Below are 224,596 nucleotides of genomic sequence, written 5' to 3'. Positions count from 1 at the left end.
GCGATCTGGACGACTTCGCGAGCTTGCGCGACCGCAGCCCCGACGCCCGACAGATCCGCGACCGGCGTCGCCACTCCGAGCGTGCGTACCGCGGAACCGCCCGGCCCGCGGCGTAGCAGTTCGTCGGCTTCGGTGAACGCAGTCCGCACTCGAGCGGGGGATGCGGACGCCCACCCGTGCGCGAGCACGATGCCGTGATTGGCCGCAGTCCCGACGACACAGGAGCCGAATACGGCCCGCACGGCGTCGTGTACTCGGTCAGCGAGCTCTCGAACCGGGGTTTGCCGATCGATGTCGACAGCGGCGACGAGGACGTGGTGCCCCTCCGACAACGGCGTCCACCCGGCCGCTGTCAGTCGCTCGGACAAGTCGCCGTGCGATGTGAGCACACCGCCCACCACGTCGGTGATCACCGATTGGGCGAGTGACTGTCTTGGGCCGAGATCGCCGTGACGGCCGAGTTCCAGAGCTACCGCGACGGCGGCGCAGTTTGCGACGGCGGTTCGGCGTGTGGTTGCCGGCCCGCACAGGACAAGTCGACCGAGTGAGTTCGTCGGGCCGCGTACGTCGTGGATAGTGCGTTCGGTCTCGGATCGCTCTGCGCCGGTTGTGCTGCGCTCGACGGTTCTGCCATCCGCGTCGAGCAGATCGACGCCGCACCCCGCGAGTCGTGACACCTTGTCGAGCAGCGCGGTCATGCCCTGGCCCGCCACCACGAGACTCAGAAGTTCTTGCCAGACAGGCTCGCCCGCTTGCGCCGAACCGAGAGTGCGGCGGAGCATGAGGTCGTGAAAGTCTTCGACCATCCGCTCGAAGGGCACTACTGCGTGCAGGGCCAAGAACGCGAGTCCCCGTCGGCGCGAAGCTTCGACGAGTTCGGGAGGGGCCGTGAGGAACGAGCGCCCGACTTCCATCGCGAGTGCGACGCATCCCGCGTCCGCCAATTGGTCGATGTAGGCGGTGAGCTGCTCGGGAGATCGCCCGTGCAGACCGAGGCCCGTGGTCAGAAGGACCTCACCTCCGGACAGCAGCCCACCCATCTCGTACACCTCGGACGAATGGACCCAGCGGACCACCGCGGTATCGATGTCGCCCGCGAGCACCTCGATTGCGGCGGCCTTGAACGAGGGCATCGCAAGAACTTGTCGCAGAGTCGGGAGCATTTCTATATCGTCCGCCGAGGGGGCACTTCGTCATAGAGCTAGTTCTGCCGAACTGACAGGTTGTCCCTTGTCGGGCTGTTACCACCGTGGTCGGATTGTGACACGAGCCACAATCGACGATTTTGGTCAGACTCCAGGAGCGCACATGAATCATCCGGCACACACCGATGAGTATTTTCTCGGACTTGCGATCGAACAGGCGAAGATCGGTTGGGAGGAGGGCGGCGTGCCGATCGGCGCGGCGCTGATTCACCGCGGCGAGGTTCTCGCAGTCGGACGTAACCGTCGGGTCCAGATGAACAGCGCCATCCGTCATGGAGAGACCGACTGCATCGAGCGCGCCGGACGACTGCCGGCCTCGGTGTATCGCGAGTGTGTCCTCTACACGACTTTGTCGCCGTGCTTCATGTGCGCCGGAACGGCGCGCCTGTACGAGATCCCGCGAATCGTGGTCGGCGAAAATCGTTCCTTCGAGGCATCGGAGGAATGGTTGCGCAGCAGCGGAATTCAGGTCGACGTCGTCGACGACGCGGAGTGTGTGGCACTGATGGACCGCATGCTGGCCGAGCGCCCGAGCCTGTGGCTCGAAGACATCGGCGAAGTTGTATGAGCAGCGCCGTCGAACCTGCCACGGTCGCAGGCGATTCGGAGAGCCCAGGCCACCCGGTCGATCCTGACTATCCCGTCACTCCGGTTCCGCTTCATGCACGAAAGCCGTTCTTCTCGCTCGCGGTGGTGTTGTTGGGGTTCACCATCTTCACGCCGACGATGTTGGCCGGAGCAGCGCTCGGTACCGCGTTCTCGTTCTGGAAACTGATGGTGGTGATCGCCGCCGGATCCGCCATCTTGGGAGTCTACGTCGCCATGATGGGGTTCGTCGGAGCCCGAACCGGACTGACTACAGTTGTGATGGCGCGCTACAGTTTCGGCACTCGCGGGTCCAAGCTCGCTTCGATCCTGCTGGGCGGTACTCAGATCGGCTGGTACGGAGTCATCATCGGCACGATCGGTGATCTCACCGCGCAGGCATTGGGCTGGGAGTCCTATCTCGCGCGGGCGTCGGTGATGATCGCGGCGAGCATCTTGATGTGCGTCACCGCCTGCTACGGCTACCGCGGAATGTATTGGGTCTCGCTCGTCTCGACGCCCTTGATCCTGGCGTTGGCCTGCTGGGTCGTATTCCGGTCCCTCGAGGAAGTCGGTGGGTTCTCCGGCCTGGTCTCGGTTCAACCGCAGACGACCATGACGATCGCGCTCGCAATCACCACTGTGGTCGGCACGTTTGTATCGGCGGGAACGCAAGCGCCCAACTGGACCAGGTTTGCCCGTTCCGGATCACAAGCGGTGTGGGCCTGCGTTATCGGGTTCCTCCTCGGAAACGGATTGATGATCCTGTTCGGTGCCATCGGAGCTATCACGTTCCACGAGGGTGACTTCGTGTTGATCCTCTACAACCTCGGGCTTGTCGGCTGGGGCCTGGTCTTGCTGTTCGGAAACCTCTGGAAGAGCAACGCAGACACCGCATACGCATTCGGAGTGGCCGGTGCCGAACTGTTCAGAAAGCCCCGCAAGACCCCGTTCGTCATCGGTGGATGTGTGATCGGCACGGCGCTCGCTCTGACCGGTGTGCACAACCATCTGGTCGACTACCTGAGCCTGCTCGGAACTTTCATCCCGCCATTGGGCGGCGTGATCATCGCTGACTTCCTGTGCCGGTGGCGGCGAGGCATCCCCGAGGGGTACACCCCGCAGCCGGTCCACTGGCGAAACCTGGCCGTCTATGCCGTCGCAGCGTTCCTCGCTTGGCTTTCCGGTGAGTTCGAGGTGGGAATCCCGCCGCTGATCGGAATCGTGGTAGCCATTGCACTGACGATGTTCCTGCACAAGGCGTTTGGCAACAGATCGGCAGATCGGGAGGTCTCGACCTCCACCGTCTGAATCACGCTTCAGGCACCAGCGAGCCCCCGGCGGTATCGACCGCGCCGGGGGCTCGCGCACTTGATGGAAAGGGCAGACGCTTCCGTCTCAACCGTCATCGCAGAACAGGCAGGTACGGTGCCTCGATACCCTGCTCTTCGAACGCAGTCAGAGCCGAGCGCGCAAATGCGCGCTGGACTGCCCATTGGCGCCCAGGCTTGACCTGCGCCGTCACTCGAATGGTAATTGCCTCGGCAGTAACCGAATTGACTCCCAGCATCTCCGGCTTGTCGATCATGTCCGCCCTGATCGGTTCGGACTCTGCCGCCTCGAGGACAGCTCGCGTCGCCACCTCACACGCTTTGTGCACGTTCGCATTGTGGGCGATCGGGAGATCGAGAACTGCAGTGGCGTAACCCTGACTCATGTTGCCCACTCGCAGGATTTCGCCGTTGCGGCAGTACCACAAGGTGCCGTTCACATCTCGAATCGTGGTGACGCGCAGGCCCACTGTTTCGACGGTGCCGACCGCGTCGCCGAGATCGACGACGTCGCCGACACCGTACTGATCCTCGAGCAACATGAAGATGCCGGAGAGGAAGTCACGCACCAGGTTTTGTGCACCGAAACCGATGGCAAGGCCGATGACGCCGGCGGATGCGATGAACGGCGCGACGTTGATCCCGAGGATGCCGAGAATCTGCAGCACACACCAGACCAGGATGACGATGGACACCGTCGATTTGAGTACCGAACCGATGGTCCGGGCTCGCTGCGATCTGCGCTCGTTCACCTTGGCGTTCGGAGACTTGCGAGGCTTCGACATTCGATCGATCCCGCGGTGCAGTGCGAAGCGCAGAACGACTGCGAGCGCCACGTAGATCGCGATCTCGACGGGTCGGTGAATCAACCAGTCTCGGTTGGTATCGGTCAGTTCCCATGCTTGTATTTCGGAAATCATCTCCATGCAGTCTACGGATTCGGGCCGATCCGGGCATCGGTGCAGGGCAGACGGTCCAAAGCCGAACAGGCAGCTAGGCTTACGTCATGGCTGCGTTCACTGGCATACCCGTTGCTGCACTCGATTTCTACGAAGACCTGGAAGCCGACAACAGCAAGACCTGGTGGGCAGCGCACAAGGAGACGTACGACGAAGTGGTTCGTCGTCCGATGGCGTCGTTGACCGCGGCGTTGGAGGACGAATTCGGCACGGCCAAGCTCTTTCGGCCGTATCGTGACGTTCGATTCTCGAAGGACAAGATCCCGTACAAGACGCACCAGGGAGCGTTCGTCGGTCTCGCCGAGAGCTGTGGCTACTACGTGCAGATCGACGCGGCAGGGTTGATGGTGGCCGGTGGTTTCTACGCCAGCAGTTCGGAGACCATCGCGCGTTATCGTGCGGCTGTCGACGACGACGTTCGAGGGCCGGAGCTCGAGAAGATCCTGGCCTCCGTCGAGAAGGCCGGATTCACGATCGGCGGCGACAAGCTCAAGACGGCGCCTCGCGGATACACGGTCGATCACCCGCGGATCGAATTGCTGCGTCACAAGTCGCTGACTGCTGGTCGTAGTTACCCAAGCCCGTCGTGGCTAGACAGCGCCAGGACATTGAAGGAAGTTCGCACAGCGTGGCGCGCACTGACGCCTTTGGTCGAATGGTCCGGACAGGTGCTCGGACCGAACTGACCGTCCGACAGAAAAGTGTGACGTAGCCGTAGGAGAGTTCACCTCGAGTTCATCAAAACTCGAGACGCCTGGGGCTAGCGTGGTGTGTGTAACCGAAAGTTTCGGCCCCGCTTCGAGTCGCAGCGCCGCAGTTCGAAGCCATTTTCTCTCGATCGACATCGTGAACAACCCGTGTCAGTGGAGACCATCATGGCTATGTTTCTCGCTCTCGTCCTGATCATCTCGGTCCTCGGAATCGTCGGCACCTACCTCGCGTTCAGTGCGGTCTACTTCGTCGAGATGCGCAAACTCGACAAGTAAGGGGTGCGAATTGGCCTGATTCGACTATTTCTGGGCCGATCGCGACGACCCTCCCTGCGTACGCTGTTAGGGCATCCTTATCCGCTCGCAACAGTGGATGATTCATTTCTTTTGGAGGTTCGACACGCATGCCCGCTCAATCCACGCTCTTGCTTCCCGAGGGCTACTCCGACAACCGCCTCGTTTCGGACCTCACACGTCGGCAGTTCGGCTTCGGTGCCGGAATCGCCGGGCTGGGCGCGTTCCTGGCGGCCTGCGGTGACAGCGGGAGCAGTTCGGGTGAAACCGAAATGCGTTCTGTGACGACACCTCTCGGAACGTACGACATTCCTGTCAATCCGAAGAGGGTTGTCGCGATCGACTCGCGGCTCGATCTGGAACCTGCTGTAGCGCTGGAACTTCCGCTCGTCGGCTACACGTACGCCCAGGCGACACCGTGGGTGCCTATCGATTCGTCGGTACCGTTCCTGTCGGAGATCCCCAACCGCGAGCAGATCTTGGCGCTCGAGCCCGACCTGATCGTGTGCCTGAACTACGAGAGCGAGTGGTGGCCGGTGGCCGAGATGTCCACCATCGCACCGGTTCTGACGACAGAGTTCACCGACGACTGGCGCACAAACCTCTCGCGGTTGTCGGGCTGGCTCGGTCGAACGGCCACACTCGATCGATTGACGCTCGACTACGACAATCTGATTTCCGACATCCGCAGTCGTCATGCCGAGAAGATTGCGTCCAAGACCGTCGCCAGTGTCTCGTTCATGCCGGACACGAACACGCTGTACGTCACGAGCATCCGTACCTCCGAGAAGGGCGACAAGCCCAGCGACATGACGCTCGGCGACATCGGTGGCAAAACCGCCACCTCGGAGGGGCTCGATCCCGAGGGCGGCGTCAGCCTCGAAGGCCTCGACGTGCTGGCCGGCGTCGACGGCTTCATGATCACCGAGAACGAGGACAGTGCGGCGTACCAGGCATTGGTGGCGAGCAAGCTGTGGCAGCGACTCCCGGCAGTGCAGGCGGGCAACGTCACCAGTCTGGGTGGCTCTACGTTCTACGGTTCGATCTACACGATTTCGTACGTGGCACAGGGTTGGGATGCCCTGTACAACAAGATCAGCTGAAGCCTCTGCCGACCGGACCGATGAGTTTCGGTAGCGCGGGCGGTCTAATCAGGTAGGCATTGACCAGACCTGAGGAGATCGACGTGCAAACAGAGCAATCCCCTGCGGTAGTGCAATCCCGCGACGGTACGACCATCGCATACGAACGCTCCGGTGCCGGACCAGCAGTGGTCCTGGTCGCCGGAGCGTTCTGCGACCGCGGATGGTTCGATTCCCTGGCTGCAGAGTTGGCGGCGGACTTCACGGTGTATTCGTACGACAGGCGCGGACGCGGGGACAGCGGTGACAGTCGCGCGTTCTCGATCGACGCCGAGGTGGAGGACTTGCGGGCGGTCGTCGCTGCCACCGGTGAAACACCGCTCGTTTACGGATTGTCGTCGGGTGCCGCGCTGGCTTTGGAGGCCGCTGCGCAGGCCGTTCCGATGCGTAAGCTCGCCGTCTACGAGGCGCCGTACATGGACGACGACCAGCGTGACGAGACTGCCCAAAGTGACCTGGAGCGATTGATTGCGGGCGGCGACAGGGAAGGTGCTGTGACGCGTTTTCTGGATCTGACCGGTGCATCCGCGGAGATGGTCGACGAGATCAAGCGGAGTGCCGATTGGCCCGACATGTGCGCCATCGCGCACACCTTGCCTTACGACGTCGCGGTGTGTGATCACGGCTGTCAGTCGCTCGACTGGCTTGCCTCCATTACCGTCCCTACATTGGTCATGTACGGCGGTGACAGTGGTCAATGGGCACCTGCCTCGGCGACGAGAATCGCTGCAAAAGTCTCGGGGACAAAGACTTTGGAGATCCCCGGTCAGGGTCACGGCGTTGCCGACGACGCTATTGTCCCGGCTCTGCGTGAGTTCTTTTCCGGCTAATCGCTGTGCGGCGAAAACGATCGTCAACCTAGGGTTGACGTTTTCGATTGCGTCAACCTATGGTTGACGCATGAGCAAGCCAGTGGAAATGACCAACAAGGTTCGACTCGACGACCTCATCGACGCGATCAAGAAGGTGCACACCGATGCTCTCGACCAACTCTCCGACGCCGTGATTGCCGCTGATCATCTCGGTGAAGTTGCAGATCACCTGATCGGTCACTTCGTCGACCAGGCGCGCAGGTCGGGAGCGTCGTGGACGGAGATCGGCGCGAGCATGGGTGTCTCGAAGCAGGCTGCGCAGAAGCGTTTTGTTCCCAAGGCGCCGAGTGATCAGAAGCCGATGGATCCGAACGAAGGGTTCAACCGGTTCACTCCCCGGGCGAAGAACGTCGTCATGGCCTCGCAGAACGAAGCCCGCGCCGCCGGTAACGCAGAGATCCAGCCGGAGCACCTGCTCCTGGGGCTCGTCGAGGAGCCTGCCGGGTTGGCTGCGAAGGCGATAGTGGCGCAAGGGGTGGAGCTCGGATCCGTCCGAGCTGCAGTGGCCGGTGTACTACCGACTCCGACTTCCGAACTACCAGAACTCATTCCGTACGACGCTCGTGCGCGCAAGGTCCTGGAACTGACGTTCCGTGAGGCTCTTCGCCTGGGCCACAACTACATCGGAACCGAGCACATCCTGCTCGCGCTGCTCGAACTCGAAGACGGATCAGGTGTTCTGGCTGATCTCGGAATCTCGAAGTCGGTGGCGGAGTCGAACATCGTTGGAGCGTTGGCCGTCATTCAGGATCAGTGATTCAGAGGTGAATCCGATGCAGAAGAGGGCCGCACCCTTGCGGGTGCGGCCCTCTTCTTGTGTCACTGATCAGACAGCGCGCACATTGGTGGCCTGAGGACCCTTCTGGCCCTGGCCAACCTCGAACTCCACACGCTGGTTCTCGTCGAGCGACTTGTAGCCGTTGCCCGAGATTTCAGAGTAATGAACGAACACGTCCGGTGTTCCGTCGTCGGGAGCGATGAAACCAAAGCCCTTTTCGCCGTTGAACCACTTCACGATGCCCTGTGCCATACCGATACTCCCTACAAACTCGATCCGGGCCCTCACATCGAAGTCCCGATCTCGATATGTCTATCCTCCCACGCCGCGCAAGTCGAACGGTGGGCGACGTGCAAAAGACGGTAATTCGGAAGCTTTCGAGGAGGGAATGGCAACTGATCTTCGACTGATTTTCGACGCTGGAGCGACCCGATCGCCGAAGGCAGGGACTGGTGGCTCGCCCAACTGCCTGCGGTGATAGATCAGCGGGAATGTACTTGTCCGCTCGAGAACGGTCCATTTTTATCGCTCCGATCTCTCGGAATCGCAAACGTAGGAACCCTATGGAAGATGAGGGTGGGCTAACCTCTCTTTCGCTGTGCCCTCGGCGCGCGCAGCAGTCGCCGAGAAGGAGAGTGCATACATGTACGGAACGATTTGTGAATGCACGACGTCTGAACTTGTGGACCAGCTCAGTCGCCGTGGGTTCTTCGGGGTCGGCGCAGTGGCAGCGGCCGCCATCCTTGCGGGGTGTTCGACTACATCAGATGCTTCTGATGCCGGCGAACAACGTGAGGTGATCAATGCGCTCGGAACCACCACGATCTCGGGAAAGCCGGAAAGGATCGTTGTTGCCAGCGACTTCACGGATCTGGAATTCCTGCTCTCGCTCGGTGTTCACCCAGTCGCTTACGGCAATACGGGTGCGTGGGACCGCGGTGCACTGCCTTGGCAGAGCACCGCTGGAATAGCCGACCTCGAAAGCTTCGGCACCACAGGCGAAATCAACCCGGAAATCATCGCGCGCTACTCGCCGGACCTCATCATCGGAATGAAGACTTATCTCGAACCGGCAGCCGAGAGGCTCAGTCAGATCGCGCCGGTCGTCGCGCTGGACTGGACCACGTCGTGGCGTGACGGCGTTGCCACGGTCGGGCAGGCCGCTTTTGTCGACGAGGCTGCTGCTGCAGCGATCGCCCGGACCGACGCTCTGATCTCCGACACCGCAGCTTCCCTGAACGGCTTGGGTGGCAAGACGATCATGATCGGCTCGATGTACGGCGATCAGTTGTATGTGCAGGGGGATGCCAGTGCGCCCGGGGTTCTGCTGCGCGAACTCGGACTCGACTATCGCGGATACAACGCCGAGCAGATGACTGCGCTGTCGATGGAGCAGGCGGAGGTACTCGCACCCGCAGACATTTTGCTCAGCCTCGCTTCTGATCAGGAAGCGACGACGAGGTTGGAGAACTTCGCAGTTTTCCAGAACCTCCCCGCGGTGAAGGCGCGAGCCTATGCGCCGGTCGAACTTCTGCTCTCGAATGCCTTTGTCGACAATTTCGGTCCACTGAGCGCGCCGTACGCCTTGCCGCAGCTCGCCGAGGTCTTGACTGGGCTTGCGGCGGGCCAGGGAAAACAACTCCCCTGACCTCGCTTCCGAGCGTACGGACCCTGCGTCGGCCTAGCATCGAAACATGGTGGACATAGATCTGACGGGCCGCGCCGCAGTAGTCGGCGGATCACAACCGCTGCGAGCGATACTCGAAACCCCCACTACCCCCGGCCCGTGGCCGGGGGTAGTGATGATTCACGAGGCCTTCGGGCTCGAGGAGGTGATGCAGCGGCAAGCCAAGCGGCTGGCCGCTGCGGGGTTTTTGACGCTTGCTGTCGACCTCTACAGCGCGGGTGGGGCGAAGCGGTGCCTCGTGCCCACTATGACGTCGATGCTTCGAGGACACGGCAAGGCGTTCACCGACATCGAAGTCGCTCGCAGTTGGCTGGTGGAATCCACGGACTGCACCGGAAAGATCGGGGTCATCGGATTCTGTATGGGCGGCGGCTTCGCGATGGTCAGCGCCGGAGATTTCGACGCTGCCTCGGTCAATTACGGTCAGCTTCCACGCAAACTCGATGAGGCCGTGGTGGATGCGTGCCCGATCGTCGGGAGTTTCGGAGGCAAGGACTTTTCGCTCCGGGGCGCGGCAGCGAAGCTGGAGACGGCGCTCAGCAATGCCGGTATCGAGAACGACGTCAAGGAGTACCCCACCGCCGGCCACGCGTTCCTCAACGACGCGGAGGCCGGACCCAAGGTGCTTCGTCCTTTGGAGCGCATCCTCGGAATCGGTCCCGATCCTGTTGCAGCGCAGGATGCCTGGAAGCGAATCGACTCGTTCTTCGAGCGCCACCTGGCGTGATCAGCGACTGGTTCTCTCACCGCCGTTGACTGCCAATACCTGACCGGTGATCTGCCGGGCACCCGGTGAGGCCAAGAAATGGACGGCTGATGCGATGTCGTCCGGGGTTCCGGCGCGCTTGGTGCTGGTGGATTCGATCAGCATCGCGCGACGCTCGTCCGTCAGAAAGTCCCGGAAGAACTCGGTGTCGGCGATGTAACCGGGGGAGACGATGTTCGCCGTGATGCCTTCTGGGCCCAGTTCGGCGGCCAGATCGACATTCCACGTCGCAACTGCTGCTTTGGCAGCGCCGTACGCTCCAGCTCCCTTGTCGGCGGCAATCGATCCGATGGTGATGACGGCACCGCCACTGGGGATTCGATCTCGAACTGCTGCTGTGGTCAACACTGCCGAGATCAGATTGGAGTCCAGATTGGCCCGCCACCCGGCGGCCAGGGATTCCAGATCTGACGGCGCTTCACGATCGAAGTCCGTGTTACCGCCGGCGCAGTGCACCACGACGTCGATGGTTCCCGGAAGCGAATCCTGCAGCCGCTTCAGGTCTTTCGGGTCGGAGTTGTCACAAGTCAAGGCGTGAACATTATCGCCCAACTCCTCCGCGGTCTTTTCGAGTGGTTCCGTGCGTCGGCCGGTGACAAAAACGGTGTCTCCGTCTCGGGCGAACGCCGCTGCAACTGCGCGCCCGATCCCTGTTCCGCCGCCGGTTACCAGAACTGTGCGTGTCATGCCTACCTCCGTGAGCTACGTTTAGACCTATACGAAGAACGTATCATTTAGAGCTAAACGAGGTGTGCAGTGGTGGGCGACTACAACCCGGACGACGCGGTGGACGCGGTTGCCTTGGCATGGCTTCGCGAAAGGCCGGGCACGCCCGTGGAGGGTATCGGCATCGTCACCAGGCTGTGGATGTGCGCCAAGCTGCTCGGTGAGGATCGCCGACGGGTGCTCGCCTCGGCCGGTGCGGACACCGCGACTCTGGACCTGCTCAGTGTCCTGCGGCGATCCGGCGAGCCGTATCAGTTGACGACTCGCCAGATCACCGAGCAGACCGGAGTCACAGCCGGTGCAATCTCGCAGCGACTCGCGCGCGCGGAGAACGCGGGTCTGGTGGAGAGGTCTTCCGCCGCGGAAGGGTCACGAATAGTGCTCGTGACCCTCACTGCCGCCGGTCACGAACTGGTGGAGCAATTGGTGGACCGAGTCCTCGGCCGTGAAGCCGAACTGACGTCGATTCTCACCGAGCAGCAGCAGGCCGAACTCACCGACCTGCTGCGTGTCTTTCTCGACGGCCTACGCGGCGAACTCGGTGACTCCGGCGTCCCGCACGTCGGGGCTTGATCAGGACAGGCGCTCGAAGACCGCAGTCAGGCCCTGCCCGCCGCCGATGCACATCGTCTCGAGGCCGTAACGCGCTTCGCGACGGTCCATCTCGCGCAACAGGGTGGCCAGGATTCGTCCACCCGTGGCTCCGACCGGATGTCCGAGGGAGATGCCGGAGCCGTTGGGGTTGATGCGTGGGTCGTCGGCCTCGAGATTCCAACTCTGCAGGACTGCAAGGGCTTGTGCCGCAAAGGCTTCGTTGAGTTCGATGACGTCCATGTCCGCCAGGGACAGCCCGAGGCGGCCGAGTGCCTTCTTCGACGCCGGGACGGGGCCGATGCCCATGGTGAGCGGCGGAACGCCCGCAACGCTCCAACTCGCGAGGCGTGCGAGCGGTCGCAGTCCGAGGGTACGAGCTTTGTCGGCGGTGGTGACGATCGCCAGTGCTGCGCCGTCGTTCTGACCGCTGGCATTACCTGCAGTCACGGTGGAGTCGGGGTCGATCTTTGCGCGCATGGGACGAAGGCGCGCAAGCGATTCCATCGAGGTGTCGGCGCGTGGATGCTCGTCGGTGTCGACGAGCAGGGCCTCGCCCTTGCGCTGCGGAACGGATACCGGAACGATTTCTTCGGCGAAGACGCCGTTCTTCTGTGCTGCGACTGCACGCTGATGGGACTGAACCGCGAGTGCATCTTGATCCTCGCGGCTGATGGAGAACTCGGCGCGCAGGTTCTCTGCCGTTTCGATCATTCCGCCGGGAACCGGGAAGTCACGTCCGCCGGCTGTGACGCGGGCGCGCGCGAGACGATCGCTGAGCGCAACTCCTTCACCCTTGACGCCCCAACGCATTCCGGTTGCGTAGAACTCGGCCTGGCTCATCGACTCGGCACCGCCCGCGAGGACCAGGTCACTGCCACCGGACTGAACCTGCATGACGGCCTGGATGACTGCCTGTAATCCCGACCCGCACCGGCGATCCACCTGCATGCCGGGAACATCGATGCCCAGACCCGCGTTGAGCGCCGCGATGCGTCCGATCGCCGGAGCCTCACCGTTCGGCGAAGCCTGGCCGAGAATGACGTCGTCGATCTCCGCGCCGGAAATGCCGGTACGCGTGACGAGTTCGGTGATCAGCGTCGAGGCGAGATCTTCCGGGGCTACGTCACGGAAGACACCGCCGAAGCGGCCGACAGGGGTACGGAGCGGTTCACAGATGACAACGTCAGGCATTGGTTCTTCCTTGGGTCTGCTCGGTCAGCGGGTGGCAGCCGAGTGATTGTTGGACGACTGAGTACGTCCGAGATCGACGGAGATGGCGTCCGCAGTGGCGACTGCGGCCGGAACCAGTTCACCGCGAACAGCTTCGGCGCTGTAGCGGGCGGCTTGGGTGGAGATGTTGACGGCAGCGACCACGTCACCGGTCGCGTCCCGGATGGGTGCGGCGAGCGAGCGCAGACCCTCTTCGAGTTCCTGATCGACAATCGCGAACCCGTCGGCGCGAATCTTCTCGAGTTCGGCACGCAGTCCGTCGGCGGTGGAGATGGTCTTGCCGGTCAGGCGGGCGAAGGACACTCGGGCGAGGTAGGCGTCCAGGGCGTCGTCCGGCAAGCCGGCCAGCAGAACCCTACCCATGGATGTGGCGTACGCGGGAAAGCGCGTGCCGATGGTGATGGACACCGTCATGATGCGGCTGACCGGAACACGAGCCACGTACACGACGTCGTCACCGTCGAGGATCGACACGGACGTGGATTCACGGACCTTGGCGGACAAAGCTTCCAGATGCGGCCCGGCAATCTCGGGGAGAGACAGACTGGACAGGTAGCTGTAGCCGAGTTCGAGGACGCGAGGCGTCAACCAGAACACCGAACCGTCAGTACGTACGTATTCGAGTTCGACGAGCGTGAGTAGGAAGCGGCGAGCAGTCGCACGCGTGAGATCGGTGTGCCGGGCAACCTCGCTGAGGGTGCGACGCGGGTGCTCACCGTCGAAAGCCTTGATGACGGAAAGCCCACGGGCCAGCGACTGCACGTAGTCCGGGGACGGTCCCGGCGCCTGCTCGCTGCTGTTCTCACTCATGTTGTCTCGTTCTCCTCAGGTTCGGCCGAGAGGTCCGCGAGTGCTTGCTTTCCCAGCGCAAAAGCCAAGTTGCTGTTCGGCACACCCGCATAGACCGCGGTATGGAGAAATACTTCCACGAGTTCGTCGGGATCGATCCCGGCACGCAGCGCAGCGCGAATGTGCATGTCGAGTTCGTGTTCGTTGCCGACGGCAGTGAGGATCGCGAGAGTGAGGAGCCTGCGGGTGTGGTGATCGAGGCCGGGGCGCGACCAGATGTCACCCCACGCCGTGCGAGTGATGAAGTCCTGGAAAGGGGCGGTGAACTCGGTGGCACCGGCAATGGAACGGTCGACGTGGGCGTCGCCGAGCACCTGGCGTCGTACGGTCATGCCGGCCGACACCGCGGCGCTACGTTGGGCGAGCGCAGATGTGTGCGAGGCAATATGCGTTGCAAGTAGTTTGGTGACGCGCCCGGCTTGTTCGACGTTGGCCAGGTGTGCGCCCGGATCGACCACGTGCAGTACCGCATCGGCGATGCCGTCGGCGATCGCACCCAACGTCGACGGAGGCGTCGCCGGATCCTGCTCGCCCGCGACGAGGAGCGTCGGAGCAACGATGCGGGCCAGGTCGTTGCGGCCGTCCCACGTCGAAAGCGCCTCGCAGCAGGCGGCATAACCCTCGTCGGGTGTGGCTTCGACCATCGCGACGTGGCGGGCGACAAGCTCCGGATCGTTTTCGGCCAGTCCCGGCGTGAACCAGCGTCCGACGACGGCGGCCGCGATGGACGCGATGCCGTCCGCACGGACAGCCTGCGCACGATCGATCCACGGCTGAGCCGGGGCGAACTGCGAGGACGTGCACATCAACGTCAACGTCTCGACGCGAGTGGGGTGGTGCGCGGCGATCCATTGGCTGACAGCGCCGCCGAGGGAGAGCCCGACGAGATGTACGGACTCGAGTTCGAGCGAATCGAGGAGAGCGATGACATCGCCGGCGAGATCGGCAATTGAGTAGGGGCCCGCAGGCACCGGTGACTTGCCGTGGCCGCGATGGTCGACGGCGATGACGCGGTAGCGATTCGACAGCGCGTGAATCTGCGGCTGCCACATGGACAGATCGGATCCGAGTGAACCCAGGAGAACCACTGCCGGGGCATCGAGATTGCCGGTCTGTTGAAAGTTGAGAACGACGCTCATCGAGATCCTCCTGTGGGGCGTTCGGCGAGGGCGCGGTCGACCAGATCGGTGGCGTGGCCCAGATAGTGTGCGGGGTCGAGTAGTTCGGCGATCTCGGTTTCGCTCAGGTGCTCTGCGATGGCGGGATCACGATCCAATCTGGTTCCGGAAGTGGCTGCCGCGGTGACGATGTCGCGCGCTCGATCAGTGTGTGCGGACAGGGCCTTGGTGACACGCTCGGCGAGAATCAGGCCACCGGTGATGTCGAGATTGCGAGCCATCGACTCGGTGTGTACTTGCAGGCCGGTGAGGCTCACGGAAAGCTGGTGCGCAGCTCCGCCTGCCAGACGCAGGAGATCGGTGACGGTTTCCCATTCGGCGTGCCAGGGGCCTGCGGCGCGAGCGAATTCGTGATCCATGTTCGACAGGGCTGTGGCCACCAGTGCGGGAGCACGTCGCGCTGCCGCGCGGGCGGTGATCGCGGCAACCGGATTCTGCTTGTGCGGCATGGCCGATGAGCCGCCCGGAGCGCTCTCGGCAACCTCGGACAGTTCGGTGGACGCCATGACGGTGATGTCGGTGGCGGGCTTGGAAACGGCGCCGGCGACGATACCGAGTGTGGTCGCGAGTTCTGCGATGGTCACGCGGTCGGTGTGCCAGGGAGTGACCTGCCTGGCCAGGCCGAGTTCGTCGGCCAGCGCGTCGGCGATCCTGAGCCCGTCGGGATACAACGCAGCGAGTGTTCCTGCGGCTCCGCCGAATTGAACCGGCAACGTGGACAGCACGATCTCGAGGCGGATCGCGGCGGCGTCGAGTGCGGTGAACCAACTCGATGCCAGTAGCCCGAAGGTGGTCGGAAGTGCTTGCTGGCCCAGAGTTCTCGCGACCATCGGAGTGGAGCGATGGAGGCGGGCGAGGTGGGCGGCGGAATCGGCGGCGCGGGTCAGGTCGGCCAGAACCACCGCGCCCGCGCGTCGCGTCAACAGCATCAGCGCACAGTCCATGATGTCCTGACTGGTGGCGCCCGGGTGCACCACGGAGGCAGGCACACCTTCCTGTCCGACCCTTTCGCGCAGCATCTTCACCAGCGGAATGACGGGATTTCCGCCGGCGGCCGACGCGCGGCCGAGCGCCACGATGTCCAGACCGCCCGGTTGTGAGAGTTCGGCCGCGGCAGCAGCCACCGCGGCGCAATGTTCCCCGTCCGCCAACCCGACTGTGGCCATCGCACAACTCAGTGCGGCCTCCACGTCGAGCAACGCGGTGACCCACGCCTGGTCGGACAGGTGCTCCGATACACGGGTGGCCCCGAACACCGGGTCGAACAGTGCGCCGCGAGTGGGCATGTGTACTCCTCTTACAGCTCGAAGAAGGGCGTCTCGACGCCGTTCGCGTCCTCGTCCTGAACATAGACCGTCCAGGAGTACCCACCGTCGACCTTGGTTGCAACCAGCTTCGCGCGTTCGGTTTCGCTCAGTGAGGACAGCACCGGATCTGTTGCGTGTGCGTCGGCGTCTTCGGGGAAGTACAAGCGGGTGACCAGGCGGTCGAGCATGCCGCGAGCGAAGACCGACACGTTCACGTGTGGGGCCTCGTCCGCATCCGTTTCAGTGGGCTGCGCACCGGGCTTGACAGTGTGGACCAATGCAGTGCCCGTGGGATCCGCTGCGCTGCGGGCGAATCCGCGAAAACCAGCCGGAGTGAGCTCCACTGCGCCACGGGGATCGTCCGGATGGTTGAAGCGTCCGAGCGTATCGGCCTGCCATGTTTCGATCATCGCGTCGGCGACGGGTGTACGGGCGCCGTCGATCACCGTGATGGCCAGCGTGATTCGTCCGGGGGCATCGGCGGGAGCGGCGTCGGGGCCGTCCGTCCAGGGGAGGCCGATGTGCCAGTACGGCCCGACGGTCTGAGAGGGCGTGACACCGAAGGGGGCGGTGGTGAAGTCGCCGGGGACGACCGGATAAGTGGGTGCGGGCTTCGCGGTGTGATCAGTCATCGTGGTCTTCCTCGTTCTCGAATACGGAGGCGTTACGGCCGCGCAGGACGATGTCGAAGCGGAACCCGAGAGCCCAGTTGGGGACTGTGGCGTCGTAGTCGAAGACGCTGACCATGCGGTGACGTGCTGCTTCGGGTACCGCGTTGTAGATCGGGTCCTGGAAGAACATCGGATCGTCGGGGAAGTACATCTGCGTCACGAGGCGCTGCGTGAATGCCGTGCCGAACAGCGAGAAATGGATGTGTGCCGGTCGCCAGGCGTTGTCGTGGTTCATCCACGGGTAGGCGCCCGGCTTGATCGTGGTGAAGCTGTAGTGGCCGTTCGCGTCGGTGACGCAGCGACCCAGGCCGTTGAAGAACGGATCCAGCGGCGCGGGCCAGTTGTCGCCGGTGTGGCGGTAGCGTCCACCGGCGTTGGCCTGCCACACCTCGAGCAGTGTGTGGGGGACGGGTTTTCCGTCGCCGTCGAGTACGCGGCCGTGAACGACGATGCGCTGTCCCTGTGCTTCGCCGCCGTTGGCAATGGTCAGGTCGTTTTCGCCGGCGCCGACGCGATCCTCGCCGAATACCGGCCCGGTGAGCTCCGTGAGCCGCTGGGGGAGCAGCTTCAGCGGCTGCTTCGGGTGGCGAAGGGAAGTCGTCTTGTAGTCCGCGAAATCGGCCGGGGCGTTGACGCCAGTCGGCCGCTGGTACCTCGGCGGGAGATGCAGCATAGGGAACCTCGTCGTTCGGTTACGTGAAGTTGTTCGCAATGTGTACACGTGTTGCGCTCTGCGAACAGAATAGTTCGTAGATGTGACCCAGGCAATGCCGGGGGCGAGAAATGTTCGTTATGCGGACGGGGATTCACAATACGTACGGGTCGCGCTACTGTGATCGACATGATGGACAAAGTCATTCCCACTGCTGCCGAGGCCGTCGCCGACGTGCCGGACGGCGTCACGATCGCTGTCGGAGGTTTCGGGCTCGTCGGAGTGCCGGAAATCCTCATCGATGCGCTCCTCGAGCAGGGCGCGACATCACTCGAAACGGTGAGCAACAACTGCGGCACCGACGGGTTCGGGCTCGGAGTGCTTCTGGAGAAGGGGCGTATCCGTCGTACTGTCAGCTCGTACGTCGGCTCCAACAAGGAGTTCGCGCGTCAGTACCTTTCCGGTGAGCTGGAAGTCGAACTCACGCCGCAGGGCACGCTCGCCGAGCGCATGCGCGCCGGGGGAGCGGGCATCCCCGCGTTCTTCACCCCGGCCGGCGTCGGCACCCAGGTCGCCGACGGCGGCCTGCCACTGCGTTACGACGGCAGCGGCGGCATCGCAGTTGCCAGTCCGCCCAAGGAAACTCGTGACTTCGACGGCGTCACCTATGTGATGGAGCGCGGCATCGTCGCCGACTATGCACTGGTCCATGCCTGGAAAGGTGACCGGCACGGCAACCTCGTCTACCGCGCGAGTACCCAGAACTTCAATCCGGCTGCAGCAACGTCGGGGCGCATCACCATTGCGCAGGTCGAGCACCTCGTAGAGCCGGGTGAGCTCGACCCCGCCGAGATCCACACGCCGGGCATTCACGTTCAGCGTGTTGTCCACGTCGGCCCCGTGACGGTCGGCATCGAGAATCGGACGGTACGAGCATGACTTCTGTACTACCCACCAAACTCACCCGCGAAGAGATGGCGGCCCGCGTCGCGCGCGAACTCGAGGACGGGCAGTACGTGAACCTCGGCATCGGTATGCCGACGCTGGTTCCGAACTACCTCCCGACCGATATCACCGTTGTATTGCACTCGGAGAACGGCGTTCTGGGCGTGGGGCCGTACCCGACCGAGGACGAACTCGATCCCGAGCTGATCAATGCGGGCAAGGAGACCATCACCGTTCTGCCCGGTGCGTCGTTCTTCGACTCCTCAGCGTCGTTCGGCATGATCCGCGGCGGCCAGGTCGACGTTGCCGTGCTCGGTGCCATGCAGGTCAGTGCCACCGGAGACCTCGCGAACTGGATGATCCCGGGCCACATGGTCAAAGGCATGGGTGGCGCGATGGATCTGGTCCACGGCGCAAAGCGCGTCATCGTGATGATGGAGCACGTCTCGAAGAAGGGTGAGCACAAGATTGTCGAGGAGTGCTCGCTTCCGCTGACCGGTAAGGGCTGCGTCCAGCGAATCATCACCGACATGGCCGTGATCGACGTGACTGACGACGGTCTCCGCCTGGTGGAGACGGCGCCGGGCATCAGTGTCGAGGACGTGGTTGCTGCTACCGGGGCGAAACTGATTCTTTGACAGTCTGTTTCATCTGATGGCTCAGCCGCCGGGTCGTGACTTCCATCCGACCTGGCGGCTGTTTTACGCCCCGACGTCGCTCAGCTCGCTCTCGACCGGAATCCAGAGCTCGAACCGTGCGACGGCGAAATCGTCGTTGTATTCGGTACGCATGATCTCGGGACCAGGTACGGAGCGAAAAGGGTTGGCAGGGAACCATTCCGTGTAGATATCTCGCCACAAATACTGCACAGATTCGATTTCCGACCCGTCGGCGGTGAAGACGGCCCACGTGTGTGCGTCGACCGTCAGCGCATCGAAACCCGTGGGTGAAGGTTTGCCGGTGACCACTCCCAGGTAGTAATCCAGTTCTGTGCCTTCGGTTCTGGGATGCGCCAAATTGTCGACGACACTGACGATTCCCGCCGGGTCCTGATCGGAGAGCTCGCGCAACCCTCGCAACGCAACCTTGTCCACGGAGCGGGTGAAATCTTCGATCGCAGAATTGGGGCCTTCGTGAACCAATGGAACCCGGGTCTTGAACCCGACTACCGTCAGGGCAGGTTTGTCCACAAGCATGTAGTCCATCGGTGTGGCTCCTTCCAGTGTCACGTGAATGACAAGTTTCTGTTGGGATTTGAGAACGGCGGGAGCGCGTGTGACCGCGCCGGGGCTCACGCCGTGAAATGCGGTGAACGCTCGTGTGAAGGCCTCCGCGGACGAGTAGCCGTACTTCACGGCGGTCTCCAACACTCCTGATCTGCTGACGGACAACTCGGCACCGGCCAGGGTGAGTCGACGTCGACGGATGTATTCGGATACGGGAATGCCGGCCAGGGCCGAGAACATCCTCCGAAAGTGATACTCCGAGGTGGTTGCCAGCCTTGCCATCTCGGCTGTCTCGATCTCGCCGCTCAGATTGCTTTCGATGTAGTCGAGCGCGCGGTTCAGTCCGTCGATCATCGTGTCTTCCTGTTCACGGGTTTCACGCTACGCAGATCACTTGGGCCGTACCCGACTATCCGTGCCCGAAAAAGTAGGGCAGGAAATGCATCTGGACAACTCAGTTAATCATCATTATCTTGAATCGAACATCGATGGCTGACCAGGAGGCACAGTGAGCACCCGTTTTCCGCAGGCTGAATTGACCGAGGTGCCCGAGGACATCGCCGCCAAGATTCTCGAGATCCAGGAGAAGTCGGGGTTCGTGCCCAACGTCTTCCTGATGTTCGCTCGGCGCCCAGCCGAGTTCCGGGCATTCTTCGCATACCACGACGCGATCATGCTCAAGGAAGATTCCGCACTCACCAAGGGTGATCGAGAAATGATCGTCACCACGATCTCTGCGGCCAACAAATGTACGTACTGCGTTGTCGCGCACGGCGCAATTCTGCGTATCTACGAGAAGAAGCCGCTGGTTGCCGACCAGGTTGCGGTCAACTATCGCACCGCAGAAATCTCCGATCGTCAGCGCGCGATGCTCGACTTCGCCACCAAGGTGAACTCCGCCTCGCACGAAATCGCCGACGCCGACTTCGACGCCCTTCGTGTGCACGGCTTCGGCGACGAGGACGCGTGGGACATCGCCGCGATCACTGCATTCTTCGGGCTCAGCAATCGCATGGCGAGTTTCTCCGGCATGCTGCCCAATCCGGAGTTCTACCTGATGGGGCGCGTTCCGCGGTCCTGATTCTTGCGGGTAGAGCAGCAGCTCTCAATTTTTCGGACCGACCGGTCGTAACGTCTGGAAGTCAGCCGACGAAGTAAAGGCTGTCCACGCCGGAATTGCCGTCTTCGTAAAGAAGGCCGAAAGGTTGAGCGCTATGTCGGAGAAGTCCATCGCCCATTCTCGGAGGGTCCGCTCTGCGGCCGCCGGTGCCGTACTAGCTCTCGGATTGGCGGTGGGCGGCACGGGAATTGCATCGGCAGAGCCGGAAACCGTGTGTACCCCGAGCGCTGATCCGCTGGTGACCTGCGCCGAGGAAGAGGCAGCTGCCACCACCGACGCCGACGCGGCGACGAGCACCGAGAACACGCCGGAGAAGGTTGAAGCCGGGGTCGCCGGCACGGGCAGTGCCGAAACCGCTGGTACGGACGCTGCAGCACTGGCGGAAGCCGAAGCAAAAGCCAAGGCAGCTGCCGACGCGGCAGCGAAGGCCGCCGAAGCAGCCGCGACGGCAGGGGTCGACTCGTCCGCAGCGACAGACACTTCGGTGAAGGCGACCGAGGCAATGACCCAGGCGAGCGTCGAGGCAACCAAGGCGGCGGTCGAATCGACCAAGGCCAAGGCGGAGGCAGGGGCCGCGGAACAGTCTGCCAAGGAAGCCGAAGAGGCGGCCAAGGTTGCGGAGTCCGCGGCGGCCGATGCCAAGGAGGTAGCAAAAACAGCTCAGGCAGAAGCCGACGCGGCCGCAGCCAAGGCTGCGGAACTCGAGGAGGCTGCGAAGGCCGCCGGTTCGGGGCCCAAGACCGAAGAGGCAGCAAAGGCGCGCGCCGAGGCTAATGCTCTGCAGGCCAAGGCCGATGAGGCGAAGGCTGCCGCGGATGCAAACGCCAAGCTGGTTGCGGACAAGAACAAGGAAGCCGAGGAAGCCTTCAAGAACTGGGATTTCGCGAAGGCAGCCGTCGCTAAGGCTCAGGCGCTGGCCGCGGCTTGGAACGCCAAGCAGCTCGCGATCACCGTCAAGGAAACTCAGAAGGTGGCCACCGCCGCTGAAACCACGGCCAAGGCAGCCGAGTCCGCAGCTGCCACCGAGGTAGAAGCTGCTACCGCCGCCCGTAAGGCCGCAGATGAAGCGGCGGCTACTGCGGCTTCCGCGCAGAAGGATGCCGACGCTGCGCAGAAGGCCGCGGAGACGGCCCAGGCCGAAGCCGATGCTGCGGGCGAGGCTGCCACCGACAAGCGAGCCATCGCCGACGAAAAGGCTGCCGAAGCCGCCAAGAAGGCCGAAGCTGCCGAAGCGGCGAGCAAGAAGGCGCAGGATCTCTACCTGGCCGCCGAAGACGCGAAGGCCGCAGCCGACGCCGCGGCAGCAAAGGCCAAGGAAGCTCAGGCCGCTGCAGCCGCCGCAAAGGCCGAAGCGGATGCAACGCAGAAGATCGTCGACGAGCTCAAGGCAAAGGGCGAGAAGGAGATCGACAACGGAACAGGCGTCGGCGGTGAAGTGATCATCGGTGAGCACACTGACGACGGCTCCGGGGTCACGAAGGTCGACGAGACCACCGCTGTAGTGAACAAGACCGGCGTCAAGCTGGTCGGCTACTACAACAACAAGGGAGCCTTCGACGTCGTCGACTACTACGTAACCGATGCCGACGGCGATCCGGCGCTCGCCGGAAGCCTGCCCCCGGTCGACCTTGCTCTCGGTGACACCGCAAGCAGCAGCACCAGCGGTAGCAGCAACTCCAACCTGCCGGCTGTATTGATCGGCGTCGGAGTCGTGGGCGCTGCCGCCGCAGCAGCTACGACGGTGGTTGTTCGTCGCAAGCGTCATGACGGCCCGGGCAACACGTCTGCGTAGCCTCGGTCTCTCGGCGGTAGCGATCCTCGCCCTCCTCGTATCCGGATGTTCGGGCGAGAACGCGGGATCGCTACCTGACCGCTCGCCGGTGCAGTCGCATATCGCGGCTGCACCGGCTTCGGTGACCGTCGATCCGGCAGAACCCGAGAGGATCGAGTTGAGGTCTGCGTCCGGGGTCACGTACCTGAGCAGTCCGTTGCACTCGGAGAAACTGATGCGCGGCGGCGAGAGTGGGCAGCAACTGAATCCCGTCGACGAACTGCCGGTGTGGTGGGGTGAAAGCGGAATGCCGGGAACGTCGACCACACAAACAGTTGTCGTGGTCGGCCACAACTACACCACTCGCGAAGCACCGTTCCGGGCGCTCCGGGTAGTGGAGCCGGGCGATCGAATTCTCCTGGGTACACCGAACGGCACACTCGAGTACGACGTCGAAACAGTCGGGCCGCTGCACAAAGGTTCGCTGCTGGGCGCTCACGAGTTGCGCGAATCGGTTCCGGGACGGCTGATCCTCGCCAATTGTGATGTCGTCGAAGGAGAGTCGACCGACGACAATTACGTTGTCATCGCCCAGCTGGCAGCGCACTGAATCCGTGGCAGTGCAAGAATAGGTACATGGATTCCCTCGGACTTCTCTCGGAACTGGTAGCTCTCGACACGGTCTCGGGGGAGTCCGCTCCTCAACAGCGGGCGATGGATTCGATTGTCTCGTTGGTTCTCTCACGTGCGCCACAGGCGAAGGTGGAGTCAGACCTGACCGGCAATCATCCCTGGGCCTTGATCACCAACGAAGCTGCACCCTCGGCAGCCAGACTCCTGTTCGCCTGCCACGTGGACACGGTGCCGGTGGGCACTGTCTCCGACTGGGAGTTCGATCCGTATGCCGCACAGGTCGACGGCGAATTGTTCCTCGGCAGAGGGACATCGGATATGAAGGCCGGCCTTGTTGCCGCTACTGCCGCGGTTGTCGACGCTTTCGAACGTGGAGTCCCGGTCGCGCTGTTGCTGACGAGCGACGAGGAAATCGGATCGCTCGGGGCTGTTCGTTCGGCCGACGCCGTTGCGAATCTCGAGGTCGGGGCCGTCATCGTTCCCGAGGCGACCGGCAATCGCATCAACCTGGGGCACCGCGGCGCACTGTGGCTCGAAGTGTCCGTCAAAGGAAAAGCCGCGCACGGGAGTACGCCGCAGCGAGGAACCAACGCCGTCCTCAAACTGCTTGACGTCGTCGACCGAGCCCGGCGTGAGCTTCCGCTGTCGTCCGACGCGTTTCTGGGTGCCGAAACCTGGAACCTCGGCTTGGTCGGCGGGGGTTCGGCTCCGAACATCGTGCCGGACAGTGCACGTGCGGTGATCGATCACCGCACGGTGGGAGACGGCGCCGACCTGCTCGCGTGGTGGCGAGCCCAACCAGAAGTCGACTCGGTGGAGACGTCGATTCATCTGGGAGGTGTGCGTACCGACGCGTCGGACCCGTGGTTGGCCACCCTGCCTATCCCTGTTGCAACCGAACCGGTTTCGTACTTCACCGACGCTTCGGTACTGGCCGCCGCCGCCCCTGGTGCTCCCGTCGTGATCTGGGGCCCTGGCACTCCCTCGCTGATGCATGCGGCCAACGAAAGCGTCAAGGTCTCCGAACTGGACGATGCGATCGCTGCTTACGGTGCGGTTGCCGCCGCTTGGCCGACGGTGGACTGACGGACAATCAGTTCAGGAGCAAGCGCGATGTGGGCTGTCGACTCGGAAGAGTTGTTCATCGCCTGATCCAGAAGTCGCACAGCTTCTTCCGCGATTCTTTCCTGCGGCTGCCCGACGGTGGTCAACGGCGGGTTGCACAATTCGGAGAACGGGATGTTGTCGAAACCGGTGACCAGAACGTCGCCGGGAACGTCGATGCCCAATGTGTGACACGTCTGCAACACGCCAAGTGCGATCAAGTCGTCGGCGCAGACCAGGGCGTCGGGGCGAGTTTTGCCGGTCAGGATGATGTTGGATGCCGTGCGCCCCCACTCGATCGAGTACTCGCCGAGTTGTGTCCACTCGTCACGAGTTTCGATGCCCATTCGATCCGCGTGGCGGAAGAAGCCGGCCCGGCGAAGTTCTGTTGACGAATTGGTCAGCTCGGAACTGATGAAGGCGGCTGATTGCGCGCCACGCTCCGACAGATGCTCCATCACCAGGGATTGAGCGGCGTCGTCGTCGACGCCGACCCAGTCCGTCTGGGTATCCATTGCAAACCGGTCCAGTTGAACGACCGGAAGCGTTGCCGCGCTGGCTCGGACGGCCTCGGCACTCAGTTCGCCGTGGCACGGGCTGATGATGATTCCGTCCACTTGCCGGGAGACGAGCGACTTGAGTCGCTGCGCTTCCACGTCGGGATCGGAACGAGAATCGCACAGGAACAGTTGTAGTCCGCGCCGAGCGAGGACGTGTTCGACGTTGACCACCAGCGAAGTGAAGAAGGGGTTCGCGATACTCGGAACCACCATTCCGACAGTGTCCGTCCGATTACGACGCAGTGAGCTGGCGATGATGTTTCCCGAGTATCCGAGAGAGTCCGCGGCTCGTTTGATCGTCGCTGCAAGCTCGTCCGAGACAGGGCGGGATCCGGACAGTGCCCGCGACACGGTGGCCGTCGACACCCCGGCCAGTTCCGCGACATCGCGAATGGTCGCCTTGCGCATGCGTCCCCCGTTTTCTGCTCGATTCGGGTCCGAGGTTATCGAACCGCACGGTCCAGTGTCCCGCATGTAACGCGATTGAGGCAATCGTTTACAAATTCGAATTGTGAAATCCTTGACACAACCCGGTGTTGATCGCATAACCTGCTAATTCATCAAGGCAATCGATTACATCGTGTGCAGATCTTGTGCATGGACATACAGCGCAAATCTTGCGCATGGAATGGGGTAGCTGAAGTGACCGCATCACCGCTCGGAGTCTTTCCGCCCAAGCCCTCGGCGCTGGCAGAGATGTTCACCGGCACGCCATCTCTCATCGGGGCCATTCACCTCCCGGCCCTGCCGGGCAGCCCGCACTACACCGGGCAGCCGGTTTCGGAAATTGCTCGCTTCGCCGTCGAGGAAGCACACGCGTATGTCGACAACGGTTTCGACGGTGTGATCGTCGAAAATCACTGGGACATACCGTTCCTCAAGCCCGGCGAACACGGATACGAAACCGCCGCCAGCATGGGAGTCATCACGGCAGCGGTGGTCGGCGAGTTCGGCAAGGCGGTCGGCGTCAGCATCCTGTCCAACGCCGGCGAGTGCGGAGTGGCCGCAGCGTGGGCGGCAGGCGCGAGTTTTGTGCGCGTCAATCAGTGGGCAAATGCCTACATTGCCAATGAGGGATTCATCGAGGGTCAGGCGGCCAAGACGACGCGCTTCCGCCATCGCATCGGTGCCGACCCGGTCCGGATCTTCGCTGACGTGCACGTCAAGCACGGTGCGCATGCCATTGTCGCGGACCGCACTGTCGCGGAACAGACCGAAGACGCCGAGTTCTTCGACGCAGATGTTCTGATCGCGACGGGTTCGCGCACCGGTGACGCCGCTTCGGTCGACGAGGTTTCCGTGATCCGAGACAACACCGTTCTTCCCGTGATCATCGGATCCGGCATCACGGCTGCCAATGTCGCAGCGCTGATGAAGGAATGCGACGGCGCCATAGTTGCATCCTCGGTGAAGGACAATGGACGCTGGTGGGGACGGGTCGCAGGCGAGAAGGTCCGCGAACTGTCCCGGGCCGCAGGAAAGTAACCATGATTGTCTTTTGTGGATACGCCAACAACGATGTGACGGTACATGTCCCACACGTACCGGAACTCGGTGAGCGCGTTCAGGCAACGGCCATCAGTCAGATCGACGGTGGAATGAATGCAAATGCTGCGGTATCCGCGGCCAGAATGGGCGCGCAAGTGATCTTTGCCGGTGCCGTGGGCCCGGACGCGCGGTCCACCGAGTTTCTCGAATCCCTCGAGGCAGATGGCGTCGACACCAGTTGGTCGCCGCGAGATGCGTTCCTGTCGACGGCAGTTGTTCTCATCGCGCAGGACGGCGATCGCTCCATCATCAGCCAGGACGACCCGAACGATGCCGAACGCATCGGAGTTGTCGTCACCCGATTGGCCGCTGCCGGCGGTGGACGACTGTTCCTCGACGGATACCGTGCGGTCTTCCTCCCGGATGAATTACCGGGAAGCGTAAGTCTGGTAATCGATCTGGACGGTTGTGAAAACAAAGCCGCGGCACTGCGCGCGTTCGCTCTGGCCGACCACGTCGTCGTAGGGCGTGCCCTGTGGGAAGGCGAGTTCGGGATCGGTTTCGACCAGTGGCAGACTCTGGCCGCCGAGCACCACACCCACCTGCTGGTGACCGACGGCTCGCGAGGTTGGACACTGGCCACACCGGACGGCGAGGTGACGAGCGAACCGGCAGTAGTGGTCGACGTCGTCGATGCAGTCGGGGCCGGTGATTGCTTCGGCGGTACGTACATCGCTTTTGTCGACGCCGGGCGCTCACCGGTGGACGCCGCACGACTCGCCGGGGCATCGGCTGCATTGGCTTGCGCCACCGCAGGCCCCCGCGGATGCCCCACCCGAGATGAATTGGACAGCTTCACAGCAACATTGACCCCTCACACCCTTTTGGAGACTCGATGATGAAACGTGCATTGCCTCTGGCGCTGGGAGCTGCAGTCGCGCTCACGCTCACCGCTTGTGACTCGGCTTCGTCGAGTGACTCGAAGGACGCATCGGGGGGCTCGTCCATCCCGCAGCCGACCCGGGTCGCCGAAAGCTGTGACGGGACGAACGGCAAGCTCAAGGTCGGTCTGGTGACCATCAACCTCCAGGCGCTGTACTTCAACCAGATCAACAATGCCGCGAAGAACGTCGCGGACAAGGCAGGCGTCGACCTGCAGATCATCAGCGGCAACGACGATTCCGTCGCGCAGGCCAACGCCTTCGACAATCTGATCGCCGCCGGAGTCGACGCGATCATCGTCGATGCAATCGACACGGACGGAATCAAGCCGTCGGTGGTCAAGGCCAAGAACGCGGGCATCCCCGTCGTCGCGGTCGACGCGACCATCGACGATCCGGCACTGTCGACTCAGGTCGGTACGGCCAACGCCGAGGGTGGCGCCAAGATCGGAAACACCTTGGCCGACGTCGCGAACAACACCGGAACGGTCGGTATCGTCGGCGCGCTCAACAGTACTGTCCAGTTGGAGCGGCAGAAGGGCTTCACGGAGACCGTGACCGGCCGCGGAATGACCGTCGGCACCGTCGTGGACGGACGTAACATTCAGGAGAACGCACAGACCGCGGCGGAGAACCTGCTGACCGGCGGTGGCGACATGAAGTACGTCTACGCAACCGGTGAGCCGGCACTGATCGGTCTCGTCGCGGCGGTCAACAGTCAGAAGGCGCAGGATCGCATCGAAGCAGTCGGTTGGGATCTTTCGGATCAGGCGGTAGGCGGACTCAAAGCCGGTTGGCTTAAAGGCGTGGTCCAGCAGAACACCTTCGAATTCGGCCATGAGGCAATGAATTCGGCAATCGACCTGGCTTGCGGACGCGGCGCTCCGGCAAACATCCCGGTTCCCACCCAGATCGTGACCCCGGAGAACGTGGCCGACTACATGTACTACTTGGAGAAGTAATCATGGCACCTCCACTGATCGAACTCTCGGGCATCACCAAGTCGTACGGACCGGTGAAGTCCCTTCAAGGAGTGGACCTTCGGCTGGCGAAGGGTGAAGTACTCGGAGTGGTCGGCGACAACGGCGCCGGTAAGTCCACTCTGATGAAGATTCTCGCCGGTGCGGTTCAGCACGACGGCGGCGAAATGCGCGTCAACGGTGAACCAGTGCGCTTTTCGACGCCTCTCGACGCCCAGCAGAAGAAGATCGGAATCGTCTACCAGGATCTGGCTCTGTGCGACACGCTGGATGTCGCCAGCAACCTGTTCCTCGGCAGAGAACCGCGAAAAGGCCCCTTCCTCGACCGGCATGCCATGCACGAGAAGGCGGCTCACATTCTTGCCGACCTGCATGTCAAGGTGAAGTCGACCTACCAGGAGATCGGGCAACTGTCCGGCGGACAGCGGCAAACCGTCGCGATCGCCCGCGCTGTCTCCTTCCGCCCAGACGTACTGATCCTCGACGAGCCCACCGCAGCGCTTGCCGTCGCCGAGGTCGAGTCGGTGCTCAAGCTGATCACGGACGTCGCAGCGGCCGGCGTGGGCGTCATTCTCGTGACACACCGCCTGCAGGACCTGTTCCGCGTGTGTGACCGAATCACGGTCATGTACGAGGGGCAGAGTGTCGACGACGTTCCGATCGGCGACCTCAACATCGAGTCCCTCGTCGGACTCATCACTCGAACTCCGGTGCCGCAACGGACATCGGCAGCAACACAGGGAGCCACGGCATGACCACTCTCGAGAAGCCCCAGGCGCCGATCGAGCGCAAGCTCGCCGCGAAACCCTCCTTGTGGGACAGCGTCAACAAGCCCACCCTCGCGATGCTGGCGGTGACAGTTGCTGTCGCAGCCGTCTTCTCGGCGACCACGTCGTCGTTCCTGACATTCACGAACCTGTCGAACCTGGCAACCCAGATCGCTCCGGTTCTGATCATCGCGGTGGCGATGACTTTCGTGATCACGGCAGGTCAGATCGACCTGTCCGTCGGTGCGATCGTCGCGTTCGTCGCGGCGATGAGTGCCGAGCTTATCCAGGCCGGCGTCGATTCGTCCCTGGTCTTCGTCGCCGCCCCGGTGATGGGTGCAGCCTGGGGCCTGGTCAACGGATGGCTCGCTGCCTATCAGGGCATTCCGCCGTTCATCGTGACTCTGGCGACGATGTCCGTCATTCGCGGTATCGCGCTGTATCGGACCGAAGGATTCTCCGTTCCGGTTCCGGCCGACACTTACTTCGCCAAGCTCGGAACTGCTGAGTTCCTCGGGTTCTCCGCCAGCGCCTGGATTGCTCTCGTCGTCGTGGTCATCGGAGCAATTGCGCTCAACCGCATGCGCTTCGGGCGCTACGTCACCGGTATCGGATCCAACGTCGAATCCGTGCGACGGTCCGGCGTCAACACGCGTCGTGTGCTCATGATGACGCTCGTCTTCACCGGCCTGGCTGCCGGCATCGCGGGACTGCTGATCGCGGCTCGACTGGGCTCGGGTTCGGCCAACTCCGCAACGGGATTCGAGCTCACCGTGATCACCGCGGTGGTTCTCGGTGGCACCAATCTCTTCGGCGGTCGCGGCACCGTGATCGGTACCGTCATCGGCGCCGTCCTGACCGGAATCATCGCCAACGGACTGACCCTGCTCGGCGTGAGCCCGTTCCTGACGCCGATCATCACCGGTGTCGTTCTGCTACTGGCCATCTGGATCAACATGCGCGGACATACACTGAGCGCGCTGTGGCGACACCTGCAGTCCGCACCGTCGGGGCCTGCACGCTCATGAGCAAGGTTCGTACCGTCACGGGAACCGTGGACAGCTCGGAACTCGGACTGGTTCTCCCACACGAACATCTGCACAACGACGTCACCGGTGCGTACACCGAGGCCCCGGATCCGGTTGTGGCGCAGCGGTTGGCTGGTCCGGTACGCGCCGAGGATGCCTGGCTTCTTCACGACAATCCGTACTACAGTCTTGACAATTGTCGAGTCGACGACGGATCGGCCGTGGTGGAAGACCTTGCGGACTTCGCCCGCCTCGGTGGTCGGACGATCGTCGATCTGACACCGCCGGGACTGGGCCGGGCACCGGAGAAGCTGGCGGAGTTCTCGCGAAAGTCAGACGTGCGAGTGATCATGGGTTCAGGGTGGTACCTCGAGACGACCCATCCGGTCGAGGTCCACGAACTCGGTGTCGACGATCTGGCAGGTTCGCTCGTCGAGGAGTTCGATCCGGCAAAGGAATTGGCTCCTGGCGTGATCGGGGAGATCGGAGTCTCCCCGCTCTTCACTCAGAACGAGGCGAAAGCGTTGCGGGCGGCATGCATCGCCCAGCGCGAGGTGGACGTGCCCCTGTTCGTCCACCTTCCGGGCTGGCAGCGCGTGGGACATCACGTCGTCGACATCGTGGTCGACGAGATGGGCGTCGATCCGCAAGCAGTGGTCCTGTGCCACATGGACCCGTCCGGACACGACGCCGACTACCAACGATCGCTCGCCGACCGCGGTGTCTTTCTCGAGTTCGACATGATCGGGATGCCTTTCGATTTCCCCGGCGAGGGTCTTTCTCCACATCCGGCGGAAACAGCCACTGCGGTAGCCGGATTGGTCACCTCCGGTCACGCATCACAGCTCCTGCTCAGTCACGACCTCTTCCTCAAATCAATGCTCAGAAAGCACGGCGGAAACGGATTCTCCTACGTACCACTCGCCTTCGCCGCCCGATTGGTGCGCGCAGGCGTAGATCCCCAGCAAGTGTCCGCATTGATGCGAGACAACCCGAGGTCGCTCTTCGAGCAGGCCGCGAAAGGAAACAGAAGCAGTCATGGGTAAACGAGTACTGATCGCCGGCGAGAGCTGGATGACGACGTCGACGCACGTCAAGGGCGTCGACGAGTTCAGTGTCCATTCCTACGTCGAGGGAGTCGGCCCGCTTCGGGATGCGCTCACCTCACGTGGCCACGACGTGACACACATGCCCGCACACCTGGTGCCGACGCAGTTCCCCGGTACCGCAGAAGCACTGTCGCAGTTCGACGTCGTCGTTCTCTCCGACATCGGAGCGAACTCGCTGCAGCTGGCTCCCGGCGTGTTCGACCAGTTCCGCGCCGGCGAGGATCGCCTTGTCGCGCTTCGTGACTGGGTGAACGCCGGCGGCTCACTGATGATGATCGGTGGTTACCTCTCGTTCTCCGGGTTCCAGGCGCGAGCAGCTTTCCGCCAGACCGCGATCGCCGAGGTACTGCCCGTGACGATGCTGGCCGAGGACGATCGCGTCGAGACACCGGCTGGGATCGTTCCCACCGTCGTCGATGCTGCTCACCCGGCTCTCGGTAATGCCGGCGATTCCTGGCCCGCGCTCCTGGGATACAACCGCGTCGTCGCGAAGGACGGTGCCGTGGTTCCCGCCACCATCAACGGCGATCCGCTTGTCGCTGCCGGTGAATACGGCGCCGGACGGTCGATCGTCTTCACCTCGGACTGCTCGCCGCACTGGGCTCCGCCGGAGTTCTGTGAGCAGTGGCCCGGATACACCGACCTGTTCGACGGCTTGATCAGTTGGGTCGCCGGCGAATGAGTCGCTCCTCAGACCTGCTCGCGCGGCAGCAGAGTAATCTCGCTGCCGCGCGGGCGGTTCCATTCATCGAGGACACCATCGGCGGGACGTTGAGTGATGAGGGATTCCGCCGGTACCTCGTGATCGAAGAGGCATTTGTACTGACGGCCGTCAAGGTGTTGGGGTTGGTGGTCGCCGAATCCCCGACGCTCGACGACGCGCTCGACCACGTGACGTCGATGTCGAACCTGGTGGGCGAGCAGCGCGAGTATTTCGCGCAGTTGCGTTCCCGCTTCCCGTACGAGGGTGACGCAGCGGCGCTGGTCGAGGAGTCGGCCGTGCTGTCCACGCACGCCTTGGCCCTCGCTCGCGAAGAGGGCAGGGCGGCGGCGCTGGTGGGCATGTACGCCGCGGAAACCCTGTATCTGTCGTGGTGCCGGGAGGCGGCGGCAGTGAAGGTAGATCGCGAACCAGCGTTGCAGGACTGGGTGGACATGCATGTCGCTCCGCCGTTCGTGTCTCAGGTGGCGGTGCTGGCGTGCGAGGTGGACGCCATGCCGAAGTCCGTGAGCGACGAGGACCTGGATCGGTGGTTCTCGGGCATGCTGGCCGCAGAGATCGATTTTCACAACGTGGTGGTGTGAGGTACTGCTGTGCGCCTTTATTAACCCCCGGCGGTTAATAAAGGCGCACAGCAAAAGGCCCGTAGGTCGCTTTCGCAACCTACGGGCCTCTTCTTTGTAGCGGGGACAGGATTTGAACCTGCGACCTCTGGGTTATGAGCCCAGCGAGCTACCGAGCTGCTCCACCCCGCGTCGGTGTGAAACCAACAGTACACGACTTCTGGAGGCGCAATTACCACCCCCTGTCACCGGCTGGAGTGCGCGCTTTCCGAGTAGTAACCGCGGATGTGTCCGACTATGCGCTGACGTGCGAGTTCGCCGTCACCCGCGTTGACCGCATCCACCAATCCTCGGTGTTCGTCACGCAGTCGCATGCAGGTGCTCGGCCAGCTGTCGATCTGGACGCCCGCGAGAACGTAGGCCTCGATGGACTCGCGCAGGCCGGTCATCATGGCTGCGATCACCTGATTGCCCGCCGCGTCGGCGAGCGCCACGTGGAACTGTGCGTCGAGTAGCAAGAATTCCTCGGCCGAGAGAGCTGCGTCCTCCATCGAGTCGAGCAGTTCGACGGCCGCGCGGAGGTCGGGCGTCGGAGTCCGCGATGCCAGGGATTGCATCACCTCGGATTCGAGAACGAGTCGTGTCTTCACCACATCCGAGACCGGAAAGCCTTGTGCTGCAACCTGCATCCGCATCAGCATGGTCATACCGCCGGTCGGTTTGGCTACGATCATCGCGCCGGACGTCGGGCCGGAGCCAGTCTGCGCCTTGAGGAGGCCGAGTGCTTCCATGACCCGCAACGCTTCTCGGACCGATGACCGTCCGACGCCCAACTCTGCTGCCAGAATTCTCTCTCCCGGCAGGCGCTGGCCAGGAGACACCTCGCCTGAAACGAGCCGACGTTCGAGGTGGCTCAGTACTTGTTCCCACGCTCGCGGGCTCGGCTCGGTCGGCATGAGGCAAGAGCATAACCGGGTGGACGCCGTTTATGGGGTGGCCTGTACAGGGATGTATTACTGTGGTCAGACCACACCGACAGATTGCGGGGAACCACATGCGAGTAGCGCTGTTCGCCACCTGCATCGGGGACACGATGTTTCCCGACGCCGTCAAGGCCACCGCCCTCCTGCTCACCCGTCTCGGGCACGACGTCGTGTTTCCGTCCGGGCAGACCTGCTGCGGGCAGATGCACGTCAATACCGGCTATCAGCCGGGCGCACTACCGCTGGTCGCGAACTACGCCGACACCTTCGGTGATGCGTCGATCGACGCGGTTGTCGCACCATCGGGGTCGTGCGTCGGCTCGGTCCGTCATCAACACGAGATCGTCGCCGAGCGCTACGGCACCGCGTCGCTGTGTGGACAGGTGCAGACCGTGAAGGCAAAGACGTACGAGCTCTCCGAATTCCTCGTGGACGTTCTCGGGGTCACCGATGTGGGCGCGTACTTCCCGCACCGGGTCACCTATCACCCGACCTGTCACTCACTGCGGATGCTGAGGGTAGGGGACAAGCCACTTCAGTTGCTGCGCAACGTCCGCGACATCGATCTGGTCGAACTCCCCGAAGCAGATTCCTGCTGTGGATTCGGCGGCACCTTCGCCATCAAGAATGCGGAGACTTCGACGGCCATGCTGGCGGACAAGATTCGCCACGTTGCGGACACCGGCGCCGAATTCTGCAGCGCCGGAGACTCGTCCTGCCTCATGCACATCGGCGGCGGTATGTCACGACTGCAGATGGGCGCCAAGACTATTCACCTCGCGGAGATTCTGGCGTCGGTGGAAAGCCGGGTGCGCGCATGAGCGCTGTGACGCTGGGTCTGCCCAGCTTCCCGCCGAGGTCGCCCGAGGGTGCAGGGTTCCTGCGAGGTACTGAGAAATTCCCCGTCGCAGCACATCACGAGCTGGCCAACGCGCAACTGCGACGCAATATCGGCAAGGCGACGCACACCATCCGTGCCAAGCGCATCAACGTGACTGGAGAGCTTCCCGATTGGGAAGACCTGCGTGATGCGGGTTCGGCGATCAAGGCCGACGTCATGGCGCGGTTGCCGGAACTGCTCGAACAGTTCGAAGCTGCAGTCATCGCGCGCGGTGGGCAGGTGCATTGGGCGGCAGATGCCAACGAGGCCAACGCCATTGTGACCGAACTTGTCAAAGCCACCGGCTCCGACGAGGTCATCAAGGTCAAGTCGATGGCCACGCAGGAGATCGGTCTCAACGAGCATCTCGAAGCCCACGGAATCACCGCCTACGAGACCGATCTCGCGGAATTGATCGTCCAACTCGGCCATGACAAACCGTCGCACATCCTGGTTCCCGCGATCCATCGCAACAGGTCCGAGATTCGGGAGATATTCCTTCGTGAGATGCCAGATGTCGATCCGAACCTCGGGGAGAACCCGGCCGAACTTGCCGCAGCTGCACGAAAGTTCTTACGCCACAAGTTCATGACGACGCCGGTCGCCGTCTCCGGCGCCAATTTCGGCATCGCGGACACGGGCACTCTGACCGTCGTGGAGTCGGAGGGCAACGGGCGAATGTGCCTGACGCTGCCGAAAACACTGATCACCGTTATGGGCATCGAGAAGATTCTGCCGACGTATCAGGATCTGGAGGTCTTCCTGCAACTGCTGCCGCGGTCCTCGACGGGGGAGCGGATGAACCCGTACACCTCCATGTGGACCGGCGTCACGCCCGACGACGGTCCACAGGAGTTCCACCTGGTCCTCCTCGACAACGGTCGGACTGCCGCGCTTGCCGACAAGATCGGGAGGGAAGCCCTGAGCTGCATACGGTGCTCGGCGTGTCTGAACGTGTGCCCGGTCTACGAGCGCACCGGCGGTCACGCCTACGGATCGACCTATCCGGGACCGATCGGCGCGGTGCTGACTCCGCAGCTCGCGGGCATGCATGGCAAAGACGATCCCAACTCGACGCTTCCCTTTGCCTCGAGTCTGTGCGGTGCGTGCTTCGACGCCTGCCCGGTCAAGATCGACATACCCTCGCTGCTCGTCGAATTGCGGCACCAGAAGGTCGCGCAATCCGGTGTCACAGCAGAGTCTTTGGCGATGAAAGCCGCCTCTCTGGCGATGTCGACCGAGGGCCGGTGGACGTTGGCTCAGAAAGCTGCCGGGCTCGGACGCGTCGTGGCCGGCAGGAAAGGGAAGATCTCTACGTTGCCACCTCCATTGAACGGTTGGACAGCTGCCAGAGACATTCCCGCACCGCCCAAGCAGACCTTCCGATCCTGGTGGGACTCCGACGAAGGCCGCGCGGCATTGGACGAGGCTCGTCGTGACGGGAAGGCGGACAGATGAATTCACGTGACGTGGTGCTCGGACGCATTCGTGATGCCATCACCTTGGCGGCCGCCCGCGAAGGCGAGATACCGCGAAACTACCGGACTGGCAGAACCATGTCCGACGAGGAACTCATCGATTTGTTCGTCGACCGTCTGGTGGACTACAAGGCGCACGTTCACCATTGCGCTGCAACAGAAATCGCCGAGGCCGTCGCCGGAATACTGAGAGAGCACGGACTACACACTCTGGGGATCCCCGCCGGCCTCGACCGATCATGGGTAGCCGGATTCGACGGAACGCTGGTGGTGGACAGCCCGGACGTACCGGCTCCTGAACTCGAGAACCTCGACGCCGTTGTCACCGGCTCGAAGGTATCGTGCGCCGAAACCGGCACCATCTTCCTCGACGCCGGTCCATCACAGGGACGCCGTGCGTTGACACTGGTACCGGACACACACATCTGCGTCGTGTATCGCAGCAGTGTGGAAGTGGGAGTGCCGGAGGCGATTGCGAAGCTGACACCGGAGCGCCCCACCACCATGATCAGCGGCCCGTCGGCGACCTCCGACATCGAACTCGAGCGCGTCGAAGGTGTCCATGGTCCGAGGAATCTTCACGTCGTCATCGTCGACGGTTGATTCCCGTCGAGCGGGAACTCGGAGGCAGCGGGCCACATCAGCGTCTAACGTCCCGGCCATGACACAACTGTTGGCAGGCAAGGTCGTTTTCATCACCGGTGCAGCGCGGGGTCAGGGACGCAATCACGCGATTCGACTCGCGCAGGAAGGTGCAGACGTCATCGCTGTCGACGTGTGCGCGTCGGTGTCCGAAGACGTGGGTTACGCGGCCGCGACTGAAGCCGACCTCGAAGAAACGGCTCGTCTCGTGCGAGCGGAGGGGCGCGAGATCGTCACCGCTGTAGCGGACGTCCGTGACCTCGAGGCACTGCGTGCGGCGGTGGCGTCGGGCGTCGACAAGTTCGGTCGCCTCGACGTCGTGATTGCCAATGCGGGCATCGCTACGTGGAACCGCTTCTGGGAGATGCCTGAAGAGCAGTGGTCGACGCTGGTGGACATCAATCTCAATGGTGTCTGGCGCACGATGACAGCTGCGGTTCCTGCAATGATCGAAGCCGGCAACGGTGGTTCCATCGTGATTGTGAGCAGTGCTGCCGGCGTCGCCGAAGCGCCCGGCTGCGCGCACTACTCGGCGGCCAAGCACGGCCTCGTGGGTTTGGCTCGCACTGCTGCAACGGAATTGGGAAGCTTCGACATTCGAGTCAACACCATCCACCCTGGCGCGGTGGAGACCGAGATGGGCAACGATCCCAACGTCGGTAAGGTACTCACTACTCATCCGGAGTACATGAACTCGTACAAGTGGCCGCTCACGTCCGTCCCGCGCACCACCGTCGAGGACATCTCCAACGCCGTCGTCTACCTCGCGACGGACCTCTCCCGCGCGGTCACCGGGACGAAGATCGTCATCGACATGGGTCAGACGATGGCGTAGTTGCGCTCAGAGGAGATTGAACTGCGCGACCTCGATGGTGTTCTCGACTGCCTCCGAGAGTGCGCGAATACGTTCGTCGGCGCCTGGCGCGGTCAAAATCGCCAGGCGATCGGCGTCACCCATCGGAATGCTCCTGGCGAGGGCATACAGCCGAGAACCCAGCGGATCCAAGGGATCCGGTGGGACGGGCATTCGCGGAGTCTGTTCGCCGGCCCGAAGTGCGAGCTTTCCCAACATTCCGTACATGAACTCGATGCGCTCGAGGAGCGAGTCGTATTCGTAAGCAGTGACTGGTGTTCCGTTGTTCTCGTCAGGCCACAATTCGACCTCGGCAAGTGGGTAGGGATCGTCCGGCAGCCATCGATTGACCCGGATGCGGTCTTCGGTCCGGCAATACAACTGATACCGCCCGGCACCCATGGCGACATGAGACTCGATCCGAGCCAGAGTGCCGACGTCGTGACGTGATTCGCCGCCACCGACCTCGTGGCCACGAGCGATGAGCACGACTCCGAACAGTGGGCCGTCGGCAGCTTCGAGAACGTTCTCGACCAGTGCGCGATACCGAGGTTCGAAGATGTTCAGGGGCAACACCTCACCCGGTAGCAAAGCGGAGCCGAGCGGAAACATGGGGAAGATGGGCATCAGGGGATTCTCAACCTCGGAATCGGAGGGGCGGGGAAATCGCCGGGGCGATCGATTTCGGCGAGCAGGTGTTCGGACCACGTCAGTAGACCGGGGATATCGAGGCCGTGCGGACTCTCGACCTCGTAGTGCCTGATGCGGTCGTGACCCTGGCCGAGGAGTGAGACGGCGCCGGTGTTGTTGCCCCGAAGCAGATGGGTGAGCCCGACGGCCAACTGAGCCAGTCCCTGCCACAGGTCACGTTCCTCGGGCGGCGCGCTTTTCCACGTTCCTTCGAGAATCTCGTGTGCGTGGAAAGGCATGCCGTGGTCGAGGAGGCGCTGCGCCTCGGTGATCGACTCGTCTGGTGGCAGGCGTACATCGTCCGGAATGCGCGGGACACCGCCCGCTGCGTCGCGTGGCAGTGGACGTCCGAGTCCGTCACGGGGCCGCGAATTGAGGGGTTTCCCAGCGGCGTCCCGGTCGCGTTCGGTCATACACTCAGCCTAACGGCAGCGCCTCGGCCGAACTCGCCGAAAGTTTTTTCGAGTCGCCTGTCGATTCCGGGGAGAACCGTTCGTCGTCATGTTGTAAGGCAGGAAAGCCGCAAGAAAAACAACAGACCAAGGAGTCAGTCATGAAGTACATGTTGCTCATCTACACCGCACCCGGCGGAGACACCGAACCCCAGTGCACGTTCGAGGACTGGCAGCAATACGACAAGGAAATGAAGGATGCCGGCATCTGGGTGTCCGGCGATGCCCTCGCCGATCTGACGACTACGACGACGGTTCGGGTCTCGCAGTCCGGAGAAAAGACCGTCACTGACGGACCCTTCGCTGAAACCCGTGAGATCCTCGGCGGCTACGACGTCATCGACGTCCCTGATCTGGATGCGGCGCTGGCCTGGGCCGCGCGGTGCCCCGGCGCGCGCGACGGCGGCAGCGTCGAGGTGCGTCCACTGGCCGGGTTCGGGGACTGATTCGCCGTGGACGAGCAGGCCGAGAACTCCATCGAGTCAGTGTTCCGGGAGGAACGCGGACGACTCTTGGCCTCGCTCGTCCGCCGCTTCGGTGATCTGGATCTGGCCGAGGAAGTCACCTCCGAAGCCGTCGAGGCCGCGTTGGTGCACTGGCCCGTGGACGGAGTGCCGGCTAAACCCGGCGCCTGGCTGCTGACCACGGCGCGTCGTAAAGCCGTCGACAGGCTTCGTCGTGATCAGGCCTATGCGGCGCGATTGGCGGTGATGCAGGTGGACGCCGATCGTGCCGACCCGGCGCCGCCCACGGTCGACGGAGAACTTCCCGACGAGCGGTTGCAGCTGTTCTTCACCTGCTCGCACCCAGCGCTGGCCGAGGACGACCGAATCGCACTCACCTTGCGTTGCCTCGGCGGGTTGACGACGCCCGAAGTCGCTCGGGCCTTCCTCGTTCCTTCGGCGACGATGGCGCAGCGGATCGTGCGCGCGAAGAAGAAAATCCGTCAGGCTCGGATTCCCTTCCGCACTCCCAGCGCCGAAGAACTCCCGGAACGTTTGCCCGGTGTTCTGCAGGTGATCTACTCGGTGTTCACCGAGGGGTACGCAGCGAGTTCGGGTCCGGATCTGCAACGCGTCGACCTGGCGGTGGAGGCGATCAGGCTGGCGAGGATCTTGCGCGCATTGCTTCCCGATGAGCGCGAGATCGCCGGGTTGCTTGCATTGATGCTTCTCGTCCACGCGCGTCGGGATGCCCGTACCGACGCCGCCGGCGGGATCGTCCTCCTCGAAGATCAGGATCGCGGGTGCTGGGACCAGCCGATGATCGAGGAAGGCAGCGACCTCGTCGTAGTCGCGTTGACCGGGGGAGCGCCGGGGCCGTACGGGGTGCAGGCCGCTATCGCCGCATTGCACGACGAGGCCGCCGATGTGGAGAGCACCGACTGGCCACAGATCTGCGCTCTCTACGGAGTGCTCCTCACGCTGACTCCGTCGCCGGTCGTGGCCGTCAATCGGGCAGTAGCGTTGGCGATGCGCGACGGCGAGGAAGTCGGGCTGACTGCGCTGGAGGAACTGGCAGCGGAGCCCAAACTTGCCGACTACCATCCGTATCACCTTGCACGAGCCGAACTACTTGCTCGGTTGGGGCGCACCGACGCAGCGGCATCCGCGTACCGACAAGCTCTGAAACTCGTTGGTACGGAACCGGAGCGGGCCTACCTGGAGCGTCGGTTGGGTGAGATCTCCGATTGATCGGCTCCTATCGAGGGACGTCGAGATCGAAGTACAGGGTCTCGGACCAGTAACCGAGGCCGAGCTCGCGTAGCGGTTCCTCGACGCTCTCCTGAGTCGGCGTGAACAGCCGCTCCCAGAAGCGCGGCTTGGCGGGTGCGAGTGTGGCCAGAGCCGCCTCCATCTCGGCGTCGATGTCCGCCAGACCGGTCATCAGGGCCGCGCCCTGTTCGGCGAACGGTTCGTCGTCCATGTCGAAGATCTCGCCGCACTCGAGGACGAAGTAGTGGTCGGGTTCGGTGTGGCTGCGCAGGAAACGCAGCGCATCGCCGGCCATCGTGCCGAGTTCGGGGTGATCGATTCGGCCGAGGAAGTCTTCGAGCCGGGCGATACCAGGACCGCAGTGCGCGGTGACCGCGATCAGGTCTGGGGTGTCGTCCCAGATGACCGACTGGTGGGCGAAGGGATTCACGGACACAAGGATCCTCGGGACCAGCGGTATCGCGTACGACCACTCGGAGATACCGGTGAGACCTCGGGCGCGAGCGGCAGCCGGATTCTCATGCGGAGCAACAGGGGTCGAGTAGAGATAGGTGCGGTTGGCCACTGGCCGAGTCCTTTCTGCGGTCGGTGTCACCTGATTCAGGCGGCGCCCACCATCCTCAATGCCAGGTCTCCGTACAGTTTTCCGATGTCTTCCGGATTCGTGTAATTGCCGGCCGGGAACCAGCGGCACACGTCGACGCACAGGGACATCAAGGCGAGGGTGACGCCTTCGGCATCGGGGATCGTGAAGTCGCCTGACTGCACGCCGGCATCGACAACCTCCCGGACCACCCGCGTCGTGCTGCGGCGAAGCGCGACGACGGTTCGGTAGTGCTCTGGTGTGAGGGCAGTGAGTTCGTACTGGACAACGCGAGCGAGTGAATGGTGCCCCGCCTGCCAACTGGCGAAGGTGCTGATCAGTTCCCGCAAACGAACGGACGGTTCACCCGGTCGGTCGGCGCCCTCGACCACCTTCAACGCTTCGGTGTGGCCTTCGTAGCTGATCGCGAAAAGCAACTCTTCTTTCGAGCGGTAGTGCGGGTACATGGCGGCGGGACTCATATCGAGGCGCGCAGCGATGTCACGGGTGGTGGTGCCGCCGTAGCCGGCAGAGGCAAAAGCGTCCACGGCTGCCGCGCGGATACGGGCCGCAGCTTTGGAGGGGCTGATCACCACGTCAGGTGAATCGCTCACGGTTTCCTCCAGGTGTGACGGATTTCGATGTTGACAATATCCCGCTCTCGATTCACTATAAGCAGGTGCTTAGATTCTAAGCGAATGCTTAGGAACATCGTTACGTGTGGCTTTGCCACGCCGAAAGGAAGCAACTCGTCATGCGTCGCACTCTGTACGGACCCGATCACGAGGCATTTCGCGAATCTGCTCGCGAATTCGTCAACCGGAACATCCTTCCGGTCGCAGAGAAGCTGATCGACCAGCGCTTCATCGATCGTGAAATCTGGCTCGAAGCGGGACGCAACGGCTTCCTCGGACTCGAGGTTCCGGAGGCGTACGGCGGAAGCGAAGCCGGCGACTACCGCTTCAACGCGGTTCTGGCCGAAGAGCTCTCGCGCGCCAGTGCAGCTGTTGCCTCGAGCTTCGGCATTCACGCCGACGTCGTTGCTCCCTACCTCGTTCAGCTCACCACCGAAGAGCAGAAGCAGCGTTGGCTGCCCAAGTTCTGCACCGGTGAGATGCTGACGGCCATCGGCATGACCGAGCCTTCCGGTGGATCCGACCTCGCCTCGCTCAAGACCACTGCGGTCAAGGACGGCGACGACTGGATCATCAACGGCTCCAAGACCTTCATCACCAACGGCTACAACGCCGACCTCGTGATCGTGGCGGCTCGGACCAGTCCCGAGAAGAAGTCCAAGGGCATCACCCTCTTTGCCGTCGAGACCGGCATGGAAGGCTTCGAGCGCGGACGCAAGCTCGACAAGGTCGGCCAGCACGAGTCCGATACCGCCGAACTGTTCTTCGAGAACGTTCGCGTGCCGTCCACCAACATCATCGGTGAGATCGACCGCGGCTTCATCCACATGATGGAAATGCTGCCGCAGGAGCGCGTCGGCGCTGCGGTGTCCAACATCGCGCACGCCGCTCCGATCCTCGAAGAGACGCTGCAATATGCCAAGGACCGCAAGGCTTTCGGTCAGCCGATCGGCTCGTTGCAGTGGAACAAATTCCTTCTCGCGGATCTCGTCACCCGCATCGAGGTCACCCAGGCCTACGTCGACAACTGCGTCGCGGCACACGCTGCTGGCGAGCTGACCGCCATCGACGCCGCCAAGGCTAAGTGGTGGACCGCGCAGGTGCAGAACGAGGTCCTCGATCACTGCGTTCAGTTGCACGGTGGCTACGGCTTCATGACCGAGTACCGCGCCGCTCGCGCGTGGATGGACGCCCGCGTCACCAAGATCTGGGCCGGATCCAACGAGATCATGAAGGAACTCATCGGCCGCGATCTCGGCCTGTAATTTCGCAACTGCAGTCGATACGTCACTGCAACCGCCACTTCCCGAACCCGACGACACAGGAGCATCACCGCGCATGTCTGTTCTCGACAAGTTCTCTCTGACCGATCGAGTGGTCATCGTGACCGGTGCGTCGTCGGGCCTCGGGGTGGCGTTTGCGAAAGCCGCAGCAGAGGCCGGCGCGGACGTCGTCCTCGCTGCTCGCCGCGTCGACAAGCTCGAAGACACGGCCAAGCTCGTGCGTGACGCAGGCCGCGAAGCATTGTGCGTGGTCACCGACATCGTCGATCCGGCTCAGGCTCAGAACATGGTCGACGCCGCGATGGAGAAGTTCGGCCGCGTGGACGTGCTGGTCAACAACGCCGGCGTCGGAACTGCCGTTCCGGCGACCCGCGAGACCCCGGACCAGTTCCGCGCCGTCATCGACATCAACCTCAATGGGTCCTACTGGGCAGCGCAGGCCTGCGGCCGCGTCATGCTCCCGGGCAGCTCCATCGTCAACATCTCGAGCATTCTCGGATTGACGACCGCCGGACTCCCGCAGGCCGCCTATGCGGCGAGCAAGGCAGGCGTCGTCGGATTGACCCGCGACCTCGCACAGCAGTGGGGAACGCGCAAGGGCATTCGCGTCAACGCGATCGCGCCCGGCTTCTTCAAGTCGGAAATGACGGACCAATACAACGACGGTTACTTGGACGCGATGGCTCCGCGCCTGATCCTCGGCCGCATGGGCGATCCGGAAGAGCTCGCGGCCACCATGGTGTGGCTCGCGTCCGAGGCCGGCGGATACGTCACCGGTCAGACCATCGCCGTCGACGGAGGAATCACCATCACCTGACGCCGATGCCGAGATGTCGCCGGCTTTGCCGTATAAGTAGCTGGTGACCTCTCGCGCCGAACCTCAGGAGAACTGGGAAGACCGTCCGCCACCATCCATGGCTGCGACGGAGCTTCTGCGTGACCTGCCGGTGACTGCCCGCGGCGTCCGGACCAGGGCTTCTCTGGTCGCAGCGGCTCGAACGGTGTTCGAGCGCGCAGGGTATCTCGACGCCCGTCTCACGGACATCACCAAGGAAGCGAACTGCTCCACCGGCACGTTCTACACCTACTTCGACAACAAAGAGCAGATCTTCGCCGCAGTTCTCGACGTCGCGCAGGAAGACATGCTGCACCCCGGCATGGGACGGGTCCGCGACGTCGACAATCCGTATGCGGTCCTCGAATCGAGCAACCGTGCCTACCTGACGGCTTTTCGCCGCAACGCCAAACTGATGGGTCTGCTCGAGCAGGTATCGCACATCGATCCGGCCTTCGCGAAACTGCGTCGGGACCGAGCCGAGACCTTCATTTCTCGTAATGCCCGAGCCATCGAACGCTTGCAAGCGGCTGGCAAGGCAGATGCCTCGTTGGACCCGCTGTTGGCTTCCCGAGCACTGTCGGCGATGGTGAGCCGTCTTGCCTACAGTTCATTCGTCTCCGAGGAACCTGGCGCCGACGGCAACCCCGTCCCGTTCGAGGACGTCGTCAAGACGGCTACTCAGGTGTGGGCCAACGCGCTGGGACTCGAAGGCGACCGCGGGTAGTTTCAGCCTTCGCCGCGGGCCGCGAACTGCTCCTCGAGGCTGTGGCGCAGTGTTTCCTCGCTGTTCTTGACAGCGTTTTCGACGAACGGCCCGATCAATCGGCCGAGTGCCTTGCCGGCAATGCCGCCGGGCAGTTTGTAGGCGAAGTCGACGGAAAGCTCGGTCTTGGAATCGTCGATCGCGGCGAACTCCCACGTGGACGAGTTGGATACACCGCCGAGCGAGGACAGCTTGATGATCCGATTCTTCTCCCACTCGGTGACCTCGAGTTTGGAGCGCAACGTGCTCGGCCCGATCTGCATGGCCGCGTCGAACGTGGCGCCGAGTCCCTGATCGAACTCTCCGAACGGGGTGAACTCGGAAACACCGAACATCCACGTCGGGACATTGCGGTAGTTGTCGATGTAGTCGAAGGCGACATCAACCGGCACGGCAGCAACCGCGGTGTGGCGAACATGGATCATGACTGGTCCCTGTCTTTCGGTGAACACCGACTCTAACCAATGGCTCCGACGTGTTCGGCGGCGGCGCAAGAGCGATCTACGGTATCGGTATGACGAACGAGCTTCCGGTACGCGGGTCCTGGCGCGATTACGAAGACCTGGGACTACCGAAACCGCTCGCTGCGGCGTTGGAGGCGTTCGTCGAGCAGGGCTATCACGGGACTTCGATCCGTGACGTCGCGTCGCGGTCCGGGCTGTCGGTGCCGGGGCTCTACCACCACTACCCGTCCAAGCAAGCTCTGCTGATCGGTCTGGCGACCGTTGTGATGACGGAGTTGTTGGAGCGAAGCCGCGCCGCCGAACTCGATGCCGGGAACGATCCCTCCGATCGCTTCGACGCGGTGATCGAATCTCTGTTGCGGTTCCACATGTTTCGACGCGAGCAGTCGTTCGTCGCCTCCTCGGAGATCCGCAGCATGGAGCCCGACAGCCGGGCTGGTTACATCGCCCAGCGCGACGAACAGCAGAAGCAGGTGGACCGGATCGTCCTCGACGGCGTCGCTTCGGGAGTGTTCGAGGCCGACCATCCCGAGGACGCCAGCCGAGCCGTGGTGACGATGTGCGTCGCCGTCGCGGTCTGGTACCGACCGGACGGTGAGTTGTCTCCGGACGAGTTGGTGGAGAGGTATTTGGAGATAGCGCGTCGGATGGTGGGGGCGAAGCGGGTGGGGGAGTGACTGTGGGGGGGCAACTGCGCGAATCAGTCTGAATTTTTCAACAATTCGAGCGCTGCGTTCCGGCCGGCATCGAAGGGGTCGGTGCCGATACCGATCCCGTCTGCGACGAGGGCACCTTCGTGAAGCAGCATGATTGCCTCGACGAGACGTTCGTCGGCTAGTCCGTCCGTCGCCAGAATGCGCCGAAAGACGTCCAACATTTCCTGCTTCTGTTCGGCGATGACGGCAAACACCGGATGTGAGTGATCGCTGAACTCGGCGTGCGCGTTGATCATGCTGCACCCCTTGCCTCCGCTCGCCTTGGACCAGGAGGCGGAAGCGTCGAATACCGCACTCAACTGTTCGGCGCGGCTAGCTCCGGCTGATGCGAGCTTCTCGTCGCGAAAGATTCGCCACCGCCGATCTCGAGCCCTCAGGTATTCAACGACGAGACCGTCTTTCGAGCCGAACCGTTCGTACAAAGTCTTCTTCGTGACCCCGGCGTCCAGTGCGACGGTATCCACGCCTACGGCATGAATCCCCTTTTCGTAGAACAGCTTCGACGCAGACTCCAGAATGCGACGCGCTTTCGGAGTCAATTCGGGTGTGGATTCCTCTGCCATGGACAAAAGTATACCGATCTGTATAGTCGGGCTCATGAGTAAACAGATCGGTATACCTCGGATCGTGACCTCGAGATCTGCCGTGACGGCTACCTTGTCGGTCCTGTTCGTCGCGTGCTGGAGTTCGGGTTTCATCGGAGCCAAACTCGGGGCCGACAGTGCCGAGATCCCTACGTTGCTGATGTGGCGGTTCCTTCCGCTCGTGGCGGTACTCGTCCCGATTGTCTGGCTGTCCGCCCGGCGCCGGAACATGGTGCCGACTCCGCGGACTCTCGGCAGGCAGGTGGTGATCGGGATGCTCTCTCAGAGCGGCTACCTGTTGTCTGTGTACTGGGCAGTCGATCTCGGTGTGAACACCGGAACCACCGCACTGATCGACGGTATTCAGCCGCTGGTCGCGGCGGCTCTGCTCGGTCCGGTCCTCGGGGTCGCAGTCCCGCGTATGCTGTGGATCGGGCTGGCGATCGGACTGGGCGGCGTCGCGATGGTCACGGCAGCCGATGCCGGGGCCGGTGCATCTGCTCCGTGGTGGGCATACGCGATCCCGTTCCTGGGGATGCTCAGCCTGGTTGCATCCACCTTCGTCCAACAACGCGCTCACACGTCCACGCCACCTCTGCAGGCTCTGGCCATCCACTGCTCTACCAGCGCAATAGTTTTCACGACACTGGCGGTGGCCTCAGGTGTCGCCGTACCACCAAGCGTCAACACATTCTGGATCGCATTGCTCTGGTTAGTCGTGCTGTCCACGTTCGGTGGTTACGGGCTGTACTGGTTACTGCTCCGTCGCATCGGCATCACGTCCGTCAACACCTTGATGTTCTTGATCGCCCCCGTCACCGCGGTCTGGGGCGCGTTGATGTTCGGAGAATCGTTCACTGCGTTCACCGCGCTCGGCTTGGCGGTGGGGATCCTCGCCGTCGTCGTGGTCACCCGGGCGGACAATCACCAGAAAAAGCGGGGAGAGGGCGAAAATGCCTGTTCGGTAAGGGCTCCGATCACTTCGCGCTGATGACTCCCGACCTGGATGTGAACCGCTCGCGGAGCGCGGTGAGTTGCTCTGCGGTGAGCTTCAGTCCGTTGATTGCGTAGTCCTCGACGGTGCCGAAGTGCGTGCGCATTTCGTCGAGAGCTGCGTCGAAATAGCTGTCACGGACTCCGAGGAGGGGTCGTAGCACTTCTGCGTCAACGCCTTTGCTCGCGGCGAAGTCGAGGATCGGTTCTGTCATGGGAGCCAGATCGGTGTTCGTCTCCAGGTAGTCGGCGCGTACATCGGCTTCGTCGGCCCCGAGGAGGAGTAGGAAAGAGGTCGCGGCCCACCCAGTTCGATCCTTGCCGGTGGTGCAGTGGAAAAGTGCTGCCCCGGAGCGTTTTTCGTCGATGAGGTCGAGGTAGAGCGTGCGATAGGCGTCGAGAGCGGACGGCAGGCTGACGAAGTTGCGGTTGGCTTCCTCCATCTGTGCGATCCCACGTCCGTCGCTGATGGTCTCGGCGTATGCGACCGGGTCCGTCATGAGTAGTCCAGTGGCCGCGGCGTTTTGGGCATTGTCGGCAAGTACGTCGAGCCAGACTGTGCGCGTCGAGTCAGGGAGATTGTCGAGTGCGCCGTCGCGCTCGGCGGCGGTCCTCAGGTCGTATACCGTCCGCACGTCCAAGTCGGCGACCGCGGCAAGGTCGTCGCCGTCGAGTTTCGCCAGTGTCGCCGAACGATAGAGCGCGCCCGCGCGGACGGTGCCGTCCGCAACAGGAATGCCACCGAGGTCCCGGAAGTTCGGAGCGGTCTTCAGGAGAACGCGGCGATCGAGCGGGTGAGTTGGCATGGCTGACTCCTTGTGGGTTCCGTTTCCGAACTGATCATTCATGCCTTCTGCACACTGCGCACGAGCTTTTCGGCATTGCGTCTCTTTATCCACTTGTCGATGACGAGAGCCATGAAGATCCACCCTCCCAATGCCGTGATCACCCACACGATGATCGGGGCGAGGATCCAGGACCCGACGCCGCTGATCTCGATACCGTCGGGGACCAGGGTCGCAACCCAGAGCGCGAGCAGTGTGGCGACCAAGCCGACACCACCCGCGAGCGGAGCTGCGTAGTGCAGTGCCACGCTGAGCACGAATGGGCCGAGAATCATGTGTGCGAGGGTGAATACACCGATAGCGGCCAAGAAGCCGTTCACGCTCAGGCTGACCCCGGGAAGAGCAAAATGCACGACGATCAGCGCTATCGCGCCGAGAACACATTGCGAAATGAGCTGAAATAACAGACGCATGGCTTGTACCTCCGTGATCAGGTCGAGTCACCCGAGAGTGGTGTGTGCGTGGGGAACGCTTTGCTGCAGGGCTTCGGGACGAGGCGCCGTCCAGGTGCCGTCGAGCACGGAGGGACGGGGGCGGTACAGGCGCAGTACGTAGTTCCACCTGGGCATGATGGGCAGTGCGTTCGCGACGCCGTCGAGATGGACCCCGAAGCGGATGGTGGTGCTGCCGTCGGAGTCTGGGGTGGCCGTGAGGCTGTTGATGCTGTTGACGCCCAGGGCGTTCTCTTCGAAGTATCCGGCCGCGTTGTACAGCGAGACCGACCAGAACGCATCCACGGGAACATCGTTCAGGCGGAGACGGTATTCCCCGACCGGGAGACGTTCGTCGAAGTTGACGTAGGTGGCCTCGTACTCGGGAAGGCCACCCCAGCCGGATGCGGTACCGAGCAGGTGCCTGATCGGGTCGACTTCCGCAGCGGTACCGAATGAATGGTCGTACGTGGTGATGCCGCGCGCGAGTGCGAGGAGTGCGTCGCGGGTCTCGGTCTGCGATTGCTCGTCGTAGTCGGGCAACGGGAACTCTCCCGTTCCGCCGCCGTCGATGTTGAGGGCGTCTTGCAACCGGTTCACCTCGGCGACGTCTTCGGGGCTGTTCGGATCGACGAGGATGCGCACGATCAGTGCGGCGTAGTCGGTCCCGACCAATTCACGCGTGAGCAGGTGCTCTCCCGGGTCGCGCAGGATGACGGGACCGAAGTGATCTTGACTGACCACCCACACGGAGATGTAGCGCTCGCCGGTATCGGGCACCGTGATGGTGACGTTCTCGCGCACGTCGATGATCGCGCTGCTGTACAGAGTGTCGCGGTTCTGGCGGATGATCGGCTGGTTGTCGAGTGACCCGAGATCACGAGTGTGGTTCCACGTGCCCAGGCCGACGCCCGCGGCCAGGCGAGCGAACATGAGATCGGACTCTGCCCGATTGAAGTTCAGGACGTTGACGGCGATCGTGGACATAGTGGGTTCCAATCGGTGTCGGGGTACGGAAGCGGGCGCGGTAATCCATGGCCCGTCGGGGTGAATCAGCCGAGCAGTCGCGCTTTCGCGGCTTGGAACTCGGCGTCGCTCAGCAGGCCTTGTGATTTGAGGTCGCCGAGTTTCTGCAACTCGGCGACGAGATCGACCGAGGCCGCGGGTGCGGGTGTGGGCATCGGGAGTGCGGCATGCTGCTGGGCGAATTCGTACTGCGCCTGCTCGTAGTCGGCCTGAGCTCTCCTTTGCCGGCGGGTGGCCATACCGTCGCTGACGGCGGTCGCGGTACCGGTGACGACCGCGGTGCGGGCGGCGAGGCCCAGCAGTCCGGGGCGGCCTCGTCTCGGGATGTACGGCATGTCAGACCTCCAATTTCGGGACGATCGTGTCCATGAGGGCATTGACGACGGGTGCGGGTATCCGCTCGTAACCCAGTAGCACCGCGCCTGACGCAGCGGTGCGGGCGGCGAGTTCGCGCTGATAGACCAGCTCGAGCGCGACCAGCAGCGCTGTGGCACCGGTGGGAATGGCTGCCGCGAGTTCGGTGATGTCCTCATGCCCGAGCAGACCGGACGCGCCGAGCATCTCGACGTTGATCTCGAAGCCGTTCGGCAACTCCTCGACTTCGATGAGAGTGAGTTCATCGTCCTCGGACTTGGAGATGACGATCAGATCGAGTAGCCGCACCAGGCCGGTATCCGTAAGGTCGGTCAGTGCGGAGAGCGCGGCCGGGTCGAGGCTCTGCCCAGGCAGGCCGAGAAGGTAGAAGTCGACGGGGCCGAAACGCGCGGCACTCACGAGAGGACCTTCAGCTTGAGTGCGGCGAACTCGTCCTCGCTGATCGCTCCGGCTTCGAGCAGTGCTGCGGCTGCGGCGATCTCCTCGCTGGGGCTCTTCCCCGCGACCTCGCGGATATACGATTCGGCGGCCTTCTCGGCGTCGCGTGCGGCCTTGTTGCTGCGTTCCGTCATCCCTTCGCCGCGGGCGACGAGATAGACGAGCGCGGTGAGGATGGGCAGGAAGAGTAGGAAGAACACCCAGACGGCCTTCAACCAACCGCTGAGCTTGTGGTCGCGGAACAGGTCGGCGATGATCGCGAACAGCGCGAAGAGATATCCGATGAAGACGGTTGCCCACAGCATCCAGCCGAGGCTTTCCCAGAAGCTCATGTGTCTTATCCGTTTCGTGTCAGGCCTGCGCACCGGGATTCCGCCGACTAGCGCATTTCGGTTGATTCCGGCAATTCTCACTGGTTTCCGCAGGCTTCGATCGCGGTCTCATCCGAAGCGGATGAGACCGGATTTCCACGGACATCGAACGTCTCGAGTATCTTCGACACATGATCGAAGCCGTGCGTGACGCACTCGCCTCTGGTGAGGCGGAGCAGGCTCGACGAGTCCTGCGGAAAAACTGGCTTCGTTTGATTCTCGAATCTCACACCAGGGAACTCGAGCAGCTCTGCCTTGCTCATCCCGATCCCCACGATCCGCACATCCTGCTGATACGGGCGTGCTGCCGCGATCTCAGCGGTGATCCGTACGGCGCTGAGTTTCTCCGCGGGCAGGGTCTGCGGGTGGCGTCCGACGATTTTGTCGTCTGCTTCACCGACCTGCTGCTCGCTCCGGACACCTCGACCAAGGCCGTCATCGCCGATCGCGCTCGCCACGCGCTCGCCCAGTGTGAGCCCGAGGATGATTACCCGTCCGCGCTCTTCCTCCTCGGGTGGACCGAGATCAGGCTTCGTCGTGACCTTCCTCGTGCCATCGCGCTACTTCGCTCGGCCGGCGACGAGGCGCAGTTGCAGTCGCGTACGGAGACGTTGCGTCTCGCACAATCCAATTTGGCTTTCGCGCTCACCCACGCAGGGATATTCACCGAAGCCGAACAGATCCTCGACGGCCTTCCTGCTCGAGAGGTGGCGTCCGACTGGGAACGCTTCGAAGGCGGTCTCCCACAGTCGAATCGAGGGTGCATCGCCTACTGGCGTGGTGACTTCGAGGAGGCGATCGCTCAGTTCGACTCGATCATCGAGGAGGGCAGTCCCGGAACCAACTTCGAGGCGCTCGCCCGTCTGTACCTGGTAATGAGCCTGATCGCTCTGAACCGGGAAGACCGGTACCACAACGCCGCTCGTCTGCTGCGAGGCGTGAGCACTGCGGACAAGCACGGCATTCCTTGGGATACGCTGCGGCGCGTCACCACGGCCTGGCTCGCCCACGCTCAAGGACAGGACGAGCAAGCTCGCCGCATCGCAATGCCCACGCTGACCAGAACAGGTGCTGCGGTCGCTCACGCGCTTCTCGCGGAGCTCTACCGAGTCATGGGGGATCCGGAACCGTCGGCTCAAGCGCTTCGCTTGGCAACCTCGGCCGCGCTGCCGCGATATGCGCTGGTGAGCACCCTTGTCACGTCTGCCGCCCTGAGCTCCGTCGCCGGGCGTGGACCGCAGGCGCACGAGCAGTTGGATCGTGCGCTGGCGGAAGCAATCCCCGAGCGGATTCTCGCCCCATTTCTGAGCGGCGATCCGGTAATCGTCGATCTGTTGAACGCGCACGCAACACAGGGGTCGAGACACCAGGAGCTCCTACGCACGATTCTGGAAAAACGGGGCCAGCTCTCTGCCAAGCTCGCCGGAGTCCTGACGGAACGTGAGAAAGAGATCCTCACTTTTCTGCGAACTACGATGACTGCAGACGAGATCGCTGCGCACCTCGGCATCGCCTATCCCACTGTGAAGACTCACATTCGCTCGATCTACCGCAAACTAGGCGTGACCAAACGGCGTGCCGCTGTTCAAGCAGCCGACAACCTAGACCGCGGGATCGGGGGCGATTCCGCGGCGGAGGCTGCGAACCGTCAGATCCAAGGCTTGTAGTCGCGTCCCGGAACCGCGGTTCACGTAGTCCATCGACGTGTAGAGCAGCGACCACAGCAGGTTCTGCACCCAGTCCGAACCCATGTCGGGGTCGATGGAACCGTCGGAGTGTCCGCGCTCGATGGCATCGGTGACTGAGTCGTCGTTCGACGCGGACTCGGCAAACGAATCTTCTTGATACACACCGGGAGTGAAGAACAGGACCGTCAAGAGGTCGGCCAGTTCGAAGTATTCATGGCACAGGCGAACCAGTGCATCGGCTCCGGTACCCTCGCCGAGTCGAGCTGCTGCTGCTGCCTCTCCGACGGCGCGGGTGGCCTCGGCCGCGACTGCGTCGACCAGGTCTGACCGTTCGGGAAAGTAGCGGTGCAAAGTGGTCCGGCCGACCTTTGCGGCCGAAGCGATCTCGCTGAGGGTCGCAGCAGGCTTGGATGCGAACACCGAAACGGCAGCATCGAGGATGGCCTTCCGTGTGCGCTCGCGGGTCGCGCTTTGTTCTGGTGCGCTGTGGATCGTTGTCACGAATCCGAAGCGTAGCCGTGTCCGGTTTCGGTATCCAGTGTTTCCGAATCGGAATTTCTCTTGCCCTTTATGGAACATTCGTGTTCCATAAATTCATGCTTGAATCCGACGCTTCTCAGCCCGCACCGAAATGGAGCAATCTCCGCGTCCTCTCGGAGTTCGCTCGACCGCATCTGCCGTCGCTCCTTCTCGGATTGGTACTGGCGCTGTGCGGCTCCGCGGCGACGCTGGCAACGCCCATGGTCACCAAGTGGGTTCTCGACACCCTCGATACCGGTGCGTCGCTGAAAGGACCTATCCTCACGCTCGTCGTCCTTCTGATCGTCGGTGCCGTGCTCGGTTGTGCTCAGTGGATCGTTCTCGGAACCGCCGCCGAGAAGGTTGTCTTCGACGCCAGGTCGTCGCTGGTGAAGCGATTCCTGGCGGCGACCGTACCTTCGCTGCAATCGCGATCCGTGGGTGAATTGGTCACCCGGGTCACGTCTGACACCTTGCTGCTGCGTGAGGCTGCGTCGTCGGCCGCGGTGAATATTCTGAACGCAGCCGCGTTGACCATCGGAACGATTGTTCTGATGGGCGTACTGGATCTGCCGTTGTTGGGCGTCACCATGGTGGCAATCGTGTTCGCCTCCATACTCTTTGCCGTTCTGATGCCTCGGATTTCCGCAGCCGAAGCGCGAACCCAGGAATCGCTCGGTCAGCTCGGCGGCGTACTCGAGGGTGGCCTGCGTGCGATCCGGACGGTCAAGGTTTCCCTCGCCGAGGATCGCGTCGGGGCTCTGGTGACGAACAATGCGTCCGATGCGAAAAAGCATGCGATCACGGCGGTGCGAGTGTCGGCAACCGCGTGGACTGTCGCGTGGACCGCCATTCAAGGATCGATCATTGCCATCCTGGGCTTCGGTGCCTGGCGAGTCGCCGACGGCGAAATGGCAGTCTCGACGCTCATCGCGTTTCTGCTCTACGCCTTCACCCTGATGGGGCCGGTGTCGGAGCTTGCGCAGAACGTGACCTCCGTTCAGTCGGGAATCGCGGCAGCTATCCGGATTCGCGAGATGCAGTCGTTGCCCACCGAGCAGTACGACGAGGTCGTGGACGTGGTCGCGAAAACCAACGCTGCCGCGCCGCTGATCGAGTTGCGCGACGTCACCGTGAGCTACCACGGATCGAACCAGCCGGCGTTGCGCGATGTCTCGCTGGTCATTCCGACGCGTGGGCACATGGCCATCGTCGGCCCGTCGGGTGCAGGAAAGACGACCTTGCTCTCGACCGTGCTGCGATTTGTCGAACCTCGATCGGGTGAGGTTCTCCTGCATGGAGTCGGTTACGACGCGCTCGATCACCGCGCTGTGCGCGAGAGTCTCGCATACGTGGAGCAGGAGACACCGGTGGTGCCCGGAACGATTCGGGAGAACGTCGTCTTCAGCCATCCCGATGCGACGGACGAAGAAGTCCAGGCCGTTCTGCGCTTGCTCCGGCTCGACGACGCGATCGAGGCCCTGCCCAACGGACTCGACACCGCTCTGACGGCCACCTCGCTGTCGGGCGGCCAACGTCAGCGGATCGCGATGGCGCGCGCAGTTCTGCGGCCGAGTGCTTTGCTTCTGCTCGACGAAGCCACTGCCCAGGTCGACACGCTCACCGAAGCCGCGATTGTCGACGCGATCAACGAACGTGCGCGCACCGGGGCCGTGGTGACTATCGCTCACCGGCTCTCGACGGTGCGTGACGCCGACTGGATCGTGGTCATGGAAGACGGTCGGATCCGCAACATCGGCAACCATGACGAGCTCATGGACAAGGACGATCTGTACCGCGACATGGTGGTTGCCGGCCGGCTCGATCAGGGCGAGGCGATGCTCGAAGATTGTTGACCCGGCGCATCGGCATGTGCGAGAGTGCTGTTACCGAGCGATCGCTCGGTCGGGATGTTCTTTCGGAGGTGGCTGGTGGCAATCGATCTGACGTACGCGCCCGAGGTGGTGGCGCTGATCGAGAAGACGCGCGACTTCACGCGCAACGTAGTGCTCCCCATCGAAGACGAACACGCCGGTGACATCGCTGTAGCGGGTGGCGATGCCATCCGCATCGAGATGCAGTCGGCAGCAAAAGAAGCCGGTGTCTTCGCCCCGCATGCACCGATCGAGTACGGCGGCCACGGACTCAACATGAGTGATCGCGCGCCGGTCTTCGAGGAAGCCGGCTACTCGCTATTCGGGCCGACGGCGCTCAACATCGCGGCGCCGGACGAGGGCAACGTTCACATGCTGGCCCACGTGGCGAACGAAGCACAGAAGCAGCAGTTCCTCGCGCCGCTCGCAAGCGGGGACATGCGGTCGGCATTCGCCATGACCGAACCCGCGCCCGGAGCGGGATCCGATCCCTCGGCTTTGAACACCCGCGCCGAAAAAGTCCCCGGTGGCTGGAAGATCAACGGTAAGAAATGGTTCATCACCGGCGCCGACGGCGCCGGGTTCTTCATCATCATGGCGCGCACGTCCGGCGAGCCCGGGCAGCGCGGCGGAGCGACCATGTTCTTGGCGCCGACGGACACTCCCGGCCTGGTAGTGGGTCGACACATCGACACCCTCGACAAGGCCATGATCGGTGGGCACTGCGAGGTCACGTTCGAGGATCTCTTCGTACCCGACGAGGCCGTTCTCGGTGAGGTCGATCAAGGTTTCGCCTACGCGCAGGTTCGCCTCGGTCCCGCCCGCATGACGCACGTGATGCGCTGGCTCGGTGCAGCGCGCCGCGGCCACGACGTCGCCGTGGCCAGGGTTGCCGAACGAGAAGGCTTCGGCTCGAAACTCGGTGATCTCGGAATGATCCAGAAGATGGTCGCCGACAACGAGATCGACATCGCAGCCAGCCGCGCACTTCTGGTGCAGGCCTGCTTCGAACTCGATCAGGGCGGGCACGCGAGCAACGCGACGTCCATCGCCAAGACCTACGCTGCCGAGGCGATCTTCCGGATCGTGGACCGCTCCATTCAGATGTGTGGCGGAATGGGCGTGTCCGGCGATCTGCCGCTGGCACGCTTGTCCCGCGAAGTGCGTCCCTTCCGCGTCTACGACGGCCCGTCCGAGGTTCATCGCTGGGCAATTGCGAAACGTGTTGTGGGAGCTGCGAAGCGCGCTGCTCGGGAGGAGTCGAAGTGACGGACTTTCCAGGACTCGATCTCGCGGCGCTCCACAAGTATCTGCAAGCCGCAGGCGTCGAGGTGAGCGGTGAGTTGCGAGCCGAACTGATTTCAGGCGGCAAATCCAATCTCACCTACGGAATCTTCGACGACAACTCGAAGTGGATTCTGCGTCGTCCACCCACGGCCGGCCTCACGCCGTCGGCGCATGACGTTGCGCGTGAGTTCCGAATCACCTCGGCGTTGCAGAACACTGCCGTGCCGGTCGCGCCGACCGTCGTGCTGTGCGAGGACGCCTCGGTGATGGGTGCGTCGTTCACGGTGGTCGAGTTCGTCACCGGTCAAGTGATCCGAACCAAAACCGAGTTGGAAGCTGTTCCGGCAGCGCAGGTCACGCAGTGCACCGACGAGTTGGTGCGTGTTCTCGCTGCACTGCACGACGTCGACTACACCGCAGTGGGTCTCGGCGAACTCGGCAGACCCGACGGTTACGTAGCCCGCCAGGTGAAGTTGTGGGCCGGTCAATGGTCACGCGTCAAGACCGAGGACTCGGCCGACGTGGACAGGTTGGCGTCGAGCCTCGCGGAATTGATTCCGGCGGAATCAGCCTCGTCGATCGTGCACGGCGACTACCGGATCGACAACACGATTCTCGCGGCGAACGACGTCACCAAGGTTGCCGCAGTGGTGGACTGGGAACTGTCGACGCTGGGCGATCCGCTGGCGGACATCGCGATGATGTGCGTCTATCGGCATCCCGCGCTGGATCTGGTTCTGGGTGAGCCTGCTGCGTGGACGAGCCCGTCGCTACCGTCCGTTGTCGATCTGGCGCAACGGTATTCGTCCGTGTCGGGTCGTGAACTGGCGCATTGGAACTTCTACATGGCGCTCGGGTTCTTCAAACTCGCCGTCGTGGCGCAGGGCATCGATCACCGATTCCGAGCAGGAGCCACCGTCGGCGGGGGATTCGACAAGGCTGGATCTTCTGTGCCGGAACTGATCTCGGCCGGACTCAACGCACTGCAAGGGAAATTCGAATGACTCGATCAGCACTGGTCACCGGCGCCTCCAAGGGAATCGGGCTCGGCATCGCAACACGCTTGGCTTCGCAAGGGTACGGGCTGACCATCACGGCGCGTGATACCGAGCGGCTCGCCGTGGTCGCCGAAGAACTTACGCGCGCCGGATCGCCGGACGTCGTCGTCTCGGCCGGCGACATGGCGGACGAGAACTTCGCCGCAGCACTCGTCGCCACACACAATGAGCGATTCGGCTCCATGAGGGCTCTCGTCCTCAACGCCGGAGTGGGAACCAGTGGGCGAGTGGCGGATTACCCGATGCGACGTTTCGACAAGACCGTTGCCGTCAATCTCCGGACACCGTTCGCGCTATTGCAAGCGTCGCTGCCGCTCCTGCGTACAGCGGCGGACGCGGACCTTGCCGGCGGAGCGAAGGTGATCGCTCTCGCCTCGATGGCCGGTGTGTATGCCGAGAGCGGCCTGGCCGTCTACGGAGCCACCAAAGCTGCGCTGATTTCGATGGTCGAGGCACTCAACGCCGAGGAATCCGGAAACGGCGTCAGTGCGACGGCCATCGCTCCCGGTTACGTCGACACCGACATGTCGGCATGGACACACGATCGGATCACACCGGACACCATGATCAAGGTCGACGACATCGTGGAGTTGGTGGACGGTCTGCTCAAGCTCTCGTCTCGAGCGGTCGTTCCGAAGGTCGTCATGGCGCGGGCCGGGACCAACGGCTACTCCGCCTGAAATTTCAATCCAGCTTGGCTTCGCCCCGCTTGCGAAAGAAGTGAAAGCCAGGCACCCCGACGATCGCCTGCCGCAGGTCCTTGACCACTCCGAGGAGTTCGTGGATCTCGGGCGAGACGGAGTCCAAGGTTCCGAGGATGGGCAACACCGCGGCCACCCGGTCGGTGAGCTCCGGTAGTTGGTCGATCAGCTTGATCGCGGCGCTGACCTCTGCCTCGGAAAGGTCGTCGGCGAACCTGGCGGCCAGCGGCGCGAGCTGTAGGGCGATGGGCTCGTAGATCTCGAGGAGTTGTCCCGCGATGTCCGACGTCTGCTCGACGGCCTCGACCAGTGTCTCAGCGCGAACGGTCACGGCGGCGGCTCCGATGACGACGCGGTCGGCGTTGTCGGCGATCTGGTTGATGCGCGCCACCAACCTCTCGACCGAGAAGAGGAGCGCCTCGAGTCGAGTGGGCAGGGTGACCGCAAAAGCGACCGTGGACAGGGACCAGTGCACCACGTCGCCGACGGAGCGGACGACGGTGGAGCTGCCGGGCAAAACTAGAGCCATCCCTCGATACTGCCTGATGTGACGTCAAAGTACAGGTAAATCTCACATTCACGAGGCCCGCGGCGTCTTCGAGGTGTCGGTGCCGGCGCGGACAATCAATTCACCCGCTGCCTGCCGCACCGCGCAACCTGGAAGGATCGAGACATGACGGCTATCCGTACGCACACTGTGATCGACTCGCCGATCGGAGCGTTGACGCTGGTAGCAGCAGGTGACGACCTCTGCGGTCTGTACATGGCGGAGCATCGCCACAAGCCGGACGAGTCCACGTTCGGTGATCGTTCCTCGGCGGTCTTCGGTGAAGTCGAATCGCAGCTCACCGAGTACTTCGAGGGTGATCGCACGGAGTTCTCCGTGCCGCTGGCGCCCGTGGGTACCGAGTTCCAGAAGCGGGTGTGGGACACCTTGCGAACGATCCCGTACGGCGAAACCTGGACCTACATGGAGCTCGCGCAAACTTTGGGTAACCCGCTTGCGATCCGTGCTGCCGCCGCGGCAAACGGCAAGAATCCGATCAGCATCATCGTTCCCTGTCATCGCGTGGTCGGTAGCGACGGAAGTCTGACCGGTTTCGCCGGCGGCCTCGAACGTAAGCGGTTCCTGCTCGACCGCGAGCACGGCGGCGAATCGGATGTCCTCTTCTGATGCGCTCGGCTCACAATTCGGTGATCGGGAACGTCTACCGGTCGTGACACTCAAACCGTTCGAAGACGTCGTGACCGAATACGGTGCAGTGGTCCTCCGTGTCTGCCGCGCGGTGGTCGGGCCCGTCGACGCCGAGGACGCGTGGTCCGAGACGTTCATCGCGGCGATGCGGGCATACCCGGATCTGAACCCGGACGCGAACATCGAAGCCTGGCTGGTCACCATCGCGCACCGCAAGGCGATCGACATCACCCGAGTGCGTGCCCGCGTGGCGGTGCCGACAGACGACGTTCCGGAGTTGCCGACGCGAATCGGCGTGCCGGGCACGTGGGATCACGAACTCTGGGACGCACTCGAACAACTACCACTCAAACAACGTGCGGCGGTCGCCTATCACTTTCTGGGTGGGCTGCCGTACGCAGAGATCGCGGACATCCTCGGCAACACGCCGGCAGCCGCCAGACGCGCGGGTGCGGACGGTATCGCCACCCTACGAAGAACCTACTTGTCCGCTACCGCTGCGGAAGGGAGTCACTCATGAGTAACGATGTGTTCGAGGCACTTCCAGCCGTTGACGCCGACGCCATGATCCGCCTACGGGCGCGCCTGGCTGCGCAGGCGTCCGAAGCCGAATTGATCGACGTGGCATATCGAACCGTCGATTCGCCGGTCGGAAAGCTGCTGCTGGCGGCAACTGATGTCGGCCTGGTGCGGGTTGCCTTTGCCGTCGAAGGGCACGACCTCGTTCTGGAACGATTGGCGGACACCGTCAGCCCTCGTGTGCTTCATTACCCGCGCAGGCTGGACACTGTCGCTCGCGAGTTGGACGAGTACTTTGCCGGTGCGCGTCGAGAATTCGATCTGCGCTTGGATTTCCAACTCGCGAAAGGGTTTCGACGCGAAGTGTTGCGTCATCTTCCCGAGATCGAATACGGCCACACTGCAAGCTATTCGGTGGTCGCGGCAGCGTCGGGAAGCCCACGTGCGGTGCGTGCCGTAGGGACCGCATGTGCAAAGAACCCGCTGCCGTTGGTGGTCCCGTGTCACCGGGTGGTGCGCAGCGACGGCAGCCTCGGGCAGTACGCGGGTGGCCCCGAACTGAAAGCGATTCTGCTGGATCTGGAAGCCGGCCGGTGAGCGCAGTGACGCTGCGCTTTCAGGCGCCCTATGCAGTCGAACCGCTCACCGGTGCCCTGCGGGCTCACTGCGTCGCAGGCCTCGAGCGTCACGACGACGGTGTTCACACCAGAGTCGTACCGTTGCCTTCCGGACCCGTTGTCGTGTCGGTGTCGTGGACCGACGACGGTGTCGTCGTGGATTCCGATGTGCCGGTAACGGATTCCGCAGTTCTGGAGGTGATCGTGCGCCGTTGGCTCGACCTCGACGCCGATCACACTGCTGCCGAAGCGGCGTTCGGTAGTGATGAGTTGTTGGCCCCACTTGTTGCCGCCCGTCCAGGATTGCGTGTGCTCGGTTCGGTGGACGGGTTCGAGACCGCAGTGCTCACCGTTCTGGGACAACAGGTTTCGCTCGGCGCGGCGAGGACGTTCGGTGGTCGTTTTGTCAGCGCATTCGGAGCGCCAGTGCAAGGGGATTTTCTTGCCTTCCCTGATCCGGACATGGTTGCAGCGCAATCAACCGAGGGCATACAGAAAGCCGTCGGATTGACCACAGCGCGCGCAAGAACAGTGCACACGCTGGCAACTGCGGCAGCGAACGGCCTCGATCTCTCCTGGAATGCGGATCCTGTCCAATTTCGTCGAGAGCTGTTGGCGCTAAAGGGAATCGGACCGTGGACCGCTGACTATCTCACCGTCCGGATTCTCGGTGATCGCGACGCATTCGTACCCGATGATCTGGTGTTGAAACGTGCGCTGGGGGTCTCGACGGCCAAAGAAGCCACAGCGTTGTCCGAGCGCTGGCGACCCTGGCGAGCCTACGCGCTCTTTCATCTGTGGACCAAGGAAGCGTTTCTGTAGTCGGTCAGTCTTTCGCGCGGGCCAGTTCGGACGGCCACCAAATACGTTTCCCGATGTCGTGAGAGAGTGCCGGCACCAGGACGCTGCGCACGATGATCGTATCGAGCAGCACGCCGAAGGCCACGGCAAATCCGATCTCGGCGAGGAAGACCAGTGGCAGGATTCCCAGTACGGCAAACGTTGCGGCCAAGACGATTCCGGCTGACGTGATCACGCCGCCCGTCACCGCAAGACCGCGCAGTACACCTGCACGGGTGCCGAATTCTCCGGTCTCCTCCCGGACTCTGGTCATCAGGAAGATGTTGTAGTCGATACCCAGCGCGACGAGGAAGACGAAGGCGAACAGCGGGAACGATTGATCCGCCCCGGCGAACCCGAATACGTGTGTGAAGAAGAATCCGCTCACACCGAGGGTCGCGGCGAAGGAAAGCACCACGGTGACAATGAGAATCACCGGGATCAGCAGAGCACGGAGCAAAGCGGCCAGAACCAGGAAGATCACCACCAGCACGATCGGGATGATCAGGTTTCTGTCGCGGACCGAGGCCGCCTGGACATCAAGGGTGGTGGCCGTGCTGCCGCCGACGAGCGCGTCGGCGCCGGGCACGTCGTGGACGGCAGTCCGCAGTCGCTTGACAGTTTCGAGTGCCTGCGGCGAATCGTAGGAGTCGGCGAGGGTTGCATTGATCATGGTTCGGCCGTCGATCGGTGCAACGGTGAAAGCCGCAGGGGCGCAACCCGCAGCGGCGGCTTGTGCGACGGCAGCGGGGTTGGTCTTGATCAAATCGCTGACCTTCGCGACGTCCACCTGGGTGCAGACGGCGCCGGGATCCTGCGAGATACCTTCGACGCCGCTGGCTGCTTTGATGACGGCGTCGGCCTGGTCGGCGTTTGCGGTGATCACGGCCGGTGCGCCGGCTCCGGGATCGAACTTCGAGTCGTAGAGTTCTTGTCCGACAACGGCGTCGGGACGATTGGTGAAGCTTTCGGTGGATGTCAGGCCATCGGTTTTGAGACTGCCGATCCCGGCCGCGAACAGGATGATCAACAACACTGTGGCGCCGATCCACAGTGGGCGGTCCTTGCTACCGACGGCCTCGGCGATCTTGCCCCACATCCCGTGCGTCGTAAGGTCTGCGGCGTGATCGACCTTGGGCTTGCGCGGCCAGAAGACCCACCGTCCGGTGGCGGCCAGAGCGACCGGCATGAACGTCATCATCACCAGATAGGTGCAGGCGATCCCGATGGCGGCGACGGGTCCGAGGCTCTTGTTGGAGTTGAGTTGAGAGAACGTCAGGCAAAGCAGACCGAGAATCACGGTGACAGCCGAAGCGGTGATGGCCGGCGCAGACTCGCGCCAGGCCTTGATCATCGCGTCGAAGCGGTTGGGATACGTGTGCAGTTCTTCGCGATAGCGAGAGATCAAGAGTAGGGCGTAGTCGGTACCGGCACCGATCACCAACACGAAAAGGATGCCTTGAGATTGTCCGGTCAGAGTGAGTAATTCGGCTTTCGCGAGGAAATAGATCACCATCGACGACAAGCCGATGGCGAGGAGCGCGGAGAACAGCGGGAAGAACCACAACACCGGCGATCGGTACACGACAAGCAGGATGAGGATCACGACCAGGAGTGCCGCGCCAAGGAGCGCTCCGTCCAGACCGGCAAAGGCGTCGATGAACGCAACGAGTAGCCCACCTGGCCCGGCTGGGAGTACCTCGACATCACCAGCTGCTTGTTTTGCTGCGTCGATGACGTTCTGCTCGGTGGTCGCTAGGACATCGCCTGCCACGGATGTGTCTCCGTCCTTGGCGACGAGTGGCACGAAGATCGACGCAGTTGTGCCGTCGGCGGAGTACTGAGTGGGTTGCATTCCGTCGGCGTCTACCCCGGAGATGCCGGCAATGGCGCCGTACGCCGAGTTGATTGCAGATTTGTCCGCCTCGGTGAGGGCCGAATCTCGATGGAACAGAACAAAACCAGGGATCGTCTCGACTGCGAGGAAGTTCGCGGATTGATTGCTGACGATCGTCGATTCTGCGGAACTCGGCAGGTACGAGGCGTTGTCGTTCTTCTGAACCTCGGCGAGTTTGCCCTGGAAAGAACCGCCGAATCCGCCTGCGACGAAGGCAAAGATTGCAAGCGCGATCACGGTGAAGATCGGCACGCGAAGGCGTTTGACCGTTCCGCGCTCGTTCCGTTCTGCATCAGTTGTATCCAGCTTGGTCATGGTTCTCCTCGAACACAGTCGACCAGCACCAACAAAGCAACGTTTTCCAGTAGAACACGCAATACGGGCGTGGTGGAACCACTTGGAGTGGAATTGACGACGCTACGAAGTGCCTTTGCCGTAAGTCTCGCGGGCTGCGACGTCCATAGGAAAACGAACGACTGTGTCGCCGAACAACAATCGAGTTGCCGAAGCCGCGGCGGCCAGCACGTGGGCGGCACCTGACTCGGGGTTTCGGGTATGCACGACCACTTCGTCGTGCTGGAAGAAGACCAACTCGCCGTCCGGATCTTCGGCGAGGCGGCGCCTGAGGTCGGCGAGCAGGCACAACGCCCACTCGGACGCAGTGGCCTGAACGACGAAGTTTCGCGTGAAACGACCGCGGGCATGAGCGTCGCCGTGGGAGTAGAAGTCGGGAGACGGTGGGGGACAGGCCCGGCCGAGCAGTGACTTCACCACCTCGCCGCGCTCACCTGCCTTGGCAGCTTGCTCGACGTACTCGACGGCGACCGGGAATCGCTTCCGCAACAAGACGAGCAGTGCTTTGGCTTCACCCGCCGTCGCCCCGTACAGGACTCCGAGGATTGCGACCTTGGCTTTTGCGCGATCCCCGCCGAAGGCTTCTGCACCGACAAGTGCGTACAGATCGTCGTCGCCGGCGGCGGCCATCATGCGGCGGTCGCCGGACATGGCGGCCAGAATTCGGGGCTCGAGCTGACCGGCGTCGGCGACGACGAACACGTGGCCCGGATCGGCGACGACGCTCGAGCGCATGGTCTTCGGAATCTGGAGGGCCCCGCCGCCTCGACTCGCCCACCTGCCGGACACGACACCACCAGGAACGTAGATCGGACGGAATCGATCTCCCCGCACCCAACTGTCCATCCACTGCCACCCGTTGGTGCTGTACAGCTTGGCGAGTTCGCGATGACGAAGGAGTAGCGGCACAGCCGGATGATCGATCTCCTGCAGAAACCACTTGCGCGTCGACGGAAGTTCGATGCCCTGACGACCGAACGCCTCGGTGATCTCCACCGAAGACGAAGGATTGACGGTGCGCCCGAAGACCTCACTGATCTGTGCGGCAAGTTCCTGCATACGAGCGGGGAGGTCGTATCCCGTCGGCCGCGGCCCCAGCCGTTCTTCGAGGAGTTCGCGATGCTTCTGCGTCGAGAACGGAAGGCCCGTGTGCGTCATCTCGGCGGCGCTGAGAGCGCCGGCCGATTCTGCTGCGATCAACAAGTCCAGTCGAGCGTCCGCGCCGATGGTTGCGCGCTGCTCGGCGAATTCGGTGACGACGGCGAGGGGATCGAGAACGGGTGCAGTGTCGAAGAGTCCGAGTCGATCGTCGTCGAACTCCTCGGCGGGCGGTGACGGTTTGCCGGCGCGCATTCCGAGTATCGCGCGGGTCAGGGAGATGTCGTGGCACCGCTGAACCCGTACGCCTGCCCGCAGTAGAGGTGGGTACACGGTCGCCGTACTCGGCCACACCCACCGCGGGTGCTCGGCTTCCTCGATGGTGCGTACCGCTGCGATCAGGTCGGGGTATTCGACGGGATCGGCGAGCGGCGTTCCAGCGGGATCGGTCCGTAGGACAGTTGCCGTCACAGCTCCCGTGGACGTCGTACTACCGGGGACCAGGACAACTCGCACGACATCAGTGTGACGGCTGGGTCCGACACGCTATCGCTCGGCGTGCTCAGGCCCTGACGAACCGGATGTGTTGACCCGGGCGGGCTTGGCCGAGTCGGTCGATATCTGCGTCCGCGACCACTCCCACCACCGGATAGCCGCCGGTGATGGGGTGATCGGCGAGGAACACGACAGGTTGGCCGCTGGGTGGGACCTGGATCGATCCGAGTGCCACGCCTTCGGTGGGCAGTTCGGTGTCGTCTGTTCTTCGAAGTAGTTCGTCGGCGCCGACGCGATCGACGCGTGCGCCGATTCGGTCCGAGTCGGTCGAGATCGCCCATCGGCCCTGGAGGAGTGTTTCGGGGTTGGTGAATCGATCTGCGCGAGGACCGAACACCACTCGAATGGCGAGAGTCTCGTTTGCCATCGGCGGCACCGGTGCGAGGTCGACGGCTGAGAACGTGGTCGGCGATGGCCCGATCGGGAGAAAAACACCAGGCTCGAGAGGCGCCGGACCGATCCCGGACATCGTGTCGGTGCTGCGCGATCCCAGGATCTCGGGAACCACAATGCCGCCTCGGACGGTCAGATACGTCCGCAGTCCACTCGGTGCGTAGTCCAGGCGGACGGTCTGCCCAGCCCGCAGATCGATCACGCTCGAATGCCCGACCGGAATGCCGTCGCGGTAGGCCTGTGCAGGCGCACCGGTGAACGCGATCGTTGTCGGTTGCTGCGCCCGAAGACTCAGCCCACCCAGGAGGACCTCGACACCGGCTGCGCCCTCGTTGTTGCCGACGAGCCGATTGCCAAGCCTGAGAGATCGCCTGTCCGCCGCACCGGAAACCCCGACACCCGAGCGAAGATGACCTATCCGTCCGAGGTCCTGGATCAGGCTCAGCGGCCCGGTGTCGAGTATCTCGAGGCCGTTCATCGTTGTTCCTCGTTCACGAAGCGCACGCGTCTGCCGGGCTGAACGGTGGCCGGTGGTGTGGCGTTCAGATCCCACATCACGGCATCGGTGCTCCCGATGATCTGCCAGCCACCCGGCGATGCCCGCGGGTAGACCGCGCTGTATCCAGCGGCCAGGGCGACGGAACCGGCAGGCACAGCGGTTCGTGATTGCGTTCGACGCGGAACGTCGAGCCGAGTGTCGCCTGAAGTCAGGTAGGCGAAGCCGGGTGCGAATCCGATGAAGGCGCAACGCCACATTGCCCCGGTGTGGGCCGCAACCACCTCGGATCGGCTCATACCAAGTGACTGTGCGACGTCGTCGAGGTCGGGCCCGTCGTACCTGACGGCGATGGTGAGTGCATCCGTCTCGGAATGCTCGTCTGTGGTCGCGGCAGAATCGGTCTGCTCGAGATCGTTCAAGCGCTTCCGGACGTACGTGAGATCTGCCGCCGGGGTGCACGTGACCAGGACCGTGCGAGCTGCGGGGAGGAAGTCTTCGACCCCGACCGGGGTGTTACGCGTCAGTGCTTCGGTGAACGCGAGAACGCCAGCTTCGGAATCGAAGTCCACGAGCAATGCGCCTTCTCCCGCGGGAAGTATGCGAGTCACAGGGAGGGCTCCCTATCGACTCGAGTCCGCTCCACGTCCGTTCGCATCGCGGCGATGAAACTCGCGATGGTGGCTCGCTCTGTGGCGGTGTAATTGCCGAGGGTGCTCACCGCCCGTGAAATGAGTGGGCCGAAGTAACTCTCGCCGAGTGCGGCTGCGGTTGGTGTGACCTGCAAGAGCACCCGCCTGCGGTCTGCTGAGTCTCGCTCCCGAGCTACGTGGCCCGCTTTGACCATCCGGTCGACGAGCGCGGTCACCGACGCCGAGTTGATACCCAGCTGTGCGCCGAGCCAGCCTGGTGTCGCCGGTGTGTCCGAGCGCTCGGCATCGAGAAGGCAGATCAACGCGCGCACGTCGGTGGAGTGCATTTTGTACTTGTTCGCAAAGCCGGAAACCGCCACGTTCAAGTCGACGGTAAGTGCGCGAAGCGAGTGGACGATCGCCATCGCTTCGTCTTCTGCATCGCCGACGCTCAAGGATGCCTCCAGCCCTGGTGTGTTGTCTCTCGATTGTCTACTATCTCGATAATCGAGAGAAATGGGGGTGGGGGATGGACTTCAATCGCGCATACGACGCTGTACTGACCAAATGGCCGCAGAAACCGCTGGGTGTGGATCTCGCGGGGCGGTTCGGTAGCACTCACGTGAACGTCTGTGGACCTGCAGACTCGCGGCCGTTGATCCTTCTGCCTGGGGGAGGTGCCACTTCGACGGTGTGGTTCGACAATGTTGGGGCGCTGTCGAAATCCCGGCGTGTTTTTGCCGTCGACACGCTGGGTGATGCCGGACTCAGCATTCCGAATGGTGATCGGATGAAGTCCGTCGACGATCTGATCGAGTGGATGGACTCGATAGTCGATTGCACCGGGGCCGACACCGTCGATGTGATCGGACATTCCTACGGCGCGATGATTGCGTTGGCCTTTGCGCTGCATCGACCTGATCGTCTCGGCAAACTTGTTCTGCTCGACCCTAATTCGAGTTTCTCCGGCATGAAGGCGGGCTACCTTCTGCGTGCGCTTCCGCTGTTGCTCTCCCCGTCGCGAGCACGCCGACGGCGACTGTTGGAATGGGAGACAGGCGAGTTGAGTATCGACTCCGACTGGCTGTCTCTTGTGGAAGTGGGCACTTCGGATCTACCGCGACCCGATCTCGTAGTGCCTCGACGTCCTTCGAAGGAGGCCTTGAGCGCACTGGATGTCGAGTTGCTGGTGGTCCTCGCACAAGACGGACGGGTGCATGATGCGGAAATCGTGTCGAAGTCAGTGCGGGAGAGGGTTCCCGCAGCGCGTGTCGAGGTGCTGAAAGATTCTTCGCATCACAGCATTCCGATGGTTCCCGCCGATGAAATCAACCGGGTGCTCGTCGACTTCTTGGAGGGCTAGCGGATCAGGGTGCGACGACGCACCCCGGACCGATCGGTGTCGCCGGATTGACATCGACCGTTGTGACCGGCCCGCCCGCGGACGTCTGGTAGGCCATCAGAGAGTGTTCGCCCGGTGCAGTCGGAGTCCACAGCGTGACGGCGTGGCCGAGTACGACCGGCAAGGTGAAGTAGGGATTGACGGTGTCCCAGATCAGTTCCTGCGGGAACATGGTCGACGCCCGGTTCATGTCGACAATCGAGACGTTCGGCTCGTTCAACGCTGCTGTCCTGGCAACCACCAGATACGTGCAGCCCGCTCCGTACGGCGTCGTCGGCCCGCTGCTGAGACCCGGAAGGATCGTGACGTCGACTACGTCCGCGGAAGCTGACGTCGCGGAACAGATGGCTGCGCCCGCGCAGAGGGCGGCGGCGATCACGGAAGTGCGAGCGATACGTGAAAGTGTCATACCAGCAGGTCGGTTTTATCTGGGTGGGTGTTACAGGCAGACTGACCGGATGCGCGCACTTCACGTTCTGCTGGCCGGCTTCGGCTTCCTGCTGGGGTTCCTGATTATTGTTGTCTCCGGCCTGATCGAGTGGGCGTCCTTCGCCTCCCGAACCGATTTCGCCTTCGTCGGTGACTCCGCCGTGTCGGTTGGTGTTTCCAACGAGGCGATCTACACCGCCGTCGCTGCTCCACTGGTGGGTGCGCTGATGGGCTGGCTGTCAGCTGTCATCGCGACGAGGTTCGGGTGGAGCCTCACTCGTGGGAGCGTCACTCTGGCAAGCGAGTGACCAGGCAGCGGACCCGCTTGCTGGTCCGTGGGTTATGAGGAAAGGCCCCGACCTCCATCGAGGTCAGGGCCTTCCTTTGCGCCGAGCTACTTCTGTGTCGAGCTACTTCTGTGTCGAACTACTTCTTCGAGACGCGGAGCAGCTTCTTGTTGACGAACTCGTCCATTCCCCACGGACCCAGCTCGCGGCCGACTCCGGAGCGCTTGACTCCGCCGAAGGGCAGACCGGGCAACGTCGTTCCGTGCTCGTTGACGAACGCCATTCCCACGTCGAGATCTGCAGCGACCGACCGGGCGGAATCGAGATCGCTGCTCCAGACGGATCCGCTCAGGCCGTAGACCGACGAATTGGCAAGTTCCACAGCCTCGCTGGCCGACTTGACCTTGTAGACGACTCCGGCAGGTCCGAACAGTTCTTCGCTGTAGGCCCGCATGTCCGGTGTCACGTCTGCGAGCAATGTCGGTTGAACGTAGGCGCCCGGGCCGTCGATCTTCTTTCCACCGGTCAGCAGCGTGGCACCCTTGGACACAGCGTCGTCGATCTGCTCGATCAGAGTATCTGCCGCGCTCTGCGAAGAGAGCGGACCCAAGACTGTGGATTCGTCCAACGGGTCACCGGCAGTGACGGATTCGAAGGACGTCGCCAACTTGTTGGTGAAGTCGTCGTAGAAATCTTCGGTGACGATGAAACGCTTGGCCGCGTTGCAGGCCTGGCCGGCATTGGACAGACGTGCCTTGGTTGCGGACTTGACGGTGGCATCCATGTCGTCGGAATCGAGGACGATGAACACGTCTGATCCGCCGAGTTCGAGGACGACCTTCTTGAGATTGCGTCCGGCAGTTTCGGCGACGCTGGTTCCGGCGCGTTCGCTGCCGGTCAGTGACACACCTTGAACTCGGGGATCGGCGATCATGTCCGCGATCTGCTCGTTGGTCGCGAAGACGTTGACGTAGGCGTCGTCCGGCAATCCGGCTTGTCGCAGAATCTCTTCCATCAGCAGCGCCGACTGCGGACAGTTCGATGCGTGCTTGAGAATGATCGTGTTACCGAGCATCAGATTCGGTGCCGCGAAGCGGGCGACTTGGTAGTACGGGAAGTTCCACGGCATGACGCCGATGAGAGCGCCGATCGGTCGCCGGTACACAACCGACTCCTCGGCCCCGGGAACGTCGAGTCGTTCTTCCTCGAGCAGTGCCGGACCGTGGTCTGCATACCACTGATAGATCGCGGCCGAGAGTTGTACTTCGCCCTTGGCCTCGCGGACCGGCTTACCCATCTCCAAGGAGATCGTTCGGGCCAGTTCGTCTGCGCGCTCTGTGTACAGTTCGGCGGTCTTGCTCAGGACTGCCGCACGCTGCTGTGGCGCACTGTTGCGCCAGGTCAAGTAGCCGCGATGCGTGTTCGCAAGTGCGGCTTCAACTCCGGCGTCATCCAAAGTATCGAATTCCCTGACGGTTTCACCTGTCGCGGGATTGACTGTTTTGTAATTAGCCATAGTTGTACAACGTGCGGAAGGGGCTCGAAGATTCCCGAAACGCGCAATCACATTGAATCGGCTCAACAGGTTTCGATCAAATCCCGGCTGGGTACCATGTCACGCCACCTTGGGACGATGGGTGCGCCCGTAGCCCTTGCGGTCATAGAAACGGGTGGTCACGATGCCGAGTACGACGCCGATCAGTAGACCCACCAACGTCATCCAGACGGCATGCAGCAGGCCTGCCTCACCGCGTGCGCCGAAGAACAGGATCGATCGCGTGCCCATGTAGATCTGGTGCATCGGCTCGAATTGCGCCAGCCAGGCATACAACCTGGGGCTGGCTTCGAGGGGGATGGTGCCACCGGACGAGGGCAGCGCGAGAATGACGAACACGAACAGGTTGATCAACATGCCCAACGAGCCGAACGCGGCCATCACCGACATCGCCGTGATGCCCACCGCTGTGATGACCAGCGCGCCGTACTCCCACAATGCAAGCCCGTGAGTGACCGGCATTCCGAGGGCGCGACTGATCCACTGGAACAACGCGGAGACTATGCCGGACAACACGATCATGAATGCCCATTTGACGAGCAGCGTTCGAAACCTGTTGATACCCACAACGTCGTTCTGAACGAAGAGTGGACCGAATTCGGTAGGCGCGTATCCGAGCATGCCGTCCACCAAGGAATTGACCACGGTTGCTCCGGTGAATCCCGCAAGGACCAACAGCAGCGCGAAATAGAATGCCACCAAACCGAATCCGGTTCCGTCGGGAAGCGGATCGTGGGCAACCGTGAGTACGTTCACCGGGTTTTCGAGCAGCAGGCGGCTCGCTCCGGAGATCTGGGTTCCGGTGCCTCCCGCTTCCAACTGCGCGGTGACAAGGGCGGTGAGTTGCTCGCCCATGTTCTTGTTGACCGAGGCGAGGGCTGTGGTTCCGATCGACTGGACCAGCGATGCCGAGACGGAACCGGCGCGAGGATTGGTGTAGATCGTGATGATCGGTTGCTCTACCTCACCGGCGACGACGCTGGCCTCCGCCAGGATGATCGTCCTCTTCGTGAAATCACTGGGAATCACGATCGCGCCGTACAGCGTGCCGGAGTTCAACCGCGATTGGGCTTCGGCGATACCGATCTGCTGCAGGTCGATCTTCTGGTGGTCGATTCCGCTTTCGAGGCCGGCGACGATGTCGTTTCCGAAGTTCTTGCGGTCGGCGGGGTCGCCACCGGGGAGGGTGTCGCCCTCGTCCTGGTTGACCAGGGCGATCGGGAACTGGTCCAGGTGTTTCTTGGGGTCGAGTATTCCGCCCATGTACAACGCTGCCAGCGCAGACATCAAGAGGGTGACCACTATCAATGGTGTCAACCAGAATCGTGGTGTGTGCATGACGGTGCGGGCAGACGGCTCCGTGTTCTTGCTCATCGTCAGTCGACCGGCTTTCGTTCGCGCGGAGTTCCTCGGGCTGAGCGTAAACGCAAAGGTGCGCCGGGGCAGTCTTTCGATCTGCCCGCGGCGCTGGAGACCTGTCCGGTCGGCGACAGGCCGGATTGCCGGCAGTCTCATCCGAAAAGGCTGAGAACGGATCGGTAGGGTATGGCCCGCGGCAACCCTGCCGAGACGATTTCGGAGAAACCGTTGACCAACGTGCTGATAGTTGTCCTGATACTCGTAGTGATCGCTGCCGTCGTGTTTGTGGTCCTGCGTGGACGCCAGGGCAAGCCGAATGCTCGCGTCGACCCGCTCGCCGACTATCCCGAGGTGTACGACCCCCACAAGATCGGGGTCGGCGACATCATCACGTACGCGGGTATCGACCATGTTGTTCGAGGGACCATCACGCTCGACGAAGAGGGGTACATCTGGCGTGAGCACCTTCTCGACGGTTCGACCGGTCGTCGTTGGTTGACGGTCGAGGACGACGAGGGCGAATTGGAGATGACTCTCTGGATGCGTCGAGAAGGAACCAACCTGGTCCCGAACGGCGACGTCATTCTCGACGACAAGGTTCACCGCAAGATCGAAAGTGGAACGGCGAAGTTCACGGCCGAGGGTACGACGGGTACGGCCCCTTCCGGCTCGATGGAATACGCGGACTATGCGACCGCAGACAAGACCGGCCTGATTGCATTCGAGAAGTGGGCGCGCGGACAGTCGTGGGAGGTTTCCACGGGACGGGCGGTCACTCGCAGCGAACTCACTGTCATCCACTCGGGCCCCCCGGAATGAGCCTGTATCTACTCGACGTGGAGCCGACCGACGTGGATGCCTCGGCACTGGGGTTGGTACTGGGAGTTCCTGCGCCACCGACCCTCGCCGAGTTGGTGATCGGAACTTCCGACGCGACGCTGACACTCGGAGTGCTCGGGGCTTCGCACGTGGTGACGGCCTGGGCGTCGGGAAAGGAACTGACCGAGCAGGTTTCGTGCGATGCTCTTGCCGCCGGCGGTGAACCCTTGCCGGCAGTGGAGTCCACGGAAAACTACCGGTTCGAGTCTTCCTCGCTGATCCTGGACCGAGTCGAATTCGATTCGGAAGCTGCATCGTTGAGAGAGTCCGCCGGCCAGGACGGTTGGATCTGCGGATCCTTTCCCGGCGACGACACAGCGTTGACCGCGTTGCGTGGCGTGCGAGACCGCCAGGGGTGGAGTTGGCAGAGTTGGCATTTGTACCCGGGGGAGGGGACAGGAGTGATCGTGAAGACGCGCAGTAGGTGGCGCCCGTGAGGGGGCGGACGTGGTTTGCTCCGGTGATGGTGGCGGCCGCAATTATGTTGTCGGCGTGCGGTGGTGGAGCCAAAGACTTCATCGCGGACAACTATTCCAAGACGTCCCAGGATGGCGACGTCGTGTTGTACTCGTCGAAAGATCCAGTGGGCACGACCGTCTCACGGATTGTCGACGCGGACGAACCAGCGGCGCGAAGTGCTGACGGCGGCAACGAACACCTGCGCTACGACGACGACATCGTCACTGTCAGTTCGGCTTCGGGCGGTGGCAGCACCATCAAGGTAGAGGACATCGACGGCACGTATCGCAGCGGCGGATACGCGTACCTGGGACCGGGCTTCAACCCGGGATCCCCGGCGGGTGGAAGCAGTGGCAGCGGCGGCTCGGGTAGTGCCAAATGACGGTAATGCTCAATGAGAAGGAGAACGGCGTGACGAACATCTTTGCATCCACTTCCGTCGAGATCGGAACGGTGGATCCGGCATTGCTCGTCGGGGGCGTTCTCGGCACCCTCGCCTACTTCGTCGTCGGTGCAGCGGTTCTGGCGACGGGATTCCTGGTCCTCGACCTCATGACACCCGGAAATCTCCGCCACCAGGTTTACGTCGACAAGAACCCGAACGCTGCGATTCTGTTGGCCTCCAATCATCTTGCGCTGGCGATCATCGTGGTGACGGCAATCCTGACCAGTTCGGACGGCTTTGCTCAGGGACTCGCCGACTCCGCGGTCTACGGACTGTTCGCGATCGTGTTGCAAGCGATCGCGCTGCGATTGATGAACGCATTCCTTCCCGGCAAGTTGGTTGCGCTGGTGCAGGATCCGAAGATGTGTGGCGCCGCGTGGGCTGTGGGTGTGAGCTTGCTGTCCATCGGTTTGGTGAACGCCGCAGCGCTCACCTGATGGTTGCCGCTGATCCCGATGTGACAGTTGACGAGCGTTCGACGATGCTCGGCCCGCGCGCACGCGTCCTTCTCCTTGCGGCTGTTGCGGCGTGCGCTGCGTGTGGCCTGATCTACGAGCTGGCCCTGTTGACACTCAGCGTGAGTCTGACCGGCGGCGGCATCACCCAGACGTCGTTGATCGTCGCGGGATTTGTTGCGGCTCTGGGTATCGGAGCGCTGGCCGCCAAACCTCTGCTGGGACACGCTGCCGTTTCGTTCGTGACGGTCGAGATACTGCTCGGGCTGATCGGCGGATTCAGTGCCGTCACGCTGTACGTGACCTTCACGTTCTTCGGTTCCAGCGCAGCAGTTCTGGTGGCGGCGACCGCGCTGATCGGCATCCTCGTCGGTGCCGAAGTGCCTCTGCTGATGACGCTCCTGCAGTCCGGTCGCAGCGACAACGACGCACAGAGCACCGGAAAGGTACTGGCCAACCTCAATGCCGCCGACTACCTCGGCGCATTGATCGGTGGTCTGCTGTGGCCGTTCGTACTGTTGCCGTGGGCGGGAATGATTCGCGGTGCCGCACTCACCGGCATGATCAATCTCGTGGCTGCGGCAGTGGTCGCGCTGATACTCCTTCGGTGGCAGCTCAGCCTGCGCGCACGATCGATCGCCGTCGTCGCAATGCTGTTGGCAGCAAGTTTGATCGGATGGTTGCTGATCGCAGCGTCGGACATCGAGACCACGTCGAGGCAGCGGCTCTACACCGATCCCGTGGTGGCCGCCGAGCGATCGGTGTACCAGGAAATCGTCGTCACCGAGCGGGGGAACGACGTGCGCCTGTTCCTCGACGGAGACCTGCAGTTCTCCAGTGTCGACGAGCATCGGTACACGGAGTCGCTGGTGTATCCGGCCCTGGTGAACGACCCCCGGCGCGTGCTGATTCTGGGCGGCGGTGACGGCCTCGCTGCACGGGAAGTGCTGCGAATGAACAGCGTCGAGCAGATCGTTCAAGTGGAACTCGATCCGGCAGTCATCGAGTTGGCCAACACGCGTCTTCGTGATCTGAACGAGGGAGCGCTCGAGGATCCACGGGTGGACGTCGTACTCGACGACGCGTTTCGGTGGCTGCGAGAGCGTCCGGAACCGGGTTTCGATGCGGTGATCGTCGACCTCCCAGATCCCGACACCCCCGCACTCGGCCGCTTGTATTCGATGGAGTTCTACGGACTTGCCGCTGCCGCGATGAATCCGGGCGGGCTGATGGTCGTCCAATCCGGCAGCCCGTACTCGACACCGGATGCGTACTGGAGAACGGTGTCGACGGTATCGGCTGTCGGACTGAGCGTCTCGCCCTATCACGTTTTCGTGCCGAGCTTCGGTGACTGGGGATATGTGCTCGCGCAAAGAGGTTCCACGCCGCCCGAGCTTCGTCTGCCCGCTGATGTGCCGGAACTACGGTTCCTCGACGAGCCGACGCTGGCGTCGGCCTCGGTGTTTCCTCGCGATCGCCCGAGGCGGGAGTTGGAACCCTCGACGCTCGACCGGCCACGCATCGTCGACGATATGCGCAAGGGCTATGAACGCTGAACTCCCGACCGAGTAGCTTGAATCGAGACTCTCGGCCACGACGGAGGTACGGATGACTGTTCGGATCGAGGAGCACGCACCGGGAGTTCGGTTGCTCACGATGAAGCGCAGGAAGCATTCGCAGCTTTTCATGAAGAAGAGGTGATCGAAATGAACGGTGCACAGTCGCTCATCCAAAGCCTGGTCGACTCGGGCGTCGAGGTGTGCTTCGGCAATCCAGGAACGTCCGAGATGCATTTTGTCGCCGCACTCGATTCCGTTCCGCAGATGCGTGCGGTACTCGGCTTGTTCGAGGGCGCCGTGACCGGTGCCGCGGACGGCTACGCACGGATCGCCGGAAAGCCTGCCGCGACGCTGCTCCATCTGGGCCCCGGTATGGCGAACGGACTGGCGAACCTTCACAACGCGCGCCGCGCCCACACACCGATCGTGAACATCGTCGGGGACCACGCGACCTACCACCACGGTTTCGACGCTCCTCTCGAATCGAACATCGATGCGCTGACCGAATGGTTGGAGGGGTGGAGTCGACGTTCCGAATCCACCGCGACCGTCGGTAGCGACGCGGCCGACGCCGTTGCCGCCTCGATGAATCCGCCCGGGCACATTGCCACACTTGTCCTCCCCGCCGACGTCTCGTGGGGCGAAGGTGGAGTTCTTGCGGGTCCTCGGGACATACCGCCGCGGGCGGAAGTTTCTGCAACACAGATCGACTCGGTGGTGGGCGCGCTCAATGCCGAGGGTCGCGCCACGCTACTGCTGGGCGGCGCAGCCTGTTCCGAAGCTGGGCTGCGCGCCGCTTCCCGAATTGCGGTCGCGACCGGTGCCCAGATTCTGATCGAGACTTTTCCAGCCAGGCTTCAACGAGGTGCGGGGCTACCGTCATTCGAGCGCTTGGGATACTTCGCCGAGCACGCCACCGAACAACTTCGCGGAACAACTCAGCTGGTTCTGGCCGGAGCGGTTTCGCCGGTCTCGTTCTTTGCGTATCCCGGAAAACCGAGCGATCTGGCACCGGAGGGTGCTGCGGTGACAACGCTGGCAAGCGTCGGCGACGATGTTGCCGGTGCACTGGAGGCAGTGGCCGAACTCGTGGCACCGGGAGTCGAACCTGTTTTGCAGGAAGCGAATCGGCCGGCGCTGCCGAGCGGGCCTCTGGACGTTCGAAATTGGGCCGACGTGATCGGCGCCCTGCTGCCAGACGACGCCATCATCTCCGACGAGGCGGCGACTTCCGGTTGGGCGATCCCGATTGCCCTTGCCGGAGCGCCGCGCCACGACGTGCTCACGCTCACCGGAGGTGCCATCGGCCAGGGCATCCCGGTGGCGACGGGCGCCGCTGTGGCAGCGCCGGAGCGACCGGTGATCAATCTCGAAGCCGACGGAAGCGCGATGTACACCATCACGGCGTTGTGGACGCAGGCGCGAGAGCAGTTGAACGTCACGACGATTCTGCTCAACAATCGCGCATACGCCATCCTGCGTGGCGAACTGCAACGAGTCGGCGCAGAAGGTGGCGGCGTCGTCGCACAGTCGATGTTGGATCTGTCATCTCCGAACATGGACTACGTCAAGATCTCCGAGGGGTTGGGAGTGCCCGCGTCGCGGGCGAACACAGCGGAGGAGTTGGCCGAACAGTTTGCCGCAGCGCTGGCGGAACCCGGCCCGCATCTCATCGAGGTCATGCTGCCTCCGACGTCGTGATTTCGACCTCGAATCGATCGTCGATCGTGCATTCAACTGGAGGTTTTCGGTGCTAGCTGCGATCGGTTTGTCTCTTCCGATTGCCCTCGGCCTGCTTTTCGTCTCGATGCCCATGGCGGTGATCGTGCTCGTCATGATCACCGCTGGAGCACATCGAGGGGCGGCATCTTTTCTACTCGGGTGGGTCCTCGGAATCTCGGCAGTCGTCGCGGTGACCATCGTGATCGCGGACTATTCGTTTGCGGAGTCGGAGTCGTCGCAGACTTCGGTGTGGTCGAGCATCGTACGAATCGTGTTGGGTCTTATCCTGTTCGGCTTGGCATACAAGCAGTGGCGCGCGCGTCCGCGAAACGGGAGTGAGCCGACAGTTCCGAAGTGGATGAAGAGCGTCGACGGGTTGACTCCGCGGAAGGCGTTCGGGTTGGCGTTCTTGTCCGCGGCGGTCAATCCCAAGAATGCAGCGCTGGCGGTATCCGGTGCGGCCACTATCGCGGTCGCCACGAATGTCGTTGTCCAACAGATTGTTGCCGCGGTGATCTTCACGGTCATCGCGAGCGTCGGCATCGCGTCGCCGATCCTGGTGAAGGTGTTCTCCGGCAAGCGTGCCGACGAGATCCTCGCGTCCGCGAAGGCATGGATGACCGCCAACAACGCGGTGATGATGACGGTCATCCTGACGATCCTCGGTGCGACCGTGCTGGGCGAGGGGCTCAGTGGGCTGCAATAGGTCGCCTACCATTGGCGGGTGACTGATTTCGACGACGACGCTGCCGGTTCCATTGCCTCCGCTGCTTTGGCTGTTCTGCGCGAGCAAGGCCCGCTGAGTCTCGAAGAGTGGGCGACCCATCTCGAGGAGTACGGAACTGCGACCGAGTTGGCCGATGTACTCGAGTACCTGTCCGAACCGATGCTCGGGTACCTGCCCAACGGAAAGTACGTCGCTCTCGACACGGTCCTCGAAGGGCTCGTGTTCACTCACCGGCTCAGCGAAGTCGAAATTGCGTCGGACATCCTTGACGCGAGCCCCGACCTGGAACCGATCTTGGCATTCGGCGACGACGACGGGGCGATCCGGGTGGCCCTGGCGGAAGAAGCAGCCTCCGAACGCGGAGCTGCTCCCTTCCGGAGTCGACGAGTTGTGGTACTTCCGGCCGGAACCCTCGGCGAGTGCGCCGACGGTGATCTCGTCGGCTTGGCTGTCGAAGACGGAACACTTGCGTTTCGTCTGGTCGAGATCGAGGACGAACCCGATCTTGCTCCGGCGCTCGGCGAACTCTTCGAGGAGGACGGAGTCGAGGCCCTGGATTCTGTGTGCTGGCAACTCCTGATCGAGGATCCGTCACTCTTCACGGTTCCTGTTGCGCCGCTGGGTGAGATCTTCGAGGTGGCAGGTTACGAGCACGAGCGTGAGCTACTGGCTCGGCGGGGATTCGACTTCGACGCCTACGACCTGCAGATTCGGACAGCCTTGGTGGCCAGTACCTACGACCTGACCCACGACGAGGCAGTCTCTGCCGTTGCGTTTGTCGATCTGGCGGACCGCGGATACACCGACGCGGTCATCGCCGACTTCGATATCGCGGACTGGGCCCACCGTCATGTGAGCGCTGCTCCGGACTCTTTTGTCTCACTGGCAGATCCGGGTGCTGCAGTGGCCGTGTTCGATCTCGGATTTCGGAATCAGGACCCGGTGACCGACGCAATCCTCGAATCGCTTGCCTCCGAACTGGCCGAGCGAGGGCCACGGTCGGTGCGGGCGGCGGCTCATTGGCTCGCCGGTAAGGCCGTCGATCGGCTGGGGCGCGTCCTCGAAGCGGAGGCGCACTACGAGAAAGCGCTCCTTGCCGAATCCGGTTGGGGTCCGGCCTTGTTCGAGCTGGCTCAGTTTGCGTCGGACCGCGGCGATGCGACCCGGGCGCTGTCACTGCTCGGGCGGATCGACGGCGGAACCGAAGAGAATCTCTACGCCGTACTGCAGGACTTCGTCCCAGCCGATCACCCGGAACTCGGGCGAAACGACAAGTGTTGGTGCGGTTCCGGCCGCAAGTACAAGGTCTGCCACCTCGGAAAGGCCGATGAATCCGTCAAGGCGGACGGTCGGTGGCTGTACAAGAAGGCATGCCTGTTTGCGTTTGCCTCCGAATTCGTCGACATCGTGACCGGGCTCGACGATCTCGAAAACGAAAATCTCTCCGAGGACGAACTGATCGCGGCCACGATCTTCGACGGATCGGCACTGGACGTCGCTCTGTTCGAGGGTGGAATCTTTGCCGAATTCTTGGCCAGACGCAGCGAACTACTTCCGGAGGCGGAAGTTGTGACAGCCGCACAGTGGCTCGGAATCCGGAGGTCGGTGTACGAGGTGATCGAAACGTCCGACACCGGCGTCGTGCTGCTCGATCGTGGGTCCAAGGAGACCGTCACGGTTGCTCACTCGGTCGAAGGCAAGCCAGGTGATGTGATCAGTGCTCGGGTCCTGACGGCCCCCACTGGAGCGTTTGCGGTGGGTGTTGTGGTCATGGCAATGGAATCGCAGGCTGCGAGGGTGCTCGAGGTTCTCGCTTCCGAAGATCTCGAGGCCGAAGAACTGGTGCGCGAGTTGCGTGGAGGCGCCGATCACTCGACCGATGACCGGTGACGATGTATCGAGTCGACCCCGTTAAAGTTGGATAGGTGAACGAACCGATGGATGCCAATGACTTGATCGCCGAAGCCGCGATGGAGTTGTTGCGTGAGCACGGCCCGCAGACAGCGGCGGACTGGGGCACCCTGTTGGCTGACGCCGGGCACGGTACAGCCGAGGACATGACCGAATTCGTCGAGTACGTCGAGGACCCGTTGCTCGGATACTTGAGTGAGGAGCGGTACGCCGCACTCGACACGTTGTTCGAGCATCGAGTGTTGACCCATCGCCTCACCGAAGCGGAGATCAAGTCCGGCGTTCTCGACGCGAACCCCGATCTGATGATGCTGCGGGTTTTCCTCGATCGTGACGACGACGAAATCCACGGCATCAGCGTCGTGCACCGCGGGACCGACGACGATCTTTTGGCTGATCGTGGGATCGAAGATCCGGAGTTCCCACACGACGAAGGCTTTCTGCTCGACACCGACACCCTTGCCGAGTGCTCGGTAGGTGACTTGATCGGATTGTTCGTCGCTGACCGTGAGCTGACACTCTGCACCATCCCCGAGGTACTGGATCCCGCACCCGGATTCGGCGAGAGTCTGGGGACGGTCCTCGCAGACACCGGTGCTGACACCCTCGATGCCATTGTCTGGCAATTGATGCTCGACGAGCCGTCGCTGTTCCGTCAGCCGACCGCACCGCTGGGCGAAATGCTCGAGGCGGCAGGTTACGTCCGCGACGGTGATTACGTTGCGGTCGACGGATTCGATTTCGAGGCGTACCACCTGGCGAACCGGGCTCGCATGCTCGAGGTCCGCGAGAATCTGCACCCCGAAGAAGCCGCGTCGGTGATCGCCTTCGTCGATGTGGTCATGGCCGCGAAAGCCGAAGGCGTCGACGATGTCTCGGACTGGGCGCGCAAGAAGATCAAGGAGGATCCGCAGGCCTTCGCAGGCCTCGCCGAGCCGCCCGCGGCTGCGGCAGCGTTGGAGCTGTTGTCCGAACTCGACGATCATGATTCCGTATTGCATTCTGTTGCAACTGCTCTCGCCGAAAAAGGGTCGCGTCGTGTCAAGCCGGCAGCGCACTGGCTGGCGGGCAAGGCTTCGGATCGTCTCGGCAAGATCCTGGCCGCTGAGGCGTCGTACGAATCAGCGCACGATCTCGATCCCGACTGGACTCCCGCGATCTTCGATCTGGCGCTACTGGCCGCCGATCGAAGCGATGTGACGCGCGCGCTGGCTTTGCTGGGCCGAATCGAGGGTGGCGAGTCCGAGGTTCTGCACGAGGTTCTTCAGCGCTACGCCCCGGCCGAGCACCCCGAACTCGGACGAAATGACAAGTGCTGGTGCGGTTCCGGTCGAAAGTTCAAGGTTTGCCATCTCGGTAAGTCCGAGGTGACGTTCGACGACCGGGCCAGCTGGCTCTACGTCAAGGCTCAGTTGTTCTCGCGCACGCCGGAGTACTTCGACGCCGTGTTCGATCTTGCGCTCATCCGTGCCGAGCAGTTCAACAGCGAAGAAGCACTGACGCTGGCCGTCGAAGGTGGTTTGGCCGTCGACGCTGCCTTGTTCGATGCGGGTATTTTCGCAGCTTTTGTCGAGCGCCGCGGAGAACTGCTGCCTGCCGACGAACGCGAACTGGCCGATCAGTGGTTGTCGATTCCGCGCTCGGTGTACAAGGTCGCCTCGACGGAGCCGGGACAGTTGGTGACCCTCAGCGACGTCCGCAACGGGCATCTGGTGAAGGTCACGGACGAGTGGGGCTCGCTGAACCTCGAGCCAGGCACACTCGTGTGTGCTCGTGTTCTTCCGGCCGGGTCCACGATGCGCACGTTCGGTGGCATCGAACCGCTTGCGGTAGAAGACAAGAAGGAGTTGATCCAACTGATCGAGTCGGTGGATACCGAACCGGGTCAGCTGGTGGAGTTCCTCAGCCGCGGCCTTGCCGGTGCGCCTTTCCGGTAGCGCGAACTACCAAAAAGGCGCACGGGGCCGGAGGCCCTAGGGCGTTACCTGAGCCAACATCATCTGCTCGAAACCCTCACCGTACGGCGGGAGCATTCCCCATTCACCGCGTGGGTCATGCTGCGCTGCTTCGAATACCGTTCGCGCGTGACTGAACTCGAGGAAACCCTCACGGCCGTGGTAGTGCCCGATGCCCGAAGCCCCGACGCCGCCGAAGGGTGCGTCGCTCAGCCCGGGGTGAGACATCGCGTCGTTGATGGTGACGCCGCCCGAGACGGTGCGTTCGAGTACGGATTCCTTCTCGTCCAGATCGGTTCCGAAGTAGTACAGCGCCAACGGTTTCGGTCGTGAATTGATGTCGGCGACGACGTTGTCGAGTTGGTCGTACGGCAAGACGACGACGGCCGGCCCGAAGATCTCCTCCTTCATGATCTGCGCGTCGGTCGGAGGGTCGACCACGATTCGCAGTGGGCGACGACGAGTGTCTGCGGAGAGTTCTTCGTCGGGAACGGTGATGATCCGTGCCCCACGTTCTTCGGCGTCCGCGATGTACCCCTCGATGCGTGCGAGGTGACGATCGCTGACTATCGAGACCATGTCTTTGTTGTCGGCGATCGTGGGAAACAGTCCCGTGAACTGGTCGGTGAACGCGTCGATGAATGCTTCCGTGTTCTCGCGCGGAACGTAGATCAGATCGGGAGAGACACAGAGTTGACCGGCGTTGGTGGACTTCGCGATAGCCAAACGCGAAGCAGCAGAGCTGATATCGGCACTGCGGCTCAAGACGCTCGGTGACTTGCCGCCGAGTTCGAGGGTGACCGGCACCAGGTTCTTCGCAGCATTGGCCATGACCAGCTTTCCGACGGTCGTGCTGCCGGTGAAGACGAGGTGGTCGAAAGGCAGCGACGTCAGCAGATCAGCGACTTCCGGGCCGCCGGTCACCACCGCGACCTCCACGGGGTCGAGAGTTCGACGAGCCGCCTCGGCCAGGACGGCCGCAGTATTGGGCACGATCTCCGACGGTTTGAGAACGGCGCGATTTCCTGCTCCGAGGGCGCAGGCGAGCGGGCTCAGGAGAGTGAACAGGGGAGCATTCCAGGTTCCGATGATGCCGATCGAACCCTTCGGCTGGTACGACACGTACGCCGTGGCACCCAACTGGTCCTGCATCGCTCCGGTAGCTCTCGGTGAGCGAATCATCCACTCTTCGAGCGAATCACGAACGTGCTTGAGTGAAACCATCGACCCGAGAACGTCATTCATCACCGAGTAGGCCGGGATTCGGCCGCCGAAGTCTTCGTTGATCGCCTCGGTCAGATCCTTGTGGTTTGCCACCAGGAGATCGACGACGCGTTGAATGCGCTCGCGTCGTGTCTGCGCGGACGGAAGACCAGCGGCTCGAGTTGCTTCCTGCTGAGCGCGCAGAATCTCTTCGAGATCAGTGGTGACGGCGGCATCGGTGCTCATGGGCACTCCTCGTAGTGGCGAAGTATTGACCGGACCGTATCGACGCGGTGCGAGTGGATGTCCTTTTCGTCTCGTTGACCGGGATGGATTCGATTGGTAGAGAGAACACATGTCGCAGACACAGGTAGAAGACACTGCAGTGAAGATTTCCGTCGAGGAATCGGTGGGACTCGGTTTCCTGACGCTCGATCGGCCGGCGCGGCGCAATCCGCTCTCGGCGGAGACCATGCGTGAGGTGACGGCTGCCCTTGTCGAATTGTCTGTAGACGAGCGCGTGCGGGTCGTGATCGTGCGCGCCGAAGGCCCGGTGTTCTCCGCCGGACACGATCTGACGGAGATGATCGGGAGAACCCTCGAGGACGAGCGGGCGATCTTCGACGGCTGTACCGAGATGATGGAGACCGTACAACGGATTCCGCAGCCGGTGATTGCCGCAGTACAGGGCCCGGCTATCGCGGCGGGCTGCCAACTGGCCGCGTCGTGTGATCTGGTTGTTGCTGCGTCGAATGCTGTCTTCGGCACGCCGGGCGTCAAGATCGGACTGTTCTGCTCGACGCCCATGGTGGCGCTGAGCAGGGCAGTAGGGCGCAAGCGCTCGATGCAGATGTTGCTCACCGGGCAGACGATCGACGCCGACACCGCTGCGGACTGGGGTCTGGTGAACTTCGTCGTCGCGCCCGAAGACCTGGACCGAGAGGTGCGCGAACTGGCCGCCAAGATCACGACGGCCAGCCCCTTGACGGTGAAGATCGGTAAGCAGGCGTTCTATCGCCAGATCGATCTGCCGCAAGCGCAGGCGTACGAGGCGATGGCGGAAACTATGGCAACCAACGCCGTGACCTGCGACGCTCAGGAAGGTATGCAGGCCTTTGTGGACAAGCGAAAGCCCGAATGGCGCAATAAGTAACGATCGCTCTTCCGGTTTAGTTGGACGTCCTATAACCTGAGGCGCATGAGCCTGGATCCACGCACCAACACTGTCGACGGAGTGCTTCGGCGCTCGGCAGCCAAGTACCCCGACCGTGTAGCCGTCGTATTCGAAGATCGCACTCGCACCTACCGCGAACTCGACGACGCGGTGACGCGGGTCGCCGCCTACTTGCTCGGTCTGGGGCTCGAACACGGCGACCGCGTCGCGGCATACGGAACCAACTCCGACGCCTATGCAATCGGATTTCTTGCCTGTGCACGAGCAGGTTTGGTGCATGTTCCCGTCAATTACGCACTGAAGGGGGAGGAACTCCGGTACCTCGTGGCGCAGTCAGGCGCCCGCGCGGTGTTGGTGGATCCGGCATTGGCGCCGACACTCGACTCGGTACGCTCCGACCTCGATCTCGATCACGTGATCGCACTGCGGGACGCGGAACTGTCCGTCGTCACGATCGGTGAGGCAGGCGAGGTGCCGGTCTTCGAACCGCGTGCGACGTCGACCGATCTGGCGCAACTCCTGTACACCTCGGGCACCACCTCGAAGCCCAAGGGCGCCATGATGTCTCACGGTGCACTGGTTCACGAGTACGTGTCCTCGGTGATCGCGCTCGGCCTCGACAAGAACGACAACCCGCTGATCTGCATGCCGATGTACCACTCCGCGGGCATGCACGTCTTCATGCTGCCGTACCTGTCCGTCGGCGCGACGGTCAGTCTGATGCAGGCGCCGGACATCCCGGAAATCCTGCGCCGTGTCGAAGCCGAAAAGATCGGATCGCTGTTCCTGGCGCCGACCGTGTGGGTACCGCTGGCCAACCATCCGGACCTCGAGACCCGCGATCTGTCGTCGCTGAAGAAGGCGCAGTACGGCGCCTCGATCATGCCGGTCACCGTGCTCAATCGTCTGCGCGAGCGCTACCCGGACATCGGTTTCTACAACTGCTTCGGCCAGTCCGAAATCGGCCCACTGGCAACAGTTCTCCAGCCCAGCGAGCATGCTGATCGCCCGTCTTCCTGTGGTCGCGCGGTGTTCTTCGTCGAAACCCGCGTCGTCGACGCCGACGGAAACGATGTCGCCGACGGTGAGTCCGGCGAGGTTCTCTACCGCTCACCGCAGCTGTGCAACGGCTACTGGGAGAATCCGGAAGCCACCGCCGAGGCCTTCCGTGACGGCTGGTTCCATTCGGGCGATCTGGTCGTGCGGGACGAAGAAGGTTTCATCACGGTCGTCGACCGGATCAAGGACGTCATCAACACCGGCGGCATCCTGGTGGCGTCACGCGAGGTCGAAGATGCGGTCTACACGCACCCCGCCGTGGCAGAAGTTGCCGTGATCGGTACGCCCGACGAGAAGTGGATCGAGGCCGTCACCGCGATCGTCGTGCTAAAGGACGGCAACGACGAGTTGACGCCCGAGGCGTTGATTGCCCACGTCAAGGAGCGAATCGCTCCGTTCAAGGTGCCCAAGCATGTCCGTTTCGTGGCCGAGCTTCCGCGCAACCAGAGCGGCAAGCTACTGAAGCGGGAACTGCGCACCGTCTGAAGCTTGCTATAGGTTCTGCCTTACCTTCGGTTCGTTTTCAGGTCTTTGACTCCGATTGCCTCACGGTATTGACTTCGGGGGACGGCATGGACTTCGGAAACAGCAAGGTGAGTGGTGGGAATGCAGGTCGACGCAGATGACTTCGCAGATATCTTGGCGACTGCGCGGGAGTTCATCCGTAAGGAAGTAGTTCCGCGTGAGCAGGAGATTGCCGACACCGACGCCATTCCTGAGGACATACGCAAGAAGGCCGCAGCTATCGGGCTCTTCGGTTACGCGATCCCTCAGGAATGGGGTGGGCTCGGACTCGACCTCACCCAAGACGTCGAACTGGCAATGGAATTCGGCTACACGTCTCTGGCGCTGCGTTCGATGTTCGGTACCAACAACGGAATTGCCGGGCAGGTGCTGGTCGGCTTCGGTACCGACGAGCAGAAGGCTCAGTGGCTCGAGCGCATCGCCTCCGGTGATGTCGTGGCTTCCTTTGCTCTCACCGAACCGGGCGCGGGCTCCAACCCGGCCGGCCTTCGGACCAAGGCAGTGCTGGACGGATCCGACTGGGTGATCGACGGCAACAAGCGGTTCATCACCAATGCTCCACTGGCGCAGCTGTTCGTGGTGTTCGCGCGCACTCGCCCGGCGGATTCCGATGGTCCGGGAATTGCAGTGTTCCTGGTTCCGGCTGACACGCCAGGTGTCACGGTCGGTCCCAAGGACAAGAAGATGGGTCAGGAAGGTGCTTGGACCTCCGAGGTCACCTTCGACAACGTCCGGGTTCCCGAGTCGGCCCTCGTCGGTGGCGACCAGGACACCGGATACCGCGCAGCGATGACGTCTCTCGCGCGCGGACGAGTCCATATCGCGGCGCTCTCGGTGGGAGCAGCACAGCGAGCGCTCGACGAATCTGTCGCGTTCTCCGTGGTCACGGAACAGGGCGGCACCGCGATCGGCGACTTCCAGCTGGTTCAAGCGATGTTGGCAGACCAGCAAGCCGGTGTGATGGCGGGGCGCGCGATGGTGCGCGAGGTGGCCGCGCGGTACGTCAGCGGTGAGGATCGCCGTCTCGGGCCTTCGGCGGCAAAGCTTTTCTGCACCGAGATGGTGGGCAAGGTCGCAGATCTCGCCGTGCAGATCCACGGGGGCAACGGGTACATGCGCGGTGTTCCGGTCGAACGCATCTACCGTGAAGTTCGCCTGTTGCGCCTGTACGAGGGAACCAGCGAGATCCAGCGTCTGATTCTCGGTGGTGGGCTCGTGGCGCAAGCGAAAAAGCAAAACCAGCGCTGACACATTTTCCAGACGAGCTTTAACCTCACGAACGGAGTGGACATGGGATTGTTGGACGGCAAGGTTGCGGTAGTGACCGGCGGAGCCCAGGGCATCGGGCTCGAAATTGCGCGCACCTTCATCAAGGAAGGCGCGACCGTCGTTCTCGGCGACATCAACGAAACCGTGGGAACGGCTGCGGTCGCCGAACTCGGTGGAGAGTCGGTCGCCCGTTTCGCTTCCTGCGACGTGCGTGACTCCGGACAGGTCGAGGCCATGCTCGATCTGGCCGAAAGCGCTTTCGGTCCAGTCGATGTCATGGTCAACAACGCCGGCATGACGCGCGACGCCACGATGCGGAAGATGACCGAGCAGGACTTCGACGACGTGATCGCCGTTCACCTCAAGGGCGCCTGGAACGGAACACGCGCTGCCGCCGCCCGCATGCGCGAGCGTGAGACGGGCGCGATCGTGAACATCTCGTCGATCTCCGGCAAGGTGGGCATGCTCGGGCAGACCAACTACTCGGCCGCGAAGGCCGGGATCGTCGGTCTGACGAAGGCCGCGGCAAAAGAGTTCGCGTTCAAGAACGTTCGCGTCAACGCCGTTCAGCCCGGACTGGTCCGCACGGCGATGACCGAGGCGATGCCCGAACGGATCTGGAACGAGAAGCTTGCCGAGATTCCGATGGGGCGCGCAGCCGAGCCTTCGGAAGTTGCTTCGGTTGTGCTGTTCCTCGCGAGCGACCTCTCGAGCTACATGACCGGCACGGTTCTCGAGATCACCGGCGGCCGCCACATCTGATCCGTCCTGTTCGAGTGCAAGAATTCAGAGTGTGAGAATTCTGGGTGTAAAACTTCTGGGGTGACTACTGACATGGGACAGCCGAACTCGGATCTTCCGCTCGACGGAATCACCGTAGTTGCACTCGAACAGGCGGTGGCGGCACCGCTCGCCACCAGACATCTCGCGGACATGGGTGCGCGGGTGATCAAGATAGAACGCGTCGGCGAGGGTGACTTCGCGCGTCACTACGACCAGGCGGTTCACGGTCAGGCATCACACTTCGTGTGGCTCAACCGTTCCAAGGAATCGATCGCCGTCGACGTGAAGTCGGACCCCGGCCGGCAGATCCTTCTCGATCTGGTCGCGCGAGCCGATGTGTTCCTGCAGAACCTGGCTCCCGACGCAGCCGCGAGACTGGGGTTCGGCGCGGAGGAACTGCGCGATAAATACCCACGGCTCATCGTGATCGACATGTCCGGCTACGGCAGTGCCGGCCCGCGGCGCGAGCGTAAGGCCTACGACATGTTGGTCCAAGCCGAGACCGGAATGATCTCCGTGACAGGCACACCGGAGACGGCCACCAAGACCGGCATCCCGGTCTCCGACATCGCGGCAGGAATGTACGCGCTGACTTCGATTCTGAGCGCCCTGTTCCGTAGAGAGCGAACGGGCAAGGGAGCGCTCGTCGAGGTCTCGATGTTCGATTCCACCGTCGAGTGGCTGGGCCATCCGATGTACATGAAAATGTATGCGGACAAGCAGATTCCACGTGTCGGTCTCGGCCATGCCGCGATTGTTCCCTACGATTCGTATCCCACGGCCGACGGCGAAATCCTGATCGGCGTCCAGAACGATCGTGGATGGCGAGCGCTGATGGTGGACGTGTTCGAGCGAGAGGATCTGGTCGATCATCCGCGTTACCGCACCAACATCGTGCGCGTCGAAAACCGTGGCGAGGTGGACGAATTGGTGGGCTCTCTGACGCGTCTGTACTCGACGACAGATCTGGATCAGCGTCTGGCCGCCGCTGGTGTTCCGGCCGCGGCACTCAACGACATGGCCGGTCTGCTGGAACATCCGCAGCTGGAGAAGCGTGCCAGGTGGCGGTCCGTGGGCACCGAGAACGGTCCGATCGATGCCGTGCTGCCTCCGATGACGTATTCGGATGTCGAAATGAGCATGGGTGACGTTCCGGCACTCGGCCAGCAGACGGATTCTCTGCTGGCCGAGTTGGGACTTACGGGCGACCGGATCGCGGAACTTCGCCGCGACGGATCGATCGGTTAACGCTTCTAGCGTCGCAGGTTCTCGAACACCGCGGCAATCCCTTGTCCGCCACCGATACACATGGTCTCGATCCCGTACCGTGCCTGGCGCCGGTCGAGTTCGCGCAGCAGATTGGCGAGGATCCGCCCACCGGTAGCGCCGACAGGATGTCCGAGCGAGATTCCGGAACCGTTGACGTTGAAGCGTTCCTCGATGTCCTGCGCGCTCAATCCCCAGGCTTTGGCGCACGCGAGAACCTGGGCGGCGAAGGCCTCGTTGACTTCGATGAGGTCGATGTCGTCCAGCGACAGATCGACACGGGAGAGAGCCTTCGCCACGGCAGGCACCGGTCCGATGCCCATCCGGTTCGGCTCCACACCGGCCACACCCCAGCTGACCAGTTTCGCGAACGGCCGCAGGCCCAGCCGTTCGGCGTTGGCCGCAGTGGTGACGATGGCCGCGGCTCCGGCGTCGTTCTGGCCGCAGGCGTTTCCGGCGGTGACTGTTGCTTCAGGGTCGACGCGACCTCGAATGGGGCGCAGTGCAGCAAGATCGGACAGTTGTATCCCTCGGCGCGGATGCTCGTCTTGGGTGACGACTGTCTGCTCACCACGGCGTCCGGGCACCGAAACGGGAATGGTCTCGTCGTCGAAGTACCCACTGTCTTGGGCGTGAACGGCCCGTTCGTGCGATCGCACCGCGTATCGGTCCTGCTCGTCGCGGGTGATCGAGTACTCCCGGCGCAAGTTCTCAGCGGTCTCGATCATGCCGCCTTCCACCGGAAAGTTGACTCCGCCGGAGTTCGTGCGCGGTTTGGCCAATCGGTCGTGGAACTCGACGGAAGGGCGCTTTGTGCCCCAACGCATGTCGGTGGAGTAGAACTCGGTTCCGCTCATGCTCTCGGCGCCGCCGGCGATGACCAGATCACTCATCCCGGTCTGTACCTGCATCGCGGCGTAGATGATCGCCTGCAATCCCGAACCGCAACGGCGATCGAGTTGTATTCCGGGAACGGACACGTCGAGACCGGCGTCGAGTGCCGCGATTCGTCCGATGGCCGCGGCCTCTCCGTTGGCGTACCCCTGACCGAAGATGACGTCGTCGACATCGGTGGACGCAATGCCGGTTCGTTCGACGAGGCCACGCACAACAGTGCCGGCGAGAGTGGTGACGGGAACGTCCTTGAAGACTCCGCCGAATCCGCCCACCGGGGTGCGAACGGGTTCACAGATGACTGCGTCGTGCATGGAATGCGCCTGTCTCGAGGAGAGGTGGGGAATGCGTCGCGTGAACGGGCCGATCGAAGGGCCCGTCGCGACCTGGCCACTCGAATATCCAGCACGCGTGGCGCGGTTGTCAACAGCAGGAACGACCTGTTCGGACATAGTTTCCGCCATACGGTTCGTATGCGAAATCGACTTTGACACATATACCCTTCGGGGATTGAATGGATACAGCGTCTCTGCCGCACACACGTCGCGGCGGGATGAAAGTTCCTGGAGTCGAATCAATTTCGTCGACCGGGAGGGCACGAAGTACCGACTGACAGGTGGAACAGTGACTCGTTTGGCGCAGACGGCGGGATTGACCGAAACTCAGACCGATATCGTCGGGGCGGTACGCGAATTCGTCGATCGTGTGGTCATCCCCGCGGCGCAGGAACTCGAACACTCGGATACGTACCCGACCGACATCGTCAAGCAGATGAAGGACATGGGTCTGTTCGGACTGACCATCGACCCCGAGTACGGGGGTATCGGCGAATCATTGCTCACCTACGCGCTGTGCGTCGAAGAATTGGCCCGTGGATGGATGAGCGTGTCCGGTGTCATCAACACGCATTTCATCGTGGCTCACATGATTTCGGCGCACGGGACGCCGGAACAGAAGGCGAAGTACCTGCCGCGTTTGGCGTCCGGGGAACTCACCGGTGCATTTTCCATGTCGGAGCCTGCCCTCGGTTCCGATGTTGCTGCCATATCGACCAAGGCGAAGCGGACGGACTCCGGCGATTACGTGATCACCGGCCAGAAGATGTGGCTGACCAACGGGGGTTCCTCGACCTTGGTGGCAGTCCTGGTCAAGACGGACGAGGGCGCGGAGAAGCCGCACAACAATCTGACGACGATATTGATCGAGAAACCCGCAGGTTTCGGCGAGGTACTCCCGGGCCTGACCATTCCGGGCAAGCTCGAGAAGATGGGGTACAAGGGAATCGACACCACGGAGATGATCTTCGACGGTTTCGAGATCGGAGCCGAGGAGGTTCTCGGTGGCACCCCTGGCTCGGGATTTCGGCACATGATGGACGGCGTCGAGGTCGGCCGGGTCAACGTCGCCGCGCGTGCCTGCGGAATTGCCCAGCGCGCTTTCGAACTGGCTGTCACCTACGCCAAGCAACGCGAGACTTTCGGCAAGCCGATCGCCGAGCATCAGGCCATCGCGTTCCGGATCGCCGAGATGGGCACCAAAGTCGAAGCGGCACATCTGATGATGGTCAACGCTGCCAGGCTCAAGGACTCGGGTGAGCGCAACGATGTCGCCGCGGGTATGGCGAAGTATCTGGCGAGTGAATTCTGCTCGGAGGTCACCCAGGACAGCTTCCGTATCCACGGCGGATACGGCTATTCCAAGGAATACGAGATCGAGCGGTTGATGCGTGAGGCGCCGTTCCTTCTGATCGGTGAAGGCACCAGCGACATCCAGAAGCAGATCATCAGCAAGGGCCTGCTTCGCACGTACAACTGAGCCGAGAAGCGGCACCGCGAATATGCGCGGTGCCGCTTTGTCGTGTCGGGTCAGCGGGAGGACGTCAGCGGGTGAAGGCCAGGGTTGTCACCGGTGACCGGTTGCCGTATGCGTCAACGGCTTCGACGCGGGCTTCGTATGCGGTGCCCGCTGCGGCATCGGGAATCGGAATGTCGAGGCTGTTCGGCCGCGGCATGAAGTAGAAGTCCGAGAGCACCTTCGACGAGACCACCTTCGCTCCGGTGGCTGTGTCCGTGACCTCGACGGCGTAGTGGTGCACCATCTGATCGTCCTTGGCCTGCGCGATCCTCAGTGCGGTCGCACCGTTTTCGCCGGTCGTCACCGAGAGCGGAGTGCTCGAGGTGAACTCCGGCGCGTGCGTGTTCCGTGCGCCCGAGGTGTAGCGGAAGTTGTCCTTGATCTGCTGGTTGGTCGACCCGTCGAGTTCGACCGTCCACCCCGAACCGCTCAGCGTGCCCGCGCTCGAGTACGGCGGCTGCCAGTTGGCTGACCACGCGCCACCGGCGTAGATGTCGTGCTTGTCTGCCGCCATGTTGATTCGGTTGATTTCCGTGCGGTCCTGGTAGACCTCGACGAAGAGCGCTTGGGCAGTGGGTGATTCGAAACGGTTCGCGAGACCGGACTCGGTCACCATCTGGTAGCCGTGATCGATTTCGATGTACGACATCGAGCCGTCGTTGACCGACGTGAAGTCACGCTGATGGATCGACCGGTCGTCGTTGTTGTTCAGATGTGAGTGCCCGGAGAAGAAGATTGCCTGAGGGAAGGCACTCAGGTCTTCGGTCAATCGAGGGTTCGACGCCTGCTGCCCGTCCATGGCTGTGTTGCTTGCCGGCCGGTGTCCCTGGACCAGGATCGGCTTGGTCAGGTTCCCGGACTCCGCGGTGATTTCGGTCAGGCGGGACTTCAGCCAATTGCGTTGCGCTGAATCATTGTTGTAGGTTTCGGTGTTGACCGTGAAGAGATGGACACCATTGACGTCGGATTCGTAGTATCCGCCACCGGAATCCGGGAACCACTCCGCCGGATATCCGGCTCTGATCGCCGCGAGACTTGCATCGTGATTGCCGTTGGAGATCAGGAGTTGTGTGTCGTTCATGCCCTTCCGGGCGAGGTTTGCCTGGAAGATTTCTGCGACGATCTTGTGGTCGGGCCCCTTGCCGTCTCCGTTGTCGTTGATCATGTCCCCGTTGGAGAGGATAGCATCGGGTTTCGGGAAGATGGAACCGATTGTGTCGAAGAAGCTTTCGTACTTCTTGTCGTTGTTCGCGTGATCGCCGACGTGGACGTCGGACATCACGACGACCTGAGCCAGCGGCTTTTCCGAGGTCTTGATCAGGTAGCCGAACGAGACGGCCGCGCTCGCGTGATCGCCTCGGAAAGCTGCGACAGTGACGTTGGTGTCCTGTGCGATGTGCAGCGGACGTCCCGGCGTGGCAGCTTGGCTGTCGGTGGTGGGTGTCGTTCCGTCCAGGGTGTAGCGGACGGTGGCGCCGCGCTCGGCGGTGAAGGTCAGGTCGACGGGGTGCTCGTACCGTCCGCCGGGGACGCTGACGCCGGGCGCTGCGGGCGGCGTGTTGTTCTCGCCCGAAGAGCTGCCCCATTCGAAGGACGAACTGCCCCAGCCGGGTTCGGCGTGGGATTCGGCGGGGGCGATGCCGGGAACGGCGAGAGCCGCGGTCACGGCTGCTATCGCGATGGTCGTACGTCTCACGAGGATTCCTTGTCTTCGACGCGGTGGTTCAGACCTATCCGTAATTGGTCTGGACCAATTACGGTAGGTGGCGCCGGGTAGAAGAAGGTGTGTCCTGAATGTCCGATTAATGAAGCGTGTGTGAACACCCTGCAGTGCTTGGTACCGGTATACCTGTCTGCGTTTATGGCAAAGTCGATGGAGTGGACCTACGTCAGATCGAGTACTTCCTTGCCGTTGCCGGTGGTGAGTCCTTGTCGACGGCTGCGCAGAATCTGTCGGTCACCAAGCCGTCGCTGTCGCAGGGTATTCGTGGCCTCGAGCGCGAACTCGGAGTCGAACTGTTTCACCGTGTCGGTCGCGGTTTGGTGCTGACGGCAGCAGGTCGGGCGTTGGTAGGGCCGGCGAGGCAGATGACTCGCAGCAGCGCGGCCGCGTTCGACGTCGCGATCGGTACGGCCGACGAGCCTCGTGGCCGGCTCGACATCTGCTCCGCGGCACATGGTCTCGAAGGTCCGATCGCACGCATCGTGGCGGACTTTCGTGAGCGGTGGCCTGCTGTGACCGTTCGGGTCGGTGAGTTGCCGCAGGGTGCAACGTCTGAGCAGGTGTTGGCAGACGGCGCGTGCGAGGTGGTCTTCAGTTACTGGCCACCCGACATGTCGGCGCTGTCCACGAAAGTGTTGGGGGTGAACGAGTACTGGCTGGCAGTGCCGTCGGGGGTTCATCCCGACGTCTGGCCGAATGGTGTGAAACCCGCTGCGGGAGAGCCGGTGTCATTGACGGCATTGCCCGATCTCCCCGTGGTGGGTGTGCTCAAACACTCGCGGGCTCGCCTTGCCATCGAGTCGTCTCTGCAGGCCGCCGGGGCCCGGACTCGGATGTCGACGGAGTTGGCGCAGCGGGAGACCGTCGGCGCGTTCGTCTTTGCTGGTTTGGGCATGGCATTCATGGAGCGTTCGTTGGCCGAGAGATCGGTCGCGTCCGGCGCGGAGATATTTCCGGTGGAGCCGCCGATCTCACTGAATTACGGCGTCGAGTTCGATCCGGAGACGCTCTCGCCGTTGGGCAGGCTGTTCGTGGAGGGCTTGTGACGTGGGGAGATGTTCTCGATGTACGCAGACCCGGCCGGTGAGAGCGGGCCGTCGCGGTAGACCAAGATCGTCTGCCGGGTGATCGGTGGGAAAAGCGAGCGAACCTCAGATGCCGGTGAGTCTTGTTCGGCGATCGATCTGGGCAGCAGCGCGGCGCCTACACCTTGCCCGACCATTTCCCGGACAGCAAGGCGATCTGGCACTTCCACGACGACGTCGGTGAGTTCCAGATCGTCGTCGATCGAGTGCCCGCGCCGAACTGCGGATGCCTCGACCACCATTGGCAGGCGCGCGACCACGGTGCGCGGAACCGGATCGGGGAGGTCTGTGGCCAGGCGAATGGGGATCGACAAGACCGTTTCCTGGGTGCTCACGGCAATTTCTCGAAGCCCGTCGGAGACTTCGGTACCCGGGTGGGTCTCGAGAAACCCGAGTTCACACGTACCTGCTCTGACGAGCGCGCGCACGTCCTGTGCGTTGGCGGAGGCGTTCGTGGAGAACCGAATTCCGGGTGCCGTCAGATGGAGGCGTCCGGCGACCTCTGCAACAGGGTCGATGGCGAGATCGGACTGAACTGCTATGGCGAGTTCCCCGGCGCGCAAAGCGGTTACCGCAGCCACCGCGGCCTCGGCCCGAGCAACGTCGGCGAGCAACGTACGGGCAGAATCGGCAACTGCCAGTCCGACCGTGGTGGGAGCCAGACCGCGAGTGGTGCGCTCGAAGAGTGTGGCTCCGAGAGTTCGTTCGAGGTTGCGCACGGCCTGCGAGAGGGACGGTTGCGAGATACGCAGGACGTCCGCGGCGGCAGTGACGCTGCCGTGATCGACGACCGCGACGAGATATTGCGCGCTGCGTATGTCCATCCCGGGTGCCTGCATCTGACGAATTCTCCCAGATGACGGAGCCTTGGCGGCGGTGACTTGCTGCGACCTGCTGACATAGGTCTGAGCTATGGCTCTGTGCGCCTTCTCGTCTTTGTGGCGCAGGCCATAGCGATGGTCGACTGTTCCAGTACCACCGACCGCGGTTCGTGCTCGGTGAGTACCTGGAACACAGGAGCGTGATGTGAGCGAGCTTCACCTACCCAACCGGATACGTCACTCGGCGTCGACACGGCCGTCCGATCCGGCAATCACGTGCGGCGACCGAATGTTGACTTGGGCTGAGCTGGATGGCGAGACCAGCACCTTGGCGAGTGCGCTGGCAGAAGTGACCACAACGGGTGCTCGTGTCGGTGCGCTACTGCGTATGGGGCTCGAAGGTGCGGAAACCTTCATCGCATGTGCGAAGGCAGGCGCTGTGTTCATACCGTTGAACTGGCGGCTCAACCCACTCGAACTCGTCGACATCGCCGAGGACGCGGAGCTCGACGTCTTGATCGTCGATGACGAGTTCGCCGCGGGGGCGGCGGCGATGTCCGCAGCGTTGCCGGACATCGAGGTCATAACCGTGGGAGCTGCAGGGGTCCTGCCGGATTCGCGAACCTGGGCGGAGTTCGTGGCATCAGGGACCGGTGTCGACCCCGGACACGGGCACGATCCGGACGCAGCAGTTCTGCAGCTGTACACGTCCGGGACAACCGGCCGGCCCAAGGGCGTCGTGGCCACGCACCGGAATCTGTACAACGAGCCCGAGGGGTTCGATGTCTACGAATTCGGTTCGAATGCAGTCGCACTCGATGCACTTCCCCTCTTTCACATCGCCGGTGCCGGCTGGATGAGTACATGCTTGTCGGCCGGAGTGCCTTTGGTGCTGCTCGGAGACATGGCGCCTGCTCGGGTCGCTGATGCCATCGCGACCCACCGCGTCACCCACGCATTTCTGGTGCCTGCAGTCATTCAGACGCTGGTAGATCTGCCGACTCTCGACAGTTTCGATCTGACCAGCCTGGAGGTGGTCGCCTATGGGGCGTCACCGATCACTCCGGCGCTCCTCGCCCACGCGATGACTGTCTTGAACTGCAAATTCGTTCAGCGATACGGGATGACCGAGACGACGGGTTCGGTATCCGTCCTTCGTGCTTACGACCATCATGTGAGCGGGCCGCGTTCGGAGTTGCTTCGCTCTGCGGGCAAGCCGATGATCGGCGTCGAGATCTCGATTCGAGACGTCACCACTGGTGAGGAATTGCCGCCCAATAGTTCCGGTGAGATCGTCGCGCGCAGTAGAAACAACACTCGCGGATACTGGCGACGTGACCGTGAGACCGCCGAATTGTTCACCCACGACGGTTTCCTCCGAACGGGGGACGCCGGCCATCTGGACGACGAGGGGTATCTGTTCGTCACCGATCGACTCAAGGACATGATCATCACCGGCGGAGAGAACGTCTATCCGATCGAGGTGGAATCCATTCTGGCCGAGCACCCCTCGGTCGCCGAGGTCGCGGTGGTCGGGGTTCCCGACAAGCGCTGGGGTGAATCCGTGACCGCAGTGGTCAAACTGGTCGACGGTGCCGACGTGCCGAGCGTCGACGAGTTGATCGCTTTCAGCACAGCGAAGTTGGCGTCGTACAAGAAACCTCGCCAGATCCATTTCGTGGACTCCCTACCTCGCAACGCGAGCGGAAAACTGCTCAAGTCGAGCCTGCGGACCATGCTGAACGCGAGCGGAGAAGCATCATGATCGTGACCGAAGACGTCGGTGTCGCACAACGTGAGGCGTGGGCGAACAAAGTCCTTCCACCGGTCGAACAGGTGCGGGACGGATTGTGGTCGATCCCTGTTCCCATGCCGGACAACCCTTTGCGTTACGTGCTCGTTTACGCACTCGCGCTCGACGACGGACTTGCCCTCATCGACGTCGGTTGGGATCACGAACAGTCGTGGCAGGCTCTCGTCGACGGCATAGCATCGATCGGATACCACATTTCCGAAGTGCGCTATGCGGCAATCACGCACCTGCATCCCGATCACTTCGGTCTGGCGCCGCGTCTTCGGCAGGTCAGCGGCGCAACGCTTGCGATGCACGTGGCCGACGCGACGCTCCTCGGATACCACGGTCCCGAGCAGACCCGCGACGACATCAGTGGCTGGAACCTGCAATTGTCCGAACTCGGCGCACCGGCCGAAGTGCTCGACGCGTCTCGGGTCGACCTGGTGCGGTTCGCCGAGCATGAAACCATCGACATTGTTCTGGGAGATGGTGATTCACTCGATCTTCCCGGGTGGAATCTCCGGGCCCAGTGGACACCGGGGCACACTCCCGGACATCTCTGCTTCGTGGAAGAGGACAGAGGCTTGTTGTTCAGCGGCGATCACATGCTGCCGAGGATCAGCCCGAACATCTCCACGATTCCCGGTGAACTCGAGAACCCGCTTCATCGTTATCTTCTCTCGCTCGAGGCGACGACAACACTGGGCGAGTGCGAAGTGCTTCCGGCACATGAATATCGATTCCGTGGGATCGCCGATCGTGCACGTCAATTGATGGGGCACCACGAGGAGCGATTGGCGGAGATCGTGGCTGCGGTGCAGGATGAGCCTGAATCCACGGCCTGGGAACTCTCACGCACGATCTCCTGGTCTCGCCCGTTCGAACAGATGTCGCCGCGACTACTTCGCTTGGCAGTCCGCGAAACCCATGCTCATCTTGTTGTTTTGGCCAAGCGGGAGATCGTGACACCGTCCGGCGGCACACCCGTGCGCTGGAGCATTCGCGCGCAGTGACCTTTCAAGAATCTCATCACGGAAGTAGGAACCGAACATGAGCGTCGTGCTCACCGACTTCGCCGACGGCGTTGCCGTCATCACCCTCAATCGTCCCGAGGCCAAGAACGCGGTCAACCTGGAACTCGCACAGGCACTCGCAGCCGCGATCGACGAGTTCGAGGAACGTTCCGATCTCACCATCGGCATTCTGACCGGATCTGGTGGAACCTTCTGCGCCGGTATGGATCTGAAGGGATTTGCGCGCGGAGAGCGGCCATCGCTACCGGGTCGTGGTTTTGCCGGTCTGACCGAGGCACCGCCGTCGAAGCCGCTGATCGCAGCCGTCGAAGGTTGGGCACTCGCCGGCGGTTGCGAACTGGCCTTGGCGGCCGACTTGATCGTGGCGTCCACGGACGCGAAATTCGGCCTGCCCGAAGTGAAGCGGGGACTTGCCGCGGCCGCCGGCGGGCTCCTACGTCTGCCGAAAATTCTTCCGTATCAGTTGGCCATGGAAATCGCGATCACGGGGGATCCGCTCAGTGCCACCGTGGCGCACCATCACGGCTTGGTCAATCGGCTCGCCGAACCGGGACAGGCGCTGACCGTCGCACGCGAGCTTGCGGCCCGAGTAGCGGCTAACGGTCCACTGGCTGTTCGCGCGACCAAGCAGGTACTGGCAATGTCCGCCAAGTACACCGATCCGGATGCCTTTGTCGCGCAACGCGAATTCATCGATCCGGTCTTCACCTCTCGTGATGCCAAGGAGGGCGCCACGGCATTTGCCGAGAAGCGCTCTCCCGTGTGGAGTGGTTCATGAGTGCCGAGACGATCGAGCGCGCGGCCGTAAGCATCGAACGAGACGGTGCTGTCGCGACGATTGTTCTCTGTCGGCCGCACCGCCGCAACGCTCTCGATCTCGACGCCTGGATCGCTCTACGTGAAGCAGTCCTCGAACTTCAAGAGGACGCGCAGATTCGCTCGGTGATCCTGACCGGCTCGGATGGGACCTTCTGCGCGGGCTCCGATCTGGACAAGCGTGGCTCGTCGCACCCGCTCGATCGCATGCGTGTCATCAACGCAACGGCAATCGCACTGAGTGAGTTTCCCAAACCTCTGGTGGCGAAGGTCGACGGGTTTGCCGTCGGAGCCGGATGGAACATGGCGTTGCTCTGCGACTTCGTCGTGGCGGCCAAGGGTGCGAAGTTCAGCCAGATCTTTGCCAAACGGGGGTTGTCTGTCGACTTCGGTGGTTCGTGGATCCTGCCGAGACTGGTCGGCCTCCAACAAGCCAAGCGACTGGTGATGCTTGCCGAGACGATCGACGCACAGGAAGCCTACGAGCTCGGGTTGGTGACTTATCTGGTCGAACCGGCCGAGCTGGACGAACACACGTCAACACTGGCGCAGCGGCTCGCCGCCGGCCCGCCGGCCCGCACTGAGTCAGTCTGCCGCCATGCTCGAACATCACACCTCCCTCTCGTTGCGGGAGGCGTTGGACAACGAGGCGAGGGCGCAAGCGGTCAATTTTGCGACGGATGCCACCGACGCGGTTCGTGCCTTCGTGGAAAAGCGGGAGCCGATCTTCACCGGAGAGTGGGCCGTACCAGGGGCAACTCGGGTGGAGTGAGCGACGGATCGCTGGTCGTATGATGGATGAGTGGATCTGCACTTCGTCACCTACTTCGTCGCTGTTGTCGACCACGGTGGGATAACGAAGGCCGCTCAGGCTCTCTACATTTCGCAGCCCTCGCTGTCACAGGCAATTCGTACGCTCGAGCGTCGACTCGGCGCCACGCTGTTCGACCGGACGGGCAGGCGGTTGGTTCTTACCGACGCGGGCCGCACGTTCGATCTCGCGGCCAGGAGAATCCTTGCCGACGTCGAGCGCGCGAAGGCGAAAGTGACCGCCGTTCGCGAACTCGAGTTCGGTCGTGTCGACGTCGTCTCGTACTCGGCGTTCTCGATCGATCCGATGGTCGAGTTGGTCCGGCGATTCCGGGCCAACTTCCCGAAGATCGTCGTGCGTGTTCTCGACACGTACGGCCCGGCCGGGGTCGACAATGCGTTGCGGCGAGGGTCGGCCGAAGTCGGCGTCACCGATCTGAGTATCGGGTACGAAGGTTTGGTCACGGCTCCGATTGCCACTCAGGAGTTGGTGCTCGCCACCCATGCGTCGTTGTCCGGCCGACTTGCAACGCCGTTGGCGGATCCGGTTCCGCGAGCGCTCTTGCACAGTTTGCCGCTGGTGGTCGATCTCGGTGATCAATCGAATCAGTTCCGGGGCTTGCTCAGCGAAGGCGCCGAGAACGTAGTCGTGGACTGTGTCCACCCTGTGACCACGTGGGAACTCGTGCGTCGAGGGATCGGCGCCACTGTAGTGCCGAGAAGGGTTGCGCAACAGCAGATGACAGACGTCTGCGCCTTCTCCTTCGATCCGCCGCTGACACGCGACGTCGGTATCGTCTATCGCTCGGGCGAGCAATCCCCGGCGGCCGCTGCATTCATCGCGACGGCTGCGGAAATGGCCACCTCCGCCGTTCCGTCCACGGAAGAGGAGTGAACTGTGGAGTTCCGGCAGATGGAGTACTTCCTCGCAGTGGTCGAGAACAAGGGGATCAACGGCGCCGCAGCGGCTCTCGGCGTTGCTCAGCCGACCGTGTCACAAGCGTTGCGCGGGCTCGAACGTGAACTGGGGGTGAGGCTGTTCCATCGCATCGGGCGAGGCATGGTGCTCAGTGCTGCCGGTCGCAGTCTGGTCGGCCCGAGTCGACAGGTTTTGCGAGACGTAGCTGCGGCGGCTGAACAGTTGACGGCATCCGATGGCGCCATCGTCGGTCGCCTCGACATCATGGCTTTCCCTGCACTGACCTCGGGGACGATCGTCGATCTGATTGCGGAGTTCTGTCGACGGTATCCGCAAGCACGAGTCAGATTCTCGGAACTCGAGCGTGAGGACAATCTGGAAAGTCTCATCCGGGACGGCCACTGCGAATTCGCGGTGGCTCATCTGCCGCTCGAGGCGGGCGAAGGGCTCGAAATCGTCGAATTGGGGGAGCAGGAATACCGCCTGGTCTACCCGGCTGGAACGGAACTACCCGAGGGGCCGGTACGCCTTTCGGAAATGCCGGACATTCCCATGGTATTCGTTCCTCGCGGGGCAGCGATGGGTGACGCGATCGAAGATTCGATCCGAAAGGCCGGTACCAGAACGGAACTCGCGGTGGTGACCGAGCAACGGGAGTCGCGGCTCCCGATGGTCATCGCCGGACTCGGCGGTTCGTTGGTCGAGCGCTCGGTGGCGAAATCGATGCCTGGTCAGGTGGTGGAACGGGCCTGCGAGCCGAGATTCCTGCGTGCGTACGGTCTCGCCTTCGACCCCTCGACGTTGTCGCCGGTGGGACAGGTATTCGTGAACCTGATCCACGAGTACCTGTCCGACGAACGCCGGTCACAGCACTAGAGTCGGCAGATTCGTTCTCGCGCGGCAGAGTACTCGGCGGCGAGACGCTCTACTACTACATGCGTCGGAAGGACTGCATCGATCGCTCCGATGCCCTGTCCGGCGCCCCAGATGTCACGCCAGGCCTTGGTATCGGTGTCGTTGGTCGCGAAACTCATTGCGGATGGATCGGATTCGGCCAGGTTGTCGGGGTCCAAGCCGGCGGCAACGATGCTGCCCCGCAGGTAGTTTCCGTGTACTCCGGTGAACAGGTTGGAATAGACGATGTCGGAGGCCCCTGAACCCACGATCATCTCCTTGTACGCAGGATCCGCGTTAGCCTCTTCGGTTGCGATGAAAGCTGATCCGACGTATGCCAAATCGGCCCCGGCCGCGAGCGCAGCGAGAATCGAATCACCATGAGCGATGGCACCTGACAACAGCAGTGGACCGGCGAACCACTCACGAATCTCCCGAATCAGGGCAAACGGCGACTGCCTACCGGCATGACCACCGGCCCCGGCAGCTACCGCGATCAGTCCGTCGGCGCCCTTCTCGATCGCCTTGCGTGCAAAGCGATTGTCGATGACGTCATGGAGAACGATTCCGCCGTATGCGTGGACTGCGTCGTTGATGTCGGTGCGAGCGCCGAGGGACGTGATGACGATCGGAACCTCGAACTCGGCGATGGTCGCCAGATCCTCTTCCAGGCGGTTGTTGGACCGGTGGACGATGAGGTTGACGGCAAATGGCGCCGACGGATTCTCCGGGTGCTCACGATCATGTTCCTCACGAGCCACGGTGATCAGTTTGAGCCAATCCCGAAGTGCCGACTGCGGACGAGCATTCAGTGCCGGGAAGGACCCGATGATGCCAGAGGTGCACTGCGCGATGACGAGGTCAGGAGTCGAGATGATGAACATCGGTGAAGCGAGAACCGGGACACGCAGTTGCGACGTCAGGTCTGCGAAGGTCGTCACCTGGAACCGCCTTTCTGATCGACGGATTCGAGAAGTCTCGAGCGGAGGTCGGTCTTGAGGACCTTACCGGCAGCCGATGTCGGAAGGAGTTCTACCTCGACGACTTCGCGAATCTTCTTGTACGGCAGCACCTGCTCGGCGACAAACGCCTTGATCTGCTCGGCGTCGAACTCGGCGCCCGGAATCATCACCACGAAGGCTACGGGCTCCTGGCCGTTGCTCCCCACTTCGCGGCCGACAACCGCAGCAGTCGAGATCGCCGGGTGCGAAACCAGAATCTCTTCGAGTTCCCGCGGATAGACGTTGTACCCCTTGTAGATGAGCATGTCCTTGGCCCGGTCACAGATGAAGAGGTATCCGTCCGAGTCCAGGTACGCGATGTCTCCCGTGTCCAACCAGCCGTCGACGAACTGTTCTGCGGTGGTTTCCGGGTGTCCGAGATAGCCGTCGGTGACCTGAGGCCCACGCACCCACAGTTCGCCGCGTTCGTTCTCGCCCAGAACGGTCTTCCGGTCGAGCTGATCGCGAATCTGGATTTCGGTGTCGAAGATCGGGAGGCCGACGCTGCTCTGCCGATATTCCGAGCCGTTGATCAGCGGTGCGGCCGTGACCACACAGGTGGCCTCGGTCAGCCCGTAGCCTTCGACGACGAGCGCTTTGGGAAATGCCCGGCGGAGTGCGGCGAGCGTGACACTGTCGATCGGGGCAGCACCCGAAGACACGACGCACACGCTGTCGGTGTTGCGCACCGTGGCGTCGGGATGAACCGACAGTGCGTGCCACATAGCGGGAGACCCGGTGAGATAGGTGGCCTCGTGCTTTTCGATCAGCTCGAGCATCCGGCCGGGTTCGAACCGACCGGCAAATACCTGGGTGAGACCGGAAATCAACAGGAACGACGTGTTGAGCAACGAATGTGCGTGGAAGAGAGGTGAGACCACGATGGTCGCCCCGGTCCCGGGCGTCGGACCGAGCACGTCGAGGCCGTCGATGCGTCGAGGCGTGACGAGACCGTCCGGACCTGCCTCCAACTCGTGCCCGGTTCTCCACCCACACATCTGCGTGATGTTGCCGACGACGTTGCGGTGAAGAACACGAACACCTTTGGATACTCCGGTGGTTCCGCCGGTGAACGCGATGTGTGCGATGTCGTCGCTTCGGACGGAGGCAGGGGTGAATTCGGTGGGTAGATCGGCGATGAAGGCGTCGAATGCGACGACCGACTCCGGTGTGTCGAGCGCGCCCTCGGTGTCCTGGACCATCACGATCGTACGCACGGAGGTTCCGGAAGAGGCCGCGAGCAGTGTGTGCAGCTGCGAACTCTGAGTGACCGCAGCAACGGCGGACGTCTCCTCGATCTGCTTGCGCAGGCCGAGCTCTGGCTGCAGTGGGTTGACCAATGTGACTGTCGCCCCGGCCTGTAGGCATCCGTAGTAAGCCTGGAGGAACTCGACGCAGTTCCCGAGGTGCATCAACACCACGTCGCCGACGCCCACCCCGGCTTGCCGCAGTGCGCCGGCGAATTGCGCACTGCGCTGGCCGAGTTCGCGGAAGGTGCACGTACGCTCGCCGTCCACGACGGCGAGGCGGTCACCGTAGAGCGCCGCCATGCTGGGCGCCCAGTACGCCATGGTGGTATCCGGGTATTGCATGTTGTGCCGCAGTTGTGGATTGGCGATCACGCTGGTGCCCGTCACCGGGGAGCCATTCGGATAGCGCCGTCGAGTCTGATGGTCTCGCCGTTGAGGTAGCCGTTCTCGAGCATCGAGACGGCGAGCTGGCCGAACTCGTCCGGACGACCCAGTCGTGAGGGATTGGGAACAGAGGCTTCGAGGGCCGTGCGCACGTCTTCGCGTAGGCGCGCCAGCAGGGGAGTGTCCATGATGCCGGGAGCAATGGTGTTGACGCGGATTCCGCGGCTGGCGAGATCGCGGGCAGCGGTGACCGTCATACCGACGATGCCGGCTTTGGACGCTGTGTAGTTGATCTGACCGATCTGACCTTCGAATGCTGCGACCGACGCCGTCATGACGATGGCACCTCGCTCACCGTCCACGGCGTCGAGTTCCGCCATCCGCTCGGCGCCGAGACGGAGTGCGTTGAACGAACCGACAAGATTCAGCTTGACGACGAACTCGAAATCTTCGACCGATCCGGCTTTTCCGTCCTTGTCGAGAATGCGCATACGACGCCCGGCGCCCGCGCAGTGGACGACGCCGCGGAGGCCGCCGCGCTCGTGCGCCGCGTCGAGTGCTTCGGCGAATTGTTCGCTGTCGGTGACGTCGGCCGGGGCGAATTGTGCGGCAGCACCGAGATCGGCCGCCACCTGCTTACCGTCGGACGAAGGCAGATCGATCAACGTGACCTGCGCTCCGGAGTCGAGCAGCCGTCGAGCGGTTGCCAGGCCGAGGCCTGAAGCGCCGCCGGTGATCGCGGTGGAAAGTCCCTCGAGTTTCATGAATCAATTCTTCTTTCCTGCTGGATGACGTGTCGGCCCGAAAGCGTTGTCGGGTCAGATCAATTCGAGAATGGTCGCATTGGCCATGCCGCCGGCCTCGCACATCGACTGGAGACCGTAGCGAATTCCGTTGTCGCGCATGTGATGTGCCAGGCGAGTCATCAAGATCGCACCTGATCCGCCGAGTGGGTGGCCGACCGCGATAGCGCCGCCGAGCGGATTCACACGATCGATGGCTGCGCCGGTTTCAGCCTGCCAGGCAAGCGGGACGGGGGCGAATGCCTCGTTGATCTCGAAGGCGCCGATGTCGTCGATGGACAATCCGGAGCGATCCAATGCCTTTGCGGTGGCGGCAATCGGACCGGTGAGCATGATGACCGGGTCGTCGGCTGCGACCACTGCGGTGTGAATACGAACGAGCGGCTTCCACCCGCGTGCCCGGGCGTACTCGCTGGTCGTGACGAGTGTGGCGCCCGCCCCGTCGGAGATCTGAGAAGAGTTGCCGGCGTGGATGGCACCGTCGGCGTCGAAGGCCGGGGGCAACTTCGCGAGCGACTCCACACTTCCGCCTCGCCGAATGCCTTCGTCCTGGGACAAGCCCGCGATCGGAGTGATCTGCCCGGTGAATGCCCCTTCATCGGTGGCACGGGCCGCGAGTTCGTGTGAGCGGAGCGAGTATTCGTCCAGAGCTGTTCGTGTGAGTGCCCATTTGCGGGCCATCATCTCGGCGCCGGTCCCCTGGCTGAAACCGTCCACCCCGTAGCGTTCGAGTACCGAAGCCGGAAAATGCTCACCGTTCTTGCTGGCGGTACCCATCGGTACTCGTGACATCGATTCGACGCCTCCGGCTACGACCACGTCGTTCTGACCGGAGATGACGGTGGCCGCAGCAAAGGAAACTGCCTGCTGGCTCGATCCGCAGGCCCGGGTCAGTGTGACGCCGGGAACGCTGTCGGGCCAGCCGGCAGCGAGTGCCGCTGTGCGGGCGATGCTTCCGGCCTGCTCGCCGACCTGACTGACGCAACCCCAGATCACGTCGTCGACCGTCGCCGCGTCGAGTCCGGTCCGTTCAGCGAGCGCACGCAGTACATGGGCGGACAACTCGGCCGGATGGATCTCCGAGAGGGCGCGGCCGCGACGGCCGATCGGTGTACGTACTGCGTCGACGATGACGGCATCTCGCATGTATCTCTCCTGCTGTTCGTGCCCGGTTCTGCGACTGTGCGGTCGGGGCGTGTCTCGAGTCGATCACGAGCGGGTCGACCCGGCAATGTCTTTCGGTGAATGGCTTTGTTAGCGAATGGCTATACGTGGAGTACTCAGCCTCGGATGAGCTTGCGATCGCGCTCGGGATTGGCGAAGACGAGGACCAGAACCGCGGCGATCACTCCGATGACGCCGATTGCCTGGAAGGACTGGGCGTAACCGTCGGCCGGGGTTGCAGCGTTGTCCACGATGACTCCCGTTGCGTAAGGAGCAATCAGGCCACCGATCGACATGATGGCGAGGAAGAATCCCATCGTTCCGGCAGTCTGCTGCGGCGGGCACAGCTCCGAGATCGCAGCGTTGATGAGCGGGAAGGTGATTGCCGAGAACCCGTAGCCGATCGAGACCATGGCGACAGCGACGATGGGAGTGGAGATCTGTGGCAGGAACAGGAGAATCGATCCGCAGATCAGAACGCCGACACAGGGAACGATGACGCGAACCGTACGAGAGGTGAAGCCGCGGCCGATCAACTTGTCCGTGACGGAACCGGAGGTGATCATGAGGACGAGACCGACGATCGAGGGCAGCGCGAACATCGAACCGGCCTGCATCGCACTGTATCCGAGGCCGACCTCGAAGTACGACGGCAACCAGGTGAGGACGACGGTGGTCAGCGCGTAGATGGTCGCGATGAGGAAGCAGCAGCTGACGAAGGTGCGGGAGAGCAGGATCTTGCGCCACGGCACGTTGGGCTCGGTGACCGCCTTCGTGGCTGTCCCGGCTGCCTCGGTTGCTTCTGTATCTGCAGTCTTGGTCGCCTTGACGGCCTTGCTCGTGTACGGGCCCTCGGACCAACCGGCCAGCCAGCAACCCATCCACACGAGACCGAGAACGGAGAGCGAGAGAACTGCTGCGCGCCAGCCGTAATGAACGGCGATGAAGGTCAGTACCGGCGCGAGGGCGATCTTTGCGACAGAGGCGGATCCGGCGAGCATTGCGCCGGGAAGGCCGCGCTTGGCCGGCGGGTGCCACGAGTACGCCGCGGTGTGCATCAGCGCCGAACTGGGGCCTTCGGCAAATCCGAGGAGCATGCGCGAGACGATCAACATCGCGAGGCTGGCGCCGAGAACGAGGGGGAGCATGACCACGGACCAGATTGCGGCCAGGATCAACAGCGCCCAACGCAGGGTCAGGTACTTGTTGAGCGGTCCGGCGAGGAATCCACCGATGCAGAACATCAGGAAGAAGAGCGAGCCGACCATGCCGATTTGCGAAGACTTCAGTCCGAGCTCACGAGCGAGGGGCTGAGCGATGATTCCGAGGACTGCCTTGTCCGCGTAGTTGACGATGTAGAGGAAAACGACGAGCCCGGTCATCGTCCACGCACGCTTGCGGGTACCGAAGACGGGAACTGCTGACGAATCTGGCGTTGCTGTTGCTTCGGGCTGGACGTCGTTACGCTGTGGCGCGATGGGGGTCACGTGGCGTCCCTTCGAGACTGGTGGGCGGATGCGATCATGCTCGAAGCGCGGCCTCGAAGCGATCGATGGTGGTGTGTTTGCCGGCTGACCCATTCAACGTGTTCTGGATCACTTTGAGCAATGTCGCGTCGATGATCGGAACGATAGCGGTTGCCTATGTATCGCAGGTCAGGCCATATTGGTACGCCCTATCGGACGCATAGCCGATGAGTGTTGGATCGAATGCGGAACATTGAGGCAAGGTGAGATCAGGATCACCCTGTCCCCTTGACCGACTGGAGTTCATACATGCAGCGCACCGTGTTCAACGAGGATCACGAGGCATTCCGGGCTACCGTTCGCGATTTCATCGCGAAGGAAGTAACCCCGGTCCACGAGAAGTGGGAAGAGGACGGTCACCCGCCCCGTGACTTCTACCGACGACTCGGAGAGCTGGGCGTACTCGGAATTCAGGTGCCGGAGGAATACGGCGGAGGCGGCGAGAAGTCGCTCAAGTTCAACGTCGTCGTCGCCGAGGAAGTTGCTGCCGCCGGGGCGTCGTTCGGCTCGCAGTCGGTGCATACGAACCTGATCCTGCCCTACCTGCTCGAGTACGCGAACGAAGAACAGAAGAGCCGCTGGTTGCCGGGCTTCGCTTCCGGAGATCTGATGTTCGCGATTGCGATGACCGAACCGGGAACAGGATCGGATCTGGCGAACATCGCGACCACGGCCAAGCTGTCGGAGGACGGTACGCACTACGTGGTCAATGGTTCCAAGACGTTCATCACCGGTGGAGTACTTGCCGACCGCGTCCTGGTGGTGTGCCGTACCGCGCCCAGCACAGCGGAGAACCGGCGCACGGGGTTGTCGATTCTGGTGATCGATACGTCGTCGCCCGGATACTCGGTGGGGCGCAAGATCAACAAGATCGGGCTCAAGACCTCCGACACTGCGGAGCTTTCGTTTGTCGACGTCAAGGTGCCCGTCGAGGACCGACTCGGAGAAGAGGGCGACGGCTTCAGCTATCTGACCCACAACCTGGCTCAGGAGCGGTTGACCATCGCGTTCGGAGCGGCCGCCACTGCCAGTGCAGCGCTTCGCTTTGCCATCGACTACGTCAAGGACCGCAAGGTGTTCGGCAAGCCGGTCGCGGCCTTCCAGAACACCAAATTCGTTCTGGCCGAATGCGCTACCGAGGTTGATGCCATCCAGCTGGTGTCCGACAACGCACTCGAATGTCATGACCGCGGCACTCTGACGATTCCCGACGCAGCGAAGGCGAAACTGTTCTGCACCGAGGCGGCAGGTCGAGTGATCGACAAGTGCCTCCAATTGCACGGCGGGTACGGCTACATCACCGAGTATCCCATCGCGCGTCTTTACGCAGACACGCGTGTCACACGAATCTACGGTGGCACAAGTGAAGTCATGAAGACCATCATCGCGAAGGATCTTGGTCTCTGACGCACTCTCGACATGTTGTCGGCCTCGGAACAAGTGTTCCGAGGCCGAAAACATCTTCCGGGTAGGTCAGTTCGCCGGAACCCCGACCACGCCGTCCGCGATCAGCGTCGAGGCGTGATCGGCGTTGGTTCCGAGGATGTCGGCGAGCACCGCGATCGAATCGCCGCCGACCTCGGAGGCGGGTCCGGTACCCAGGTGTGCGCCGTCGAACGAGGCAGGATTGGCGGCAGCCAGGTAGCTTCCGATTCGAGGTTGATCGAGTGCGGAGAACATCGGGTTGTTCTCCAGTTCGCCAGATTTCACCACTTCCTCGAAACTGCGGTACCTCTCGAACAGAACCGACGATGTGTCCAGCGCTGCAGCGATCTCGGCGCCGCTGTGTTCCCGGAACCAATGTGAGAACAGAGCAGTGAGTACCTCTCGATGACGGTAGCGATCCGCTTCGGTGGAGAAGTCGGCTCCGAGCGCAGCTTCGACAGCGTCGACAGCCGCCGTGGTGCCGGTGACCGACGCAAGGTCGCGGAAATGGCGGGTAGTGAGTGCAACGATCATGAACCGGTCGTTGTCGCTGGAGACGAAATCGATTCCGTACGTGCCGTAGACGGCGTTTCCGCCGGACTCGCGACTGCGACCGTTCACTTGTACCTCGGTGAGGTAACCGAGGGTTCCCGCGGTGGCCAATGCGACGTCTTCGAGTGGGAGCGTGATCCGAGATCCATGTCCGGTCGAGTCACGTTGGCGCACTGCGGCAGTGATCGACAGGGCGGCGTAGAGCCCGCATGCGACGTCCCAGGCGGGCAGTGCGTGGTTGACAACTCCGGCGTAGTCGGCGGGGCCGGTGATCTGTGGAAATCCCAAGGCGGCGTTGACCGTGTAGTCGACTCCGGGGCTGCCGTCGCGGCGTCCGAGGATCTCGAGGGTGATGACGTCGCTACGCAACTGGGCCAGGGAGTCGTGGCTCATCCACTTACGGCCGCCGGCGTTGGTGACCAGGATTCCGCCGCCAGGTCCCGGCGCCGTGACCAGTCGGCGAATCAGTTCTTGGCCGCGTTCGGCGCGCATGTCCACTGACAGTGACCGTTTGCCTTTGTTGAGTCCGGTCCAGTAGATGCTCTCGCCCTTGTCTGTGACGGGCCAGCGATTGTAATCGGAGGCACCTCCGATCGGGTCGATCCGGATCACCTCGGCGCCGAGTTGGGAGAGCGTCAGTCCGCACAGCGGCGCGGCGACAAAGCTCGAGACCTCGACGATGCGAAGCCCGGACAGCGGGCCTGGGCTCTGAGTCATGTGTGTCCTCCGTGATAGAAGAGTGTGTGCTCATGCCATCAACACGGTGAAACGCCAGTCGAGAACCGGAGTTTGTGTTGCAGAAGCATTGTGGGAGAACACGAGCGAACGCAGTTGCACTGCGGTTCCGTGTTCGAGGGGCGACGAGTTTTCGACGTGCAGTTCGCTCGTGAGGGTATCGCCCTCGTGAACGGGTCCGGTGTGATCGCACGAGTGCCACCCGAGAACCGTCACCACGTTGGGCAGAGCGCGAGTCGCCTGGGCGAGTGCGATCCCGATGGTGTGGCCGCCGTAGACGAGGCGACCGTGGGCGCCGACGCGATCGTCGTGGTGCGTCGCTGCGATGTTCAAGCTCAGCCGGGCAAGTTCGGGTGCGCTGGAGACGACGTCGCCGCTGCTGTGGAAGACGGAGCCCACCAAATCGGAATCGAAGTGCCTGCCGGGTACCCGCTCTCGATACGTGTCGAGGTCCCAACCGTCAGGTGATACGTACGGAGCCGGTTCGGACGGACCGATCGCCCCGAGGTCGTCGGCGTGGCGAGTTCTCGCCTCGATCGGGTCGGGGCTCAGGGGGAGCATGGCGCAGCGGTAGAAGTCGAGGACCGTGTTGCCGTTCTGATCAGCAGACGTCATCCGTAGCGCGGCAAGTCCGGTGGCGCCGCGTCCCGGCTTGGCCGAGTTCTCGCGTAGACCGACAACCTCGGTGCGCGTGTACAGGGTGTCGCCGAGTACCGGGAAACGGTGGAATCGCAGTCCACGGTAGAAGAGGTTCGCCTTGACGTGGTGTGTGACCACGGTTGACTGGCCGATGGCGATGTCGGTGACCAGTCCTGGATTTGCCACTGGTGCACCGGAACCCGTGACGCTCGACGACAAGTGTGCGTCGAGAGGCAGGCGCATGCGGTCACCGAGGATCGCCTGATGGGAGGCGGCGAGTCCACTGGTCAACGTCACCGCGGGGGCTTCGTCGAAGATCTGACCATGGGTGAGCTCGTCGAAGTACGGGCCTCCCACGTAGTGCTCGCTCATACGGTGACTCCTTCGGCTCGGGCAAGCGTACGACGCGCTGCCACGGCCACAGCTTCGTCGAGCATCTGGCCGTCGAGTTGGGCGGCACCCGAACCCAGGGTTTCGGCTTCTTCGAGTGCGGTCAGTACCCGTCGGGCGTCATTGACGGCGTCGTCCGAAGGAGTGAATGCGGTAGTGGCCGAGTCGATCTGTGCCGGGTGGATGACCCATTTGCCGTCGAACCCGAGGGCGCTGGTCCAGTGCGCGGCATGGCGGAAAGCGTCGTCGTCGGTGATGCCGAGAAAGGGCCCGTCGATGGCTGCGACGCCGGCTGCGCGGCAGGCGATCAGGATTCTGTCCTGGACGGCAAGCCAGTGTTCAGGCAGTGCCGAGCGTGAACGGCCGAGCGCTGCACCGAGATCGGCGTATCCGATGATCGCGGCTTGGAGACGAGGAGTCGCGCGGGCGATGGAGTCGGCATTCTGGACGCCGAGCGGAGTTTCGATCAGGGCTTGCAGGGTGGTGTGGTGCCCACCGGCAGTGAAGAGGATGTGCTCGGCCTCGAGTAGTTCGTCGGCGGACTCGACCTTCGGGACGATCACGCTCGTCAGCGATTCTCCGAGGGCGCCGCAGGCGATCAGGTCGTCGCGGGCCCATGGTGTGGTCAGGCCGTTGATTCGGACCGAGATGGTGCGCGCCCTACCGAACTCGTGCACCAAGGTGCTCACGAGGGTTCGCGCCAGGTCCTTGTTCGCCGAAGTGACGGCATCTTCGAGGTCGAGAATCACCTCGTCTGCGTTCGAGAAGAGTGCTTTGCGTGCCTTGCGCTCGTCTGAACCCGGCGCGACCAGGGACGCGCGACGTCTGGTGGCGCGGTAGTGGTTCTCGTCCATAGTGTGTCGATTACCTCGATCTGGAAATCAAATGTACGGCCAGTTGTGAAGTGGATGAGCTGCCGTGAACGGCGTTGATGTGCACCGAACTGCCTCGATGCTGGCAGTTGTTGCGTATCGATGTCAAGGCGCGGTATTGACATTGCGCGAACAATATCGAAATATGGCCGTACAAACTTATTTCAAGTCGAGGCGGATTCATGCTCAAGCTCAACGACGAAGAGACATTCCTGATCGAAACCGTGCGCCGGTTCGTCGACCGAGAGGTCAAGCCCACGGTCCAGGAGGTGGAGCACGCGAACGAGTATCCCGAGAAGTGGATCGATCAGATGAAGCAGATCGGGATCTACGGGCTCGCGATTCCCGAGGAGTACGGCGGATCGCCGGTGTCCATGCCCTGTTATGCGCAGGTGACGCAGGAACTGTCACGCGGATGGATGTCCCTGGCGGGGGCGATGGGCGGTCACACGGTGGTCGCGAAACTCATCTCGCTGTTCGGTACCGAAGAGCAGAAGGTGAAGTACCTGCCGCGAATGGCAACCGGCGAGATCCGGGCAACGATGGCCCTCACCGAGCCCGGCGGAGGTTCCGATCTGCAGGCCATGACAACCAACGCCAAGAGCGACGGCACAGATCTGGTCGTCAACGGAGCCAAGACATGGATCACCAATGCCCGCCGATCCGGCGTGATCGCCTTGCTGTGCAAGACCGATACAAGCGCAAGCCCTCGTCATGCGGGCATCTCGATCGTTCTCGTCGAGCACGGCGAAGGGCTGACCGTCTCCCGCGACCTCCCGAAGCTCGGATACAAGGGCGTCGAGAGTTGTGAACTGTCCTTCGACAATTACCGCATCTCCGAGTCGGCCATTCTGGGCGGTACTCCCGGAAAGGGTTTCGGGCAGATGATGAAGGGGCTCGAGACCGGCCGTATCCAGGTGGCTTGCCGCGCACTGGGCGTCGCCACGGCCGCACTCGAGGATTCACTTGCGTACGCGCAGCAGCGCGAGAGCTTCGGCCAGCCGATCTGGAAGCACCAGTCGATCGGCAATTACCTCGCCGACATGGCAACGAAGCTGACGGCCGCACGGCAGCTGACGTGGCACGCGGCGCAGATGTACGACAGTGGGGAGCGGTGCGACATGGAGGCGGGCATGGCCAAGCTGTACGCCTCCGAGGTGGCGATGGAAATCGCGTTGTCCGCCGTCCGCATCCACGGCGGTTACGGCTACTCGACGGAGTACGACGTCGAGCGGTATTTCCGTGATGCACCACTGATGATCGTCGGGGAGGGAACCAACGAAATTCAGCGCAACGTGATCGTTTCGCAGCTGGTTGCCCGCGGCGGTCTGTGACGGACCGGTGAGCAAGTAGGATCATGTCGCTATGAGCGGTAAGGAAAGAGAGACGGAGCCGGCGTACCAACGCCTCTCTCGTGAGCTTCGTCAACAGATCTCTGCCGGTACCTACCGCGACGGCATTCAACTGCCCACCGAATCCGAACTGGCGCAGCATCACGGCGTGAGTCGGCAGACGGTCCGCCGTGCCTTTCACGATCTGGTTGCCGAGGGCATCGTGTACCGAGTACCCGGGCGCGGAACGTTCGTGACCGAGAACAGCGGCCGCTATCTCCGTCATCTCGGATCCATCGAAGATCTCATGAACCTTTCGCGGGACACGACGATGGAAGTGGTGTCACCGCTGCACCGGCGCGTGGACATCGAGGCGGCCAGTCGGCTTCGGCTCGACACCGACGTCGTGTACACCGTGGTCTTCCGGCGGATACACGAGGGAGTTCCGTTCGTGCAGACGACGGCGCATCTGCCGGAGGCGATCGCGCGGCAGATCATCGACCTGCCCGCCATGGCGGCCGGTGCGGTGAGCGCCAATACGGTGATCGGCTTGCTGGAACCGCTGATCGACAGTCCGATTGTCGAAGCAGCACAATCGATCACGGTGTCCCCGGCCACGGCGGACGTTGCCAGGGACGTCGATTGCGAAATCGGCCACGCCATGTTGCGGGTGGACCGTTTGTACTCCAACGCGCAGGGCGTTGCCAACGAGTTGTCGGTGAGCTATTTCTTGCCGGAGCAGTACACGTATCGGGTCACGCTGCGCCGCGGCGCACATTGACGCTGCGCCGCGGCGCACATTAGCGCTGCACTTTTCTTTGCTGTTCAACACCTTTCAGGAGAGAACTATGCGAATTTTCAACGGAATCGACGAAGTAGAGACGGCTGTCGGTGAGCACTTGGGCTACAGCGCGTGGTTCCCGGTCACACAGGATCGGATCGACAAGTTCGCCGACGCCACCGAGGATCACCAGTGGATTCACGTGGATCCCGAGCGCGCAGCGCAGGGTCCGTACGGCGGCACCATCGCCCACGGCTATCTGACTATCTCGTTGTTGCCGGTGCTCGGCGCTCAGGTGATGCGTGTCGACGGAATCTCCATGACCGTGAACTACGGAAGCAACAAGGTGCGATTCCCCGAACCGGTCAAGGTCGGTTCTTCGGTGCGGGCAGGTGCGGAGATTCTTTCCTTCGAGCGCACCGCGAAGGGCGCGACGATAGTCGTGCGGTACACGATCGAAATCGAAGGAGCGGGTAAACCTGCGCTGGTAGCGGATACCGTGCGCCTGTTGGTCTCCTGAATCCTTTTCCATTCTTCCAGAACGAGATTCGAGGTCAGTTGTGAAACGAGCAGCATTGGTCGCGCCGGTCAGAACCGCGGTGGGCCGTTTCGGAGGGGCACTTCGTGACGTGCCTGCGGAAAGTTTGGCCGCCACTGTCGTCAAGGAGACCGTGCGTCGTAGTGGAATCGATCCGTCCCGCATCGACGACGTCGCGATGGGGCAGTCGTATGCCAATTCGGAGGCACCGTGCATCGGAAGGTGGGCGGCGCTCGAGGCCGGGTTGCCGATTTCGGTAGCCGGCTTCCAGACGGATCGCCGATGTGGAACGGGTCTGCAGGCCATCGTTACCGCGGCCATGATGGTCCAGACGGGTGCGGCCGACGTGGTTCTCGCGGGTGGCGTCGAATCGATGAGCGGGATCGAGCACTACACCACCGGAGCGCGGTGGGGCACCAGATCCGGTGGGCTGCAACTGTTCGACCGCCTCGATCGTGGCCGCGAGCGCTCGCAACCCGAGTGGCGATTCGGTCGGATCAGCGGAATGATCGAAACGGCCGAGAACGTCGCGACACGCTGCGGGATCACGCGGGAAGAGTCGGACACCTTCGCCGTCGACAGCCACCGAAAGGCAACACTGGCAAGAGAATCCGGCCGCTTCGATGCCGAAATCGTCGCCGTCGAACTGACGGATCGAAAAGGGAACGTCACACAGTTTCGTGCTGACGAGGGGATTCGTCCGGATACCTCACTCGAAACCCTGGCACGGCTGCGTGCGGTGACCGAGGGAGGCGTCGTGACCGCCGGTAACGCCAGCCAGCAGAACGACGCTGCGGCAGCGATGTTGGTTGTCGCCGAGGATCGTCTGGACGAGCTGGGGCTGGAACCCATCGGGTTCCTCGACAGTTGGGCCGCGGCCGGTTGTGAACCGGCGCTGATGGGCCTCGGGCCGGTTGCCGCCGTCTCGAAACTGTTTGCTCGCACCGGGGCACGCTTTGCCGATTTCGATCTGGTCGAGCTGAACGAGGCGTTTGCGTGCCAGGTTCTCGGCGTCGTGAAGGAATGGGGATTCGAGGACCTCGATCGCCTGAACGTCAACGGTTCCGGTATCTCGCTCGGGCACCCCGTGGGAGCGACGGGTGCGCGTATGGCAACAACCGCGCTTCACGAACTCGGCCGACGCGGCGGCGGAAAAGCGCTGTTGACCATGTGTATCGGCGGTGGCCAGGGTATGGCGACCGTGGTGGAGTCTGCCTGACGAGGTTCGCTTCTGGGTACACTTGCGGCGGGGGATCGGAAGTTCTACGGAGGCAGTCGGTTGACGAATGCAGGCGCAGCAGACACCAGTGGCGCGCTGAGCGTCGAGGATGTTCGTCGCGCCAGGGCCGCACTCGAGGGTTTGGACGTCACCAGTTGGTCCGGTCGCTTCGAGCTTCTCTCCGACACCAATCGTCTGCGTCTGTTGCTCTGCCTTCATCACGCACCGGGTATCTGCGTCACGGATTTGTCCGTGGCGCTGAGGATGAGCGGCACAGCCGTCTCACATGCGCTGCGGCTACTGCGTAGCCAGGGGTGGGTGAGCGCGACCCGCGACGGCCGATCGATGCGATACCAACTGGCGGACGACACCGTTCACCAGCTGCTGCATTCGATCGGCGCCACACATTTTCACGACGAGACACCCACCCCCGGGCACACGCACAGCTGAGCGCTACTCAAGGAGTCGCGAAGAACTTCTCGACGGCCGGCGCAGCGTTCGGGTTTCCGTTGGTGATTCCTGCGCCGACTCCGGCAACCGTGCCGATGACTCCACCGACGATGCAGCCGGCGATAAAGTTCGGGAAGATCGACAGGCAGCCGATTCCGACGCCGAGGTTAGCTCCGATCAGGGTCGATTGCAGACCACCGTTGTTCCAGCCGATATTGACCTCGTTGGCCATCGTGTCGAACGCGGCCTGCTTCGGATCGTTACCGGGGAAGAGCATCAACGCCGCCTGGCTGTTCGACTCTGCGGTCGGTGTCAGTAGGGGTTGGGACGGATCGAAGCCCGCATTCGGGGGCGCTGCGACCGCGGTGCCGGCTCCAGCGCCGACTGCGGCGACGACGAGAACGGACATGGTGAGAGTTCGGGACAGTTTCATGGGGACGGCCAATCTGTCTGTGTGGAACCAGTCGTGAATGGTGGCGGTGCAGTTCGTTAACCAGAACTCCACCGTCTGGATCGATCGTGCGGACCTCCTCGGGCACAACGGGACCCGTCGTCTCCGCGCGACGGGCCGTGTTTGGTGGCTACCCGACTCCGAGTGCCCTGAAACCGCCTAGTCTCATTCGTTTTTCGACAACCGCGCACGCAATTCTTCGACCTCGGCAGTAAGCCGATCTACCTCGGCTTGCAGGGGTTGGCGTGCCAGAGCGAGGGATTCGTCCATGCGCTCCTTGTCGAAGCGTGGCGTGATGTTTCGACTGCAGTTCCAGTCGAACGCTTCGACGTCGATGACGATGGAACGCTGGGCTTTTGCCGTCATGGTGCCGCCGGGGACTTGCAAGAGCTGTTGCAGTAGTGCAGGGTCCTCGTCCGCTTCGATCACCTGCGCGCGCCCGTAGATCTTCAATCTCGTTCGCGTCGGGTAATCGATGACGAACAGCGAGATGCGATTGTTCTCTTCCAGATTGCCGAGCGTCACGAATTGCTGATTGCCGGGGAGATCGGCGAATCCGATTCGATTCGGGCCCAACACATGCAGGAATCCGCGCGGGCCGCCGCGATGTTGGACGTACGGCCAACCGTCGGGCGTCACCGTGGACATGAAGAAGGAATCCACGGATTTCACGAATCCCTGCGCGCGGAAATCGAATTCCATCGGGCCTTCGTCGGGCTGATCGAGTTTCGAACCGTACACGGTGAAACTTCCGGTCGACCGCTGACGCTCCACCGCAGCGGGGGAGAAGGCGATGTGTGCGTATCGGGTCGACATTTTCCAACTCCTGATGCTCAGTGCCAACGGTGGTCGGCAACGGCAGTTCGCGGACCGAACTTGGGTTTGACGGCTTGCCCGCTGACCTGCAGGAGCCTCACGGCGCGGTATCGATGCGGTTGAAGGGGAGCGAGGTACTGCACCATCTCGGCGTCGTCGATCGGTTCACCCAGCAGTGACCACCCGACGACGGCAGCGAGGTGGTAGTCGCCGACCGAGAGTGCATCGGAATCGCCGAATGCACGCTGAGCCACTTCGGCGGCAGTCCAGATCCCGACGCCGGGTACCGCTCGCAACCGTTTGGTCGCCTCGGTCCTGGGGAACGTGGATGCCTGCTCGAGGCGGTCGGCGACGCGAGCGCACTGAACGATCGTCTTGGACCTCGCTGGATCGACGTTCGCGCGATGGAATTCCCATGACGGCATTCGACGCCATTGGTCCGCGGTGAGTGGAACCCGCATTCCGTCGGGCGCGGGGCCGGGTGGGCGCTCCCCGAACTTGGTCAGCAGGCGGCGCCACGCGGCGAATGCGTCGATGCCGTGGACTCGTTGCTCGAGGATCGCGGGAACGAGAGCTTCCATGACGCGGCCGGTGCGGCCGATGCGCAGATGAGGGAAGCGTCGATGAGCTTCGGCGAGCTTGGGATGTTCGGGGGCAAAATCTTCGGCTTCGTCGTCGAGACCGAGCAGCGCTTCGGCGCCGTTCAGGAATTCCGTGGCGCCGGGACCCCAGGCCTGTACCCGGACCGTATGGCGATCCGACTGGGTGATGCGGTAGGTCACAGGACCCGAAAGTTGGCGGGAAACTCGCCAGATCGCTCCGTCGGCTGACCGTCGATGTGCGGGGTCGCCGGGTCCGCGCTGATGCGGGCTGAGCGTCAGCGCGGCATCGAGCGGTCGCTGAGAAGTCACCGTGACTTCGTCGACCGGAGATAGCGGCGTCATCGAGGTCAGCGTATCGCCACCGTCCATCCTCCGTTAAGGCGTGTGTCGGTGGCGCAACGTATTGTCCGAGCCATGATCATCGTGAGCACCGACGGATCCTGTCTGCGAAACCCCGGTGGGGCTATCGGCTGGGCGTGGGTCAATCACGAGGGTCCGAGCATGTCCGGCGGAGAAGCGTCCGGCACCAACCAGATTGCAGAGTTGCGTGCTCTGTTCGAGGCCGTCGTCGCCCATCCCGGTGCTGATCCTCTACTCATCGAATCCGACTCGCAGTACGCCATCAAGTGCGCTTCCGAATGGTTGCCCAGTTGGAAGCGCAAGGGCTGGAAGACCGCGAGCGGCGGGGCGGTCAAGAACCTCGAACTGGTGCAGAGTATCGATCGAGCCATCACCGATCGAGTCGGTCCGGTGCGCTTTCGCTGGGTGCGCGGGCACGTCGGCAACCACTACAACGAAATGGCAGACAAGCTGGCCGGCGAAGCCGCACGCGCCATCGTCTCGGGGGACATCGCATCGGTCCCGCTTGCTGCCCCGGTGAAGAAGGAACCGACCGCCGTGAACTCTCCTTACAAGGAGAAGTCCACGACGGCCGAAGAACCGGCAGATCTGTTCACACTTTTCTGAGCGGTTCAGAATCCGTCGGCAACCTGAACCAGCGCCCGGCCGGTGTACTTGCCTTCGCGTACCTGATCGATCACCGAGACGACGTCGCGGACGGCAACGAGGTTCGTGATCTCCTTCAGATGACGTGGGGCCAAGTCGGAGCCCAGCCGGGTCCACAGCGCGCGACGGGGTTCGATCGGCATCAATACCGAGTCCATGCCCAGCAGTGAGACTCCGCGGAGAATGAACGGCAGCACGGTCGTAGGCAGCGCGGCGCCGCCGGTCAATCCGCTGGCAGCGACAACACCGCCGTAGTTGATCGTGCTCAGAACGTGAGCGAGGGTCTTTCCACCGACGCAGTCGACGGCCGCCGCCCACTGAGATTTTCCGAGCGGGCGAGGCTTGGCGTCGGGATCCTCGGGGAGCCGGCCGATCACCGAAGACGCACCGAGTGACGTCAGAAGGTCTGCCGCGCCGGGCTTACCGCTGGAGGCGACCACGTCGAAGCCTGCGCTTGCCAGAAGGTCGACGCTGACGGTGCCGACTCCGCCGCTCGCGCCAGTCACCAGGACGGGACCGTCGGCTGGCTTCACTCCGCTGGCCAGAATGGCTTGGACGCTCATGGCTGCGGTGAATCCTGCCGTGCCGATCGCGGCAGCGTCGGCGGTGGAAATGCCGTCGAGCTTCACGACCCACTCGGCAGGCAAACGGGCGATCTCGGCGTAGCCGCCGTTGCGGGCGGTCCCGATCTCGTAGCCATGTGCGACGACCTTGTCTCCCGGGGCGAATGCGTCGGACTCGGAGGCGATGACCTCGCCGGCGACGTCGATGCCGGGGACGATCGGGTACTCGCGAACTACCCCGCCTTTCGGCGTGACCGCGAGCGCGTCCTTGTAGTTGACGCTCGAATACTCGACGCGAATGGTGACCTCACCTGCCGGGAGGAAGGATTCGTCGACGGTTTCGGGGGCGAAGTCGATGGTGCCGTCGCTGTCGCGGGCGACCCAGGCGTTGAAAGTAGTCATGGGTCGAACATAAAGGCCTTCGGCCCTGTGCGCCTTTTTGGTAGTGCGAACTACCGGAAAGGCGCACAGGGGCGGAGCCCCTAGATCAAGCTGCCCTCATGCACCGCTCGATCGAACGCCGGTAGCGGGCCACCGGCGCGCAGGGTAGTTGCCAATGCAGGATCGGCGAGATGGAGACGGCCGATCGCGATCAGATCGAACTCTCCGCTGCCGATGCGCTCCTCGAGCTGTGGGATGTTGTCGACTACAGGTGCGACGCCTTCGATGCGGCTGTCCCGCAGCGACTTTCCGATACCGACGCTGCCGACGGCCATCGTGACGGCGCCGGTCAGCTTCTTCGCCCAACCCGCCAACGAGAGATCGCTGCCTTCGAAGGCCGGCACGTCGAAACGCCTGATGCTGGCGTCGAGAACGTCGACTCCGGCGTCGACCAGCGCGCCCAGGATGACGCCCAACTCTTCGGGGGTTTCGGCGATCTTCGCGGTGAAATCTTGCTGCTTGTGCTGTGAGAAACGGTAGATGATCGGCAGATCCGGTCCGATGGCCGCGCGGATCGCGGCGACGACGGCGGCCGGGAACCTGGTACGACGCTCCAGGTCGCCTCCCCACGCGTCGTCGCGCTGGTTGGTGCCCTCCCAGAAGAAGGAATCGAGGAGGTAGCCGTGACCGCCGTGGATCGCGATGCCGTCGAAGCCGAGTTCGACGGCGTGCTTCGCGCTGCGGACGTACGCGTCGATGACGTCCTGGATGTCCTGCTCGGTCATCGCTTCGGTGCTCGCCTGTGCGCGTTCGACGTAGGCAGCGGAGTACGAGGTGACGCCGAGCGGGCCCCATTCGCCTGAGGGGCGCATCGGCTTGAGTGAGGGGTCCATCTGCGTCATCGCGCCCCACAGAGGTCCGACGTGCCAGAGTTGAGGCACGATCTTGCCGCCCGCAGCGTGCACGTCGTCGACTACCTTCCGCCATCCGGCCTGAGCAGCGGGAGTGTGGAGGTTGGGGACGTTGGCGTGGTCGACAGCAGTCTCGTGATCGATCGCGACGCCTTCGGTGACGATCAGTCCGGTGCCGCCCTCAGCTCGTCGGCGGTAGTAGTCGGCAACGTCGCGGCCGGGCACACCTTCGATGGAGTACGTGCGCGTCATCGGCGACATGACTATGCGGTTGGACAGTTCGAGCGAACGGATGCGGAGCGGTTGGAACAGCGGGTTGGTCACTTCGTCACAGCGCTTTCATGAATCGGAAGAATCCGGGGTCCTGGTCGACACGGAGCCGGGTGAGGGTTCGGTAGCTGATCAGCCACTTGCCGTCTTCTTTGCGGTATTTCTCGTGGTAGTGGCCGTAGCCGTGTAGGTGCAGTTCTTTCTCGCCGTCGTTCCACCACAGCATGTCCTCCATCGCCCAGATGCCGGTTGCGGTGGTGGGCGAGGTCAGCACGATTTCGGGAGTGTGTGCGTGGTGCGCCGTGGTGAGGGGGATGTCGCCGTCGAGCATGTTCCGAATTGCCGCGGTGAGTTTGTCGATGCCCACTACCTGGTTCGAGGTGTCGCCGGTCTTGGGTTGCTTGTCTGTCGGGAGTCCGCCCCACGTCTCGCTGACGACGTCTGCGGTGTGCAGGGTTGGGTAGACGTGCCACTGCTTGGTGTCCATGCAGCGTAGGCGCGCGGCGAACACACGCTTGATTTCCTCGATTGCGAGCAGTTCCTCGACGGCACTGATCGACCCCACTTCGGACTCGGCCTGAGACATTCAACCTCCAACGGTGATCGGCAAGATGGGTTCACATTCGGGTGCTCCGGGCGGGCCGTCAACGACCTGTCCCGGTGAGCGCGACGGCACTCGGTATGGTCGAGCGAACGAAAGGGGTGTCAGACGTGTGTACCGAAGAGGTCCCATCGACCGGACCGGAGGAGATCGCCGAGGTTCGGGCTTTTTGGCGCGAGTTGGGTGTTCCTGGCGTGATCGACGTCCATACCCATTTCATGCCGAAGAGCGTCATGGACAAGGTGTGGGGCTACTTCGATTCGGCGGGACCGATGATCGGTCGACCTTGGCCGATCGCGTACCGACTTGCCGAGGAGGAGCGGGTACACCGTCTCCGCGAGTTCGGTGTCCGGGCTTTCACGTCGATGATCTACCCGCACAAGCACGCGATGGCCGAGTGGCTCAATCAGTGGGCCGTCGAATTTGCCGCGCAAACGCCCGATTGCCTGCACACGGCCACGTTCTATCCCGAGGAGTCGGCGGCGTCGTACGTCGGCAAGGCATTGGAGTCGGGCGCGCGAATCTTCAAGTCCCACATCCAGGTCGGAAACTACGATCCGAACGACCCTCTGCTCGACAAGGTCTGGGGGCAACTCGAGGACTCCGAGACGCCCATCGTGATCCACTGTGGTTCGGGACCGGCGCCGGGGGAGTACACGGGACCTGATCGCATTGCTTCGCTGCTCGCACGGTACCCGCGCCTGTCGTTGATCGTCGCCCACATGGGGATGCCCGAGTACAGCGAATTCCTCGATCTGGCAGAGGCTTACGGCAATGTCCGCCTGGATACGACCATGGCGTTCACCGACTTCACGGAAGAGCAGTGTGCCTTCCCGAAGGTAGACGTATCACGGCTCGTCGACATGCAGGACCGGATTCTGTTCGGTAGCGACTTCCCGAACATTCCGTACCCGTATCTCACAGCCTTGCAAGCGGTTACGCGCTTCGATCTCGGAGACGAATGGCTGCGAGCCGTCGTGCACGACAACGCCGCCAAGCTCTTCTCGGTGTGCTGAGCTCACCGAGAAGAACTTCGACTCAGCGCAGTTTGATGCTGCCGCCGTCGGCCATCAACGTCTGACCCGTCATGTACTTGGAATCGTCGCTCGCCAGGAACACCACGACGGGAGCGATGTCGGTTTCGGGATCACCGATGCGTCCGAGAGGCACCTTGGCAACCGATGCGGCTGCGCGCTCAGGGAAGGCTTCCTGCCACTTGACGACGCCTTCGGTGGCGGCGAACGGGCAGACCACGTTGACCCGAATGCCTTCCGGCGCCCACTCGTTGGCGACGACGCGCGTCAGGCCTCGCACAGCTTCCTTGGCCGCAGCGTAGGACGTCTGGGTCGGCATTCCGTCCAAACCTGAACCCGACGCGAAGTTGACGACGGAACCCTTGGTCTTCGCGAGTTCGTCGTGGCACGCCTGCATGAGGTGGACAACGGGGTAGAAACCGGTGTTGAAGGACAGGTCGAACATGTCCTGCGTGGTTTCGAGCAACGGAGCCTGACGGGACGCGTGAGCGTTGTTCACCAGGATGTCGAGCTTGCCGAAAGCCTCGAGCGCGGCGTCACGGATCTGCTCGGCCGAACCGGCGGCAGCAAGGTCGACGTTCAGGAACTTGCCGGAGCCGGCCAGTTCTTGTTCGAGGGCCTGGCCCTGCTCCTCGTTGATGTCGACGAACAGGACCTTCGCGCCTTCACGGGCGAAGACTCGGGTGACAGCGCGACCGATTCCACCGGCGCCGCCGGTGACGATCGCTACCTTGCCGTTCAACCTCATGAAACGCTCCTCTTCGTAAGTGCTGCTCAAACTGTTGCGGTCTCGTCGACTGCAAGTGCGATCTTTTCGAGGCCGGCGATGCTGTAGGCGGCGTAGGTCTCGTACGGCCCACGGCCGGAGAAGTAAGACGAGAGCTGGCCACCGAGTTCTTCGACGGTGAACGCGGATCCGGCTGCGTCGAAACGGTTCTCGACCTTGGGTGCTTCCATCAACGCCACCATCTTGCCGTAGACGACGAAGACCTGTCCGTTGATCTCGTCGGAATCGGGGGATGCGAGGTAGCTGACCAGGGTCGCGACGCGCTCGGGTGCAAGCGGATCGAGGCCGACGACGCCGGTGTTGTTCTCGCCGAAGGCTTCTGCCGTCATGGCGGTGCGGGCACGGGGGCAGATCGCGTTGGTGCGGACGCCGTAGCGGGAGAGACCTGCTGCGCTCGAGAGCGTCAGAGCGGTGATGCCGGCCTTGGCTGCCGAGTAGTTGGGCTGTCCGGCGCTGCCGAAGAGGAAGGCCTCGGAAGAGGTGTTGATGATGCGGCCGTAGACCGGTGCGTCGGCTGCCTTGCTGGCTGCGCGCCAGTGGACTGCGGCTGCGTGCGAGGTGGCGGCGTGGCCCTTGAGGTGCACGCGGATGACGTCGTCCCAATCGGATTCGGTCAGGTTGAAGATCATCTTGTCGCGCAGGATGCCTGCATTGTTGACGAGGATGTCGAATGATCCGAAGTTCTTGACGGCCTCTTCGATGATGCGCCCGCCGAGTGACCAGTCGGAGACGTCGCCGGTGATGGCGAGTGCCTGTCCACCTGCGGCCTTGATCTCGTCGACCACGTCGTTGGCCGCTGTACCCATGTCGTTGACGATGACGGCTGCACCGGCAGCCGCGAGTCCGAGTGCTTCGGCGCGACCCAGGCCGGCGCCGGCGCCGGTGACGGCGGCAACTTTGCCTTCCAAGCTCAGTGATTGCGTCATGTCGTGCTCCTTCGATCCGGTCTGGCGGGTAGGTATAGCAAAATTAGTATTCATTCTAATTTGAAGTCGAGAGTTCGGTAGTCGTTCCGAAAAAATCATTCGAGCGAAATCAGAATTAGTTCTAGTTTTGAACAGAAGTTTGGCCGACTGAGGAGGAGTCTCACTCAGCGGGAGCGGTGATCTGGGTCACGAGCGCTGCATGCCACCTTGGGGCGACGCGGCGATCCCACCGCGTACGCGTTTGCGTCACCACCGATCCGCTCAGTTCTCGGCCGCATTCGTCGGCTCCAGGGTCGGATAGTTCCCACCGAAAACGCAGTACGGTCGGCCCCGAATTCACCGGGCCGGACATCAAGGAAGGCACCAGCAGTGTCACTGAATTTGGCAGATCTGTACGAGGGCATCTCGGATCTGATTCCGGACCGCACGGCGCTCGTGTGCGATGGTCGTCGTCGCACCTACGTCGAGCTGGACGAGGGCTCGAATCGCATCGCCCGCCACCTGGCGAGCGTCGGTGTCGGGCCCGGCGATCACGTTGCTCTGCACATGCGCAACAGCATCGAGTTCGTCGAGAGTTTGCTCGGCTGCCTCAAGATTCGTGCGGTCCCGATCAACGTCAACTATCGCTACGTCGACGCCGAACTGACCTATCTGTACAACGATTCGCAGTCGGTGGCACTGATTGTGGACGAGGAGTTCGTTTCCGTCGTGGAGACGGTTCTCCCGGCCGCGCCCGGCATCAAGCACGTCGTTGTCGTCGGCAAGTCCGTGGTCCGCGACATCGAAGGTGTCGACGTCGTTGGATACGCCGACGCTGCCGCGGAGCAGCCCGCTACTCGTGACTTCGCGCCCCGCAGCAACGACGACCTCTTTGTCATCTACACCGGCGGCACGACGGGGATGCCCAAGGGTGTCATGTGGCGTCATGAAGACTTCTACTTCGCGGCGCTCACCGGCGGAAATCCGTTCGGTCCGCCGCACACGACCGCTGAGGCTCTGTTCGCCGCGGTGCCGAACGTCCCCGCGATGAACATGCTCAGTACCGCACCCCTGATGCACGGTGCGGCGTCGTACTCGCTGTTCACCGGATTCTTCATGGGCGCCAACGCAATTCTCATGGCGCGGTTCGACGCGAAGGCGACGCTGCAGCTCGCCGGAAGTGAGAAGGCCGTCTCCATCACCGTCGTCGGAGACGCGATGGCACGTCCGCTCGCAGACGAATTGGCAGCAAACGCAGCAGATTACGACCTCAGCACGGTCGGAATGGTCTCGTCCGGCGGAGCCTTGTTCTCGCTCTCACTGCGGGAGCAGCTCAAGTCGATGCTTCCGAACCTGGTGATCCGCGACGGATTCGGCTCCTCGGAGTCGGGCGTCGACGGCAATCTGGAGATCGGCGAAGACGGCCTGATGCGCATCGCCGCTCGCGACGAGACCCGCGTCGTGGACGAAAGGATGCGGCCGCTGGAGCCGGGATCGCCCGAGACCGGCTACATCGCTCGCAGCGGTCACGTGCCGGTCGGCTACTTCAATGATCCGGTCAAGACCGCGGCTACGTTCCCGGTGATCGACGGGGTGCGGATGTCGGTGCTCGGCGACGTCGGACGCGTGGAAGCCGACGGCTCGATCGTCTTGCTGGGACGTGGTTCTCAGTGCATCAACACCGGCGGGGAGAAGGTGTATCCGGAAGAGGTCGAGCAGGCGCTCAAGAGTCACCCGGCGGTGCTCGACGCTTTGGTCGCGGGAATTCCGGATGCGAAGTTCGGTGAGCGCGTCGCTGCGGTCATCACGACCCGCGAAGGCTTCGACGTCCCGGACGCTGCCGAGATCGGTGAGCATTGCGCGTCGCAGGTCGCTCGGTACAAAGTGCCGCGCACCGTCATGAACGTTCCGTCGATCAGGCGTTCTCCCAGCGGAAAGGCCGACTATCGCTGGGCCAAGGCCACTCTCGCCGAGCAAGTCTCCTAGTCCGGCCGGAGCCGTCCAGCGCGTTTGTGAGGGACGCGTTGGGTGGCTCCGGTGCTCTAGCCTGTCACCGTCAGAACCAGCAGAGCGACGTTGAGTGCAACGATCAAGCCCGCCGCAATCCACGCCGCGACGGTCGTGAGCGGGGCATTGCGCGCGTCGCCCATGAGTTCGGGGTCCGAGGTCATTCGCACCAGCGGGATGATCGCGAAGGGGATGCACAGGCTCAAGACCACTTGGCTGAGCACGAGCGCCAGCGTCGGGTCGACGCCGAGTCCGAGCACGATCAGTGCCGGGATGAGCGTGACGATCCGGCGTGTGATCACCGGAATCCGAATGGCCAGAAGACCATGCATGATCTCGGCGCCGGCCGCGCATCCCACGGAGGTCGACGCGAGTCCGGAGGCGAGGAGGCCGATCGCGAACACCACGGCTACGCCCGGGCCGAGCGAATTCTCGATCGCGGCATGCGCACCGTCGATGGTGTCGGTGCCGGGTACTCCGCGCAGCGCCGAAGCGGCCAGCAGCAGCATGCCGATGTTCACGCCACCGGCGATGATCAACGCGACAACGACATCCCAACGGGTGACTTTGAGTAATCGCTGCAACCGTGGGCCGGGTTTGATGTGGCCGTGGCGATCACGTGCCAATGCGGAGTGAAGGTAGATCGCGTGCGGCATGACCGTTGCTCCGAGCATGCTGGCGGCGAGCAGTACGGTCTCGGTTCCTTCGAAGCGGGGGACCAGTCCGGCGACGGCCTCGCTGCCGGAGACGTCGGTGAAGGCGAGCCCGGTCAGGAAGCCGATGGTGATGATGGCCAGCAATCCCATGACCACGAACTCGAAAGTGCGCTGTCCGCGCCGACTTTGGATCGTCAGGATGACCATCGACACGCATCCGGTGATCAGTCCGCCGAGGAAGAGCGGGATGTTGAAGAGCAGGTTGAGTGCGATGGCGCCGCCGATGACTTCGGCGACGTCGGTCGCGATCGCCATCATCTCGGCCTGGAGCCAGAAGGCGCGGCGGTTGTTCTTACGCAGGCGCTGACCCAGCATTTCGGGCAGGGATCTGCCGGAGACGAGACCGAGTTTCGCGGACAGATACTGCACGAGGACGGCCATCGCGTTGGCGAGTACGAGTACCCAGATGAGGAGGTAGCCGTACTTGGCGCCGGCGGTGAGGTTGGCGGCGACGTTGCCCGGATCGACGTACGCGATTGCCGCGACGAACGCCGGACCGAGCAGGGCGATGGATCTCCCCGTGGGTCGTCGGCGCGGAGTCGTCGGCTCTTGCGTACTGGTGCTCATCGGTCTCCTGGTCACACGTACTCGGACCTGTTGGTTCGAATAAGTGAACTATAGAGTTCGGGGAGCCGAACTTTCAACAGCTGTGCGCGGTCAGCGACCGCAGAGGGTCCCTAACCGCGCACAGGCCGGTTAGGCCGTCACGCCGGCAGCCAGGAGAGCGCGAGCCTCGGGTCGGCCGTCGAGGAGGGCGTTGGTACGCAGTTCGACCTTCCACTCGCCGTCCGTCTTGATCAGTTCCCAGCGGTTCGCGGTGATGCGGAGGACCTTGAATCCCGTCGGGTTCTCGGGGTCTTTGATGACCAACTGCGAATGGCAGGTCGCGACGGCCTTGTTGCCGTCGATGCGGATGTGCGCGGGTGTCATCATGTGGGCCGCGCCGTTCATGATCCAGTTCTGGTGTGAGGCGCTGTGAACCATCGCGCGCAGTTCGCCGCGGCCGTGCATCGCACCGGTATCGACGTCGTAGACGCCGTCCTCGAGCCACAGGTTCGCGACCTCGTCGGCTGATCCGCTGTCGACGGCAGGGCTGTATGTGGTCAGCAGTTCGGTGATCGCGAGCTTGTCCTCGAGCAATTCCACTCGGGCGAGCAGGGATTCGATCAGGGCGGTCGAGTCGGTCATCGGTACGTCCTTTGCATTGGATTGTCGGGGAATCAGGAAGTGGTGAAAGCGAAGCCCTCGGTGAGGGCGATTCGGTGAAGTTCTTCGAGTTGTTCGCAGTAGTGCTCGACGCTTCGAGCGCCGACCGAGCAACTGGCGATGGTCGCCCCGGCGTCACGGACGCGAGTCAAGGCGCGAAGGGAGGATTCGCGATTGCCGAGAGGATCGAGCGGAGCACCGGCGGGAAGCACCACGTCGAATCCGTCGGGGAGCGTCGTGGCGTCGAGCATTTCCTTCAGTTCGGAGAATCGCAGCCCGAACGGCACCCACCCGTCGCCGTGTGTGGTGGCCCGGCGCAGCGATCTCTTGGTCCGGCCGCCGATCCACAGCGGCACCCGTTTCTGGACGGCGTGGGGTTCGACGACAAATCCGGAGTAGTCGTAGAACTCGCCGTGATACTCCGGAGTCGGCGTCGACAGTGATGCCCGAAGTGCGGCCAAGGCATCGTCAGCGCGCGCTCCTCGGTCGGCAAATGGAGCATTTATGAGATCGAATTCTTGTTTCAGAGTCCCCACCCCGAGGCCGAGTATCAGGCGTCCATTGCTGACTCGATCAAGCGTTCCGTAACGCTTGGCGATCTCGAGGGGGTGGTGGTAGCCCAACACCAGCACCTGCGTCGCCAGCAGGATTCTTGATGTACGCGCGGCGAGAAAACCAAGGGTGGCGAGCGGATCCCAGTAGGTTCCGCCGCGCTCGGCGGCAATCTCCTCTGGGACCGCCACGTGTTCACTGCAGGTCAGATGATGGAAACCGAGTCGATCCGCCGTGGCGGCCACTGTGGCGATCTCGCCGATGTCAGCACTTGCCTCCCACTCCGAGCGTGTGCTCGGGTGCTGAATCAGGACCGGTGTGACGATTCCCAGGTGCATCGGGCGTTTATAGCGTCCCCACTCGCCCAGTGGCAGGTGAATTACCGCTGATCGGGATCGAAAAGGTCGATTCACTTTCCAGAAACTGTGACCTGGGTTATAGTCGGTAGAATCAATTCCAGTTTTCGGGAGGCGTCCATGACCATTGTTGACATGAACGACACACTGTCCACCGTCCAGACTGCCGGTGGGCAACCCAAGAAGGATCTGCCGCCGTCGATGGTCGAGCGGATGACACTGATTCTCGACGCCTTCGACGGCCGCGCCGCGCGGCTGACGCTGGAAGAGGTCGCGTGCCGTACTCAGTTGCCGCGCTCCACGGTCCACCGCATTCTCGATCAGCTGGTCAAGCTGGACTGGGTCGATCACGCATCGTTCGGCTACTGCCTCGGGCGTCGCGCGCTCGGCCTCGGTGGTGGCGACGGCGGCCACAGCCAGATCCGCGAAGCCGCTGCACCGCTTCTGCACGAACTGCACCTGCAGACCGGCATGGTCGTTCACCTGTCGGTGCTCGACGGACGCGAGAGCGTCTATCTCGACAAGGTCGGCGGACGATTCGCCGCGGCGCTCCCGTCCCGCGTCGGCGGCAGAGTGCTCGCTCATTCGACGGCTGGTGGCAAGGCGATGCTGGCGTGGATCGACCCTGAGCGCGTCGACGCTCTGTTCGGGGCTTCTCTTCCCCGCTGTACCGAGAACACGATCACCGACGTCGCTGTGCTCCACCAGGAACTGAACCGCATCCGTCAGCGTCGGGGACTGGCCTTCGAACGCGGGGAGTCGGCGCGTGGAGTCGCTTGTGTGGCTTCGGCAATTCGCGGACACGAGGGTCCCGTCGGCAGCATCGCGTTGTGTGGTGACATGCGGACCGCTCAGCTCGAGCGAGTTGCTCCGCTGGTCGTCGACGCGGCTCGCGAGGTCTCGCGGACGCTGTACCCCGAACTGGGTGCTCCTCGCCGCGGCCGCAAAACGCCTCCCGTTCCGACCAATACGTTCTCGGCGGAGACGATGGATCGCCTGCTGGCAGCGTCGTCCGACCACTGGATCTGACGTATTTTGATCGACTTGTCTCGCTGATCGGGACGAGTCATAGCAGCTCAGCGGTACTGATGGCACCGTTCGGACCATGACGACTGAACTGAGCTACGAGGGAACTCTGAAGGAACTGCAGACCGATCTCGGTGTGCTCCGGTACCACGAAGCCGGCGACGGCCCGCCGCTCCTGCTGCTGCACGGATCGGGCCCCGGCGTCACCGGTTGGCGTAACTACCGCGGCGTTCTCGCGGACTTCGCGAAGCACTTCCACTGCTACGTTCTCGAGTTTCCCGGATTCGGCGTCAGCGATCCCGGCCCCGACCATCCGATGATGATGGCGCAGGCGTCGGTCGGGATGTTCCTCGACGGCCTCGGCCTCGGCCCGGTCCACATGATCGGTAACTCCATGGGCGGCATCGTCGCCACCAAGGTCGCGATCGACGAGCCGCACCGGGTGAGCAAGCTCGTCACCATCGGCGGCATGGGAAAGAACACCTTCTCGCCGGGGCCCGGTGAAGGCATCAAACTTCTCATGGAGTTCACCGACAACCCCACCCGCGAAGCCCTGGTCCGCTGGTTGCATTCGATGGTCTTCGACCGTGCCGTCGTCACCGAGCAGCTCATCGAAGAGCGTTGGGCCCTGGCCACCGAGCCGACGACGCTCGAGATCGCCCGTCGTATGTACAGCAGCAAGGCCATGGCCGCCATGGGCGCGGCTGCCGCTGCGTCGACCGCCGTGCCGTACTGGGCGCAGCTGAACAAGATCAAGGCGCCGACGCTGTTGACCTGGGGACGCGACGACCGCGTCAGCCCCGTGGACATGGCGATTCTGCCGATGCGCGACATCCCCAACGGCGAAGTTCACATCTTCCCCAACTGCGGACACTGGACGATGATCGAAGCTCGCGACGCCTGGGTCGCGTCCGTTCTGGCATTTCTGACGCGTCCAGAAGGCAAGTAAGGACGGTGCGCCTTTTTGGTAGCCCCCACTACCAAAAAGGCGCACAGGGGTGCTCCCACTCACCGGGAAGCGTTTCTGCACTTCGGTGGGCTACCTGCCACCGTTTCACCAACAGATTTTCATTCTGCCCAGGCACTCGCCGGGTAGCGAAACCAGAAAGCCGGAAAAATCATGGGTCAGGTTCTGGACAACATCTCACAGTTCGCCGACGAGATCCGCGCTGACGGGGTCGAGGGCGACAAGCTGATGCGCTTGACGGACGGCAGCGCGAAGCGCTTGCGCGACTCCGGCGTCATCCGGATGTTGCAGCCGAAGGAGTTCGGTGGCCTCGAGGCGCATCCGCGTGAATTCGCCGAGACGGCAATGGCTATCGGTGCGATGGACGGTGCCACCGGTTGGGTCAGCGGCATCGTCGGTGTGCATCCGTGGGAGCTTGCGTTCTTCGACCGCAAGGCTCAGGAAGAGGTGTGGGGAACCGATCCCGATACGTGGATGGCGTCGCCGTATGCGCCGATGGGTGTGGCGAGGCCGGTCGAGGGTGGGTACATCCTCAACGGTCGTTGGTCGTTCTCGTCCGGTACCGATCATTGTGACTGGATCATGATCGGTGCGATGGTCGGTGACGAGTCCGGTAAGCCGTTGATGCCGCCGAAGATTCTGCACGTGTTGTTGCCGCGTTCGGATTACGACATCGACCAGGACAGCTGGAATGTCGTGGGCCTGCGCGGTACGGGGTCGAAGGATCTGATCGTCAAGGATGCGTTCTTGCCGACGTATCGGACTCTTGATGCGGGAAAGGTTTTCGACGGGACGGCGTGGAAGGAAGCGGGTCGTACGGAGACGTTGTACAAGTTCCCGTTCTCGTGCATTTTCCCGTTGGGGATCACCTCGTCGTTGATCGGTATCGCCGAAGGTGCGTTGGCGTGCAACATGGCTGCGCAGCGTGAGCGGGTGACGGTCAGTGGTGTTCCGATCAAGGAAGATCCGTACGTGCTGTTCGCGATCGGTGAGGCGGCGGCCGAGATCGCTGCTTCTCGGGCTGCGATCTTGGAGACGGTGGATCGTTTCTGGGACATGACGGAGAAGGGGCAGGAAGTTTCGTTCGAGCTTCGTGCGATCGGTCGGCGTACGCAGACTGCTGCGGCGTGGCGTGCGGTGCGGGCGGTGGACGAGATCTTTGCTCGTTCCGGTGGTGGGGCTTTGCAGTTGAGCACGCCGATGCAGCGGTTCTGGCGTGACGCTCATGCCGGTCTCGCGCACGCGATCCATGTACCCGGTTCCATTTTCCATGCGTCGACGCTCTCGCAGCTCGGTGGCGAACCGCAGGGTATCCACCGCTCGATGATCTAGTCCCACAAATCCTTTCGAAGCAAGGACGGTTAGGCATGACTGAAATTCGGGGCCTGGGGTATCTCAGGATCCAAACGCAGGACGTGGCTCGCTGGCGCGAGCTCGTGGTCGACGGACTCGGCCTCGCGGTCGGTAGTGGCCCGGAAGCCGACGGCCTCTACTTGCGCCTGGACGAGCGTCGTGCGCGACTGATCGTCCTGCCCGGTGAGACGGACAAGGCTCTCGCAGTGGGCTGGGAAGTGCGAGATCAGTTCGCGCTCCAGCGTGTTCGTGAAGCAGTGGAGAAGGCCGGAGTCGAGGTCGAGGTTCTTTCCGAGGTCGACGCCAGCTACCGCGATGCCGAGCAGGTCATCGCATTCGGCGATCCCAACGGCAACCGAGTCGAGGTCTTCTTCGGACCGGTACTCGACCACAGCCCGTTGGTCACCCCGCACGGCGGCCGTTTCGTCACCGGCGATCAGGGCCTCGGCCATGTGGTGCTTCCGGTTACGCGTTTCGACGAGGCATACACCTTCTACACCGAGGTGCTCGGATTTCTCCCGCGCGGTTCCATCCGTCTCGGCGGTATCGATGCGCCGCCGCCGGCTCGCCGCGTTCGCTTCATGGGTGTCAACCAGCGCCACCACAGCCTGGCGTTGTGCCCGGCGCCGCCGGTTGACGAGCCCGGTCTCGTGCACCTGATGATGGAAGCCGAGACTCTCGACGCCGTCGGTCAGGCTCTCGATCGTGTTGCCAAGCTCGGCTTCTCGATCTCCTCGACGTTGGGTCGCCACACGAACGACAAGATGGTGTCGTTCTACGTGCGCGCACCGGGTGGATGGGATCTGGAGTTCGGTTGCGAAGGCATGCTTGTCGACGAAGCCTTCTACACCGCTGAGGAAATCACGGCCGACAGCTACTGGGGCCATGACTGGTCCGAGAGTGAACCGCTGGCCGCGTTCACTCCCAAGAGCTAGCTCTTACGCAACGAAAAAGCTCGGTCCCAATGCATATCGGGGCCGAGCTTTTTCGTGCGATAGATCAGGAAGCTGCTGCGGCCAAACCGGTTTCGAGGTCGGCGAGAATGTCGTCGATCCCTTCGATGCCGACCGCAAGGCGGACGAGCCCCGGGGTGACGCCCGAAGCGAGCTGCTCCTCGGGGGTGAGCTGCGAGTGCGTCGTCGACGCGGGGTGGATGACGAGTGAGCGAACGTCACCGATGTTGGCGACGTGGCTGTGCAACGTCAGAGCGTTGACGAACTTCTTGCCTGCGTCGACTCCACCGGCGAGCTCGAACGCGACGATGGCGCCGGTTCCCTTGGGCGCCAGCTGCTTTCCGCGCTCGTGCCAGGGCGAGGATTCCAGTCCGGCGTACGCGACCGACGTGACCTCGGCGCGGCCCTCGAGGAATTCCGCGACCTTCTGGGCGTTGGACACGTGGCGCTCGATGCGCAGGCTCAGTGTCTCGATACCCTGCGAGATGAGGAAGGCGTTGAACGGTGCGATGGCCGAGCCGAGGTCGCGCAGAAGCTGAACGCGTGCCTTGAGGGCGTAGGCGGGTGCACCGAGATCGGCAAAGGTGACGCCGTGGTAGCTGGGGTCGGGGGTCGTGAAGTTGGTGTGGCGTCCCTGGGTCCAGTCGAAGGTGCCACCGTCGACGATGACGCCGGCGATCGCGGTGCCGTGTCCGCCAAGGTATTTGGTGGCGGAGTGGACGACGATGTCGGCGCCGTGCTTCAGCGGCTGAATGAGGTACGGAGTTGCGACCGTGTTGTCCACGATCAGCGGGATGCCGTGCTCATGGGCGACTGCGCTGATGCCGGGGATGTCGAACACGTCGTTCTTGGGGTTGGAGATGGTTTCGCCGTAGAACGCCTTGGTGTTCGGACGGATTGCCTCACGCCAGTGATCGAGGTTGTCCGGGTCCTCGACGAAGTCGACGGTGATACCGAGCTTGGGCAGCGTGTAGTGGAAGAGGTTGTACGTGCCGCCGTACAGGCGAGGGCTTGAGACGATGTGGTCCCCGGCCTCGGCGAGGTTGAGGATCGCGAAGGATTCGGCGGCCTGACCGGACGCAACCAGCAGAGCCGCGACTCCGCCTTCGAGGGCGGCGATGCGCTGCTCGACGGCGTCCTGCGTCGGGTTCATGATGCGGGTGTAGATGTTGCCCGGCTCGGCGAGGCCGAAGAGCGCCGCCGCATGGTCGGTGTTGTCGAAGACGTAGCTGGTGGTCTGGTAGATCGGAAGCGCCCGAGCGTTGGTAGCGCTGTCCGGGCCCTGTCCGGCGTGGACCTGCTTGGTTTCGAACGACCAATCGGCGGTCGGATCGGTATCGACGGGGGTGTTCTCGCTCATGAATTCATACTCCGTGGTGAAGGTGGGTTGGTGCGGGTCAGGCGGTTTCGACGACTGTATGCACTGGGACGGGATTGCGGGTGAGATCGAGTACGGGGCAGTGGGCGTCGACCGTTTCCTGCAGTTCCAGGTAGCGCTCGCGGCGTTCGGGGCCGGTCAGGGTGACGACCACGCGGACCTCGGAGAATCCCGGGCGAACGGCGTCGTCGAAGCCGAAGAATCCACGAACGTCGAGGTCACCTTCGGCCCTGGCCGAGATGTCGTCGAGAGCGATACCGAGTTTGTCCGCCCAGACGCGGTAGGTGACCACCTGGCAGGAGAGCAGGGAAGCAAGGTAGTACTCGACAGGATTGGCTGCGGTGTTCTCGCCGCCGAGGGCCGGTGGCTCGTCGACCTCGACGCTGTACTTACCGAGAGAAATGGTGCTGGCAACGGCGTCGTGCGCCTGGGCGGAAGCCTTGAATACGACGTGTGCTTTGCTCGCGTCTTTGTCGATGGCGTCGGCGTTGGCTGCTACGACGGAACTCAGGTGTGAGATGGAGGCGGTGGTCATGACAGAAATGTCCCCTGATCTGGGTGTACATACGAGTATCGACGTGAGCGGCGCTCACGTCGTAGGTCCGATCAGTAGATCGGACACCCGGATGTACAGACATGCGCAAAGTCGACATGGCGCCGCCGCGTCAGCAGCGTGCCCGTCTCGTATGCGCCGATTCCCGTCACAGGAGAGACTGTAACCGGTTCATACCCTTTCCGACCAGACGTATAGGAAATCTGTCTCGGATTGTGGTCTGTCATGCGGGCGGCAGTCCGCTCCATCGGGGTGTCCGACGAGTGGCGAAAGCGTCGAGTCCTTCGGCGATGTCCGGAGAGCGCAACACTGCGTCCTTGGCGTCGTCGGTGACCTTCCATCCGTCGGCGTCGGCGTCGGCGTAGAGAGCCTCGATGGCCTTCAGACTCAGACTCACGGAGGTGGGGGAGGACTCGCAGATCTCCGCTGCCATCACCAGTGCCTCGTCGAGTGCCTTACCAGGGGCAGTGACTGCATTGACGACGCCGAGGTCCTTTGCCCGTTCGGGATCGAGTGTGCGGCCGGTGATCAAGAGTTCGCGGGCGACGTTGATCGGAAGCGCGCGAGGCGCCCGAAAGAGTGCTCCGGACGTCGCAACCAGACCGCGTTTGGTTTCGGGAAGGCCGAATTGCGCTGTGGCGGAAGCGACGATCAGATCGCAGGCCAGTGCGATTTCGAAACCGCCACCAAGCGCGTAGCCCTCGACTGCAGCGATCAGGGGCTTGTTCCGCCGGCGCCGGATGACGCCGTACTCTCCGCCGCGAGGCATGCGGAGGTCGGCCCGCTCTCGGATATCGGTTCCGGCGCAAAAGATGTTGGGGGTTCCGGTGATGATGCCGACCCACAGATCAGGGTCGTCGTCGAGAATATTCAGCGCGGCTTCGATTCCCTCGGCAGTCTCACGGTTGATCGCGTTACGGCGTTCTTCGCGTTCGATCCTGACGATGAGAACGCGGTCGTGGCGTTCGGTGGAAACAGTCGACATAATTGGACTGTAGTCCACCTATCGGAGGCGGAGGTGCGTCACCTGACGGGACGGACATTGGACACATTCCGGACTGTGGCGAAGACTGTGTTCTGAGGCGGAGAAGGGCAGGTCGACGTGATTTCCAAACGAGAACAGAACAAGCGCGATACCAACGACAGGTTGCTCTCGGCTGCTCGAATTCTGTTCTCGGCGCAGGGTTTCGCCAGCACGACCGTCGACGACATCGCCGAGCGAGCCGAGGTGTCGCGAGCCACCTTCTTCAATTACTTCCAGGGCAAGGACTCGGTTCTCGAGGCGCTGCACAGTGATCATCTCGATCAGCTTGCGGCACTGGTGGATCAGCTCATGGAATCGCCGATGCCGACTTCTGATCGGATCTCCCGGATTTTTCAGGACTTTGCGCAGCAAGCGATCATGCATCCGCGCTATCTGCGCATGGTGACTGCAGAACTCGAGCGCGACTTCGCCTCCTCCGGAGCGGGGGCGGCCCACGATCATCGGTTCCACGTGGAACTTCTCCGGATCGTCACTGCCGGTATCGAAGCCGGCGAAGTGAGATCGGACTACCCGCCGCTCTTTCTCGCACAGATGATCGGTGGTACGTACGGAGCGTTGGTCCGCTTCTGGCGGCAAGACGCCGATTACGACGTGGTCGGAGAATTCGATCGCGGAGCCAGGTACGTCGCGGAAGGCATCGCTGCTCGCTGATCAGGGAGTGGGCACTACCAGAGGCAGCATCTGCTGGACGCTCACCGAAAGATAGTTTGCGGCAGTCTGATCGCCGGACAGATGGCGCAGCAGGCTCTGCTGGAACAGGCCGTCGAAGATTGCGTACATCGCCGCCGAGGTGACCGATGCCTCTACGTCGAGAAGCTCGGCGTAGCGAGAAACAATGCGCCAGATCATGTTTTCGAGACTCTCGTCGATCGCGGCGACGTCGGCTCGGAACGACTCCTCGAACATCGACTGCGCGCGCAGGTCGTACCAGAGGCGGTGCATCGTGGGTTCTTCGATCATGGTCTCGGCGAGCAGTGCGCCGAAACCGGTTTTCAGTTCCTCCGGTGTCTTCGCGGTGGCGACGATGCCGTCGTAGCGGGTGACGCAGCGTGCCTTGTAGTGGCGCACGCAGTGGGTGATGAGATCGACCTTGTCGCTGAAGTAGTAGTGCAGGACGCCGTGGGAGAACTCCGAATTCTGGGCGATTTCGCGCAGGCTCGTGCGTGCGTAGCCCAATTCGGCCAGGGTTTGCAGTGCGGCCTCGGCGAGTTGATCACGTCGCTCGGAGAATTTGTCGACCTGGCGACGCGACACCTTGTCTGCGTTGGACCGCTTGGCGGAGTCGGACCGCTTCGCGGAGTCGGACTGCTGGCCCGGTGAGCTAGGTGCAGCCTTTTTCCCTGCCTCACTAGGCTTCTCGACTGTCGTGGTCACGATGGCACGTCCTGTTCCCTGCGGTTTCCACAGCGGCACGATCACCGCGTCCGAATCAGTGTAACCCCTGGTCTTTGACGAGCGTGTAACAAAATCTTGACAGTCGTCAAGATTTATCTTGACACTCGTCCAAAGTTGAATACTCTGTGACTCACACCACTTGGCAGCGTCGCTGTGAACGGTGGCATCGCGAGAGTCGTTTCAGTCATGGAGGCAGTCGAAAATGAGCGTGTTTGATCTCGAGGGACGAAAAGCACTGGTCACAGGTGGTGCCAAGGGGCTCGGAGCCGGAATGGCTGAGGCGTTGGCGAAGGCGGGGGCGTCAGTGATGATCGGCGACGTTCTCGAAGACGAGGGTCGTGCCACCGCAGAGGCTGTTGGTTCGGGCGGAGTCAAAACCGGCTTCGTAAAGCTGGACGTCACCGACGATGCCAACTGGGAAGGGGCAGTCGCCGCCACCGCGGAGACTCTCGGCGGCTTCGACATCCTCGTCAACAACGCAGGCATCGAGATTTCCTCGCTGGTGGTCGACCTCGATCCGAACGACATCCGCCGTATGTGTGAGGTCAACATCCTCGGAACAGCGCTCGGAACCAAACACGGACTGCGCAGCATGCGTCCGGGTGGCGTAGCCGGAACCGGCGGTTCCGTCATCAACATCTCTTCAGTGGCCGCAACCATTCCGTTTCCCGGGATCAGTGGATACTCCGCGACCAAGTCCGCGGTCGATCGCTTCACCAGAGTTGCCGCCGCCGAGTCGGGCAAGCTCGGCTACGGAGTCCGCGTCAACTGCATCTACCCGGGTCTTGTCGCCACGGAGATGGGTCTCGGACTCGCGGCGGACATGGAGAAGCTCGGTCTCTGGCCCAGCGCCGAAGCAGCAGTCGGAGACGTCATCGGCCTCACCCCGCTCGGCCGCCTCGGTGAAGTGAACGACATGGCTGACGCCGTTGTGTTCTTGGCCTCCGACGCCGCGCGATTCATCACCGGTATCGGCCTCCCCGTCGACGGTGGCATGGGCATGTAGCTCGCCCTTCATTCGTACGTACACCCTTCTCACGTCTTCGAAAGGTTCCACGAACATGTCCGAAAAGAAGCCAGTCATCGTTTACGGCGTCTCCGGGTACACCGGCCGTCTGGTGTGTGAATACCTGCGCGAGTTCAACATCCCGTTCATCGCAGCCGGCCGCGACGCCGCTCGCATCCAAGAGGTCCTCGACAAGATCCCCGGATTGGACACCGTCGATCACGAGGTCGTCGAGGTCGAGCACACGGTCGAGGCTCTCACCGAATTGTTCACCGGCGCACAGGTTGTCAGTAATATGGTCGGCCCGTTCATCAAGCTCGGCGGCACCGTCGTCGAGGCTGCGTTGAATGCCGGTTGCCACTACATGGATACCACCGGTGAGCAGGACTGGGTACTCGACGTCCAGGAGAAGTTCAGCGACAAGTATCAGGAGAAGGGCCTGCTTCTCTCGCCCGGTATCGCGCAGATGTACACCACCGGTGAGATCGCGGCCAATATCGCACTGGAAACGCCGGGGCTCGATACGCTCGACATCCTCGTGCTGTGGAAGGGATTTCCCACCTACGCGTCCACTCAGACGATCTTCACCATCCTCAAGGCAAACTGGTACTACCTCGAGCAGAACAAGTACGTGCAGTGGGCGCCCGGCCAGACTTTCGACGTCGTCGTTCCCGGCCAGCACGAAACTGCGCTTGCATTGCCGTGGGGCGGAACATGCCACCCGGTGTGGTTCAAGAACGATCCGCGAGTTTCCAACGTCAAGGCTGCGGGCGGAGTGTTCGACCGCACCGTGATGGAAGGCGTTGTCGCGACGCAGAAGATCGTGGAGGAGCAGATCAAGACCCTGCCCGCCGACGAGCAGGAAGCCGCCTTGGCCGAGATCGCCGGATCGGTTCAGGCCGGTATGCCCCCTCGTGAAAATCCGCGCATCAACACCTCACTCGACTCCGTCTACGCGTCGGGCCCGCTGGGTCGCTCGCACGTCGTGATCCACGGAAACTGTAACTACAAGCAGACGGGCCTCCTGCACGCCTATGCAGCGCATTCTCTGCTCCAGCAGGCGCCGAAGCGGACCGGGCTTGCCTCGGCTTGCCAGGCGTTCGGCCATCGCGAACTGCTCGGCGCGCTACGTAGTTTCGGGCTGGCTCTGGAGCCGGAAGTAACCATCAACGCCTAACTCGTCGTCCTCGTCATCATGTTCACGGCTCCCGGCGTGTAGCACGCCGGGAGCCCCGCCCTGGAGGCTCCCCATGCGTTTGACCGACTATCTCGACAAGGGAGCCTCTCTTGGTTCCACTGCACCGTGTTTGACGATGGGGGAGCGCACTCTCTCCTACGGCGAGGTGCAGCAGTTCAGCCGACGCTTCGCAGCTTCGCTCGCGGCTTCGGGCATCGCGGCGGGCGAAAAGGTCGCGATTTTGTCCGGCAACGACCCGATCTCGTTCTCCTGCGTATTCGGTATCAGTAGGGCTGGCGCAGTCTGGTGCCCGATCAACCCTCGCAACGAAGCTGCGGAAAACCGAGACCTGTTGGATCTGTTCGATTGTCGCGCTCTGTTCTTCCAGAAGTCCTATGCGCCGCTCGTCGACCAGATCAAGGATGCTCTTCCCCAGTTGGTGACGCTCGTCTGTATCGACGGCGAGTGGGATTCGGCACAGTCCCTCGAAAGCTGGCTCGGGGAAGACGAACTCGACGCCGCGGCGCCCGACGACGTCACCATGCTGGTCGGCACCGGTGGTACAACTGGACGGCCAAAGGGAGTGATGTTGACCGGGCACAACATCGAGACGATGACCGCAATCACCTTGATGAGTTATCCGTTCGAGGGGCGCCCGGTGTATCTGGCGCTGGCACCGCTGACTCACGCCGCCGGTGTTCTGTGCTTCCCGATCATGGCCCTCGGCGGCGAAGTGGTGATCATGCCGAAGCCCGATCTCGGGTACTTCCTCGCGAACGTTCAGAAGCACAAGGTGACTCACACCTTCCTGCCGCCGACGCTCATCTACATGCTGCTCGAGCACGAGGCCCTGTCGGCCACGGATCTCAGCTCGCTGCAATGCTTCTGGTACGGAGCGGCGCCGATCTCCCCGACCAGACTCGCGGAGGCGATCGACAAGATCGGCCCGGTCATGGCTCAGCTGTTCGGGCAGAGTGAAGCCCCCATGATGATCTCGACGATGTCACCGAAGGAGCACTTCGGCTCGGACGGCACTGTCGCAACGTCACGACTTTCGTCGGCGGGTCGACCGTCGCCGTTGGTGACCGTGGGGATCATGGACGACAAAGGCGCGCTGCTCGGACATGGCGAGCGTGGTGAGGTGGTGATTCGCAGTTCGTTGGTGATGGCGGGTTATTACAAGAACCCCGACGCAACCGCGGAAGCGTCAGCCCACGGCTGGCATCACACCGGCGATATCGGGTACCTGGACGAGGACAATTTCCTGTTCATCGTCGACCGTGCGAAGGACATGATCATCACCGGCGGTTTCAACGTCTATTCGGTCGAGGTGGAGCAGGCACTCATGGCGTATCCGGGGATTCAGGACTGCGGAGTGATCGGGTTGCCGGACGACAAGTGGGGCGAACGCGTTGTGGCAGTGGTGCAACCGCACCTCGGCGCCGACATCGACGGCGCCGAGGTGATGGCTTTCGTGAAGGCTCGCATCGGAAGTGTGAAGACTCCGAAGCAAGTCATCGTCTGGGACGATCTACCTCGCTCCAAGGTCGGCAAAGTTCTCAAGAACGAGATCAAGAGCGAGCTGACGGGCTGAGGTCACGACTCGCACACCACGTCTTCGGCCGGCAGTGAGCCGTCGAGCAGGTACGAGTTGACGGCGGCGTTCGCGCAAGTATTCGCGTAGCCCGGGAACACCGCATGAGTGCGGCCTGGAACTGTCACGAGCCGTGAGCCTTTCATCGCTTCATGCATGCCGAGGCCTTCGTCGTACGTCGTGCGGGTGTCACCGGTTGCCTGGATCTGCAATGCCGGAACGTTGTTGTCGATGTCGATCCGCGTAGGGGCCTCACTGCGCCAGAACGCGCACGGCATGATCGTGTTGTGTGTGCCGGCAAAGATCGGCTGATCATCACGGTGCTCCTCCAACTTGTTGCGGTACCACTGGGGATCGCTCGGCATCGATACGTCTCCGCAGACGATGGCGATTGTCCCGGCATAGTCAGGACCGGTTCCCAGTTCGGTCTGGAACCATGCCTGCATCAATCCCGTCAGCTGGGGATGGATGTTCTCGACGGTCTTGCCTGCGGCGAGATCGCGCAACTGAAACAATACCTGTGCGAATGCCTCACTTTCCTTCTCGGTGTCGCCGGTTCCGTTGACGTACATCAGGAATGGAAGGACGTGATCGTCGACGGCATGATCACCGATCTGTATCGGAGTGGTGGCCGCGTCCGAGATCAGCTTCTCGATGAGGGCGCGAACTTCGGCGGGCGTCGATCCGAGTGCATAGGTGGAGTTGTGTTCTGCTGCCCACTGCGAGAATCCGTCGATCGCTTTCTCGTTGGCCGGGCCCATGTCCTGGAACATCTCGTATCCGTATTTCTTCGGATCCGGTGCACTGTCGAGAACCACACGGTCGATCCTGTCCGGGAACATTTGAGCATAGGTTGCACCGAGGTATGTGCCGTACGACCACCCGAAGTACGACGCCTTCTCCTGGTCGAGGGCGCCACGAATCACGTCGAGGTCGCGGGCGATGTTTTGAGTATTGATGTGCGGCAGATAGTCCGGGTACTTGTCCCAGCATGTGTCAGCGGCCTCGCGTGCGAGCGCAACACTCTCGTTCCATCCCTCGTCCGTGGTGCCCGGCGACCGCATCCATGTCATCTGTTCGACGCCGCAGTCGATCGGTGTGCTCTTGCCGAGTCCTCGGGTGTCCGTGCCGATGACGTCGTATGCCGCTGCGACTTCCGGTGTCATGCCCGCATTCAGAATCTCGGGCAATCCCAGTCCTCGGCCGCCCGGGCCGCCGGGGTTGGTGAGCAGGATCCCGCGTCGCTGTGCGGGGTCGGTGGATGCGACCCGCGAGATCGCCACTTCGATCGTCTTGCCGTCGGGGGCGGAATAGTCCAAAGGTACTGTGACCATGGCGCATTCACTTGCGGTCGACGTTCCGGTGTCTGTGGCGCATGGCCCCCACTCGAGATCCTGTTCGTAGAACGCGCTGAGATTCGATTGTGGATCTTCCTGCGGAGTAGCAGGATCCGAGCACGCCGCCAATGCAGGTACGGCGAGTGCGGCAGCGGCGATTGTGGTAGCCAGCCACCTTCGTGATCGAGGCATGCGTGATCTGGGCATGGTGAATCCAGTCATTGTCGTGTCCTTGCGTTGAGCCCATTTTCGGGCAGTGTTGGTCACCCCACTTCGAATGTGGGGGCTAATCAGGGTTTTTCAGAGGCGGGATTGACGGGCGGCGAACTCCGCGGCCACAGCCTTCGCGAATCTTTCCTGGGTGACGGTTCGTCGATCCGCTTGGTGTTCGCGCAGTACCGCTACCAGCCGGGTGGGGGAAGCGTCCTCCGGTGCAGCCTGTTCGGGTAGCACGCGCTCGGTGAAGTCGCAGAACTGAATGGCAAGGGCCGCAATCGTGTCCGCGTCAGCCGGTGCGTCGGCGAGGGCATACATACGAGTTATCAATTCGATGGCCTGCTCGCGGTTCGGCTCGGCCAATACCCGGCGATGGGCGGACAGGAGTGAATCGCAGACCTCGGGATCGCCCCCGGAGACCGTGAGTGCGAGGATCAGAAGTTCACGCTCGTTGTCGATCCACGCTGTCGGCGCACCGGCAACGACGTACTGTGCGAGCACTTCCGAAAACGCGTCGGGTAGTTCAGGATCGGCATTGCGGCGTAGCGACTCGATGTGCGCACGCTGAACAGCGATCTGTTCGGCCTTCGTCGCCAATTCCTTGTCGAGGGCATCGAGTGCGGACCGAGTGTCGTGAGCGTCGCCGTCGAGTAGTTCGGCGATCTTGGCAACAGGAATCCCCAGATCGCGCAGGCGGCGGATGCGACTCAGTCGTGCCAGGTCCACCGCCCGGTACATGCGGTAGCCGTTGGGTTGGCGTTGTGGTTCTTCGAGAAGGCCGTTCGAGTGGTAGTAGCGCACGGATCTGACGGTGGTGCCGGCCAATTTGGCCAGCTCGCCGATGGTCATCATCGCCCTGCCCTCCCGTGATCGAATCGGATTCCGTCAGTGAAAACCATTCTCCAACCTTGACGCGGCGTCAGGGTCAAGATTCGCGCCGGAGAACGTGACCGTTGACACTTTAAGGCGGTGAACTTAATCTGACTTTTGTCCTTTACGACATCGTCGATTTCGAGGAAGTGTCCTGATGGCTACCCTTTTTCCTGCGGCAACAATCTTTCCGATCCCCACCGACCCGCTTGCTGCGTACGGTCCACTCGTTGCTCACCGGAATCCCGAGTCGGTAGTTCCGGCACCGTACGAACACTTTGCGGTCAAGGCGGTCGCGCCGACGATCGGAGCGGAAATCTCCGGTATTCGACTCGGTGGGGGTCTGTCTGATGCCGTGATTGCGGAACTCCGCCGAGCTCTCCTCGAATGGAAAGTCCTCTTCTTCCGCGATCAGGACCTCGACCGAGCGGAACATCGAGCTTTTGCCGAGCGTTGGGGCGATCTCGAACAGCATCCGTTCTTCAAGTACACGCAGCCCGGGCAGACGGACGTCGATGTCACGACACTGGCGAAGGATGCGATGGTCGGCGGAGTCGAGAACAACTGGCACAACGACGTTACGTGGCACGAGTTTCCTTCGTTCGCAGCAGTTCTTCGTGCGGTCGAGGTGCCGGAGGTGGGTGGTGACACTTTGTGGGCCGATACTGCAGCTGGCTACGATCTGCTTCCTGAAGACATCAAGAAGCGTATCGACCCGCTTGTTGCAGAACACGATTGGATCAACTCGTTCGGCAGGTCGATGCCGGTGGATGCGGTCGAGATGTTGCGTCCGAAGTTCCCCGCTGTGCAGCATCCGGTGGTTCGGATCATTCCGGAAAGTGGCAGGCGGGTGTTGTTCGTCAACATGACCTTCACGCAACGGATCTTGGGTGTGTCAGAAGAAGAATCGAACGAACTTCTCACGATGCTGTATCGCCACGTCAATCGTCCGGAATTTCAGGTCCGTTTGAAGTGGGAGCCGAATACTGTTGCCTTCTGGGACAATCGGACCTGCCAGCACTACGCGGCCAGTGACTACTTCCCGGCTCGTCGTGTGATGGATCGAATCTCGATTGTCGGGGATCGACCGGTGGGCGTCGGGGGCTGATACGACGCTCAGCGCCTCGAGTGTCTACTACGGGAAGTAGTAACGCACCTCACATGGTTTTTCGACGCCTTGTCGATATGATTTCGACAAGGCGTCGATAAAAGTCGGCGTGACTCGTATCGACGACTTTGGAGCTTCCCGAATGTTCCTCGCCCTGCGTGAACTGTGGTTTGCGCGAAATCGATTCCTCTTGATGGGTGCCGTGGTTGCCCTCATCTCGATCCTGATGGTGATTCTGTCCGGCCTCTCGTCCGGACTGGTAAATGACGGTGTCTCCGCTTTGCAGCGGACGCCGATTCAGGCGTTTGCCTTCGCACCGGACACCAAAGCCGACTCAGCGTTTTCGCGCTCGGTCGTCACCGAGGAGCAGGCGCAGGCATGGCGTATGCAACCCGATGTCCAAGACGCCGAGCTCTTCGGCAACATGATCGTCAATGCAAAAACTCGCAGTGGCACGCCTGTCGATCTCACGCTCTTCGGCATCGAACCTGGCTCCTTCCTCGAGCCCGTCTCCGCCGACGGGAGGGGGCTGCAAGCCGACACGGAAATCATCGTCAGCTCTACCTTCCGTGACGACGGTGTTGCGATCGGTGACACCGTGATACTCGATCGACTCGGTACGGAGCTGACAGTTGTCGGATTCACCGAAGACAAGCGCACTTTCGGTCACGTCGACGTCGCCTACCTGCCCCTGCGTACTTGGCAGGAGGTTCACGCCGGTGCCAAGATCGGCGAAACCGCCAATGCCAGTGCCTATTCCGAAGCAAGTGTTGTTGCGATTCGGGGCATTGGTGGCGCGTTACCGGATCTCGTGTCGGGTGATGCGGCGGCGGGAACGTCCGCAAAGACGCTCGAGGAATCTTTCGACTCCTCACCAGGGTTCTCCGCGGAAATGATGACTATGTCGATGATCAAGGCGTTTCTGTACGCGATTTCGGCCCTGGTGGTCGGTGCATTCTTCAGTATCTGGACGGTTCAGCGCGGTCGTGAACTCGCAGTGCTGCGCGCGATGGGAGCCTCTACCGGCTTCCTGCTTCGTGACGGCATGGCGCAGGCACTGGTAGTGCTGCTTGGTTCCATCGGCCTCGGTGTGTTGCTGGGCTTGGGGCTCGGTTCGGGGCTCGAAGGCGGGGGGATGCCGTTCGCCCTCGAGTCCGGCCCAGTCGTCAACGGCGCAGTGCTCTTGGCGGTACTCGGGCTGGTCGGCGCAGCCGTTGCCATCGTCCGTGTTACCCGTGTCAACCCGCTCACCGCATTGGGAGAAAACCGATGACCACAGTCGAAAAGACCACAACCGGATTGGTATTGACCGCTGTCAGTCTTCGATTCGGTGACGGTGACTCCACCGTGCTCGCCCTCGACAACGTGAACCTGGAGGTCTCGTGCGGCGAACTTGTCGCGATCGTCGGACCGTCAGGCGCTGGAAAGTCGAGCTTGCTCGCTGTGGCCGGCGGACTCGGTCGGCCGTCGAGTGGAACGATTGTCATCGACGGCGTGGACGTGTCGGCGATGCCGGCCCGTGCTCTCGCCAAACTTCGACGAGACAAGGTCGGCTTCGTCTTTCAGTCCGGCAACCTGATTCCAGCGCTGACGGCGCGCGATCAGCTTCGGCTGATTCCCAAGCTCACGGGGCGGCCGGGTCGCGATCCCGAGGAGTTGCTCGACTCGGTCGGTATGAGTCACCGTGCAGATCGTCGACCCGGTCAACTCTCCGGCGGTGAACGCCAGCGCGTCGGTATCGCTCGGGCATTGATGAGCAATCCCTCGCTACTGCTCGTCGACGAGCCGACGGCTGCTCTCGACCGCAAACGCAGCCATGAGGTGGTCGAACTGCTCTCGCGCGAAACTCACGAGGCAGGCGTCGCTACGATCATGGTGACCCACGATCACGACGTGCTCGGGCACTGCGACCGCATCCTCGAAATGGTTGACGGTCGGTTGCGTCAGAGCGAGTAAGCCCGCGAGGGGACTGGAGGAGATTCGGTGCCGAGGATCGATGCGCCCACTGTGGTCGAGCATCGTGCTGCTCAGCGCCGTGCCCTCCTCGACGCTGCACACGCTCTTCTGTCCGAGGCCCCGGACCGGCCGCCGGGGCTCGGTGAGGTGGCAGCGAAGGCAGGGCTCGCCAGGTCGAGTGCCTACCACTACTTCCGGTCCCGGGAAGATCTCCTCAGTGCCGTCGTCGAAGACATGTTCCCGCGCTGGAACGACAAGATCGTCGAGGCGATGGCAGGCGCAGACGATCCGGTATGGGCGTACGTCGAGGCAAACCTCCAACTGGTTGCCGACGGGGAGCATGCGATAGTCGGAGCGCTGGCGACGCTGACCCCGCAAATGTTTCGAGATTCGCGGATCATGGAAATGCACGACAGTCTTGTGCTTCCTCTGGTCGAGGCCCTCCGTCTCCGTGGCGTGTCGGACCCGAAGCTCACCGCCAAGTTGATCAACTCGCTGGTGCATACGGGTACTGAACTGATCGAATCCGGTTGCAGCATGGACGAAGTCAGGTCCGCCGTGCGTGAGGTCCTCGCGTGAATGGCAGCCTCAGGCCGTAATCAGATCCATCCGAAGGTACTCGGTGATGCGGAGCAGCCTCGGGGGTTGGGAGACGTCTGAGGAAAGTGCTTGAAATGCTTCGTCTTTCGCGACGAGGCGCGGGGCGCCAAGGCGCACCTCCGTCTCGTCGACCGACAGTCGAGCACTTCCCGCTTTCAAGACGTTCTGCACCCAGTCCGAGCCTGATCCGTACACCAGAATGAAGACGTAGCCACCCTCGACCGGATAGGCGTCGAGAGGTGTCCGGTAGGTCGTGCCGGATGTGCGTCCGACGTGAGTCAGTACCGGCCATTTACCGCTCGAAATTGCACGCGGGTTGAACACTCGTTTGTTGACATGTCCCCACCATCTCGGCATCGGCATTGTGATCTCCCTTCGCGAGCGCCTTACGAGCGTAAGGCTGACTTACACCTGTAAGGGTGACTTACGGATGTAAGGTTGTCAACGTATTCGTTCCTCGGAGGGGAGTCTGTGTGTCACGGCAGCCGCGACAGTTGCTGAACAGGACTCGCGTAATCGAGGGTGCGATCCGCGTTGCCGACGCGGGTGGTGTCGAGGCCGTCACGATGCGACGGGTGGCTCAGGAGCTGGGCATCGAGGCGATGTCGCTCTACCACCACGTGCCCAACAAAGATGCGATTCTCGACGGCGTCGTCGATGCGGTCTTCGAGGCGATCGACCTGCCCGACAGTGAGTGTGTGGATTGGCGAGACGCAATTCGTGGACGCGCCTATTCCGCTCGCAGAGTCCTGTCGCAGCACCGTTGGGCTCTCGGTCTGCTGGATTCGCGACGCAGCCCTGGCTCGGCGACCCTGCGTCATCTCGACGCTGTGCTCGGAGTCCTCCGGAAGGCCGGGTTCACACTCCCGATGGCCGCGCACGGAGCCTCGCTGATCGACAGCTATATCGGCGGATATGTTCTCCAGGAGGCGAATCTACCGATGAGCGCACCCGGCGACGTCGAAGAAGTTGCGAGTGACATCCTCGAGCGCCTTCCGGCTGAAGAGTTGCCCTTCCTTCACGAGATGATCGTCGATCACGGTCTGAGTCCTGATTACGACCACACGAATGAGTTCGCCTACGGTCTCGATCTCATCCTCGATGCGCTCGAGGCGCGCCGAGGCTAGCGCTGAACCGGCACGTGCTTCGTGACTATCCGGTGGATCAGACGAGCAGCCGTTCGGGCAGTGCGATTGTCGACGTCTAGGCTCGGGTTCAGTTCGGCGACATCGAGAACCGCGAGTTTTCCGCTGGACGTGACTCGGTCACATACGTATTGGATGGTTTCGAGGCTGACTCCGTAGGCCGCAGGTGCGCTGACGCCCGGCGCCACAGCTGCAGGCAGGACATCGAGGTCGATGGTCAGGTAGACCAGATCGACGTCGTCGAGGAAGTCTGCGAGGAACTGATCCACGACGCCTCGGCCGATCGCTCCGCATTCTTCGTCGAGCAGATAGCGAACACCGAGGCGGTGAGCCGTGTCGAACAGTGCCGTGGTGTTGCTCGGTTGGCTGATTCCGATCACGCTGTACTGATGCGAGGTGCCTGCCGCGGCTTCGTCCTCGGCGATCTGACGAAAGGGTGTGCCGGAGCTGGGTATCGGATCGCCCCGCAGGTCGAAGTGCGCATCCAAGTTGAGGATTCCGAGTTTGGCTCCAGCGGTTCGCAACTCGGAGCCCGCGACGCCGAGGTATGTGCCGTAGGCGATTTCGTGTCCTCCCCCGAGAACCACAGGGAAGTGTCCCGAATCAAGCGCTGCGCTGACGGCGTTCCCGAGTGCGGCTTGACCGGCCTCGAGTTCTTCACCCGACACGGCAACGGTTCCGGCGTCCTGAATCTGCAGTGGTTCGGCCAGCGCCATGGAAGCCAACCCGGCTCGCAAAGCGTCCGGGCCATCCGCGGCACCGCGGCGGCCCTTGTTGCGGCGGACTCCTTCGTCGCTGGAGAATCCGATCAGAACACAGTCGCCGGGAGCTGTTTCGGCTGAATACGGTTGCACGGCATGATGCCACCGCAGATGCTCGGCAGTGGTGCCGTCGGAGCGCCCGGTCCACGGCTTGGGTTCGATGTCGACTGCGATCTGATGTGCCACGACGGCCTCCCGGTGAGTATTTCAGTAGCTTGTGGCGAGTGCGCCGTTTTTCCAGACCTCGCGCACCAGTGGCACGCCCGGGCGGTAGGCGAGGTGGAGGTACGACGGTGCATCGAGCGCGATGGCGTCGGCACGTGTTCCGAGAGAAAGGGTTCCGACGTCGGTGCGCTGCAGCGCCCGGGCGCCTCCTGCAGTGGCTGCCCAGACTGCCTCGGCGGGTGTCATGTGCATGTCTCGCACCGCAATTGCTATGCAGAACGGGAGGCTGGTGGTGTAGCAGGTGCCGGGATTGCAGTCGGCGCCGAGAGCTACTGTGACGCCGGCGTCCAGCAGTGCGCGGGCGTCGGGGTACTTGTTGCGGGTGGAGAAGTCGGCACCTGGCAACAGTGTTGCGACGGTGGAACTCTGAGCCAGGGCGTCGATGTCCTCGGCGGTGACGTAGGTGACGTGATCGACGGATGCGGCTCCCATCTCGACGGCGAGTTGAACTCCTGGCCCTTCGCCGAGTTGATTGCCGTGGACGCGGGGGATCAGTCCGGCGGCGACGCCTGCGCTCAGGACTGCATGTGCCTGTTCGCGGTTGAACGCGCCTCGCTCGCAGAAGACATCGATCCACTTCGCGTGTGGCGCACAGGCAGGGATCATCTCGTCGCACGCCATGGCGACGTAGTCATCGACGCGACCGGCATATTCGGGTGGTGGAACGTGGGCGGCCAGCAGTGTGACCTCGTCGGTGAACTGTCCGGCGATCAGTGCGCTGCGTAGTTCGCTCTCGGTGTTCTGCCCGTATCCGGTCTTGCATTCGACGGTTGTGCTGCCCGAGCGCAGGGATTCGTCGAGTAGGCGTCGAACATTGGCCTGCAATTGTTCGTCGGTGGCCGAGCGCGTCGCTTCGATGGTGTTGCGAATACCGCCCGCCGCGTACTTCTCGCCCGCCATGCGAGCTGCGAATTCCTCGGCCCGCTCGCCACCGAACACCAGGTGCGAGTGACTCTCCACGAATCCGGGGAGCAGGGCCCGACCGCCGATATCCTGACCGATATCGGCAGCCGGGGCGTCGGCGGAATCGCCGACCCAAGCAACAACGCCCTCGTCGAAAACGATTGCCGCGTCGTGTCGTACGCCGAGTTTGCCCTCACCCAGAGTCGGGTCATTGGTGACGAGGGTTCCGATGTTGGTCAGAACGGTGGTTCGAGAACCATTCGTGGTCAATGTAATTCCTAACTCAGGGTGAGGTGGTGAAGCTGTTTCAGTTCTCGGTCATCGGGATGCGGACGCCGCGGGTGGCTGCCGTGTCGATGGCGTGGTCGTATCCTGCATCCGCATGCCGGATGACACCCATCCCGGGATCGTTGGTGAGAACTGCTTCGAGCTTCTTGGCTGCGAGTTCGGTGCCGTCGGCGATGCACACCTGTCCCGCGTGGATGGAGCGCCCCATCCCGACGCCGCCGCCTTGGTGGAGTGAAACCCACGAAGCGCCGGACGCGGTGTTGACCAGGGCGTTGAGCAGCGGCCAGTCGGCGATCGCGTCGGACCCGTCGATCATCGATTCGGTTTCGCGGTACGGCGAGGCGACCGATCCGGAGTCGAGGTGATCGCGGCCGATGGCGATCGGTGCGGAGAGCTCGCCCGAGGCCACCATCTCGTTGAACTTGAGGCCGGCGAGGTGGCGCTCACCGTATCCGAGCCAGCAGATACGAGCCGGAAGGCCTTCGAAGGCAACCTTTTCGCCGGCCATGGTGATCCAGCGGCGCAGGTGCTCGTTCTCGGGGAAGAGTTCGAGGATGGCCTTGTCGGTGGCCTCGATGTCCTTGGGATCACCCGAGAGCGCTGCCCAGCGGAAGGGGCCGAGGCCTTCTTCGAAGAGCGGACGGATGTAGGCGGGAACGAATCCGGGGAAGTCGAATGCACGGTCGTAGCCGGCCTTGCGGGCCTCGTCGCGGATGGAGTTGCCGTAGTCGAATACCTCGGCGCCGGCGTCCATGAATCCGACCATGGCCTTGACGTGTGCGGCCATCGCGTTGCGGGAATCTTCGGTGAACTTCTGCGGATCCTTCTCCGACATGGTCTTCATGTCGCCGAAGTCGATGCCGATCGGCAGGTAGGCGAGGGGATCGTGCGCCGAGGTCTGGTCGGTCACGATGTCGATGGGGGCCTTCATCTCCAGCAGCGCCGGGAAGATCTCTGCCGCATTGCCTTCGAGGCCGATGGAGAGTGGCTTCTTGGCATCGCGTGCCGCGGTCGCCAGTTCGAGCGCGTGCTCGATGCTGTCTGCCTTGGTGTCGAGGTACTTGTGGGCGATACGACGGTCGATGCGGGTGATGTCGCAGTCGACGCAGATCGCGACGCCGTCGTTCATAGTGACGGCGAGAGGCTGAGCGCCGCCCATGCCGCCGAGACCCGCAGTGAGGGTGATCGTTCCGGCGAGTGAGCCGTTGTAGCGCTTCTTCGCGATGGCGCCGAAGGTCTCGTACGTACCCTGCAGGATTCCCTGGGTGCCGATGTAAATCCAGGAGCCTGCGGTCATCTGGCCGTACATGGTCAGGCCGAGGTCTTCGAGACGGCGGAACTCTTCCCAGTTCGCCCAGTCACCGACCAGGTTGGAGTTAGCGATCAGCACTCGCGGTGCCCACTCGTTGGTGCGGAAGACACCGACCGGCTTGCCGGACTGCACCAGCATGGTCTCGTCGTTCTTCAGCGTCTTCAGCGTGGCGACCATGGCGTCGAAGGCAGCCCAACTACGCGCTGCGCGACCGGTTCCGCCGTAGACGACGAGGCTGTCCGGGTGCTCGGCAACATCGGGGTCGAGGTTGTTCATGAGCATGCGCAGGGCACCCTCCTGCTGCCAACCGAGCGTCGTGAGCTCGGGGCCGCGGGGAGCGCGGACGGGGCGCGGCTCGTGGCCGGGGGTGCTGATTTCCATTGTGTTCTCCTAGCTTGCTGAAGTTCGAAAGACGTTGGGGGATCAGACGCGAGAGTCGGTCATCGCGGTGTGATCGGGGTAGATCATCGACGAAGGGGGATTGCTCGTGCGCTTGGCGAGTGGGTAATAGATCAGCCCGGTGAACACGATGCCGACGAGCCACGAGATGTCGGCGCCGCCGAGCATGTCCGTGACGGGGCCGGTGTACATCTTCTGGGCGAGGAACGGGATCTGGGCGAGAACGCCGGCGGCGTAGCAAGCCAATGCGGTGAAGTTCCATGCTCCGTATCGACCGTTGACGTCGTACAGCGCCGGAATGTCGATGCGTTCCTTGGAGATCAGGTAGTAGTCGATCAGATTGATCGCACTCCACGGCGTGAACACCATCAGCAACACCAGGACGAAGTTCTTGAAGTTGTCCAGGAAGTCGGCGCTGGCGGCGATGGCGATCAAGACCGAGACCGCAGTGAAACCGAGGATGTAGAGGGTGCGCGCGGTGCTCGAGATTCGAGACTGTCCGTTGAAGGCGGTGACGGTGGTCAGGATCGACATGAATCCGCCGTAGGCGTTGAGCACGTTCACCGTCAGCTTGCCGACCAGGATGACGAAGTAGATCAGGAAGGCGATGGCAGCGGGTCCGGCCAGATCTCCCATGAAGCCGACCTGGTTACCCAGGAACGCGTCGCCGGCGCAGGCCGCGACGAGAGCGCCGAAGGTCATGGACCACTGCGATCCGATGACACTACCGAGGAACGTCGACCAGAACGTGGTGCTCTCGGAAGTGCTGCGCGGCAGGTAACGCGAGTAGTCGGCGACGTACGGGCCGAAGGTGAGCTGCCAACCGGCACCCAGCGAGATCGCGAGCAGGAAGGTGACTATGTCGAAGCCCTTGATGCCGACGTACGAGGCGACGTCGTACTCGAGGAACAGTCGAACGGCCAGGTAGGAGAATCCGACGATGCCCACGACGGTGGCGATCCTGCCGACGATGTGGATCAGCTTGTAGCCGGTGACCGCGACGAATGCGGTGAGGAGACCGAAGACGACGATGCCGACGGTGGGGCTGTCGATGTGCAGGATCTTGTTGACGGCCTGTCCGGCCAACACGGTGCCGGTGGCAGCGAAGCCGAGGTACATCAGGATGACGAGAACAAGCGGTACGACTGCTCCCTTGACGCCGAACTGGGCGCGACTCGAGATCATCTGGGGGAGACCCATACGCGGGCCCTGTGCGGAGTGAAGCGCCATGACAGCGCCACCGAAGATGTTGCCGATCAGAAGTCCGACGATCGCCCAGATGGCGTCCGCGCCGAATACGACGGCGAGAGCGCCGTCGACGATTGCAGTGATCTGCATGTTGGCGCCGAACCAGAGAGTGAACTGGCTGCGCGGGGTGCCGTGTCGTTCTGCATCCGGGACGACGTCGATAGTGCGTCGTTCCGGAGTGAGGATGACCTCGGCCGGTCCATCGTGAGTCATAGGCCTGTCTTTCTGCTGCGAGCCCGTCGAGCGACGGAATCGACGTCGGGGTATTGCCCACCTTCTTCGTGCTTGGTGCTTTGCGCCTTGTGCTTTGTGCGCTGGGTCACTGTCACTGCGGATAAATGTATATGCCTGTATATACAGGCGTCAATACCCGGGACCCGTTTTCGCGTAAATGCTGTGTAACACCACGCGAGAAATCAGAAACCCTTACCCGGGTTGAGGATTCCGAGCGGGTCGAAGGCAGCCTTGATCGATCGGTGCAGTTGCATGCTGTCCTCGCCGAGCTCGAGAGAGAGCCAGCGACGCTTCAGAACGCCGACGCCGTGCTCTCCGGTCAGAGTTCCGCCGAGTTCGAGAGCACGCCGGAAGACCTCGTCCGCGGCGGTCCACACGGCTTCGGGGACCGAGCCGTCGGCAGCGCGGTCGAAGACGAAGGTCGGATGGACGTTGCCGTCACCAGCATGCGCGACAGTCATGATCTTGACCATGTGCTCGGCGGCCGCTCGGTCGATACTCTCGAGCATGTCGGGCAGTTTCGACCGCGGGACCCCGACGTCTTCCACGAGACATTGCCCGAGTCGTTCGGAAGCCGGATAGGCGAGTCGGCGAATCTCGAGTAGCTGTGCGGCTTCTGCCGCGTCCTGCGAGACGGCGACAAAATCGGCGCCCGCCCTCTCGAAGTGTTTCTGCATCGCCGCGGCTGCTGCGTCGGCATCGACCCCGTCGGCCTGTGCGATCAGCATCGCGGCGGTGTTGTCTTCCAATCCGATTCGTTTCCAGTCGTCGACTGCGCGCAGCGTTGCTCGATCGATCAGCTCCAGCAGGCTCGGTCCGATCCCGTCGCGAACGACCGCGGCAACTGCGTCCGCTGCGGAGCGGAGAGAATCGAAACTGCCGACGACGGTGACCGGTGCTCTCTTGGGCTTGGGCTGCAACTTCAGCGTGGCACTCGTGACGACTCCGAGTGTTCCCTCCGAACCGACGAGAAGACTGGTCAAGTCGTATCCCGCAACACCTTTGACGGTCCTTCGGCCTGTCCGCACGATCCGACCGTCGGCGAGCACAACCTCGAGACCCAGGACTGAATCGCGGGTGACGCCGTACTTCACGCAACGCAGTCCACCGGCGTTGGTGGCGATGTTTCCGCCGATCGTGGAGATCTCGAAACTGCTCGGATCAGGGGCGTACATCAGCCCGTACTCGTCTGCTGCTCGACTGATGTCGGCGTTGATCACCCCGGCTTCCACGACAGCGAGCTGATCGTCCGGATTGACCTCGAGAATCGAGCGCATACGAGTGGTCGAGATGACCAGGCAGCCCTCGACGGCTGCCCCGCCGCCCGCCAAACCGGTTCCCGCACCGCGGGTTACCACCGGGACACGGTGAGCAGTAGCCCATTTCAGAGCCTCGGAAATGTCGGCCGCAGTTTCGGCGAGCATGACGGCTACCGGATGGCCGGGTTCGGCGAGATGGGCCTCGTCACGGCGGTACGAGTCCATTACCGCAGGGTCGGTGATCAGGCGACTCGAACCGATCGACCGAGCAAGTTCGTGGACGGACATTCTTTTCTCCAGTCGGTCAAAGGTTGTGTGCGAGTGCATCCACAGCGGCGATCACGGCGTCTTCTGCTGCCCGCTCACCTACGGTCACCCGCACACCCTCGCCGGGGAACATCCGGACCGAGACACCCTGCGCGACGCAGGCCGCTTCGAGTGCAGAAGCTCTCTTGCCGAGAGGGATCCACACGAAGTTGGCACCGCTCGGGACCGTCTCGACGCCGCGCAGAGCCAATTGCTCACATAGGTGAGAGCGACCCGCGGTCACCGTTTCGACTATCGAATCGGTGTGTGCCGGATCGGTCAGGGCCGCGCAGGCTGCGGCCTCGGCAACGGCGCTGAGCCCGAAGGGCGGTGCAGCGCTGCGAAGATCCGCTGCGATCGCCGAGTTGGTGACGGCATAGCCGGCACGAAGTCCGGCCAATCCGTAAGCCTTGGAGAAGGTTCGGAAGACGACGATGTTGGGAAAGGCTCGAAACAGGTCGACGCCGTCGACATCGCTGGTCGCGAACTCCCGGTAAGCCTCGTCCAGAAGGATGAGGACGTCACCCGGGATCGAGCGGGCGAACGAGACGAACTCGGCGGTCGAGAACTCGCTTCCGGTCGGATTGTTGGGGTTGCAGACGAGTACTGCGCGGGTCCGCGGAGTCACGGCTGCCGACATTGCACTCAGATCGTGCCGATGTTCGGAATCGAGTGCGACGGGTACACCGCTCGCCCCGGCGATTCCGATCAGTATCGGGTACGCCTCGTAGCTGCGCCACGGGTAGACGACTTCGGTGCCAGGGCCCGTGTATGCGGTCAATACCTGCTGGAGCAGTGCCAACGACCCGGCGCCGACCAGTACCTGGTCGTCGCCCACGCCCAGACGGTCGCTCAACCGGGCTATCAGTGTGTCGCCGAACAGCGACGGATACAAGTGTGAGTGTGAGGCCGCGAGATTGACGGCCTCGAGAATGGCCGCCGAGGGTGCAACCGTCGACTCGTTGCTCGACGCCCGCCACCGAACCTGCTCGAGGCCGGCGGCTTTGGAGTATCGAGGGAGCGCTTCGATTTCGGGTCGGGGGCGAGGCCTCAGCGCACCGGGCGCGCTCATGCCAGGGCGCCGATCGCGTTCTCCGCGGCCGCAACAAGTGCACCCGATGCCGCCAAGTCCACCGCGGCCTCGATCTCGGGGGACAGGAAGCGATCGGTACCCGGCCCCTGCACCTTCTCGCGCAGGGTCCGAAGGACGGCTCCGGTGGCGGGGGAGGGCTCGAGTGGGGAGCGCAAATCGATTCCTCTTGCTGCAGTCAGTATCTCGATCGCGAGAACTCGGGTGAGACCGTCGATGGACCGGCGGAGCTTGCGTGCACCCGACCATCCCATGGAGACGTGATCTTCCTGCATGGCCGAGGAGGGAATCGAATCGACACTGGCCGGGCTCGCGAGTCGCTTGAGTTCGGACACGATGGCAGCTTGTGTGTACTGCGCGATCATCAGTCCGCTGTCGACACCGGGGTCGTCGGCGAGGAAGGGGGTCAGACCGTGATTGCGTGCTGCGTCGAGGAAGCGGTCGGTTCGGCGTTCGCTGATCCCCGCGACATCCGCGGTCACGATGGCGAGGAAGTCCAAGACGTAAGCCACGGGAGCTCCGTGGAAGTTACCGTTCGACCGAACCCTTCCGTCGAGAGTGACGACGGGATTGTCGACAGCACTGGCCAATTCGCGCCCGGCAACCAGTCGGGCGTGATCGACGGTGTCGCGTGCGCCGCCGGCGACCTGCGGTGCGCACCGCAGTGAGTACGCGTCCTGAACTCTGGTGCAGTCAGGGCCCGCGTGGCTGGCGACGATCGGGGAGTCGGCAAGCAAGCGCACCATGTTCGAGGCGGCCGCGCCCTGTCCGGGGTGGGGGCGAAGCGCCTGAAGATCGGCGGCGAACACTTGATCGGTGCCGAGCAAGCCCTCGACGCTCATGGCGGCAGCGATGTCGGCCAACTTGAGCAGATGATCGAGATCGGTGATCGCAAGGGCCAGTTGACCGAGCATCCCGTCGGTACCGTTGATCAGGGCGAGGCCTTCCTTCTCGGCCAGAACCACCGGTTCGAGACCATGGGCAGCCAATGCCGTTGCCGCATCGGTGAGTTCACCGTCGGCGGTGCGGACGGAACCTTCACCGATGATTGCCATCGCCACATGCGCCAGTGGTGCCAGATCTCCCGAGCATCCGAGGCTGCCGTATTCGTGCACCACCGGGGTGATGCCTGCGGTGAGTAGGTCGGCGTACGCCTGTGCGACTACAGGGCGCACTCCGGTTCGCCCGGTGGCGAGCGTCGAAAGACGCAGAAGCATCAAGGCCCGGATCACTTCGCGTTCGACTTCCGGTCCCGAACCTGCCGCATGTGAGCGGATCAGGCTGCGCTGCAACTGTGTCCGCAGATGCGCCGGAATGTGCCGGGTGGCAAGTGCGCCGAATCCGGTGGAAACTCCGTAGACCGGTGTGGGGTCTGCGGCCAGCGCTTCGATGCGTGCACGACTTTCGGCGATCGCGGCCAGTGATTCCGCGGTCAATGCAACGCCGTATCCGTTGCGCGCGACGTCGACGACGTCGGCGATGGTGACAGCGCCGATTCCGACCTCGATGGTTCGGGTGGCTGTCTGGGTGGCAGGGGTGGCGTTCATGGGACTCCAATGATGATGCGTGGCTATCTAACAAAGTCTTGTATACGAGACTCTAGTCTTGAATATGAGACGAAAACAAGGCCCACAGAGTGCGAAACGGAGAATTTTGTTACATGTCTGCGGTCGGGGTCTCCACCATTCGATCTCCGAGATCGGCGGAGAACTCGGCGCTGACGGCGCGCACTCGGTCGGCGATCAGGGCACTCTCCTCGGCCGATTTGGAGCCGGAGAGGAAGGTGACGCCGAGAGCTGCGACCGGACGACCGTCCCGTGTGATCACGGGGCTGGCGATGCAGTTGATCCCGGATGTCGTCGCATTCTCTTCGACCGCATATCCGCTCTCACGTGCTGCGGCGAGCAGTTCTCGCAGTTCGGCGAGCGTCGACGGACCCGTTCCGGTCCGCGTCGGCCAGGTGTACCCCTCGTAGAGCGCGCTGATCTGTTCCGCATCCAGACGGCTCAGAATCGCCCGCCCGACTGCGGTGAGATGCGCCGGAAGGCGGGTCCCGATCTCGGTCACCAACCGAACGCCGGGCTTCAGAGGTTCACGTTTGTCGAGGTAGATGACGTCAGAACCCTGAAGTACCGCCAGATGGGAGGTCTCGTCGGTCGACTGAGTGAGTGCCAGCATGAATCGTTGGCCCTCACGGTGAAGTGGGCCGGACCGCATGTACGACGCACCGACTTCGAACGCCGAGACACCCAGGGTCCAGGCGCGTTGATCAGCCCAGTACGAGACGAACCGTCGATCCCGCATGACATTGAGGAGGTGATGCGTCGTACTCTTCGGCAGCTCGAGGGCGCTGGAGATTTCTGCCGTCGCCAGCGGCACACCCCGGCGGGCCAGGAGATCGAGCACGTCGAGCACGCGCTCAGCAGATTTCACGCGGCTCGTCGTCATATGGGGTGTGTCCTTACGGGTAGGGCTGAGGTGGGAGCGGGGAACCACATTGTCTCGGATACGAGACTGAATCGCCAAGTGCTCGGGGTGGTCAGGGTGTCTGGCTGCCGAGTTCCGCGGACAACCGGGCGCAGTGCTCCACCAAGACACGACCGTGGCTGGCGCAGACCTCGTCCGTCAGACGGAATGTCGGGCCGACGACGCTGAGCGCTCCGGCTATCTGACCGACCGCGTTGTAGATCGGCGCGGCAACTCCGGTCGAGTGATCCTCGATGGTGTCGTGCGCAATGGCGTACCCGCTCTCGCCTACCTTGCCGCTCAACGCTGCGCCGACGGCGGTGCCGTCCAGGGGAACGCTCTGGCCCACCCACCCCATGTGGCGGATCGCGTGCGTGCCCTCGATCTGATCGAGATACAGCGCAGTGTCTTTCGGTCCCTTCGTCGACAGGTAGGTCGACTCTCTGGTGGTTTCGGCGATGGCCTTCATCGCGGGCCGCGCTCTCGGCAACAGTTGATTGTCACCGAGAGCGCGAGCCCCGATCTGTAGTAGCCGCGGGCCGACGCGATAGACGTTGTCCTCGCCGCGGACGACGAACTCGGTTTGTTCGAGGCTTCTGATCAGGCGAAGCGCGGTACTGGTTGCCAGATCGGTTGCCTTGGCGGCGTCGCCGAGCGTCAACCCGCCGTGCTCGACGATCGCACCGAGAAGTTCGAACGTGCGATTCGCGCTGCGGGTCACGTCGCCGGGGGCCATGTCCTACTCCAAGTGCCGAGGGATGTCTGCGCTGAATCTATCGCGAGCCCGGCAGTACCTCACCGTGGTGCTCGTCCAGCAGGGGACTGCGGCGGACATCGGGGCGTCGGCTATCACCGAACACGACGGGTTGTCGTACGTAGGAGATTTTTCCTGCTACCGGGTGCTCGAACGATTCGACGACTCCGCGATACTCGGTCTGCGCGGAGGTGAGTGCCTGCTGGACGTCCCAGATTTCCGAGCCGGCGAGGCCCGCGTCGCCGAGAATACCGACCACGTCGGCGACGGTCTTTCCGGCAGCCCAGTTTTCGATCTCCTTGCGCAGTGCCGGTTCGTTCTCGGTCCGGGCGGTGTCGTCGGCAAATCGAGGATCTGCGATCAGGTCGACGCGATTCATCGTCTGCGCCAGCTTCTCGAAACCCGACTGGCTCGCAACCGCGAGGACGAAGAGTCCGTCGTCGGCCTTGTAGGTGTCGAACGGTGTTGACACCGGATGACGGTTGCCGACGCGTGGGGGAGTGAGCCCGGTGGATTGCAGTTGGCTGTGTGCTGTCGGCAGCATGGCGAGCATGCTGTCGAACATCGCGACGTCAAGGTGCTGCCCGAGTCCGCTCGCCCGTGCACTCAGCAGGGCGGTACTGATTCCCCAGGCGGCGAACAGCCCGGCGACCAGGTCTCCGAACGACTCACCCAACCGTGTCGGCCCGGATTCCTCCGAACCGGTGATGCTCATGATGCCCGAAAGAGCCTGGACTACAAGGTCGTAGGCGGCGGCTCCGGACATGGGCCCGTCCTGTCCGAAACCGGAGATGGACGCGTACACGATCCGCGGATTGCGAGCCCGCGCAGCCTCGTAGTCGATTCCCAGGCGCTTGGTGACTCCAGGGCGAAAGTTTTCGACGACGACGTCGGCGGTCTCGATGAGCGTTAATAGCGCCTCACGGTCCCCGTCGTTCTTGAGGTTGAGTGCCACCGAACGCTTGCCACGATTGAGCACGTTGAAGTAGATGCTCTCGCCGTCGCGGAACGGGCCGAGGTGCCGAGAGTCTTCACCGTGTTCGGATTCGATCTTGACGACGTCCGCACCGGCGTCGGAAAGCAGTGCGGTGCAGTAGGGTCCGGCAAGGACGCGTGAGAGGTCGATGACCCGGATGCCGTCGAGTGGGGGAAGTGCAGTCATGTCCGCGCCTTTCAGAACTCGGTGGAACGCGGCGACGGAGCATTGCCGGCAATGGTGAGCAACTGGATCTGCGAGGTGCCCTCGAAGATGCGGAGAATGCGGCAATCGCGGTACAGGCGTTCGATTTCCGATTCGCGCATGAAACCTGCGCCACCGTGGATCTGTACGGTTTGATCGACGATCGAGAAGCAGGCTTCGGTGGCGACGTACTTCGAAATCGATGCGGCGCGGCGGATGTCCTGACCGGCGTCCTTGACGTCGGCGGCCCAGTCTGCGGTGACGCGTGATGCGACAAGTTGCGCGTCGCAGCCACCGAGGAGTAGCTGGATTGCCTGGAAGTCGAAGATCGGCGTGCCGAACTGCTTTCGCTCCGTTGCGTACTCGCGTCCCAGTTCCCAAGCGCGCAAAGCGATGCCGTTTGCCATTGCCGCTACGTCGATGCGTGCTCGGTTCAGGGCGGTCAAGGCAATGTTGCCGCCGCGACCTTCGGTGCCGATCACGGAGTCGAGCGGCAGAACGACGTCGTCGAGGTAGACGGTGTACGTCGGGGCCGAACGAATTCCCATCTTGTCCTGCGGCTCCGAGTAGCTGATTCCCGGAGTTCCCTTGGGGACGACGAAGGCGGTGATGCCTCGGAATCCTGCGCTCGGGTCCGTCTTGGCGAAGAGCACGACCAGGTCGGCTTCCTTGGCGTTGGAGATGTACGTCTTCGATCCGGAGAGATGCCAGCCGTCGTCCTCGCGTCGGGCGACGGTACGCATCGAGGCGATGTCGGAGCCGGCATCGGGTTCTGTGAGTGCAAAGCCGGCCAGTAGTTCGCCCGACGCGAGTTGAGGCAACCAGCGATGCTTCTGCTCTTCGGAGCCGCCGACGAGAATCGGCTCGAGGCCCAGGTAGTGGGCGGTGTAGATCGATGCCAGCGCGGCGTCGGTGCGTGCAACTTCTTCGATGGCGACCAGTTGGGTTCGTGTCGACAGACCCAGCCCGCCGAATTCCTCGGGCACGGAAATGCCCATGAGGTCCTGCTGCCCGAGGCGCTTGACCAGCTGCGCCGGGAACTCCTTGGACTCGTCGCGTGCGGCTGCTCCTGGGTGGATCTCGGCGTTGGCGAAGGCTCGGACAGTGCTGCGGAACTCTGCGAGATCAACGCTGTCGGTGTCGGGCGCGGTCTGGGTAGTCACGGGGCTCCTTCGAGGCGGGATGGTTAAGAATTTCATCTAATGAAATCTAATTGCCACTAGTTGGCATGGACTGACTATGGCCGAGGGTGGCGAATTTGTCCAGGGGTGAAGCTGTTGTGTCGCGGCTCACGTTCTGCAATGATCAACTTGTCTAAGCCTGTATAGACAAGTTGATTGCGGATCGAACCCACTACAAGTCGGAAGCAGCGTGGCTTTCGGCGGAAGGTGCTGACATGAGCCTCGTTTCAGTCGACACGACACCGGACTCCGAGAATGTGAGGAGGGTGTCCAGTACGTATTTCGAGGGCTTGTCGGCGGATCGATACGCTGCGCTCGCCGAAGACCGCAAGCTGGCGATTGTCGCCGCGCACATGGACCTTTCGCGTCGACGAGGACACAACTCGTCGATCTCGCGACTCGCGCCGGCCGGGGAGTTAGGGGACGGCCCCGCGATTCAATACGTCGGCGACGACATGCCGCAGCTCGTCGAAGCGGTCTTGGCGACACTTGCCCGTGCCCGCGTGGAACCGGAATTCGTGGTGCACCCCGTGCTTCGCACAGCCGTGCAACCGGCGCACAGCACCGAAGACGCCCGGGCCGGGGAGCGCACCGAATCATGGATCCACATAGGACTACCCGCACACTGTTCGAACGCGCAGGCGCAGGTGATCGCGGACGACGTCGCCGGAATCCTCGACCGTATCGCGCGTGCCTTCCGCGATTCCGTGCCCCTGCGGGACCTCGTCGACGAGGCGCGCGAGCAACTGGACTCGAACGGCTACGCCGAAGAAGCTGACTTTCTCCGGTGGTGCAGCGCCGGAAACTTCAGTGTCATCGGTGGTGCGCGAACTGTCGACAGTGACGAGCCGTACGCCATCGGCGTGCTCCCCGATCCAACCGGCTCTTCGGATTCGAAAGCGGCGCCCCTCGCGATTGCAGTGGTGTACCTCCGGCAAGGGTTCGGTGGATCCGAATACGCCACCGAGATCGACGTGTCCGTCGGCGACCGTGCGTACCGATTCGTCGGGTTCTTCACCGCGACCGGTATCGTCGCCGACGTCAGGCGAACCCCGCTCGTGCGAGGACGCGTCGCAGACATCTTCGAGGCCTCAGGATCCACCGTCGATTCGTTTGTCGGACAATCGATGCTGGCAGTGATTCAGTCGATTCCGGTCACAGTGCTCATGGCGGCCGAGCCGGCCCGAATCGCGGACGCGCTGGACGAACTCACTTCCGTGGACGGCCGCACATCGATCCATCTGTTCTTGCAACCGGTGGGAAGTTCCCCGGCGACAGGGCGAGATCAAGAGTTGTCGGCTTTGCTCTTCGTTCCGCGCGAGAAATTCAGTACGACGATCAGAACAACGGCCGAGTCGGTACTCGCCGACGCACTCGGTGCCCACAATATCGAGTTCTCCAGTCGAGTCTCGGAATCCCCCTTGGCCGTCGTACATTTCACGGCCACAGTCGGCGGCGGCGCGAACTTCGCGTCGGCGCGACAAGCACGGGAGATTCGGGACCTCGTCGTCGACGCGTGCCTGACGTGGGACGAACGATTCGTTCTGGATGCTTCGCACTACGACGAGCGGCGCAGGCGTGCTCGGTTCGCCGAGCGCGTCCCGGTGGCATACAAGCAGGATTTCGACGCTGTCCGAGCCGCCGAGGACATGGCGGTGTTCGAGGGCCTCGCGCCCGGAGAAGTAAGTCCACGGTTGGCCCGATCTGTCGACGGACCGGGTACTCACCGTCTCGGACTGTACGTATCGGGTGATCCGCTCTCTCTGGGCGAGGTGCTGCCCGTATTGCAGAGCCTGGGCGTCGAAGTGGTCGACGAACGTCCGTACGAGATCGCACCGGTGGGAACCGAACAGTCCAGGATCTACGAGTTCACGCTCTACTACCCGAGTGCTCCGGTCGAAGGCTTCGACAACTTTGCCGCGCGATTCGGGGCGACGTTTGCCGCGGTTCGAAACGGTGACGCCGAGCCGGACTCGTTCAACGAATTGGTCGCGATCGCGGGACTCGGCTGGAAACAGGTAGTGGTGCTGCGGGCGTACGCGGAGTTCTTGCAGCAAGCGGGATTTCCTTACAGCACCGGTCGCGTCGCCGAGGTACTTGCCGATCATCCCGAGATCGCCGGCAGATTGTGCGAATTGTTCGAGAGCCGTTTCGATCCGGACGTCGTCGACGGAGATCGAGGTGCACGTGCAGCAGCGGACGTGGAAACGGCCGTGGCACAAGTGCAAGGACTCGACGCCGATCGGATCCTGCGCGCGTTGTCCGAGCTGGTCCGTAACACGTTGCGTACCAACTATTTCGTGTATCCCACTGAATCGCTCGGCGCGCTCTCGTTGAAGTTCGATTCGGAGAAGCTGTCCGTATTGCCCTTCCCTCGACCGAAGTTCGAGATATTCGTGTACTCACCCGATGTAGCAGGTGTGCACCTTCGCTTCGGTACGGTGGCTCGCGGCGGCTTGCGCTGGTCGGATCGGAAAGAGGACTTTCGCACCGAGGTACTGGGATTGGTGAAGGCGCAGGCAGTCAAGAACGCAGTCATCGTGCCTGTCGGAGCGAAGGGCGGATTTGTCGTCAAACGCCCACCGGTTCCAGGGCTGGGCGCAGACGCAGACCGAGAAGCTGCGTTGGCGGCCGGGATCGATTGCTACCGATCCTTCATTCGCGGACTACTCGATCTGACCGACAACGTCGACAAGCAGAGCGGGGCCGTTGTCGCGGCGCGGCGGGTCGTTCGCCACGACGGGGACGACACGTATCTTGTTGTCGCCGCGGACAAGGGAACTGCGAAGTTCTCCGACATCGCGAACGAGGTTGCCGCGGAGTACGGATTCTGGCTCGGCGACGCCTTCGCGTCCGGCGGGTCGGTCGGCTACGACCACAAAGCCATGGGTATCACGGCGAAGGGCGCCTGGGAAAGTGTCAAGCGGCACTTCCGTGAGCTCGGCCTCGATACCCAGCACGATGACTTCACCGCGGTGGGGATCGGAGACATGAGTGGCGACGTCTTCGGCAACGGTATGTTGTGCAGCAAGCACATTCGCCTGATCGCGGCGTTCGATCATCGGCACGTGTTCGTCGATCCGGACCCGTCGCCTGAGCGCTCGTACGACGAGCGATCACGTCTCTTTGCACTCCCACGATCCTCGTGGGCCGACTACGATCCGACCTTGATCAGCGCGGGCGGCGGAGTGTGGGAACGCTCGGCGAAGCGCGTTCCGATCAGTGACGAGATGCGAGAAACCCTGGGCCTCGAGGGCGACGTCACCGAACTGACTCCACCGCAACTGGTTCGGGCGATTCTGCGGTCCCCGGCAGATCTGTTGTGGAACGGCGGCATCGGAACGTACGTCAAGGCCTCCGGTGAGTCCGACCTCGAAGTCGGCGACAAGAGCAACGACGCCGTTCGGGTGAACGGCAACGAAGTGCGTGCCCGAGTGATCGGTGAAGGAGGCAATCTCGGCCTCACCCAGGCCGGACGAATCGAATACGCGCGCATCGGTGGGCGGATCAATACAGACGCCCTCGATAATTCCGCGGGAGTCGATTGCTCCGATCACGAGGTGAACATCAAGATCCTTCTCGACTCCCTGATCAGCTCAGGCGTCGTCGCGGACTCACATCGCGACGCACTGCTCGAAACGTTGACCGATCAGGTCGCCGAACTCGTTCTTGCAGACAACCGTTCACAGAACGAACTGATGGGTACCACGCGTGCGGATGCGGGGGCGATGATCGGTGTGCACGGCAGAGTGATTTCGAACCTCGAATCTCGCGGAATCGTCGACCGCGTCATCGAAGGGTTTCCGACCAAGAAGCAGTTCGCCGCGGCCGAGAAGTCGGGAACGGGGCTGACGTCGCCGGAACTCGCCACACTGATGGCCCACGTCAAGCTCGATCTGAAATCCACCTTGTTGGAAGGAAGCTCGATCGACAACCAGATCTACCGCCAGGTGCTGGCGAACTATTTTCCGGAGGGCGTTCGAGTTGCAGGGGGTGACGCCCTCGACCGGCACCCACTTCGTCGCGAGATCGTCGCGACAGTGCTGACGAACAACGTCATCGATCGAGGCGGCATCACCTATGCGTATCGGCTCGGTGAAGAAGTCGGCGCTGATCCGGAAGACGCAGTACGTGCCTTCACGGTGGTCTCCGAGGTGTTCGGACTGTGGGGGTTGTGGCACGACATCAGCGAAGCCTCGATCTCGACCGCAGTGTCCGACGAGTTGATCCTGCTCACCAGGCGACTGCTCGACCGGGCGTCACGGTGGATGCTGACACGTCGTCCGCAACCGCTGGCCGTCGGGGCCGAGATCAGCAGATTCGGTGATCGCATCGCGGAGGCGTCGGCAGAGCTCGATGGCTGGCTGGTAGGCGCAGATCAGCGGAACCTGGCTGCGCGAACGGTCCTCATCACGGACAAAGGCGCGCCGGAGAACCTGGTCAGGCGAGTGGAGATATTGCTCGATCAGTTCGGACTGCTCGACGTGGTGGAGATCGCGGACCTCGCCGATCGGACGATCTCGGAGACCGGCGAACTCTATTTCCGGCTCGGTGAGCATGTTGGGCTCGTCCCGATGCTCAATCGAGTGTCGGCATTGAGCAAGGACGGAAAATGGAACGCGTTGGCGAGGTTGTCGTTGCGGGACGAGTTGTACTCGACGGTGCGGGCCCTGACCCTCGACGTCTTGGCCGACGCGGAAGCGGGTGACACGACAGCGGAAAAACTCTCGAGGTGGGAAGAAAGGAATGCGTCGAGAATCGAGAGGTCCACTCTCGCGCTCGCAGAGATCGAGGCGTCCGGGCAACACGATCTTGCTGCGCTTTCGGTTGCGACGAGCCAATTGCGGCGCATGGTGGGTTAGGTCCGGCGCGGACGCTCGCGGATGGATCGGAAAGGTGCACGAGGCGGATAGACTTCGGAGGCCGAACGGGAGAACCGACTCGGTGGTTTTCGACGAACGGGTGGTGGCGATGGCGATTGCCGAAGTGGACGCAGAACTCGCCGTGCTGTTCAACGAGGCAGGCGGCGAGTCCGCCCCTGCCTACGAACGGGTCAAGAACCTCGTGGTCTCGCAGATCAACTCGGGTCGGTGGACCGAAGGCGATCAGCTGCCTTCGGAGAATCAACTGGTCAGTGCGCTGGGGTTGTCACGAATGACGATCAATCGAGCGCTTCGCGAACTCACCAGCGACGGTCTGATCGTGCGGATGATGGGGGTCGGTACTTTTGTCGCCGCCACGAAGACCGCGTCCCCGCTGTTCGAAGTCAAGAACATCGCCGACGAGATTCAGCGCCGCGGCCACCGTCATCGAACCGAGGTCGTCTTCGTTCGTGAGGAAGAAACCGACCACGGGCAGACGTTCCTTCGTGAATCGGTGGGCAAACGGGTGTTCCATTCGCTGATGGTGCACTTCGAGGACGAAACTCCGATTCAGGTGGAAGACCGATTCGTGAATCCGAACGAGGCGCCAGACTATCTGCGCCAGGACTTCACCGCGATCACCCCCAACAACTACTTGAGTGACGTTGCGCCTCTGGTTCGCGGCGAGCATGTCGTGGAAGCGGTGTTGGGTAGCCCGGACGAATGCGAGCTCTTACGCATCGATCGCGGGGAACCGTGCCTGCTGATTCGCCGCCGCACGTGGTCGGCTAACGGATTGGTCAGCGCGGCGCGCTTGATCCATCCGGGTTCACGCAATCGCTTGGAAGGAACCTTCGAGCGCTGATCGTTTCGAATGGCGAATCCTGAACACTCGCTCGTCCGATTGCACCATTTTCGGGGTCGACTTCGGTGCAATCGACCAGGACGTGACTGCGAGCACACTGAGATCATGGGTGGACGGTTATTGCTTCCGCAACCTCACTTCCCGACGAGTGAGACCTGAGCGGATCCCAGCAACGCCGTCTACGCCGCTCGCTTCCATGATCGAAGGAGTTCGACCTGTGACCGACTTGCCCAAGGACCTACTTGTCGCCCCGAAGTGGCAGGAACGCCTCGACGAACTGGCAGCCAAGCATTCGGTACCGGGCGCGCAGGTCGGTGTGATCGCGCTGGGCGAAGACGGCGCGGCGGACATCCGTGTCATCACCACCGGAGTGACGAGCCTGAACACGCGCGTCGACGTCGACGCAGACACCCTGTTCCAGTACGGATCCGCGAGCAAGATCTGGACGACGACGCTGATCATGCAGCTCGTCGACGAGGGCAAGCTGACGCTGGACACCCTGGTGGTCGAGGTGCTTCCGGAGTTCACGATCGCGGATCCTTCCAACACGAAGGAAATCACGATCCGCCAGTTGCTCACGCACACAAGCGGTATCGACGGAGACCTGTTCAACGACACCGGTGACGGTGACGACTGCGTCGAGAAGTACGTCGACGAACTCGCGACCGCGATCAGCGTCACCGAGCCCGGCGGGCATCTGAGTTACAGTAACGCGGGTTTTGCCGTTGCCGGCCGCATCGTCGAGGTCCTTCGTGAGATGACGTGGGACGAGGCGTTGGTCGAATATCTCTGGAAGCCACTCGGATTGACGCACATCATCACCAAGGCCAAGGACGCGCCGCTGTTCCGCACGGCCGTCGGCCACGTGGCCAACCCGGATCGGACGTCGCCGGACAAGGTGATTCCGACCAAGCAGTGGCTGCTTCCGCGCGGTATCGGTCCGGCCGGAATCATCACCGGATCGGTCAGCTCGCTCCTGACCTTCGGTGCTGCACACATGCGTGACGGACTCGCATTGACGGGTGAACGCATTCTGTCCGAAGAATCCGCGCGCCTGATGCGCACTCCGCAATTCGACCTGACCGCGGTCTCGAGCGTCGATCAGGCCTGGGGTCTCGGCTGGATCCTGTCCGACTGGGGCGGCGTGACGTCCGCGCAGCACGGTGGTGCGACAATCGGCCAGATCACTCGTTTTCACACCTTCCCCGAGCTCGGTCTCGCCATGGCCGTGGTGACCAACTCGCGTGGCGGCGGCGCCCTGGCCCACGACATCGAGAAGGAGATCGCCCAGGAGCTCGATCTCGTTCTGCCGGAACCGAAGTCCGAGCCGAATGCGGAAGACATCGACCTGTCGCACATTCTCGGAACCTATGAATCGACAACCGTGCGAATCGAACTCACGCGCGGCGAGGACGGCGGATTCCAGGTGCAGAACTTCGCCAAGGTCGAGATCGACGGCGAGCCGCCGGCTCCGCCCACCAAGGTCGTACCTCTGTCCGCCTCCCGGTTCTTGATCAGTAACGAGAGCGCTTCGGGTGAGATGGCTCATCTCACGATCGATGGCGAGCAATATCTGTACATGACAAGGCTTTTCAAGAAGATTTCCGACTAGTCGCGGCGATTCTCTCCGCTGAATGAAATCTCGGGCAGGTCGAAGGCGATGAGGGCCCTCGACCTGCCCGCACTACTTTTCGAGGAAAACTCATGATGAAACCTCTCGCTCCTTTTCCGGACGTGAATCACCCCGCGGCACTCGATGCTTACGGCCTTGCGCCGGTCATCGACGGTCACAACGATCTGGCCTGGACGGCTCGCGAAACTGCCGCATACTCGGTGGAGAATCTCGAGAAGGATTCCATCTTCCAAACCGACATCGACAAACTCGGTCGCGGCGGCGTCGGTGCGCAGTTCTGGTCGGTTTACACCCCGTGTGACCGGACGGAGCCAGAGGCGGTTCAGTACACACTCGAACAGATCGACTACGTGTACCGGATGATCGAGCGATATCCGGATACTTTCGAATTCGCGCGTACAGGTGACGACGTGCGTCGCATCTGGAGCGAGGGCAAGGTCGCGTCCTTGTTGGGCGCGGAGGGCGGTCACAGCATCGGCAGCTCGCTCGGTGTCCTGAGAATGATGGCGCGCCTTGGTCTTCGGTACATGACGCTGACGCACAACGACAACACCGGGTGGGCGGACTCCGCGACGGACACTCGAGTACACGGCGGGCTGACCGACTTCGGTCGCGAGATCGTGCGCGAAATGAATCGGCTCGGCGTACTCGTCGACCTGTCGCACGTCTCGGTGGAAACGATGAGAGATGCCATCGAGACGTCGTCGGCGCCGGTGATTTTCAGCCATTCGTCGTGCTCTCAGCTATGCGGTCACCCCCGTAATGTTCCCGACGACGTCATGCGACTGCTCGCGGACAACGGCGGGGTCATCATGATCGCCTTTGTACCCATGTTCCTTTCTGCCGAGTACAACGAGTGGTTCAAAGGCGGGCGAGTCGGCCCACGACCGGCGATGACAGTGGACCATCTCGCCGACCACGTCGAGCATGCCCGAGACGTCGCGGGCATCGACCACATCGGTTTGGGCAGTGACTACGATGGGTTCGACGACTTTCCGGACGGTATGCAGGACGTATCCGGTTTCGCGGTGTTGATAGACCGTCTGGCGGAACGCGGTTGGTCCGCGGAGGACTTGGCAAAGCTGATGGGCAACAACGTGTTGCGTGTGCTCGACGAGACCAGCGCGGCCTCGATGTCGAGCCTTTCCTAGCCGTATCGACGCCCGAGAAGATGAGGATGAGAATGAAGAAGATTCGTACCGTTGCACTGAAGCTGGTTGCTTCGGTGTCTGTAGTTCTGGTTGTGCTGGTATCGATAGCGCTCGTGTTCAATGTCGGCTCCAGCAAAGCGAGCGTTCCGGCCGGGGAGACGGGCAACCAGTTCGTGTCCGTCGACGGAAAGAACATGAGCTACTCGATCCGCGGCAACGGCGATCAGACCATAGTGCTGTTACCCGGGTTCGGAACGTCCGCACCGATTCTCGACTTCACACCGCTTGTCAACGAGCTCGCACCCGACTACCGCGTCGTCACGATCGAGCCCTTCGGTTACGGCTACAGTGACGGAACGGACAAGGATCGCACGACTGCGAACATCGTCGAAGAGATTCATACGGCAGTACAGTCGCTGGGAATTGACGAATACATCCTCATGGGGCACTCGATCACTGGTCTCTATGCGCTGGACTACACCGCGAAGTACCGTGACGAGGTCACCGCATTCGTGGGTATCGACAGCAGTGTTCCAGGGCAGCCGAACATGGATACCAAATTCCCGATCGACGCACTCCGAGTTGGAAGGCAATTGGGCTTGGCGGAATTGCTGTCCAAGGTCGTCGGTGGTGAAGCCTCGGACGAGTACCTCGATCCCGCCGCAAAGGACGAGATGCGACAGTTGACTGCGAAGAACAACTTCAGCGATACCTATCTCAACGAGATGGATCATCTTTCCAGTAACTTCGCTGAAGCAATCGGCAAGACGTTCCCAGCCGATCTTCCGATTCTGTTGTTCGCCGTGAACAATTCAGAAGTTCAGGGCTGGACAGAGCTGCACGAGGGGCAGGCAGCCTCCGTCGATCACGGAGAGGTGATCTTGCTGGACGGAGACCACTACCTGCACCACACCAGGTCGAAGGAAATCGCCGAGAACCTCGGAAGGTTCTTGGGTGAGCTGAACTGAATCCGGGAGGACGTTAAAGTTGGAGGCGGGGCCATCGAGTCGAGATGGTCCCGCTTCTTTCTTCTCCACTGATCGTTCGGAGGCATTGTGGCGCAGACCTGGTCACGCGAAGAACTGGTGAGCGAGCTGGACTCGGCGTATTCGAAACTCGAAGCGTTACTCGACGGCGTCGCCGAGGCCGATGCGTTCGACGCCGTTGCCGTCGACGCGTGGACGGTGCACGACGTACTCGCTGTGCGTGTCTGGTGGGCAGAGGCCGTCGCAGAGTGGATAGGTGCCGGGCTGCGAGACGAGGCTCCGCAGACGCCGGCGGCGGGTTACAAGTGGACGCAAACACCCGCACTGAACCAGTCGGTTGTCGACGCGAGCATCGGCATTCCGGCTCAGGAGCTTCGTGACCGCTTGGGAGCTGCTGTTGCGATGTTGCGCAACTACATCGAGACCCTTGACGACGATCAACTGCTGTCGGTCGGGGTTTTCTCGTGGACCCGGACGTGGCCGGTCTCGAGGTGGATCGCCGTCAACACGATCACCCAATACGCGTCGTTGTCGAAAATGATTCGGCGAGAGTTGAAGTCGAACAATCAGCCCTGAAGTCGATGCATCCGCCATACGTCCGGTCCGTCGGGGAGCGAGGTCTGGCCGACGATCGTGAAACCGAACCGTTGGTACAGCGGTAGATTTCGTTCGGTCGACGTATCGAGCCAGCAATTCTGTTCGGTTCGATCCAGTTCCGCCAAAGCATGTTTCAGTAGCGCAGAACCCAATCCGGTTCCGCGTGAGCGCGGCGTCGTACCGATCGTTGCCAACGACCACGCGTTGTCGGGGACGGGAAGCGCAGACAGTTGTTCGTCAGCCTGAAGAACGCGCTCGAACCGATCTCCGTGCAGTTCGACGATCTTCTCGACGGTCGCTTCATCAGGCTCTGGAGCGTCCGGCGGCAGGACTGCGATGACGCCGTTGCCGGAATCGTCTATGTAGGAACGCCCGAACGGTAGTGCCAGGTGTTCGAGGTAGATCCGTTGCAGAGTCGCGACGCGTTCCACGTGGGAGTCTTCGGCGACGCACCAGTTCGTCCAGGGGTAGTCGGCAAACGCCTCGCCGAGAACCTCGGCGGCACGGTCGAGGTCGTCGATGGACAGCGGTCGAACAGAATTCTGCATAGTGCCACTTCAGCACAGTGAGGTCTTCCGTCGCCACTCGATTTCGGCGGTGTAGCAGGTGCGCGGGCCGTGGTCACGTACTTGTGAGTTCATTCAAGAAAGTTGGACGAGGCTGTCGATCCTGCGTTGACTGGTAGTGATCGGGCAATCGCCGAGCTGTCAACTCCGGGCACGTGAGATCCGGGTACGGCGATTCTCCGCGAAAGGAACAGATATGAACAGGCTCGAAAGCAAGAGTGTAGTGATCACAGGCGCCGCCAGTGGAATCGGGCGTGCAGCAGCACAACTCATGGCGGCAGAGGGCGCCAAGGTGTTGGTCGCCGACCTCGATCCTGCGCGTGCAGAGGAAGCGGCGGTGGCGATTCGCGAGACGGGTGGCAATGCAGTGGGTTTCGGCGTCGATGTCATGAACGAGGACTCTCTGGCAGCGATGATCGAAAAGGCGGTCACCGAATTCGGCGGCATCAACGTCCTGTGTAATCACGTGGGCGGTAGTAACCCGCGCAAGGATCTCGACCTGCTCCGGATGGACTTGGACGAGTGGGATCGCGTGATGTCGCTCAACGTCCGCAGCACTGTCGTCGCTTCACGACTTGCCATTCCGCACATGAACAGTGCCGGTGGAGGATCGATCGTCAACACGGCCTCGGTAGGTGGATTGATCGGGGATTCCCTGCAGTCTGCCTACGGATCCGCCAAAGCGGCAGTCATTCGTCTGACGCAGTACATCGCAGTCCAGTACGGAGCAAACGGTGTTCGGTGCAATGCCGTAGCGCCGGGCGCGATCATGACACCCGCTCTCGTGGACAACATCCCCGCTGATGTCATCGACGGCATGAAGCAGGCAAACGCCCTGCCTTACCTCGGCGAACCCGAAGACATCGCGCATGCCATGGTCTACCTGGCTTCGGACGAATCTCGCTACATGACGGGGCAGACCCTGGTGGTCGACGGCGGACTCACCAGCAAGAGTCCGCTCGCGACCGGCCGTTCGTCGATGTTGAGCTGAATCAGCTCCGCCAACCGCTGGGGCCGGCGCCCAGAACCTCGATGGATCCCTGACTGGCGTGTGAATGCTTGGTGCGGTGCGTCATTCGCCACTTTCCGTCGATCCGCGCCCATGAGTCGTGGTAGTCGCCGAGGGTGAAGAAGTTCAGGTGAGCCTTGCTCCCGGTGCCCACATGCATGTCGCTGACATAGGAGCGGCTGGTGGCGAGATCGCCGACCACCTCGACCAGCACGTTACCGATCAGATGTTGGGTGGGACCGCACTCGTCGAGGAACGAGCGGATGGACGCCACTACCTCGGCGGGTCCGCGCAGAGTTCCGGTGCCCAATTCTGCCGTAGCGTCCGGCGTCATGATCCGGTGGAGTTCATCCCACTCTCGCGCATCCATGGCTCGGGCGAACTCGAAGATGGAGCGGGTGATCTCGCGTTCGTCGAGAAGAGTGGTGATGTCGATGCTCATGCTGTGCGCCTTTCTTAACGTCGGGGGGTTAATAAAGGCGCACAGCAGATGTCAGCGGTTGAGCAGCTTGCGCATCGCTTCGGCAGCGCCCTTGACCATCTTGTCTCGGGGGAAGCCGCTGCGCTTCTTGGCGCCTTCGTAGTTTCCTGCAGCCACCCAGATCGGGCCGTCGGCAAGGTGTTCGAGACCTTCACGTGCAACATCTTCGGGCTCTGCGACGTTCATGCCCGGGATGTCGAAGTTCAGTCCCGCGCGAATCATAGCGGGTGTGCGAGTGACACCGAGAATGAACTCGACGACGTGAACGCCGTACGGCTGGAGTTCGAGCCACAGGCTTTCGGCGAAGATGCGCCCGAATGCCTTGGACGCCGCGTAGATGCTCTGGTGCTCGGAGCCCATGAATCCGGCCAGCGAACCGAGCAGCATGATGCCGCCGCGTCCGCGATCCTTCATCAATCCGCCGAAGTGGTGCGAGAGTTCGAGCTGCTTGTTGATGTTCAGCTCGATGACTCCGGCAAATCCCGTCAGATCTCCGGTGACGAACTCGTGGCCGTAGCTGTTGGCGCCGGCGTTGAAAATGAGGAGACCAACCTCGACGTCGTCGGTGACAGCCTTGATCTGATCGAGCGCGTCCGGAACGAGCAGATCCAATGCGAGAGTGCGTACTTCGACGCCGTTGGCGCGTGCCTTGGCCGCGGTCTCCTCGAGCGGGCCCGGCTTGCGGGCGATGAGAACGAGGTTGATGCCGATCTTGCTGAGCTCGTCGGCGAACCCTGCGCCGACACCTTCTGAACCGCCGGCGATGACTGCCCACGGGCCGTAGTACTGAGGATCGATCATTACTACCTTCTTCGAAAGATGTTGGCTTGACTAGTGAAACGGAGTCGGTACGGGTTCGCTGTCGTCGACGATCGGCTGAGGCACCGGCTCGTCGTTGAGGATCTCGAGTTCGCCCGCTGTTGCAGCGTTCACGATGGACGCGATCAAGGCGCCGCACTGCTTGCGAGGGGCACCGGGTCGTCCCTCTCGCTGCCCGAATTCACGGTCGTCGGCGATTTCGAGGCACTGGGCGCGGGCCTGGTCACTCCACTGAACGGTGGTGTGTTCCCAACTGTTCTTCTGGACCAGGACCTGAGCCTTGCACTCAGCGCACTGAAGAGGCTGCATCTTCGTCTGCCTTCTTTGCAGCGAGGTTGTCTTCGACTTCCTTCTGCCAGGCTGCGACGGGTCGCGCGGTGTCGAGTTCGAATTCGAAGCGCTCGGTCATCTCGGGAGCGATGTCCGCGACATCGACGTAGAACTGTTCGTACCAGCGACGGAGCTGGTAGACCGGGCCGTCTTCTTCGCACAGGAGCGGGTTCTCGATGCGAGTCTTGTTCTTCCAGATCTCGACGTCCTGCTCGAAGCCCTTGGCGATGAACGTGCCGAAGTTCGCGGCCATCGCGTCGGCGGCTTCACCCTGGAAGCGATCCGACTTCTTGACGATGATGCCGTACTGGAGCACGAACTTGTCAGCGCTGACCGGGTAGTGGCAGTTGATGAGCACAGAGTCGACGTTGTAGTCCTCGTACTCGTAGGTCAGGTCGTCGACCATGAAGGAGGGGCCGAAGTACGTGGCAACCGAGTTGCTGCCGACCATCTTCGGGGTGCCTGCTGCGTGGGGACGCATGTCCGAGCGAGCGACGCCACGCATGTACTGCGTTGCGGCGTGGCCTTCGAAGACGTTCTTGAAGTACGTCGGGAAGGAGTAGTGCACGTAGAAGAAGTGCGCCATGTCGACGATGTTGTCGACGATTTCGCGGCAGTTGGTGTCGACGGTCGTGGTGTACCAGACCCAGTCGCTCCACTCGTCGCTGAGCGCGCCTTCGATGCGGGGGATAGCCACGTCGTCGGTCGGCGGGTTGCCCTCGGGGTCGTGCCAGACGAAGAGCATGCCGTCTTGGTCGAGGGTTTGCCAGGCGCGCGTCTTGGCCAGCGGGGGGACGCGGCGTGCGTACGGAATCTTCTGGCACTTGCCGTTGCCGCCCCAGCGCCAATCGTGGAACGGACAGGCAATGGCGTCGCCCTTGATGGTGCCCTGGCTCAAGTCGCCACCCATGTGACGGCAGTACGCGTCGAGGATCTTGACGTTGCCTTCACTGTCGGCGAAGACGACCAGTTTGGTGCCGAACGCCTCGATGGAGTGCGGCTGGCCGTCCTTGAAGGACTCCGTGAGTCCAATGCAGTGCCATCCACGCGCAAAGCGTGTAGGCGCGGTTCCAGCTTGGATCTCGCGAACCTCGTCGTTGTCGGACTGAGTGATCGTCACGATGAGTCCCGTCCTTTCCAGGGGCAGTGTCGACGCCCGACGCTAGGGGAGCGTGAATTGCCTCTGGGGTCTCGTCTCACTGGCCGGGACCAGCGGCGAGCGCGAGGATCCGGCGGCTGATCCCGGCCTCCGGGACTTCCGATCACCGGAACGCGTGACCGACATATCGTGACGGGGCAGCCGTTATGTCTATCTGCCGATCCGCTCCCTCACGGTTCGGTGCGAGGAGTGTCTCCCATGGTCAACAAGGTTCTGAGTTCAGTCCGTGATCTGCTCCCGAAGATCGCGGCCCGCGCTCAGAAGGTCGACGATTCGCGCAAGATCTCCGAACGGACCATCCGGGAGCTGTCCGAAGCCGGCGTCTTCTCCATGCTGGCGCCGAAAAGATACGGAGGTGCCGAGAGCGACCCGGTTCAGTTCTACGAAGTGGTCAGGGCCATCTCGGCTGCCTGCGGCTCGACCGGTTGGGTCGCGTCGGTGGTGGGGGTGCACCCGTGGCATCTTGCACTTTTCGACGACCGATCGCAGGCCGACGTGTGGGGAGAGGATCAGACGACGCTCATTTCGTCCGCCTATGCGCCGGTCGGTCGACTGACGGCGGTGGACGGAGGCTACGAGCTATCGGGCCAGTGGGGTTTCTCCTCCGGTTGCGACCACGCGAGTTGGGCGTTGCTGGGAGCGATGGTGGTCGGCATGGATGGTCGTCCCGTCGATTTCATGACGGTGTTGGTGCCGCGCACCGATTACGAAATCCGTGACGTGTGGGATGTCGTGGGTATGCGGGGCACCGCGAGCAACGAGATCGTGGTCGAGAAGGCCTTCGTTCCCGAGCACCGATTGAAGCGCAACTACGAGACCGCACAACTGCGTGGGCCTGGCCAAGCGGTCAATCCTGGCCCGCTGTACAAACTTCCGTTCGGGAGCATCTTCACCTCGACGGTTGCCGCGCCGTGTGTGGGCATCGTCGCCGGTTGTTACGAGGGGTACCTGGACGTGATGCGTGAGCGCGTCCGTCTGAGTTTGGGTGGTGGACGGTTCAGCGAGGATCAGTTCGCTCAGGTCGCCGTCGCACGTGCGTCGTCGGAGATCGATGCTGCGATTTTGCAGATGGATCGCAATATCCGGGAGATGTACGAACTTGCTGTGGCCGGTCAGGAGCTCCCACTCTCGATGAGGCTGCGTGCGCGTCGTGATCAGGTTCGTGCGACGGAACGCTCGGTGGAAGCGATCGACATGCTTTTCAAGACGGCAGGCGGGAACTCCCTCTCTCGCGGAAACCCGATCGAGCGTGCGTGGCGTGACGTTCATGCGGGCAGCGTTCACGTTGCCAACGAACCCGAGCGCGCGTTGGCGCTCTACGGCCGGGCGGCGTTCGGACTGCCGGTGGAGGACAACCTGATCTGACGGGTTGGCGCGTCACCGGGTGGGGTATTTGCCTTTGGATGAGGGAAGTACCGGCTCTGACCATCGGCTCGATCGTCGACATGGCGGGTGTCGCGCGCGCGAAGGTGATGCCGGCCGGCCGAACCGGTGTCTTCGAGAAAGCCGGTGCGGGAGTCTCACCGAGCTGGAACGTCTTCTGTAGCGACGATCGGATTGCCTTCACCGATTCCTTTTCCGTCGTGGGTGATCTCCGGTTGCGTATCGACCGCTCCGACCTCCGTGATCTCGGAGGGGGCGTGTCGTGGGCGCCGGCGACGTTGCACGATCAAGACGGTGCGACGGCTGCCGTGTGTACTCGGTCCGCACTCACTGCCGTCGTGGCGCGGCTTGCCGCCGACGGACTGGAAGCTCGGGTGGGTCACGAGATCGAGTTCACTCTTTTCGGTGATGCGTGTGACGGAGCGTGGTCGGCGTACGGGTTAGGTGCAGTCCTGCGCCGCGAGGACTTCCTCAAGGACCTTCTGCGCAATGCCGAACGCGCACAACTTCATATCGAGCAAGTGCATGCAGAGTACGGACCGGATCAATTCGAGATCTCCATCGCTCCGGCAACTCCTGTTCAGGCTGCCGACCTGGTGATACTGGCCCGGATCTTGATCAGCCGCACTGCCAGAGCCCATGGATTGGCGGCCTCGTTTTCACCGATACCTACGGTCGGAGGTGCAGGGAACGGTGCACACCAGCACTTTTCATTGAACTCAGGTGGGCGACCCGTCTTCTCCGGTGGCGGGCAGGAGTACGGGATGACCGACAAAGGATCGTCAGCTTTGGGTGGAATCCTCTCTCACCTCACGGAATTCACGGCCATCTTTGCGTCCTCACCGCTCTCCGAGGTCAGGCTGCGACCGGACAATTGGTCGGGGGCCTACGTCTGTTGGGGGCTCGAGAACCGGGAAGCGGCACTGAGGTTCTGCGCCGAGTCACCGTCGAATCCACACGGCGCCAACGCCGAAGTGAAAATCGTCGATCCATCGGCCAACCCGTATCTGGCGACCGCTGCGATACTTGGCCTTTCGCATATCGGTATCGGCAATGCCTCGCCATTGCCGCCGGAAATTGTGGTGAACCCGTCGACTCTCACGGAGGCGGAACGTGATGAGCGCGGGGTGACCCGAGTCCCCACCGATCTGCGCGAGATAGTGCAGAAGTTCAACTCCTCCTCGGTGGCGAAGGAAATCTTCGGGGAGCCGATCATCGAAGCGATGGTGTCAGTGAAGGGAGTTGAGCGCGAGACTTTCTCCCAGATGGACGAGGCGACAACCGTCGAGCGGCTTCGATATACCTGGAGCTGAAAGGGTTGACGCGCAAGATGTCGAGTCCTATGTTTAAGCTATTCCTTAATTAAGGAGTTGCTTACATGGACGAGCGAAGTGGCCGACTCGATGCAGTGTTCAGCGCATTGGCCGACCCGACGAGGCGTGAAATGCTCTCTCGCCTCACTGATGGTTCGATGACCGTCGGTGAGTTGGCCGAGCCGTTCGAAATGAGTCGACCTGCCATCTCTCAGCATCTGAAGGTGCTCGAGCGAGCCGGTCTCATCGAACGAACCGCCACCGCGCAATGGCGCACGTGCACCCTTCGCGCAGAGGGTCTCGACGACGCCAGCGCCTGGGTCGACGAACACCGGCGAGGCTGGAACGAACGCTTCGACCTCCTCGACGAGCGTCTACGTGAGCTGAAGCAACGTCGACCGAAGAAGGAGAAGGACAATGAGTGACCGGAATGCCGATGCCACTGCAGAATTCACCATCACCCGGATCTTCGACGCGCCGCGCGACCTTGTCTGGCAGGCGTGGACCGACCCCGACGAGGCGGCGCGCTGGTGGCATCCGAAGGGTGTCAGCAGTCCCCGTGAGCATGTCACGATCGATCCCAGAGTTGGCGGAACGTACCGCTACCTGATGATCAACGACGAGAACGGAGCCGAGTACCCCACCGGCGGAACCTATCTCGAGGTCGACGAGCCGAAGAGGCTGGTCTTCACCTGGGGAAATCCGAGTGATCCGGTGGATGCCGCACCTCGGATAACGGTCACGCTCGCAGAACGGGGTGACAAAACCGAGATGACCTTCCACCTGGTAGGAATTCCGGGATTCAAGGGTGACGGGAATGTGTACGACGGATGGGAATCCGCTTTCGACGTGTTGGACGAAGTTCGCGCCGGCGACTAGTCGGGAATCGGACACCGCGACAGCGGTGCCGGTGATTGAATGGGGCTGATAGTCCATTCGTCACCGACGCAGGAGAGCCTGATGGCACCAGAAGTTGCGGTAGTTCTCGAGGGATACACCTACTTCGAATGCCCGCGCTGGCACGAGAACCGGATCTGGGTATCGGACTTCTACACCTACCAGGTGATTTCGGCCTGCGAGGACGGGACAGACATACGCGTCGAGGCGGAGGTTCCAGGGCAGCCGTCCGGGCTGGGGTGGCTTCCGGACGGCAGATTACTGGTCGTCTCCATGCGGGACCAGAAGATTCTGCGGCGAGAATCCGATGGCGAGTTGGTGGTGCACGCAGACTTGTCCGGGTACGTCAGTGCCAACGTCAACGACATGCTGGTCGACGCACAGGGACGAGCGTACGTGGGCAACTTCGGGTTCGATCTGATGAACCTGGCCCCCGTCGAGACGGCAGATCTCCTCCGCGTCGACCCGGACGGATCGGTGCACGTCGTCGCGCGAGATCTCCACTTCCCCAATGGAATGGCTCTGACGTCGACCGGAGATCTGCTCGTGGACGAAACGCTGGGAAATCGAATCAGTGCGTTTGCCGTCCAGGCCGACGGCTCTCTGGGTGAACGCCGCGACTGGGCGTCGTTCGGGCCGGTGCCTGGTGGACCCGAGATGGAGACCACCCTCGCTCAGATCGTCGTTGCGGCGGACGGGTGTTGTATCGACGGAGACGATTCGATGTGGGTGGCCGATGCCCTCGGAAGCCGTGTTCTTCATGTGGGCGCCAGCGGGGAGATAGTCGACGAAATTGCCTTCGACAGCGGTGTCTTCGCTTGCGGACTCGGCGGTTCCGACGGTCGTACCCTGTTCGTTTGTGCCGCCCCGGATTTCAATGAACACGCTCGCAAGGTGGATACCGAAGGAAAGCTGCTGTCGATTCGCCTGGAGCCTTTGATCTGATATGGAATTGGTGACCTCGCTACCTGCCGACACTCCGCTGCGGCAGGTAGCTCAGCACGTCCGACGCATCGAGAACCTTGGTTTCGACACGGTGCACATCTCCGAAACCATTCGTGATCCGTTTGCGGTGGCGGCCCTGGCCGTCGAGCACAGCAGTACTCTCACTGTCCGGACGTCGATGGTTGTCGCGTTTGCGCGCAGTCCCATGGTGACGGCTTTGGCTGCCTGGGATCTTGCGGGTTTCTCGGGTGGGCGATTTCAACTGGGGCTTGCGACGCAGGTGCGTGGGAACATCGTCGGGCGGTACTCGATGCCGTGGACGGATCCTGTTGCGCAACTGCGTGATTACGTCAGCGCTGTACGCGAGATCTTCCGAGTGTTTCAGGAGGGCGGTGAACTCGACCATGCGGGAACGCACTATACCTTCGACCGGCTGCAGCCCTACTTCAATCCGGGGCCGCTCGATGTTCCGGCTCCGGAGATCTGGACCGGGGGAGTGAACTCTCGCATGTGCTCACTGGCGGGAGCCGTCGCCGACGGTTTTGTTTCTCACCCCACCAACTCCCATCCGAAGGTGCTCGCGGAGAGGATCATTCCATCGTTGACGGCAGGAGGAAGGAAGCCGCGACTGATTGCCGTTCCGAAGATGATCACCGGCAAAGATCCTGCCGCGATACTTGCTCAACGAGAAGCGGTGCGCAGTGAACTTGCCTTTCTCTACTCCACTCCGGCGTACCGAGTCGCGCTGGAGGTCCTCGGATTATCCGAGGTCGGGGAAGAACTGACAGTGATGGCGCGGGCAGGTGATTGGGCTCGACTACCTGCCGTCCTCACCGACGATGTTCTCGACAGGCTGGTCACGCAATGCACCTACGCCGAACTCCCCGAGGTGCTGAGTTCGAAATACGCGAGTCTCTGCGACGGCATTGCACTGGCGGTGCCGGCGAATCCCGCCGACGACCGCGTCTTCGCAGCGATGTGTGAGGAGATTCGAGCCGCCGCAGCGTCTGCCCCGTGACGTCCAGTCGGCGCGAACTACACTCTCGACATGGGGCGCGTCTACGAAGGCATCGATGAAAAGCTCACCACGTGGTTGCAGGCTCAACCGCTGTTCGTCGTTGCCACCGCACCGTTGTCTGCTGACGGGTTGGTCAATTGCTCACCCAAAGGGGGAGTCGGATCGTTTGTGGTGCTGACATCCAACCGGGTGGCGTACCTCGACCTCACCGGCAGCGGTGTGGAAACCATCGCGCACGTGCGCGAGAACTCCCGAATAACACTGATGTTCATGGCGTTTGACGGACCACCGAAGATCGTACGACTGCACGGTCACGGACACGTTCTGCTTGCAGGGTCGGAACCGTTCAACGAGCTTGTCGGTAGGTTCCCTGAGCACCCGGGGCTGCGGTCGATCGTCGTGGTCGATCTGACGCGCATTTCGGATTCGTGCGGATACGCAGTACCGCTGATGGACTACCAATCCGATCGTGACGTGCTCGACCGCGTAGCGGAGTAGAGGGGGCCGGAGCGGCTCATCGCCTATCGCGCCGAGAAGAACGCGAAGAGTGTGGACGGGTTGCCCGGTATCGACCTGGAGTGATACAAAATCGCGTCGCCGTGCGAAAGAGTGTGGGGCAGGTGATTCTGACATTGCCTGCCCCACGTCCTCGTTGTGCTGGTTACTTCGCCATGTCCTGGGCTGCTCGGTACGAGAAGACCATGGCCGTGCCGAGCGGAACGCCAGGACCGGGGTAGAAGCGGCCGCTCAGTGACGCGCTCGTGTTGCCGGCGGCGTACAGGCCGTCGATGGCGCTGCCGTCGGCACGCAGGACTCGACCGTTGACGTCGGTGACCAATCCGCCCTTGGTGCCGAGGTCACTGAGGACGATGCGGGCCGCGTAGAACGGACCGTTCTCGATCGCCGTCAGTGCCGCATTCGCGCCGCCGTTGGGTGGGCAGAAGAATGCGTCGTACGGGTCTTCGCCGCGATGGAACTCTTCGTCGACTCCCAGCTTTGCGGCGTCGTTGAACTTTTCGACAGTGCTGCGCAATGCGTCGGCCGGCAGTCCGGTCTTGGCGGCGAGTTCTTCGAGAGTGTCGGCGGCGACCCAGGTTCCGGCCTCGAGGTGCTTGGCGGGCGCCGTGTTCGGGATGCAGATGGCAGGCAGTCCGCCACCCTCGCGCGAGTCGAAGATCATGAACGACGGCACTGCAGAACCGTTGTCGTCGTGCGCATCCATGGCCCGGCCGAACTGGTCGTACGGGAGAGACTCGTTGAGGTAACGCTCGCCCGCGTTGTCGACGACGAGTCCGCCGCGAACGCCGACCATGAATGCGGCGCTGCCGTCCGGCTGCTCGACGCCGGGGCAGAACCACGCCTGATCGAGCAAAGCGGTTGCGCCACCGACAGCAATTCCGGCGGAGATCGCGTCACCGGTGTTGGCGCCGAAGGGACCCATACTCCAGATCGCTTTGCCGGGGGTGCCGGCCTGCTCACGCATCTCGGCGTTGCCTTCGATGCCGCCCGCTGCCATTAGCACACCGCGGTTCGCCTTGATTCGCTGGGTTTCGCCGCCGGATTCGACCTCGGCGCCGACAACCCGACCGTCTTCCACGATCAGGGAGGTGAGGATGGATTCGGTACGAAGTTCTGCGTTACCGGTGCTCTGGACTGCGGCCAGCAGTCGGCCGATCAGTGCGCGCCCACCGATCATCGGGCCGGGAGCATGATCCTGACCGGTGCGGTCTTGGTCGAGTTCCGGACGCACCTTGCCGGCGAGGTCACCGATGTCGGCGGGATCGAGATCGAGAGGGTTGATGGAGCGTCCCGTGTCCATCCGGCCTTCGGCCTTGTAGTAGTCGGGGAACGCACGGAACTCGAATTCGATGTGCGGGTTCTGCTCGAGTAGTGCGACGACATCGGGAGCGGTCTCGACATAGGCATCCTGGCGCTCGGACTCGGCGTCGCCGAGCAATGCGCGCAGATAGGTGCGTGCGTTCTCCGTCGAGTCGGGGAGTCCCGCACGTTCCTGTACTTGGGTTCCCGGCAGCCAGATGGATGCGCCCGAGTACGCGGAAGTTCCGCCGAAGCGATCGGTTTTCTCGAGGACGATCGTCGTCAATCCTCGAGCTGCCGCGGTGTATGCGCCGGTCAGCGCGCCGCCGCCGGAGCCGACTACCAACACGTCGCACTCGGTGGTCCAGTCCTGCATCATTGCGTCCTTACTCCAAGAGGGTGGGGTGTCCACGGAATACCGCACGGGGAGAGAAGGCCATGCCAGGTCCCACTGAGCGGGCAATATGCCGAGATGGGTGGTCGAGATGAGAGAATTGGCGAGGTCGTTCGCGACCGGGACACAGAATCGATGATGGGGGCGACGTTGCCGAGAATTGCCGAGGTCAGGGACGCTGCAGAGCCCAGTTCGGACGAGCAGCGGGCGCGCCATGTGCGGATGCTGGAAGCGGCAGCCGAATTGGGGACCGAGAAGGAACTCTCACGGGTACAGATGCACGAGGTCGCCAAGCGGGCGGGCGTGGCCATCGGCACTCTTTATCGCTATTTCCCCTCGAAGACGCACCTCTTCGTCGCTGTGATGGTCGAGCAGATCGACCAGATCGGTGCCAGCTTTGTCAGGCATCAGGTTCAGTCGGACAATCCGCAGGATGCGGTGTACGAGGTATTGGTTCGCGCGACTCGCGGGTTACTGCGTCGGCCGGCTCTCTCGACTGCGATGCTGCAGTCGTCCAGTACCGCCAACGTCGCGACGGTGCCGGACGTGGGAAAGATCGATCGCGGCTTCCGGCAGATCATTCTCGATGCGGCCGGGATCGAGAACCCCACCGAGGAAGACAACACCGGGTTGCGTCTGCTGATGCAGTTGTGGTTCGGGGTCATCCAATCGTGCCTCAACGGTCGAATCTCCATCCCCGATGCGGAGTACGACATCCGCAAGGGATGCGACCTGCTTCTGGTGAATCTCTCACGGCACTGACGTGACTTCGCCCCTCTCTGGGGTGGGTTCGTCATGTTCGCAAAATTGAAATCAATTCTATTTTTGAATCAGCATCAGTTGAGAGTTGATGTCAATCCGGACATTGCCCTGACATCATTAATAGAATAAATTACAGAAAATTAGACGGTGAGCCAGCTCACCGACCGAAAACTCCACGAAGGAGCGAACATCATGGGTCATGCAGTCATCGTCGAGGCCGCTCGGACACCGATCGGCCGTCGTCGCGGCGCCCTGGCGGGACTGCACCCCGCCGAGATTCTGGGAGCAGCGCAGCTCGGCGTTCTCGAACGGGCAGGCGTCGCACCGGAAGACATCGGACAGATCATCGGCGGCTGTGTCACCCAGGCAGGTGAGCAGTCCAACAACGTCACGCGGCAGGCGTGGCTGCACGCCGGATTGCCGTACAGCACCGCGGCAACCACTATCGACTGCGCCTGTGGATCCGCCCAGCAGGCAGTGCATTTGATTTCCGGCCTGATTTCGTCTGGTCAGATCTCGGCCGGTATCGGCTGCGGCGTCGAGGCTATGAGCCGTGTGTTCCTGGGTCAGGCAAACGCACCGGGAACGGGAAACCCGTACCCGGACGACTGGACCATCGACATGGGTGACCAGTTCACCTCCGCGCAGCGAATTGCCGAGAAGCGTGGGATCACGCGCGCCGACGTCGACGCGTTCGGTCTGGAATCGCAGCGCCGCGCAGCTCAGGCTTGGGCAGAAGGACGCTTCGACCGCGAGATCGTGCCCGTCAAGGCTCCCGTGGTGGACAAGGAAGGCGTGCCTACCGGTGAGATCGCCACTGTCACTCGCGACGGGGGACTGCGTGAGACGACGGCAGAAGCGCTGGCTGGGCTCAAGCCGGTCATCGAAGGCCATATCCACACCGCCGGCAACTCGTCGCAGATCAGTGATGGCGCGGCTGCGGTACTGCTGATGAGCGAAGAGCGCGCACAGGAACTGGGATTGAAGCCCCGCGCGCGGATCGTCGCGTCCGGCATGGTCGGATCCGATCCCTTCTATCACCTGGACGGACCGATCGAGTCCACCCAGATGGTGCTCGACAAGGCCAAAATGACCTTGGACGACATCGATCTCGTCGAAATCAACGAAGCCTTTGCCTCGGTCGTGCTCTCCTGGGCGCAGGTTCACGGCGCAGACCTGTCCAAGGTCAACGTCAACGGTGGTGCGATCGCGCTCGGACATCCCGTCGGTTCCACGGGCGCTCGTCTGATCACCACTGCGCTGCACGAACTCGAGCGCTCGAACAAGTCGACGGCTCTGGTCACGATGTGCGCCGGTGGCGCTCTCTCGACCGCCACCATTATCGAACGCATCTGACCCGTACTGACACTGTCGAATTGACGAGGTAGACATGACTATTGGATTGAGTGAAGAAGATCGTGACCTCCGCGACTCCGTACGGGGCTGGGCGGCGCGTCACGCAACACCCACCGTCGTCCGTGAAGCCGTCGAGGCGAAGGTCGAAACTCGCCCCCAACTCTGGAACGGGCTTGCCGAGCAGGGGCTTCTCGGACTACACGTAGCCGAGGAATTCGGCGGCGCAGGATACGGATTGGTCGAACTCGCCATCGTCGTCGAGGAACTTGGACGCTCGATGGTTCCCGGACCATTCCTGCCGACGGTAGTGGTCAGCGCTGTTCTCAGCGATGCCGGAGAAACGGACAGACTGCCGACGCTCGTGGATGGCAGCACGCTCGGAGCTGTTGCACTACAGCCGGGTTCGCTGAAGATCACCCGCGACGGCGACAACACCACCCTCAGCGGAACGTCCAGCCTTATTCTCGGCGGCCATGTCGCTGACCTGTTCCTCCTCGCGACGGACAGCGGATTCGTTCTGCTCGGACGTGACCGCCTCGAGGTCACGGACTTGGCCAGCTACGACGTCGTGCGTCGTAACTCCGAGGTCACCGTCGACGGTTTGGTGCTCACCGATTCCGAGATCCTCACCATCGATACCCAGCGTGTACTCGACATTGCCGCAACACTGTTCGCGGCCGAGGCATCAGGCTTGGCCGACTGGGCAGTTACGACGTCGGCCGACTACGCGAAGGTACGTCAGCAGTTCGGTCGCCCGATCGGCCAGTTCCAGGGTGTCAAGCACAAGGCTGCACGTATGCTCGCGCTTTCCGAGCAGGCACGCGTCTGCGCTTGGGACGCTGCGCGCGCGCTGACTCCCGCCAACGGCGTCGGTGCCGAAGAGGCTTCTCTCGCAGCAGCCGTCGCCGGAGCCACGGCCCTCGAGGCTGGCTTCTCCGTCACGCGTGACTGCATCCAGGTGCTCGGCGGAATCGGCTACACGTGGGAGCACGACGCGCACCTGTACCTGCGCCGCGCGCAGTCCCTGCGAATTCTGCTGGGTTCCACGGCATCCTGGCGTCGTCGCGTTGCCGAGCTGACCATTGCCGGCACCCGTCGCGTGCTCAGCATCGAGTTGCCGCCCGAGGCCGAGGCGGTCCGCGCCGACGTTCGCGCCGAGCTCGGTCCTGCGCTCGAACTCGAAGGTGCCGCGCAGAAGACGTACCTCGCGGAAAAGGGCTACACCGCACCGCACTTCACGGCTCCGTGGGGCAAGTCCGCCGACGCCGTCAGCCAGCTGGTCATCGCCGAAGAGCTGCGCGCTGCGAAGATCAAGCCGCACGACATGATCATCGGCAACTGGGTCATCCCGACGCTCATCGCGCACGGCAACGAAGAGCAACTTGCCAAGTTCGTCCCGCCGTCACTGCGCGGCGACATCGTCTGGTGCCAGCTCTTCTCCGAGCCCGGCGCAGGTTCCGACCTCGCGGCGCTGAGCACCAAGGCCACCAAGGTCGACGGTGGCTGGAAGTTGCAGGGCCAGAAGGTGTGGACGTCGATGGCACGCGACGCGCACTGGGGAATCTGCCTCGCGCGCACCGACGCCGACGCACCCAAGCACAAGGGCCTGTCCTACTTCCTCATCGACATCAAGAACAGTGGCCTCGACATTCGTCCGCTGCGCGAGATCACCGGTGAAGCACTGTTCAACGAAGTCTTTTTCGACGACGTCTTCGTTCCCGACGAGTGCCTGGTCGGCGAGTCAGGCGACGGCTGGAAGCTCGCTCGCACCACGCTGGCCAACGAGCGTGTCTCGCTGTCCAACGACTCGTCGCTCGGATCGGGTGGCGAGGCTCTTCTGAGCCTGGTCGACGGACTGCCCGGTGGCATCGACGACGAGCAGCTGACCGTGCTCGGAAAGGTGCTGTGCGACGCGCAATCCGGTGGTCTGCTCGGTCTGCGCACCACGCTGCGCTCGCTCACCGGCGCGCAGCCGGGTGCCGAATCCTCGGTGGCGAAGCTGATCGGTGTCGAGCACATCCAGCAGGTCTGGGACGTGGCAATGGAGTGGGCCGGACCGAGTTCACTTCTGGGCGAACAGCATCGGATGTCTGCAACCCAGATGTTCTTGAACTCGCAGTGCATGTCCATCGCGGGTGGTACAACCAATGTTCAGCTCAACATCATCGGTGAGCGAATCCTGGGTCTGCCTCGCGACCCTGAACCGGGAAAGTGACCTGCACATGAGCAATCGCACCTTCGTCATCGGCGTCGGCATGACCAAGTTCGAGAAGATCGAGACCCGCGACTGGGAATACCCGGACATGGTGACCGAAGCCGTCTCGAATGCCCTGACCGATGCCGGGATCGGCTACGGCCAGATTCAGCGTGCTGCGGTCGGTTACGTGTTCAACGCGTCGACAGCAGGACAGCGAGCTCTCTACGAGACCGGTCTGACCGGCATTCCGATCTTCAACGTCAACAACAACTGCGCGACCGGCTCGACGGCGCTGATGATGGCGCGCGAGTGGGTCCAGGCCGGACAAGCCGAGTGCGCCTTGGCCGTCGGCTTCGAGAAGATGACCAAAACGGCGTTGACCGGTAACGGTGAGATGCCCAAGGTCACGACCTTGGACTCTCAGCTGAAGATCATGGTCGAGGGTTACGGGTTCGCCCGATCGCCGATGACAGCTCAGCTGTTCGGTAACGCTGCCGTCGAGCACATGAAGAAGTACGGCACCACGGTCGAGCAGATCGCAGCGGTGGCGGTCAAGAATCACAAGCATTCGGTGAACAATCCGTACGCACAGTTCCGTGACGAGTACACCCTCGAACAGGTACTCGGCGACAAGATGATTCACGAGCCGCTGACACGTTCGCAGTGCTCGCCGACCTCGGACGGCGCCGGAGCCGCGATCGTCGTGAGCGAGAAGTTCGTGCGTGAGCACGGCCTCGAAGACCGGGCGATCGAAATCGTCGCACAGGCGTTGACCACTGACACCGAGGCAGCGTTCGCCGAGAAGTCGATGATCGACGTGGTCGGCGCGCCTATGACGGCAGCTGCGGCAGAGCAGGTCTTTGCGCAGGCCGGGATCACCATCGATGACGTCGACGTCATCGAACTGCACGACTGCTTCGCGATCAACGAGATCATCACCTACGAGGGCCTGGGGATGTGCGCGGTCGGAGAAGGCGGAAATCTCGTCGAATCCGGCGCGACCACGTACGGCGGCCAGTGGGTCGTCAACCCGTCGGGTGGTTTGATCTCGAAGGGACACCCGCTGGGCGCGACGGGCTTGGCGCAGTGCGCCGAACTCACGTGGCAGCTCCGCGGGACCGCGGATGCGCGGCAGGTCGAAGGCGCTCGTATTGGCTTGCAACACAACCTCGGACTGGGCGGCGCGTGCGTCGTGACGGTCTACCGAGCCGGAACTTTGGAGAACTGATGGCTATCGATCTCGAGGTGGCGTTGGCCGCCGAACCGACTGTGCGCGAGGCGTCGTGGACCGATCGCGACGTCATGCTCTACCAATTGGGACTCGGGGCAGGGGTGAATGCTCTCGATCCCGCCGAACTGACCTGGGTGTACGAAAAGGGGCTGAAGGTACTCCCGACGTTTGCAATGGTTGCAGGCCAGGGAGTTTCGGCGGGTGTACTGCCCGCACCGTCGATGAGTATGCCGGGAATCGACATCGATCTGCGAAAGATCCTGCACGGTGGGCAGTCGCTGGCACTTCACGCGCCCATCCCGTCGACGGGTGCTGCCCGTATTTCCTCTCGGGTCGCCGATGTCTGGGACAAGGGTAAGGCAGCTGTGATCGTTCTCGAGACGGCGGCCGAGGACCTGGACGGGAATCCGTTATGGACCACCGGAATGCAGATCTGGGCGCGCGGCGAAGGTGGATTCGGCGGCAACGCCGGACCCGAAGTTGTTGCCGGGGTGCCTGATCGAGCGCCCGACAAGGTACTGACGTCGAGCACGAGTCCCTCACAGGCGCTGGTGTACCGACTCAGTGGAGACATGAACCCGCTGCACGCTGATCCCTCCTTCGCGAAGATGGCGGGCTTCGATGCACCGATTCTGCACGGCCTCGCGTCGTACGGCATCGTCTGCAAGGCCGTGGTAGACGGGATTCTCGACGGAGATCCGACGCGGGTGAAGAACTACTCGGTGCGGTTTGCCGGTTCGCTCTTCCCCGGCGAATCCATCACCACCTCGGTATGGCAGGACGGCAACACACTGACGTTGGCGGCGACGTGCCCCGAACGCGAGAACTCCCCGGTTCTCACGCACGCAACAATGGAGATCAACTGATGGACCTCGGTTCGCACCCCACAGCAGCGACACATCCGGGCGGCACGATTCTGACGTCGCCGCCGCAGGACGCCCCGGTCGACCGGGCCACGGCAGCAGCGCGTCGCGTTGTCGACGCGATGCTGCGCACCGACCGCGGAAACGCCAATCTGGACCGGGTTGCGGAGGAGCTCAACAGCATTGCCGAGCACCTCGAGCAGCACTCACCCGAGGTGGCCGAGCGCTTGATCGACATGTGGAACGGTGAGGGCGTGACTCGTCACGACCCCGTGACCGGCCCCGAGAACGCCATTGCGCCGCCGCTCGTTCTGGAAGGGCTCGCTGACGGGTCGGTGCAGGGAGTGGTCACGTTGACGCTGCCGTACCAGGGCCCTCCCGGCCATGTGCACGGCGGTGTTTCGGCGCTGCTGCTCGATCACGTTCTCGGCGTCGCGAACGCCTGGGGTGGAACTTCCGGCATGACAGCACAATTGAGCACTCGGTACCATCGCCCGACTCCGCTGTTCGAGCCCCTCACGATCAGCGGCAAATTCCTGTCCAAGGACGGCCGCAAGATTCACACCGTCGGTGAGATCAAAACTGCGGACGGCGAATTGTGTGTGTCGGTAGAGGGACTGTTCATCGACAAGACCGTGCCGCGCCCCAGGTAGGGGCTTCGCCCCCGTGCGCCTTTTTGGTAGTGGGAACTACCAAAAAGGCGCACAGGGGTTCTGACGAAGGAGGGCCCAGTGGGCAAGCTCGACGGACGTGTAGCAGTGGTCACCGGTGCCGGTATGGGCATCGGGCGCGGAGTGGCGGGCGCGTTCGCGCGTGAAGGCGCGTCGGTGTTGGTTGCCGAGATCGACGAGGCGGCGGGCCTCGAAACCACCCAGTGGTTGCGGGACGAATGGGGCGCGGAGGCGGAATTCGTCCGGACCGACGTCACTGACAAAGCTCAGGTTGTCGCCATGGTCGACAAGTCCGTCGAGCGGTTCGGACGCCTCGACATCCTGGTGAACAATGCTTGGCGGACTTTCGGTTTCGCTCGGCTCGAGAAGATGTCCGACGAGCAATTGCGCGGCGGTTTCGACATGGCAGTGATGGCGGCATTCTGGGCGATGCAGGCTGCCCTGCCGGAACTGGAGCGTCACGGCACGGGCCGCGTGATCAACATGTGCAGCCTCAACGGCGTGAATGCTCACATGTACTCGGTGCAGTACAACGCGGCGAAGGAAGCATTGCGAACCCTGACTCGCACTGCTGCCCGCGAGTGGGCTCCCAAGCAGGTGAACTGCAACGTCATCTGTCCCGGTGCGCAGAGTGCGGCGTACAAGCGTGTCGCCGAAGCCAATCCGGAGAACGTGGCAGTGATGGCCGCACAGAACCCGATGGGGCGGATCGGCGATCCCCTCGACGACATCGGCCCCGTTGCGGCCTTCCTGGCAAGTGACGACAGCCGTTACGTCACCGGCAACACCCTCTTCGTCGACGGTGGTGGGCACATCAACGGCGTGCAGTGGGCGCCGACCGTCGACTGATCGACGGCGACGCAGCCGGTGTATCCGGCGTCTATTTGGCCGTGAACCCGGCGTCGACCGGCAACGCGATACCTGTGACGTATCGAGCCTGATCCGAAACCAGCCAGGCTATCGCGTTGCTGACGTCGGCAGCTTCGATCAACTCGACGTTCAAGAGGTTGCCCACGTCGGCTCCGCTCGATGTCGGGGAGTCCGCAAACAGCTTCGCGACCGCGTCGTTGACGACCATCGGTGTATTCGCGCCAGTCGGGTGCACGGAGTTGACACGAATATTGTGGGGAGCAAGCCAGTGCGACCACGTGCGCCCAAGCCCCACGATGGCGTGTTTACTCGCGCAGTAGCCGTCGGATCCGCCGGTGCCGTCACCTCCACGACCGACAAGTCCCAGAGTTGATCCGGTCAGGACTATTGCGCCACCTGTACCTTGTTCGATCATCGCGGGCGCTGCGGCCTGGACGGTATTCCAGACGCCGAATAGGTTGACCTCCATCTGGTCGCGGAAGGCGCGAGCATCGTCGATATCCGGGGACATCATGCCGATACCGGCGTTGGCCAGGACGATGTCGACGCTGCCCAGCTCCGCAATTCCTTCGGATACCGCAGTTCGCAGTGCGGACAGATCGCGAACATCCACTTCTCGCGCGACGATACTTCGTCCCAGGTTCTCGACCGCTGCTGTTGTCTGCCGCAAATCGTCGGCGGTTCCCATCGGGTAGGCCACCGATTCGATCTGACGGCAGATGTCGAGCGCAATGATGTTCGCGCCCTCCTGCGCCAATCGCACGGCGTGGCTCCTGCCCTGACCTCGGGCGGCCCCGGTGATCAGTGCGGTTTTGCCTTCCAACTGTCCGGGCATGCGTGCTCCGTCCTTCGTGAATCATGATTACTCGGTCATGAGTACTGACCCGAGGGGACGGCGAAATTCGTCGCCGGCGACGTAGTCTGAGTTCAGTTACAGCGGGAACTCGCTTCGGAAGAGAAGAGGCTCGGGATGTCCGATTGGGTGAAGAAGGTCGAAGCTGAAGCCAAAGGGCTCCTCGCCGAGGCGGAAGAAGAGCTGACCGTCCTTGAAGGTGTCGACACCATAGATCCGCTTGCCGACGACGATCCGGCACCAGAAGACGGCACCAAGCCGACGTCAGACTGACCCTGCGACCCGTCGGCGCGCCTCGACACCGCTCGGTATCTCAGAACGGTGGCGGGTCGTCCCCGTAGTCGTTGGGTTCTCGGCGGGCTCGCGGTGATTTCCGCCGCTTGTATTGAACGTGCTCCTCTGCTCGTTTCTGTATCCGTCGGCGCTGGCGATTGCGTTCACTCTGGATACGGGCAGCTTTGTTCTCCGCCTGGGTCCGCCGATTTCGACCGCCCTGGGGCGGTGTCGGTTCGTGCGATCCAGCCATCAATCCTGCGGGTCGCGTTCGGTAACAATGCCCGGTCGGCGACGTCAGCGACATGGTCCGATCCTCGTTCGACGTGAACCGCCACCGGTCGGAATGCTTGAGGCGATGATGGTTGCGGCAGAACGCACTCATATTCGACGCGACCGTTTTACCGCCGCATTCGGGGTCGCCGTGATGGAACGGTTCATTGTGGTCCAGATCGGAATTCCAGGCCGGGACATCACAATGCAGCCATTGGCAGCTGCCCGCGATGATCCGTAACCAGGTATCGAGAACGGCGCCCGGTCGGTAGACGCGCGCCGAAGCAGGCACCGGCTCTGCGACGTCATCAGCAGGTGCTCGGACGTTTCGAATTACGGCGCCACGGGCGATATCGCGAGCATGCTCAGCGCTGATCACCCCGTACCCGTCGAGGTGGGCGGGCTCGCCGCCACCGTGCAGAGTGGAATCAGTCATCACGACGTGAACCACGGGCCGACGAACGACAACACCACCGCTACGATCCTGCGGGCAATCAGCTCGGCCACAGTTGCACGGCAAGAATTGTGATCCGTTGGTCAACTCGAAGAGCGCGTCGGCTCGTCGCTGCTCGTACGTTCGAGAGTCGTTTCGGCATACCGACACTGCCAACTCGCGTAGTCGGCCGTCGAATGCCCGAGCCTGCTCTGCCGGAACGCTTCCCAAGATCTTTGCCATCCCGTCCTCGGCAGCGCTGACCCCGACGAAGCGATCGGTGAGAGCACGGCGTCGGCGTTCTCGCATACCTTCCGGGTCCACCATCGCCACGATCCGATCGATCGCCGCTGTCAGTCGTCTTCCCGTCAAGCCCGTTCCGCCTGCTACTGGTGGGGCGAGAACCTGCTCGAGCAGTAGTCGTTCCACCTCGTCGATCAATTCGTCTTTCACGTTCGCGGTCGCGGAATCGATCAAACCAACTCGGTACAGATCCAACTCGCCACGCGCCATCGCCGCTCGAGTGCGATGCAGACGAGTCCTTAACGAGAACCCCAACCCGATCAGCTTGCCGGCAGCCGCGCGACCCATCGTCAGTGACGCACCGACTTCCGACTCCGCCAACTCGTGTGCGGTCGACGACCACGCACCACTGGCGACATGCTCCGAGCTTCGCCGCGAAAAGAACTCGGCAATCACAGCGAGCTTGCGTTCGACCAGCATCGCCTCGCATGCGTGCAGATCGGTCATGAGATCAACCAGCGCACAATCAGTTTCGGTACCGGTCAGCTGTGCTGAGATACCGAAGAGCTCTGTCGTGGGGTTGACCATGCATCCATACTATTCGAATGTGTGTTCGATGCGAACTGAATTCTCAAAGCAGTCGGAATAGTCCGAATCGGCCGAAATGCTTATTGTGCTTGCGTTTTGGATCCTGTTCATTCGAAACTCGAACGTGATTGTCGTGCCACTGTGTAAGTATCGGCTTGTGGCAGACAACGCGGTGAAACTCAGTGAACAGTCGCTTGTGCTCTTCATGGACTATGGACAGTTTTACATATACGGCGACGATGACGGTTTCGGGAGGGAAACGGACCTGCTCGAACTCGCGATGGCTTCGCGCCCTGCTTACAGTGACGGCACAGTTGTGATTGTCCTGAGCCCGCACCAGAACAACTTCAACATGCATACAACGGTCGAAGTCTGGTCCTCCCGACCCACATCCGATCGCGAGAAATGGCAGCAGGTCAGTGAGTCGTTTCTGACGGTTGGTCCGCAGGGGTCAATCAGCTTTGATTCACCTCCGGGTGGGGAGTTCATTGTCTGTGATGTACCCGAGGGGTCATATCTGGTCGAGATTGCCGGCCGCGGTTTTGTAAACTACGGCTGGCCCGGATCGACGGAACCCGGAGATGTTTGGCGGGTGCGTATGTGGCCTGCAGGTGGTGACGAGGTGCGGCCATCGCTGCAGTGGGACATGCCGGGATATGGCGTTCCTGTGGACGAACCGATACCTGAACCGATTCCTCGTCCACAACGGGACATCGAGTCGAAATGGATAACGATTTACGGCGAGAACGGCGAGCCGTCCAGGGTTGTGCAAATCAGTGACCTCCGCGCCGAAGCTGCTGAACGAGAGCGGCAGGAGTGGGGAGGAGATCCGATGCCTGAACTCGAACGATTCCAGTCCGGCAAAGATCTAGCTCGTATGGACCGACCACTTGTCGAAGCGGTCGTCCGCATGAACGTCGCGACTCTTCGTCGACTCGCGTTTTGGGCCGCTGTGCAGGCGTATGAGCATGCGGGATTAGCCGACAGGGATTGGGTTCGTCCGGCCCTCAACGCTATGCATGTGGGACAACAACTTCCGGAACCCTTCGGAAATCGCACAGCGGCATTCGAGCACCTACACGAGGAGGAATTCGGTGCGGGGACCGAGAATGTGGAGTTGGAAGTCAAGATCGAGATAGTGGACCATTCGCCGCAACCGGAGTCCAATCCGTTCGATCACGGGAATATTCATGTCCCGTCCTACGCTCTCAATGCGATTTTCGACGCGATCGAATCGGACCCGTTGACCGCAGCGGTCAATGCATTGGGAACGGCAGCAGTCACGTTCGGGAAGGATATCCGCATGTTGTTCGCGAGAGCGCGAGTTGAATTCGACCTCGAAGACTGAACCCCAAGTTATTCAAGGGACCTTCGTAGTGCGGTGAGCGGATCCGAGGCATCTCGACGCCCACGCGGACCAGGCCCTTCGGGGTTGACGAAGCGGCCCTCGTCCGAGCGAGTCCACTCGCGTACGGCCCATCTCTCCTTGATCGCCCAACGGCCGTCGCGTCGCTCCATGTGGTCGATGAACCGCGCACCACTGGTGAAGTTGATCATTCCGATGTCTTCGGGCCCGCCCCAGTGTGTGGACATCGAATATGCCTCGCTGATCGCGTGATCGCCGTGCAGTTCGACCAGGTGGTTGCCGATGTGGTGCATCGTGCCGCCGATCGCGGAGAGTTTTGTTGTGGCCCAGGCGATGTACTCGTCGATGGTGCCGTCGAATCCGGTGTGATGGTCGATCGCGTCCGGGTGGTAGGCGCTGCGGACGAGATCGAAGTCGAGGCGATCGATGCCGCGGCAGTACGTCAGAACCACCTCACGAATTGCCTGCTTGTCGATGAGATCCTGCAGTGCCTGGTCCATGTCACGCCTCCTTGATGCTGGTCATCCAGTCGAGTAATTCCGGTAGTTCTTCGGCAGCGCAATCGAATACGGCAGGCCGAAGCACCACGGCAGACGCGCCGCGGTCGGACCAGTCCAGGACCTTGTCAGCGGTTGCCGAGAGGTCGACGGACCGATTGTCGCGCCGAACCGGCGCCGCAGACACTTGCACACGTGCGGTATCCGGCTCGCGGTCGTGGGCTTCGAACGTGTTGCGCAGCAATGTGACACTGTCGGTGAACGTTCCCAGGTCGGTCGGGTTCACGGTCCAACCGTCGGCGACGCGTGCTATGCGGTCGAAGTTCCGCCGGCTTGGTCCGAAACCGAAGAGCACCGGTACGCGATTTTGGATCGGCAGCGGGAGGCTGTGGTAGTTCTCGAAGGCGAAGTCGCGTCCCTTGAAGGTGGCCGGAGCATTGGTCCACAGTTCGCGACACGCTGCGACAGCCTCCTCCATGCGCCCGAATCGCGCGTCGAAAGGCATGTTGGTAGCGGTGTATTCGGCTTCTTGCCAACCGACGCCGAAACCCATGACGGCTCGACCTTCGGACAATGAGTCGAGAGTTGCAACCTGTTTGGCAAGCAGGGCGGCTGGGCGAACAGTGGCGATCAGAACCGATACTCCGAGGCGAGCGCGTTCGGTCACTGTGGCGATCGAGGAAAGAAGTGAAATCGGTTCGTACCAAGGGTGATCCAACGGGAACAAGAAGTTGTGTTCGGCTACCCGCTGAGCGTGTGCTTCGGCATTGAACCCGAGATGATCGCCGGTGCAGATCAGATCGATCCCGGCACGGTCAGCACGCGCGGCGAAGTCCAGAACCGGGCGAATCTTGCCGTCGAACAGGGCCTCGAGGCCCAAGATGTTGACGCCGATTTCCACAGTCGTCGTTCCTCTACAGTGCCCGCTTGGCATGCGCGGACATCTCGCCCATGTTGTCCAGACAGAAGAGTCTCGAGCTGAACTGCCACGACCCGTCGACGCAGGTGAAGCGATCGAAGTAGCGCCCCGCCAGAATAGGTTGCAGGGCAAGATTTTCGGTACCTTGGATGACCGTGACGTACGAGAGTGCCGTCGCTGATTCACCGTCGACCGCGATTCGCGTGTTGGTCAGCAGATGTTTGGTTCGTGGAACCGGCGGATCACCGTACATTCGAATGAAGCCGCTGCAGGCTGCGAACACTGCGTCGGCGTCGGACGAAATGAGCGTGATGGCAACCCCGTCCGGCCCGCACTGCCCGTAGTCGGACGAGGCGAACAATGCAGCGACTTCACGCAATCGGCCCTGATCGATCAGATGCGTGTACTCGCAGAGCAGGTCACGGATCGCCGACTCACTCAAGAGTCGTTGAATGCATAGGTGCAAACCGTGATACGAATCCGAGGAGACCATGCATCATGAATACCACCTCGAACTGCCCTCATCCGGTCGTCGACGCACTGAGTGGGAAAACCCGAGTTTCCGGTCCGACGCGACTACCACTTACCCTGGACCGAAGGAGCGCGAGATGAATAACCACCATGACCAGCCCGGTTACGCCTGCTGTTCCGCCGAGGGATCGACCTGCCACCACGGGGCCGCCGCCTGGACGATGGCCGGACTGCCGAAGTGCACGAGCGAGACCTACCATTCGGACCTGTTCAGCGAGCGCGCGCTGATGGCCGCCGAGGTCGCGCTGATGTGGTTCGACGCGATGGACTTGCGACTGCGGTACGCCGACAAGCTGGAGGGCGAGGGAGAACACGCCGCCGACGAGTGGTTGACCGAGTTGATGACCGAGCGCGTCGCCGCCCAGCACATCAACAGCCGCCCGGAACTGATCGCGATGCTGCGCCGCCGACAGGAGCGCGGGATACAGAACTGACCGTCACGACAGACACTGGAACTGCCCTCGACTTGGACACTTGGACGTCGAGGGCAGTTTGTGTGACGGGCAGTTCGTCAACTGATGCCGAAGCCACCGCCGAATGTGACCGAGAGCCATTTGACGAACGCCGCGAACGCCACGTTGAAGTCGATTCCAGCGGAACCCATGATCCTCACCTCGCATTGCCAGGGATTGATCCCCCTGCAAACTTTTCATCGGATCGCACCCGGCCTGTGTTAGCGCGCGCACCGGCAACATCGTCGGTAATCTCCCCGGTGTCCGGGCAGGACGCTTGTCGATGAGGGCACACGCGTCCTGTCCGGGCCTCAAGCCGCCGAAATCCTGTGGCCCATATGTCCCACAGGACGAACCTGAGAGACACAGTTGCTGTTTCGGCAACAGGTAGTTGCGCTCGAATGCTCTGATGCATTTGCATCACAGGACAAGCCTCCGGGGAAAATTCCTCACAGGACGAGCCGCCCCGGCCCCTGAGCCACTAACGTCAGCCCGGTGAACCTTGTCACCTGCCCCAACGGGCACACCGGACCGTCTGACGAAGTGCCCACCGTCAACGGCGTGCAGAGCTGCCCGATCTGCGGGTACCGGATAGAGCGGCGCTCTCTCAGCGGTGCCGGTACCTCTGTGTTGGTGGCGCTCGGTTTGGTTGCGGTGGCGCTGATCGGTTGGGCGGCAATACTTCTGTTGATCCCGCTACCCGCGCAAAACATGGGCCTGGGCTCCGTCGGCACGTGCGGCCCCGGTTACTCGTCGGAATCCGCGCTCTCGGTACGCATGAATCCGAACTCGGTTGTCGAAGGTCAACAGAACGTCGATCCCACGTCGATCGTCGCCGCCCAGGAGCAGCAGGAATGGGTCGACTACTGCGTCGGCGTGGCGGATTCGAGAATCAAACTGTCGGCAGTGATCGGCGTCGTCGGCGTTCTCGTCGGTGCCGCGACCGTCGTCCTGTCCACCATCCGCCCGCGCTGGCTTTTGCGTATGTGATTGCCGACCAACCTGCCTGGGGTATGCCGAAAAGAAAAACCCAGAGGGGGAGGCGCACCAATGAAGGACGTTCGGCGCGGAATGACTGACACAGAGTTGGTGGAGGAGCTGAACCGGCTCGAGAATCTGGACGAGCTGACCCGTTGCGACGAGATCCGACTTGACATCGTGCGCGACGAGCTGGTGCGGCGACAGTCGAAACACCGTCGCGCCGTGAACACCGCCAGCGAACAGCGCCAGGGGAGCCGGTGACTCGGAGGTCTCCTCCCGGAAAAGGATTTACCACAGGGACGAGAAAACCCCTTGTGCGGACTAGACCGTAAGTCGAATACTTGAACAGAGTCGGGGCTTACCGAAGGGAACGGGAAGTCATGGGTTGGCTGTATATGTTCGCGAGCGCATTCGTCCACGGCGGTCGACGCCGACGCAAGAGGGCTGGCCCGCTCACTGTCGCCATACGCAAACGTCAGGCAGAGAAGCGCTACGTTGCAAACGCGGTTCGACGCCGTGAACTCAACGACAAAGCGCGTCGGATCTACAACGAACGACACCCGAAGCCGACACCGCGCAACACGACGTCACCGCTGCAGCCGCCGACACCTAGACAGCTCTCGCCGCCGTCGACGTACAAAGATCCACGCGATTTCTGGACTCGCTGGTGAACAGTCGCAGCACATAGAAGATCCCCCCCGGCACTCTGCTCGTGGAAGTGAGCGCCGAGGGGATTTCCTTGTGGCCGGGGTACGACGACCGGTCACGGGTGGCCCCGCCGAAGATCCGAGGTAATCGACGGGGCCGAAGGTGGAACGCGAAGATCGAGCAACCAAACTTGCGCCCGCAGAACAGAATACAGCAGATACGCGAAAGGCCCTCGCACGTAACCGGGAAGGACGCCGGAATAGCGTACGAGGGCCTTCGTGCGTCCGGGGACAAGCCGGACAACCGAGTGACACAAAGTCCAGTTTAGCGCGCGTGGGGCGACGATGCGGGGGCGGCACAATGCTGTCTGTCTGGCCGACACGTGGTTGAGAAAGCACGATGTCAGCACAATGGTGCACACTAGCCATATCACCAAGCGAACTACCGAAAGCCGAAGACCATGTACGGATTTCAGATCGACCAACCGATCGACCCCAACCTCATCACGCGCGAGGAGGCCGCAGTCATCCTGCATCGCAGCGTCCAAGGAATGGCCAATCAACTCGACGCGGGCAGGCTCACCAAGTACCAGATCCGGGAACGCTGCATTCTGGTGGACAGGCGCGAAGTCGAAGCCCTTGCGCGCGAACTGCATTCCAAGCACTGATCCACTCGACACTCTGAGACCCGCAGAAACCGAGCGACAAACAATGACCTTCGATCTAACACCGCAGCCGGACGACGGCGAACTGCCACCCGAAGTGCAAGCAGCGCTGGACCGACTCATGTCCGGTGAACTCGACCGAGCTGATGAAGCCCGAAAAGGGTTGCGCGCCAGACGAGCCAGCGACATGGACGCACCACGAGAACTGGAGTGGATCGCAAACGGTCGCGTCCCCAAGGGCTGCACCACAATTCTGATCGGAGACGAGGGTATCGGAAAGTCCCTGTTCTGGGTTTGGCTTGTCGCGAAGGTCACCAAGGGCGAAGCGGTGCCCCTGTTCGGGATTCCCGCACGCTCGCCTATGAATGTCGCCATCGTTGCCACAGAAGACGATTGGGCAACAGTAGTCGCGCCAAGACTGATCGTGGCTGGCGTGGACATGAAGCGGGTCTACGTCATCTCCTCGTACGAAGACGGCGCGGGCTCACCGACTTTTCCCGACAATATGAACCTGATACCCGAAGACGTAGGAATGATCGTGGTGGACGCTTGGCTGGACACCGTGTCGGAAAGTGTGAGCGTCAAAGATCCACAGCAGGCGCGGACGGCGATACGACCATGGACCGAGTTCGGAACACGCACCGGCATAACGCCTTTGTTGCTCACTCACACGAACCGAGTCAGCAGTGGATCGGCGCGAGACAAGTACGGCTCTAGCGGCGAGCTACGGAAGATTGCGCGGATGACCCTGTTCGCCCAAGTCGACGACGACGGCACGTTCACCGTCGGACCCGAGAAGCACAACACGACAGCGCCGATCAAAGCGTCGGTGTTCAGAATCGAAGTCGTGCCGTACTTTCCACCGACCGAGGAGAACAACGGAGGCACCATCGGCCGGTTGGTTCTGGTTGGCGATTCGGAACATACAGCGCGGGAGCAAATTACGGCAAGCCATGAAACGAGCGCCGGAGGTACCAAGTCTCAGACTTGCAAGAAGTGGCTCAGCGACTTCATGGACGGACACCGAGGTGAATGCGCCGCAGCCGAAGTCAAGAGCGCGGCGAAGGCAGAGCTGTTCGGAGACGATGCACTGGGAACGGCGAAGAGAGCGCTGCACATCAAAAGCGTTCGTAGACAAGATGCTTGGTTCTGGCTGAGGATCTGACGAGTTGCAAGAATGTCCATTATATATTGACCCTATTATTACTATCTTCGCAGCTCAGACCCCCCTTCTTGGACCTTTGAGCAAGAATAGGCCCATTGTTCCCTGACCTGCGAAGACAGTAAGAATGGGAAGAATTGGGTACTGGGGCCACCCCCCTTCTTGCTCGACCCCCAACAAGGAGCAACCATGACCACCAACACGTCTCGCTTCTACGATTTCAACCCGAACCTACTCGGCATCATCCGGCAGTTCGGCGCACCGTCGGGACTCTCACTGGCGCAACTGAAATCATGTCTCGACACCGCGCAGCAGAAGCGCAACCTGCTACGGGATCTGCTGATCCTCGAGTCCGACGGCTCGATCGAAAACATCGGCAGCGTAGACCGACCGCGCTACATCGCAACGGAGGCAACGAAATGACGCGCACCGACGAGATAGCCGAAGCCTTACGTGTGGTGGTCGCATTGAAAGCGGCGCACACAGCCCTCACAGCGAGTCAGCTTGCCGATGTGACGCAACTACCCTTCGGGCTCGTGAAAGACGCTCTCGCTGCCGCTGAGGCCGCTGGGCTGGTGGTCCGGCTTCCCAGGCGCGCTGGACGACTCGCAGTTCGGTACGCAGCAACGGAAATGGTGATGCTGTAGTGAACCCTGACGACGCACTGCCGGCCGATTCCAGCAGCATCCTCGACGGAGACGAGTTCTCACAGAAAAAGTGGAAGTCCGAAAAGCGTTGGGCAGCCGAACGACGGTGGAAGCGCAAACAGTATCAAGACTGGCGGGACACCCAAACACTGCTGGGTAATCCGAACAACACGTGGACCGATTGGGAGAACTCGAAATGACGTACCAACTCACACCGACAGCACGAACCAAACTCGCTCTGGTCTACACGACGACGATGGCCGGACTCACCGAGGACGAACGACGCGCACTCGTCACCGGCAAGCCGGGCATGCTCGACCTACTGCACAGCACCGACGGCGAAAACAGTTGGTACACGATGACAGTCGACGGTGATCCGTTTGCCGTCATCCCGGCCGACTGGCTCGAAGACGATGCGCAGATCGAGCTACCGAAGATCACCTGGGTCGAACCGATCGACGGTCACGTGCCCGACACCGTAGCCGAGATGTTTCCAGACGACGAGTAACCACCATGAATGTCGTTGCCCCGGAATATGTCCCGCAGCATGATCCGGGGTGGCGATGCTACGATCACCAGTGAAGCCGACTGGGGCACAGTCACTTCCATGACATCGGATACAGCCGATCTTGCGAGCGCTAGGGGCGTTCCTCGATCACTGAGCATCGCGTTGACAATCGAAATGCCGGTACCCCATGCGCGTACCACTTCGACATCTAAACGAATGCGAATCACGATGCCCCAGAACAGTTCTTATCTCATCCGATCCGTCGATTTCCGGTCGACTGGTGAATCCGGCGACGGCCGCACCCTCGAAGGTTATGCCGCTGTCTTCAACCAGGACACGGAAATCAACAGCGCCTTCGAGGGTCAATTCCTCGAGCGCATCGCACCCAATTCGTTCGCAAAGACGCTGCGGGAGCATCCGTCTCCGAAGATGCAGTTCGATCACGGTCGGGACTCTCGCGTCGGCTCCGTACCGATCGGCGCGTTCACCGAAATCCGTGAGGACGGCAAGGGACTGTTCGTCCGCGCACGACTTCACGACAACCCGGTGGTCGAACCTATCCGGCAGGCGATCGAGTCCGGCGCAATCTCGGGCATGAGTTTCAAGTTTCGCGTGGTGAAGGACGAGTGGCGCGACAGCGCGGGCAAAGTTCTCACACCGGACGAAGCTCAACGACTTTCGTATGCACCCGGCACCCGTGGGCCGTTGCAGCGCACCATTCGAGAGGTTCAGCTCGCAGAGGCAGGCCCCGTGGTGTTCCCCGCATATGCCGGAACTTCCGTCGGCGTGCGCAATACCGAAACCAATTCTCTTACAGCGGAGCTGGCGCAACGTCGCCTCGCGCTGCTACTCGACTTTTAAGGCAAATCATGAAAATCAAGGTGCAAGACCACAAGTTCGACCATCTCCGCAGTCTCAGCGCTGCCGAACAACTCGCGAAGAAGAATGAGCTGGCGGCACAGGGTCGGGACATCATCGAGCGCGCGGGCAACGTCCTCGACGACGACGCCGAACGCGACCTGGCCACCGTCGAAGAGCAGATCCAGTTTCTTCGCCACGTGGCCGAGACCGATGCCCGTCTGATGAATCTCGCGATGGACGAGCGCAACCTCGAGGCCGGGACTCCGTTCACCGCGAACGAGAAGCGCGGCAACACCATCCGGGACGACGCCATGCGCACTCTGGAGCGTTCGGTGACCTCCAAGGCCCTTCCCGCACACGCAGCCGAGAAGGTGCAGCGTCTACTCGCCAACCCGAGCGAATCCAACCTCACCGCGCGGTGGGCCATCGCTACCGGAAATGAAAGCTACCGAGGCGCTTTCGCGAAGCTCGTGGCCGACCCCGAACGCGGACACCTGGAGTGGACCCCCGACGAGGCTCAGGCTTTCCGTGAGGCCCGCTCCGTTCAGCGCGCGATCACCGAGGGCGGCACCGGCTCGTACTTGCTCCCGCTGGTTCTCGATCCGTCGATCCTCCTGACCACAGATGGCAGCCGGAACCCGTTGCGCCAGATCAGTCGAGTAGTCCAGACCACGGCGGCATCGTGGCACGGCGTCACTTCGGCCGGTGTGACTGCCGAGTGGACTCCCGAGATGCAGGAGGTTGCCGACGCGACACCGACACTCGCGAGCCCGATCATTCCCGTCTACAAGGGTGATGCGTACGTGCAGTATTCGTTCGAGGTCGGCCAGGACGCTGCCGGGGACTTTCTCGGTGAACTCCAGACCCTGCTCGTCGACGGCGCAGATCAGTTGATGAATGCGGCCTACGTCACCGGCACCGGCACCGGCCAGCCCAAGGGCCTGATCACGTCGCTCGTGGCTGCTGGCGGCAGTGTCATCCAGACCGGCACCGGCACAGAGGCTCTCGCCTCCGCAGATGCCTTCAAGCTCCAGAACGCGCTCGGACCGCGCTTCCAGGATCGCGCTCAGTTCGCCGGACATCTGGCTACCATCAACGCGTTCCGCCAGATGGAAACGACCAACGGCTCACTCAAGTTCCCCAGCCTCCAGGACACACCTCCGAGGTTGCTGGGTCGCCTGATGAACGAAATCAGCGGCATGGACGGCACGATCAATCCCGCAGCCGTGGAGAACAACTACTCGCTCGTCTACGGGGCGTTCGACAACTTCGTGATCGTCGATCGCATCGGCACGACCCTGGAATTGATTCCGAACATCGTGGGCACGAACCATCGACCGATCGGTGCACGCGGGGCGCTCCTGTGGTTCCGTACCGGCTCGGATGTAGTGAACCCCAACGCCTTCCGGGTGCTGAACGTCACCACGTCGTAAAGACTTCGTACTCGCCTGGCGCACATGACCTTCTGTGAGGTTGGCGATGTGGCGGCATCACGGCACACGAGTACGAATGACATCGAGGGCACCACCACTTTCTTACTGAGCTGTTCGTGAGTGGTTGGTGCCCTTCGGTGTATCACCAGAGAGAAGCAATCATGAGCGCGATTCATCACTCCGCGAAGTGGACGAAGCTGACCAAGCGTCTGAAATCCAAGTTGCCACCGATCTGTCACCTCTGCGGGGGCGCGATCGACCTCAGCGCACCATCGAGGTCTCGAGAGAGCTGGAGTCTCGATCACCTGGTCTCCGTCGAGAACGGGGGCGCACCCTACGATCCGGCCAATTGCGCACCGGCACACCTGTCCTGCAACGGGCGTAAGAGCGCGGGCGTCGTCGGACCGTTCACTCCACCCGTACCCACCGCGTACCTACAGCCCAAGGGTTGGTCCGGCTCCCGGAACTGGTGACGTTGGTGTGGTCAACTGCGCCCGGAGTGACCCTGCCCTGTGCATAGACCTGTGGATACCCAGCATTGCCAGCGTACTGGCCTCCAGATCGACGCACAGGCTCCAGCGTCCACACCCTTGTGTGATTGCCTACCCACATCGCAGACGTTGTGCACAGGTCGACCTACTTGTCGATGCCCCCTCAGCAGATGACACCCATCACCGACGAGGTTGCTGTCACGTACTCGACACGTGCACACCCAACCTGTTGGCAGTGCAGCACAACCTGGATCGATCCCACAGTGCAGTGTGCAGTGCAGTGTGTGACGCATACCTGTGTGCGCAGCCCGTGTGTGTGCGTACCCCACCCCGAGCGGGGAGGAGGGAGCGCCCCCTATCCACACCACACTCGTTCGATGTATTGACTCATTCACATGTGTGTGTACGTGAGTGTGTGTGCACGTGTGTATGTGCGAACGTGTGCAATGCATGAATGATGTTGTCTAACAATGCATTTAGGACTGTGTTGCCCCAATGCAGTGCAGTGCATTGGAATCGGCGCGACGGGATGGTGACCCTCTAATTCATTGCCGAAGTAGAGTTCCTTTTATCGGTCTCGCGCTATGGATGGTTGACATCAGCAGTCCCTTTAGTGGCGCCGATATTCCATGCGAAGCAAATGTGATACATATCTTTATCGGTGCATTGGCAGCGGCATTAGTTCGATTAATGGCCGGGCAACAATCTGCATTATCGGAGGCATTAGGGATGGTGGTGGGCAAGGCCCGGTAGGGGGGTGGGTACAAACCATAATTCAACGCGACACTCATGACCCGGCGTCGCGGATCACTTCCCTCTCTAAAAAGAATCTTTTGCGAGCCTGTGACCTGCGCTTTTGCGATACTGCTGAGGTACTTCCCGCGATCCGCCAACAGATTCCCGGATCAGCACTGCTATTAGACCCTTTTATGCCTAAGAAATAACCTTATGCCTAGGCTTTTTTCTGGCCTTTCCAGACGATTTTCACTGTCGCTGGATCGAATTTTCTTGCCCCGTTGATTGCCGGATGAATCGTGATATCGACCACGGCACGCACCAGTGAACGACGTTCTTCTATTGTCCACGACTTCCATAAATCATTGTTCGATTCACCAAGTCGAAATAGAAGAGGATGAATAGTGTCCGCTTGCGCCTTGGCTTTGGCCGCTTCGATTTGCGGTTCCAGTACGGCGGTGGCGCGTGCCAATTGTTCCGCGCTTATCGTTCCGGCGATAGCTTGATCGGTAAGTGCGTCAAGCCTTTGTTTCAGCGCACGCGCTTGTTCCCACAGTAACGACGAACCGGATACGTCCGCAGCATCGGCCTCGTCGTCGTCGGAGAAAAAGAACACCTGATCCCGCCATATGTCGATGAGCCGGAACATGTGCTCGATCACCCATGCGTCGACGGGTTCCGCGCTACGTCCCACATGGCCGACAGGGCAACGGTATTGGTCCTTCGCGCCCGTGTTGCGCATGTATCGGATACCCGCGCCGCATACCGAACAGGTCGCGATATTGGTTAACAGATGCTTCGCTTGGCGGCCGTGCCTACCCTTCCGGGTCGGATCTGCCATGACGGCGCACACCCGCTCATGCTGGTCTCGCGTGATGATCGGTTCCCAATTCCCCGGCCCGACAATCTCGCCGCGATACGTTCGCAGACCTGCCAGCGTGGGCCGCTTGAGCAAGTTCCTGACGGTTCGACCTTGCCATGGTTGGCCGTGCTTGGCGGGCACCACGACGCCGTTCACGGTCTTCTCTTTGACGTAGTAGTTGGTGGTCATGCCGCGTGAATTCCACAGTTCCGCAATCGAATACAGCGAACCGCCCGCCAGTAAAGTCTCGACAGCATCCCGGATCAGTTGCGCGGCAACAGGGTCGACGTGCCAATTGCGTTCGCCGGTCACCGGATCGAAGGTGCGGACGTAGCCGAACGGCAATGCCCCGTGCGCGTCTCCTTTGTTGGCCCTTGCTTTCACCGCTCGCACAACACGGTCCCTGGTCCTGGAGGACTCTTGTTCGGCGTCTACGGCCTCGTGTCCGGCCCGAGCGCGATCCGCTGTCTTGGAGAAGTCGTAGACCTGCCCACCCGCGCAGAAGATCACCCCGAGCTGCTCGCACATGTCGCGCAGGACGAGGTGATCTTCCATCTTGCGTCCAGCGCGGTCGCTGGCCCACACAACCAACACGTCACCGCGCCGGAGAATGTTCGGCAGGGAATCGAAACCCGGTCTCGACTTCGCTCGTGAGTACCTAGACGCTCCGATCGAATTGTCTTTGACCACCGGCTCGCGCACAGTCCATCCGTTGTCGGCGCACACTTCTCGGCACTCGGACTCTTGCTCCTCGACGGAGCGGCCCTGGCCTTTCTTGTCGTGCGAGACCCGGACGTAGATGACAGCATCCATGGCAGAACCTTCCGCTACCCCCACCTTCGAGGGTAGCGTTTAGCTATGCCCGTTGCGACTCCCCGACTCGGCGACGATCCGTGACAGCTCCGTGGTCATACGGTGATCTCGCGCCGAACCATCTTGCCGGTTGCATTGCGAGGCAACAGATCGCTGGTGATGCGCCACTTCGACGGCACCTTGAAGTAGGACAGTCGCTCGGCGGCGTAATCACGCAGCTCCGCCTCCGTTGTGGCGGCTCCGGGACGCAGGACAACCACGGCGGACACTTCCTGGCCGAGGTCGGGGTGCGGCATGCCGATGACAGCGCACTCGATCACGTCTGGGTGTTCGTCGAGCGTCTGCTCGATCTCGGTGGGGTAGACGTTCTCGCCGCCACGCAGGATCAGGTCGGAACGACGACCGGTGAGACGGAGACGCCCGTTCTCGATTACGCCGAAATCGCCGGTGCGGAGCCAGCGTCCGGGGGCAATTGCCGACTCGGTCGCCTCGTCGTTCTCCCAGTATCCGAGCATGACGAAGGGGCTGCGTACGCACACTTCACCTTCGATGCCGTCCGGCAGCCATTCGCCGAAGGGATCGCGAATCTCCATCGAGACGGTGATGATCGGACGCCCGAGAGTGCCTGGGAATTCTTCGAGTTCGGCGCCGACGGCGACCGCAATGGCGGTGCTGCATTCGGTGAGGCCGTAGCTGTCGACCAGAGCATTGCGTGCGAACGGCACCTGCTCCCTGAGGCGTTCTTTGAATGCGGGCGACGACGGCGCGGATGCCAGCGAGAATGCAGTCAGCGAAGAGACGTCGTACTTGGCGATGTTGCCGTGCTCGAGTAGCCGCGATGCCATCGTGGGGACAGCACCCCAGTTGGTGACACGCTCGCGTTCGACCAACCCGAGCACCTTGTCGACGTCGAAGCCGCCCTCGGTCAGGATGACGGCACTGCCCGTCGCGAGACGGGGAACCACCAGATTGTGAAGGCTGGCGATGTGGAAGAGCGGGGAGGTGAGTAGATAACGCAGTGGGCTCGGCTTGGAAGCGTCGTACTGACGGCCGGTGAATGCCGCGCCGATCGCGTCGCTGTACTTGTGGTAGTCGACGACGGCCATCACGTTACGGTGCGAATGGAGTGCGCCCTTGGGGCGGCCGCTGGTACCACTGGTGAACAGGATGACGGCGGGGTCGTCCTCGTCGATGTCGGTGCTCGGCACGTCGGAGCCTGCATATTCCGCGATGAGCGCGGGCAGATCCTCTTCCATGGTGAGGACCGTGATGTCTGCCGGCAGTTCGGGGAGGGCGGCGCCGCGCTTGGCGTCCACGACCAGAACCTTCGGACGTGAGAGCTCGATCCCGTGGGTGACCTCGCGCGGAACCCACCAACCGTTGAGACCGACTGCGATCGCGCCGAGCGCCTGCGTCGCGAAGAACGTCATGACCCATTCGGGAGTGTTGGCAGCGAGGATGCCCACACGGTCGCCCTTGCGGACTCCGTACTTGTCCCGCAAAGCAGTTGCCAGCGCGGCAACGGAATCGGCATGCTCGGTGAACGAGATTCGACGATCGCTGGTGACGAGATAGTCGCCGTCGCCCCAGGCCCGGGATGCCGAGATCAGTTCACCGATGGCGTGACCGCGGTTCTTCATCACAGGCATGACGGTGCCGAGAACCTCTTCTTCGACGATCTCGAATGGCCCACCTGGACCGGTGAGGCGTGAGACCGCCTGGTCCAGAAGCAACTGCGGATCTGCGGGGGCAGTCATGGAATGGCCTTTCGTATTGTGGCGCTTTTCACGTCACAAAATCTCACGAGAAAATCATATCTGTGGCGGCGGTTACCACTGAGCGAGACTGGGACGGTTCCGGCTCTGAGGCGTCGATACGTTCGAGTCGTATCGCAGTTGGAGTAATCGACATTCCGATATCGACTAGGACACAGGACACGATGACGAACACCGCCACCGAAGCATCTTCGAATGCAGCTCTTGCAGCTCCTCAGCGCGAGGACGTCGCGCAGATGTTGATCGACCGTCTCGGTGATCAGCACCTGGGTCTGCGGACGCGGACGCAGGACTGGAGCTGGGACGAGGTGGTGCGCGAGAGCGCAGCGCGCGGCTCGCTGGCGAAGTCGCTTCGCGCGCCCGGACCGTTTCACATCGGAGTACTTCTCGAGAACGATCCGGAGTTCCTGTTCTGGCTCGGCGGCGCGGCCCTGACCGGGGCCACGATCGTCGGCATCAATCCGACCAGGCGTGGAGCTGAACTCGAGGCTGAGGTCCGGTACGTCGACTGCCAGCTGATCGTCACCGACAAAGCAGGCTACGAGAAGCTTGCCGGCCTGGACCTCGGGCTGACCGAAGATCGTTTCGTCCTGGTCGACGACGCGTCGTACCCGGACAGGATTGCAGCACATCACGTCGAGTCGCCTCAGATCGACCTCGGTGTCGACGCGTCGACGCTGTTCTTGCTTCTCTTCACCTCGGGCACCACCGGAATGTCCAAGGCAGTGCGGTGCAGCCAGGGGCGTCTGACGCGGTTGGCCTACGCGAACTGCGCCAAGTACGACATCGACCGCGATGACGTCTGCTACTGCTGCATGCCGCTCTTCCACGGCAACGCGTTGATGGCTCTGTGGGCGCCGGCCCTTTCGCAGGGAGCTACGGTCTGCCTCGTTCGTAAGTTCACGGCCTCGGGATTCATGCCGGACGTTCGGTTCTACGGCGCAACATATTTCACCTACGTCGGTAAGGCCTTGGGGTATCTCATGGCGACGCCGGAACTGCCCGACGACATCGAGAACACCCTCACCCACGGCTTCGGGACCGAGGCGTCGCCGGGGGACAAGGCAGAGTTCATCCGTCGTTTCGGTGCACAACTTTTCGAGGGATACGGTTCGAGTGAAGGTGCCGGTTCAGTAGTGCTCGATCCGAACCAACCTGCCGGAGCGCTGGGCCGTCCCGCGAGCGAGAACATCGTCATCGTCGATCCCGATACGCGCGAAGAGCGACCCCGCGCAATTCTCGACGAGCACGGTCACGTGCTGAACCCCGACGAATCCATCGGCGAGATGGTCGACAAGGCCGGATCGAAGAAGTTCGAGGGGTACTACAAGAACGAAGACGCGATCGCCGAGAAGATTCGCCACGGTTGGTACTGGACAGGCGATCTCGGCTACGTCGACGAGGCCGGCTTCATCTACTTCGCGGGACGCAAGGGCGACTGGATCCGGGTCGACGGTGAGAACACCTCGGCCCTGATGATCGAGCACATCCTGCGTCGGCACCCCAAGGTGATCGCCACGGGTGTCTTCGCGGTGCCGGATCCGCGTTCGGGTGATCAGGTCATGGCTGCGATCGAGGTCGCCGATCTCGCCGATTTCGATCCGGTCGAGTTCGCCGACTACCTTGCCGCGCAGGCGGATCTGGGTACCAAGGCAGCGCCACGATTTGTTCGCGTTTCGACCGACCTGCCCGTCACGGGCTCCAACAAGGTACTCAAACGTGAACTTCAAGCCGATCGCTGGCGGACCGACGAACCAGTGTTCCACTGGGTGGGCCGAGGCACTCCCGAATACACGTTGATGACCGAAGCTGACGTGGTGAACCTGGAGCAGGAGTTCGAGACGCACGGCCGCACGCGGTTCCTGTGAGTGGAGTTGCGCTGGTGACCGGCGCTTCCCGGGGGATCGGCCGAGAGTGCGCGCTGGCATTCGCGCGCGCCGGATTCGACGTTGCAATCACTGCTCGCACCGTTCGTGAAGGAGAGGGACGGGCAGCCCCGCGAACGAGGCAAGGCGAGCAAGTGATTCCGGTGCCCGGCAGCCTGGAGACGACGGTTGCCGAGATCGAGTCCTTCGGTGTGCGCGCATTGGCCGTTCCGATGAACCTGCTCGATCTGGCCTCCGTCCGCGGCGCCGGTGAACGGGTGCTGGCCGAGTGGGGACGTGTCGACGTGCTGGTGAACAACGCCTATGCGCAGACTGTCGGAAACATGGACCGGGTGCTCGACATCGAGATCGACGACGCTCAGGCGATGGCGATCGGGAATTATCTGCACCAACTCGCTCTGGTCCAGGTGATACTCCCGTCGATGATCAAGAGCGGCAACGGCGTAGTGGTCAATCTGGCATCGGGCTCGGCGACCATGGATCCGCCTGCGCCTCCCGGCGAGGGTGGTTGGGGTCTGTCGTACGCCGCGTCGAAGGCGTCGTTCGGACGTATTGCCGGAGCGATCAACTCCGAGTACCGAGACGCCGGAATCAAAGCGTTCAACCTGAGTCCGGGATTTGTCATCACGGAATCAGGGAAAGCCCGTGGTGGCGCGGACGCAATCGTGGACGCCGGATTTGCGGCCACACCGGCATCCGTACCCGCTGCAGCGGCGGTGTGGCTTGCAACAGATCCCGATGCGGACCGGTACCTCGGTCGCGTCGTGGATGGTCCGAAATTGATGGCGACACTGGAGGAAACGGTATGAAGCTCGGCGTGGTCGTTCCGGTCGAACTGGGTCGAAGCGGAGACCCTGATTGGATTCTGCAATTCGCCCGTGCGGCCGAGTCGCTGGGTTTCGACGAGATCTCGGCAGTGGAGCACTCGGTGGTCATCGCCGACACCGAGAGCGAGTACCCCTATTCTCCGACCGGAAAATCGCATCTTCCCGATGACTGCGACATCCCGGATCCGCTCGAACTGCTTTCGTTCGTGGCGGGTGCCACAACCACTTTGGGCTTGTCCACTGGAGTTCTGGTGCTGCCCAATCACAATCCGGTAGTGCTCGCCAAACGATTGGCGACGCTCGATCGCCTTTCCGGTGGGCGATTGCGCATCTGCCTCGGCCTGGGATGGATGAAGGAAGAGATCGAGGCGTGCGGCGGTGACTTCGAGCGCCGCGGCAAGGTAGCCGATGAGGCCATCGCGGTGATGCGTTCACTCTGGGCGGGCAAGGAAGCAGTCGATTTCGACGGCGATTACTTCTCGTTCAAGGGTGCGTACAGCTGGCCGAAGCCGCACCGCGAATCCGGAGTTCCGCTCTACATCGGTGGACACAGTCTCGCTGCTGCTCGGCGAGCAGGCCGGTTGGGTGACGGTTTCCAGCCGCTGGGACTGGCCGGTGAAGATCTCGACAAGGCTGTAGCGGCGATGAAAGCGGCTGCGGTGAAGGCAGATCGAGATCCTGCCGACGTATCGCTGGTACTCGGTGCGACACTGCCCAGGCTCGACGAAGCGAAACTCGACTGGGCACGCGGGTTGGGAGCCGATCGAATCGTGTTGTCCGCGAGTCGTCGTGGCACGTCGCTGGAACTGATCATCGACGAAATGGCCGAATGCTCGAAGCGGCTGGGGCTGAGTAACTAGGAGTGCGGGCGTGACCGGCAGCCATCGGAGCGGCTGCCGGTCATTGCTGTCGGAACGTCGATCAGTTATTGCTTGGTCAGCAATTTGCTCCGGAGCTTTGCGATCGTGTCGGCGTCAAGTTTCAGCACGTCCTGCGAAAACTTCTCCCACCCACCGAACTGGTCGCGAATCTTGTCGAGTACTGGCTGAATCTGGCTGGGACGCTGCTCCATCAACGGTTTCAACAGATCGACATCGATTCCTTTCGAAGACAGAAAGGTGTAGGTCTGTTCGTTCTTGGCTTTGTTGTAGGTGTTCGACAGGACGAAGTCGTCGACGATGGTCTTGTCAGGAACACCCAGAATGCCGAGAAGTAGAGCTGTCATCAGTCCAGTGCGGTCTTTGCCTGCCGTGCAGTGGTAAGCGACTGCGGACTCGGAATCGGCGATGGTCCGTAGGGCTTGGGAATACCCAGTCATTCCGTCAGGCTTGGACAGTTGGTCGACGGCGCCGGTGTCGCTGATCCGGACGGCTTCACCGCCCCCGAGCACCTGCTCCACGATTGCAGGGTCACCAGATTTCAGGGCACTCGTAATCGCTGTGGCAAGAGCCTGAGTGCCGGCATCCAGGACTGCCGTGTTGACCACTTTCACGTTCGCGGGAACCTTGTCTGCTCCGTCCTTTGCGATCTCGCTGTCACCTCGGAAATCGACAACGGTCCGGATGCCTGCGTTCTCGATCGTTTGTTGATCGTCAGCAGTCAGATCGCTCAAGCGGTCGCCACGAAAAACCAGGCCCCACTTGACTGATCGGCCGTCGGCTGTCTCGTATCCGCCGACATCACGCACGTTGGCTGCGCCCTGCAGCGTCACGTGGCGGGTTGACGCGATGGTGGAAGTGCCGTCCTCGTCTATGACCTCGAAGTACCAGCGTGACAGTGGGTCGAGGCCGTCGACCTCAGTGGAGAAGCCGTCGACCGTGCCAATTTCCTTTCCTTCTGCGGCTGGGTTTTTCGGGTCGGTGGCGGCGAATACACGCACCTTTTCCGAGCCGCCGTGTTCCCAGACCAGTGAGTAGTGTCCGGCGGACGCTGATGTCACGTCGAGGTCGGTCGGCGTTTTCGCCGACTCGGCCTTGCTGCATGCGCCGAGTACGAGCATGAGTCCTGCCGCCGACAGCGCAAGAACTCGAGTTTTGCAAGTAGCCATGGGTCCTCCGAATCCAATTGGAAATCGGAGGCTACGCACCAGTGATCACTGTGTCGTGACCGTGTTGTGCAGAGCGGGAAAACTGCAGGCTGGAGTGCTTGTCGCCGATGATGATCAGGGATGGGCAGCCCGTTCAGGAGCATCGCGCCGACAAAGATGGCACTGCTTGCGCGGGCGCTGCAGGACGGGTTGATCGCAATCGACGAACTCTGATCGAAGCGCGAGCGATCGGGTGCGTCGATCCGGGAGTCAGTCGAGGGCGGTGGCGTCGGTTGTCGGCGTCTTGGTGCCGGGAGTCGCTTCGATGTCGAGAACGACCTGGCTGTCGGTGGCTTCTTCGGGGAAGACGTACCGACGCATGGCCCACCAGCGGAAGGCCGTCGCCAGCAGGGTCCCGATGATCGATCCGCTGATGAAGTCCGCGAAGTTTTCCATCAACACCGACACCTCGGGTTGACGCAGATGGAACACGTACCGGGAGGTCCAGAGTGGTACCTGGTTGATGGCCAAACCGATACCCGCGACGATGAAGAACAGAGCGGCCTCGTGATGGCGCTGTCGACCACCGCGCTGCGCAAACGACCATTCGCGGTTGAGGACGTAGGACAGAACCGTCGCGATCAGGACCGCAAGGATGTTGGCCGTCACCGGGTGCTGAGGCAGAACCGTCCACTTGATGCCGAAGAACAGCACCGTGGTGACGATGAAGGCGATGCCGCCGACCACCAGGAACTTGAGCATTTCTGCGTGCGGCAGGACGCGCACGAGAACCCGCTCAGGAAGCCTATTGACCATCTTTTCGACAAACGCCATTGTTCGAGGCTAACCCTGAATACGACCGAGGGCACAAATCGTCGATGCCCGTGTCGGCAAGATCATCAGAATCCGTACCCGAGAATTGCGGGCTTCTGCGCGTTGAAAGCGAAGTCGAAATTCAGGATCTCCTGCGGATCGGACGCGTGGAGTCGGTGCGCCGCCGCGAAGGTCTTGGCCTGGTGCTCGCCCAGGTACAAGCTGCTCAGGACATCAGAGGGCATCGTGATCGCAGGCACCGCGTCAGTGGCCGTACAGGTGGCCTTGCCGTCCTTGACCTGAAGTGCGAAGGTTCCGCCGGCCTTCAGGAACGGATCTTCGACCTTGATGACTGTGTCCAGGTCAGCAGCATATTCACGAGCCTCGAGAGCCGCGGGAACGTCCATGATGCGCAGCCACAGTCGATCGGAGCGCGTCGTCGTTCGGGCAAGGCGGTAGTCCGTGAGCATCAGCCGGAGTGGATCGGCAGGATGCTGGCGTGTCTCGATCCGGGTGACGAGGTCGAGGCCGCAGATCGTGCGCCACAGCGCCGCGTGCGCATCTTCGGTGATCGTCACGAACTCGTCGATCCGGGCGATGCTGTCGCGGCCCTCGCTCGTGTGCCGGTAAGCGATGTATCCGTCCGCGTGTGTCAGAAAGAACAGTCCGGAGGCGCCGTCACGATCCTCGGACGGGTCGGCGAACATATGGTCCCAGAGCGGTTGCGGACGGACCTGCGCGCCGGGAGTCTGCAGTCGCCAGCGGTCGTAGATCTCGGGAAGAAGCGTCGAGGCAGCTTTGATGTCGACGATGGACACGCCACCATTGTCGGGCACCTCGGGGCGGAATCGTGCGAAGCGGCGATCGAGGGTGATGCCTTCGCTGAAGGTGGCCGGGCCGTATCCGAAGCGGTTGTAGATGCCGGCCTCGCTGGCCGTCAGGGCGGCAAGCGGTGCTCCGGTCGACTCGATGTGGGCATGAAGCGCAGTGAACATCGAGCGTAGGACGCCACGACGACGGTGAGTCGGGGCGACGGATACCCAGGTGATTCCGCGCGTGGGGAGTTGGCGTCCGCCGGGCACGGTGAATTCCATGTCGATTTCGATGGCCACGCCGACGGGTAGGTCACCGTCGACGGCGAGGATGATGTCCTCGGGCTTGTAGAGCGCCTTCGTCAGTTCGCTGACCGCGGGAGACGGGTGAAAACCGAACCCCACCGAGTCGAGTAGTTGGAGAGCCGGCCAGTCACTCTCGGTAGCGGTGCGGATGGTGATCTTGTTTTCGGGGCTCACGTGTATCGACTCTGGCATAGATTGCGTGAAGACGCACATGAATATCGGGGCTGACGTTTCCGCACCGGCTCCCAGGGGTACCGCCCGACGGACCAGTCCTGCGGCACGGAGAAAACCGATACGGAGAAACACTGTGGCGATCACCGACATCAAGGAATATGCCCATCTCACCGAGGAAGACGTCGAAGCGCTCGGGCGCGAGTTGGACGCCATTCGGCTCGACATCGAGGAGAAGCGCGGCGCGCACGACGCTCGATACATCCAGCGGACGATCGCGTTTCAACGCTCTCTGATGGTGGCCGGCCGCATCGTCTTGTTCGCCAGCAAGAAGAAGCCTGCCTGGATTCTGGGGACTGCGCTCCTGGGGGTCGGCAAGATCATCGAGAACATGGAACTCGGCCACAACATCATCCACGGCCAGTGGGACTGGATGAACGATCCCGAGATTCACTCGAGCAACTGGGAGTGGGACAACACCTGCCCGTCCTCGGGATGGAAGCACTCGCACAACTTCACCCATCACAAGTTCACCAACATCGTCGGACTGGACAACGACGTGGGCTACGGAATCATGCGCGTCACGCGCGATCAAAAGTGGCACGCCGACTATCTCTTTCAACCGATCACGAATTTTGTGCTCGCGACCCTCTTCGAGTGGGGAGTGGCACTGCATCACCTCGAAACGGACAAACTCCGCAAGGGTGAGGTGAAGTGGTCCGAGAAATCGGAGATGGCCAAGGACGTCGGTAAGAAGATCGCGCGTCAGGTGGCGAAGGATTACATCCTGTTCCCCGCCCTGACCGGCCCCGCGTGGAAGACCACGTTGACGGCGAACGTCGTTGCGAACCTCATCCGAAACTACTGGAGTTACGCCGTCATCTTCTGCGGGCACTTTCCCGACGGTGCCGAGAAGTTCACGCTCGAGGAATTCGAGAACGAATCGCGCGCTCAGTGGTACCTACGACAGATGCTGGGCTCTGCCAACTTTCATGCCGGTCCCGTCATGGCCTTCATGAGCGGCAACCTCTGCTACCAGATCGAGCATCACTGCTTCCCGGATCTGCCGAGCAATCGGTACTCGGAAATCGCGGTGCCGTTGCGCGACCTGTGTGACAAGTACGACCTCCCGTACACGACCGGGCCGCTGTGGAAGCAGTACGGATTGACTCTGCGCACCATCTGGAAGTTGTCGCTGCCCAACAGGTTTCTCTCGGCTTCCCAGGACGACGCTCCGGAGACGCACTCGGAGTTGAAGTTCCGCATCCGAGGCGGAATCAAGGAAGTGTTCGGCGTCGATCCGCAGACGGGTAAGCGGCGCGGACTGCGAACAGCGATCGCGATGGTCTCGAGCTGATCAGTTACCGCTTGTGCGCCATTGAACGAACCACGAGATCGCCGGTCGACTGGATTGCCTGCACCAGCACGATCAAGATCACGACTGCGACGAACAGCACCGGTGTGTTGAATCGTTGGTAGCCGTACTTGATTGCGAAGTCGCCGAGTCCACCGGCGCCGATGGCACCTGCCATGGCCGAGAAGCCGATCAGCATCACCGCCGTCAGGGTTGCTCCTGCTACCAATCCCGGAACGGATTCGGGCAGTAGCACCTTGGTGATGATGTCTTTGTCGGTGGCGCCCATGGACCGCGCTGCCTCGACGCGTCCGGAATCGACTTCACGCAAGGCGTTCTCGACGACGCGCGCAAAGAAGGGCACCGAACCGATGGTCAGCGGGACGATCGCTGCCGTGGCGCCGAGTGCTGTTCCGACGATCGCCCTCGTTGCCGGGATGAGGAGCACCAACAAGATGACGAACGGCAGCGAACGGCCGATGTTCACCACGGTGCCCAGAACCGAATTGAGGACGCGGTTGGGACGGATTCCGTCGGGCGCGCTCGCGTGCAACAGAACACCGAGAGCGATTCCGATGATCACGGTGAGCACGAACGAGACACCGACCATGTAGAGCGTGTCGAGTAGGGCTTCCCATGCTTCGCCCAGGGAATCCTGCCAGGACGTCTTGTTCATGAGAACGTCACCTTCACTCCGCGCTGCGAAAGATGTTCTTCGACAGACTTTCTTGTCTCTTCGTTGCTGACGAGTCCCGTGTGTGAGGCGAACTCCACGCGAAGGCGACCGACCTGATGGGATCCGATGTCCTCGATACCGCCGGAGATCACGGTGACGTCGACGTCGAGATCTCGTGAGAGTTGGGAAATCACGGGTGAGGTGGACAGTGAATCGACAAAGGTGAGGAGCGCCGGAATTCCGGTCGTGGACGTTCGTACCGTTCCGGTCGGCAGTAGCGCCTCTCCGAGGGGTGAGTCCGGGTCTGCGACCAGTTCGGTGAGCGTTCCCTCGTCGACGATGCGGCCCTGATCGATCAGCGCAGCGCGATGGCAGATCCGTCGAACCACGTTGAGCTCGTGGGTGATCAGAACAATGGTCACACCGAGTCGTCGATTGAGATCGGCGAGCAGGTCGAGGATCGAATCGGTTGTGTCCGAGTCGAGGGCGCTCGTGGCCTCGTCGCACAGGAGGACGTCGGGTGAAGCCGCCAAGGCTCTCGCGATGCCGACGCGTTGTTTCTGGCCGCCGGACAGTTGCGAGGGGAAGGCGTCACGTCGGTCTTCCAAGCCCACCAACTCGATCAGCTCGTCGACGCGGGCACGTCGATCTGCCCGAGAGTATCCCGCCACTTCGAGAGGGAAGGCGATGTTGGCGGCGACCGAACGGGAATGCAGCAGGTTGAAATGCTGGAACACGACACCGATCCGCTTGCGTGTGTCGCGCAGTTGCGCTGGACTCAGCGCGGTCAGATCGGTGTCGCCCAACAGAATCCGGCCACTGGTCGGGCGTTCGAGCAGGTTGAGGCAGCGCAGCAAAGTCGACTTGCCGGCGCCGCTCTTGCCGATGATGCCGAAGATTTCGCCGTCTTCGATTTTCAGGGATACGGAATCGAGTGCATGCAGAACCTTTGTGCCGCTGCGGTATTCCTTGGAGACCGATTCGATCGAGAAGACCATGACGGGTCTCGATCAGGTAGCGCTGGCCGGAATGACCGAGCCCTGATAGGTCTGCTCGATGAACGTCGCGACGTCGGCGGACGTCAATGCCTCGGCCAACTTCTGTACTCGCGCATCGTTTTCGAGCGAGGTGCGTACGGTCAGGACATTGGCGTACGGGTTGCCCTCGGCCTTCTCGAGCACCAGGGCGTCCTTGGCCGGGTTGAGGCCACCTTCGATTGCGTAGTTGCCGTTGATGATTGCGAGATCGACATTTCCGTCGTCGAGCGTGCGCGGCAGCTGCGGGGGATCGACCTGGGTGAACGTGAGTCCCTTGGGGTTGTCGATGATGTTCTTCTCGCTGATCTGCGTGATGTCGGTGCCGGGGGCGCCCAACTGCTGATCGAGCTTGATCAAACCGGCCTGCTGCAGCAGGTACAGCCCACGGGCGAAGTTCGTCACGTTGTTGGATAAAGCGACCGTTGCGCCCTGGCGCAGGTCGGCCACGTTGGTGACCTTCTTGGAATATGCACCGAGGGGCTCGACGTGGACCTTCGCCACGGCGACCAGGTCGTCGACACCCTTTTCCTTCGACCACGATTCCTGGTACGGCACGTGCTGGAAGAAGTTGGCATCGGTGTCTCCGGCTTCGAGCACCTCGTTGGCGTCGAGATCGCCGGTGATCTCGCTGACCTCGATCTTGGTGTCACCGAGCAGGCCCTTTTCTTCGACGAACTTCAGGATCTCGGCGTGCGGAACCGAAGAAGCGACGATGCGAAGAGGTGCGTTCTCGTCGGAGGAGTTGTCGCTCGAGCACGCGGCTACGGTTCCGACTGCGACGGCGGCCACTGCGAAGGCAGCGAGGAATCTTCTGGTGCGCGAGCGTGACATGTGAATCTCCAAGACATAGCCGAACGCACGCCGAGATGGCGTGACAGTTGCTGAACGCTAGCCCGGTAAACCTCCCGTGAGGAGATACAGAATCACCGCGATTTTTTCATGTACCTATTGTCCGAGCAGGATGACCGGAACGTCCTCGGCGAAATCGACGACCAATTCACGACGCGAGAACAGCCAGGTGCCGTCGACCTTTTGGAAGCTGTCCTGGTAACGGATCTCGATCCGGTTGTCCCGGTGGCCCTCGCCCCGCGGATAGATGTGGTGAGCGGAGCAGTAAGCCTCACCGTGTGCGGTGGTGGGGCCGTCGAGGTCGAGGATCTGCTGCTCGACGATGTGCCGGGTCGAGTGCAGATGTGAGACGGCATCGACCACCGAACTGCTGACGACGGAGTTCCCACGTATCTCCGTCGGCGCACCCGTTCCGTTCAGTGCCGGCGGCAAGACGAATGCCACGTCGTCAGTGAAGAGAGCCGCAAGTGCAGTGGTGTTTCGGCGGTCGACGGCCTGTGCGTACCTGGCGGCCAAGTCGGTGAGAGCGACGCGATCCGAGGAGTCCATGCGCATATCTCACCCTATGTGACGCCGCTCATGTTTCGGCTTCCCGCTCATCGAGACACTCACAGCGCCCACCTGGGCATCTGGTTAGCGTCCAGGCCAAGAGTTGCCAGCCATGAATGCCATAGGAGAAACAGCGATGGATCTGAGGGAATCGCCCGAGCAGCAGGAGCTCCGCAAGGAGTTGCGCGCGTACTTCGCGGCGCTGCTGCCGGAAGAGAAGCGTCGCGCGGCCGGCGAGCAAGGTGTGGGTGGCGAGTACTTCCGCGAGATCGTGAAGTTGCTGGGCAAGGACGGTTGGCTCGGTATCGGCTGGCCCAAGGAATTCGGTGGACAGGGACGCTCCATCGAAGAGCAGTTCGTGTTCTTCGACGAGGTTCAGCGCGCAGGTCTGCCGTTTCCCTTCGTGACGGTCAATACCGTCGGACCGACGTTGATGAAGTACGGCACCGAAGAACAGAAGGAACGTTTCCTGCCCGGCATCCTGGCCGGCGACATCGTCTTCGCAATCGGGTACACCGAGCCCGAGGCCGGCACCGACCTTGCGTCACTCAAGACTCGTGCGGTTCTCGACGGTGACGAGTGGATCGTCGACGGCAACAAGATCTTCACCAGTGGCGCCAACACTGCCGACTACGTGTGGCTGGCCTGCCGCACCGACGCGGATGCCCCCAAGCACAAGGGAATCTCGATCCTGATCGTCCCCACCGAGGATGCAGGCTTCGAGTGGTCACCGATCAACACCGTCGGCGGTTTGATGGTGACGTCCACGTACTACTCCGGCATTCGAGTTCCGTCGAAGGACGTTGTGGGCGAGGTCAACGGCGGCTGGCAGCTCATCACGGCTCAGCTCAACCACGAGCGAATCGGCCTGGCGGCCATCGGTGGTCGCACGTACGGTCTGTGGAACCTGGTCCTGGACTGGGCCAAGGAAAACGGCGCCATCGACATCCCGTGGGTGCAACAGGACTTCGCTCGCACACACGCCAAGCTCGAGGCCATGCGACTGCTGAATTGGAAGATGACGGCAGCCGTCGCACAGGACACGCTCTCCGGAGCCGACGCCGGTGCCACCAAGACGTACGGGACCGAGACTCACGTCGACGTCTACCGCACCCTGCTCGGAATTCTCGGCTCCGCCGGTCGCATCCGCCCCGAGTCTCCGGGCGCTCTGCTTGCCGGTCAGATCGAGCAGATCTCGCGTCAGGGTGTCGTGAACACCTTCGGCGGCGGCGTCAACGAAGTTCTGCGGGACATGGTCGGCACCATCGGCTTGGGACTCGTTCGCGAAAAGAGGGTCAAGTGAGCGACATTTCGGCGCAACTCGACGCTTTTGTAGGCCAGACGCTTGTTCCCACCACCTGGGGGCCAGACGAGGTCAACATCCCCATGATCCGGCATTGGGCCGAGACCATGGGCGATACCAACCCCGTCTACCTCGACGACGACGCTGCCCGCGCCACCGGTCGTGACGGCGTCGTCGCTCCCGCTCAGATGCTTCAGGTCTGGATCATGCGGACCTTTACCGACAAGATGGCGGGCAACGACCCGTCGCAGGTGTGGACCGATCTGATCGCCACCCTCGACGCAGCCGGCTACAGCTCTGTCGTGGCCACCGATTCCGATCAGGAGTTCTTCGCCGAACTGCGCCCAGGCGATCGCGTTAACTACACCGAGGTCATCGAGTCGATTTCGCCGGAGAAGAAGACCGGCCTCGGTGTCGGACACTTCGTCACGACGCTCAAGACCTACCGCAACGGTGACGATCAGGTTGTCGGCACCCAGCGGTGGCGGACGCTGCGGTTCAAACCTCAGGAATCTGCTGCGCCCGAAGCTCCTCGTGCACTGCGTCCGCGTCCGGCTCTCAACGCGGACAACGCTTTCTGGTTCGAAGCGGCCAAGGAGCACCGTCTGGTGATCCAGCGCTGCACGTCCTGCAAGACGTTGCGTCATCCCACCGGCCCGATGTGCGGCGAGTGCCAGTCGCTCGAGTGGGACACGATCAACGCGTCGGGGCGTGGCACGGTGTACAGCTTCGTGGTCAATCATCACCCCAAGATCGACGCGTTCGACTACCCGCTCATCGTTGCGGTAATCGAACTCGAAGAGGGAACCCGATTGATCGCCAACATGGTGGGTATCGCGCCCGAAGATGTCGTGGTCGACATGCCCGTGGAACTTGACTGGATCGACGCCGACCCGGATCTGACGCTTCCCGCGTTCCGGCCGGCCGTACGCGAGGAGCACTGATGGACTTCAATTTCAGCGAAGAGCAGGAAG

The 224,596-nt window shown here is 62.4% G+C and carries 226 protein-coding genes, 1 tRNA gene and 2 pseudogenes (1 of these 229 running past the window's edge); 132 read left to right on the top strand and 97 right to left on the bottom strand.

Going from position 1 to position 224,596, the window contains the following annotated elements:
• Nucleotides 1-62: 62 nt before the first annotated feature.
• Nucleotides 63-1,133: pseudogene (locus M0639_RS25720) on the bottom strand (PucR family transcriptional regulator ligand-binding domain-containing protein); the annotation flags it as partial.
• Between the two features lie 175 nt (nucleotides 1,134-1,308).
• Here M0639_RS25720 and M0639_RS25715 point away from each other — a divergent pair.
• Together M0639_RS25715 and codB are read left to right on the top strand one after the other, a co-directional pair.
• Nucleotides 1,309-1,773, top strand: a complete 465-nt coding sequence (locus M0639_RS25715; RefSeq protein ID WP_003940577.1) for a nucleoside deaminase — start codon at nucleotides 1,309-1,311, stop codon at nucleotides 1,771-1,773.
• Nucleotides 1,770-3,101: a cytosine permease gene (gene codB, locus M0639_RS25710; protein ID WP_064073891.1), complete on the top strand. Its 1,332-nt coding sequence runs from the start codon at nucleotides 1,770-1,772 to the stop codon at nucleotides 3,099-3,101. The genes M0639_RS25715 and codB overlap by 4 nt, the downstream gene beginning before the upstream one ends.
• Before the next feature lie 94 nt (nucleotides 3,102-3,195).
• On the opposite strand, the gene M0639_RS25705 is transcribed toward codB, so the two are convergent.
• Entirely contained in the window at nucleotides 3,196-4,047 is an 852-nt protein-coding gene (locus tag M0639_RS25705; protein ID WP_007729990.1) for a mechanosensitive ion channel family protein, read from the bottom strand.
• 80 nt (nucleotides 4,048-4,127) lie between these two features.
• Here M0639_RS25705 and M0639_RS25700 point away from each other — a divergent pair, with 80 nt between their 5' ends.
• The 4 genes from M0639_RS25700 to M0639_RS25685 all read left to right on the top strand — a co-directional run bounded on the left by M0639_RS25700 (nucleotide 4,128) and on the right by M0639_RS25685 (nucleotide 7,855).
• Nucleotides 4,128-4,766, top strand: coding sequence for a DUF2461 domain-containing protein (locus tag M0639_RS25700; RefSeq protein WP_003939783.1), 639 nt, complete (start codon nucleotides 4,128-4,130; stop codon nucleotides 4,764-4,766).
• A 428-nt stretch (nucleotides 4,767-5,194) separates the two neighbouring features.
• The gene (locus M0639_RS25695) at nucleotides 5,195-6,187 is read left to right on the top strand and encodes an ABC transporter substrate-binding protein (protein WP_007729992.1); all 993 of its coding nucleotides are present in this window, start codon (nucleotides 5,195-5,197) and stop codon (nucleotides 6,185-6,187) included.
• 83 nt (nucleotides 6,188-6,270) lie between these two features.
• Nucleotides 6,271-7,056, top strand: coding sequence for an alpha/beta fold hydrolase (locus tag M0639_RS25690; RefSeq protein WP_042447011.1), 786 nt, complete (start codon nucleotides 6,271-6,273; stop codon nucleotides 7,054-7,056).
• Between the two features lie 70 nt (nucleotides 7,057-7,126).
• Complete coding sequence (locus tag M0639_RS25685; protein WP_080552754.1) at nucleotides 7,127-7,855, top strand: Clp protease N-terminal domain-containing protein; 729 nt, start codon at nucleotides 7,127-7,129, stop codon at nucleotides 7,853-7,855.
• A gap of 69 nt (nucleotides 7,856-7,924) precedes the next feature.
• Here M0639_RS25685 and M0639_RS25680 read toward each other — a convergent pair whose 3' ends face one another.
• Nucleotides 7,925-8,128 carry a cold-shock protein gene (locus M0639_RS25680; protein ID WP_003939930.1) on the bottom strand — a complete coding sequence of 68 codons (204 nt, stop codon included), beginning with the start codon at nucleotides 8,126-8,128 and terminating at the stop codon, nucleotides 7,925-7,927.
• Nucleotides 8,129-8,474: 346 nt separating this feature from the next.
• Here M0639_RS25680 and M0639_RS25675 point away from each other — a divergent pair, with 346 nt between their 5' ends.
• Nucleotides 8,475-9,524 (top strand): ABC transporter substrate-binding protein, encoded by a 1,050-nt coding sequence (locus M0639_RS25675; RefSeq protein WP_230793265.1) that lies wholly within the window; start codon nucleotides 8,475-8,477, stop codon nucleotides 9,522-9,524.
• A gap of 46 nt (nucleotides 9,525-9,570) precedes the next feature.
• Entirely contained in the window at nucleotides 9,571-10,290 is a 720-nt protein-coding gene (locus M0639_RS25670) for a dienelactone hydrolase family protein (protein WP_042447001.1), read from the top strand.
• Here the strand turns inward: M0639_RS25670 and M0639_RS25665 are convergent, their stop codons facing one another.
• On the bottom strand, nucleotides 10,291-11,016 hold the full coding sequence (locus tag M0639_RS25665; protein WP_030536548.1) for an SDR family NAD(P)-dependent oxidoreductase: 726 nt from the start codon (nucleotides 11,014-11,016) through the stop codon (nucleotides 10,291-10,293).
• Nucleotides 11,017-11,088: 72 nt separating this feature from the next.
• Here M0639_RS25665 and M0639_RS25660 point away from each other — a divergent pair, with 72 nt between their 5' ends.
• Nucleotides 11,089-11,628, top strand: coding sequence for a MarR family winged helix-turn-helix transcriptional regulator (locus M0639_RS25660; protein ID WP_231915051.1), 540 nt, complete (start codon nucleotides 11,089-11,091; stop codon nucleotides 11,626-11,628).
• On the opposite strand, the gene M0639_RS25655 is transcribed toward M0639_RS25660, so the two are convergent.
• Genes M0639_RS25655 through pcaH form a run of 6 tightly spaced genes read right to left on the bottom strand, consistent with a single transcriptional unit; the run spans nucleotide 11,629 to nucleotide 17,557 of the window.
• A complete protein-coding gene (locus M0639_RS25655) occupies nucleotides 11,629-12,840 on the bottom strand; it encodes an acetyl-CoA C-acetyltransferase (protein ID WP_064073892.1) in 1,212 nt (403 codons plus the stop codon).
• A 24-nt stretch (nucleotides 12,841-12,864) separates the two neighbouring features.
• The gene (locus M0639_RS25650; protein ID WP_007730008.1) at nucleotides 12,865-13,689 is read right to left on the bottom strand and encodes an IclR family transcriptional regulator domain-containing protein; all 825 of its coding nucleotides are present in this window, start codon (nucleotides 13,687-13,689) and stop codon (nucleotides 12,865-12,867) included.
• Nucleotides 13,686-14,867, bottom strand: a complete 1,182-nt coding sequence (pcaDC, locus tag M0639_RS25645; RefSeq protein WP_064073893.1) for a bifunctional 3-oxoadipate enol-lactonase/4-carboxymuconolactone decarboxylase PcaDC — start codon at nucleotides 14,865-14,867, stop codon at nucleotides 13,686-13,688. Before pcaDC ends, M0639_RS25650 begins: the two co-directional genes overlap by 4 nt.
• On the bottom strand, nucleotides 14,864-16,192 hold the full coding sequence (gene pcaB, locus M0639_RS25640; RefSeq protein WP_050654574.1) for a 3-carboxy-cis,cis-muconate cycloisomerase: 1,329 nt from the start codon (nucleotides 16,190-16,192) through the stop codon (nucleotides 14,864-14,866). The genes pcaDC and pcaB overlap by 4 nt, the downstream gene beginning before the upstream one ends.
• Nucleotides 16,193-16,203: 11 nt before the next feature.
• Nucleotides 16,204-16,845 (bottom strand): protocatechuate 3,4-dioxygenase subunit alpha, encoded by a 642-nt coding sequence (gene pcaG / locus M0639_RS25635; RefSeq protein WP_042446987.1) that lies wholly within the window; start codon nucleotides 16,843-16,845, stop codon nucleotides 16,204-16,206.
• A complete protein-coding gene (pcaH, locus tag M0639_RS25630; protein ID WP_007730015.1) occupies nucleotides 16,838-17,557 on the bottom strand; it encodes a protocatechuate 3,4-dioxygenase subunit beta in 720 nt (239 codons plus the stop codon). The genes pcaG and pcaH overlap by 8 nt, the downstream gene beginning before the upstream one ends.
• 171 nt (nucleotides 17,558-17,728) lie before the next feature.
• Between pcaH and M0639_RS25625 the strand changes: the two genes are divergently transcribed.
• On the top strand, nucleotides 17,729-18,475 hold the full coding sequence (locus tag M0639_RS25625; protein WP_030536554.1) for a CoA transferase subunit A: 747 nt from the start codon (nucleotides 17,729-17,731) through the stop codon (nucleotides 18,473-18,475).
• Nucleotides 18,472-19,119, top strand: coding sequence for a CoA transferase subunit B (locus tag M0639_RS25620; protein WP_007730017.1), 648 nt, complete (start codon nucleotides 18,472-18,474; stop codon nucleotides 19,117-19,119). The genes M0639_RS25625 and M0639_RS25620 overlap by 4 nt, the downstream gene beginning before the upstream one ends.
• A gap of 63 nt (nucleotides 19,120-19,182) precedes the next feature.
• Here the strand turns inward: M0639_RS25620 and M0639_RS25615 are convergent, their stop codons facing one another.
• Nucleotides 19,183-20,061 carry an AraC family transcriptional regulator gene (locus M0639_RS25615; protein WP_064073894.1) on the bottom strand — a complete coding sequence of 293 codons (879 nt, stop codon included), beginning with the start codon at nucleotides 20,059-20,061 and terminating at the stop codon, nucleotides 19,183-19,185.
• Between the two features lie 154 nt (nucleotides 20,062-20,215).
• Between M0639_RS25615 and M0639_RS25610 the strand changes: the two genes are divergently transcribed.
• From M0639_RS25610 to M0639_RS25595, 4 genes are all read left to right on the top strand, one after another.
• Nucleotides 20,216-20,788, top strand: a complete 573-nt coding sequence (locus M0639_RS25610; protein WP_003940498.1) for a peroxidase-related enzyme — start codon at nucleotides 20,216-20,218, stop codon at nucleotides 20,786-20,788.
• Nucleotides 20,789-20,921: 133 nt separating this feature from the next.
• Nucleotides 20,922-22,619 (top strand): hypothetical protein, encoded by a 1,698-nt coding sequence (locus tag M0639_RS25605; RefSeq protein ID WP_064073895.1) that lies wholly within the window; start codon nucleotides 20,922-20,924, stop codon nucleotides 22,617-22,619.
• The gene (locus tag M0639_RS25600) at nucleotides 22,591-23,208 is read left to right on the top strand and encodes a sortase domain-containing protein (protein ID WP_047272058.1); all 618 of its coding nucleotides are present in this window, start codon (nucleotides 22,591-22,593) and stop codon (nucleotides 23,206-23,208) included. The genes M0639_RS25605 and M0639_RS25600 overlap by 29 nt, the downstream gene beginning before the upstream one ends.
• Before the next feature lie 26 nt (nucleotides 23,209-23,234).
• Nucleotides 23,235-24,317, top strand: coding sequence for a M20/M25/M40 family metallo-hydrolase (locus M0639_RS25595; protein ID WP_030536559.1), 1,083 nt, complete (start codon nucleotides 23,235-23,237; stop codon nucleotides 24,315-24,317).
• On the opposite strand, the gene M0639_RS25590 is transcribed toward M0639_RS25595, so the two are convergent.
• Nucleotides 24,278-25,303: a LacI family DNA-binding transcriptional regulator gene (locus M0639_RS25590; protein ID WP_003939717.1), complete on the bottom strand. Its 1,026-nt coding sequence runs from the start codon at nucleotides 25,301-25,303 to the stop codon at nucleotides 24,278-24,280. The two genes, M0639_RS25595 and M0639_RS25590, sit on opposite strands and share 40 nt — an antisense overlap.
• A gap of 234 nt (nucleotides 25,304-25,537) precedes the next feature.
• On the opposite strand from M0639_RS25590, the gene M0639_RS25585 reads away from it, so the two are divergent.
• From M0639_RS25585 to M0639_RS25550, 8 genes are read left to right on the top strand one after another with little or no spacing between them, the layout of a single operon-like run.
• On the top strand, nucleotides 25,538-26,380 hold the full coding sequence (locus M0639_RS25585; protein WP_003940276.1) for a BtpA/SgcQ family protein: 843 nt from the start codon (nucleotides 25,538-25,540) through the stop codon (nucleotides 26,378-26,380).
• A 2-nt stretch (nucleotides 26,381-26,382) separates the two neighbouring features.
• Complete coding sequence (locus tag M0639_RS25580; protein ID WP_064073896.1) at nucleotides 26,383-27,282, top strand: carbohydrate kinase family protein; 900 nt, start codon at nucleotides 26,383-26,385, stop codon at nucleotides 27,280-27,282.
• A complete protein-coding gene (locus M0639_RS25575) occupies nucleotides 27,279-28,286 on the top strand; it encodes a substrate-binding domain-containing protein (RefSeq protein ID WP_019745494.1) in 1,008 nt (335 codons plus the stop codon). Before M0639_RS25580 ends, M0639_RS25575 begins: the two co-directional genes overlap by 4 nt.
• Before the next feature lie 2 nt (nucleotides 28,287-28,288).
• Nucleotides 28,289-29,059, top strand: a complete 771-nt coding sequence (locus tag M0639_RS25570; RefSeq protein WP_003939830.1) for an ATP-binding cassette domain-containing protein — start codon at nucleotides 28,289-28,291, stop codon at nucleotides 29,057-29,059.
• Nucleotides 29,056-30,099, top strand: a complete 1,044-nt coding sequence (locus M0639_RS25565) for an ABC transporter permease (protein WP_064073897.1) — start codon at nucleotides 29,056-29,058, stop codon at nucleotides 30,097-30,099. The genes M0639_RS25570 and M0639_RS25565 overlap by 4 nt, the downstream gene beginning before the upstream one ends.
• Complete coding sequence (locus M0639_RS25560; RefSeq protein WP_228232250.1) at nucleotides 30,054-31,145, top strand: phosphotriesterase family protein; 1,092 nt, start codon at nucleotides 30,054-30,056, stop codon at nucleotides 31,143-31,145. The genes M0639_RS25565 and M0639_RS25560 overlap by 46 nt, the downstream gene beginning before the upstream one ends.
• Nucleotides 31,138-31,890: a glutamine amidotransferase gene (locus tag M0639_RS25555; protein WP_054828143.1), complete on the top strand. Its 753-nt coding sequence runs from the start codon at nucleotides 31,138-31,140 to the stop codon at nucleotides 31,888-31,890. The genes M0639_RS25560 and M0639_RS25555 overlap by 8 nt, the downstream gene beginning before the upstream one ends.
• Entirely contained in the window at nucleotides 31,887-32,513 is a 627-nt protein-coding gene (locus M0639_RS25550) for a TenA family protein (protein WP_064073898.1), read from the top strand. The genes M0639_RS25555 and M0639_RS25550 overlap by 4 nt, the downstream gene beginning before the upstream one ends.
• 97 nt (nucleotides 32,514-32,610) lie before the next feature.
• On the opposite strand, the gene M0639_RS25545 is transcribed toward M0639_RS25550, so the two are convergent.
• Nucleotides 32,611-32,684: transfer RNA gene (locus M0639_RS25545), tRNA-Met, on the bottom strand.
• 53 nt (nucleotides 32,685-32,737) lie between these two features.
• On the bottom strand, nucleotides 32,738-33,448 hold the full coding sequence (locus M0639_RS25540; protein WP_030536564.1) for a FadR/GntR family transcriptional regulator: 711 nt from the start codon (nucleotides 33,446-33,448) through the stop codon (nucleotides 32,738-32,740).
• 98 nt (nucleotides 33,449-33,546) lie between these two features.
• Between M0639_RS25540 and M0639_RS25535 the strand changes: the two genes are divergently transcribed.
• From M0639_RS25535 to M0639_RS25520, 4 genes are read left to right on the top strand one after another with little or no spacing between them, the layout of a single operon-like run.
• A complete protein-coding gene (locus M0639_RS25535; RefSeq protein WP_030536565.1) occupies nucleotides 33,547-34,296 on the top strand; it encodes a (Fe-S)-binding protein in 750 nt (249 codons plus the stop codon).
• Entirely contained in the window at nucleotides 34,293-35,813 is a 1,521-nt protein-coding gene (locus M0639_RS25530; RefSeq protein WP_064073899.1) for a LutB/LldF family L-lactate oxidation iron-sulfur protein, read from the top strand. The genes M0639_RS25535 and M0639_RS25530 overlap by 4 nt, the downstream gene beginning before the upstream one ends.
• Nucleotides 35,810-36,436, top strand: coding sequence for a LutC/YkgG family protein (locus M0639_RS25525; RefSeq protein WP_064073900.1), 627 nt, complete (start codon nucleotides 35,810-35,812; stop codon nucleotides 36,434-36,436). The genes M0639_RS25530 and M0639_RS25525 overlap by 4 nt, the downstream gene beginning before the upstream one ends.
• Nucleotides 36,437-36,494: 58 nt before the next feature.
• Nucleotides 36,495-37,310, top strand: a complete 816-nt coding sequence (locus M0639_RS25520) for a mycofactocin-coupled SDR family oxidoreductase (protein WP_007730029.1) — start codon at nucleotides 36,495-36,497, stop codon at nucleotides 37,308-37,310.
• A gap of 6 nt (nucleotides 37,311-37,316) precedes the next feature.
• On the opposite strand, the gene M0639_RS25515 is transcribed toward M0639_RS25520, so the two are convergent.
• A complete protein-coding gene (locus M0639_RS25515) occupies nucleotides 37,317-37,955 on the bottom strand; it encodes an LON peptidase substrate-binding domain-containing protein (RefSeq protein ID WP_064073901.1) in 639 nt (212 codons plus the stop codon).
• Nucleotides 37,955-38,431 carry a DUF309 domain-containing protein gene (locus M0639_RS25510; protein ID WP_003940372.1) on the bottom strand — a complete coding sequence of 159 codons (477 nt, stop codon included), beginning with the start codon at nucleotides 38,429-38,431 and terminating at the stop codon, nucleotides 37,955-37,957. Before M0639_RS25510 ends, M0639_RS25515 begins: the two co-directional genes overlap by 1 nt.
• 140 nt (nucleotides 38,432-38,571) lie before the next feature.
• On the opposite strand from M0639_RS25510, the gene M0639_RS25505 reads away from it, so the two are divergent.
• Both M0639_RS25505 and M0639_RS25500 read left to right on the top strand, forming a co-directional pair.
• Nucleotides 38,572-38,916, top strand: a complete 345-nt coding sequence (locus tag M0639_RS25505; protein ID WP_007730031.1) for a YciI family protein — start codon at nucleotides 38,572-38,574, stop codon at nucleotides 38,914-38,916.
• Nucleotides 38,917-38,922: 6 nt separating this feature from the next.
• Nucleotides 38,923-40,164: an RNA polymerase sigma factor gene (locus M0639_RS25500; protein ID WP_003940594.1), complete on the top strand. Its 1,242-nt coding sequence runs from the start codon at nucleotides 38,923-38,925 to the stop codon at nucleotides 40,162-40,164.
• A gap of 7 nt (nucleotides 40,165-40,171) precedes the next feature.
• On the opposite strand, the gene M0639_RS25495 is transcribed toward M0639_RS25500, so the two are convergent.
• Entirely contained in the window at nucleotides 40,172-40,750 is a 579-nt protein-coding gene (locus tag M0639_RS25495) for a DUF7822 domain-containing protein (RefSeq protein WP_064073902.1), read from the bottom strand.
• A gap of 35 nt (nucleotides 40,751-40,785) precedes the next feature.
• Entirely contained in the window at nucleotides 40,786-41,382 is a 597-nt protein-coding gene (locus tag M0639_RS25490) for a TetR/AcrR family transcriptional regulator (protein ID WP_054802273.1), read from the bottom strand.
• 140 nt (nucleotides 41,383-41,522) lie between these two features.
• Here M0639_RS25490 and M0639_RS25485 point away from each other — a divergent pair, with 140 nt between their 5' ends.
• From M0639_RS25485 to M0639_RS25475, 3 genes are all read left to right on the top strand, one after another.
• Nucleotides 41,523-42,668, top strand: a complete 1,146-nt coding sequence (locus M0639_RS25485; protein ID WP_007730036.1) for an acyl-CoA dehydrogenase family protein — start codon at nucleotides 41,523-41,525, stop codon at nucleotides 42,666-42,668.
• A 73-nt stretch (nucleotides 42,669-42,741) separates the two neighbouring features.
• A complete protein-coding gene (locus M0639_RS25480) occupies nucleotides 42,742-43,503 on the top strand; it encodes an SDR family NAD(P)-dependent oxidoreductase (protein ID WP_064073903.1) in 762 nt (253 codons plus the stop codon).
• A 97-nt stretch (nucleotides 43,504-43,600) separates the two neighbouring features.
• On the top strand, nucleotides 43,601-44,248 hold the full coding sequence (locus tag M0639_RS25475; RefSeq protein WP_007730038.1) for a TetR/AcrR family transcriptional regulator: 648 nt from the start codon (nucleotides 43,601-43,603) through the stop codon (nucleotides 44,246-44,248).
• A 2-nt stretch (nucleotides 44,249-44,250) separates the two neighbouring features.
• Here M0639_RS25475 and M0639_RS25470 read toward each other — a convergent pair whose 3' ends face one another.
• A complete protein-coding gene (locus M0639_RS25470) occupies nucleotides 44,251-44,712 on the bottom strand; it encodes an SRPBCC family protein (RefSeq protein ID WP_003940411.1) in 462 nt (153 codons plus the stop codon).
• Between the two features lie 89 nt (nucleotides 44,713-44,801).
• On the opposite strand from M0639_RS25470, the gene M0639_RS25465 reads away from it, so the two are divergent.
• Nucleotides 44,802-45,428, top strand: a complete 627-nt coding sequence (locus M0639_RS25465) for a TetR/AcrR family transcriptional regulator (protein WP_064073912.1) — start codon at nucleotides 44,802-44,804, stop codon at nucleotides 45,426-45,428.
• 23 nt (nucleotides 45,429-45,451) lie between these two features.
• Here M0639_RS25465 and M0639_RS25460 read toward each other — a convergent pair whose 3' ends face one another.
• The gene (locus M0639_RS25460; protein ID WP_064074231.1) at nucleotides 45,452-46,030 is read right to left on the bottom strand and encodes a TetR/AcrR family transcriptional regulator; all 579 of its coding nucleotides are present in this window, start codon (nucleotides 46,028-46,030) and stop codon (nucleotides 45,452-45,454) included.
• A gap of 34 nt (nucleotides 46,031-46,064) precedes the next feature.
• On the opposite strand from M0639_RS25460, the gene M0639_RS25455 reads away from it, so the two are divergent.
• Nucleotides 46,065-47,042, top strand: coding sequence for a DMT family transporter (locus tag M0639_RS25455; protein WP_231915035.1), 978 nt, complete (start codon nucleotides 46,065-46,067; stop codon nucleotides 47,040-47,042).
• Here the strand turns inward: M0639_RS25455 and M0639_RS25450 are convergent.
• The 6 genes from M0639_RS25450 to M0639_RS25425 form a co-directional block, all read right to left on the bottom strand.
• Complete coding sequence (locus tag M0639_RS25450) at nucleotides 47,029-47,850, bottom strand: tyrosine-protein phosphatase (protein ID WP_064074315.1); 822 nt, start codon at nucleotides 47,848-47,850, stop codon at nucleotides 47,029-47,031. The genes M0639_RS25455 and M0639_RS25450 overlap by 14 nt on opposite strands.
• A 38-nt stretch (nucleotides 47,851-47,888) precedes the next feature.
• The gene (locus M0639_RS25445) at nucleotides 47,889-48,302 is read right to left on the bottom strand and encodes a phage holin family protein (protein WP_020970904.1); all 414 of its coding nucleotides are present in this window, start codon (nucleotides 48,300-48,302) and stop codon (nucleotides 47,889-47,891) included.
• A gap of 27 nt (nucleotides 48,303-48,329) precedes the next feature.
• Nucleotides 48,330-49,307, bottom strand: a complete 978-nt coding sequence (locus M0639_RS25440) for a DUF1214 domain-containing protein (RefSeq protein WP_064074232.1) — start codon at nucleotides 49,305-49,307, stop codon at nucleotides 48,330-48,332.
• Nucleotides 49,308-49,372: 65 nt separating this feature from the next.
• On the bottom strand, nucleotides 49,373-49,681 hold the full coding sequence (locus tag M0639_RS25435) for an SHOCT domain-containing protein (protein ID WP_064074233.1): 309 nt from the start codon (nucleotides 49,679-49,681) through the stop codon (nucleotides 49,373-49,375).
• A 1-nt stretch (nucleotide 49,682) separates the two neighbouring features.
• Nucleotides 49,683-50,120 (bottom strand): DUF6325 family protein, encoded by a 438-nt coding sequence (locus M0639_RS25430; protein ID WP_064074234.1) that lies wholly within the window; start codon nucleotides 50,118-50,120, stop codon nucleotides 49,683-49,685.
• A complete protein-coding gene (locus M0639_RS25425) occupies nucleotides 50,117-50,491 on the bottom strand; it encodes a PLDc N-terminal domain-containing protein (protein ID WP_030537228.1) in 375 nt (124 codons plus the stop codon). Before M0639_RS25425 ends, M0639_RS25430 begins: the two co-directional genes overlap by 4 nt.
• Before the next feature lie 170 nt (nucleotides 50,492-50,661).
• Here M0639_RS25425 and M0639_RS25420 point away from each other — a divergent pair, with 170 nt between their 5' ends.
• The gene (locus M0639_RS25420; RefSeq protein WP_042923949.1) at nucleotides 50,662-52,197 is read left to right on the top strand and encodes a helix-turn-helix transcriptional regulator; all 1,536 of its coding nucleotides are present in this window, start codon (nucleotides 50,662-50,664) and stop codon (nucleotides 52,195-52,197) included.
• Here M0639_RS25420 and M0639_RS25415 read toward each other — a convergent pair.
• Nucleotides 52,132-52,719 (bottom strand): TetR/AcrR family transcriptional regulator, encoded by a 588-nt coding sequence (locus tag M0639_RS25415; protein WP_064074316.1) that lies wholly within the window; start codon nucleotides 52,717-52,719, stop codon nucleotides 52,132-52,134. The two genes, M0639_RS25420 and M0639_RS25415, sit on opposite strands and share 66 nt — an antisense overlap.
• A 95-nt stretch (nucleotides 52,720-52,814) precedes the next feature.
• Here M0639_RS25415 and M0639_RS25410 point away from each other — a divergent pair, with 95 nt between their 5' ends.
• From M0639_RS25410 to M0639_RS25395, 4 genes are all read left to right on the top strand, one after another.
• Nucleotides 52,815-54,593 carry an ABC transporter ATP-binding protein gene (locus M0639_RS25410; protein WP_007729612.1) on the top strand — a complete coding sequence of 593 codons (1,779 nt, stop codon included), beginning with the start codon at nucleotides 52,815-52,817 and terminating at the stop codon, nucleotides 54,591-54,593.
• 75 nt (nucleotides 54,594-54,668) lie between these two features.
• Complete coding sequence (locus M0639_RS25405) at nucleotides 54,669-55,880, top strand: acyl-CoA dehydrogenase family protein (protein ID WP_003940162.1); 1,212 nt, start codon at nucleotides 54,669-54,671, stop codon at nucleotides 55,878-55,880.
• Nucleotides 55,877-56,902, top strand: a complete 1,026-nt coding sequence (locus M0639_RS25400; protein ID WP_007729609.1) for a phosphotransferase family protein — start codon at nucleotides 55,877-55,879, stop codon at nucleotides 56,900-56,902. The genes M0639_RS25405 and M0639_RS25400 overlap by 4 nt, the downstream gene beginning before the upstream one ends.
• Nucleotides 56,899-57,636: an SDR family NAD(P)-dependent oxidoreductase gene (locus M0639_RS25395; protein WP_030537223.1), complete on the top strand. Its 738-nt coding sequence runs from the start codon at nucleotides 56,899-56,901 to the stop codon at nucleotides 57,634-57,636. Before M0639_RS25400 ends, M0639_RS25395 begins: the two co-directional genes overlap by 4 nt.
• A 4-nt stretch (nucleotides 57,637-57,640) precedes the next feature.
• Here the strand turns inward: M0639_RS25395 and M0639_RS25390 are convergent, their stop codons facing one another.
• Nucleotides 57,641-58,186: a hypothetical protein gene (locus M0639_RS25390; protein WP_007729604.1), complete on the bottom strand. Its 546-nt coding sequence runs from the start codon at nucleotides 58,184-58,186 to the stop codon at nucleotides 57,641-57,643.
• Between the two features lie 144 nt (nucleotides 58,187-58,330).
• Here M0639_RS25390 and M0639_RS25385 point away from each other — a divergent pair, with 144 nt between their 5' ends.
• Genes M0639_RS25385 through M0639_RS25370 form a run of 4 tightly spaced genes read left to right on the top strand, consistent with a single transcriptional unit; the run spans nucleotide 58,331 to nucleotide 60,810 of the window.
• Nucleotides 58,331-58,831: a methylated-DNA--[protein]-cysteine S-methyltransferase gene (locus M0639_RS25385; protein ID WP_003940613.1), complete on the top strand. Its 501-nt coding sequence runs from the start codon at nucleotides 58,331-58,333 to the stop codon at nucleotides 58,829-58,831.
• Nucleotides 58,818-59,372: an RNA polymerase sigma factor gene (locus tag M0639_RS25380; protein WP_080961251.1), complete on the top strand. Its 555-nt coding sequence runs from the start codon at nucleotides 58,818-58,820 to the stop codon at nucleotides 59,370-59,372. The genes M0639_RS25385 and M0639_RS25380 overlap by 14 nt, the downstream gene beginning before the upstream one ends.
• Entirely contained in the window at nucleotides 59,369-59,968 is a 600-nt protein-coding gene (locus tag M0639_RS25375; RefSeq protein WP_007729599.1) for a methylated-DNA--[protein]-cysteine S-methyltransferase, read from the top strand. Before M0639_RS25380 ends, M0639_RS25375 begins: the two co-directional genes overlap by 4 nt.
• Nucleotides 59,965-60,810, top strand: coding sequence for a DNA-3-methyladenine glycosylase family protein (locus M0639_RS25370; RefSeq protein WP_064074235.1), 846 nt, complete (start codon nucleotides 59,965-59,967; stop codon nucleotides 60,808-60,810). Before M0639_RS25375 ends, M0639_RS25370 begins: the two co-directional genes overlap by 4 nt.
• Before the next feature lie 4 nt (nucleotides 60,811-60,814).
• Here M0639_RS25370 and M0639_RS25365 read toward each other — a convergent pair whose 3' ends face one another.
• The 5 genes from M0639_RS25365 to M0639_RS25345 form a co-directional block, all read right to left on the bottom strand.
• Nucleotides 60,815-63,040, bottom strand: coding sequence for an MMPL family transporter (locus tag M0639_RS25365; RefSeq protein ID WP_064074236.1), 2,226 nt, complete (start codon nucleotides 63,038-63,040; stop codon nucleotides 60,815-60,817).
• 102 nt (nucleotides 63,041-63,142) lie between these two features.
• Entirely contained in the window at nucleotides 63,143-64,693 is a 1,551-nt protein-coding gene (locus M0639_RS25360) for a bifunctional 3'-5' exonuclease/DNA polymerase (protein WP_064074237.1), read from the bottom strand.
• A gap of 46 nt (nucleotides 64,694-64,739) precedes the next feature.
• A complete protein-coding gene (locus tag M0639_RS25355; RefSeq protein WP_064074238.1) occupies nucleotides 64,740-65,603 on the bottom strand; it encodes a 5-oxoprolinase subunit C family protein in 864 nt (287 codons plus the stop codon).
• Nucleotides 65,600-66,232: a 5-oxoprolinase subunit B family protein gene (locus M0639_RS25350; RefSeq protein ID WP_064074239.1), complete on the bottom strand. Its 633-nt coding sequence runs from the start codon at nucleotides 66,230-66,232 to the stop codon at nucleotides 65,600-65,602. The genes M0639_RS25355 and M0639_RS25350 overlap by 4 nt, the downstream gene beginning before the upstream one ends.
• Complete coding sequence (locus M0639_RS25345; RefSeq protein WP_082893164.1) at nucleotides 66,229-66,708, bottom strand: MarR family winged helix-turn-helix transcriptional regulator; 480 nt, start codon at nucleotides 66,706-66,708, stop codon at nucleotides 66,229-66,231. The genes M0639_RS25350 and M0639_RS25345 overlap by 4 nt, the downstream gene beginning before the upstream one ends.
• Nucleotides 66,709-66,782: 74 nt before the next feature.
• On the opposite strand from M0639_RS25345, the gene M0639_RS25340 reads away from it, so the two are divergent.
• A complete protein-coding gene (locus tag M0639_RS25340; protein WP_064074240.1) occupies nucleotides 66,783-67,616 on the top strand; it encodes an alpha/beta fold hydrolase in 834 nt (277 codons plus the stop codon).
• 4 nt (nucleotides 67,617-67,620) lie between these two features.
• Here M0639_RS25340 and M0639_RS25335 read toward each other — a convergent pair whose 3' ends face one another.
• Nucleotides 67,621-68,064, bottom strand: coding sequence for a hypothetical protein (locus M0639_RS25335; protein WP_064074241.1), 444 nt, complete (start codon nucleotides 68,062-68,064; stop codon nucleotides 67,621-67,623).
• 49 nt (nucleotides 68,065-68,113) lie between these two features.
• Here M0639_RS25335 and M0639_RS25330 point away from each other — a divergent pair, with 49 nt between their 5' ends.
• Nucleotides 68,114-68,392, top strand: a complete 279-nt coding sequence (locus tag M0639_RS25330) for a hypothetical protein (protein ID WP_054188399.1) — start codon at nucleotides 68,114-68,116, stop codon at nucleotides 68,390-68,392.
• A gap of 118 nt (nucleotides 68,393-68,510) precedes the next feature.
• Here M0639_RS25330 and M0639_RS25325 read toward each other — a convergent pair whose 3' ends face one another.
• Both M0639_RS25325 and M0639_RS25320 read right to left on the bottom strand, forming a co-directional pair.
• Nucleotides 68,511-69,887, bottom strand: coding sequence for an NAD-dependent succinate-semialdehyde dehydrogenase (locus tag M0639_RS25325; protein ID WP_064074242.1), 1,377 nt, complete (start codon nucleotides 69,885-69,887; stop codon nucleotides 68,511-68,513).
• A gap of 99 nt (nucleotides 69,888-69,986) precedes the next feature.
• Nucleotides 69,987-71,300: a YhgE/Pip domain-containing protein gene (locus M0639_RS25320; protein ID WP_064074243.1), complete on the bottom strand. Its 1,314-nt coding sequence runs from the start codon at nucleotides 71,298-71,300 to the stop codon at nucleotides 69,987-69,989.
• A gap of 171 nt (nucleotides 71,301-71,471) precedes the next feature.
• Here M0639_RS25320 and M0639_RS25315 point away from each other — a divergent pair, with 171 nt between their 5' ends.
• From M0639_RS25315 to M0639_RS25275, 9 genes are all read left to right on the top strand, one after another.
• On the top strand, nucleotides 71,472-72,104 hold the full coding sequence (locus M0639_RS25315) for a DUF4178 domain-containing protein (protein WP_050654601.1): 633 nt from the start codon (nucleotides 71,472-71,474) through the stop codon (nucleotides 72,102-72,104).
• Entirely contained in the window at nucleotides 72,101-72,601 is a 501-nt protein-coding gene (locus M0639_RS25310) for a DUF2617 family protein (RefSeq protein WP_064074244.1), read from the top strand. Before M0639_RS25315 ends, M0639_RS25310 begins: the two co-directional genes overlap by 4 nt.
• 26 nt (nucleotides 72,602-72,627) lie before the next feature.
• Entirely contained in the window at nucleotides 72,628-73,005 is a 378-nt protein-coding gene (locus tag M0639_RS25305; protein ID WP_064074245.1) for a DUF4247 domain-containing protein, read from the top strand.
• Nucleotides 73,002-73,505, top strand: coding sequence for a DUF350 domain-containing protein (locus tag M0639_RS25300; RefSeq protein ID WP_042448576.1), 504 nt, complete (start codon nucleotides 73,002-73,004; stop codon nucleotides 73,503-73,505). The genes M0639_RS25305 and M0639_RS25300 overlap by 4 nt, the downstream gene beginning before the upstream one ends.
• Complete coding sequence (locus M0639_RS25295; RefSeq protein ID WP_064074246.1) at nucleotides 73,505-75,079, top strand: polyamine aminopropyltransferase; 1,575 nt, start codon at nucleotides 73,505-73,507, stop codon at nucleotides 75,077-75,079. The genes M0639_RS25300 and M0639_RS25295 overlap by 1 nt, the downstream gene beginning before the upstream one ends.
• Nucleotides 75,080-75,229: 150 nt before the next feature.
• The gene (locus M0639_RS25290) at nucleotides 75,230-76,783 is read left to right on the top strand and encodes an acetolactate synthase large subunit (RefSeq protein ID WP_064074318.1); all 1,554 of its coding nucleotides are present in this window, start codon (nucleotides 75,230-75,232) and stop codon (nucleotides 76,781-76,783) included.
• 49 nt (nucleotides 76,784-76,832) lie between these two features.
• Complete coding sequence (locus M0639_RS25285; protein ID WP_064074247.1) at nucleotides 76,833-77,510, top strand: GAP family protein; 678 nt, start codon at nucleotides 76,833-76,835, stop codon at nucleotides 77,508-77,510.
• An 18-nt stretch (nucleotides 77,511-77,528) separates the two neighbouring features.
• Nucleotides 77,529-79,421, top strand: coding sequence for an SEC-C domain-containing protein (locus M0639_RS25280; protein ID WP_064074248.1), 1,893 nt, complete (start codon nucleotides 77,529-77,531; stop codon nucleotides 79,419-79,421).
• A gap of 35 nt (nucleotides 79,422-79,456) precedes the next feature.
• Nucleotides 79,457-81,379 (top strand): SEC-C domain-containing protein, encoded by a 1,923-nt coding sequence (locus tag M0639_RS25275; protein ID WP_231915034.1) that lies wholly within the window; start codon nucleotides 79,457-79,459, stop codon nucleotides 81,377-81,379.
• A gap of 36 nt (nucleotides 81,380-81,415) precedes the next feature.
• Here M0639_RS25275 and M0639_RS25270 read toward each other — a convergent pair whose 3' ends face one another.
• Entirely contained in the window at nucleotides 81,416-82,846 is a 1,431-nt protein-coding gene (locus tag M0639_RS25270) for a coniferyl aldehyde dehydrogenase (RefSeq protein WP_007729546.1), read from the bottom strand.
• Nucleotides 82,847-82,955: 109 nt separating this feature from the next.
• Between M0639_RS25270 and M0639_RS25265 the strand changes: the two genes are divergently transcribed.
• The 5 genes from M0639_RS25265 (at nucleotide 82,956) to M0639_RS25245 (ending at nucleotide 88,658) form a co-directional block, all read left to right on the top strand.
• Complete coding sequence (locus M0639_RS25265; protein ID WP_003939812.1) at nucleotides 82,956-83,753, top strand: enoyl-CoA hydratase; 798 nt, start codon at nucleotides 82,956-82,958, stop codon at nucleotides 83,751-83,753.
• Between the two features lie 45 nt (nucleotides 83,754-83,798).
• Nucleotides 83,799-85,319, top strand: coding sequence for an acyl-CoA synthetase (locus M0639_RS25260; RefSeq protein ID WP_003940405.1), 1,521 nt, complete (start codon nucleotides 83,799-83,801; stop codon nucleotides 85,317-85,319).
• A 120-nt stretch (nucleotides 85,320-85,439) separates the two neighbouring features.
• A complete protein-coding gene (locus M0639_RS25255) occupies nucleotides 85,440-86,606 on the top strand; it encodes an acyl-CoA dehydrogenase family protein (RefSeq protein ID WP_007729538.1) in 1,167 nt (388 codons plus the stop codon).
• A gap of 42 nt (nucleotides 86,607-86,648) precedes the next feature.
• A complete protein-coding gene (fabG, locus tag M0639_RS25250; protein WP_064074249.1) occupies nucleotides 86,649-87,389 on the top strand; it encodes a 3-oxoacyl-ACP reductase FabG in 741 nt (246 codons plus the stop codon).
• Nucleotides 87,390-87,461: 72 nt separating this feature from the next.
• Nucleotides 87,462-88,658 (top strand): CaiB/BaiF CoA transferase family protein, encoded by a 1,197-nt coding sequence (locus M0639_RS25245; RefSeq protein ID WP_063315750.1) that lies wholly within the window; start codon nucleotides 87,462-87,464, stop codon nucleotides 88,656-88,658.
• A 5-nt stretch (nucleotides 88,659-88,663) separates the two neighbouring features.
• Here the strand turns inward: M0639_RS25245 and M0639_RS25240 are convergent, their stop codons facing one another.
• On the bottom strand, nucleotides 88,664-89,884 hold the full coding sequence (locus M0639_RS25240) for an acetyl-CoA C-acetyltransferase (RefSeq protein WP_007729531.1): 1,221 nt from the start codon (nucleotides 89,882-89,884) through the stop codon (nucleotides 88,664-88,666).
• Between the two features lie 310 nt (nucleotides 89,885-90,194).
• On the opposite strand from M0639_RS25240, the gene M0639_RS25235 reads away from it, so the two are divergent.
• Nucleotides 90,195-91,385 (top strand): acyl-CoA dehydrogenase family protein, encoded by a 1,191-nt coding sequence (locus M0639_RS25235; RefSeq protein ID WP_007729528.1) that lies wholly within the window; start codon nucleotides 90,195-90,197, stop codon nucleotides 91,383-91,385.
• Nucleotides 91,386-91,449: 64 nt separating this feature from the next.
• Here M0639_RS25235 and M0639_RS25230 read toward each other — a convergent pair whose 3' ends face one another.
• Complete coding sequence (locus tag M0639_RS25230) at nucleotides 91,450-93,120, bottom strand: chitobiase/beta-hexosaminidase C-terminal domain-containing protein (protein WP_042448556.1); 1,671 nt, start codon at nucleotides 93,118-93,120, stop codon at nucleotides 91,450-91,452.
• 182 nt (nucleotides 93,121-93,302) lie between these two features.
• Between M0639_RS25230 and M0639_RS25225 the strand changes: the two genes are divergently transcribed.
• Nucleotides 93,303-94,193, top strand: coding sequence for a LysR family transcriptional regulator (locus M0639_RS25225; RefSeq protein WP_007729523.1), 891 nt, complete (start codon nucleotides 93,303-93,305; stop codon nucleotides 94,191-94,193).
• Here M0639_RS25225 and M0639_RS25220 read toward each other — a convergent pair.
• Complete coding sequence (locus M0639_RS25220) at nucleotides 94,127-95,071, bottom strand: LysR family transcriptional regulator (RefSeq protein WP_052416969.1); 945 nt, start codon at nucleotides 95,069-95,071, stop codon at nucleotides 94,127-94,129. The genes M0639_RS25225 and M0639_RS25220 overlap by 67 nt on opposite strands.
• A gap of 187 nt (nucleotides 95,072-95,258) precedes the next feature.
• Here M0639_RS25220 and M0639_RS25215 point away from each other — a divergent pair, with 187 nt between their 5' ends.
• From M0639_RS25215 to M0639_RS25190, 6 genes and pseudogenes are all read left to right on the top strand, one after another.
• Entirely contained in the window at nucleotides 95,259-96,818 is a 1,560-nt protein-coding gene (locus M0639_RS25215; RefSeq protein WP_064074250.1) for a long-chain-fatty-acid--CoA ligase, read from the top strand.
• Complete coding sequence (locus tag M0639_RS25210) at nucleotides 96,815-97,861, top strand: MBL fold metallo-hydrolase (RefSeq protein ID WP_064074251.1); 1,047 nt, start codon at nucleotides 96,815-96,817, stop codon at nucleotides 97,859-97,861. Before M0639_RS25215 ends, M0639_RS25210 begins: the two co-directional genes overlap by 4 nt.
• A 37-nt stretch (nucleotides 97,862-97,898) precedes the next feature.
• Nucleotides 97,899-98,660: a crotonase/enoyl-CoA hydratase family protein gene (locus M0639_RS25205; protein WP_064074252.1), complete on the top strand. Its 762-nt coding sequence runs from the start codon at nucleotides 97,899-97,901 to the stop codon at nucleotides 98,658-98,660.
• Nucleotides 98,657-99,470, top strand: a pseudogene (locus M0639_RS25200) (enoyl-CoA hydratase/isomerase family protein). The gene M0639_RS25205 and the pseudogene M0639_RS25200 overlap by 4 nt, the downstream one beginning before the upstream one ends.
• Before the next feature lie 30 nt (nucleotides 99,471-99,500).
• Nucleotides 99,501-100,403: a LysR family transcriptional regulator gene (locus tag M0639_RS25195; protein ID WP_007729501.1), complete on the top strand. Its 903-nt coding sequence runs from the start codon at nucleotides 99,501-99,503 to the stop codon at nucleotides 100,401-100,403.
• A 3-nt stretch (nucleotides 100,404-100,406) separates the two neighbouring features.
• Nucleotides 100,407-101,303, top strand: a complete 897-nt coding sequence (locus M0639_RS25190) for a LysR family transcriptional regulator (protein ID WP_003939949.1) — start codon at nucleotides 100,407-100,409, stop codon at nucleotides 101,301-101,303.
• Here the strand turns inward: M0639_RS25190 and M0639_RS25185 are convergent.
• The 5 genes from M0639_RS25185 to M0639_RS25165 all read right to left on the bottom strand — a co-directional run bounded on the left by M0639_RS25185 (nucleotide 101,300) and on the right by M0639_RS25165 (nucleotide 107,503).
• Entirely contained in the window at nucleotides 101,300-102,205 is a 906-nt protein-coding gene (locus M0639_RS25185) for an NAD(P)H-dependent flavin oxidoreductase (RefSeq protein WP_218959991.1), read from the bottom strand. The genes M0639_RS25190 and M0639_RS25185 overlap by 4 nt on opposite strands.
• Nucleotides 102,206-102,258: 53 nt before the next feature.
• Nucleotides 102,259-103,914 (bottom strand): class I adenylate-forming enzyme family protein, encoded by a 1,656-nt coding sequence (locus tag M0639_RS25180; protein WP_197486160.1) that lies wholly within the window; start codon nucleotides 103,912-103,914, stop codon nucleotides 102,259-102,261.
• Nucleotides 103,915-103,955: 41 nt separating this feature from the next.
• Nucleotides 103,956-104,720: an SDR family NAD(P)-dependent oxidoreductase gene (locus tag M0639_RS25175; protein WP_064074255.1), complete on the bottom strand. Its 765-nt coding sequence runs from the start codon at nucleotides 104,718-104,720 to the stop codon at nucleotides 103,956-103,958.
• A 54-nt stretch (nucleotides 104,721-104,774) separates the two neighbouring features.
• Entirely contained in the window at nucleotides 104,775-105,905 is a 1,131-nt protein-coding gene (locus M0639_RS25170; protein ID WP_003939840.1) for a thiolase family protein, read from the bottom strand.
• A 134-nt stretch (nucleotides 105,906-106,039) separates the two neighbouring features.
• On the bottom strand, nucleotides 106,040-107,503 hold the full coding sequence (locus M0639_RS25165) for an MFS transporter (protein ID WP_172403434.1): 1,464 nt from the start codon (nucleotides 107,501-107,503) through the stop codon (nucleotides 106,040-106,042).
• Nucleotides 107,504-107,698: 195 nt separating this feature from the next.
• Between M0639_RS25165 and M0639_RS25160 the strand changes: the two genes are divergently transcribed.
• Nucleotides 107,699-108,856 (top strand): acyl-CoA dehydrogenase family protein, encoded by a 1,158-nt coding sequence (locus M0639_RS25160; protein ID WP_003940617.1) that lies wholly within the window; start codon nucleotides 107,699-107,701, stop codon nucleotides 108,854-108,856.
• Nucleotides 108,857-108,922: 66 nt separating this feature from the next.
• On the opposite strand, the gene M0639_RS25155 is transcribed toward M0639_RS25160, so the two are convergent.
• The 3 genes from M0639_RS25155 to M0639_RS25145 are packed head-to-tail and all read right to left on the bottom strand — an operon-like array spanning nucleotide 108,923 to nucleotide 112,044.
• A complete protein-coding gene (locus M0639_RS25155; RefSeq protein ID WP_064074256.1) occupies nucleotides 108,923-110,143 on the bottom strand; it encodes a CoA transferase in 1,221 nt (406 codons plus the stop codon).
• A 30-nt stretch (nucleotides 110,144-110,173) separates the two neighbouring features.
• The gene (locus M0639_RS25150) at nucleotides 110,174-111,172 is read right to left on the bottom strand and encodes a MaoC family dehydratase (RefSeq protein WP_030537188.1); all 999 of its coding nucleotides are present in this window, start codon (nucleotides 111,170-111,172) and stop codon (nucleotides 110,174-110,176) included.
• Nucleotides 111,169-112,044, bottom strand: coding sequence for an HpcH/HpaI aldolase/citrate lyase family protein (locus M0639_RS25145; protein WP_054831235.1), 876 nt, complete (start codon nucleotides 112,042-112,044; stop codon nucleotides 111,169-111,171). Before M0639_RS25145 ends, M0639_RS25150 begins: the two co-directional genes overlap by 4 nt.
• Before the next feature lie 200 nt (nucleotides 112,045-112,244).
• Here M0639_RS25145 and M0639_RS25140 point away from each other — a divergent pair, with 200 nt between their 5' ends.
• The 5 genes from M0639_RS25140 to M0639_RS25120 all read left to right on the top strand — a co-directional run bounded on the left by M0639_RS25140 (nucleotide 112,245) and on the right by M0639_RS25120 (nucleotide 116,381).
• A complete protein-coding gene (locus M0639_RS25140) occupies nucleotides 112,245-113,396 on the top strand; it encodes an acyl-CoA dehydrogenase family protein (protein WP_064074257.1) in 1,152 nt (383 codons plus the stop codon).
• A 31-nt stretch (nucleotides 113,397-113,427) separates the two neighbouring features.
• Nucleotides 113,428-114,174, top strand: a complete 747-nt coding sequence (locus M0639_RS25135) for a GntR family transcriptional regulator (RefSeq protein WP_042448526.1) — start codon at nucleotides 113,428-113,430, stop codon at nucleotides 114,172-114,174.
• Between the two features lie 67 nt (nucleotides 114,175-114,241).
• Nucleotides 114,242-114,694 (top strand): MaoC family dehydratase, encoded by a 453-nt coding sequence (locus M0639_RS25130; protein ID WP_064074258.1) that lies wholly within the window; start codon nucleotides 114,242-114,244, stop codon nucleotides 114,692-114,694.
• Nucleotides 114,695-114,734: 40 nt separating this feature from the next.
• A complete protein-coding gene (locus M0639_RS25125; protein ID WP_064074259.1) occupies nucleotides 114,735-115,931 on the top strand; it encodes an acetyl-CoA C-acetyltransferase in 1,197 nt (398 codons plus the stop codon).
• 60 nt (nucleotides 115,932-115,991) lie between these two features.
• Nucleotides 115,992-116,381 (top strand): metalloregulator ArsR/SmtB family transcription factor, encoded by a 390-nt coding sequence (locus tag M0639_RS25120; RefSeq protein ID WP_064074260.1) that lies wholly within the window; start codon nucleotides 115,992-115,994, stop codon nucleotides 116,379-116,381.
• Between the two features lie 7 nt (nucleotides 116,382-116,388).
• Here the strand turns inward: M0639_RS25120 and M0639_RS25115 are convergent, their stop codons facing one another.
• The 3 genes from M0639_RS25115 to M0639_RS25105 form a co-directional block, all read right to left on the bottom strand.
• A complete protein-coding gene (locus M0639_RS25115) occupies nucleotides 116,389-116,886 on the bottom strand; it encodes a hypothetical protein (protein WP_003940625.1) in 498 nt (165 codons plus the stop codon).
• A 111-nt stretch (nucleotides 116,887-116,997) separates the two neighbouring features.
• Nucleotides 116,998-117,648: a pyridoxamine 5'-phosphate oxidase family protein gene (locus M0639_RS25110; protein WP_003940212.1), complete on the bottom strand. Its 651-nt coding sequence runs from the start codon at nucleotides 117,646-117,648 to the stop codon at nucleotides 116,998-117,000.
• A 17-nt stretch (nucleotides 117,649-117,665) separates the two neighbouring features.
• Nucleotides 117,666-118,619 carry a DNA-3-methyladenine glycosylase family protein gene (locus tag M0639_RS25105; RefSeq protein ID WP_042923994.1) on the bottom strand — a complete coding sequence of 318 codons (954 nt, stop codon included), beginning with the start codon at nucleotides 118,617-118,619 and terminating at the stop codon, nucleotides 117,666-117,668.
• 45 nt (nucleotides 118,620-118,664) lie between these two features.
• On the opposite strand from M0639_RS25105, the gene M0639_RS25100 reads away from it, so the two are divergent.
• Nucleotides 118,665-119,216 carry a ribonuclease H family protein gene (locus tag M0639_RS25100; protein ID WP_007729467.1) on the top strand — a complete coding sequence of 184 codons (552 nt, stop codon included), beginning with the start codon at nucleotides 118,665-118,667 and terminating at the stop codon, nucleotides 119,214-119,216.
• Nucleotides 119,217-119,221: 5 nt separating this feature from the next.
• Here the strand turns inward: M0639_RS25100 and M0639_RS25095 are convergent, their stop codons facing one another.
• From M0639_RS25095 to M0639_RS25085, 3 genes are all read right to left on the bottom strand, one after another.
• Nucleotides 119,222-120,220 carry an MDR family oxidoreductase gene (locus M0639_RS25095; RefSeq protein WP_064074261.1) on the bottom strand — a complete coding sequence of 333 codons (999 nt, stop codon included), beginning with the start codon at nucleotides 120,218-120,220 and terminating at the stop codon, nucleotides 119,222-119,224.
• An 80-nt stretch (nucleotides 120,221-120,300) separates the two neighbouring features.
• Nucleotides 120,301-121,434, bottom strand: coding sequence for an oxidoreductase (locus M0639_RS25090; RefSeq protein ID WP_003940612.1), 1,134 nt, complete (start codon nucleotides 121,432-121,434; stop codon nucleotides 120,301-120,303).
• Nucleotides 121,435-121,438: 4 nt separating this feature from the next.
• A complete protein-coding gene (locus M0639_RS25085; RefSeq protein WP_003939692.1) occupies nucleotides 121,439-121,966 on the bottom strand; it encodes a nuclear transport factor 2 family protein in 528 nt (175 codons plus the stop codon).
• A 125-nt stretch (nucleotides 121,967-122,091) separates the two neighbouring features.
• Between M0639_RS25085 and M0639_RS25080 the strand changes: the two genes are divergently transcribed.
• Nucleotides 122,092-122,997, top strand: coding sequence for an amidohydrolase family protein (locus M0639_RS25080; RefSeq protein WP_197486159.1), 906 nt, complete (start codon nucleotides 122,092-122,094; stop codon nucleotides 122,995-122,997).
• A 22-nt stretch (nucleotides 122,998-123,019) separates the two neighbouring features.
• On the opposite strand, the gene M0639_RS25075 is transcribed toward M0639_RS25080, so the two are convergent.
• Both M0639_RS25075 and M0639_RS25070 read right to left on the bottom strand, forming a co-directional pair.
• Nucleotides 123,020-123,763 (bottom strand): SDR family NAD(P)-dependent oxidoreductase, encoded by a 744-nt coding sequence (locus M0639_RS25075; protein ID WP_064074321.1) that lies wholly within the window; start codon nucleotides 123,761-123,763, stop codon nucleotides 123,020-123,022.
• Between the two features lie 26 nt (nucleotides 123,764-123,789).
• Nucleotides 123,790-124,728: a 3-oxoacyl-ACP reductase gene (locus M0639_RS25070; RefSeq protein WP_064074262.1), complete on the bottom strand. Its 939-nt coding sequence runs from the start codon at nucleotides 124,726-124,728 to the stop codon at nucleotides 123,790-123,792.
• Between the two features lie 369 nt (nucleotides 124,729-125,097).
• Between M0639_RS25070 and M0639_RS25065 the strand changes: the two genes are divergently transcribed.
• Nucleotides 125,098-126,693, top strand: coding sequence for an acyl-CoA synthetase (locus M0639_RS25065; protein WP_007729448.1), 1,596 nt, complete (start codon nucleotides 125,098-125,100; stop codon nucleotides 126,691-126,693).
• Between the two features lie 56 nt (nucleotides 126,694-126,749).
• Here the strand turns inward: M0639_RS25065 and M0639_RS25060 are convergent, their stop codons facing one another.
• The 3 genes from M0639_RS25060 to M0639_RS25050 all read right to left on the bottom strand — a co-directional run bounded on the left by M0639_RS25060 (nucleotide 126,750) and on the right by M0639_RS25050 (nucleotide 129,526).
• Nucleotides 126,750-127,997 carry an Nramp family divalent metal transporter gene (locus tag M0639_RS25060; protein WP_020909201.1) on the bottom strand — a complete coding sequence of 416 codons (1,248 nt, stop codon included), beginning with the start codon at nucleotides 127,995-127,997 and terminating at the stop codon, nucleotides 126,750-126,752.
• Between the two features lie 129 nt (nucleotides 127,998-128,126).
• Entirely contained in the window at nucleotides 128,127-128,618 is a 492-nt protein-coding gene (locus M0639_RS25055; protein ID WP_003939809.1) for a nuclear transport factor 2 family protein, read from the bottom strand.
• Between the two features lie 32 nt (nucleotides 128,619-128,650).
• On the bottom strand, nucleotides 128,651-129,526 hold the full coding sequence (locus M0639_RS25050) for a TIGR03619 family F420-dependent LLM class oxidoreductase (RefSeq protein WP_064074263.1): 876 nt from the start codon (nucleotides 129,524-129,526) through the stop codon (nucleotides 128,651-128,653).
• A 138-nt stretch (nucleotides 129,527-129,664) separates the two neighbouring features.
• On the opposite strand from M0639_RS25050, the gene M0639_RS25045 reads away from it, so the two are divergent.
• The 4 genes from M0639_RS25045 to bphC all read left to right on the top strand — a co-directional run bounded on the left by M0639_RS25045 (nucleotide 129,665) and on the right by bphC (nucleotide 133,825).
• Nucleotides 129,665-130,573 (top strand): IclR family transcriptional regulator, encoded by a 909-nt coding sequence (locus M0639_RS25045; RefSeq protein ID WP_007729442.1) that lies wholly within the window; start codon nucleotides 129,665-129,667, stop codon nucleotides 130,571-130,573.
• A gap of 76 nt (nucleotides 130,574-130,649) precedes the next feature.
• Entirely contained in the window at nucleotides 130,650-131,519 is an 870-nt protein-coding gene (locus tag M0639_RS25040) for an alpha/beta fold hydrolase (protein ID WP_003940235.1), read from the top strand.
• 171 nt (nucleotides 131,520-131,690) lie between these two features.
• The gene (locus M0639_RS25035; protein WP_064074264.1) at nucleotides 131,691-132,869 is read left to right on the top strand and encodes an acyl-CoA dehydrogenase family protein; all 1,179 of its coding nucleotides are present in this window, start codon (nucleotides 131,691-131,693) and stop codon (nucleotides 132,867-132,869) included.
• A gap of 35 nt (nucleotides 132,870-132,904) precedes the next feature.
• Entirely contained in the window at nucleotides 132,905-133,825 is a 921-nt protein-coding gene (bphC, locus tag M0639_RS25030) for a biphenyl-2,3-diol 1,2-dioxygenase (RefSeq protein WP_042924009.1), read from the top strand.
• Between the two features lie 64 nt (nucleotides 133,826-133,889).
• Here bphC and M0639_RS25025 read toward each other — a convergent pair whose 3' ends face one another.
• From M0639_RS25025 to M0639_RS25015, 3 genes are all read right to left on the bottom strand, one after another.
• The gene (locus M0639_RS25025; RefSeq protein WP_003939848.1) at nucleotides 133,890-135,203 is read right to left on the bottom strand and encodes a bifunctional o-acetylhomoserine/o-acetylserine sulfhydrylase; all 1,314 of its coding nucleotides are present in this window, start codon (nucleotides 135,201-135,203) and stop codon (nucleotides 133,890-133,892) included.
• Between the two features lie 37 nt (nucleotides 135,204-135,240).
• A complete protein-coding gene (locus tag M0639_RS25020) occupies nucleotides 135,241-135,756 on the bottom strand; it encodes an OsmC family protein (RefSeq protein ID WP_064074265.1) in 516 nt (171 codons plus the stop codon).
• 241 nt (nucleotides 135,757-135,997) lie between these two features.
• On the bottom strand, nucleotides 135,998-136,759 hold the full coding sequence (locus M0639_RS25015) for an enoyl-CoA hydratase-related protein (protein ID WP_064074266.1): 762 nt from the start codon (nucleotides 136,757-136,759) through the stop codon (nucleotides 135,998-136,000).
• Between the two features lie 117 nt (nucleotides 136,760-136,876).
• On the opposite strand from M0639_RS25015, the gene M0639_RS25010 reads away from it, so the two are divergent.
• Entirely contained in the window at nucleotides 136,877-137,470 is a 594-nt protein-coding gene (locus tag M0639_RS25010; RefSeq protein ID WP_003940428.1) for a TetR/AcrR family transcriptional regulator, read from the top strand.
• Here the strand turns inward: M0639_RS25010 and M0639_RS25005 are convergent, their stop codons facing one another.
• A complete protein-coding gene (locus M0639_RS25005; RefSeq protein ID WP_030536953.1) occupies nucleotides 137,471-138,073 on the bottom strand; it encodes a TetR/AcrR family transcriptional regulator in 603 nt (200 codons plus the stop codon). It abuts the gene before it with no gap.
• Nucleotides 138,074-138,416: 343 nt separating this feature from the next.
• Here M0639_RS25005 and M0639_RS25000 point away from each other — a divergent pair, with 343 nt between their 5' ends.
• The 3 genes from M0639_RS25000 (at nucleotide 138,417) to M0639_RS24990 (ending at nucleotide 141,991) form a co-directional block, all read left to right on the top strand.
• Nucleotides 138,417-139,220, top strand: coding sequence for an SDR family NAD(P)-dependent oxidoreductase (locus M0639_RS25000; protein ID WP_064074267.1), 804 nt, complete (start codon nucleotides 138,417-138,419; stop codon nucleotides 139,218-139,220).
• Between the two features lie 55 nt (nucleotides 139,221-139,275).
• Nucleotides 139,276-140,397 carry a DUF5938 domain-containing protein gene (locus M0639_RS24995; RefSeq protein ID WP_003940189.1) on the top strand — a complete coding sequence of 374 codons (1,122 nt, stop codon included), beginning with the start codon at nucleotides 139,276-139,278 and terminating at the stop codon, nucleotides 140,395-140,397.
• 73 nt (nucleotides 140,398-140,470) lie between these two features.
• Nucleotides 140,471-141,991, top strand: a complete 1,521-nt coding sequence (locus tag M0639_RS24990) for an AMP-binding protein (RefSeq protein WP_064074268.1) — start codon at nucleotides 140,471-140,473, stop codon at nucleotides 141,989-141,991.
• A 2-nt stretch (nucleotides 141,992-141,993) separates the two neighbouring features.
• On the opposite strand, the gene M0639_RS24985 is transcribed toward M0639_RS24990, so the two are convergent.
• Nucleotides 141,994-143,550, bottom strand: coding sequence for an alpha/beta fold hydrolase (locus M0639_RS24985; protein ID WP_064074322.1), 1,557 nt, complete (start codon nucleotides 143,548-143,550; stop codon nucleotides 141,994-141,996).
• 78 nt (nucleotides 143,551-143,628) lie between these two features.
• The gene (locus M0639_RS24980) at nucleotides 143,629-144,396 is read right to left on the bottom strand and encodes a MerR family transcriptional regulator (protein ID WP_064074269.1); all 768 of its coding nucleotides are present in this window, start codon (nucleotides 144,394-144,396) and stop codon (nucleotides 143,629-143,631) included.
• A 175-nt stretch (nucleotides 144,397-144,571) separates the two neighbouring features.
• Here M0639_RS24980 and M0639_RS24975 point away from each other — a divergent pair, with 175 nt between their 5' ends.
• The 4 genes from M0639_RS24975 (at nucleotide 144,572) to M0639_RS24960 (ending at nucleotide 148,057) form a co-directional block, all read left to right on the top strand.
• The gene (locus M0639_RS24975) at nucleotides 144,572-145,522 is read left to right on the top strand and encodes a TauD/TfdA dioxygenase family protein (protein ID WP_054781556.1); all 951 of its coding nucleotides are present in this window, start codon (nucleotides 144,572-144,574) and stop codon (nucleotides 145,520-145,522) included.
• 142 nt (nucleotides 145,523-145,664) lie between these two features.
• Nucleotides 145,665-146,795: an ABC transporter permease gene (locus M0639_RS24970; RefSeq protein WP_064074323.1), complete on the top strand. Its 1,131-nt coding sequence runs from the start codon at nucleotides 145,665-145,667 to the stop codon at nucleotides 146,793-146,795.
• Nucleotides 146,792-147,478, top strand: coding sequence for an ABC transporter ATP-binding protein (locus M0639_RS24965; RefSeq protein ID WP_003939803.1), 687 nt, complete (start codon nucleotides 146,792-146,794; stop codon nucleotides 147,476-147,478). Before M0639_RS24970 ends, M0639_RS24965 begins: the two co-directional genes overlap by 4 nt.
• 27 nt (nucleotides 147,479-147,505) lie before the next feature.
• Nucleotides 147,506-148,057 carry a TetR/AcrR family transcriptional regulator gene (locus M0639_RS24960; protein ID WP_064074270.1) on the top strand — a complete coding sequence of 184 codons (552 nt, stop codon included), beginning with the start codon at nucleotides 147,506-147,508 and terminating at the stop codon, nucleotides 148,055-148,057.
• A gap of 9 nt (nucleotides 148,058-148,066) precedes the next feature.
• Here M0639_RS24960 and M0639_RS24955 read toward each other — a convergent pair whose 3' ends face one another.
• A complete protein-coding gene (locus tag M0639_RS24955; protein WP_064074271.1) occupies nucleotides 148,067-148,441 on the bottom strand; it encodes a nitroreductase family deazaflavin-dependent oxidoreductase in 375 nt (124 codons plus the stop codon).
• A 110-nt stretch (nucleotides 148,442-148,551) separates the two neighbouring features.
• Between M0639_RS24955 and M0639_RS24950 the strand changes: the two genes are divergently transcribed.
• Nucleotides 148,552-149,205 carry a TetR/AcrR family transcriptional regulator gene (locus M0639_RS24950; RefSeq protein ID WP_054801486.1) on the top strand — a complete coding sequence of 218 codons (654 nt, stop codon included), beginning with the start codon at nucleotides 148,552-148,554 and terminating at the stop codon, nucleotides 149,203-149,205.
• On the opposite strand, the gene hutG is transcribed toward M0639_RS24950, so the two are convergent.
• The 11 genes from hutG to M0639_RS24895 all read right to left on the bottom strand — a co-directional run bounded on the left by hutG (nucleotide 149,202) and on the right by M0639_RS24895 (nucleotide 162,811).
• Nucleotides 149,202-150,170, bottom strand: a complete 969-nt coding sequence (gene hutG, locus M0639_RS24945; RefSeq protein ID WP_042926100.1) for a formimidoylglutamase — start codon at nucleotides 150,168-150,170, stop codon at nucleotides 149,202-149,204. The genes M0639_RS24950 and hutG overlap by 4 nt on opposite strands.
• Before the next feature lie 21 nt (nucleotides 150,171-150,191).
• Nucleotides 150,192-151,382 carry an imidazolonepropionase gene (hutI, locus tag M0639_RS24940; RefSeq protein WP_064074272.1) on the bottom strand — a complete coding sequence of 397 codons (1,191 nt, stop codon included), beginning with the start codon at nucleotides 151,380-151,382 and terminating at the stop codon, nucleotides 150,192-150,194.
• A 37-nt stretch (nucleotides 151,383-151,419) separates the two neighbouring features.
• Nucleotides 151,420-153,093: a urocanate hydratase gene (gene hutU / locus M0639_RS24935; RefSeq protein ID WP_007732742.1), complete on the bottom strand. Its 1,674-nt coding sequence runs from the start codon at nucleotides 153,091-153,093 to the stop codon at nucleotides 151,420-151,422.
• A 42-nt stretch (nucleotides 153,094-153,135) separates the two neighbouring features.
• Nucleotides 153,136-154,572: a purine-cytosine permease family protein gene (locus tag M0639_RS24930; RefSeq protein ID WP_003940251.1), complete on the bottom strand. Its 1,437-nt coding sequence runs from the start codon at nucleotides 154,570-154,572 to the stop codon at nucleotides 153,136-153,138.
• Between the two features lie 203 nt (nucleotides 154,573-154,775).
• Nucleotides 154,776-156,140: an FAD-binding oxidoreductase gene (locus tag M0639_RS24925; RefSeq protein WP_007732738.1), complete on the bottom strand. Its 1,365-nt coding sequence runs from the start codon at nucleotides 156,138-156,140 to the stop codon at nucleotides 154,776-154,778.
• Between the two features lie 16 nt (nucleotides 156,141-156,156).
• Nucleotides 156,157-157,230, bottom strand: a complete 1,074-nt coding sequence (locus M0639_RS24920; RefSeq protein WP_064074273.1) for a histidinol-phosphate transaminase — start codon at nucleotides 157,228-157,230, stop codon at nucleotides 156,157-156,159.
• Nucleotides 157,227-158,795 carry a histidine ammonia-lyase gene (hutH, locus tag M0639_RS24915; protein WP_064074274.1) on the bottom strand — a complete coding sequence of 523 codons (1,569 nt, stop codon included), beginning with the start codon at nucleotides 158,793-158,795 and terminating at the stop codon, nucleotides 157,227-157,229. Before hutH ends, M0639_RS24920 begins: the two co-directional genes overlap by 4 nt.
• A gap of 109 nt (nucleotides 158,796-158,904) precedes the next feature.
• Nucleotides 158,905-159,696 carry an IclR family transcriptional regulator gene (locus M0639_RS24910; RefSeq protein WP_007732728.1) on the bottom strand — a complete coding sequence of 264 codons (792 nt, stop codon included), beginning with the start codon at nucleotides 159,694-159,696 and terminating at the stop codon, nucleotides 158,905-158,907.
• Between the two features lie 91 nt (nucleotides 159,697-159,787).
• The gene (locus tag M0639_RS24905) at nucleotides 159,788-160,450 is read right to left on the bottom strand and encodes an IclR family transcriptional regulator (RefSeq protein WP_003939923.1); all 663 of its coding nucleotides are present in this window, start codon (nucleotides 160,448-160,450) and stop codon (nucleotides 159,788-159,790) included.
• A gap of 37 nt (nucleotides 160,451-160,487) precedes the next feature.
• Entirely contained in the window at nucleotides 160,488-161,630 is a 1,143-nt protein-coding gene (locus tag M0639_RS24900) for a CaiB/BaiF CoA transferase family protein (protein WP_064074275.1), read from the bottom strand.
• 11 nt (nucleotides 161,631-161,641) lie between these two features.
• Nucleotides 161,642-162,811, bottom strand: a complete 1,170-nt coding sequence (locus M0639_RS24895) for an acyl-CoA dehydrogenase family protein (protein ID WP_007732726.1) — start codon at nucleotides 162,809-162,811, stop codon at nucleotides 161,642-161,644.
• Nucleotides 162,812-163,044: 233 nt separating this feature from the next.
• Between M0639_RS24895 and M0639_RS24890 the strand changes: the two genes are divergently transcribed.
• The 6 genes from M0639_RS24890 (at nucleotide 163,045) to M0639_RS24865 (ending at nucleotide 172,902) form a co-directional block, all read left to right on the top strand.
• On the top strand, nucleotides 163,045-167,691 hold the full coding sequence (locus tag M0639_RS24890) for an NAD-glutamate dehydrogenase (RefSeq protein WP_231915033.1): 4,647 nt from the start codon (nucleotides 163,045-163,047) through the stop codon (nucleotides 167,689-167,691).
• A gap of 109 nt (nucleotides 167,692-167,800) precedes the next feature.
• The gene (gene hutC, locus M0639_RS24885; RefSeq protein ID WP_024487384.1) at nucleotides 167,801-168,556 is read left to right on the top strand and encodes a histidine utilization transcriptional repressor HutC; all 756 of its coding nucleotides are present in this window, start codon (nucleotides 167,801-167,803) and stop codon (nucleotides 168,554-168,556) included.
• Between the two features lie 217 nt (nucleotides 168,557-168,773).
• On the top strand, nucleotides 168,774-170,168 hold the full coding sequence (locus M0639_RS24880; protein WP_003940270.1) for a serine hydrolase domain-containing protein: 1,395 nt from the start codon (nucleotides 168,774-168,776) through the stop codon (nucleotides 170,166-170,168).
• Nucleotides 170,169-170,260: 92 nt separating this feature from the next.
• Nucleotides 170,261-171,340, top strand: a complete 1,080-nt coding sequence (locus tag M0639_RS24875) for a dipeptidase (protein ID WP_007732718.1) — start codon at nucleotides 170,261-170,263, stop codon at nucleotides 171,338-171,340.
• A gap of 32 nt (nucleotides 171,341-171,372) precedes the next feature.
• Entirely contained in the window at nucleotides 171,373-172,308 is a 936-nt protein-coding gene (locus tag M0639_RS24870) for an alpha/beta fold hydrolase (RefSeq protein WP_007732711.1), read from the top strand.
• 87 nt (nucleotides 172,309-172,395) lie between these two features.
• Entirely contained in the window at nucleotides 172,396-172,902 is a 507-nt protein-coding gene (locus M0639_RS24865) for a ClbS/DfsB family four-helix bundle protein (RefSeq protein ID WP_064074278.1), read from the top strand.
• Here M0639_RS24865 and M0639_RS24860 read toward each other — a convergent pair.
• Nucleotides 172,893-173,471 (bottom strand): GNAT family N-acetyltransferase, encoded by a 579-nt coding sequence (locus M0639_RS24860; RefSeq protein WP_030536976.1) that lies wholly within the window; start codon nucleotides 173,469-173,471, stop codon nucleotides 172,893-172,895. The two genes, M0639_RS24865 and M0639_RS24860, sit on opposite strands and share 10 nt — an antisense overlap.
• Before the next feature lie 214 nt (nucleotides 173,472-173,685).
• Between M0639_RS24860 and M0639_RS24855 the strand changes: the two genes are divergently transcribed.
• A complete protein-coding gene (locus tag M0639_RS24855) occupies nucleotides 173,686-174,480 on the top strand; it encodes an SDR family NAD(P)-dependent oxidoreductase (protein ID WP_054826829.1) in 795 nt (264 codons plus the stop codon).
• 1 nt (nucleotide 174,481) lies between these two features.
• On the opposite strand, the gene M0639_RS24850 is transcribed toward M0639_RS24855, so the two are convergent.
• Genes M0639_RS24850 through M0639_RS24835 form a run of 4 tightly spaced genes read right to left on the bottom strand, consistent with a single transcriptional unit; the run spans nucleotide 174,482 to nucleotide 177,248 of the window.
• Complete coding sequence (locus M0639_RS24850; RefSeq protein WP_003940631.1) at nucleotides 174,482-174,940, bottom strand: nuclear transport factor 2 family protein; 459 nt, start codon at nucleotides 174,938-174,940, stop codon at nucleotides 174,482-174,484.
• Nucleotides 174,941-174,991: 51 nt separating this feature from the next.
• The gene (locus tag M0639_RS24845) at nucleotides 174,992-175,780 is read right to left on the bottom strand and encodes an SDR family NAD(P)-dependent oxidoreductase (protein ID WP_020909164.1); all 789 of its coding nucleotides are present in this window, start codon (nucleotides 175,778-175,780) and stop codon (nucleotides 174,992-174,994) included.
• A 30-nt stretch (nucleotides 175,781-175,810) separates the two neighbouring features.
• Nucleotides 175,811-176,107, bottom strand: coding sequence for a hypothetical protein (locus M0639_RS24840; protein WP_003940353.1), 297 nt, complete (start codon nucleotides 176,105-176,107; stop codon nucleotides 175,811-175,813).
• A complete protein-coding gene (locus M0639_RS24835) occupies nucleotides 176,085-177,248 on the bottom strand; it encodes a 3-ketosteroid-9-alpha-monooxygenase, oxygenase component (RefSeq protein WP_003940257.1) in 1,164 nt (387 codons plus the stop codon). Before M0639_RS24835 ends, M0639_RS24840 begins: the two co-directional genes overlap by 23 nt.
• A 237-nt stretch (nucleotides 177,249-177,485) precedes the next feature.
• Between M0639_RS24835 and hsaA the strand changes: the two genes are divergently transcribed.
• The 7 genes from hsaA to M0639_RS24800 all read left to right on the top strand — a co-directional run bounded on the left by hsaA (nucleotide 177,486) and on the right by M0639_RS24800 (nucleotide 183,341).
• Entirely contained in the window at nucleotides 177,486-178,652 is a 1,167-nt protein-coding gene (gene hsaA / locus M0639_RS24830; protein ID WP_064074279.1) for a 3-hydroxy-9,10-secoandrosta-1,3,5(10)-triene-9,17-dione monooxygenase oxygenase subunit, read from the top strand.
• Between the two features lie 38 nt (nucleotides 178,653-178,690).
• Nucleotides 178,691-179,983: a type I glutamate--ammonia ligase gene (locus M0639_RS24825; RefSeq protein ID WP_063315770.1), complete on the top strand. Its 1,293-nt coding sequence runs from the start codon at nucleotides 178,691-178,693 to the stop codon at nucleotides 179,981-179,983.
• A gap of 65 nt (nucleotides 179,984-180,048) precedes the next feature.
• The gene (locus M0639_RS24820) at nucleotides 180,049-180,408 is read left to right on the top strand and encodes an ArsR/SmtB family transcription factor (protein ID WP_003940373.1); all 360 of its coding nucleotides are present in this window, start codon (nucleotides 180,049-180,051) and stop codon (nucleotides 180,406-180,408) included.
• Nucleotides 180,401-180,862, top strand: a complete 462-nt coding sequence (locus M0639_RS24815; protein ID WP_030536982.1) for an SRPBCC family protein — start codon at nucleotides 180,401-180,403, stop codon at nucleotides 180,860-180,862. The genes M0639_RS24820 and M0639_RS24815 overlap by 8 nt, the downstream gene beginning before the upstream one ends.
• Before the next feature lie 81 nt (nucleotides 180,863-180,943).
• Nucleotides 180,944-181,825 carry an SMP-30/gluconolactonase/LRE family protein gene (locus M0639_RS24810; protein WP_064074280.1) on the top strand — a complete coding sequence of 294 codons (882 nt, stop codon included), beginning with the start codon at nucleotides 180,944-180,946 and terminating at the stop codon, nucleotides 181,823-181,825.
• 1 nt (nucleotide 181,826) lies between these two features.
• Nucleotides 181,827-182,843, top strand: coding sequence for a TIGR03617 family F420-dependent LLM class oxidoreductase (locus M0639_RS24805; protein ID WP_064074281.1), 1,017 nt, complete (start codon nucleotides 181,827-181,829; stop codon nucleotides 182,841-182,843).
• 30 nt (nucleotides 182,844-182,873) lie between these two features.
• Nucleotides 182,874-183,341, top strand: coding sequence for a pyridoxamine 5'-phosphate oxidase family protein (locus M0639_RS24800; RefSeq protein WP_231915032.1), 468 nt, complete (start codon nucleotides 182,874-182,876; stop codon nucleotides 183,339-183,341).
• 163 nt (nucleotides 183,342-183,504) lie between these two features.
• Here the strand turns inward: M0639_RS24800 and M0639_RS24795 are convergent, their stop codons facing one another.
• Nucleotides 183,505-185,037 (bottom strand): FAD-dependent oxidoreductase, encoded by a 1,533-nt coding sequence (locus M0639_RS24795; protein ID WP_037128865.1) that lies wholly within the window; start codon nucleotides 185,035-185,037, stop codon nucleotides 183,505-183,507.
• A gap of 153 nt (nucleotides 185,038-185,190) precedes the next feature.
• Between M0639_RS24795 and M0639_RS24790 the strand changes: the two genes are divergently transcribed.
• From M0639_RS24790 to M0639_RS24760, 7 genes are all read left to right on the top strand, one after another.
• Nucleotides 185,191-185,817 (top strand): TetR/AcrR family transcriptional regulator, encoded by a 627-nt coding sequence (locus M0639_RS24790; protein ID WP_030536987.1) that lies wholly within the window; start codon nucleotides 185,191-185,193, stop codon nucleotides 185,815-185,817.
• Between the two features lie 192 nt (nucleotides 185,818-186,009).
• A complete protein-coding gene (locus M0639_RS24785) occupies nucleotides 186,010-187,173 on the top strand; it encodes a steroid 3-ketoacyl-CoA thiolase (RefSeq protein WP_007732681.1) in 1,164 nt (387 codons plus the stop codon).
• 34 nt (nucleotides 187,174-187,207) lie between these two features.
• The gene (locus tag M0639_RS24780; RefSeq protein WP_064074282.1) at nucleotides 187,208-189,388 is read left to right on the top strand and encodes an acyl-CoA dehydrogenase family protein; all 2,181 of its coding nucleotides are present in this window, start codon (nucleotides 187,208-187,210) and stop codon (nucleotides 189,386-189,388) included.
• Nucleotides 189,389-189,395: 7 nt separating this feature from the next.
• Complete coding sequence (locus M0639_RS24775; protein WP_064074283.1) at nucleotides 189,396-190,598, top strand: lipid-transfer protein; 1,203 nt, start codon at nucleotides 189,396-189,398, stop codon at nucleotides 190,596-190,598.
• On the top strand, nucleotides 190,598-191,467 hold the full coding sequence (locus tag M0639_RS24770; protein WP_042448411.1) for a MaoC/PaaZ C-terminal domain-containing protein: 870 nt from the start codon (nucleotides 190,598-190,600) through the stop codon (nucleotides 191,465-191,467). Before M0639_RS24775 ends, M0639_RS24770 begins: the two co-directional genes overlap by 1 nt.
• Nucleotides 191,467-192,117 (top strand): PaaI family thioesterase, encoded by a 651-nt coding sequence (locus M0639_RS24765; RefSeq protein WP_003940283.1) that lies wholly within the window; start codon nucleotides 191,467-191,469, stop codon nucleotides 192,115-192,117. The genes M0639_RS24770 and M0639_RS24765 overlap by 1 nt, the downstream gene beginning before the upstream one ends.
• Nucleotides 192,118-192,195: 78 nt before the next feature.
• Nucleotides 192,196-192,984 (top strand): SDR family NAD(P)-dependent oxidoreductase, encoded by a 789-nt coding sequence (locus M0639_RS24760; protein WP_003940182.1) that lies wholly within the window; start codon nucleotides 192,196-192,198, stop codon nucleotides 192,982-192,984.
• 31 nt (nucleotides 192,985-193,015) lie between these two features.
• Here M0639_RS24760 and M0639_RS24755 read toward each other — a convergent pair whose 3' ends face one another.
• Nucleotides 193,016-193,840 carry a mycofactocin-coupled SDR family oxidoreductase gene (locus M0639_RS24755; RefSeq protein ID WP_003940537.1) on the bottom strand — a complete coding sequence of 275 codons (825 nt, stop codon included), beginning with the start codon at nucleotides 193,838-193,840 and terminating at the stop codon, nucleotides 193,016-193,018.
• Nucleotides 193,841-193,975: 135 nt separating this feature from the next.
• Here M0639_RS24755 and M0639_RS24750 point away from each other — a divergent pair, with 135 nt between their 5' ends.
• A complete protein-coding gene (locus tag M0639_RS24750) occupies nucleotides 193,976-194,131 on the top strand; it encodes a hypothetical protein (protein WP_003940615.1) in 156 nt (51 codons plus the stop codon).
• A gap of 40 nt (nucleotides 194,132-194,171) precedes the next feature.
• Here M0639_RS24750 and M0639_RS24745 read toward each other — a convergent pair whose 3' ends face one another.
• Entirely contained in the window at nucleotides 194,172-195,668 is a 1,497-nt protein-coding gene (locus tag M0639_RS24745; RefSeq protein ID WP_064074284.1) for a DUF222 domain-containing protein, read from the bottom strand.
• A gap of 832 nt (nucleotides 195,669-196,500) precedes the next feature.
• On the opposite strand from M0639_RS24745, the gene M0639_RS24740 reads away from it, so the two are divergent.
• Nucleotides 196,501-197,016, top strand: a complete 516-nt coding sequence (locus tag M0639_RS24740; protein ID WP_230691710.1) for a hypothetical protein — start codon at nucleotides 196,501-196,503, stop codon at nucleotides 197,014-197,016.
• A gap of 8 nt (nucleotides 197,017-197,024) precedes the next feature.
• Here M0639_RS24740 and M0639_RS24735 read toward each other — a convergent pair whose 3' ends face one another.
• From M0639_RS24735 to M0639_RS24725, 3 genes are read right to left on the bottom strand one after another with little or no spacing between them, the layout of a single operon-like run.
• A complete protein-coding gene (locus M0639_RS24735) occupies nucleotides 197,025-197,534 on the bottom strand; it encodes a nuclear transport factor 2 family protein (RefSeq protein ID WP_042924821.1) in 510 nt (169 codons plus the stop codon).
• A 1-nt stretch (nucleotide 197,535) separates the two neighbouring features.
• Nucleotides 197,536-198,432 carry a TIGR03619 family F420-dependent LLM class oxidoreductase gene (locus M0639_RS24730; RefSeq protein WP_064074286.1) on the bottom strand — a complete coding sequence of 299 codons (897 nt, stop codon included), beginning with the start codon at nucleotides 198,430-198,432 and terminating at the stop codon, nucleotides 197,536-197,538.
• A 13-nt stretch (nucleotides 198,433-198,445) separates the two neighbouring features.
• Nucleotides 198,446-198,892 (bottom strand): nuclear transport factor 2 family protein, encoded by a 447-nt coding sequence (locus M0639_RS24725; protein ID WP_231915222.1) that lies wholly within the window; start codon nucleotides 198,890-198,892, stop codon nucleotides 198,446-198,448.
• A 166-nt stretch (nucleotides 198,893-199,058) separates the two neighbouring features.
• On the opposite strand from M0639_RS24725, the gene M0639_RS24720 reads away from it, so the two are divergent.
• The 13 genes from M0639_RS24720 (at nucleotide 199,059) to M0639_RS24660 (ending at nucleotide 206,810) form a co-directional block, all read left to right on the top strand.
• Nucleotides 199,059-199,415 (top strand): hypothetical protein, encoded by a 357-nt coding sequence (locus M0639_RS24720; protein WP_156525025.1) that lies wholly within the window; start codon nucleotides 199,059-199,061, stop codon nucleotides 199,413-199,415.
• Between the two features lie 513 nt (nucleotides 199,416-199,928).
• The gene (locus M0639_RS24715; protein ID WP_064074288.1) at nucleotides 199,929-200,423 is read left to right on the top strand and encodes a hypothetical protein; all 495 of its coding nucleotides are present in this window, start codon (nucleotides 199,929-199,931) and stop codon (nucleotides 200,421-200,423) included.
• A gap of 81 nt (nucleotides 200,424-200,504) precedes the next feature.
• Nucleotides 200,505-200,675: a hypothetical protein gene (locus M0639_RS24710; protein ID WP_217017847.1), complete on the top strand. Its 171-nt coding sequence runs from the start codon at nucleotides 200,505-200,507 to the stop codon at nucleotides 200,673-200,675.
• 119 nt (nucleotides 200,676-200,794) lie between these two features.
• Nucleotides 200,795-201,085 (top strand): hypothetical protein, encoded by a 291-nt coding sequence (locus M0639_RS24705; RefSeq protein ID WP_064074289.1) that lies wholly within the window; start codon nucleotides 200,795-200,797, stop codon nucleotides 201,083-201,085.
• Between the two features lie 437 nt (nucleotides 201,086-201,522).
• Nucleotides 201,523-201,729, top strand: a complete 207-nt coding sequence (locus M0639_RS24700) for a hypothetical protein (protein ID WP_064074290.1) — start codon at nucleotides 201,523-201,525, stop codon at nucleotides 201,727-201,729.
• Between the two features lie 43 nt (nucleotides 201,730-201,772).
• Nucleotides 201,773-202,891 carry an AAA family ATPase gene (locus M0639_RS24695; RefSeq protein WP_064074291.1) on the top strand — a complete coding sequence of 373 codons (1,119 nt, stop codon included), beginning with the start codon at nucleotides 201,773-201,775 and terminating at the stop codon, nucleotides 202,889-202,891.
• A 186-nt stretch (nucleotides 202,892-203,077) separates the two neighbouring features.
• Complete coding sequence (locus M0639_RS24690; protein ID WP_054800890.1) at nucleotides 203,078-203,311, top strand: hypothetical protein; 234 nt, start codon at nucleotides 203,078-203,080, stop codon at nucleotides 203,309-203,311.
• Nucleotides 203,308-203,535, top strand: a complete 228-nt coding sequence (locus tag M0639_RS24685) for a hypothetical protein (RefSeq protein ID WP_064074292.1) — start codon at nucleotides 203,308-203,310, stop codon at nucleotides 203,533-203,535. Before M0639_RS24690 ends, M0639_RS24685 begins: the two co-directional genes overlap by 4 nt.
• The gene (locus M0639_RS24680) at nucleotides 203,535-203,735 is read left to right on the top strand and encodes a hypothetical protein (RefSeq protein ID WP_064074293.1); all 201 of its coding nucleotides are present in this window, start codon (nucleotides 203,535-203,537) and stop codon (nucleotides 203,733-203,735) included. Before M0639_RS24685 ends, M0639_RS24680 begins: the two co-directional genes overlap by 1 nt.
• Entirely contained in the window at nucleotides 203,732-204,043 is a 312-nt protein-coding gene (locus tag M0639_RS24675; protein WP_054800892.1) for a hypothetical protein, read from the top strand. The genes M0639_RS24680 and M0639_RS24675 overlap by 4 nt, the downstream gene beginning before the upstream one ends.
• Nucleotides 204,044-204,271: 228 nt before the next feature.
• On the top strand, nucleotides 204,272-204,904 hold the full coding sequence (locus tag M0639_RS24670; RefSeq protein WP_156525026.1) for an HK97 family phage prohead protease: 633 nt from the start codon (nucleotides 204,272-204,274) through the stop codon (nucleotides 204,902-204,904).
• Between the two features lie 8 nt (nucleotides 204,905-204,912).
• Nucleotides 204,913-206,337 carry a phage major capsid protein gene (locus M0639_RS24665; RefSeq protein WP_064074295.1) on the top strand — a complete coding sequence of 475 codons (1,425 nt, stop codon included), beginning with the start codon at nucleotides 204,913-204,915 and terminating at the stop codon, nucleotides 206,335-206,337.
• 161 nt (nucleotides 206,338-206,498) lie between these two features.
• On the top strand, nucleotides 206,499-206,810 hold the full coding sequence (locus M0639_RS24660) for an HNH endonuclease (RefSeq protein ID WP_050656581.1): 312 nt from the start codon (nucleotides 206,499-206,501) through the stop codon (nucleotides 206,808-206,810).
• 970 nt (nucleotides 206,811-207,780) lie between these two features.
• On the opposite strand, the gene M0639_RS24655 is transcribed toward M0639_RS24660, so the two are convergent.
• Together M0639_RS24655 and casG are read right to left on the bottom strand one after the other, a co-directional pair.
• Nucleotides 207,781-209,238 carry a recombinase family protein gene (locus M0639_RS24655; RefSeq protein WP_064074296.1) on the bottom strand — a complete coding sequence of 486 codons (1,458 nt, stop codon included), beginning with the start codon at nucleotides 209,236-209,238 and terminating at the stop codon, nucleotides 207,781-207,783.
• 95 nt (nucleotides 209,239-209,333) lie between these two features.
• Entirely contained in the window at nucleotides 209,334-210,995 is a 1,662-nt protein-coding gene (casG, locus tag M0639_RS24650; RefSeq protein WP_064074297.1) for a steroid-24-oyl-CoA synthetase, read from the bottom strand.
• 254 nt (nucleotides 210,996-211,249) lie between these two features.
• On the opposite strand from casG, the gene casI reads away from it, so the two are divergent.
• Genes casI through M0639_RS24635 form a run of 3 tightly spaced genes read left to right on the top strand, consistent with a single transcriptional unit; the run spans nucleotide 211,250 to nucleotide 214,586 of the window.
• Nucleotides 211,250-212,881 carry a steroid-22-oyl-CoA synthetase gene (casI, locus tag M0639_RS24645; protein WP_371714675.1) on the top strand — a complete coding sequence of 544 codons (1,632 nt, stop codon included), beginning with the start codon at nucleotides 211,250-211,252 and terminating at the stop codon, nucleotides 212,879-212,881.
• Entirely contained in the window at nucleotides 212,878-213,708 is an 831-nt protein-coding gene (locus M0639_RS24640; RefSeq protein ID WP_054187455.1) for an SDR family NAD(P)-dependent oxidoreductase, read from the top strand. The genes casI and M0639_RS24640 overlap by 4 nt, the downstream gene beginning before the upstream one ends.
• Nucleotides 213,705-214,586, top strand: a complete 882-nt coding sequence (locus M0639_RS24635; protein ID WP_058037669.1) for an LLM class F420-dependent oxidoreductase — start codon at nucleotides 213,705-213,707, stop codon at nucleotides 214,584-214,586. Before M0639_RS24640 ends, M0639_RS24635 begins: the two co-directional genes overlap by 4 nt.
• 65 nt (nucleotides 214,587-214,651) lie before the next feature.
• Here the strand turns inward: M0639_RS24635 and M0639_RS24630 are convergent, their stop codons facing one another.
• The 3 genes from M0639_RS24630 to M0639_RS24620 form a co-directional block, all read right to left on the bottom strand.
• Complete coding sequence (locus M0639_RS24630; RefSeq protein ID WP_082845730.1) at nucleotides 214,652-215,773, bottom strand: tyrosine-protein phosphatase; 1,122 nt, start codon at nucleotides 215,771-215,773, stop codon at nucleotides 214,652-214,654.
• A gap of 249 nt (nucleotides 215,774-216,022) precedes the next feature.
• Complete coding sequence (locus M0639_RS24625) at nucleotides 216,023-216,586, bottom strand: GtrA family protein (RefSeq protein ID WP_003939753.1); 564 nt, start codon at nucleotides 216,584-216,586, stop codon at nucleotides 216,023-216,025.
• Between the two features lie 65 nt (nucleotides 216,587-216,651).
• Complete coding sequence (locus M0639_RS24620) at nucleotides 216,652-217,857, bottom strand: enhanced intracellular survival protein Eis (protein ID WP_042924862.1); 1,206 nt, start codon at nucleotides 217,855-217,857, stop codon at nucleotides 216,652-216,654.
• 133 nt (nucleotides 217,858-217,990) lie between these two features.
• Between M0639_RS24620 and M0639_RS24615 the strand changes: the two genes are divergently transcribed.
• Entirely contained in the window at nucleotides 217,991-219,211 is a 1,221-nt protein-coding gene (locus tag M0639_RS24615) for a fatty acid desaturase family protein (RefSeq protein WP_007732653.1), read from the top strand.
• A gap of 4 nt (nucleotides 219,212-219,215) precedes the next feature.
• On the opposite strand, the gene M0639_RS24610 is transcribed toward M0639_RS24615, so the two are convergent.
• The 4 genes from M0639_RS24610 to M0639_RS24595 all read right to left on the bottom strand — a co-directional run bounded on the left by M0639_RS24610 (nucleotide 219,216) and on the right by M0639_RS24595 (nucleotide 222,325).
• Entirely contained in the window at nucleotides 219,216-219,884 is a 669-nt protein-coding gene (locus tag M0639_RS24610) for a methionine ABC transporter permease (protein ID WP_007732650.1), read from the bottom strand.
• A complete protein-coding gene (locus M0639_RS24605; RefSeq protein ID WP_047270724.1) occupies nucleotides 219,881-220,882 on the bottom strand; it encodes a methionine ABC transporter ATP-binding protein in 1,002 nt (333 codons plus the stop codon). The genes M0639_RS24610 and M0639_RS24605 overlap by 4 nt, the downstream gene beginning before the upstream one ends.
• A gap of 12 nt (nucleotides 220,883-220,894) precedes the next feature.
• Nucleotides 220,895-221,752: a MetQ/NlpA family ABC transporter substrate-binding protein gene (locus M0639_RS24600; RefSeq protein ID WP_003940478.1), complete on the bottom strand. Its 858-nt coding sequence runs from the start codon at nucleotides 221,750-221,752 to the stop codon at nucleotides 220,895-220,897.
• 114 nt (nucleotides 221,753-221,866) lie between these two features.
• Nucleotides 221,867-222,325, bottom strand: coding sequence for a nuclear transport factor 2 family protein (locus M0639_RS24595; protein ID WP_037128648.1), 459 nt, complete (start codon nucleotides 222,323-222,325; stop codon nucleotides 221,867-221,869).
• 130 nt (nucleotides 222,326-222,455) lie between these two features.
• Here M0639_RS24595 and M0639_RS24590 point away from each other — a divergent pair, with 130 nt between their 5' ends.
• The 3 genes in view from M0639_RS24590 to M0639_RS24580 are tightly spaced (each overlapping or abutting the next) and all read left to right on the top strand, a layout consistent with a single transcriptional unit that may run on beyond the window.
• Nucleotides 222,456-223,622, top strand: coding sequence for an acyl-CoA dehydrogenase family protein (locus tag M0639_RS24590; protein WP_003940442.1), 1,167 nt, complete (start codon nucleotides 222,456-222,458; stop codon nucleotides 223,620-223,622).
• Nucleotides 223,619-224,566, top strand: coding sequence for a bifunctional MaoC family dehydratase N-terminal/OB-fold nucleic acid binding domain-containing protein (locus tag M0639_RS24585; RefSeq protein WP_064074299.1), 948 nt, complete (start codon nucleotides 223,619-223,621; stop codon nucleotides 224,564-224,566). The genes M0639_RS24590 and M0639_RS24585 overlap by 4 nt, the downstream gene beginning before the upstream one ends.
• Nucleotides 224,566-224,596 carry the start of an acyl-CoA dehydrogenase family protein gene (locus M0639_RS24580; protein ID WP_064074300.1) on the top strand. 1,085 nt of this gene lie beyond the right edge of the window, so 31 of the gene's 1,116 nt are visible here — the first part of the coding sequence; it begins with the start codon at nucleotides 224,566-224,568; its stop codon lies beyond the right edge, outside the window. The genes M0639_RS24585 and M0639_RS24580 overlap by 1 nt, the downstream gene beginning before the upstream one ends.

The organism is Rhodococcus qingshengii JCM 15477 (assembly GCF_023221595.1).
Lineage (GTDB): Bacteria > Actinomycetota > Actinomycetes > Mycobacteriales > Mycobacteriaceae > Rhodococcus_F > Rhodococcus_F qingshengii.
This window is presented reverse-complemented; position numbering and strand designations above follow the sequence as displayed.

Excerpts from the sequence above, each read along its gene's own strand:
- M0639_RS25685 (WP_080552754.1), top strand. The coding sequence starts at position 7,127 with ATGAGCAAGCCAGTGGAAATGACCAACAAGGTTCGACTCGACGACCTC.
- M0639_RS25085 (WP_003939692.1), bottom strand. The coding sequence starts at position 121,966 with ATGTCTCAGGCCGAGTCCGAAGTGGGGTCGATCAGTGCCGTCGAGGAA.
- M0639_RS25600 (WP_047272058.1), top strand. The coding sequence starts at position 22,591 with ATGACGGCCCGGGCAACACGTCTGCGTAGCCTCGGTCTCTCGGCGGTA.
- M0639_RS24870 (WP_007732711.1), top strand. The coding sequence starts at position 171,373 with ATGAAGAAGATTCGTACCGTTGCACTGAAGCTGGTTGCTTCGGTGTCT.
- M0639_RS24855 (WP_054826829.1), top strand. The coding sequence starts at position 173,686 with ATGAACAGGCTCGAAAGCAAGAGTGTAGTGATCACAGGCGCCGCCAGT.
- M0639_RS25185 (WP_218959991.1), bottom strand. The coding sequence starts at position 102,205 with ATGTTCATCATCTCGACTCCTGACCTCGTCATCGCGCAGTGCACCTCT.
- M0639_RS24735 (WP_042924821.1), bottom strand. The coding sequence starts at position 197,534 with ATGGACCAGGCACTGCAGGATCTCATCGACAAGCAGGCAATTCGTGAG.
- M0639_RS25150 (WP_030537188.1), bottom strand. The coding sequence starts at position 111,172 with ATGAGCGAGCACTACGTGGGAGGCCCGTACTTCGACGAGCTCACCCAT.
- M0639_RS25035 (WP_064074264.1), top strand. The coding sequence starts at position 131,691 with ATGGGTCAGGTTCTGGACAACATCTCACAGTTCGCCGACGAGATCCGC.
- M0639_RS25550 (WP_064073898.1), top strand. The coding sequence starts at position 31,887 with ATGAGTCGCTCCTCAGACCTGCTCGCGCGGCAGCAGAGTAATCTCGCT.
- M0639_RS24910 (WP_007732728.1), bottom strand. The coding sequence starts at position 159,696 with ATGACGACGAGCCGCGTGAAATCTGCTGAGCGCGTGCTCGACGTGCTC.
- M0639_RS25530 (WP_064073899.1), top strand. The coding sequence starts at position 34,293 with ATGAGCGCTGTGACGCTGGGTCTGCCCAGCTTCCCGCCGAGGTCGCCC.
- M0639_RS25220 (WP_052416969.1), bottom strand. The coding sequence starts at position 95,071 with ATGCAGGCACCCGGGATGGACATACGCAGCGCGCAATATCTCGTCGCG.
- M0639_RS25315 (WP_050654601.1), top strand. The coding sequence starts at position 71,472 with ATGGCCCGCGGCAACCCTGCCGAGACGATTTCGGAGAAACCGTTGACC.
- M0639_RS24785 (WP_007732681.1), top strand. The coding sequence starts at position 186,010 with ATGGGTCATGCAGTCATCGTCGAGGCCGCTCGGACACCGATCGGCCGT.
- M0639_RS25210 (WP_064074251.1), top strand. The coding sequence starts at position 96,815 with ATGATCGTGACCGAAGACGTCGGTGTCGCACAACGTGAGGCGTGGGCG.
- M0639_RS25330 (WP_054188399.1), top strand. The coding sequence starts at position 68,114 with ATGCGCGCACTTCACGTTCTGCTGGCCGGCTTCGGCTTCCTGCTGGGG.
- M0639_RS25205 (WP_064074252.1), top strand. The coding sequence starts at position 97,899 with ATGAGCGTCGTGCTCACCGACTTCGCCGACGGCGTTGCCGTCATCACC.
- M0639_RS25110 (WP_003940212.1), bottom strand. The coding sequence starts at position 117,648 with ATGTCGACCCGATACGCACACATCGCCTTCTCCCCCGCTGCGGTGGAG.
- M0639_RS25365 (WP_064074236.1), bottom strand. The coding sequence starts at position 63,040 with ATGACCAAGCTGGATACAACTGATGCAGAACGGAACGAGCGCGGAACG.
- M0639_RS24660 (WP_050656581.1), top strand. The coding sequence starts at position 206,499 with ATGAGCGCGATTCATCACTCCGCGAAGTGGACGAAGCTGACCAAGCGT.
- pcaB (WP_050654574.1), bottom strand. The coding sequence starts at position 16,192 with ATGCCCACTCGCGGCGCACTGTTCGACCCGGTGTTCGGGGCCACCCGT.
- M0639_RS25130 (WP_064074258.1), top strand. The coding sequence starts at position 114,242 with ATGCGAATTTTCAACGGAATCGACGAAGTAGAGACGGCTGTCGGTGAG.
- M0639_RS25385 (WP_003940613.1), top strand. The coding sequence starts at position 58,331 with ATGACGGCTATCCGTACGCACACTGTGATCGACTCGCCGATCGGAGCG.
- M0639_RS25620 (WP_007730017.1), top strand. The coding sequence starts at position 18,472 with ATGACTTCTGTACTACCCACCAAACTCACCCGCGAAGAGATGGCGGCC.
- M0639_RS24860 (WP_030536976.1), bottom strand. The coding sequence starts at position 173,471 with ATGCAGAATTCTGTTCGACCGCTGTCCATCGACGACCTCGACCGTGCC.
- M0639_RS24595 (WP_037128648.1), bottom strand. The coding sequence starts at position 222,325 with ATGCGCATGGACTCCTCGGATCGCGTCGCTCTCACCGACTTGGCCGCC.
- M0639_RS25170 (WP_003939840.1), bottom strand. The coding sequence starts at position 105,905 with ATGCGAGATGCCGTCATCGTCGACGCAGTACGTACACCGATCGGCCGT.
- M0639_RS24900 (WP_064074275.1), bottom strand. The coding sequence starts at position 161,630 with ATGACTGCACTTCCCCCACTCGACGGCATCCGGGTCATCGACCTCTCA.
- M0639_RS25595 (WP_030536559.1), top strand. The coding sequence starts at position 23,235 with ATGGATTCCCTCGGACTTCTCTCGGAACTGGTAGCTCTCGACACGGTC.
- M0639_RS25680 (WP_003939930.1), bottom strand. The coding sequence starts at position 8,128 with ATGGCACAGGGCATCGTGAAGTGGTTCAACGGCGAAAAGGGCTTTGGT.
- pcaG (WP_042446987.1), bottom strand. The coding sequence starts at position 16,845 with ATGACTGATCACACCGCGAAGCCCGCACCCACTTATCCGGTCGTCCCC.
- M0639_RS25475 (WP_007730038.1), top strand. The coding sequence starts at position 43,601 with ATGGCTGCGACGGAGCTTCTGCGTGACCTGCCGGTGACTGCCCGCGGC.
- M0639_RS24840 (WP_003940353.1), bottom strand. The coding sequence starts at position 176,107 with ATGCAGCCTCTTCAGTGCGCTGAGTGCAAGGCTCAGGTCCTGGTCCAG.
- M0639_RS25320 (WP_064074243.1), bottom strand. The coding sequence starts at position 71,300 with ATGAGCAAGAACACGGAGCCGTCTGCCCGCACCGTCATGCACACACCA.
- M0639_RS25580 (WP_064073896.1), top strand. The coding sequence starts at position 26,383 with ATGATTGTCTTTTGTGGATACGCCAACAACGATGTGACGGTACATGTC.
- M0639_RS25255 (WP_007729538.1), top strand. The coding sequence starts at position 85,440 with ATGCAGGTCGACGCAGATGACTTCGCAGATATCTTGGCGACTGCGCGG.
- M0639_RS25695 (WP_007729992.1), top strand. The coding sequence starts at position 5,195 with ATGCCCGCTCAATCCACGCTCTTGCTTCCCGAGGGCTACTCCGACAAC.
- M0639_RS25105 (WP_042923994.1), bottom strand. The coding sequence starts at position 118,619 with ATGGACGGTGGCGATACGCTGACCTCGATGACGCCGCTATCTCCGGTC.
- M0639_RS24980 (WP_064074269.1), bottom strand. The coding sequence starts at position 144,396 with ATGATGACCATCGGCGAGCTGGCCAAATTGGCCGGCACCACCGTCAGA.
- M0639_RS24850 (WP_003940631.1), bottom strand. The coding sequence starts at position 174,940 with ATGAGCATCGACATCACCACTCTTCTCGACGAACGCGAGATCACCCGC.
- M0639_RS25525 (WP_064073900.1), top strand. The coding sequence starts at position 35,810 with ATGAATTCACGTGACGTGGTGCTCGGACGCATTCGTGATGCCATCACC.
- hutC (WP_024487384.1), top strand. The coding sequence starts at position 167,801 with ATGGCGATTGCCGAAGTGGACGCAGAACTCGCCGTGCTGTTCAACGAG.
- M0639_RS25295 (WP_064074246.1), top strand. The coding sequence starts at position 73,505 with ATGGTTGCCGCTGATCCCGATGTGACAGTTGACGAGCGTTCGACGATG.
- M0639_RS24805 (WP_064074281.1), top strand. The coding sequence starts at position 181,827 with ATGGAATTGGTGACCTCGCTACCTGCCGACACTCCGCTGCGGCAGGTA.
- M0639_RS25445 (WP_020970904.1), bottom strand. The coding sequence starts at position 48,302 with ATGCGTCTGTTATTTCAGCTCATTTCGCAATGTGTTCTCGGCGCGATA.
- pcaH (WP_007730015.1), bottom strand. The coding sequence starts at position 17,557 with ATGCTGCATCTCCCGCCGAGGTACCAGCGGCCGACTGGCGTCAACGCC.
- M0639_RS25700 (WP_003939783.1), top strand. The coding sequence starts at position 4,128 with ATGGCTGCGTTCACTGGCATACCCGTTGCTGCACTCGATTTCTACGAA.
- M0639_RS24770 (WP_042448411.1), top strand. The coding sequence starts at position 190,598 with ATGGCTATCGATCTCGAGGTGGCGTTGGCCGCCGAACCGACTGTGCGC.
- M0639_RS24740 (WP_230691710.1), top strand. The coding sequence starts at position 196,501 with ATGCCTGAACTCGAACGATTCCAGTCCGGCAAAGATCTAGCTCGTATG.
- M0639_RS25705 (WP_007729990.1), bottom strand. The coding sequence starts at position 4,047 with ATGGAGATGATTTCCGAAATACAAGCATGGGAACTGACCGATACCAAC.
- M0639_RS25265 (WP_003939812.1), top strand. The coding sequence starts at position 82,956 with ATGTCGCAGACACAGGTAGAAGACACTGCAGTGAAGATTTCCGTCGAG.
- M0639_RS25075 (WP_064074321.1), bottom strand. The coding sequence starts at position 123,763 with ATGAGGTTGAACGGCAAGGTAGCGATCGTCACCGGCGGCGCCGGTGGA.
- M0639_RS25410 (WP_007729612.1), top strand. The coding sequence starts at position 52,815 with ATGCTTGAATCCGACGCTTCTCAGCCCGCACCGAAATGGAGCAATCTC.
- M0639_RS24955 (WP_064074271.1), bottom strand. The coding sequence starts at position 148,441 with ATGCCGATGCCGAGATGGTGGGGACATGTCAACAAACGAGTGTTCAAC.
- M0639_RS24920 (WP_064074273.1), bottom strand. The coding sequence starts at position 157,230 with ATGAGCGCGCCCGGTGCGCTGAGGCCTCGCCCCCGACCCGAAATCGAA.
- M0639_RS25060 (WP_020909201.1), bottom strand. The coding sequence starts at position 127,997 with ATGAGCACCAGTACGCAAGAGCCGACGACTCCGCGCCGACGACCCACG.
- M0639_RS25040 (WP_003940235.1), top strand. The coding sequence starts at position 130,650 with ATGACGACTGAACTGAGCTACGAGGGAACTCTGAAGGAACTGCAGACC.
- M0639_RS25100 (WP_007729467.1), top strand. The coding sequence starts at position 118,665 with ATGATCATCGTGAGCACCGACGGATCCTGTCTGCGAAACCCCGGTGGG.
- M0639_RS24925 (WP_007732738.1), bottom strand. The coding sequence starts at position 156,140 with ATGTCCGTCCACGAACTTGCTCGGTCGATCGGTTCGAGTCGCCTGATC.
- M0639_RS25000 (WP_064074267.1), top strand. The coding sequence starts at position 138,417 with ATGAGCGTGTTTGATCTCGAGGGACGAAAAGCACTGGTCACAGGTGGT.
- M0639_RS24605 (WP_047270724.1), bottom strand. The coding sequence starts at position 220,882 with ATGGTCTTCTCGATCGAATCGGTCTCCAAGGAATACCGCAGCGGCACA.
- M0639_RS25380 (WP_080961251.1), top strand. The coding sequence starts at position 58,818 with ATGTCCTCTTCTGATGCGCTCGGCTCACAATTCGGTGATCGGGAACGT.
- M0639_RS25140 (WP_064074257.1), top strand. The coding sequence starts at position 112,245 with ATGCTCAAGCTCAACGACGAAGAGACATTCCTGATCGAAACCGTGCGC.
- M0639_RS25650 (WP_007730008.1), bottom strand. The coding sequence starts at position 13,689 with ATGAGTGAGAACAGCAGCGAGCAGGCGCCGGGACCGTCCCCGGACTAC.
- M0639_RS24670 (WP_156525026.1), top strand. The coding sequence starts at position 204,272 with ATGCCCCAGAACAGTTCTTATCTCATCCGATCCGTCGATTTCCGGTCG.
- M0639_RS25435 (WP_064074233.1), bottom strand. The coding sequence starts at position 49,681 with ATGCCGTACATCCCGAGACGAGGCCGCCCCGGACTGCTGGGCCTCGCC.
- M0639_RS25540 (WP_030536564.1), bottom strand. The coding sequence starts at position 33,448 with ATGCCGACCGAGCCGAGCCCGCGAGCGTGGGAACAAGTACTGAGCCAC.
- fabG (WP_064074249.1), top strand. The coding sequence starts at position 86,649 with ATGGGATTGTTGGACGGCAAGGTTGCGGTAGTGACCGGCGGAGCCCAG.
- M0639_RS25515 (WP_064073901.1), bottom strand. The coding sequence starts at position 37,955 with ATGCCCATCTTCCCCATGTTTCCGCTCGGCTCCGCTTTGCTACCGGGT.
- codB (WP_064073891.1), top strand. The coding sequence starts at position 1,770 with ATGAGCAGCGCCGTCGAACCTGCCACGGTCGCAGGCGATTCGGAGAGC.
- M0639_RS25520 (WP_007730029.1), top strand. The coding sequence starts at position 36,495 with ATGACACAACTGTTGGCAGGCAAGGTCGTTTTCATCACCGGTGCAGCG.
- M0639_RS25375 (WP_007729599.1), top strand. The coding sequence starts at position 59,369 with ATGAGTAACGATGTGTTCGAGGCACTTCCAGCCGTTGACGCCGACGCC.
- M0639_RS25355 (WP_064074238.1), bottom strand. The coding sequence starts at position 65,603 with ATGAACGGCCTCGAGATACTCGACACCGGGCCGCTGAGCCTGATCCAG.
- M0639_RS25335 (WP_064074241.1), bottom strand. The coding sequence starts at position 68,064 with ATGACACTTTCACGTATCGCTCGCACTTCCGTGATCGCCGCCGCCCTC.
- M0639_RS25245 (WP_063315750.1), top strand. The coding sequence starts at position 87,462 with ATGGGACAGCCGAACTCGGATCTTCCGCTCGACGGAATCACCGTAGTT.
- M0639_RS25655 (WP_064073892.1), bottom strand. The coding sequence starts at position 12,840 with ATGCCTGACGTTGTCATCTGTGAACCGCTCCGTACCCCTGTCGGCCGC.
- hsaA (WP_064074279.1), top strand. The coding sequence starts at position 177,486 with ATGGTCAACAAGGTTCTGAGTTCAGTCCGTGATCTGCTCCCGAAGATC.
- pcaDC (WP_064073893.1), bottom strand. The coding sequence starts at position 14,867 with ATGAGCGTCGTTCTCAACTTTCAACAGACCGGCAATCTCGATGCCCCG.
- M0639_RS25260 (WP_003940405.1), top strand. The coding sequence starts at position 83,799 with ATGAGCCTGGATCCACGCACCAACACTGTCGACGGAGTGCTTCGGCGC.
- M0639_RS25145 (WP_054831235.1), bottom strand. The coding sequence starts at position 112,044 with ATGGACGAGAACCACTACCGCGCCACCAGACGTCGCGCGTCCCTGGTC.
- M0639_RS25290 (WP_064074318.1), top strand. The coding sequence starts at position 75,230 with ATGAACGGTGCACAGTCGCTCATCCAAAGCCTGGTCGACTCGGGCGTC.
- M0639_RS25455 (WP_231915035.1), top strand. The coding sequence starts at position 46,065 with ATGAGTAAACAGATCGGTATACCTCGGATCGTGACCTCGAGATCTGCC.
- M0639_RS24655 (WP_064074296.1), bottom strand. The coding sequence starts at position 209,238 with ATGGATGCTGTCATCTACGTCCGGGTCTCGCACGACAAGAAAGGCCAG.
- M0639_RS24635 (WP_058037669.1), top strand. The coding sequence starts at position 213,705 with ATGAAGCTCGGCGTGGTCGTTCCGGTCGAACTGGGTCGAAGCGGAGAC.
- M0639_RS24845 (WP_020909164.1), bottom strand. The coding sequence starts at position 175,780 with ATGATCGATCCTCAGTACTACGGCCCGTGGGCAGTCATCGCCGGCGGT.
- M0639_RS24810 (WP_064074280.1), top strand. The coding sequence starts at position 180,944 with ATGGCACCAGAAGTTGCGGTAGTTCTCGAGGGATACACCTACTTCGAA.
- M0639_RS25070 (WP_064074262.1), bottom strand. The coding sequence starts at position 124,728 with ATGACGCAATCACTGAGCTTGGAAGGCAAAGTTGCCGCCGTCACCGGC.
- M0639_RS25470 (WP_003940411.1), bottom strand. The coding sequence starts at position 44,712 with ATGATCCATGTTCGCCACACCGCGGTTGCTGCCGTGCCGGTTGATGTC.
- M0639_RS24745 (WP_064074284.1), bottom strand. The coding sequence starts at position 195,668 with ATGGTCAACCCCACGACAGAGCTCTTCGGTATCTCAGCACAGCTGACC.
- M0639_RS24625 (WP_003939753.1), bottom strand. The coding sequence starts at position 216,586 with ATGGCGTTTGTCGAAAAGATGGTCAATAGGCTTCCTGAGCGGGTTCTC.
- M0639_RS24665 (WP_064074295.1), top strand. The coding sequence starts at position 204,913 with ATGAAAATCAAGGTGCAAGACCACAAGTTCGACCATCTCCGCAGTCTC.
- M0639_RS24710 (WP_217017847.1), top strand. The coding sequence starts at position 200,505 with ATGACTGACACAGAGTTGGTGGAGGAGCTGAACCGGCTCGAGAATCTG.
- M0639_RS24695 (WP_064074291.1), top strand. The coding sequence starts at position 201,773 with ATGACCTTCGATCTAACACCGCAGCCGGACGACGGCGAACTGCCACCC.
- M0639_RS25575 (WP_019745494.1), top strand. The coding sequence starts at position 27,279 with ATGATGAAACGTGCATTGCCTCTGGCGCTGGGAGCTGCAGTCGCGCTC.
- M0639_RS24890 (WP_231915033.1), top strand. The coding sequence starts at position 163,045 with ATGAGCCTCGTTTCAGTCGACACGACACCGGACTCCGAGAATGTGAGG.
- M0639_RS24820 (WP_003940373.1), top strand. The coding sequence starts at position 180,049 with ATGGACGAGCGAAGTGGCCGACTCGATGCAGTGTTCAGCGCATTGGCC.
- M0639_RS24755 (WP_003940537.1), bottom strand. The coding sequence starts at position 193,840 with ATGCCCGGACAGTTGGAAGGCAAAACCGCACTGATCACCGGGGCCGCC.
- M0639_RS24905 (WP_003939923.1), bottom strand. The coding sequence starts at position 160,450 with ATGGCCCCCGGCGACGTGACCCGCAGCGCGAATCGCACGTTCGAACTT.
- M0639_RS25135 (WP_042448526.1), top strand. The coding sequence starts at position 113,428 with ATGAGCGGTAAGGAAAGAGAGACGGAGCCGGCGTACCAACGCCTCTCT.
- M0639_RS25300 (WP_042448576.1), top strand. The coding sequence starts at position 73,002 with ATGACGGTAATGCTCAATGAGAAGGAGAACGGCGTGACGAACATCTTT.
- M0639_RS24700 (WP_064074290.1), top strand. The coding sequence starts at position 201,523 with ATGTACGGATTTCAGATCGACCAACCGATCGACCCCAACCTCATCACG.
- M0639_RS24990 (WP_064074268.1), top strand. The coding sequence starts at position 140,471 with ATGCGTTTGACCGACTATCTCGACAAGGGAGCCTCTCTTGGTTCCACT.
- M0639_RS25310 (WP_064074244.1), top strand. The coding sequence starts at position 72,101 with ATGAGCCTGTATCTACTCGACGTGGAGCCGACCGACGTGGATGCCTCG.
- M0639_RS25505 (WP_007730031.1), top strand. The coding sequence starts at position 38,572 with ATGAAGTACATGTTGCTCATCTACACCGCACCCGGCGGAGACACCGAA.
- bphC (WP_042924009.1), top strand. The coding sequence starts at position 132,905 with ATGACTGAAATTCGGGGCCTGGGGTATCTCAGGATCCAAACGCAGGAC.
- M0639_RS25020 (WP_064074265.1), bottom strand. The coding sequence starts at position 135,756 with ATGACCACCGCCTCCATCTCACACCTGAGTTCCGTCGTAGCAGCCAAC.
- M0639_RS24995 (WP_003940189.1), top strand. The coding sequence starts at position 139,276 with ATGTCCGAAAAGAAGCCAGTCATCGTTTACGGCGTCTCCGGGTACACC.
- M0639_RS25565 (WP_064073897.1), top strand. The coding sequence starts at position 29,056 with ATGACCACTCTCGAGAAGCCCCAGGCGCCGATCGAGCGCAAGCTCGCC.
- M0639_RS24795 (WP_037128865.1), bottom strand. The coding sequence starts at position 185,037 with ATGCAGGACTGGACCACCGAGTGCGACGTGTTGGTAGTCGGCTCCGGC.
- M0639_RS25160 (WP_003940617.1), top strand. The coding sequence starts at position 107,699 with ATGCAGCGCACCGTGTTCAACGAGGATCACGAGGCATTCCGGGCTACC.
- M0639_RS25615 (WP_064073894.1), bottom strand. The coding sequence starts at position 20,061 with ATGATCGACGGACTGAACCGCGCGCTCGACTACATCGAAAGCAATCTG.
- M0639_RS24600 (WP_003940478.1), bottom strand. The coding sequence starts at position 221,752 with ATGTCACGCTCGCGCACCAGAAGATTCCTCGCTGCCTTCGCAGTGGCC.
- M0639_RS24815 (WP_030536982.1), top strand. The coding sequence starts at position 180,401 with ATGAGTGACCGGAATGCCGATGCCACTGCAGAATTCACCATCACCCGG.
- M0639_RS25045 (WP_007729442.1), top strand. The coding sequence starts at position 129,665 with ATGACCATTGTTGACATGAACGACACACTGTCCACCGTCCAGACTGCC.
- M0639_RS25670 (WP_042447001.1), top strand. The coding sequence starts at position 9,571 with ATGGTGGACATAGATCTGACGGGCCGCGCCGCAGTAGTCGGCGGATCA.
- M0639_RS25625 (WP_030536554.1), top strand. The coding sequence starts at position 17,729 with ATGGACAAAGTCATTCCCACTGCTGCCGAGGCCGTCGCCGACGTGCCG.
- M0639_RS25180 (WP_197486160.1), bottom strand. The coding sequence starts at position 103,914 with ATGCAATACCCGGATACCACCATGGCGTACTGGGCGCCCAGCATGGCG.
- M0639_RS24630 (WP_082845730.1), bottom strand. The coding sequence starts at position 215,773 with ATGGCTACTTGCAAAACTCGAGTTCTTGCGCTGTCGGCGGCAGGACTC.
- M0639_RS24610 (WP_007732650.1), bottom strand. The coding sequence starts at position 219,884 with ATGAACAAGACGTCCTGGCAGGATTCCCTGGGCGAAGCATGGGAAGCC.
- M0639_RS24685 (WP_064074292.1), top strand. The coding sequence starts at position 203,308 with ATGACGCGCACCGACGAGATAGCCGAAGCCTTACGTGTGGTGGTCGCA.
- M0639_RS25305 (WP_064074245.1), top strand. The coding sequence starts at position 72,628 with ATGGTGGCGGCCGCAATTATGTTGTCGGCGTGCGGTGGTGGAGCCAAA.
- M0639_RS25510 (WP_003940372.1), bottom strand. The coding sequence starts at position 38,431 with ATGACCGAACGCGACCGGGACGCCGCTGGGAAACCCCTCAATTCGCGG.
- M0639_RS25480 (WP_064073903.1), top strand. The coding sequence starts at position 42,742 with ATGTCTGTTCTCGACAAGTTCTCTCTGACCGATCGAGTGGTCATCGTG.
- M0639_RS25095 (WP_064074261.1), bottom strand. The coding sequence starts at position 120,220 with ATGACTACTTTCAACGCCTGGGTCGCCCGCGACAGCGACGGCACCATC.
- M0639_RS25715 (WP_003940577.1), top strand. The coding sequence starts at position 1,309 with ATGAATCATCCGGCACACACCGATGAGTATTTTCTCGGACTTGCGATC.
- M0639_RS25570 (WP_003939830.1), top strand. The coding sequence starts at position 28,289 with ATGGCACCTCCACTGATCGAACTCTCGGGCATCACCAAGTCGTACGGA.
- M0639_RS25155 (WP_064074256.1), bottom strand. The coding sequence starts at position 110,143 with ATGACTCAGAGCCCAGGCCCGCTGTCCGGGCTTCGCATCGTCGAGGTC.
- M0639_RS24775 (WP_064074283.1), top strand. The coding sequence starts at position 189,396 with ATGAGCAATCGCACCTTCGTCATCGGCGTCGGCATGACCAAGTTCGAG.
- M0639_RS25055 (WP_003939809.1), bottom strand. The coding sequence starts at position 128,618 with ATGACCGACTCGACCGCCCTGATCGAATCCCTGCTCGCCCGAGTGGAA.
- M0639_RS25485 (WP_007730036.1), top strand. The coding sequence starts at position 41,523 with ATGCGTCGCACTCTGTACGGACCCGATCACGAGGCATTTCGCGAATCT.
- M0639_RS24780 (WP_064074282.1), top strand. The coding sequence starts at position 187,208 with ATGACTATTGGATTGAGTGAAGAAGATCGTGACCTCCGCGACTCCGTA.
- M0639_RS25450 (WP_064074315.1), bottom strand. The coding sequence starts at position 47,850 with ATGCCAACTCACCCGCTCGATCGCCGCGTTCTCCTGAAGACCGCTCCG.
- M0639_RS24765 (WP_003940283.1), top strand. The coding sequence starts at position 191,467 with ATGGACCTCGGTTCGCACCCCACAGCAGCGACACATCCGGGCGGCACG.
- M0639_RS25460 (WP_064074231.1), bottom strand. The coding sequence starts at position 46,030 with ATGGCAGAGGAATCCACACCCGAATTGACTCCGAAAGCGCGTCGCATT.
- casI (WP_371714675.1), top strand. The coding sequence starts at position 211,250 with ATGTTGATCGACCGTCTCGGTGATCAGCACCTGGGTCTGCGGACGCGG.
- M0639_RS25440 (WP_064074232.1), bottom strand. The coding sequence starts at position 49,307 with ATGTCCACGATCGCCGTCAACGTCCTGAACTTCAATCGGGCAGAGTCC.
- M0639_RS25340 (WP_064074240.1), top strand. The coding sequence starts at position 66,783 with ATGGACTTCAATCGCGCATACGACGCTGTACTGACCAAATGGCCGCAG.
- M0639_RS25555 (WP_054828143.1), top strand. The coding sequence starts at position 31,138 with ATGGGTAAACGAGTACTGATCGCCGGCGAGAGCTGGATGACGACGTCG.
- M0639_RS24675 (WP_054800892.1), top strand. The coding sequence starts at position 203,732 with ATGACGTACCAACTCACACCGACAGCACGAACCAAACTCGCTCTGGTC.
- M0639_RS25605 (WP_064073895.1), top strand. The coding sequence starts at position 20,922 with ATGTCGGAGAAGTCCATCGCCCATTCTCGGAGGGTCCGCTCTGCGGCC.
- M0639_RS24825 (WP_063315770.1), top strand. The coding sequence starts at position 178,691 with ATGAGGGAAGTACCGGCTCTGACCATCGGCTCGATCGTCGACATGGCG.
- M0639_RS25015 (WP_064074266.1), bottom strand. The coding sequence starts at position 136,759 with ATGTCGACTGTTTCCACCGAACGCCACGACCGCGTTCTCATCGTCAGG.
- M0639_RS24975 (WP_054781556.1), top strand. The coding sequence starts at position 144,572 with ATGGCTACCCTTTTTCCTGCGGCAACAATCTTTCCGATCCCCACCGAC.
- M0639_RS24800 (WP_231915032.1), top strand. The coding sequence starts at position 182,874 with ATGGGGCGCGTCTACGAAGGCATCGATGAAAAGCTCACCACGTGGTTG.
- hutU (WP_007732742.1), bottom strand. The coding sequence starts at position 153,093 with ATGGAAATCAGCACCCCCGGCCACGAGCCGCGCCCCGTCCGCGCTCCC.
- M0639_RS25395 (WP_030537223.1), top strand. The coding sequence starts at position 56,899 with ATGACTCGATCAGCACTGGTCACCGGCGCCTCCAAGGGAATCGGGCTC.
- M0639_RS25270 (WP_007729546.1), bottom strand. The coding sequence starts at position 82,846 with ATGAGCACCGATGCCGCCGTCACCACTGATCTCGAAGAGATTCTGCGC.
- M0639_RS24590 (WP_003940442.1), top strand. The coding sequence starts at position 222,456 with ATGGATCTGAGGGAATCGCCCGAGCAGCAGGAGCTCCGCAAGGAGTTG.
- M0639_RS25465 (WP_064073912.1), top strand. The coding sequence starts at position 44,802 with ATGACGAACGAGCTTCCGGTACGCGGGTCCTGGCGCGATTACGAAGAC.
- M0639_RS24690 (WP_054800890.1), top strand. The coding sequence starts at position 203,078 with ATGACCACCAACACGTCTCGCTTCTACGATTTCAACCCGAACCTACTC.
- M0639_RS24790 (WP_030536987.1), top strand. The coding sequence starts at position 185,191 with ATGATGGGGGCGACGTTGCCGAGAATTGCCGAGGTCAGGGACGCTGCA.
- M0639_RS25165 (WP_172403434.1), bottom strand. The coding sequence starts at position 107,503 with ATGGGTCAGCCGGCAAACACACCACCATCGATCGCTTCGAGGCCGCGC.
- M0639_RS25390 (WP_007729604.1), bottom strand. The coding sequence starts at position 58,186 with ATGGCTCTAGTTTTGCCCGGCAGCTCCACCGTCGTCCGCTCCGTCGGC.
- hutH (WP_064074274.1), bottom strand. The coding sequence starts at position 158,795 with ATGAACGCCACCCCTGCCACCCAGACAGCCACCCGAACCATCGAGGTC.
- M0639_RS25050 (WP_064074263.1), bottom strand. The coding sequence starts at position 129,526 with ATGCACCTGGGAATCGTCACACCGGTCCTGATTCAGCACCCGAGCACA.
- M0639_RS24985 (WP_064074322.1), bottom strand. The coding sequence starts at position 143,550 with ATGACTGGATTCACCATGCCCAGATCACGCATGCCTCGATCACGAAGG.
- M0639_RS25535 (WP_030536565.1), top strand. The coding sequence starts at position 33,547 with ATGCGAGTAGCGCTGTTCGCCACCTGCATCGGGGACACGATGTTTCCC.
- M0639_RS24875 (WP_007732718.1), top strand. The coding sequence starts at position 170,261 with ATGATGAAACCTCTCGCTCCTTTTCCGGACGTGAATCACCCCGCGGCA.
- M0639_RS24750 (WP_003940615.1), top strand. The coding sequence starts at position 193,976 with ATGTCCGATTGGGTGAAGAAGGTCGAAGCTGAAGCCAAAGGGCTCCTC.
- M0639_RS24705 (WP_064074289.1), top strand. The coding sequence starts at position 200,795 with ATGGGTTGGCTGTATATGTTCGCGAGCGCATTCGTCCACGGCGGTCGA.
- M0639_RS25420 (WP_042923949.1), top strand. The coding sequence starts at position 50,662 with ATGATCGAAGCCGTGCGTGACGCACTCGCCTCTGGTGAGGCGGAGCAG.
- M0639_RS24720 (WP_156525025.1), top strand. The coding sequence starts at position 199,059 with ATGAATAACCACCATGACCAGCCCGGTTACGCCTGCTGTTCCGCCGAG.
- M0639_RS25175 (WP_064074255.1), bottom strand. The coding sequence starts at position 104,720 with ATGAAACTCGAGGGACTTTCCACCGCGATCACCGGCGGCGCTTCAGGC.
- M0639_RS25590 (WP_003939717.1), bottom strand. The coding sequence starts at position 25,303 with ATGCGCAAGGCGACCATTCGCGATGTCGCGGAACTGGCCGGGGTGTCG.
- M0639_RS25425 (WP_030537228.1), bottom strand. The coding sequence starts at position 50,491 with ATGAGCTTCTGGGAAAGCCTCGGCTGGATGCTGTGGGCAACCGTCTTC.
- M0639_RS25025 (WP_003939848.1), bottom strand. The coding sequence starts at position 135,203 with ATGAGCGAGAACACCCCCGTCGATACCGATCCGACCGCCGATTGGTCG.
- M0639_RS25240 (WP_007729531.1), bottom strand. The coding sequence starts at position 89,884 with ATGCACGACGCAGTCATCTGTGAACCCGTTCGCACCCCGGTGGGCGGA.
- M0639_RS25325 (WP_064074242.1), bottom strand. The coding sequence starts at position 69,887 with ATGGCTAATTACAAAACAGTCAATCCCGCGACAGGTGAAACCGTCAGG.
- M0639_RS24965 (WP_003939803.1), top strand. The coding sequence starts at position 146,792 with ATGACCACAGTCGAAAAGACCACAACCGGATTGGTATTGACCGCTGTC.
- M0639_RS24970 (WP_064074323.1), top strand. The coding sequence starts at position 145,665 with ATGTTCCTCGCCCTGCGTGAACTGTGGTTTGCGCGAAATCGATTCCTC.
- M0639_RS24930 (WP_003940251.1), bottom strand. The coding sequence starts at position 154,572 with ATGACTCACGATGGACCGGCCGAGGTCATCCTCACTCCGGAACGACGC.
- M0639_RS25665 (WP_030536548.1), bottom strand. The coding sequence starts at position 11,016 with ATGACACGCACAGTTCTGGTAACCGGCGGCGGAACAGGGATCGGGCGC.
- casG (WP_064074297.1), bottom strand. The coding sequence starts at position 210,995 with ATGACTGCCCCCGCAGATCCGCAGTTGCTTCTGGACCAGGCGGTCTCA.